Source organism: Cupriavidus sp. 10L45, from assembly GCF_056395225.1.
In genome coordinates, this window is record NZ_JBFTJC010000003.1 from 222251 (window position 1) to 451715 (window position 229465).

Annotated in this window: 201 protein-coding genes and 1 tRNA gene (2 of these 202 cut by a window edge); 77 read left to right on the forward strand and 125 right to left on the reverse strand. The window is 67.5% G+C overall.

Annotated features, from left to right (window positions below):
- From AC1DFU_RS06985 to AC1DFU_RS07015, 7 genes are all read right to left on the reverse strand, one after another.
- Positions 1 to 1098, reverse strand: partial view of an acyl-CoA dehydrogenase family protein gene (locus AC1DFU_RS06985; RefSeq protein ID WP_092291335.1) — the 5' portion only. It extends 33 nt beyond the left edge of the window; only the first 1098 of its 1131 coding nucleotides appear in the window; the start codon lies at positions 1096 to 1098; its stop codon lies off the left edge, out of view.
- Positions 1099 to 1127: 29 nt separating this feature from the next.
- Positions 1128 to 1808: an SDR family oxidoreductase gene (locus AC1DFU_RS06990; protein WP_092291333.1), complete on the reverse strand. Its 681-nt coding sequence runs from the start codon at positions 1806 to 1808 to the stop codon at positions 1128 to 1130.
- Positions 1809 to 1848: 40 nt separating this feature from the next.
- Positions 1849 to 3045 (reverse strand): acetyl-CoA C-acetyltransferase, encoded by a 1197-nt coding sequence (locus AC1DFU_RS06995; protein WP_441591449.1) that lies wholly within the window; start codon positions 3043 to 3045, stop codon positions 1849 to 1851.
- Between the two features lie 37 nt (positions 3046 to 3082).
- On the reverse strand, positions 3083 to 3754 hold the full coding sequence (can, locus tag AC1DFU_RS07000; RefSeq protein ID WP_092291329.1) for a carbonate dehydratase: 672 nt from the start codon (positions 3752 to 3754) through the stop codon (positions 3083 to 3085).
- A complete protein-coding gene (gene aceK, locus AC1DFU_RS07005; protein WP_092291327.1) occupies positions 3751 to 5574 on the reverse strand; it encodes a bifunctional isocitrate dehydrogenase kinase/phosphatase in 1824 nt (607 codons plus the stop codon). The genes can and aceK overlap by 4 nt, the downstream gene beginning before the upstream one ends.
- Before the next feature lie 86 nt (positions 5575 to 5660).
- Positions 5661 to 6854, reverse strand: coding sequence for an isovaleryl-CoA dehydrogenase (locus AC1DFU_RS07010; protein ID WP_441591451.1), 1194 nt, complete (start codon positions 6852 to 6854; stop codon positions 5661 to 5663).
- A gap of 101 nt (positions 6855 to 6955) precedes the next feature.
- The gene (locus tag AC1DFU_RS07015) at positions 6956 to 7381 is read right to left on the reverse strand and encodes a MerR family transcriptional regulator (RefSeq protein ID WP_092292091.1); all 426 of its coding nucleotides are present in this window, start codon (positions 7379 to 7381) and stop codon (positions 6956 to 6958) included.
- Positions 7382 to 7574: 193 nt separating this feature from the next.
- On the opposite strand from AC1DFU_RS07015, the gene AC1DFU_RS07020 reads away from it, so the two are divergent.
- Positions 7575 to 8651, forward strand: coding sequence for an MBL fold metallo-hydrolase (locus AC1DFU_RS07020; RefSeq protein ID WP_441591453.1), 1077 nt, complete (start codon positions 7575 to 7577; stop codon positions 8649 to 8651).
- A gap of 23 nt (positions 8652 to 8674) precedes the next feature.
- On the opposite strand, the gene AC1DFU_RS07025 is transcribed toward AC1DFU_RS07020, so the two are convergent.
- From AC1DFU_RS07025 to argS, 5 genes are all read right to left on the reverse strand, one after another.
- Complete coding sequence (locus AC1DFU_RS07025; RefSeq protein ID WP_441591454.1) at positions 8675 to 9508, reverse strand: helical backbone metal receptor; 834 nt, start codon at positions 9506 to 9508, stop codon at positions 8675 to 8677.
- Complete coding sequence (locus AC1DFU_RS07030) at positions 9508 to 10320, reverse strand: SDR family oxidoreductase (protein ID WP_092291319.1); 813 nt, start codon at positions 10318 to 10320, stop codon at positions 9508 to 9510. The genes AC1DFU_RS07025 and AC1DFU_RS07030 overlap by 1 nt, the downstream gene beginning before the upstream one ends.
- Positions 10321 to 10420: 100 nt before the next feature.
- Entirely contained in the window at positions 10421 to 11059 is a 639-nt protein-coding gene (locus AC1DFU_RS07035; protein WP_092291317.1) for a thiol:disulfide interchange protein DsbA/DsbL, read from the reverse strand.
- A 115-nt stretch (positions 11060 to 11174) separates the two neighbouring features.
- Positions 11175 to 11924 carry an SPOR domain-containing protein gene (locus AC1DFU_RS07040; protein ID WP_092291315.1) on the reverse strand — a complete coding sequence of 250 codons (750 nt, stop codon included), beginning with the start codon at positions 11922 to 11924 and terminating at the stop codon, positions 11175 to 11177.
- Positions 11925 to 12029: 105 nt separating this feature from the next.
- Complete coding sequence (gene argS / locus AC1DFU_RS07045; protein ID WP_441591456.1) at positions 12030 to 13838, reverse strand: arginine--tRNA ligase; 1809 nt, start codon at positions 13836 to 13838, stop codon at positions 12030 to 12032.
- A gap of 190 nt (positions 13839 to 14028) precedes the next feature.
- Here argS and AC1DFU_RS07050 point away from each other — a divergent pair, with 190 nt between their 5' ends.
- The gene (locus AC1DFU_RS07050) at positions 14029 to 14349 is read left to right on the forward strand and encodes a DUF1840 domain-containing protein (RefSeq protein WP_092291311.1); all 321 of its coding nucleotides are present in this window, start codon (positions 14029 to 14031) and stop codon (positions 14347 to 14349) included.
- A 165-nt stretch (positions 14350 to 14514) separates the two neighbouring features.
- Here the strand turns inward: AC1DFU_RS07050 and AC1DFU_RS07055 are convergent, their stop codons facing one another.
- Positions 14515 to 14946, reverse strand: coding sequence for an ElaB/YgaM/YqjD family protein (locus tag AC1DFU_RS07055; RefSeq protein ID WP_092291309.1), 432 nt, complete (start codon positions 14944 to 14946; stop codon positions 14515 to 14517).
- Between the two features lie 83 nt (positions 14947 to 15029).
- Complete coding sequence (locus AC1DFU_RS07060) at positions 15030 to 15194, reverse strand: DUF1328 domain-containing protein (RefSeq protein ID WP_092291307.1); 165 nt, start codon at positions 15192 to 15194, stop codon at positions 15030 to 15032.
- 282 nt (positions 15195 to 15476) lie between these two features.
- Between AC1DFU_RS07060 and AC1DFU_RS07065 the strand changes: the two genes are divergently transcribed.
- Positions 15477 to 16877, forward strand: a complete 1401-nt coding sequence (locus AC1DFU_RS07065) for a CHASE3 domain-containing protein (RefSeq protein WP_092292089.1) — start codon at positions 15477 to 15479, stop codon at positions 16875 to 16877.
- Positions 16878 to 16906: 29 nt separating this feature from the next.
- Here the strand turns inward: AC1DFU_RS07065 and AC1DFU_RS07070 are convergent, their stop codons facing one another.
- From AC1DFU_RS07070 to AC1DFU_RS07090, 5 genes are all read right to left on the reverse strand, one after another.
- Positions 16907 to 17311 carry a response regulator gene (locus AC1DFU_RS07070; protein WP_092291305.1) on the reverse strand — a complete coding sequence of 135 codons (405 nt, stop codon included), beginning with the start codon at positions 17309 to 17311 and terminating at the stop codon, positions 16907 to 16909.
- 55 nt (positions 17312 to 17366) lie between these two features.
- The gene (locus AC1DFU_RS07075) at positions 17367 to 17999 is read right to left on the reverse strand and encodes a response regulator (protein WP_061956399.1); all 633 of its coding nucleotides are present in this window, start codon (positions 17997 to 17999) and stop codon (positions 17367 to 17369) included.
- Between the two features lie 315 nt (positions 18000 to 18314).
- Positions 18315 to 18707 carry a hypothetical protein gene (locus tag AC1DFU_RS07080; protein ID WP_441591460.1) on the reverse strand — a complete coding sequence of 131 codons (393 nt, stop codon included), beginning with the start codon at positions 18705 to 18707 and terminating at the stop codon, positions 18315 to 18317.
- Positions 18708 to 18855: 148 nt separating this feature from the next.
- On the reverse strand, positions 18856 to 21603 hold the full coding sequence (gene metH / locus AC1DFU_RS07085; RefSeq protein ID WP_092291301.1) for a methionine synthase: 2748 nt from the start codon (positions 21601 to 21603) through the stop codon (positions 18856 to 18858).
- A gap of 37 nt (positions 21604 to 21640) precedes the next feature.
- Entirely contained in the window at positions 21641 to 22714 is a 1074-nt protein-coding gene (locus AC1DFU_RS07090) for a homocysteine S-methyltransferase family protein (protein ID WP_092291299.1), read from the reverse strand.
- Positions 22715 to 22919: 205 nt separating this feature from the next.
- Between AC1DFU_RS07090 and AC1DFU_RS07095 the strand changes: the two genes are divergently transcribed.
- Positions 22920 to 23312, forward strand: coding sequence for a rhodanese-like domain-containing protein (locus AC1DFU_RS07095; protein WP_092291297.1), 393 nt, complete (start codon positions 22920 to 22922; stop codon positions 23310 to 23312).
- An 84-nt stretch (positions 23313 to 23396) separates the two neighbouring features.
- On the opposite strand, the gene AC1DFU_RS07100 is transcribed toward AC1DFU_RS07095, so the two are convergent.
- From AC1DFU_RS07100 to AC1DFU_RS07115, 4 genes are all read right to left on the reverse strand, one after another.
- Positions 23397 to 23654: a BTH_I0359 family protein gene (locus AC1DFU_RS07100; RefSeq protein WP_092291295.1), complete on the reverse strand. Its 258-nt coding sequence runs from the start codon at positions 23652 to 23654 to the stop codon at positions 23397 to 23399.
- 240 nt (positions 23655 to 23894) lie between these two features.
- Positions 23895 to 24725 (reverse strand): 3-oxoadipate enol-lactonase, encoded by an 831-nt coding sequence (pcaD, locus tag AC1DFU_RS07105; RefSeq protein WP_092291293.1) that lies wholly within the window; start codon positions 24723 to 24725, stop codon positions 23895 to 23897.
- 36 nt (positions 24726 to 24761) lie between these two features.
- Positions 24762 to 25766, reverse strand: coding sequence for a DUF3108 domain-containing protein (locus tag AC1DFU_RS07110; RefSeq protein WP_441591464.1), 1005 nt, complete (start codon positions 25764 to 25766; stop codon positions 24762 to 24764).
- Between the two features lie 40 nt (positions 25767 to 25806).
- Positions 25807 to 26679: an IclR family transcriptional regulator gene (locus AC1DFU_RS07115; RefSeq protein ID WP_092291291.1), complete on the reverse strand. Its 873-nt coding sequence runs from the start codon at positions 26677 to 26679 to the stop codon at positions 25807 to 25809.
- 113 nt (positions 26680 to 26792) lie between these two features.
- Here AC1DFU_RS07115 and AC1DFU_RS07120 point away from each other — a divergent pair, with 113 nt between their 5' ends.
- The 6 genes from AC1DFU_RS07120 to rfaE2 all read left to right on the forward strand — a co-directional run bounded on the left by AC1DFU_RS07120 (position 26793) and on the right by rfaE2 (position 32516).
- Positions 26793 to 27773, forward strand: coding sequence for a fumarylacetoacetate hydrolase family protein (locus tag AC1DFU_RS07120; RefSeq protein ID WP_092291289.1), 981 nt, complete (start codon positions 26793 to 26795; stop codon positions 27771 to 27773).
- Positions 27774 to 27861: 88 nt separating this feature from the next.
- Positions 27862 to 28701 (forward strand): enoyl-CoA hydratase/isomerase family protein, encoded by an 840-nt coding sequence (locus tag AC1DFU_RS07125; RefSeq protein ID WP_092291287.1) that lies wholly within the window; start codon positions 27862 to 27864, stop codon positions 28699 to 28701.
- Between the two features lie 59 nt (positions 28702 to 28760).
- Positions 28761 to 29666, forward strand: coding sequence for a PhaM family polyhydroxyalkanoate granule multifunctional regulatory protein (locus tag AC1DFU_RS07130; protein ID WP_441591466.1), 906 nt, complete (start codon positions 28761 to 28763; stop codon positions 29664 to 29666).
- A 70-nt stretch (positions 29667 to 29736) separates the two neighbouring features.
- The gene (locus AC1DFU_RS07135) at positions 29737 to 30927 is read left to right on the forward strand and encodes a patatin-like phospholipase family protein (RefSeq protein ID WP_092292085.1); all 1191 of its coding nucleotides are present in this window, start codon (positions 29737 to 29739) and stop codon (positions 30925 to 30927) included.
- Positions 30928 to 31144: 217 nt separating this feature from the next.
- Entirely contained in the window at positions 31145 to 31999 is an 855-nt protein-coding gene (locus AC1DFU_RS07140; protein ID WP_092291283.1) for a ferritin family protein, read from the forward strand.
- Positions 32000 to 32021: 22 nt separating this feature from the next.
- Entirely contained in the window at positions 32022 to 32516 is a 495-nt protein-coding gene (gene rfaE2, locus AC1DFU_RS07145; RefSeq protein WP_092291281.1) for a D-glycero-beta-D-manno-heptose 1-phosphate adenylyltransferase, read from the forward strand.
- A gap of 13 nt (positions 32517 to 32529) precedes the next feature.
- Here the strand turns inward: rfaE2 and AC1DFU_RS07150 are convergent, their stop codons facing one another.
- Genes AC1DFU_RS07150 through AC1DFU_RS07160 form a run of 3 tightly spaced genes read right to left on the reverse strand, consistent with a single transcriptional unit; the run spans position 32530 to position 35135 of the window.
- Complete coding sequence (locus AC1DFU_RS07150; RefSeq protein WP_441591468.1) at positions 32530 to 33354, reverse strand: SPOR domain-containing protein; 825 nt, start codon at positions 33352 to 33354, stop codon at positions 32530 to 32532.
- A gap of 45 nt (positions 33355 to 33399) precedes the next feature.
- The gene (locus tag AC1DFU_RS07155) at positions 33400 to 34230 is read right to left on the reverse strand and encodes a type III pantothenate kinase (RefSeq protein ID WP_441591469.1); all 831 of its coding nucleotides are present in this window, start codon (positions 34228 to 34230) and stop codon (positions 33400 to 33402) included.
- Entirely contained in the window at positions 34227 to 35135 is a 909-nt protein-coding gene (locus AC1DFU_RS07160) for a biotin--[acetyl-CoA-carboxylase] ligase (RefSeq protein ID WP_441591471.1), read from the reverse strand. The genes AC1DFU_RS07155 and AC1DFU_RS07160 overlap by 4 nt, the downstream gene beginning before the upstream one ends.
- 198 nt (positions 35136 to 35333) lie before the next feature.
- Between AC1DFU_RS07160 and AC1DFU_RS07165 the strand changes: the two genes are divergently transcribed.
- Genes AC1DFU_RS07165 through AC1DFU_RS07185 form a run of 5 tightly spaced genes read left to right on the forward strand, consistent with a single transcriptional unit; the run spans position 35334 to position 40328 of the window.
- Positions 35334 to 36464, forward strand: a complete 1131-nt coding sequence (locus AC1DFU_RS07165) for an MlaE family ABC transporter permease (RefSeq protein ID WP_441591472.1) — start codon at positions 35334 to 35336, stop codon at positions 36462 to 36464.
- Positions 36461 to 37303, forward strand: coding sequence for an ABC transporter ATP-binding protein (locus AC1DFU_RS07170; protein ID WP_441591474.1), 843 nt, complete (start codon positions 36461 to 36463; stop codon positions 37301 to 37303). The genes AC1DFU_RS07165 and AC1DFU_RS07170 overlap by 4 nt, the downstream gene beginning before the upstream one ends.
- Positions 37303 to 38244 (forward strand): MlaD family protein, encoded by a 942-nt coding sequence (locus AC1DFU_RS07175; protein ID WP_177219855.1) that lies wholly within the window; start codon positions 37303 to 37305, stop codon positions 38242 to 38244. The genes AC1DFU_RS07170 and AC1DFU_RS07175 overlap by 1 nt, the downstream gene beginning before the upstream one ends.
- A 50-nt stretch (positions 38245 to 38294) precedes the next feature.
- Positions 38295 to 38996: an ABC-type transport auxiliary lipoprotein family protein gene (locus AC1DFU_RS07180; RefSeq protein ID WP_092292083.1), complete on the forward strand. Its 702-nt coding sequence runs from the start codon at positions 38295 to 38297 to the stop codon at positions 38994 to 38996.
- 21 nt (positions 38997 to 39017) lie between these two features.
- Positions 39018 to 40328 carry a VanZ family protein gene (locus tag AC1DFU_RS07185; RefSeq protein ID WP_092291267.1) on the forward strand — a complete coding sequence of 437 codons (1311 nt, stop codon included), beginning with the start codon at positions 39018 to 39020 and terminating at the stop codon, positions 40326 to 40328.
- Positions 40329 to 40344: 16 nt separating this feature from the next.
- Here AC1DFU_RS07185 and pcp read toward each other — a convergent pair whose 3' ends face one another.
- The 9 genes from pcp to AC1DFU_RS07230 all read right to left on the reverse strand — a co-directional run bounded on the left by pcp (position 40345) and on the right by AC1DFU_RS07230 (position 47886).
- A complete protein-coding gene (gene pcp, locus AC1DFU_RS07190) occupies positions 40345 to 41007 on the reverse strand; it encodes a pyroglutamyl-peptidase I (RefSeq protein ID WP_092291265.1) in 663 nt (220 codons plus the stop codon).
- Between the two features lie 18 nt (positions 41008 to 41025).
- Positions 41026 to 41976 (reverse strand): DUF979 domain-containing protein, encoded by a 951-nt coding sequence (locus tag AC1DFU_RS07195; protein WP_092291263.1) that lies wholly within the window; start codon positions 41974 to 41976, stop codon positions 41026 to 41028.
- A gap of 3 nt (positions 41977 to 41979) precedes the next feature.
- A complete protein-coding gene (locus AC1DFU_RS07200; RefSeq protein WP_092291261.1) occupies positions 41980 to 42720 on the reverse strand; it encodes a DUF969 domain-containing protein in 741 nt (246 codons plus the stop codon).
- A 66-nt stretch (positions 42721 to 42786) separates the two neighbouring features.
- On the reverse strand, positions 42787 to 43527 hold the full coding sequence (gene pxpA, locus AC1DFU_RS07205; protein WP_092291258.1) for a 5-oxoprolinase subunit PxpA: 741 nt from the start codon (positions 43525 to 43527) through the stop codon (positions 42787 to 42789).
- Between the two features lie 34 nt (positions 43528 to 43561).
- Positions 43562 to 44581, reverse strand: a complete 1020-nt coding sequence (locus tag AC1DFU_RS07210; protein WP_092291256.1) for a 5-oxoprolinase subunit C family protein — start codon at positions 44579 to 44581, stop codon at positions 43562 to 43564.
- A complete protein-coding gene (gene pxpB, locus AC1DFU_RS07215) occupies positions 44578 to 45228 on the reverse strand; it encodes a 5-oxoprolinase subunit PxpB (protein WP_092291254.1) in 651 nt (216 codons plus the stop codon). The genes AC1DFU_RS07210 and pxpB overlap by 4 nt, the downstream gene beginning before the upstream one ends.
- 337 nt (positions 45229 to 45565) lie before the next feature.
- Positions 45566 to 46558: a lipoyl synthase gene (gene lipA, locus AC1DFU_RS07220; RefSeq protein ID WP_092291252.1), complete on the reverse strand. Its 993-nt coding sequence runs from the start codon at positions 46556 to 46558 to the stop codon at positions 45566 to 45568.
- 82 nt (positions 46559 to 46640) lie between these two features.
- Positions 46641 to 47399: a lipoyl(octanoyl) transferase LipB gene (gene lipB, locus AC1DFU_RS07225; RefSeq protein WP_441591478.1), complete on the reverse strand. Its 759-nt coding sequence runs from the start codon at positions 47397 to 47399 to the stop codon at positions 46641 to 46643.
- A 118-nt stretch (positions 47400 to 47517) separates the two neighbouring features.
- Positions 47518 to 47886, reverse strand: coding sequence for a DUF2917 domain-containing protein (locus tag AC1DFU_RS07230; protein ID WP_092291248.1), 369 nt, complete (start codon positions 47884 to 47886; stop codon positions 47518 to 47520).
- Between the two features lie 195 nt (positions 47887 to 48081).
- On the opposite strand from AC1DFU_RS07230, the gene AC1DFU_RS07235 reads away from it, so the two are divergent.
- Entirely contained in the window at positions 48082 to 49041 is a 960-nt protein-coding gene (locus tag AC1DFU_RS07235; protein WP_092291246.1) for a transcriptional regulator GcvA, read from the forward strand.
- Between the two features lie 9 nt (positions 49042 to 49050).
- Here AC1DFU_RS07235 and xerC read toward each other — a convergent pair whose 3' ends face one another.
- The 7 genes from xerC to AC1DFU_RS07270 all read right to left on the reverse strand — a co-directional run bounded on the left by xerC (position 49051) and on the right by AC1DFU_RS07270 (position 57086).
- Entirely contained in the window at positions 49051 to 50094 is a 1044-nt protein-coding gene (gene xerC / locus AC1DFU_RS07240) for a tyrosine recombinase XerC (protein ID WP_441591480.1), read from the reverse strand.
- 1 nt (position 50095) lies between these two features.
- Positions 50096 to 50767 (reverse strand): DUF484 family protein, encoded by a 672-nt coding sequence (locus AC1DFU_RS07245; RefSeq protein ID WP_092291242.1) that lies wholly within the window; start codon positions 50765 to 50767, stop codon positions 50096 to 50098.
- A 49-nt stretch (positions 50768 to 50816) separates the two neighbouring features.
- On the reverse strand, positions 50817 to 51959 hold the full coding sequence (gene rodA, locus AC1DFU_RS07250; protein WP_092291240.1) for a rod shape-determining protein RodA: 1143 nt from the start codon (positions 51957 to 51959) through the stop codon (positions 50817 to 50819).
- Between the two features lie 14 nt (positions 51960 to 51973).
- Positions 51974 to 54349: a penicillin-binding protein 2 gene (gene mrdA / locus AC1DFU_RS07255; RefSeq protein WP_092291238.1), complete on the reverse strand. Its 2376-nt coding sequence runs from the start codon at positions 54347 to 54349 to the stop codon at positions 51974 to 51976.
- Between the two features lie 85 nt (positions 54350 to 54434).
- On the reverse strand, positions 54435 to 54947 hold the full coding sequence (gene mreD / locus AC1DFU_RS07260) for a rod shape-determining protein MreD (RefSeq protein ID WP_092291236.1): 513 nt from the start codon (positions 54945 to 54947) through the stop codon (positions 54435 to 54437).
- Positions 54944 to 55915, reverse strand: a complete 972-nt coding sequence (gene mreC, locus AC1DFU_RS07265) for a rod shape-determining protein MreC (RefSeq protein WP_092291234.1) — start codon at positions 55913 to 55915, stop codon at positions 54944 to 54946. Before mreC ends, mreD begins: the two co-directional genes overlap by 4 nt.
- 127 nt (positions 55916 to 56042) lie before the next feature.
- Positions 56043 to 57086, reverse strand: a complete 1044-nt coding sequence (locus AC1DFU_RS07270; RefSeq protein ID WP_011296266.1) for a rod shape-determining protein — start codon at positions 57084 to 57086, stop codon at positions 56043 to 56045.
- Between the two features lie 767 nt (positions 57087 to 57853).
- Here AC1DFU_RS07270 and gatC point away from each other — a divergent pair.
- The 5 genes from gatC to gatB all read left to right on the forward strand — a co-directional run bounded on the left by gatC (position 57854) and on the right by gatB (position 62791).
- Complete coding sequence (gene gatC, locus AC1DFU_RS07275) at positions 57854 to 58153, forward strand: Asp-tRNA(Asn)/Glu-tRNA(Gln) amidotransferase subunit GatC (RefSeq protein ID WP_092291232.1); 300 nt, start codon at positions 57854 to 57856, stop codon at positions 58151 to 58153.
- A gap of 66 nt (positions 58154 to 58219) precedes the next feature.
- On the forward strand, positions 58220 to 59719 hold the full coding sequence (gene gatA, locus AC1DFU_RS07280; RefSeq protein ID WP_441591484.1) for an Asp-tRNA(Asn)/Glu-tRNA(Gln) amidotransferase subunit GatA: 1500 nt from the start codon (positions 58220 to 58222) through the stop codon (positions 59717 to 59719).
- On the forward strand, positions 59719 to 60183 hold the full coding sequence (locus AC1DFU_RS07285) for a hypothetical protein (RefSeq protein WP_441591485.1): 465 nt from the start codon (positions 59719 to 59721) through the stop codon (positions 60181 to 60183). Before gatA ends, AC1DFU_RS07285 begins: the two co-directional genes overlap by 1 nt.
- Positions 60184 to 60247: 64 nt before the next feature.
- Entirely contained in the window at positions 60248 to 61276 is a 1029-nt protein-coding gene (locus AC1DFU_RS07290; protein WP_177219854.1) for a dienelactone hydrolase family protein, read from the forward strand.
- A 60-nt stretch (positions 61277 to 61336) separates the two neighbouring features.
- Positions 61337 to 62791 (forward strand): Asp-tRNA(Asn)/Glu-tRNA(Gln) amidotransferase subunit GatB, encoded by a 1455-nt coding sequence (gatB, locus tag AC1DFU_RS07295; protein WP_092291224.1) that lies wholly within the window; start codon positions 61337 to 61339, stop codon positions 62789 to 62791.
- Positions 62792 to 62909: 118 nt separating this feature from the next.
- Here the strand turns inward: gatB and AC1DFU_RS07300 are convergent, their stop codons facing one another.
- The 16 genes from AC1DFU_RS07300 to AC1DFU_RS07375 form a co-directional block, all read right to left on the reverse strand.
- Complete coding sequence (locus AC1DFU_RS07300; protein WP_441591487.1) at positions 62910 to 64037, reverse strand: hypothetical protein; 1128 nt, start codon at positions 64035 to 64037, stop codon at positions 62910 to 62912.
- Between the two features lie 123 nt (positions 64038 to 64160).
- Entirely contained in the window at positions 64161 to 65054 is an 894-nt protein-coding gene (locus AC1DFU_RS07305) for a hypothetical protein (RefSeq protein WP_092291220.1), read from the reverse strand.
- Positions 65055 to 65193: 139 nt separating this feature from the next.
- The gene (locus tag AC1DFU_RS07310; RefSeq protein ID WP_441591489.1) at positions 65194 to 66069 is read right to left on the reverse strand and encodes a hypothetical protein; all 876 of its coding nucleotides are present in this window, start codon (positions 66067 to 66069) and stop codon (positions 65194 to 65196) included.
- Between the two features lie 103 nt (positions 66070 to 66172).
- The gene (locus AC1DFU_RS07315; RefSeq protein ID WP_441591491.1) at positions 66173 to 67039 is read right to left on the reverse strand and encodes a hypothetical protein; all 867 of its coding nucleotides are present in this window, start codon (positions 67037 to 67039) and stop codon (positions 66173 to 66175) included.
- Between the two features lie 134 nt (positions 67040 to 67173).
- Positions 67174 to 68124, reverse strand: a complete 951-nt coding sequence (locus AC1DFU_RS07320; RefSeq protein ID WP_441591493.1) for a transglutaminase family protein — start codon at positions 68122 to 68124, stop codon at positions 67174 to 67176.
- Complete coding sequence (locus tag AC1DFU_RS07325; protein ID WP_441591494.1) at positions 68121 to 70757, reverse strand: circularly permuted type 2 ATP-grasp protein; 2637 nt, start codon at positions 70755 to 70757, stop codon at positions 68121 to 68123. The genes AC1DFU_RS07320 and AC1DFU_RS07325 overlap by 4 nt, the downstream gene beginning before the upstream one ends.
- 30 nt (positions 70758 to 70787) lie before the next feature.
- Positions 70788 to 74327, reverse strand: coding sequence for a transglutaminase family protein (locus AC1DFU_RS07330; protein WP_441591495.1), 3540 nt, complete (start codon positions 74325 to 74327; stop codon positions 70788 to 70790).
- A gap of 152 nt (positions 74328 to 74479) precedes the next feature.
- Positions 74480 to 75169, reverse strand: coding sequence for a tetratricopeptide repeat protein (locus AC1DFU_RS07335; protein WP_369823465.1), 690 nt, complete (start codon positions 75167 to 75169; stop codon positions 74480 to 74482).
- Positions 75170 to 75349: 180 nt separating this feature from the next.
- Complete coding sequence (gene kdpE, locus AC1DFU_RS07340) at positions 75350 to 76045, reverse strand: two-component system response regulator KdpE (RefSeq protein WP_092291206.1); 696 nt, start codon at positions 76043 to 76045, stop codon at positions 75350 to 75352.
- A 5-nt stretch (positions 76046 to 76050) separates the two neighbouring features.
- On the reverse strand, positions 76051 to 78936 hold the full coding sequence (locus AC1DFU_RS07345; RefSeq protein ID WP_441591497.1) for a DUF4118 domain-containing protein: 2886 nt from the start codon (positions 78934 to 78936) through the stop codon (positions 76051 to 76053).
- Positions 78937 to 79003: 67 nt separating this feature from the next.
- A complete protein-coding gene (gene kdpC / locus AC1DFU_RS07350; RefSeq protein WP_441591499.1) occupies positions 79004 to 79639 on the reverse strand; it encodes a potassium-transporting ATPase subunit KdpC in 636 nt (211 codons plus the stop codon).
- A 25-nt stretch (positions 79640 to 79664) separates the two neighbouring features.
- On the reverse strand, positions 79665 to 81845 hold the full coding sequence (kdpB, locus tag AC1DFU_RS07355) for a potassium-transporting ATPase subunit KdpB (RefSeq protein WP_441591501.1): 2181 nt from the start codon (positions 81843 to 81845) through the stop codon (positions 79665 to 79667).
- Positions 81846 to 81859: 14 nt separating this feature from the next.
- Positions 81860 to 83686 (reverse strand): potassium-transporting ATPase subunit KdpA, encoded by a 1827-nt coding sequence (gene kdpA, locus AC1DFU_RS07360; protein WP_441591623.1) that lies wholly within the window; start codon positions 83684 to 83686, stop codon positions 81860 to 81862.
- An 11-nt stretch (positions 83687 to 83697) separates the two neighbouring features.
- A complete protein-coding gene (kdpF, locus tag AC1DFU_RS07365) occupies positions 83698 to 83787 on the reverse strand; it encodes a K(+)-transporting ATPase subunit F (RefSeq protein WP_092291198.1) in 90 nt (29 codons plus the stop codon).
- Entirely contained in the window at positions 83787 to 83915 is a 129-nt protein-coding gene (locus AC1DFU_RS07370; RefSeq protein WP_255370702.1) for a hypothetical protein, read from the reverse strand. The genes kdpF and AC1DFU_RS07370 overlap by 1 nt, the downstream gene beginning before the upstream one ends.
- Before the next feature lie 178 nt (positions 83916 to 84093).
- Positions 84094 to 85065 (reverse strand): magnesium and cobalt transport protein CorA, encoded by a 972-nt coding sequence (locus tag AC1DFU_RS07375; RefSeq protein ID WP_441591503.1) that lies wholly within the window; start codon positions 85063 to 85065, stop codon positions 84094 to 84096.
- A 197-nt stretch (positions 85066 to 85262) separates the two neighbouring features.
- On the opposite strand from AC1DFU_RS07375, the gene minC reads away from it, so the two are divergent.
- The 4 genes from minC (at position 85263) to AC1DFU_RS07395 (ending at position 88792) form a co-directional block, all read left to right on the forward strand.
- Positions 85263 to 86081, forward strand: coding sequence for a septum site-determining protein MinC (gene minC / locus AC1DFU_RS07380; protein ID WP_441591505.1), 819 nt, complete (start codon positions 85263 to 85265; stop codon positions 86079 to 86081).
- A 72-nt stretch (positions 86082 to 86153) separates the two neighbouring features.
- A complete protein-coding gene (gene minD / locus AC1DFU_RS07385; RefSeq protein WP_092291192.1) occupies positions 86154 to 86969 on the forward strand; it encodes a septum site-determining protein MinD in 816 nt (271 codons plus the stop codon).
- Positions 86970 to 86984: 15 nt separating this feature from the next.
- Positions 86985 to 87239, forward strand: a complete 255-nt coding sequence (gene minE, locus AC1DFU_RS07390) for a cell division topological specificity factor MinE (RefSeq protein WP_011296252.1) — start codon at positions 86985 to 86987, stop codon at positions 87237 to 87239.
- A 449-nt stretch (positions 87240 to 87688) separates the two neighbouring features.
- On the forward strand, positions 87689 to 88792 hold the full coding sequence (locus AC1DFU_RS07395; protein WP_092291190.1) for a porin: 1104 nt from the start codon (positions 87689 to 87691) through the stop codon (positions 88790 to 88792).
- An 80-nt stretch (positions 88793 to 88872) separates the two neighbouring features.
- Here the strand turns inward: AC1DFU_RS07395 and AC1DFU_RS07400 are convergent, their stop codons facing one another.
- A complete protein-coding gene (locus tag AC1DFU_RS07400) occupies positions 88873 to 89676 on the reverse strand; it encodes a response regulator transcription factor (RefSeq protein WP_092291188.1) in 804 nt (267 codons plus the stop codon).
- A gap of 176 nt (positions 89677 to 89852) precedes the next feature.
- On the opposite strand from AC1DFU_RS07400, the gene AC1DFU_RS07405 reads away from it, so the two are divergent.
- Positions 89853 to 90584, forward strand: a complete 732-nt coding sequence (locus AC1DFU_RS07405) for a response regulator transcription factor (protein WP_092291186.1) — start codon at positions 89853 to 89855, stop codon at positions 90582 to 90584.
- 21 nt (positions 90585 to 90605) lie between these two features.
- On the opposite strand, the gene AC1DFU_RS07410 is transcribed toward AC1DFU_RS07405, so the two are convergent.
- On the reverse strand, positions 90606 to 91598 hold the full coding sequence (locus tag AC1DFU_RS07410) for a Bug family tripartite tricarboxylate transporter substrate binding protein (RefSeq protein ID WP_441591508.1): 993 nt from the start codon (positions 91596 to 91598) through the stop codon (positions 90606 to 90608).
- Between the two features lie 117 nt (positions 91599 to 91715).
- Positions 91716 to 91979 carry a hypothetical protein gene (locus tag AC1DFU_RS07415; RefSeq protein WP_177219853.1) on the reverse strand — a complete coding sequence of 88 codons (264 nt, stop codon included), beginning with the start codon at positions 91977 to 91979 and terminating at the stop codon, positions 91716 to 91718.
- 262 nt (positions 91980 to 92241) lie between these two features.
- Here AC1DFU_RS07415 and AC1DFU_RS07420 point away from each other — a divergent pair, with 262 nt between their 5' ends.
- Positions 92242 to 93549, forward strand: a complete 1308-nt coding sequence (locus AC1DFU_RS07420; protein ID WP_092291180.1) for a M20/M25/M40 family metallo-hydrolase — start codon at positions 92242 to 92244, stop codon at positions 93547 to 93549.
- 94 nt (positions 93550 to 93643) lie between these two features.
- Here AC1DFU_RS07420 and AC1DFU_RS07425 read toward each other — a convergent pair whose 3' ends face one another.
- Positions 93644 to 94873: an MFS transporter gene (locus AC1DFU_RS07425; RefSeq protein ID WP_092291178.1), complete on the reverse strand. Its 1230-nt coding sequence runs from the start codon at positions 94871 to 94873 to the stop codon at positions 93644 to 93646.
- A gap of 189 nt (positions 94874 to 95062) precedes the next feature.
- Between AC1DFU_RS07425 and AC1DFU_RS07430 the strand changes: the two genes are divergently transcribed.
- A complete protein-coding gene (locus tag AC1DFU_RS07430; RefSeq protein ID WP_092292079.1) occupies positions 95063 to 95881 on the forward strand; it encodes an AraC family transcriptional regulator in 819 nt (272 codons plus the stop codon).
- 46 nt (positions 95882 to 95927) lie between these two features.
- Here the strand turns inward: AC1DFU_RS07430 and AC1DFU_RS07435 are convergent, their stop codons facing one another.
- From AC1DFU_RS07435 to AC1DFU_RS07470, 8 genes are all read right to left on the reverse strand, one after another.
- On the reverse strand, positions 95928 to 97187 hold the full coding sequence (locus tag AC1DFU_RS07435) for a M20 aminoacylase family protein (RefSeq protein WP_441591511.1): 1260 nt from the start codon (positions 97185 to 97187) through the stop codon (positions 95928 to 95930).
- 227 nt (positions 97188 to 97414) lie between these two features.
- Positions 97415 to 98263 (reverse strand): fumarylacetoacetate hydrolase family protein, encoded by an 849-nt coding sequence (locus AC1DFU_RS07440; protein ID WP_092291174.1) that lies wholly within the window; start codon positions 98261 to 98263, stop codon positions 97415 to 97417.
- A gap of 147 nt (positions 98264 to 98410) precedes the next feature.
- Positions 98411 to 99190, reverse strand: a complete 780-nt coding sequence (locus AC1DFU_RS07445; RefSeq protein ID WP_441591513.1) for an oxygen-binding di-iron domain-containing protein — start codon at positions 99188 to 99190, stop codon at positions 98411 to 98413.
- Positions 99191 to 99287: 97 nt separating this feature from the next.
- Positions 99288 to 99953: a glutathione peroxidase gene (locus AC1DFU_RS07450; protein ID WP_369823464.1), complete on the reverse strand. Its 666-nt coding sequence runs from the start codon at positions 99951 to 99953 to the stop codon at positions 99288 to 99290.
- 131 nt (positions 99954 to 100084) lie between these two features.
- Complete coding sequence (locus AC1DFU_RS07455; protein WP_441591625.1) at positions 100085 to 101575, reverse strand: MDR family MFS transporter; 1491 nt, start codon at positions 101573 to 101575, stop codon at positions 100085 to 100087.
- 251 nt (positions 101576 to 101826) lie between these two features.
- Positions 101827 to 102267 (reverse strand): CBS domain-containing protein, encoded by a 441-nt coding sequence (locus tag AC1DFU_RS07460; protein ID WP_441591515.1) that lies wholly within the window; start codon positions 102265 to 102267, stop codon positions 101827 to 101829.
- A gap of 202 nt (positions 102268 to 102469) precedes the next feature.
- Positions 102470 to 103900, reverse strand: coding sequence for an ATP-dependent RNA helicase DbpA (gene dbpA / locus AC1DFU_RS07465; protein WP_092291166.1), 1431 nt, complete (start codon positions 103898 to 103900; stop codon positions 102470 to 102472).
- 42 nt (positions 103901 to 103942) lie between these two features.
- A complete protein-coding gene (locus AC1DFU_RS07470; protein WP_441591517.1) occupies positions 103943 to 104818 on the reverse strand; it encodes a DUF72 domain-containing protein in 876 nt (291 codons plus the stop codon).
- Between the two features lie 182 nt (positions 104819 to 105000).
- On the opposite strand from AC1DFU_RS07470, the gene AC1DFU_RS07475 reads away from it, so the two are divergent.
- From AC1DFU_RS07475 to AC1DFU_RS07485, 3 genes are read left to right on the forward strand one after another with little or no spacing between them, the layout of a single operon-like run.
- Positions 105001 to 105441, forward strand: coding sequence for a DUF3375 family protein (locus AC1DFU_RS07475; RefSeq protein ID WP_441591518.1), 441 nt, complete (start codon positions 105001 to 105003; stop codon positions 105439 to 105441).
- Positions 105438 to 106052 carry a DUF4194 domain-containing protein gene (locus AC1DFU_RS07480; protein ID WP_441591520.1) on the forward strand — a complete coding sequence of 205 codons (615 nt, stop codon included), beginning with the start codon at positions 105438 to 105440 and terminating at the stop codon, positions 106050 to 106052. The genes AC1DFU_RS07475 and AC1DFU_RS07480 overlap by 4 nt, the downstream gene beginning before the upstream one ends.
- A gap of 10 nt (positions 106053 to 106062) precedes the next feature.
- A complete protein-coding gene (locus tag AC1DFU_RS07485; protein WP_441591522.1) occupies positions 106063 to 107694 on the forward strand; it encodes an ATP-binding protein in 1632 nt (543 codons plus the stop codon).
- A gap of 120 nt (positions 107695 to 107814) precedes the next feature.
- Here the strand turns inward: AC1DFU_RS07485 and AC1DFU_RS07490 are convergent, their stop codons facing one another.
- The 5 genes from AC1DFU_RS07490 to dnaA all read right to left on the reverse strand — a co-directional run bounded on the left by AC1DFU_RS07490 (position 107815) and on the right by dnaA (position 115165).
- On the reverse strand, positions 107815 to 108678 hold the full coding sequence (locus AC1DFU_RS07490) for a restriction endonuclease (protein WP_441591524.1): 864 nt from the start codon (positions 108676 to 108678) through the stop codon (positions 107815 to 107817).
- Positions 108679 to 108751: 73 nt separating this feature from the next.
- A complete protein-coding gene (locus AC1DFU_RS07495; protein WP_441591525.1) occupies positions 108752 to 109084 on the reverse strand; it encodes a nucleotide pyrophosphohydrolase in 333 nt (110 codons plus the stop codon).
- A gap of 100 nt (positions 109085 to 109184) precedes the next feature.
- The gene (gene gyrB / locus AC1DFU_RS07500; RefSeq protein WP_092291126.1) at positions 109185 to 111710 is read right to left on the reverse strand and encodes a DNA topoisomerase (ATP-hydrolyzing) subunit B; all 2526 of its coding nucleotides are present in this window, start codon (positions 111708 to 111710) and stop codon (positions 109185 to 109187) included.
- 211 nt (positions 111711 to 111921) lie between these two features.
- Positions 111922 to 113037, reverse strand: a complete 1116-nt coding sequence (gene dnaN, locus AC1DFU_RS07505) for a DNA polymerase III subunit beta (protein ID WP_092291124.1) — start codon at positions 113035 to 113037, stop codon at positions 111922 to 111924.
- 367 nt (positions 113038 to 113404) lie between these two features.
- On the reverse strand, positions 113405 to 115165 hold the full coding sequence (dnaA, locus tag AC1DFU_RS07510) for a chromosomal replication initiator protein DnaA (protein ID WP_092291122.1): 1761 nt from the start codon (positions 115163 to 115165) through the stop codon (positions 113405 to 113407).
- A gap of 815 nt (positions 115166 to 115980) precedes the next feature.
- Here dnaA and rpmH point away from each other — a divergent pair.
- From rpmH to AC1DFU_RS07560, 10 genes are all read left to right on the forward strand, one after another.
- Positions 115981 to 116115 carry a 50S ribosomal protein L34 gene (rpmH, locus tag AC1DFU_RS07515; protein ID WP_008650850.1) on the forward strand — a complete coding sequence of 45 codons (135 nt, stop codon included), beginning with the start codon at positions 115981 to 115983 and terminating at the stop codon, positions 116113 to 116115.
- Positions 116116 to 116258: 143 nt separating this feature from the next.
- Entirely contained in the window at positions 116259 to 116696 is a 438-nt protein-coding gene (rnpA, locus tag AC1DFU_RS07520; RefSeq protein WP_092292073.1) for a ribonuclease P protein component, read from the forward strand.
- Between the two features lie 8 nt (positions 116697 to 116704).
- Entirely contained in the window at positions 116705 to 117004 is a 300-nt protein-coding gene (yidD, locus tag AC1DFU_RS07525) for a membrane protein insertion efficiency factor YidD (protein WP_092291108.1), read from the forward strand.
- Between the two features lie 22 nt (positions 117005 to 117026).
- Positions 117027 to 118709, forward strand: coding sequence for a membrane protein insertase YidC (gene yidC, locus AC1DFU_RS07530; protein ID WP_441645438.1), 1683 nt, complete (start codon positions 117027 to 117029; stop codon positions 118707 to 118709).
- Between the two features lie 122 nt (positions 118710 to 118831).
- Positions 118832 to 119602: a trans-aconitate 2-methyltransferase gene (gene tam / locus AC1DFU_RS07535; protein WP_441591533.1), complete on the forward strand. Its 771-nt coding sequence runs from the start codon at positions 118832 to 118834 to the stop codon at positions 119600 to 119602.
- 116 nt (positions 119603 to 119718) lie between these two features.
- Positions 119719 to 120516: a CHAD domain-containing protein gene (locus tag AC1DFU_RS07540; protein ID WP_092291102.1), complete on the forward strand. Its 798-nt coding sequence runs from the start codon at positions 119719 to 119721 to the stop codon at positions 120514 to 120516.
- Between the two features lie 46 nt (positions 120517 to 120562).
- Complete coding sequence (gene mnmE, locus AC1DFU_RS07545) at positions 120563 to 121990, forward strand: tRNA uridine-5-carboxymethylaminomethyl(34) synthesis GTPase MnmE (protein ID WP_441591535.1); 1428 nt, start codon at positions 120563 to 120565, stop codon at positions 121988 to 121990.
- A 39-nt stretch (positions 121991 to 122029) separates the two neighbouring features.
- Entirely contained in the window at positions 122030 to 122653 is a 624-nt protein-coding gene (locus AC1DFU_RS07550; protein WP_092291098.1) for a TetR/AcrR family transcriptional regulator, read from the forward strand.
- A gap of 33 nt (positions 122654 to 122686) precedes the next feature.
- Positions 122687 to 123253 carry an OB-fold putative lipoprotein gene (locus AC1DFU_RS07555; RefSeq protein WP_092291096.1) on the forward strand — a complete coding sequence of 189 codons (567 nt, stop codon included), beginning with the start codon at positions 122687 to 122689 and terminating at the stop codon, positions 123251 to 123253.
- Positions 123254 to 123451: 198 nt separating this feature from the next.
- Complete coding sequence (locus AC1DFU_RS07560; RefSeq protein ID WP_092291094.1) at positions 123452 to 124051, forward strand: Sbal_3080 family lipoprotein; 600 nt, start codon at positions 123452 to 123454, stop codon at positions 124049 to 124051.
- Positions 124052 to 124109: 58 nt separating this feature from the next.
- Here AC1DFU_RS07560 and AC1DFU_RS07565 read toward each other — a convergent pair whose 3' ends face one another.
- The 4 genes from AC1DFU_RS07565 to AC1DFU_RS07580 all read right to left on the reverse strand — a co-directional run bounded on the left by AC1DFU_RS07565 (position 124110) and on the right by AC1DFU_RS07580 (position 129419).
- Entirely contained in the window at positions 124110 to 126122 is a 2013-nt protein-coding gene (locus AC1DFU_RS07565; RefSeq protein WP_441591538.1) for a methyl-accepting chemotaxis protein, read from the reverse strand.
- A gap of 185 nt (positions 126123 to 126307) precedes the next feature.
- Positions 126308 to 127282 (reverse strand): M14 family metallopeptidase, encoded by a 975-nt coding sequence (locus AC1DFU_RS07570; protein WP_092291090.1) that lies wholly within the window; start codon positions 127280 to 127282, stop codon positions 126308 to 126310.
- Between the two features lie 14 nt (positions 127283 to 127296).
- Complete coding sequence (locus AC1DFU_RS07575; protein WP_441591540.1) at positions 127297 to 128277, reverse strand: Bug family tripartite tricarboxylate transporter substrate binding protein; 981 nt, start codon at positions 128275 to 128277, stop codon at positions 127297 to 127299.
- 197 nt (positions 128278 to 128474) lie between these two features.
- Positions 128475 to 129419 (reverse strand): LysR family transcriptional regulator, encoded by a 945-nt coding sequence (locus tag AC1DFU_RS07580; RefSeq protein WP_441591542.1) that lies wholly within the window; start codon positions 129417 to 129419, stop codon positions 128475 to 128477.
- 79 nt (positions 129420 to 129498) lie between these two features.
- On the opposite strand from AC1DFU_RS07580, the gene AC1DFU_RS07585 reads away from it, so the two are divergent.
- Positions 129499 to 130311, forward strand: a complete 813-nt coding sequence (locus AC1DFU_RS07585) for a MerR family transcriptional regulator (RefSeq protein WP_441591544.1) — start codon at positions 129499 to 129501, stop codon at positions 130309 to 130311.
- Here AC1DFU_RS07585 and AC1DFU_RS07590 read toward each other — a convergent pair.
- Genes AC1DFU_RS07590 through AC1DFU_RS07605 form a run of 4 tightly spaced genes read right to left on the reverse strand, consistent with a single transcriptional unit; the run spans position 130308 to position 134653 of the window.
- Positions 130308 to 131180, reverse strand: a complete 873-nt coding sequence (locus tag AC1DFU_RS07590; RefSeq protein WP_092291082.1) for a metal-dependent hydrolase — start codon at positions 131178 to 131180, stop codon at positions 130308 to 130310. The genes AC1DFU_RS07585 and AC1DFU_RS07590 overlap by 4 nt on opposite strands.
- The gene (locus AC1DFU_RS07595; protein WP_441591546.1) at positions 131177 to 132178 is read right to left on the reverse strand and encodes an alpha/beta fold hydrolase; all 1002 of its coding nucleotides are present in this window, start codon (positions 132176 to 132178) and stop codon (positions 131177 to 131179) included. The genes AC1DFU_RS07590 and AC1DFU_RS07595 overlap by 4 nt, the downstream gene beginning before the upstream one ends.
- A complete protein-coding gene (locus AC1DFU_RS07600; protein ID WP_441591548.1) occupies positions 132175 to 133068 on the reverse strand; it encodes an SDR family NAD(P)-dependent oxidoreductase in 894 nt (297 codons plus the stop codon). Before AC1DFU_RS07600 ends, AC1DFU_RS07595 begins: the two co-directional genes overlap by 4 nt.
- Positions 133069 to 133099: 31 nt before the next feature.
- On the reverse strand, positions 133100 to 134653 hold the full coding sequence (locus AC1DFU_RS07605; RefSeq protein WP_441591550.1) for a flavin-containing monooxygenase: 1554 nt from the start codon (positions 134651 to 134653) through the stop codon (positions 133100 to 133102).
- A gap of 318 nt (positions 134654 to 134971) precedes the next feature.
- Between AC1DFU_RS07605 and AC1DFU_RS07610 the strand changes: the two genes are divergently transcribed.
- The 7 genes from AC1DFU_RS07610 to AC1DFU_RS07640 all read left to right on the forward strand — a co-directional run bounded on the left by AC1DFU_RS07610 (position 134972) and on the right by AC1DFU_RS07640 (position 143385).
- Positions 134972 to 135553: a hypothetical protein gene (locus tag AC1DFU_RS07610; RefSeq protein ID WP_092291074.1), complete on the forward strand. Its 582-nt coding sequence runs from the start codon at positions 134972 to 134974 to the stop codon at positions 135551 to 135553.
- An 11-nt stretch (positions 135554 to 135564) separates the two neighbouring features.
- The gene (locus AC1DFU_RS07615; RefSeq protein WP_441591552.1) at positions 135565 to 137160 is read left to right on the forward strand and encodes a GMC family oxidoreductase; all 1596 of its coding nucleotides are present in this window, start codon (positions 135565 to 135567) and stop codon (positions 137158 to 137160) included.
- 331 nt (positions 137161 to 137491) lie between these two features.
- On the forward strand, positions 137492 to 138433 hold the full coding sequence (locus AC1DFU_RS07620) for a TetR/AcrR family transcriptional regulator (RefSeq protein WP_092291070.1): 942 nt from the start codon (positions 137492 to 137494) through the stop codon (positions 138431 to 138433).
- 200 nt (positions 138434 to 138633) lie between these two features.
- Positions 138634 to 139560 carry a DUF1571 domain-containing protein gene (locus AC1DFU_RS07625; protein ID WP_092291068.1) on the forward strand — a complete coding sequence of 309 codons (927 nt, stop codon included), beginning with the start codon at positions 138634 to 138636 and terminating at the stop codon, positions 139558 to 139560.
- A gap of 227 nt (positions 139561 to 139787) precedes the next feature.
- Positions 139788 to 141179 carry a DUF2957 domain-containing protein gene (locus AC1DFU_RS07630; RefSeq protein ID WP_441591555.1) on the forward strand — a complete coding sequence of 464 codons (1392 nt, stop codon included), beginning with the start codon at positions 139788 to 139790 and terminating at the stop codon, positions 141177 to 141179.
- Positions 141180 to 141220: 41 nt separating this feature from the next.
- The gene (locus tag AC1DFU_RS07635; protein ID WP_441591557.1) at positions 141221 to 142519 is read left to right on the forward strand and encodes a DUF2957 domain-containing protein; all 1299 of its coding nucleotides are present in this window, start codon (positions 141221 to 141223) and stop codon (positions 142517 to 142519) included.
- Between the two features lie 80 nt (positions 142520 to 142599).
- Positions 142600 to 143385, forward strand: coding sequence for an OmpW/AlkL family protein (locus AC1DFU_RS07640; RefSeq protein ID WP_441591627.1), 786 nt, complete (start codon positions 142600 to 142602; stop codon positions 143383 to 143385).
- A 69-nt stretch (positions 143386 to 143454) separates the two neighbouring features.
- On the opposite strand, the gene AC1DFU_RS07645 is transcribed toward AC1DFU_RS07640, so the two are convergent.
- Genes AC1DFU_RS07645 through AC1DFU_RS07655 form a run of 3 tightly spaced genes read right to left on the reverse strand, consistent with a single transcriptional unit; the run spans position 143455 to position 149300 of the window.
- On the reverse strand, positions 143455 to 144933 hold the full coding sequence (locus AC1DFU_RS07645; protein ID WP_441591559.1) for an efflux transporter outer membrane subunit: 1479 nt from the start codon (positions 144931 to 144933) through the stop codon (positions 143455 to 143457).
- A gap of 1 nt (position 144934) precedes the next feature.
- Entirely contained in the window at positions 144935 to 148090 is a 3156-nt protein-coding gene (locus AC1DFU_RS07650) for an efflux RND transporter permease subunit (protein WP_092291058.1), read from the reverse strand.
- A gap of 43 nt (positions 148091 to 148133) precedes the next feature.
- Positions 148134 to 149300 carry an efflux RND transporter periplasmic adaptor subunit gene (locus AC1DFU_RS07655; RefSeq protein WP_092291056.1) on the reverse strand — a complete coding sequence of 389 codons (1167 nt, stop codon included), beginning with the start codon at positions 149298 to 149300 and terminating at the stop codon, positions 148134 to 148136.
- Between the two features lie 499 nt (positions 149301 to 149799).
- On the opposite strand from AC1DFU_RS07655, the gene AC1DFU_RS07660 reads away from it, so the two are divergent.
- The gene (locus AC1DFU_RS07660) at positions 149800 to 150516 is read left to right on the forward strand and encodes a TetR family transcriptional regulator (protein WP_092291054.1); all 717 of its coding nucleotides are present in this window, start codon (positions 149800 to 149802) and stop codon (positions 150514 to 150516) included.
- Between the two features lie 12 nt (positions 150517 to 150528).
- Here the strand turns inward: AC1DFU_RS07660 and AC1DFU_RS07665 are convergent, their stop codons facing one another.
- Positions 150529 to 151617 (reverse strand): ABC transporter substrate-binding protein, encoded by a 1089-nt coding sequence (locus AC1DFU_RS07665; protein WP_092292071.1) that lies wholly within the window; start codon positions 151615 to 151617, stop codon positions 150529 to 150531.
- Positions 151618 to 151830: 213 nt separating this feature from the next.
- Between AC1DFU_RS07665 and AC1DFU_RS07670 the strand changes: the two genes are divergently transcribed.
- From AC1DFU_RS07670 to AC1DFU_RS07695, 6 genes are all read left to right on the forward strand, one after another.
- On the forward strand, positions 151831 to 152505 hold the full coding sequence (locus AC1DFU_RS07670; RefSeq protein WP_092291052.1) for a response regulator: 675 nt from the start codon (positions 151831 to 151833) through the stop codon (positions 152503 to 152505).
- A 1-nt stretch (position 152506) separates the two neighbouring features.
- Positions 152507 to 153982 (forward strand): sensor histidine kinase, encoded by a 1476-nt coding sequence (locus AC1DFU_RS07675; protein ID WP_441591561.1) that lies wholly within the window; start codon positions 152507 to 152509, stop codon positions 153980 to 153982.
- A gap of 108 nt (positions 153983 to 154090) precedes the next feature.
- Positions 154091 to 156385: a type VI secretion system Vgr family protein gene (locus AC1DFU_RS07680; RefSeq protein WP_441591563.1), complete on the forward strand. Its 2295-nt coding sequence runs from the start codon at positions 154091 to 154093 to the stop codon at positions 156383 to 156385.
- Positions 156386 to 156396: 11 nt separating this feature from the next.
- Positions 156397 to 157269, forward strand: a complete 873-nt coding sequence (locus tag AC1DFU_RS07685) for a DUF4123 domain-containing protein (protein WP_177219850.1) — start codon at positions 156397 to 156399, stop codon at positions 157267 to 157269.
- Positions 157259 to 157735 carry a DUF3304 domain-containing protein gene (locus tag AC1DFU_RS07690; protein WP_255370695.1) on the forward strand — a complete coding sequence of 159 codons (477 nt, stop codon included), beginning with the start codon at positions 157259 to 157261 and terminating at the stop codon, positions 157733 to 157735. Before AC1DFU_RS07685 ends, AC1DFU_RS07690 begins: the two co-directional genes overlap by 11 nt.
- A gap of 66 nt (positions 157736 to 157801) precedes the next feature.
- Positions 157802 to 159418, forward strand: a complete 1617-nt coding sequence (locus AC1DFU_RS07695) for a T6SS phospholipase effector Tle1-like catalytic domain-containing protein (protein WP_177219849.1) — start codon at positions 157802 to 157804, stop codon at positions 159416 to 159418.
- 133 nt (positions 159419 to 159551) lie between these two features.
- Here AC1DFU_RS07695 and AC1DFU_RS07700 read toward each other — a convergent pair whose 3' ends face one another.
- From AC1DFU_RS07700 to AC1DFU_RS07715, 4 genes are all read right to left on the reverse strand, one after another.
- On the reverse strand, positions 159552 to 160379 hold the full coding sequence (locus AC1DFU_RS07700) for a ChaN family lipoprotein (protein WP_441591565.1): 828 nt from the start codon (positions 160377 to 160379) through the stop codon (positions 159552 to 159554).
- Positions 160376 to 160723 (reverse strand): DUF2149 domain-containing protein, encoded by a 348-nt coding sequence (locus AC1DFU_RS07705; protein ID WP_092291040.1) that lies wholly within the window; start codon positions 160721 to 160723, stop codon positions 160376 to 160378. Before AC1DFU_RS07705 ends, AC1DFU_RS07700 begins: the two co-directional genes overlap by 4 nt.
- Positions 160720 to 161220 carry a MotA/TolQ/ExbB proton channel family protein gene (locus AC1DFU_RS07710; protein WP_255370693.1) on the reverse strand — a complete coding sequence of 167 codons (501 nt, stop codon included), beginning with the start codon at positions 161218 to 161220 and terminating at the stop codon, positions 160720 to 160722. The genes AC1DFU_RS07705 and AC1DFU_RS07710 overlap by 4 nt, the downstream gene beginning before the upstream one ends.
- 124 nt (positions 161221 to 161344) lie before the next feature.
- Entirely contained in the window at positions 161345 to 162121 is a 777-nt protein-coding gene (locus AC1DFU_RS07715; RefSeq protein WP_092291038.1) for an NAD(P)H-dependent oxidoreductase, read from the reverse strand.
- A 90-nt stretch (positions 162122 to 162211) separates the two neighbouring features.
- On the opposite strand from AC1DFU_RS07715, the gene AC1DFU_RS07720 reads away from it, so the two are divergent.
- Positions 162212 to 163111 (forward strand): LysR family transcriptional regulator, encoded by a 900-nt coding sequence (locus AC1DFU_RS07720; protein ID WP_441591568.1) that lies wholly within the window; start codon positions 162212 to 162214, stop codon positions 163109 to 163111.
- Positions 163112 to 163116: 5 nt separating this feature from the next.
- On the opposite strand, the gene AC1DFU_RS07725 is transcribed toward AC1DFU_RS07720, so the two are convergent.
- The 5 genes from AC1DFU_RS07725 to AC1DFU_RS07745 form a co-directional block, all read right to left on the reverse strand.
- A complete protein-coding gene (locus AC1DFU_RS07725) occupies positions 163117 to 166332 on the reverse strand; it encodes an efflux RND transporter permease subunit (protein WP_441591570.1) in 3216 nt (1071 codons plus the stop codon).
- A 3-nt stretch (positions 166333 to 166335) separates the two neighbouring features.
- Positions 166336 to 167571: an efflux RND transporter periplasmic adaptor subunit gene (locus AC1DFU_RS07730; RefSeq protein ID WP_092291032.1), complete on the reverse strand. Its 1236-nt coding sequence runs from the start codon at positions 167569 to 167571 to the stop codon at positions 166336 to 166338.
- 273 nt (positions 167572 to 167844) lie between these two features.
- Positions 167845 to 168489, reverse strand: a complete 645-nt coding sequence (locus AC1DFU_RS07735; RefSeq protein ID WP_092291030.1) for an MOSC domain-containing protein — start codon at positions 168487 to 168489, stop codon at positions 167845 to 167847.
- Between the two features lie 75 nt (positions 168490 to 168564).
- Positions 168565 to 169725, reverse strand: a complete 1161-nt coding sequence (locus AC1DFU_RS07740) for an MFS transporter (protein WP_441591573.1) — start codon at positions 169723 to 169725, stop codon at positions 168565 to 168567.
- A 140-nt stretch (positions 169726 to 169865) separates the two neighbouring features.
- On the reverse strand, positions 169866 to 170879 hold the full coding sequence (locus tag AC1DFU_RS07745; RefSeq protein ID WP_092291026.1) for a D-2-hydroxyacid dehydrogenase family protein: 1014 nt from the start codon (positions 170877 to 170879) through the stop codon (positions 169866 to 169868).
- Between the two features lie 569 nt (positions 170880 to 171448).
- Here AC1DFU_RS07745 and AC1DFU_RS07750 point away from each other — a divergent pair.
- Entirely contained in the window at positions 171449 to 173305 is a 1857-nt protein-coding gene (locus AC1DFU_RS07750; RefSeq protein WP_441591575.1) for a phosphoenolpyruvate carboxykinase (GTP), read from the forward strand.
- A 44-nt stretch (positions 173306 to 173349) separates the two neighbouring features.
- Here AC1DFU_RS07750 and AC1DFU_RS07755 read toward each other — a convergent pair whose 3' ends face one another.
- The 7 genes from AC1DFU_RS07755 to AC1DFU_RS07785 all read right to left on the reverse strand — a co-directional run bounded on the left by AC1DFU_RS07755 (position 173350) and on the right by AC1DFU_RS07785 (position 180564).
- Positions 173350 to 173637, reverse strand: a complete 288-nt coding sequence (locus tag AC1DFU_RS07755) for a contact-dependent growth inhibition system immunity protein (protein WP_177219848.1) — start codon at positions 173635 to 173637, stop codon at positions 173350 to 173352.
- Positions 173573 to 174085 carry an RNase A-like domain-containing protein gene (locus tag AC1DFU_RS07760; RefSeq protein WP_441591577.1) on the reverse strand — a complete coding sequence of 171 codons (513 nt, stop codon included), beginning with the start codon at positions 174083 to 174085 and terminating at the stop codon, positions 173573 to 173575. The genes AC1DFU_RS07755 and AC1DFU_RS07760 overlap by 65 nt, the downstream gene beginning before the upstream one ends.
- A 217-nt stretch (positions 174086 to 174302) precedes the next feature.
- Positions 174303 to 176264 carry a TRAP transporter large permease gene (locus tag AC1DFU_RS07765; RefSeq protein WP_092291020.1) on the reverse strand — a complete coding sequence of 654 codons (1962 nt, stop codon included), beginning with the start codon at positions 176262 to 176264 and terminating at the stop codon, positions 174303 to 174305.
- Positions 176261 to 176908, reverse strand: coding sequence for a TRAP transporter small permease subunit (locus tag AC1DFU_RS07770; RefSeq protein ID WP_092291018.1), 648 nt, complete (start codon positions 176906 to 176908; stop codon positions 176261 to 176263). Before AC1DFU_RS07770 ends, AC1DFU_RS07765 begins: the two co-directional genes overlap by 4 nt.
- A gap of 102 nt (positions 176909 to 177010) precedes the next feature.
- Positions 177011 to 178141 carry a TRAP transporter substrate-binding protein gene (locus tag AC1DFU_RS07775; RefSeq protein ID WP_092291016.1) on the reverse strand — a complete coding sequence of 377 codons (1131 nt, stop codon included), beginning with the start codon at positions 178139 to 178141 and terminating at the stop codon, positions 177011 to 177013.
- Between the two features lie 312 nt (positions 178142 to 178453).
- Positions 178454 to 179161: a response regulator gene (locus AC1DFU_RS07780; protein WP_255370692.1), complete on the reverse strand. Its 708-nt coding sequence runs from the start codon at positions 179159 to 179161 to the stop codon at positions 178454 to 178456.
- Positions 179158 to 180564, reverse strand: coding sequence for a cache domain-containing protein (locus tag AC1DFU_RS07785; protein ID WP_441591580.1), 1407 nt, complete (start codon positions 180562 to 180564; stop codon positions 179158 to 179160). The genes AC1DFU_RS07780 and AC1DFU_RS07785 overlap by 4 nt, the downstream gene beginning before the upstream one ends.
- A 367-nt stretch (positions 180565 to 180931) precedes the next feature.
- Between AC1DFU_RS07785 and AC1DFU_RS07790 the strand changes: the two genes are divergently transcribed.
- From AC1DFU_RS07790 to AC1DFU_RS07800, 3 genes are all read left to right on the forward strand, one after another.
- Positions 180932 to 183007 carry a carbon starvation CstA family protein gene (locus AC1DFU_RS07790; protein ID WP_092291012.1) on the forward strand — a complete coding sequence of 692 codons (2076 nt, stop codon included), beginning with the start codon at positions 180932 to 180934 and terminating at the stop codon, positions 183005 to 183007.
- Between the two features lie 35 nt (positions 183008 to 183042).
- Positions 183043 to 183237: a YbdD/YjiX family protein gene (locus tag AC1DFU_RS07795; protein WP_092291010.1), complete on the forward strand. Its 195-nt coding sequence runs from the start codon at positions 183043 to 183045 to the stop codon at positions 183235 to 183237.
- A gap of 206 nt (positions 183238 to 183443) precedes the next feature.
- Complete coding sequence (locus tag AC1DFU_RS07800) at positions 183444 to 183884, forward strand: hypothetical protein (RefSeq protein WP_092291008.1); 441 nt, start codon at positions 183444 to 183446, stop codon at positions 183882 to 183884.
- Between the two features lie 129 nt (positions 183885 to 184013).
- Here the strand turns inward: AC1DFU_RS07800 and AC1DFU_RS07805 are convergent, their stop codons facing one another.
- Entirely contained in the window at positions 184014 to 184265 is a 252-nt protein-coding gene (locus AC1DFU_RS07805; RefSeq protein WP_092291006.1) for a hypothetical protein, read from the reverse strand.
- A 190-nt stretch (positions 184266 to 184455) separates the two neighbouring features.
- Here AC1DFU_RS07805 and AC1DFU_RS07810 point away from each other — a divergent pair, with 190 nt between their 5' ends.
- The 3 genes from AC1DFU_RS07810 (at position 184456) to AC1DFU_RS07820 (ending at position 186109) form a co-directional block, all read left to right on the forward strand.
- The gene (locus AC1DFU_RS07810) at positions 184456 to 185373 is read left to right on the forward strand and encodes a LysR family transcriptional regulator (protein WP_441591584.1); all 918 of its coding nucleotides are present in this window, start codon (positions 184456 to 184458) and stop codon (positions 185371 to 185373) included.
- Positions 185374 to 185488: 115 nt separating this feature from the next.
- A complete protein-coding gene (locus tag AC1DFU_RS07815) occupies positions 185489 to 185674 on the forward strand; it encodes a type II toxin-antitoxin system HicA family toxin (RefSeq protein ID WP_441591585.1) in 186 nt (61 codons plus the stop codon).
- A gap of 15 nt (positions 185675 to 185689) precedes the next feature.
- Positions 185690 to 186109 (forward strand): type II toxin-antitoxin system HicB family antitoxin, encoded by a 420-nt coding sequence (locus AC1DFU_RS07820; RefSeq protein WP_441591586.1) that lies wholly within the window; start codon positions 185690 to 185692, stop codon positions 186107 to 186109.
- Positions 186110 to 186173: 64 nt separating this feature from the next.
- On the opposite strand, the gene AC1DFU_RS07825 is transcribed toward AC1DFU_RS07820, so the two are convergent.
- The 4 genes from AC1DFU_RS07825 to AC1DFU_RS07840 all read right to left on the reverse strand — a co-directional run bounded on the left by AC1DFU_RS07825 (position 186174) and on the right by AC1DFU_RS07840 (position 191860).
- Entirely contained in the window at positions 186174 to 188882 is a 2709-nt protein-coding gene (locus tag AC1DFU_RS07825; RefSeq protein ID WP_441591587.1) for a DNA topoisomerase III, read from the reverse strand.
- Between the two features lie 165 nt (positions 188883 to 189047).
- The gene (locus tag AC1DFU_RS07830; RefSeq protein WP_149137045.1) at positions 189048 to 189449 is read right to left on the reverse strand and encodes a thioredoxin family protein; all 402 of its coding nucleotides are present in this window, start codon (positions 189447 to 189449) and stop codon (positions 189048 to 189050) included.
- 75 nt (positions 189450 to 189524) lie between these two features.
- Positions 189525 to 190688 (reverse strand): DNA-processing protein DprA, encoded by a 1164-nt coding sequence (gene dprA / locus AC1DFU_RS07835; protein ID WP_441591588.1) that lies wholly within the window; start codon positions 190686 to 190688, stop codon positions 189525 to 189527.
- On the reverse strand, positions 190685 to 191860 hold the full coding sequence (locus AC1DFU_RS07840; RefSeq protein ID WP_092291000.1) for a LysM peptidoglycan-binding domain-containing protein: 1176 nt from the start codon (positions 191858 to 191860) through the stop codon (positions 190685 to 190687). Before AC1DFU_RS07840 ends, dprA begins: the two co-directional genes overlap by 4 nt.
- 161 nt (positions 191861 to 192021) lie before the next feature.
- Between AC1DFU_RS07840 and def the strand changes: the two genes are divergently transcribed.
- From def to AC1DFU_RS07880, 8 genes are all read left to right on the forward strand, one after another.
- On the forward strand, positions 192022 to 192528 hold the full coding sequence (gene def, locus AC1DFU_RS07845; protein ID WP_092290998.1) for a peptide deformylase: 507 nt from the start codon (positions 192022 to 192024) through the stop codon (positions 192526 to 192528).
- A gap of 110 nt (positions 192529 to 192638) precedes the next feature.
- Complete coding sequence (fmt, locus tag AC1DFU_RS07850) at positions 192639 to 193634, forward strand: methionyl-tRNA formyltransferase (RefSeq protein ID WP_092290996.1); 996 nt, start codon at positions 192639 to 192641, stop codon at positions 193632 to 193634.
- A gap of 140 nt (positions 193635 to 193774) precedes the next feature.
- Positions 193775 to 194635 carry a zinc metalloprotease HtpX gene (gene htpX / locus AC1DFU_RS07855; protein ID WP_092290994.1) on the forward strand — a complete coding sequence of 287 codons (861 nt, stop codon included), beginning with the start codon at positions 193775 to 193777 and terminating at the stop codon, positions 194633 to 194635.
- 128 nt (positions 194636 to 194763) lie between these two features.
- The gene (rsmB, locus tag AC1DFU_RS07860; RefSeq protein ID WP_441591590.1) at positions 194764 to 196137 is read left to right on the forward strand and encodes a 16S rRNA (cytosine(967)-C(5))-methyltransferase RsmB; all 1374 of its coding nucleotides are present in this window, start codon (positions 194764 to 194766) and stop codon (positions 196135 to 196137) included.
- Between the two features lie 8 nt (positions 196138 to 196145).
- Positions 196146 to 197036, forward strand: coding sequence for a DUF4390 domain-containing protein (locus AC1DFU_RS07865; protein ID WP_092290990.1), 891 nt, complete (start codon positions 196146 to 196148; stop codon positions 197034 to 197036).
- Complete coding sequence (locus AC1DFU_RS07870) at positions 197033 to 199513, forward strand: sensor histidine kinase (protein WP_092290988.1); 2481 nt, start codon at positions 197033 to 197035, stop codon at positions 199511 to 199513. Before AC1DFU_RS07865 ends, AC1DFU_RS07870 begins: the two co-directional genes overlap by 4 nt.
- 51 nt (positions 199514 to 199564) lie before the next feature.
- Entirely contained in the window at positions 199565 to 200284 is a 720-nt protein-coding gene (locus tag AC1DFU_RS07875) for a response regulator (protein WP_092290986.1), read from the forward strand.
- Positions 200285 to 200346: 62 nt separating this feature from the next.
- Positions 200347 to 200422: transfer RNA gene (locus AC1DFU_RS07880), tRNA-Phe, on the forward strand.
- Between the two features lie 60 nt (positions 200423 to 200482).
- On the opposite strand, the gene AC1DFU_RS07885 is transcribed toward AC1DFU_RS07880, so the two are convergent.
- The 6 genes from AC1DFU_RS07885 to AC1DFU_RS07910 all read right to left on the reverse strand — a co-directional run bounded on the left by AC1DFU_RS07885 (position 200483) and on the right by AC1DFU_RS07910 (position 206620).
- Entirely contained in the window at positions 200483 to 201964 is a 1482-nt protein-coding gene (locus AC1DFU_RS07885) for a dihydrolipoyl dehydrogenase family protein (RefSeq protein WP_441591592.1), read from the reverse strand.
- Positions 201965 to 202033: 69 nt separating this feature from the next.
- Positions 202034 to 202963: a patatin-like phospholipase family protein gene (locus AC1DFU_RS07890; RefSeq protein WP_255370691.1), complete on the reverse strand. Its 930-nt coding sequence runs from the start codon at positions 202961 to 202963 to the stop codon at positions 202034 to 202036.
- 19 nt (positions 202964 to 202982) lie between these two features.
- Positions 202983 to 203423, reverse strand: coding sequence for a PaaI family thioesterase (locus AC1DFU_RS07895; protein ID WP_092290980.1), 441 nt, complete (start codon positions 203421 to 203423; stop codon positions 202983 to 202985).
- 95 nt (positions 203424 to 203518) lie between these two features.
- The gene (locus tag AC1DFU_RS07900) at positions 203519 to 205033 is read right to left on the reverse strand and encodes a tripartite tricarboxylate transporter permease (protein ID WP_092290978.1); all 1515 of its coding nucleotides are present in this window, start codon (positions 205031 to 205033) and stop codon (positions 203519 to 203521) included.
- 19 nt (positions 205034 to 205052) lie between these two features.
- Positions 205053 to 205535, reverse strand: coding sequence for a tripartite tricarboxylate transporter TctB family protein (locus AC1DFU_RS07905; protein ID WP_092290976.1), 483 nt, complete (start codon positions 205533 to 205535; stop codon positions 205053 to 205055).
- Positions 205536 to 205663: 128 nt separating this feature from the next.
- Positions 205664 to 206620: a Bug family tripartite tricarboxylate transporter substrate binding protein gene (locus AC1DFU_RS07910; RefSeq protein ID WP_092290974.1), complete on the reverse strand. Its 957-nt coding sequence runs from the start codon at positions 206618 to 206620 to the stop codon at positions 205664 to 205666.
- 377 nt (positions 206621 to 206997) lie between these two features.
- Here AC1DFU_RS07910 and AC1DFU_RS07915 point away from each other — a divergent pair, with 377 nt between their 5' ends.
- Positions 206998 to 207498, forward strand: coding sequence for a hypothetical protein (locus tag AC1DFU_RS07915; protein WP_092290972.1), 501 nt, complete (start codon positions 206998 to 207000; stop codon positions 207496 to 207498).
- Between the two features lie 30 nt (positions 207499 to 207528).
- Here the strand turns inward: AC1DFU_RS07915 and AC1DFU_RS07920 are convergent, their stop codons facing one another.
- The 5 genes from AC1DFU_RS07920 to AC1DFU_RS07940 form a co-directional block, all read right to left on the reverse strand.
- Positions 207529 to 209298 (reverse strand): diguanylate cyclase, encoded by a 1770-nt coding sequence (locus AC1DFU_RS07920; protein ID WP_441591596.1) that lies wholly within the window; start codon positions 209296 to 209298, stop codon positions 207529 to 207531.
- 121 nt (positions 209299 to 209419) lie between these two features.
- Entirely contained in the window at positions 209420 to 210613 is a 1194-nt protein-coding gene (locus tag AC1DFU_RS07925; protein ID WP_441591598.1) for an MFS transporter, read from the reverse strand.
- Positions 210614 to 210693: 80 nt separating this feature from the next.
- A complete protein-coding gene (gene dinB, locus AC1DFU_RS07930; protein WP_092290966.1) occupies positions 210694 to 211866 on the reverse strand; it encodes a DNA polymerase IV in 1173 nt (390 codons plus the stop codon).
- A gap of 121 nt (positions 211867 to 211987) precedes the next feature.
- Positions 211988 to 212890 (reverse strand): EamA family transporter RarD, encoded by a 903-nt coding sequence (gene rarD / locus AC1DFU_RS07935; RefSeq protein ID WP_092290963.1) that lies wholly within the window; start codon positions 212888 to 212890, stop codon positions 211988 to 211990.
- A 111-nt stretch (positions 212891 to 213001) separates the two neighbouring features.
- Positions 213002 to 214141, reverse strand: a complete 1140-nt coding sequence (locus AC1DFU_RS07940) for a TRAP transporter substrate-binding protein (protein WP_092290961.1) — start codon at positions 214139 to 214141, stop codon at positions 213002 to 213004.
- 304 nt (positions 214142 to 214445) lie between these two features.
- Here AC1DFU_RS07940 and AC1DFU_RS07945 point away from each other — a divergent pair, with 304 nt between their 5' ends.
- Entirely contained in the window at positions 214446 to 216182 is a 1737-nt protein-coding gene (locus tag AC1DFU_RS07945) for a carbohydrate porin (protein WP_441591601.1), read from the forward strand.
- Positions 216183 to 216236: 54 nt separating this feature from the next.
- Here AC1DFU_RS07945 and AC1DFU_RS07950 read toward each other — a convergent pair whose 3' ends face one another.
- The gene (locus AC1DFU_RS07950) at positions 216237 to 217208 is read right to left on the reverse strand and encodes a DUF2272 domain-containing protein (protein WP_092290957.1); all 972 of its coding nucleotides are present in this window, start codon (positions 217206 to 217208) and stop codon (positions 216237 to 216239) included.
- A gap of 241 nt (positions 217209 to 217449) precedes the next feature.
- Positions 217450 to 217728, reverse strand: coding sequence for an HU family DNA-binding protein (locus AC1DFU_RS07955; protein WP_092290955.1), 279 nt, complete (start codon positions 217726 to 217728; stop codon positions 217450 to 217452).
- Between the two features lie 820 nt (positions 217729 to 218548).
- Here AC1DFU_RS07955 and AC1DFU_RS07960 point away from each other — a divergent pair.
- Positions 218549 to 219046 carry an SET domain-containing protein gene (locus AC1DFU_RS07960; protein WP_092290953.1) on the forward strand — a complete coding sequence of 166 codons (498 nt, stop codon included), beginning with the start codon at positions 218549 to 218551 and terminating at the stop codon, positions 219044 to 219046.
- Between the two features lie 14 nt (positions 219047 to 219060).
- On the opposite strand, the gene AC1DFU_RS07965 is transcribed toward AC1DFU_RS07960, so the two are convergent.
- From AC1DFU_RS07965 to phhA, 4 genes are all read right to left on the reverse strand, one after another.
- On the reverse strand, positions 219061 to 220761 hold the full coding sequence (locus AC1DFU_RS07965) for a sensor histidine kinase (RefSeq protein ID WP_092290950.1): 1701 nt from the start codon (positions 220759 to 220761) through the stop codon (positions 219061 to 219063).
- Positions 220700 to 221404, reverse strand: coding sequence for a response regulator transcription factor (locus AC1DFU_RS07970; RefSeq protein ID WP_092290948.1), 705 nt, complete (start codon positions 221402 to 221404; stop codon positions 220700 to 220702). The genes AC1DFU_RS07965 and AC1DFU_RS07970 overlap by 62 nt, the downstream gene beginning before the upstream one ends.
- 110 nt (positions 221405 to 221514) lie before the next feature.
- The gene (locus AC1DFU_RS07975; protein ID WP_255370721.1) at positions 221515 to 221838 is read right to left on the reverse strand and encodes a 4a-hydroxytetrahydrobiopterin dehydratase; all 324 of its coding nucleotides are present in this window, start codon (positions 221836 to 221838) and stop codon (positions 221515 to 221517) included.
- 23 nt (positions 221839 to 221861) lie between these two features.
- Positions 221862 to 222785, reverse strand: a complete 924-nt coding sequence (gene phhA / locus AC1DFU_RS07980) for a phenylalanine 4-monooxygenase (protein WP_441591604.1) — start codon at positions 222783 to 222785, stop codon at positions 221862 to 221864.
- Positions 222786 to 222926: 141 nt separating this feature from the next.
- Between phhA and AC1DFU_RS07985 the strand changes: the two genes are divergently transcribed.
- Complete coding sequence (locus AC1DFU_RS07985) at positions 222927 to 223406, forward strand: Lrp/AsnC family transcriptional regulator (protein WP_092292059.1); 480 nt, start codon at positions 222927 to 222929, stop codon at positions 223404 to 223406.
- A 93-nt stretch (positions 223407 to 223499) separates the two neighbouring features.
- Positions 223500 to 229465, forward strand: partial view of an alpha-2-macroglobulin family protein gene (locus AC1DFU_RS07990; protein ID WP_441591606.1) — the 5' portion only. It continues 31 nt past the right edge of the window; the window shows 5966 of its 5997 coding nt (coding positions 1–5966); the start codon lies at positions 223500 to 223502; its stop codon lies off the right edge, out of view.

The following is a 229465-nucleotide window of genomic DNA, read 5'->3' on the forward strand; positions in this document are numbered from 1 at the left end:
GATGTCGCTCGTGCCTTCGTAGATCTGGCACACGCGCACGTCCCGGTAGATGCGCTCGACCGGGAAATCGGTCACATAGCCGTAGCCGCCGAAGACCTGGATGGCGTCCGAGCAGACCGCCTCGGCCATCTCGCTGGCGAACAGCTTGGCCATGGCGGCTTCCTTCAGGCACGGGCGGCCGGCATCCTTGAGCGTCGCCGCGTGCCAGACCATCTGGCGCGCCACGTCGATGCGGGTGGCCATGTCGGCCAGCCGGAACTGCACGGCCTGATGCTGGAACAGCGGCTGGCCGAAGCTTTCCCGCTCCTTCGCGTAAGCCAGCGCGGCGTCGAACGCGGCGCGGGCCATGCCGATGCTCTGCGAGGCAATGCCGATGCGCCCGCCTTCGAGCCCGGACAGCGCCATCTTGTAGCCGGCGCCCTCCTCGCCCAGCAGGTTCTCAGCCGGGATGCGGCAGTCCTCGAACACGATCTGGGCGGTATCGGACGAATGCTGGCCGAGCTTGTCCTCGATGCGCGCCACCACGTAGCCGGGCGTGGACGTGGGCACCAGGAAGGCGCTGATGCCGCGCTTGCCAGCAGCCTTGTCGGTCACGGCCATGACGATGGCCACGTCGGCGTGCTTGCCGCTGGTGATGAACTGCTTCACGCCGTTGAGCACGTAGTGGTCGCCGTCACGCCGGGCGGTGGTGCGCAGCGCGGCGGCGTCCGAGCCGACGTGCGGCTCGGTCAGGCAGAAGGCGCCCAGCATCTCGCCGCGCGCCAGCGGGGCCAGCCATTGCTGCTTCTGCGCGTCGTTGGCGAAGGCCATCAGCATGCTGCACACCGGGCAGTTGTTCACGCTGATGACGGTGGAGGTGCCACCATCCCCGGCGGCAATCTCCTCGAGGATCAGCGCCAGCGACAGGTAGTCGAGCCCCGCCCCGCCGAGTTCTTCCGGCACGGCCACGCCGTAGCAGCCGAGCGCGGCCAGTTCCTTGTGCACCGCCTTCGGAAAGGTCTTGTCGCGGTCCCACTGCGCCGCCTGCGGGGCAATGACGTCCTGCGCGAACTGCCGCACGGCATCGCGGATCATTTCCTGTTCGGGAGTCAGCAGCATGGTGTCCGGTGTCCTTTGTCTCCCTCCCCTTACCAGGGGAGCGGGGTGCCGTCGTAGTTGTGGAAGCTGCCGTTGTCGCGCTGGGTCAGGCCGGCCAGCGTGCGGCGCAGGCCGGTCACGCTCTGCTGCGGCGTGAGGTCGGCCTTGGGGCCGCCCATGTCGGTCTGCACCCAGCCGGGATGCAGCGCCACGCAGATCGCATGGCGCGCGTCCAGCGAGACCGCCTTCAGGGCGGCGTTGGCGCCGGCCTTGCTGACGCGGTAGAGCCAGCTGCGGTTGCTGTCCATCGCGCCGATGCTGCCCATGCGCGACGACAGCACGGCCAGCACGCCGCCACGCCCGTGGTTGCCGGTCTCGACGAACGGCAGGATCAGCGGCAGGGCCATCATCGGACCGAGCACGTTGGTGTGCATCACGCCGTCGAAGTCCTCGCGCGTGACCGGTTGCGCGCCTTCGCTGCGCGGGCCGATCACGCCGGCGTTGTAGATCGCCACGTCAAACGACTCGCCATCCAGCTTCCAGCCCAGCCCGGCCAGCGCGCCGGCGTCGGTCAGGTCCAGCTGGTGGGCCTCGGCGCCGAGCGCCTTGAGCGCTGCCACGCCCTCGTCGCTGCGGGCGGCGGCGATGACGCGCCAGCCGTCGGCACGGTACTGGCGGACAAACTCGAGACCGAGACCGCGCGAGGCGCCAAGGACGAGGGCTGTGGGCATGGGAGGACTCCTGTCGTGTGGGTAGGCGAGGTTGGAAGGATCAGACGATTTCGATGCCGACCGCCGTGGCCTCGCCGCCGCCGATGCAGAGGCTGGCCACGCCGCGCTTGCCGCCGGTCTTGCGCAGCGCGCCGATCAGCGTGGTCATGATGCGCGCGCCCGAGGCGCCGATCGGATGGCCCAGCGCGCAGGCGCCGCCGTGGATGTTGACCTTGTCGCGCGGAATCTTGAGGTCGTGCATGGCCGCCATCGGCACCACGGCGAAGGCCTCGTTGATCTCGAACAGGTCCACGCTGTCGGTGGTCCAGTCCAGCTTGCGGTAGAGCTTGGCGATGGCTTCCACGGGCGCCGTGGTGAACCAGCCCGGCGCCTGCGCGTGCGAGGTATGGCCGAGCATGCGCGCCAGCGGCTGCAGGCCGAGCGACTTCGCGGTCGACTCGCGCATCATCACCAGCGCGGCGGCGCCGTCGTTGATCGACGATGACGAGGCCGCCGTGATCGTGCCGTCCTTGGCGAAGGCCGGCTTCAGCGACGGGATCTTGTCCACCTTGATGCGGCGCGGGCCTTCATCGGTGTCGATCACCGTGTCGCCGCCCTTGCCCGACACCGTGACCGGCGTGACTTCCCAGCGGAAGGCGCCGCTCTCGGTCGCCTGCTGGGCGCGGCGCACGGACTCCATCGCGAATTCGTCCTGCTGGGCGCGGGTGAACGCGTACTTGGCGGCGCAGTCCTCGCCGAAGGTGCCCATCGCGCGGCCCCCGCCTTTTTCGTCACGAGAGTAGGCGTCTTCCAGGCCATCGAGCATCATGTGGTCGTAGATCATGCCGTGACCGATGCGGTAGCCGCCGCGCCCCTTCGGAATCAGGTACGGCGCGTTGGTCATGCTTTCCATGCCGCCCGCGATGGCGATCTCGAACGAACCGGCCAGCAGGCCGTCGAAGACCGTCATCGCCGCGCGCATGCCCGATCCGCACATCTTGTTGACCGTGGTACAGGCCACGTCCAGCGGCAGCCCGGCGCCGAGCGCCGCCTGGCGCGCGGGCGCCTGCCCCTGCCCGGCCGGCAGCACGCAGCCGAACACCACTTCCTGCACCTGCTCCGGCTTCAGGCCGGCGCGCTCCACGGCGGCGCGGATGGCCGCGGCGCCGAGCTGCGGCGCCGTCAGGCTGCTCAACTCGCTCTGGAACGCGCCCATGGGCGTGCGGGCGGCGGATACGATGACGATCGGGTCTTGCATGGTTGTCTCCTGAATACCGGTTCGTACTGTCTTGAAATCAGCGGATCGAAGCCTGCGGGGGGTCGCCGTACTGGCGATAGGCCGCGGCCAGTTGTTCGTGCAATTCCTCATTGCTGCTGGCGGCCATGCCGAGGTCGCGCAGCAGGCCATCGGACACGCCGTAGACCCAGCCATGCACTGTCACGGCCTGGCCACGGTCCCAGGCGTCCTGGAGCACCGTGGTCTGGCAGACGTTGTTGACCTGTTCGATCACGTTCAGCTCGCACAGCCGCGTGTGGGCATCGTCCTCGCGCAGCACCGTGCCGAGGTAGGCGGCGTGCTTGTCGGCCACATCCTGCACGTGGCGCAGCCAGTTGTCGGCCAGGCCGACGCGCTCGCGCTTGAGCGCTACCTTGACGCCACCGCAGCCGTAGTGGCCCACCACGGTGATGTGACGCACCTTGAGCACCTCCACGGCGAACTGGAGCACGGACAGCGCGTTCAGGTCGCTGTGCGAGATCACATTGGCGATATTGCGATGGACGAACACCTCGCCCGGCGCCAGTCCGAGGATCTGGTTGGCCGGCACGCGCGAATCGGAACAGCCGATCCACAGGTACTCGGGGGCCTGCTGGTTGGCCAGTCGCGTGAAGAAGGTGGGGTCTTCCGCGTTGACGCGGTCCACCCAGTCGCGGTTGTTCTTGAACAGTTGCGCGATGGCATCAGTCATGCCGCCCTCCTTGGAAGATCTGTGGGGTGGTCGTCGGCGCCGGGGCCGTAGCGGTGGATAAAGCGGTCTTTACTCTGATAGGCAAAAAAGTCATGGACGTGTCCGGCCATCAGCCGGTCCTTATGGTGCTGCCACATGGCAGCATCGAAGAAATCCTCGTGGTGCCGCAGGAAGGCGGCGCGCACGCGTGGGTCGCCGAGCAGGAACGTGCGGAACGTTTCCGGAAAGATGTCGTGCGGACGTACGGTGTACCACACCTCGCCAGACATTTCCTCCTCCTCGTTGCGCGGCTCGGGCACGCGGCGGATGTTGCAATCGGTCAGGTATTCGATCTCGTCATAGTCGTAGAACACCACGCGCCCGTGGCGCGTGACGCCGAAGTTCTTGTAGAGCATGTCGCCCGGGAAGATATTGGCGGCGATCAGTTCCTTGACCGCGTTGCCGTACTCGACGATGCCGTGCTCGACCTGCTCGTCGGTGCCCTCCTGGAGCCACAGGTTGAGCGGCGTCATGCGGCGCTCGATATAGACGTGGCGCACCACGATCTCCTGCCCGCCGTCGCGGCCGCGCTGGTACTCGATCATCGACGGCGCGTGGGCTTCCAGCTCGCGCACCAGCGATTCGTCGAAGCGCGACAGCGGGAAGGCCACGTCGGAGTACTCGAGCGTATCGGCCATGCGCCCGACCCGGTCGTGCTGCTTCACGAGCTGGTACTTCGACTCCACCAGCGCGCGCGTGGTTTCCTTGGGCGGCGCGAAGGCATCGCGGATGACCTTGAACACGTACGGGAACGACGGCAGCGTGAACACCAGCATCACCAGGCCCCGGATGCCGGGCGCGACCACGAACTTGTCCGACGAATGCTGGAGATGGTGGAGGAAGTCGCGGTAGAACAGGTTCTTGCCCTGCTTCTGCAACCCCAGCGCGGTGTAGATCTCCCCGCGCGGCTTGCGCGGCAGGATGTCGCGCAGGAAGGTCACGTAGGCCGATGGAATCTCCATGTCGACCATGAAATAGGCGTGCGAGAACGAGAACAGGATCAGCAGCTGTTCCGGGCGCAGCAGCACGGTGTCCAGCACGAGCTGGCCGGTCGGGCCGTGGATGATCGGGATCGCCAGCGGGTAGGTCTGGTCGCCGTTCAGCACCCGGCCGACGATGACGGCGGCCTTGTTGCGGAAGAACAGCGACGATAGCGCATGAATCTGGAAGTTCGGCGCAATCCGCGCCTCGCCCAGGTGCTCGGCGAAGGCGCGCACCACGTAGCCGATGTCCCGCGCAAGATCCTCGAACGGCCGCTCCAGCTGGTAGTTGTGCACCATCCGCTCGAAACAGGCGGCCATGCCCTCGCGGCTGCCCGGGTAGTAGGCGCGATAGGTGGGCCGCATCGGCGATTCCTCGTTCTCGATGTACTCGGTCGAGATCGCTGGCCGCACGAAGATGAAATCGTTATTGAAGTACGAGCGGTGCAGGATGCGGGTGCAGACCGAGTTGAAGAAGGTCTCGGCCAGCTCGGGCTGGTGGTGCCTGGTCAGCAGGCCGATGTAGTGCAGCTTGATCTGCTGCCAGATGCCGTCCTCGATCCGCGCGGCGTCGTACTCGTCCTCGAGGATCACCGTGGTCTCGCGCACGCGCTCGTTATAGAACGCGATGCGATCGCGCTGGAGTTGCTGCAGCCCGTGCCAATCCCCTGCCTCGAAACGCAGCTTGGCCGCGTGGCTGACCTCGCGGAACAGCCGGTAGTGCTTGTCGAAGCCGTCCAGCATGGTCCGCGCCACATCGTAGGCAATCTGCGACGAGAGCAGCTTGGGGAAGTGCGACATGTTCGAGGCGGCGGCTGCGGTAAGGGGTCAGGGAATTGTAAAGGGGTTCGCTAGCGTCGGCTGGGTTGACGATAGATCACATTCGATCACATCGTCTCGGCAAACAGCTCCCGGCCGATCAGCATCCGGCGGATCTCCGACGTGCCCGCGCCAATCTCGTACAGCTTGGCATCGCGCCACAGCCGCCCGGTGGGGTAGTCGTTGATGTAGCCATTGCCGCCCAGGATCTGCACCGACTCGCCGGCCATCCACGTGGCCTTTTCCGCCGTGTACAGGATCACCGCCGCGCAGTCCTTGCGGACCTGGCGCACGTGGCCGCTGCCCAGCGAGTCCAGGTTCTTGCCCACGGTATACAAATAGCTGCGCGCGGCCTGGAGCGTGGTGTACATGTCCGCCACCTTGCCCTGGATCAGCTGGAACTCGCCGATGCTCTGGCCGAACTGCTTGCGGTCGTGGATGTACGGCGTCACCACGTCCATGCACGCCTGCATGATGCCGACCGGGCCGCCGGACAGCACCGCGCGCTCGTAGTCGAGCCCGCTCATCAGCACCTTGGCGCCGCCATTTTCGGCGCCGAGGATGTTCTCCACCGGCACTTCCACGTTCTCGAACACCAGTTCGCCCGTGTGGGAGCCGCGCATGCCCAGCTTGTCCAGCTTCTGCGCCACCGAGAAGCCCTTCATGCCTTTCTCGACGATGAAGGCCGTCATGCCGCGCGCGCCGAGGTCCGGCTCGGTCTTGGCGTAGACCACCAGCACGTCGCAGTCCGGCCCGTTGGTGATCCACATCTTGGTGCCGTTCAGCACGTAGCGGTCGCCCCCGGGTCCGCCAACCCTGTCGGCGCGCAACTTCATGCTGACCACGTCCGAGCCCGCGTTCGGCTCGCTCATCGCCAGCGCGCCGATCCAGTCCCCCGACACCAGCTTGGGCAGGTATTTCGCCTTCTGGGCGGCCGAGCCATTGCGGTGGATCTGGTTCACGCACAGATTCGAGTGCGCGCCGTAGGACAGCCCGACCGACGCCGACGCGCGGCTGATCTCCTCCATCGCGATCATATGGGCGAGGTAGCCCATGTTCGCGCCGCCGTACTCCTCGGCCACGGTGATGCCCAGCACGCCGAGGTCGCCCATCTTCTTCCAGGCATCCATCGGGAACTGGTCCGACCGGTCGATCTCGGCCGCGCGCGGCGCCAGTTCGGCCTGCGCCCAACTGCGCACGGAGGCGCGCAGCATCTCGATGTCCTCGCCCAGATCGAATCTCAGGCCTGGCAGTTCGGTCATGTCGGTCTCCTGTCTGTTCGTGTCGGTGTTGTGGGGCGTATTTTATTGACGTTTACGTAAACGTCAATTCCATCCGAAGGCGGATGGCTGAAAGTGCGGCATCAGGCGGTTCTGGTCTTGGGGGCTTCGCCATGTGCCGCTAGCAGCGCCCGGCAATGGCGCTCGTGCTGGTCGATCTCGGCAAGCTGGGCCTGGAGGTCTTCCATCTGGCGCTCCAGAACGTCCCGATGCTGCGACAGGGCGCCCAGGAAACGCTCCAACTGCGGCGCGGTATCGCGTGGCGACTCGTAGAGATCCAGAATTTCGCGAATCTCGTTGAGAGTGAGCCCTAACCTTTTGCCGCGCAGCGTGAGCTTGAGGCGGGTGCGCTCGCGTCCGTTATAGACGCGCTTGCGGCCGCCCGGGCCCTCGCGGTCAGGCGAGAGCAGGCCCTGATCCTCGTAGAACCGGATCGCGCGCGGGGTGACGTCGAACTCGCGCGCGAGGTCGGTAATGGTGTAGGTGGCGGAGGATGGCTGTGCCGGCATGGTGCGCCCAGGAAAGTGAACGGTCGTTCGTTGTACGGTCAAGTTTTGGTCTAAGATGACGAGCAGGCCGCGACGATTGACGTTAACGTTAGCGTCAAGTGCCGCCGCTGACAATGACTGGACAACATGACCCCACAGAGCGCCCGGTGCCCCGCTGCACCCGAAGGCGCCGGATTCGACCGAGACAAGCCCCATGAACGCACTCGAAAGCCAGCTCCACTACCCGTTTGACGAGACCATGCCGGCGCCCGGCACGCGCCAGGAAGTGGCGCCCGGCGTCTACTGGCTGCGCATGCCGCTGCCCTTCGCGCTCGACCACATCAACCTGTGGCTCCTGCGCGACCGCCTGGACGGGCAGGACGGCTGGACCATCATCGACTGCGGCATCACCAACGACATCATCAAGGGGCATTGGGAGACCATCTTCGCCAACGAGCTGGACGGCCTGCCCGTGCTGCGCGTGCTGGTGACCCATTGCCACCCGGACCACGTGGGCCTGGCGCACTGGCTCTGCAAGCACTGGGACGTGCGGCTGTGGATGAGCCTGGGCGACTACATGACCGCGCGCGTGATGTCCGGCGGCAGCGGCGTCGGCTCGAATGCCGGCGGTGACTTCGCGGCGAGCCACTTCGCCCGCCACGGCCTGACCGACCCGGACAACCTCGAAAAACTGCGCGGCCGCAAAGCCTACTATCCGTCGATGGTGCCCGAGGTGCCGACGCAATACCGCCGCCTGATGGACGAGGACACCGTGACCATCGGCGCCGATCCGGCCACGGCCGGCTGGCGCGTGATCACCGGCTTCGGCCATGCCCCGGAGCACGTGGCGCTCTACAACGCCGCCACCAATGTACTGATCTCGGGCGACATGGTGCTGCCGCGCATCTCGACCAATGTCAGCGTGTTCGACATGGAGCCGGAGGCCAATCCGCTCCAGCTCTACCTCGACTCATTGAACAAGTACGAAGACCTGCCGGCTGACGTACTGATCCTGCCGTCGCACGGCCGCCCGTTCCGCAACCTGCATACCCGCATCCGCCAGTTGCAGGAGCACCATGTGGACCGGCTGGCCGAGACGCTGGCCGCCTGCGCCGAGAAGCCGTGCCATGCGCACGACATCGTCGGCGTGATCTTCCGGCGCCAGTTCGACATCCACCAGCTGACCTTCGCGATGGGCGAGGCGCTGGCGCACCTGCACGCGCTCTGGCATCGCGGGCAACTTGTGCGCGAATGCGGCGATGACGGGATCATCCGCTTCCGGACGGTCTGAGGATCAGAACGGATTAGGACGAGTCAGAACGACTCGGCAAGCGTCCTGAGGTAGCGCACGCCGGCCACGGCGCGGCTGCCGTACCAGGACAGCATCTCGCCATCGACCAGCATCACCGGCCTGCCGATCTGGCGCTCGAGCGCATCGGCATGGTCCTCGGTGAAGCGGTATGGCTCGGTCGACAGCAGCACGGCGTCCAGCTCGCGCACCAGCGCGTCGCTCCAGCGGAAGGTGGGATAGCGCTCGCCGGGCGCATTCGGCCGGCTGCAATCCCCATCGACGCAGGCCGCGAGGTCCGCGCCGTCAGCGGGCCAGGTGGCCCAATTCACCAGCGCCAGCATCCTGCTGATATAGGTGGCGCGCGACACCGTCATCCACGGGTCCTGCCAGATCGCGTACAGCACGGTGCGCGCCGGCCAGCGACGGGCGCGGATCGCGTCGAGTTCGGCCTGGAGCGCCTGCGCCAGCCCCTCCGACTGTTGCACTTTGTTGAAAATGCCACCGAGCAGCCGGTACAGCGCGAAGTTGTCCTCGGGCGCGCACGGGTGGGTGACGATCACGTGCGGCACGAAGGTGCGGATCTCGTCCACGGTTTCGCGCCGGTTCTCGTCGATATTGACCACCACGTGGGTCGGCGCCAGCGCCCGCAGCTTGTCCAGCTTGACGTCCTTGGTCCCGCCGACCTTCTCCACCGCCCGCACCGCCGGTTCGGGATGGATGCAGAAGCCGGTGCGGGCCACCATCTGGTCGGCCAGGCCGAGATCGAACAGCAGCTCGGTCACGGACGGCACCAGCGAGGCGATGCGGACCTCGCCACTGGCCGGGTCGTGGGCCTGCCCGAGGGCGTCGGTCCGCATCAGGCGTCTCCCCCACCGGCGCGGTCTGCCTTGCGCGGCTTGCGCGGCGCGCGGGCGAACAGCTTGTCGTAGAGCCACAGCGGCATCACGTGCAGGATCGACGCCACCACCCCCATCTGCCACGGAATCACCTTGTAGCGCGTGCCGGCGGCAATCCGGCGGATGGCCTTGCGCGCGAAGACGTCGGCATCCATCAGGAACGGCATGCGGTACGGGTTGTGCGCCGTCATCGGCGTGCGGATATAGCCGGGCGCGATGGTCACCACGCGGATGCGGTGCCGCGCCTGCTCCAGCCGGAGGCTTTCCAGCAGCTTCACCACGGCGGACTTCGAGGCGCTGTAGGCCCCGCCGCCGGGCAGGCCGCGCACGCCGGCCACGCTGGCGATACCGACCAGCGTGCCGCGCCAGCCGCCGACGCCGGGCGCGCGCTCGCGCATCGGGTGCAGGAAAGGCTGGAAGGTGGTCAGGGTGCCGAACCAGTTGGTGTCCATGACCAGGCGGAAGTCGTCCAGGTCCTCGCGCTCGCTGGCCACGGTGCCCACGGAGATTCCCGCGTTGGCGATGACCACATCGGGGCAGCCGAAATGGTCGAGAAAATCGGTGGCGGCGGCGTGCATGGCGTCCGCATCGCGCACATCGGCCGCATAGATGCGCACGGCGTTGGGGTTGGGCAGGGAGGCGGCGAAGTCGCGCAGGGCCTCTTCGCGCCGGCCTACCAGCCCGAGTACGGCGCCCTGCGCCGCGTAGGCGCGCGCCAGCGCCTGGCCGATGCCGCTCGATGCGCCGGTAAGGAAGACTTTCAGGGGTCGCATCGGATCAATATAGTGAATTCGGAGGGAGAACGGCCCGGATCAAGCAAAACGGCCCGGCACGCTTCTCGCGCACCGGGCCGTCGGGGTCATGCCGCGCGGATCAGAGCTTCTTCGCGCGCACGCCCGTGACCAGGAAATCCATGGCCTGGATGGCAGCCGGCTTGGTGCCGGCAATGCTCGGGGAGGTCTCGTACTTGCCCTGCACCACCACGGTCGGCACACCCTCGATCTTGTACGAATCGGCGATCTTGTTGGCGCGCTGGGCGTTCGTGGTCACCGTGAACGAGTTGTAGGTATCGAGCCACTGCTTGCGGTCGATGCCGTTCTTGGCCATGAAATCGGCGATTTCGTCGGTGGTCAGCATGCGCTTGCGGTCCTTGTGGATCGCCTCGAACACCTTGCCGTGCAGGGCGTCCAGCTTGCCCAGCGACTCCAGCGCATAGAAGATCTTGGTGTGCGGCAGCAGGTCGTCGCGGAAGGCTACCGGCACGCGCTTGAACACCACGTCCTTGCCCTGCTTGCTGACCCAGGCTTCCAGTTCGGGCTCGAAGTCGTAGCAGTGCGGGCAGCCGTACCAGAAGAACTCGGTCACTTCGATCTTGCCCGCCGGTACCGGCTGGGGCGACTTCAGCACCGTGTAGTCCTTGCCCTCGGCCGGTGCGGCCATGGCTGCGGGCGCAGTCATCAGCAGACCGCCCACGGCGGCGACGGTGGCGAGGAAAGCGGCGATTTTCTTCATCTTCGAAGGGCCTTCTGATAGGTCAGAGAGATCAGGGGGATGGCCCGCACGCAGCGAGCCGACCGGTAAGACAAGTGCGGCGGCGCCCGGTTCCTCCGCGGCGCCGCCCGCCATGTTACTGCTTTGTAAAGCGGATCACCGAAGCTTCGAAACCGTTCGATTGCAGGCGGTCGCGCGCCCGGTTCATGTCCTCGATACGGTTGAACGGCCCCAGACGAACGCGGTACATCTTCACGCCGTTGACATCGCGCTCCGTGACCTTGGCTTCGAAGCCCTGCATGGCCAGATTGGCCTTCTGGCGGTCCGCGTCGTCCTGCGAGCGGAAGGCGCCCACCTGGAGCAGGTAACCCACCTTGTTGGCGTCAGCCTGGGCGATCTCGGCGATCGGGTCGGCTACCGGCTTCTCGGCGGGGCGCGTGGCGGGTTTTTCGGCCGGACGCGAGGCATCGGCCGGCTTGGCGGCGCTGGCCGCGCCGTTGGCGGGCTGGTCAGCCGGGCGGGTGGTCGCCACCGGCGGCTGCGCCGGGGTAGCCGGCTGCCCGTCGGGCTGGCCCACCGGCTTGGCCGGCGTCTTGCTCCACAGCGGCCGGTTCGGGTCGCTCGGGCCCTCGGCCTGCTGCTGCGGTTGCGTCGGCGCCGGCAGCGGCGTGGCCACGTTGCCGGGCTCGCTCGGGCGCTGCTGGGCATTGCCGTTGGCGCCCTTCTGCTGGAACGGCGCGGGCGACTTGGTGATATACAGGGCCACCACCACGGCGATGGCCAGGCCGACGATCAGCCCGAGCACCAGGCCCAGGAACGTACCACCGCGCTGCATCCGGACATGGGTACGGGTTGGGCGCGCGGCGCGCTTGCGTTGCTGTTGCATGAAGTCCTCTTCGGTGTTGCCGGGGATTATAGGGCCTGTCCCGGCAGGCACGATTGAGACCACTCTGAAAAGTGGCCCAAGAATCCGTCACAGGGGCGTTGCGGCTCAGTTGGCGGCGGGCTCGCGGTCCATCCGTTGCGGCGCCGAGACGCCAATCACGGCCAGGCCGTTCTTGAGCACCTGGCGCGTGGCCGCCAGCAGCGCCAGCCGGGCGCGCTTGACCGCCTCGTCGTCCACCAGTACGCGGTCGGCGTTGTAGAAGGCGTGGAAGTCGCCTGCCAGGTCGCGCAGGTAGAACGCCACCGCATGGGGCGCCAGCTCGCCGGCGGCTGCCGCCAGCATGTCCGGGAACTCGGCCAGACGGCGGCCCAGGGCGATGGCCTGGGCGCTCACGTCCGCGGCGGTCACGGCGGCCAGGTCCGCCCCGGCCAGTTCCGGCAGGCGGGCTTCCCAGCCGGCGCCGCCCCAGGCCTCGAAGATCGAGCAGATCCGGGCGTGGGCGTACTGCACGTAATACACCGGGTTTTCGTCGTTCTGCTTCAGGGCGAGGTCCACGTCGAACACGAATTCGGTGTCGGCCTTGCGGGACAGCAGGAAGAATCGCACGGCGTCGCGGCCGCGCGTGAAATGGGCGGGCCAATCCGCCACGCCGGCGTCCAGCAGGCTGCGGATGGTCTCGTCGCCGCCGTTGCTCCACTCGATCAGGTCGCGCACGGTCACGTACGAGCCGGCGCGCTTGGAGATCTTCACCTCCTCGCCGTTCTTCATCACCGTGACCATCTTGTGGAGCACGTAGTCGGGGTAGCCCTGGGGAATGCCCATGTCCAGCCCCTGCAGGCCGGCGCGCACGCGGGCGATGGTGCCGTGGTGGTCGCTGCCCTGCACGTTGATGACCTTGGCGAAGCCGCGCTCCCACTTGGTGGTGTGGTACGCCACATCCGGCACGAAGTACGTGTAGGTGCCGTCCGTCTTCTTCATGACGCGGTCCTTGTCATCGCCGTCGTCGGTGGTGCGCAGCCACAGCGCGCCTTCGCTCTCGTAGGTCTTGCCCTTGGCCACCAGCGACTGCACGGCGCCTTCCACGCGGCCATCGCTGTACAGCGACGACTCCAGGTAGTAGCGGTCGAACTTCACGCCGAAGGCCTGGAGGTCGATATCCTGCTCGTTACGCAGGTAGGTCACCGCGAATTTGCGGATCGAGTCGATATCGTCGATGTTGCCCGAGGCGGTCACCGGCTCGCCGTCGCTGGCAGCCACCGTCTTGCCGGCCAGGAAGTCGGCGGCGATATCGGCGATGTAGTCGCCGTTGTAGGCGGACTCGGGCCAGCCGGCCTCGCCCGGCTTCAGGCCGCGCGCGCGGGCCTGGACCGAGATGGCCAGCGTCTGGATCTGCACGCCGGCGTCGTTGTAATAGAACTCGCGGTGCACCGCCCAGCCGTTCCAGGCCAGCAGGTTGGCCAGCGCGTCGCCCAGGGCGGCCTGGCGGCCGTGGCCGACGTGGAGCGGCCCGGTCGGGTTGGCGGAGACGAACTCCACCAGCACCTGGCCATGCTCGCCGGCCGGCCGGGCGCCGAATCGATCACCTTCGGCCAGCACGGCGCGCAGCACGTCGGCGCGGGCGGCGGGGGTCAGGCGCAGGTTGATGAAGCCGGGGCCGGCAATCTCGGCCTGGGCGACGATCGCCGTGGCACGGGGGTCGGCCTGCACGGCGGCGACGATCTTCTGGGCCAGTTCGCGCGGATTGCTCTTGAGCGCCTTGGCCACCTGCATGGCGATATTGCACGCCAGGTCGCCGTGGGCGGCCACCTTGGGGCGCTCGAAGGTGACGGCGGGCAGGGCGGCGTCGGCCGGGGCGAGCGCGCGCACGGCGTCAGTGAACGCGGCGGCAAGATTGGAGGTCTGAACAGGCAGCATGGATGTCTTTGCCCTGAAGGCGCTAAAGAGAGCGATGAACGGTCCGGAGGCGTTGCGGCAAGTGCGCCGCGCGTCGCGTGACCGGCACCGGAAATCGGGAAACGCGGAATTTTATCAGGTGCTATGCTGACATCATGCGACCGTGCCGCGCGGCTTGTGCGGAACTTCGTCACTCGTGAAAGGAAACATCATGCTGATCACCTTCAAATCCCACGCGGCGCAGGACCTGATCATGATGAAGGATCTTGCCCTCACGCTGCTTGGCATCATCGGCAAGCACATGGGCGAGCGCGGGGTGATCACGTCCGAGGAACTCCCGCGCGCCATCAAGAAACTCGAGGCCGCCGTGCAGGATGCGAAGAAGGTGCACCCCGCCGATACCTCTGTCCACTCCGACGCCCGCGACGAGGACGAGGAAGAACCCCTCCACCTGGGCCAGCGCGCCTACCCGTTCCTGGACATGCTGCGCGCGTCCGAGCGGGAAGGCGCCAACGTGATGTGGGGCGTCTGACGGCCCGCGGGCCGTAGTCGACAAGAAACAGGCAAAAAACAGGCAAAAAAATGCCCGGCCACCATCGAGGTGCCGGGCGTCCCGGATCAGGGATATATCCGGAAAGGGGGTTTTGCTGCAGGGGTAAAACGGTACAGGCCCGGCGTGCCGGGCCAGGATATTCGGTTACTCGTCGCTGCGGCGTCCCGCCAGCAGCAACCCGATACAGGCGCCGATCAGTGCGGCAATCCCCACCGCCTTCAGCGGGCTTTCGGCCACGCGCGCACGGCCGTGATCCACGGCTTCATCCATGTGTTCCCGGGCCCAGTGCATGCCATCGGTCCCCCGGGCGCGAATCCGTTCCGCCATCTCGTTGGCCCGCATGCGCAGGCGGCGGCCGGCCGCCAGGCCCTCTTCCGACCCCTCGTGCGTGAGCACGTCGATGGTCTGCTGGAGCTGGGCGATCAGGGCCTTGACCTCGCCCGAAACCGGTACAGCGGCGTCACGCGCCGCGTCGCGGGTATCCCGGGCGGCATGTTTCAACTGGCGCACGGCAGCATCGGCGCTGTCATGCAAGTGATTGATTTCCTTCCGGACTTTGGGGTTCTGCGTGAGCATAGGGACTCCTCATTGCGGTTCGGGGTACTGAGCACCGCGCCCGCCGGCCGATCCGGCGTGGGCGCGTGCCGCGTGCGTGCCCCTTACCTTCTGCGGATCAGGCCCATCACGAAGGTGACAAGCGCCACGACCAGGAAGATGAAGAACAGGATCTTGGCAATTTCGACGGCACCGGCGGCAATGCCACCAAAGCCGAAGATCGCCGCGATCAGCGCGACAACGAAGAAAACGAGTGCGTAATGCAGCATGGCCAGTCTCCCGAGGTTAGCGGGCGCACCCCGGTTGCTGCGGTGCGCCCGGCTTGCGCCACGGTGCGCAAGCTCATAGCCTCATCGTAGGGTCATGCCCCGGCGCCAGACACCGACCCCCGACCGATTCCCGTGTCAGCCAAGTCCTACAATGCACACCGCGCCGCACCGGGTGCGCCACTCGGGGGCCGTCTGTACGATTGACCCTGCCATGTCGATGTGATTCCATGGCCGCACGTGCGCCCGCGCGTCCGCCCAAACCGGTATTTCCTGGTATTCGTGATGGCCAAGCACTCCCTACTTCTCAGAAATACCCTGCTGCTCGCCGGTGGCATCGTGCTGACTCTGGCCGTCCTGATTGCCTCGGAGACGGGCAACCTGCGCCTGCGCGAGGGCTATACCGAGGCCATCCGCTCCCAGCAGCTGCAAAGCGACCTGGGCGCGCTGATGGGCGAACTCGTCAATGCCGAGGCGGGCCAGCGCGGCTTCCTGCTGACCGGCCAGGACAGCTACCTGGAGCCGTACTACAAGGCGCTGCCGCAGATCAACGCCCTGATGGCGCGCATCCGCCAGCACTACGCCAACGACGCCGAGGGCCTGCGCCAGTTTGGCGAGGCGTCCCAGTTCGTCACGCGCAAGCTCAACGAGATGGCCCTGACGCTGGTCTACGGCAAGCGCGATGTGGACGTGGCGATGGACCTGATCCGCACCGATTTCGGCCGCCAGACCATGGAAGCCGCCCGGCGCGGGCTGGAGCAGCTGCAGGTGCGCGAGTCCGGCACCGTCACGCACAACCTGGAGGCCGCCGAGCATGACCTCCAGCTCTCGCGCTACGGCATCGGGCTGCTGACGGCGATCAACATCCTGCTGCTGGTGACGGTCGGGCTCGGCCATTCGCGCCGGATGTCGATGGCCGAGGCGGCCCGTATCCAGCTGGAAGAAGAAAGCGCCCGGCTCGACCGCAAGGTGCGCGCGCGCACGCGGCAGCTTTCCGCGCTGGCGGCCCACTTGCAGCGCGTGACCGAGGACGAGAAGACCCGGCTGGCGCGCGAACTCCACGACGAACTGGGCGCCATCCTGACGGCAATCAAGCTCGACCTGCACTGGGTGCGCATGCGCGTGCAGGAGACCCACCCCGAGGCCCGCGACAAGCTGACCCGCGTGATGCTGCACGTGGACCAGGGCATCCAGATCAAGCGCCAGCTGATCGAGGACCTGCGCCCCACCGTGCTGCTGAACCTGGGCCTGCGCGAGGCCATCATCCAGTCCGTGGAAGACGGCGGCGCGCGCAACCAGTGGGAAACCGACGTGGAGCTACCCGATTCCCTGCCGCCGCTGCGCGACAGCGCGGCCATCGCGCTATACCGGATCGTGCAGGAATCGCTGACCAACGCCAGCAAGTACGCCGAGGCGCGCCACGTGTCCGTGGCGCTGGCCTGCACCGACGACCATCTCACCATGACCATCCGCGACGATGGCAAGGGGCTGCCGCCAGACTTCGACGCCGGCAGCACGGCCGGCCACCATGGCCTGCTGGGGATGGAGCAGCGCGTGCTGGCGCTGGGCGGGACGATGCAGATCGATTCCGCGCCGGGCCAGGGCGTGAGCGTGCGCGTCGAGGTGCCGCTCACCACATCGGTGCTGGCGCCGCCGGAGGAAGCAGAGAAGGAAGCCGAGCTGTAGGCCGTCAGGCCGAAGTCGCGCCGCGGCCGTCAGGCCGAGGTGGCGTATTCCTCGATCACGCGGAACACCTGCTCCAGTTCCAGCGACTTGTCGAAGAAATAGTCGGCCCCGGCCTCCGTGCACTGGCGGCGGTACATCGAGACCTGCGCATGATTGGTGTAGACGATGCGGATGCCGGAGAGCCCGGCGCGCTGCATCTCGCGCAGCACGTTGATGCCGTTGCCCTGCTTGAGCTGCAGGTCGACGATCACCACGTCATAGTGCCCGCTCGCGGCCAGCCGGATGGCCATGGCCTCGGTATCGGCCCAGTCCACGGATTCGACGAACGGGAAAGCCGTCAGGTATTCCAGCAGCATGCCCCGCAGGACCGCGGAATCCTCGATCAGGAGGACACGCAGCGATCGGGTCGAGGAGGCCGTGGCTTGCTCCGGCATGGTGCGATAGGGGGCGGGGAAAAAGGTCTGTTTGCTGACTGGGGACGACGGGACGCTACTCCACCAGGCCATTCTTGATGGCGTAGTACGTCAGGTCGGCGTTGGTCTTCATGCCCATTTTTTCCAAAATGCGCGAGCGATAGGTACTCACGGTCTTCACGCTCAGGAACAGCTCGTCGGCGATGACCGAGACCGACTGCCCGCGCGACAGCTTGCAGAAGATCTGGAACTCTCGCTCGGAGAGGGTCTGGTGCACCGGTTGCTCGGTCGGCTTGTCCAACCCGCCGATCAGCAGGTCGGCCACGGTCGGGCTGACGTAGCGGCGGCCCTGGGCCACCGTGCGGATCGCCTTGACGAGGTCGTCCGGCGCCGATTCCTTGGTCAGGTAGCCCGACGCGCCGGCACGGATCAGATTGATCGCGTACTGGTCTTCCGGATAGGTCGACAGGATCAGCACCGGCAGGTTGGGCAGGCGCTGCCGGATCAATTTGAGTACGTCGATGCCGTTCCGGTCCGGCATGGAAATATCGAGTACGAGGACATCGAACTCGCTGTCGCGCAACTGCGCCATCACTTCGTCGCCGCTGGCGGCTTCGCCCGTCACCTTGATGTCGGGTTCCTCTGAAATGAACTGGCGCAGACCGGCGCGAACGATCTCATGATCGTCGGCGATCAAGACGCGGATCATCGGTGTCTCCCACGGTGAGGGGCCGGCCGGGCTGAAGAAACACGGCCCGCGCCGGTTTCTGCATTGTAGTGCCGGCGCCGCAGCAAATATGTCAGTGTCAGGCTGACATGATGCGCCACGGCACAAGCGTGCTGCACTGCGCCAAATCGGGCGCCCGGCACACAAGTACGTCAAGGCGCCAGAACGCCAGAACGGGCGCCGAAGCGCCCGTTCTGGTCATGCATCCCGCGTCCTGCGCCCCGGCCTGGGGGTGAGGCGGCCTGGAGGGTACCGCCCCGGCCCCGGCCGGACACCGAGCGCTGGGATAGCGATCGACTACTGGATCTTGGTACCGGCGTCCGCCCCCGCCCCGGCATTGGCGCCGAGCGGCGTCACGCCGTCCTTCGACTCGCCCTTCTTGCTCTTGGCCTTGGCGTGGCTGCCCTGCTTGCTCTTCGACTTCGTCTCGGCCTTGGTGCCAGCCTCGGCACCGGCATGGGCGCCGAGGTCCGCCTTGCTGTCGGCGGCCGTCGGCGCGGTCGTCGTGGCGGCGCCACCTTGCGTGCTCAGGCCGCCCGATGCGTTGGCGCCCGCGCTTACACCTGGCGCGTTCACCGAGGCGCCCAGTCCGTTTTGCGCACCGGCGGTGACGCCGGTACCTTGGGCCATCGCCACGGAGGAAGCGGCAGCAATCGACAGGGCGGACAGGGAGATCAGCAGCTTGTTCATGGAAGAGACTCCTATTCTGGAATGCTCCGCGACGAAACATTCGTCGCGGCATTCACGCGGTGTCACGTGAACTGAGGCTCAGTCTAAGGAGTCTTTCCGGCGCGGTCTGTGAGGACTTGTAATGCCCTGTAAGCAGTGGTGAGGCCCGTTACAGGTTCGGCGCGAGCGCGCGTGCCAGCGTGGCGCGGTCTTCGCCACGGCGCGCCACCATGTCGTCGAGCTGGTCCTGGCCGATCTTGCCCACACTGAAGTACGTGGCGTCCGGATGCGCGAGATAGAAGCCGCTCACCGAGGCCGCCGGCGTCATCGCCAGCGATTCGGTGATGCCCATGCCGATCTCGGCGGCATCGAGGAACTCGAACATCGCGCCCTTGACCGTGTGCTCCGGGCAGGCCGGATAGCCGGGCGCCGGGCGGACACCGGGATACGACTCGGCGATCAGCTCGTCGTTGCTCAGCGTCTCGCCGGCGTTGTAGCCCCACAGGTCCGTCCGCACGCGCGCGTGCAGGCATTCGGCGAAGGCTTCGGCCAACCGGTCGGCCAGCGACTTGAACATGATCGCGCTGTAGTCGTCGTGGTCGGCCTCGAACTGGGCCTCCTTCTTGTCCACGCCAATGCCGGCCGTGACCGCGAACAGGCCGATGTAGTCGGCCACGCCGCTGTCCTTCGGGGCGATGAAGTCCGCCAGGCAGCGGTTGGGGCGGCGCACGCCGTCCACCACCGGGCGCTCGCTCTGCTGGCGCAGGTTGTGCCAGGTCAGGGCGACCTTGGTGCGGGTCTCGTCGGTGTAGATCTCGATGTCGTCGTCGTTGACCGTGTTGGCCGGCAGCAGCGCCATCACGCCGTTGGCAGTCAGCCAGCGGCCCTGGATCAGGCGGGCCAGCATGCTCTTGCCGTCCGAGAACACGCGGCGGGCAGACTCGCCCACGATCTCGTCGTTGAGGATGTCCGGGAATTTGCCGGCGAGGTCCCAGGTCTGGAAGAACGGACCCCAGTCGATGTAGTTCGCCAGTTCGGCGAGGTCGTAGTTGCGGAACACGCGACGGCCGATGAACTTCGGCTTCGGCGCGACGTAGCCGCTCCAGTCCACCGGCGTCTTGTTGGCGCGTGCCTGGGCCAGCGTCACCATCGGCGTGGCCTTCTTGCCGGCGTGCTGGGTGCGGATGCGGTCGTAGTCGACGCGCAGGTCATCCAGGTATTTCTTGGCGCCTTCGTCCGACAGCAGGCTGGAGGCCACGCTGACCGAGCGCGAGGCATCGGGCACGTAGACCACCGGGCCTTCGTAGTGCGGGGCGATCTTGACCGCCGTGTGCACGCGCGAGGTGGTGGCGCCGCCAATCAGCAGCGGAATCTTCTTGATGCGGAAGTAGTCGTCACGCTGCATCTCGGACGCCACATAGGCCATTTCCTCGAGCGACGGGGTGATCAGGCCGGACAGCCCGACGATGTCGGCGCCCTCGACCTTGGCCCGCGCCAGGATCTCGTTGCAGGGCACCATCACGCCCATGTTCACGACTTCGAAGTTGTTGCACTGAAGCACCACCGACACGATGTTCTTGCCGATGTCATGCACATCGCCCTTCACCGTGGCGATGACGATCTTGCCGCGCGCGCGCACGTCGCCGCCGGCCTCGGCCACCAGGCGCTTCTCTTCCTCGATGAACGGCAGCAGGTGCGCCACGGCCTGTTTCATCACCCGCGCGCTCTTGACCACCTGCGGCAGGAACATCTTGCCGGCGCCGAACAGGTCGCCGACCACGTTCATGCCGTCCATCAGCGGCCCTTCGATCACCTCGATGGGGCGACCGCCGCGCGCGAAGATCTCCTGGCGCGCCTCCTCGGTGTCCTCGACGATGAAGTTGGTGATGCCGTGCACCAGCGCGTGCGCCAGCCGCGCGGCCACCGTCACCGGCTGCTCGGGCGTGCCGCGCCAGGCCAGGTTCTCTTCCCGCTTGGCGCCGCCGCCCTTGAAGCGGTCGGCGATTTCCAGCAGGCGGTCGGTGGCATCGTCGCGGCGGTTCAGCACCACGTCTTCCACGCGCTCGCGCAGTTCCGGGTCGAGCTGGTCGTACACGCCGAGCTGGCCGGCGTTGACGATGCCCATGTCCATGCCCGCCGCGATGGCGTGGTACAGGAACACGGTGTGGATGGCCTCGCGCACCAGGTCGTTGCCGCGGAACGAGAACGAGACGTTCGAGACGCCGCCGCTCACCTTCGCGTACGGCAGGTTCTGCTTGATCCAGCGCGTGGCCTCGATGAAGTCCACCGCGTAGTTGTTGTGCTCCTCGATGCCCGTGGCCACCGCGAAGATGTTCGGGTCGAAGATGATGTCCTCGGGCGGGAAGCCCAGCTCGTTCACCAGCAGGTCGTAGCTGCGCTTGCAGATCTCGGTCTTGCGCGCGAAGGTGTCGGCCTGGCCCTTCTCGTCGAACGCCATCACCACGCTGGCGGCGCCGTAGCGGCGGATCAGCCCGGCGTGGTGGCGGAACTGCTCCTCGCCTTCCTTGAGCGAGATCGAGTTCACCACCGCCTTGCCCTGCACGCATTGCAGGCCGGCCTCGATCACCTCCCACTTGGACGAGTCGATCATGATCGGCACCCGCGCGATGTCCGGCTCGGAGGCAATCAGGTTCATGAAGCGCACCATCGCCGCCTTCGAATCCAGCATGGCCTCGTCCATGTTGATGTCGATGATCTGCGCGCCGTTCTCCACCTGCTGGCGGGCCACGGCCAGCGCCTCGTCGAACTGGCCGTTCAGGATCATGCGCGCGAACGCCTTGGAGCCGGTGACGTTGGTACGCTCGCCCACGTTGACGAACAGCGTGTCGTCGTCGATGGTGAACGGCTCCAGGCCGGAGAGGCGCATCGGACGCGGGGGCAGGTTTTGCTGGCTCATGGGAAGGCTATGTGTCTTGTGTGGGGCGGGCGATGGATCAGGCTGCCGTGGTGGCAGTTGCGGTGTCGTCGCGGTACTGGCCGGGCCAGGCGCGCGGCGCCTTGTTGGCCACGCGCGCGGCGATGGCGGCGATGTGCTCGGGCGTGGTGCCGCAGCAGCCGCCCACCAGGTTCACCAGCCCGGACGCGGCGAATTCCTCCACCAGCGACGAGGTGACCTCGGGCGTTTCATCGAAGCCGGTGTCGCTCATCGGGTTGGGCAGGCCGGCGTTCGGGTAGCAGGACACCGCGGCATCGCACACCTTGGCCAGTTCGGCGATGTACGGGCGCATCAGCGTGGCGCCCAGCGCGCAGTTCAGGCCGAAGGTGATCGGCCGGGCGTGGCGCAGGCTGTTCCAGAACGCCTCGACGGTCTGGCCGGACAGGATGCGCCCCGAGGCGTCGGTCACGGTGCCGGAGATCATCACGGGCACGCGCTCGCCGGTGTCCTCGAACAACTGGTCGATGGCGAACAGCGCGGCCTTGGCGTTCAGCGTGTCGAAGATCGTCTCGACCAGGAACACGTCGGCGCCGCCCTCGAGCAGCGCCTTGCCCTGCTCGTAGTAGGAATGGCGCAGTTCCTCGAACGTGACGTTGCGCGCGCCGGGGTCGTTCACGTCCGGGCTGATGCTGGCGGTCTTCGGCGTGGGGCCGAAGGCGCCGGCCACGAAGCGCGGCTTCTCCGGCGTGCTGAACTTGTCGCAGGCGGCGCGCGCCAGGCGGGCGGCCTCGACGTTCATCTCGTAGGCCAGATCGGCCATCTTGTAGTCTTCCTGCGCCACGCGCGTGGCCCCGAACGTGTTGGTCTCGATCAGGTCCGCGCCGGCGGCGAGGTATTGCTCGTGGATCTCGCTGATGACGTCCGGGCGCGTCAGCAGCAGCAGCTCGTTGTTGCCCTTCACGTCGATGCGATGGTCCACGAAGCGCGCGCCGCGGTAGTCGGCCTCGCCAAGCTTGTAGCGCTGGATCATGGTGCCCATGGCGCCGTCCAGGATCAGGATGCGGTCGCGCAGCAACCGGGGCAGGTTGGCGGCCCGCGTGTACGGACGGACAGGTGTGGGAGTGGCGCTCATGACGGGGCTGGGGGCGGAAGACTGCCGAATTTTGGGTAAGAGCGGGATTTTATCAGGGTGATCAAGGCATTGCGGGCAGAAAGGACATCGGAAACCCCGCTAATCCGCGCCGCACCCGGGTTGTCAGTGCCGGGCGTGGCGGCCTACACTGGGAGACGTAATCGCCACCGCACATGTTCCCAACCCGCCCCAACCGGCCATCCGCATGCAACACCTGAGTCCCGCCGACGCCCGCGCCCTGCTCGACAACGCCCCCGATGCGCTGTTCATCGACTGCCGCAGCGAGATGGAATACCTGTTCGTCGGCCATCCGCAGGGCGCCCACAACGTGCCCTGGAACGACGGGCCGGACTGGGAGGTGAACCCGCATTTCGTCCAGGCGGTGAAGAAACTGGCCGGCCATGCCTCGGCCCGCCCGGTGCTGCTGATCTGCCGCAGCGGCAACCGCTCCACGGCGGCGGCGCGTGCGCTGGAAGGCGCCGGCTTCACCACGGTGTACAACGTCCTGCACGGCTTCGAGGGCGACCTGGACCCGCAGCGGCATCGCAATACCCTGAATGGCTGGCGCCACGACGGGCTGCCGTGGGAACAGTACTGACAACGCCGCTGACCCGCCCCCACCATGAAAAACGCCCGCTTGCGCGGGCGTCGTCGTATCGCGGTGTGGCAGACGGTGCCGGGATCAGTGCATGACCAGCGGGTTGTTCATCACCGTATCGAACTTGCCGAGGAATTCATCCACCTCTTCCACGGATGGCTCGCTCTCGATCAGACGCGTCACGTCGGCGCGGAAGGTCTCGGCCATATGGCCACCGAGGAAAATTTCGCGTTTCAGGTTCTTGTCGACGATTTCGTAGCCGCCCGAGGCAAGGGGCGCATGCTCGACATCTGCTCCAAACTCGACAATGCAGTAATTGTCGCTGTTGTAGATCATTTGCATTGCGCTACCTCCTGGCGTCATGGTTGGCGACAATCCCGCGGATTATTGCGGTTTCCGGCGTAAACCGGCGTGAATGCCGCGATTTCACCTCCAAGCTGAGGGTAGTCGTCCGTAATTCAAGTTCTGCTGCCGGACGAAACCTTGCGTGCAATTGCTGCCCTCCTAGGTTGGGCATCGGCGCCGCACGCAAGTTTCTTGAGCGCCGAGCAGTTCTGTATTCCAAAATCTTTCAGCTTCTTACTACGGCACGTCGCATTGACCGCCACATGCCGCATTGCCGAGGAACGCATCGAACACCGCGAAAAAGCGTTCCGGCTGTTCCAGGAACGGCAAGTGCGCGGCCTCGGGCAATACCTCGAGCTTCGCACCGTGGATCTTGCTGGCAATGGATTGCGCCATCGAAACGGGCGCACCCTCGTCGTTTTCGCCCACGATCACCAACGTGGGGCAATGAATCCGGCCGATGGCCTCCGAGAGGTCGAAGGCCACGATGGCTTGCGCCACCCCGACGTAGCCTTCCACCGGCGTCCCCAGGAGCATCCTGCGGATCCTCTCGACCGGCTCCGGATGCGCTTCCCGGAATCCGGCCGTCAACCACCGCGCCAGCGTGGCGTTGACCATGCCCGCCATGCCATGGGCCTCGGCCTGGCCGATGCGGTTGGCCCACATCGGGTGCGCCGTCATCGGCGTATGGTCGTGCGTGTCGACCAGCGTCAGCGACAGCAGCCGCTCCGCATGCCGCACGCCGAGCGTCTGCCCGATCATGCCGCCCACCGACACCCCGCAGAAATGCGCCTGCGGTATCTCGAGGGCGTCCATCAGCGCGGCCACGTCATCGGCCAACCGCGCCATCGTATAAGACCCGATCGGGGCATCGCTGCCGCCATGGCCGCGCAGGTCGTACCTCAGTATGCGATAACGGGGCGCCAGATGCTGCACCGTGTCGTCCCAGAGCGACAGATTCGCCCCCAACGCGTGCGCCAACACCACCCACGGGCCGTCCGAACCATCGATGCGGACTTGCAGGTCCACGTCGCCAGTGCGTATGCGTCGGGGGGTCGTGTCAGCCATATGTCGGTCTCCGGGGTGTCACAGCACGAATCATTCTCATCGTCCCTCAGTACTACGATAGACGAGATCAATCTGTGTGCCATCGGGTTCCGTCTGACGGAGGCGCGCCGGCAGCCATTTCAGCGCCGGCGCCAGCCACACTTCCACGCGCCGTTTATCGCCCGGATGCCGTGGCAGGCGCACGAAGTGCTTCGTCGTGACCATGCCGTGCACGCCGATCTCGATGGTCTCCTCGCCCACGTATTGCACCTGCATCGGCTCCACCTCGCGGGTATCGGCCACATTGAAGGTGTCCGTCACGCCCGGCGCGGCATAGCGCTGGGGGTCGGCGGCGACCCATCCGACCAGTTGCAGGAACACGCTGAAGCGGTCCTGGAAGTTCTGCGGCATCGGCACCTGGCCGCCACGCGTTTCAAACACGATTTGCCCGGCGGCCGGGTCGAAGCGCGCCACTTCCTTCTTGCTGCGGCGGGCTTCCTCGTAGCGCAGCGGGGTCAGCCCGCCCGGCCCCATCTGGCCGACGCTCTGGAACACGAAGCGGAACCACAGCACGCGCGTCTCCACCACCAGCCGGTAGTGGCCGCCGTCCTGCTCCCAACGGATCAGGCCGTCCGGGTTCTGCACGCCGTTGACGTAGCTCGAGTAATGCATGGTGGCCGAGGGCGGCGGGCTGTACTGGGGCGATGCCGGCGCGGGCGGGGCCGGGGGGGCCGGCGCGGCGGTGGCGGTGGCGCCGGCTGGCGCGGCACCCTCCCCGCCGGTGCCGGTCACGGCGCCGGTCTCGCCGGACGGCGTCGTGGCCAGGTCCGGCGCCGCCTGGGGCTCGGCCGGCGCGGGCTGGGGCTGCGGGGCAGGCTGGGTCTTGGGCACCGGGCGGGGCCGGGGGCGCGGGGCCGGGGCAGGCGGGGCGGGCGGCGGCAGCAGCATCGCCTCCATCGATGGCGGAATGCTGATCTCGGGCAAGCCCGGCAGCGGCATGCGCAGCAGCCCGAGCAGCACCAGCAGGTGCGCAATCACCACGCACACCACGACCGCGATCACCGCGACCCAGCGCCGCCTGAGTCGCCTGCGTGGCTTCGTGCTATCGCGAGGGGTGGCCGGCGGGTCCGGCCGAGTGGCTTGCGCCAAGGTATCCGAGTTCCGAAGAGATCTGTCGGGCGATGTCCCGCACGCGGCGGTCCACCGAACCGCCCCATTCTGCATCGAATACGCGCTGCGCGCCGAGCACAATCAGCGCCATCGACAAATGCCCGTTGGCGTCGAACACCGGCAGCGAGATCGCGTTGATGCCCGGCAGCACGCCGCCGCGCGTGCGCGCCGCGCCCTGGGCGCGCACTTCGGCGCAGATCGCGTCGTAGTCGGCCAGCGAGGCGGGCATGTCCGGCAGCGGCGTGGCGCCGCGCGTAGCGAATTCCCGTTCGATCAGCGGCAGCGTCTGGCGCCGCGACAGGTAGGCGCCATACAGCCGCCCCGTGGCCGAGTTCAGCATCGGCATGACATCGCCCAGCCGCAGGCTCACGCTGACCGGATGGCTCGATTCTTCCCAATGGACGATGGTCGGCCCGTGGTTGCCCCACACGGCGATGCCGACGGTCTGGTCGATCTCGTCGCGCAACTGGGACAGCACCGGCCGCGCCTTGCGCACCGGATCGAGCCGGTTCAGCCCCGCCAGACCCAGTTGCAGCGCGAACGGCCCGAGGTCGTAGCGCCCGCTCACGGCGTCCTGCGCCACCGCGCCAAGGCGCTGGAAGCTCACCAGGTACCGGTGGGCCTTGGCCGGCGGCATGTCGGCGGCGGCGGCCAGGTCGCGCAGCATCATCGCGCGCGGCGAGGCCGCCAGCGCCTGGAGCAGCCGGAAGCCGACCTCGATCGACTGGATGCCCGCGCGCTTGCCATCGTCCTCATTGGAAGGATCGGCGGCGTCATCGAGGCGGGAATCGTCGGGTGCGGTCATGCGGGGCGAAGGTGGAAGCGGCGTTGCCGGCCATTCTATACGGCAGCCGGCGGCCCGGCGCCCCGGGTCCGGTAGACTACCGGCCACGCACATCGACGATTGCCCGCACCCCCATGAAACTCGCAACCCTGAAGGACGGTTCGCGCGACGGCCAGCTCGTGGTCGTCTCCCGCGACCTCAAGACCGCGCACTTCGCCACCGACATCGCCGGCACGCTGCAGCGCGCGCTCGACGACTGGGCTTTCCACGCCCCCCAGCTCCAGGACCTCTACGACGCCCTGAACGCCGGCCGCGCCCGCCACCCGTTCCCGTTCCAGCCGAAGGACTGCATGGCGCCGCTGCCGCGCGCCTACCAGTGGGCCGACGGCTCGGCCTACGTCAACCATGTGGAACTGGTGCGCAAGGCCCGGGGCGCCGAGATGCCGCCCGAGTTCTGGACCGATCCGCTGATGTACCAGGGCGGCTCGGACGACTTCCTCGGCCCGCAGGACGACATCGTCTGCGCCAGCGAGGCGTTCGGCATCGACTTCGAAGCCGAGGTGGCCGTGATTACCGGCGACGTGCGCATGGGCGCCACGCCCGAGCAGGCCGGCGAAGGCATCCGCCTGGTGATGCTGGCCAACGATGTCTCGCTGCGCAACCTGATTCCGGCCGAACTGGGCAAGGGCTTCGGCTTCTTCCAGAGCAAGCCGGCCACGGCGTTCTCGCCGGTGGCCATCACGCCGGACGAACTGGGCGAAGCCTGGCACGACCGCAAGGTGCACCGGCCGCTGACCGTGCACTGGAACAGCAAGAAGGTGGGCGCGCCCGACTGCGGCACCGACATGGTGTTCGACTTCGGCCAGCTCATCGCGCACATCTGCAAGACGCGGAACGTGCGCGCGGGCAGCATCGTCGGCTCGGGCACCATCTCGAACGTGGACCGGAGCAAGGGCTACTGCTGCATCGCCGAGCAGCGCATGATCGAGACCATCGAGGGCGGCCAGCCGGTCACCGCGTTCATGAAATATGGCGATGCGGTGCGCATCGAGATGCTCGACGCCCAGGGCCAGTCGATCTTCGGCGCCATCGACCAGCTCGTGGCGCCGCGCTGACGCGCAATGTGCCTATAATTGTCCGACCGACCGGTCGGACAATTGATCCCATGCCGGCGGAACCCTCCCTTGCCACGGAAGCCGCCCCATGACCGCAGAGACCCCCGAGACCCCGGACACCACCCTCTCCCCGCGCCTGGCGCGCTACGCGTCGCTGACGCTGCGCCGCCACGGCCCCGTGCTCGAGGTCATCATGGGCGCGGCGCAGTCCGCCAACCAGAAGCTGGCCACCGCCGACGCCGGCATGCACCGCGAGCTGGCCGAGATCTGGCGCGACATTTCCGCCGATCCGGACATCCGCGTCGCCATCATCCGGGGCGAAGGGCGCGGCTTCTCGGCTGGCGGCGACCTGTCCCTGGTCGAGGAGATGGCCAACGACTTCGCCACCCGCACGCGGGTCTGGCATGAAGCGCGCGACCTGGTCTACAACGTCATCAATTGCGACAAACCCATCGTCTCGGCCATGCACGGCCCGGCCGTGGGCGCCGGGCTGGTGGCGGGGCTGCTGGCCGACATCTCGATTGCCGCCAAGACCGCGCGGATCGTCGACGGCCATACCCGGCTCGGGGTGGCGGCGGGCGATCACGCCGCCATCGTGTGGCCGTTGCTGTGCGGAATGGCCAAGGCCAAGTACTATCTGATGCTGTGCGAGTCGCTCAGCGGCGAGGAGGCCGAGCGCATTGGCCTGGTATCGCTGGCAGTGGACGAAGACCAGCTGGTGGCCAAGGCGTTCGAGGTGGCGAACCGGCTCGCGACGGGGTCCCAGACGGCCATCCGCTGGACCAAGTACGCGCTGAACAACTGGCTGCGCATGGCCGGCCCGGCGTTCGATACCTCGCTGGCACTCGAATTCATGGGCTTTGGCGGCCCCGACGTACATGAAGGCATGGCGAGCCTGCGCCAGAAGCGGCCGCCTGAATTCCAGTAACCGGCCAGCCAAGGTGGAATGATCGGCCCTGGCGGCCCCCCCACGGAGAGCGCGCGACCATGTTCGGACAGATCCCCGATTTCACCAATGGCTTCGAATTCCTGCGCCGCATCTGGAGCGCCGGCGGCAGCCTGCCGGGCGGCGGCATGATGCCCGGCCTGAGCGCGATGACCCCGCCGATGGACCTCGACGAGGTCGACAAGCGCATCCACGACCTGAAGGCTGTGGAAGGCTGGCTGCAACTGAACGCGAGCCTGCTGCGCACCACCATCCAGGGGCTGGAGGTACAGCGCGCCACGCTGGTGGCCTTGCAAACCTTCGGCAACGCGCTCTCCCCGGAAGCCATGCAGACCGCGATGGAGAACGTGGCGCGCGCGGCCAACGCGCCGAGCACCTCGCCGCCGCACCCGTTCCGTCCGTCCCCCGCCTCCGAGACCGCCTCCGAGACCGTCTCCGAAGCGGAAGCCGACGCGGCCAATGCCGAGGACGACGAGGACTTCGACGCGCCGCCTGAAGTGACCGCCGGAGCCGCCGAGGGCGAGGAACCCGAAGCCGCCCCATCGCCCGAATCCGCCGGTCCCGCCCCACTGCCGCCCAACGCGAGCCTGTGGTGGGACCTGCTCCAGCAACAGTTCAGCCAGATCGCAGGCAGCGCGACGGCGGCCACCGCAGCGCCGTTCGGCAACCTGGGCGGATTCGGCGCGATGGGTGGCATGGGTGGGACGGCCGCCCCGGGCGCGGAGGGCGTGGCGCCCGCCGCACGGGACAATCCTGCCCCGAACGGCAAGGCAAGCCCGAAGCCGGCGGCCAAGCGCGCGGCGGCGAAGAAGCCCGCCGCGAAGAAGGCTGCCACCAAGGCTGCGAAGCCCGCCACCAAGACGTCCGCCACGAAAAAGCCGTCGACCAAAAAGCCCGCCGCGAAGGCACCCGCCGCGCCGGGCACCCCCAAGGACAGCGTCGAGTGAGCCGCCTGTGAGCGTCACGCACGCCGACCCGGCCCTCCGCGCCAGCCAGCGCCAGCGCACGGCGCTGGTCATGATGGGCGGCGGCGCGCGGGCGGCCTACCAGGCCGGCGTACTGGCCGGCATCGCCCGCATCGCCACGCGGCATGGGCTCGGGCATTGCCCGTTGCCGTTCGGCATCGTCACCGGCACCTCGGCCGGGGCGATCAACGGCGCCGGCATGGCGGTGGGCGCCGCGGACTTCCAGGCCGCCACCGACCGCCTCGCCGCGCTCTGGCACGGCATTCATGCCGATGACGTCTATCGCACCGGCGTGCTGGGCGTGGGTGCCTCGGGCGCGCGCTGGCTCTCGTCGCTGGCGTTCGGCTGGATCACCCGCCAGGCCCCGCGCGCGCTGTTCGACAGCGCCCCGCTCGACAGCTTCCTGACCGAGCTGTTCGAACCCGGCCGCGTGCAGGCCAGCCTGGACGCCGGCGTGCTCCAGGCCTTCGCCGTGACCGCGCTGTCGTACAGCACCGGCCGCCATGTCACGTTCTACCAGTCGCACCGGCGCATCCACCCGTGGCAGCGCAACCAGCGGCTGGCCGTGGAAGCGCCGATTGGCGTGGACCACCTGCTCGCTTCCTCATCGATTCCGTTCCTGTTCCCGGCCGTGCCGCTCGAGATCGAAGGTCATCACGAGTGGTTCGGCGACGGCACGATGCGCCAGATGTCACCGCTTTCGCCGGCCATCCACCTCGGCGCGTCGCGCATCCTGGCCATCGGCGCGGCGTCGCGCCCGCGGCCGGGCTGGTTCGATACCGTGCCGTCCGGCGGCTATCCGTCGCTCGCGCAGGTGGGCGGGCAGGCGCTGGCCAGCATCTTCCTCGATGGCCTGCAGGCCGACATCGAGCGGCTGATGCACATCAACCGGCTGCTCGCGCGCATGCCCGAGGCTGCCGGCGAGACCGACGGCTGGCGCCCGGTGGAAGTCATGACGATTTCTCCGAGCGAACCGATCGAGTCCATCGCCGCCCAGCATGTGCACCGGCTGCCGCGCACGGTGCGCGCGATGCTCGCCCCGCTCGGCGGTACCGAGGCGCGCGGCGCCGCGTTCGCGAGCTACCTGCTGTTCGAGCCCGAATTCACCCAGGCCCTGCTGGCGCTGGGCGAGCGCGATGCCGCAGCGGAGGCGGACGGCATCGCGGCCTTCCTCTATGGCGTGGTGCCCGAAACCGGCCACGCCACCGCGCGCGCCACCGATCCCGCGCTGACGCCCTACTAGCCCCCTGAGCAGCCGTCCCGGCGTCGCTTTTCGGCCTCTCAGGTCGCAATTCGTCCACTTTCCTGGGGCCAGCCCCGCTGGTTCCTCAGCCGGCACAGCGCAAGAAAAGGGCAACGTCTGTTGCAATCCCTAGTAATCGCACTAAAAAGGAACTAGAGAAAAGATTCGAGAATAATTCCCATCTGGTAGAATCCGCCCGTAATTTCAAAGGCTTACCATGCTCTACCCCGAACTGTTCAAATCATTGGAATCGGTCCGCTGGCACATGGACAAGGACATCCCCTGGGATTCCTTCGACCCCAGCCTGCTGACGGACGACCAGGCGAAGACCATCCGCATGAATGCCATCACCGAATGGTCCGCCCTGCCGGCCACGGAGATGTTCCTGCGCGATAACCGCCACGATTCCGACTTTTCGGCGTTCATGAGCATCTGGTTCTTCGAGGAACAGAAGCACTCGCTGGTGCTGATGGAGTACCTGCGCCGCTTCCGCCCGGACCTCGTGCCGACGGAAGAAGAACTGCATGCCGTGCGCTTCGAGTTCGATCCGGCCCCGCCGCTGGAGACACTCATGCTGCACTTCTGCGGCGAGATTCGCCTGAACCACTGGTATCGCCGTGCTGCCGAATGGCACACCGAGCCGGTGATCAAGCACATCTACCGCACGCTGTCGCAGGACGAAGCCCGCCATGGCGGCGCCTACCTGCGCTATATGAAGAAGTACCTGGCGCAGTTCGGCGACTCCGCGCGCGCCGCCTTCGCCAAGATCGGCGTGCTGATGGCTTCGGCCCGCCGCACGGAAAAGCCGCTCCACCCGACCAACCTGCACGTGAACAAGGCGTTGTTCCCCAACGACACCGTGCAGTCCCGCCTGCCGGACCCGGACTGGCTCGAGCACTGGCTCGACGAGCAGATCCGCTTCGACGAAGTGTGGGAAAAGAAGGTGATCGAGCGCATCCTGCACAACATGTCGCTGCTGTTCGAACGCACGTTCGACACCGTGCAGGAACTGAACCGCTACCGCAAGGAACTGAACGCCAGCCTCGTGGCAGCAGGCCAGCAACCGGCCTGATCCCCGCGACCCACGCCGTTCAATGACCGCTCCCGCTTTCGAATCGAAGCTCGTTCCCGCTGACGACGCGGCCGCGCTGCGCGCCGCCGTGGCCGCCCTGCCGCGCCCGCTGGTCTTCACCAACGGCGTGTTCGACATCATGCACCGTGGCCACGCCACCTACCTCGCGCAGGCGCGCGAGCTGGGCGCGGCGCTGATCGTGGGCGTGAATAGCGACGGTTCGGTGAAGATGCTGGGCAAGGGCGATGACCGCCCGCTGAACCATGAGTCGGACCGCATGGCGCTGCTCGCAGCGCTGACCTCGGTCGATCTGGTGGCGATGTTCCGCGAAAAGACGCCAGTGGAGCTGATCCGCCTGGTGCGCCCCGACATCTATGTGAAGGGCGGCGACTACGACATCGACACCCTCGAGGAAACCCGCCTCGTCCGTAGCTGGGGCGGCCAGGCCTACGCCATCCCCTTCCTGCACGACCGCTCCACCACCAAGCTGCTGACCAAGGTGCGCCAGCAGGGCTGATCAGCCTCGCTGTTCAACCTTCGGCGCCCGATCCGGGCTGTTTCGCGCCGCGCGCCTGCGTGCCGGCGCGGCACGCCTGGAGCGACTCCGCGCCATACCGCAGGCGCACTTCATCCATCCTTGCCCGCACCGCATCGTCCGAGGACGTCACGCGCAGCCATTGGCGCGAGACCGGCCGCGGCGCGTCCGTAATCAGCGCCGTGCGCACGCCCTGGGCGCGCAGGGATTCGAGGAAGCGGTCGGCGCGCTCGCGCTCCCGGAACAGCCCCAGCGACACGGTATAAGACGCCGACGACGCCTCATCGTCCTCGTTGCTCACCACGGACACATCGGTCACCTTGCGGCGCTTCAGCTCCGCCAGCTTGCGGTCGGCGTTCTCGCGCGTGGGCTGGGCCGGCAGGTGGACCCACCAGCGCACCTGTTCGGTCCGTTCGAACTGCTGCACCGGCAGCGAAGCCCCGGCGGCGATGGCGGCGAGGTCTTCACGCGCCCGCGCCACGGTCTGGGCCGAGAAACCGCCGATCTCGAAGCAGGCATCGGCGCGCGGGGCCGGCTGGGCCACGGCCAGCGAGACCGTGCCGGCGGGGGTGGGCGTCAGCGCGCCGCGCGGGGAGCCTGCCGGAGCGCCCGGGGCCGGGCGTACGGTGGCGGTATCGGCAGGCGGCTCAAGCCGCATCCGCTCGCCGCGCACCTGCTGGGACACCCGCTGCGGCTCGCGCGGGCTTTCCATCCAGCCAGCCAGCGGGTCCGGGCCGAACCCGCCCAGCACGGCGGCCAGCAGCAGCGCGTTGACGAGCAGCAGGATCAGCAGCAGGGCGGTCGGGCCTTTCTGGGACATGGAAGACGGTTCGGTTGGGCGATGCAAGATCGCCTGGCGGCTGCCTCAGGCCCCGGTGGCCATCGCGTGCAGTCCAAGCAGCACGAGATTATCGTGCATCTCGAACGGCATCGCGAGTGCGCCGGAGAGCGCCTGTCGCGCCCCGCCCGAAAGCAGGCAGCGCACCGGCCCGCGTTCGGCCAGCGCCCGCCAGGAGCGCTCCACGGCGCCGGCCTGGGCGGCCAGACAGCCGGCGGCAATGGCGTCGTGAGTGTTGTCAGCGCCCAACGCTCGCACCGCCCGCGCGGCGCCCGCGCCGGTGTCGAGCACGTCGAGCGCCGGCAGTTGGGCCGTGTTGCGGGCCAGCGAGCCGAGCATCAGCGCCACCCCGGGCAGGATCAGCCCGCCCTCGAAGCGTGCCCCGCCATCGGCCTGCGTGGTGACGATGTCCAGCGTGGTGGCCGTGCCGGCCGTGACGATCAGCAGCGTCTCGCCGGGCAGCCAGCGATGCGCGCCGATGCTGCCGACCCAGCGGTCCACACCCAGTTGCGTGGGTTCGCGGTAGCCGTTGGCGAGGTCGCCGTGGGCGGCCGTGGTGCGTACCCATTGCAGCGTGGGGGCGGCCCCGAAGGCGTCGGCCAGCGTCGCCGCCACTGCCTTGCCAATCGCCGCCCCGGCCACATTGGCGATCCAGACCGACGGCACGCCGGCATCCGCCAGCCCCCGCCATGTGCCGACCAGCGCCGCCAGTTCCGCCGGCGCGGCGTGCGTGGCGGCGCCCGCGTGGCGCCACGGGGTGGGCAGGGTGCCGGCCGGCGCGGTCGCGTCGGTGTCGTCCGTGCTCCACGCCCACTTGAGCCGGGTATTGCCGATATCTATCAGCAGGCGCGCGCTCATGCCGCCGCTCCGCGCAAGGACACCTCGCCGCTGGCGATCCGTTGCAGCCCGTCCGCCGTCTCCAGCAGCAGGTGGCCGTCGCCGTCCACGCCCCGGGCGAGGCCCTCGGCCAGCAGCGTGCCGTCGTGCAGCAGGCGCACCGGCTCGTCGCGGAAGGCATCGCGCGCAGACCAGCGGGCCGCCAACGGCGCGAAGCCTTCGGCCAGGAACACGGCGCGCATCGCCGCCAGCCGGTTCAGCACCGCGCCGAGGATCTCGGTGGGATGGTGGGCGGGGTCGAAGCCCGGCAGCGCCTCGGCCACACCGGCCAGCGGGCGGCCCAGCGCGGCTTCCATACGGGCATCGCGCACCAGGTTCAGGCCGATGCCGATCACGGCCCAGAGCGCGCCGGGCCGCGCCGGCACCGATTCGATCAGGATGCCGGCCAGCTTGCGGCCGTCGATCTGAAGGTCATTGGGCCATTTCAGGCCCACGCGGGTGCCGAGCGCGGGGTTCACGTCCTCGAGCGCCTCAGCCAGCGCCAGTCCCACGGCCAGGCTCAGGCCACTCAGGCGGGCCGGCGGCAGCGCCAGCGGCATGGCCACCGAGAAGGTCAGCCCCGCCTGCCCCTGCCAGGGCCGGCCCTGACGGCCGCGCCCGGCGGTCTGGCGATAGGCCACGCGCACCTGCGCGCGCTCGTCCCCCTCCACCCAGCCCTCCACCCAGCCGGCGCTGCGGCAGGCCTGGGTCAGGTCGGCGTTGGTCGAGCCGGTTTCCTCCACCACCTCCACGGTCCAACCCCGTGCGGGGCCGGTGTCCAGCGCGGTGCGCAGCGCGCCGGCGTCGATGTGCCACGCGGGCAGCGCGGCGGCATCGTCTGCAAGGCTGGGAATGCTGGGGTGGAGGCGGTCGGGAGGCGCGGTCATGCGGGGCGGGTCAGGGTGGCTTGGGGCAGTTAGCCGCGATTGTAGCCGCGTCGCCCGATTTGGCCGGATTGGCCCGATCCCGTGGCTGTCGGACAGCCCCGTGTGGCCGTGTCAGAGGATGCCCGGTCGCCACGTCACGGCCGGTAGCATAGAATCGAGACTCCCCCATCACATCGCCGCCCCCCTTTGGATTCACCCTTGGATCGCCCATCGACGCCGGCCATCGAGATTTCGCGCCAGGACGGAGCCTGCAGCATCGCGCTGCAGGGGGACTGGACCGCACTCGCGCTCGCCGGCTGCCACGAAGCCCGTGGGCTGCGCGCGCAGTTGCACGAATTGACCGAGGCGCCCCAGCACGCCGCGTGGTCGCTGGCCGGGGTGAACCGGCTCGACCATATCGGCGCGCAACTGATCTGGCAGGCCTGGAACAGCAAGATGCCGGCGAACGTCGAACTCAACGACGGCCAGCGCCGCGTGTTCGACCGCATCGCCGCGCTGCGCCGCGACGGCTGGAAGAAGCGCATGGTGGATCGCTTCAACCCGATCACCATCCTCGGCGCGAGCCTGCTGTCGTTCTTCGCCCAGTTCGCCATCGGGGTGACCATGCTCGGCCAGCTCACCTTCGACCTGCTGCGCTTCGCCCGCGCGCCGCACCGGGGGCCATGGCGCGAGATTTCGGCCAACGTCTATAACGTGGGATACAAGGCGCTGGGCATCACGGCGCTGGTGGGCTTCCTGATCGGCATCGTGCTGTCCTACCTGTCGGCCAACCAGCTGCGCACCTTCGGCGCCAGCACGTTCATCGTCAACATTCTGGGCATGGCCGTGATCCGCGAACTGGGGCCGGTGCTGGCCGCCATCCTGATTGCCGGGCGCTCCGGGTCCGCCATCACCGCGCAGATCGGCGTGATGCGCGTGACCGAGGAACTCGATGCGATGCGGGTGATGGGCATCTCGCACGGCTTCCGGCTGATCATGCCGCGCGTGATCGCGCTGGCCGTGGCCATGCCGCTGCTGGTGGCCTGGACCGACCTGATGGCGCTGCTCGGCGGCATGACCGCCGCCCAGTTCCAGCTTGGCATCAGCTACGCCTTCTTCCTGCGCCAGCTGCCCGAGGCGGTGCCGGTGGCCAACCTCTGGCTCGGGCTGGGCAAGGGCGTGGTGTTCGGCATGCTGATTGCGCTGACGGCCTGCCACTTCGGCCTGCGCATCCGGCCGAACACGCAGAGCCTGGGCGAAGGCACGACAGCCTCGGTGGTCACGTCGATCACCGTGGTCATCATCGCCGACGCCATCTTCGCCATCCTGTTCAAGGACGTAGGCCTATGAACCATCCGGCCAATCCCTCCCCCGCCCGCCGCGAGGCGATCATCGAGGTGCGCGACCTGGTCAAGCGCTACGGCGACAACGTCGTGCATGACCATCTCAACCTTGATGTCTATCGCGGCGAGGTGCTGTCCATCGTGGGCGGCTCCGGCACGGGCAAGACCGTGCTGCTGCGCCAGATCGTCGGGCTGGAGCGGCCCACGTCGGGGACCATCAAGGTCTTCGGCGAAAGCCCCGCCAAGCTCAAGCCGGCGCAGCTGCAGGCGCTGCGCAACCGCTGGGGGCTCCAGTTCCAGCGCGGGGCGCTGTTCTCGGCGTTGTCGGTCATCGACAACATCGCGCTGCCCATGCGCGAGCTGCGCGCGCTGCCGGACAACCTGATCTGCCAGGCCTCGCTGCTCAAGCTGCAACTGGTAGGGCTGTCCGCCAAGGACGCCGACAAGATGCCGGCCGACCTCTCCGGCGGTATGGTCAAGCGCGTGGCGCTGGCCCGCGCGCTGGCGCTGGAGCCGGAACTGGTGTTCCTTGACGAGCCCACGGCCGGCCTGGACCCGATGGCGTCCGACGACTACGTGGACCTGATCCGCGAACTGCGGCGCGAGCTGGGCCTGACCGTGGTGATGATCACCCACGACCTCGACACCCTCGTGGCACTGTCCGACCGCGTGGCCGTGCTGGCCGACCGCAAGGTGCTGGCCGCCGCCCCGATCCCCGAACTGGTGAAGGTGGACCACCCCTTCATTCGCGAATACTTCCTGGGCGACCGCGCCCAGCGCGCGTTGCAGGCCCTGCCGGCCCCGACCCGGCCCGGCGCGCCGCGCCCCCCTTCCGGAGACACCTGATGGAAAACAAGTCAAACGCCTTCCTTGCCGGCGTTTTCACCATCGGACTGGCCGTGCTGGTGCTGTTCTCGCTGTTCTGGTTCAGTTCCGACCACGCGGTGCGCGTGCCGTACGACCTCATCACCCGCTCCACGGTGAACGGCCTCGGGCCGCAGGCCGATGTGAAGTATCGGGGGCTCGACGTGGGCAAGGTGGTGTCGATCAAGTTCGATCCGCAGGTGCCGGGGCAGATCATCGTGCGCATCAGCGTGAACCAGGACACGCCGATCACCCGCACGACGTACGCCACGCTGGGCTTCCAGGGCGTGACCGGGATCGCCTACGTGCAGCTCGATGACACCGCGCGCGAGGCCGGCAACGACAAGGCGTCGCCGCCGCTGCCCACCTCGGCGCGGGCGCCGGCGCGCATCGCCATGCGGCCGGGCTTCTTCGAGGAACTGGAGAAGCGTGGCGACTCGCTGCTGACGCAGACCGAGACGCTGATGTCCTCGCTCAACGAGATGTTCCAGACCACCAACCGCGACGAGCTGATGGCCGCCATCCGCTCCGTGCACAAGACGGCCGAGGATTACTCGAAGCTGTCCGCCTCGCTCCAGCCGGCCGCCGCCAAGCTGCCGCAGGCGGTGGATAACCTCAACGCCACGCTGGTCTCCACGCGGCGCCTGGCGGACGAGCTGGCCAGCCCCAACGGCACGGTCTTGCGCACGGTCAACGGCGTGGGCACCAACCTCCAGGGCGCGGCGGACTCGGTGCAGTCGGCCGCCGGCATCCTGAGCGAGGAAACCCTGCCGCAACTGAACGGCCTGGCGCGCGACGCCCGCCAGACCGCGCGCACCATCGACCGCGCCGCCGGCACCTTCAACGACCGGCCCAGCAGCGTGCTGTTCGGCGGCCCCTCGCCCACGCCGGGCCCGGGCGAAGCGGGGTTCAGCGCGCCATGATCATCGACCATCGCCCTGCCCTTCGCCCCAACTTCCACCGGGACTCCGCCATGACGCCTGTAGGACTCGTACGAATCGCCGCCCTTGCCGCACTGCTCGCACTGGGCGGATGCAGCGCGCTGTCGCCGGGGCCGTCCGCGCTGACCTATGACCTCGGGCCGATGGCCGGCACGCCGTCGCAGTCGCCCGCACCGCTGCCCAAGCTGCGCGTGGCCCAGACCGACGGCCCGGTATGGATGGACAACCAGTCGCTCTACTACCGCCTGCAATACTCGCAGGCGCAGCGGCTGCAGGCCTATGCCACGCAGCGCTGGGTCGATTCGCCACCCCGCCTGTTCGATGCGCGCCTGCGCGACGCGGTGTCCGGGCGCGGCGCGCTGACGTGGTTCGGCGATGGCTCGGTGCCGGCGCTCAAGGTGGACCTGCTCGCCTTCGAGCAGGTGTTCGACAGCGCCACCGCCAGCCGGGGCGTGGTGCGGGCGCGCGCCACCGTCTATCACAAGGGCCTGATCGGCCAGAAGACCTTCGTGGCCGAGCAGCCCGCCCCCAGCGCCGATGGCGCCGGCGGCGTCAAGGCGCTCTCCACCAGCAGCGACGCGGTGATCGCCGCCATCCTCGACTGGGCTGCCACGCTGCCGCTGGCCGCCGCCACGGCATCCGGCCCGGCCGCGCTGCCCGCCGCCAACCCGCCCGGCGCCAATGCGGTGCCGCTGCCGACGGCGCCGCCGTCACCGAATCCGCCCCGGCCGTAACGGCGGCCTGTATTCGCACGCATGACTCTGGTCGCGCCCCCGACATCTCCCCCGCCCCCGCCGCCGCAGCCACCGCAGCAGCCGCGCCAGCCGGAGCTGGACGGCTGGCTGCCGCGCCACTCGCCGCTGGCGCGCGTCGGCCTGATCTGCTTCACGCTGCTGGTGGCCTACGCCAGCCTCTATCCGTTCACGGGATGGGTCAATAACGGCATCTCGCCGCTGGCCTTCCTGACCGCGCCCAAGCCGCGCTACATCACCGAGTTCGACCTGATTACCAACGTGCTCGGCTATTGCCCGTTCGGGGCGCTGGTCGTGCTGGCGCTGCACCCGCGCATCTCGGGCGCGCGCGCCACGCTGATCGCGCTGGTGGCCGGCGCGCTGCTGTCGGCGGTCATGGAGGCGTTGCAGACCTGGCTGCCGAGCCGGATCTCGTCGAATATCGACCTGATCACCAACGCGCTCGGCGCGCTGCTGGGCGCGGCCATGGTGGCGCCGTTCACCAGCGCGCTGGTGGATCGCGGCACGCTTACGCGGCTGCGCATGGCGTGGTTCGAGCCCCATGCGAGCTTTGCGATCCTGCTGGTGCTGCTGTGGCCGTTCGCGCAGATCTTTCCGCAGGAGCACCTGTTCGGCATGGGCGGCATCGTGCGGGAATGGCTGACCGACCCCGATTCCTGGCCGATGGAGATCCTGCAGGGCTACTTCCCCGCCCTGCTCGATTGGCAGAACAACGTGGGACTGCGGCCCGACGACATGCAGGCCCAGCTGATGCTGGAAACCATGGTGACCGCGTGCAGCTGGATCGGCACGGGGCTGTTCGCCTCGCTGGCGATGCGGCGCACCGCGCCGATGCTGCGCATCCTGGCCGGGCTGCTCGCCTTCGCGTTGCTGCTCAAGGCCACCGTGGCCGAGTTGCAGTTCGCGGACGACAACACCTTCAACTGGCTGTCCGAGGGGGGCCGCTTCGCGCTGACCACGAGTTCGCTGGTGCTGGTGCTGCTGCTGCGCCTGCCACGCTGGCTGCGCGCGCTGCTGGCCATCGTGGCGCTGGCGGGGCTGGTAGTGCTGACCAACGTGCTGCCGGCGAATCCCTATGCGTGGATTTCGGAGCAAGGCTGGCGCATGGGACGTTTCGTGCACTTCAACAGCCTGGCCCAGTGGCTGGGCTGGCTGTGGCCGTTCGCGGCGTTCTTCTATGTGCTGTGGCGCGTGGAGCAGATGAGCATGCGCCGGCGGCTGCAGCGGCTGGCCCGGCGCCGTGCCACGGCGCGCGCCGTGGCGGCGGCGACGGACCGGCAGGTGGATGCCGGCCCGGGTCCGGGCCAGCCCTGATCCCAATCGAATCGATTTAGTGGAGCTGGCCGCCCTGCTCGCGGATATCCGCGTCGGTGGTCAGCGTGGTCTGCACCGCCACCCGCAGGCCGGCGATCAGCGTGTCCAGCGCCAGGCTCGGCGCGCCGGGATGCCGCGCCGCCTGTTCCGGCAGATAGGGAATGTGGATGAAGCCGCCGCGCGTGCCGGTCAGGCCGTGCCGCGCGATGCCATCCATCAGCCCGTAGAACACGTGGTTGCAGACAAAGGTGCCGGCAGTCTGCGACACCATCGCCGGCACGCCCGCCGCGCGCAGGTCGCGCACGATGGCCTTGATCGGCAGCGTGGCGAAGTAGGCGGCCGGGCCATCGGCGGCAATGGTCAGGTCGATCGGCTGCGCGCCGGCGTTGTCGGCGATGCGCGCATCGTCGACATTGATCGCCACGCGTTCGATCGACAATTCCGTGCGGCCACCAGCCTGGCCGACCGCAATCGCCACATCCGGCTTCACCGACGCCAGCAGCGCCGACATCGCCTCGATGGCCGCGCCGAACACGCACGGCAGCTGGCGGGCGACGATGATCGCATCGCCCACCTGCTGGCCGTCCAGCGCCCGCACCGCCTCCCATGACGGGTTGACCGGTTCCTTGTCGAACGGCTCGAAGCCGGTAAGTAATACGGTTCGCTGGGCGGTACGCATAGTGCGTGTCTCCATCAGTTACATCAGGAAGTACAGCAGGACGATATTGGCCGCCAGGATGGCCAGCGCCGACGGCACCTGCGCGCGGATGACCGCGTTCTTGTCGTCCAGCTCCAGCAGCGCCGCCGGGACGATGTTGAAGTTGGCCGCCATCGGCGTCATCAGCGTCCCGCAGTAGCCCGAGAACATGCCGATGGCCGCCATCACAGCCGGGTTGGCGCCGAACATACCCACCAGGATGGGCACGCCCACGCCGCCGGTCATCACCGGGAACGCGGCAAACCCGTTGCCCATGATCACCGTGAACAGCGCCATGCCCACGCAGTACACCGCCACGGCCACCAGCTTGTAGTCCATGTTGATGTAGGCGGTGGCCAGGTGCGCCACGGCCTTGCCCACGCCGGCGTCCGCGAAGACCAGGCCCAGCATCGCCAGCATCTGCGGCAGCACCAGCGCCCAGCCCAGCGACTCGATCAGCCGGCGCGACTCGCGCATGCCTTGCGTCACGGTGTCACGCGTCAGCCAGCACACCACGGCCAGCGAAACCAGGCAGCCAATGCCGAGCGACACGAACGTCACGTTCTTCGGATCGAGCAGCGGCACGCCGGCCAGCTTCACGTCCTTGAACAGCACCGTGCCGATCACGGTCACCAGCGGAATCAGCAGCGCCGGGATGAACAGCTTGTTGCCCAGCCGCTTGGCGCTGGCGCGGCGCTCCGACTCGGGCAGCGTGCCGTGCTTGCCGTGGCCCACGCCGCCGAAGCCGGCGATCAGTGCCATCAGCACGGCGGCGATGCCGACGATGGCCGGCGGGATCTTGTCGCCAATCAGGAAGATGGCCGCGTACAGCGCCCAGAACAGGCCGGTGGACAGGCGACGCGGGTGCGTCTTGTCCGTGAACGTCATCAGGGCGGTAATCGCCAGCACGAAGCCGGCCAGCCAGTAGAGATAGTCGATGGATACGATCATGGCTTACTCCCCAACCTTGCCGGATGCGGCGGACGTGGCCGGCGTCCCCGCCGGCGTCTTGCCCAGTTCGCGCTCGAGCCAGCCGTCCAGCCGCTTCAGGCGCACCGCGTGGATCAGGAACGCGCAGATCGCGGTGGGAATGCCCCAGACGGCGATGTGCAGCGGCTCCACGTCGATGTTCGACGACAGCAGGAAGGTGTGCATCAGCGCGATGGCACCGAAGGCCACGAAGATGTCCTCGCCGAAGAACAGGCCCACGTTGTCGGTGGCGGCGCAGAAGGCCAGCACGCGCTGGCGCACCGGCTCGGGCAGGTGCCCGAAGCGGTTCTCGGCCGCACCTTCGGCCATCGGGGCCAGCAGCGGACGCACCATCTGCGGATGTCCGCCCAGGCTGGTCAGCCCCACGGCGGCGGTCAGCTCGCGCACGGCGAGGTAGACGATCAGCAGGCGGCCCACCGTGGCCGAGGCGATGCGCGAGATCCACGCCTGCGCGTGCTCCCGCAGGCCGTGGCGCTCGAGCAGGCCGATCACGGCCAGCGGCAGCAGGATGATCAGCGGCAGGTTGCGCGCCTTGACGAAGGCCGTGCCGATCGCGGTGAAGATCTGCATCAGCGGCATGGAAGCGGTCAGCCCCGTGACGATGGCGGCAAGCGCCACCACCAGCATGGGATTGAACCGCAGGACAAAGCCGATGACGATGACGCCGACCCCGAGCAGGGGCCAAAGATTGACAGCCGATTCCATGGGTAACACCAGATAGAAGGTGAAGCTAACGGTGGAGCAAAGCCAGCGCCGGCGGGCGGGCGCCCGTCAGGCACCAGCCCGGATGGCGATGCCTTCCGCGCCGAGCCGTTCCCGGATGCGGCGCGCGAAGGCAAGCGCGTGGGCGCCGTCGCCGTGCAGACACACGGTTTCGGCGCGGATCGGTACCCAGGTGCCGTCGATGGCGCGCACGCGTTGGTCGCGCACCATCGACAGGGTCTGGTCCAGGGCAACTTCCTCGTCGTCGTGCAGCGCGCCCGGCGTGCCGCGCTTGACCAGCGTGCCGTCGGGGTTGTAGCCACGGTCGGCGAACACTTCTTCCTTCACCTGCAGCCCGGCGTCGCGCGCCATGGTGATCATGCGGCTGTTGGCCAGGCCGAAGAAGACGAGGTCGGGGTTGTAGTCGCGCACGGCCCGTACGATGGCGGCGCAGAGTTTTTCATCGCGCACGGCCATGTTGTAGAGCGCGCCATGCGGCTTCACGTGGGCGAGCTGGCCGCCCTGGGCGCGCACGATGGCGTCGAGCGCGCCGATCTGGTACAGGACGTCGGCGTAGACGGCTTCCGGGTCGCGCTGCATCTCGGTGCGGCCGAAGTTCTCGCGGTCCGGGAAGCTCGGGTGCGCGCCAATCGCCACGTTGTTGGCGATGGCCCACTTCACGGTCTGGAGCATGGTGGCGGCATCGCCGGCGTGCCAGCCGCAGGCCACGTTGGCGGAGCTGATCAGTGCCAGCAGAGCTTCGTCGTTGCCGCAGCCTTCGCCCAGGTCGGCGTTCAGGTCGATTTGCATGGGGGTTCTCCTTGTACGGTGGGGTCCAGCCCGGTTACGCCACGAAGCGCGTGGTGGTGCGGCGGCGCGCGGCGATCTTCATGCCATCGCCCTGCCATTGCAGCGCCTGGTCGATCTGCCGCAGGTAGCGGTCCAGCTCCGCCTGCGCGGCGGCGGCCTCGTCCAGCGTGGCCTGCACGAAGCGCACGGACGCGCCGAGCGGCACCTGCGCCAGCCGCCAGAGGTCGGCGCCGATCACGACGCCAATCTTCGGATAGCCGCCCGTGGTCTGCGCATCGCTCATCAGGGCGATGGGCTGGCCGGCCGGCGGCACCTGCATCACGCCCGGCACCACGCCGTGCGAGAGCAGGTCGCCGCTGCGCTCGGCGCGACGCGCCAGCGCGGGGCCCTGCAGGCGCAGGCCCATGCGGTTGCTCTGCGGCGTGATGGTCCAGTCGGACTGCCACAGCGCGGCCTGCGCGGCGGGTTCGAAATCGGGATATTCGGGGCCGGGCAGCATGCGGATGGCCCAGGCGTCGTCGATGCGGTTCACGGGCAGCGCCCAACCGGGTGCGGCCACGCCGAGCCAGTCGCGTTCCTCGTCCAGGCCCGGACGGCCGGCGGGCAGCTTGTCGCCTTCGCGCAGCACGCGGCCCTCGAAGCCGCCATAGCCGGACTTCAGGTCCGTGCTACGGGAGTTCATGACCAGCGGCACATCGATGCCGCCCGCCACGCAGAGGTAGGTGCGGGTGCCACCGCGCGGGGACGGCAGCGTCAGGGTCTCGCCGCGATGCACATCGAAGGCATGCCAGCACCAGACCGGCACGCCGTCCAGGTTGGCGCCGCACTCGGCCCCGACCAGCGCCACGCGCATATCGACATGGAAGCGCATGGCCGCGCGGCCCAGCGTGAATTCGATGCCGGCGGCGCCGGCCGCGTTGCCGAGCAGCCGGTTGCCCACCTGGAGCGCCAGACTGTCCGCCGCGCCCGAGCGGCCCACCCCGAAGCGTCGGAAGCCCACCCGGCCGAGATCCTGCACGGACGCCTGCGCGCCGGGACGAATGATTTCGATCACGCCAGATACTCCTCGACGATGAAGCGCACGGTGTCACCCGGCGCGAACAGGGACGGCGGATCGCGGTCCGCCACGAAGAGCTGGGCGTCGGTATGGCCGATCAACTGCCAGCCGCCGGGCAGCACGGCCGGATAGATGCCGGTCTGCTCGCCGCCGATGCCCACGGCACCGGCCGGCACGGCCAGGCGCGGCTCGCGGCGGCGCGGCGTGGCCAGTTCGGGGACCATCCCGCCCATATAGGCGAAGCCGGGCTGGAAGCCAAGGAAATACACCACGTACTCGCCGGCCGCATGCCGGCGCACCACTTCCTGCGGCGTCATGCCCGTGTGCGCGGCCACATCGGCCAGATCGGGGCCGAACTCGCCGCCGTAGCGCACGGGAATCTCCACCAGCTTGCCGGTGGCGTTGCGCGTCTCGCCGGAGGCCCACGCCACCTTCAGATTGCGCTCCAGCGCGGCCACGTCGGCGGTGTCGTCGAACACCAGGGTGAGATTGTTCATGCCCGGCACCACGTCCACTACGCCGCGCCAGTCGGCGGCGCGCTCGGCCATGGCCCAGATGCGGCGCTGGACATCGAGCGAAGCGGGCGGCGCCACGCTATAGAGCAGCGCCTGCTCGGCCAGGCGATGGACGGTGCAATCGGGCATGTGGGGGCAACCTGTGAGGAAGAGGTCGGATGGCGTCGGACCGAATGTGACTCAGCCGTATTTCATCGACGATTTATCGATAAATTCATCATAACGAAACATGCCAACGCCCAGCACTCGGGGTTGTCCCTAGGATGTTATGCACCGTTAGCGACAAGATGTCGCCAAGACGGGGAATAAGTGATTTTTGCTGCGCTTATTGTGAAAGGTGGTTGAAAGGCGGTGCGCAGACATTCAAGGCGCCGCTTGCCTGCCTGTCGGAACAATAGGCAATAAAAAAGGCCGGGAGCGTGTCCCGGCCTTCTTTGATCCTGCTACCTGCGTGCTTTGTTTTGCTTCAGGCAAACCCGGCCTGATGCGCCTGCTGGTCGGCGTGGTACGAGCTGCGCACCATGGCGCCCACGGCGGCGTGGGTGAAGCCCATCTTGTAGGCCTCTTCCTCGAACATCTTGAAGGTGTCCGGATGCACGTAGCGCATCACCGGCAGGTGATGGTTCGACGGCGCCAGATACTGGCCGATGGTCAGCATGTCGATATCGTGGGCGCGCATGTCGCGCATGACTTCGAGGATTTCCTCGTCAGTCTCGCCCAGGCCCACCATCAGGCCCGACTTGGTCGGCAGGTGCGGATTGCGGCGCTTGAACTCCTGCAGCAGCTTGAGCGAGTGCGCGTAGTCGGCGCCCGGACGCGCCTGCTTGTACAGGCGCGGCACGGTTTCCATGTTGTGGTTCATCACGTCGGGCGGGGCGGCCTGAAGCACGTCCAGCGCCTTGTCCAGACGGCCGCGGAAGTCAGGCACCAGCACCTCGATGCGGGTGGCCGGCGACAGCGCGCGGGTCTGCGAGATGCAATCCACGTAATGCTGGGCGCCGCCGTCACGCAGGTCGTCGCGGTCCACGCTGGTGATCACCACGTAGTTCAGCTTCAACTGGGCGATGGTGCGCGCCAGGTTGCCCGGCTCGTTCACGTCGAGCGGATCGGGGCGGCCATGGCCCACGTCGCAGAACGGGCAGCGGCGCGTGCACTTGTCGCCCATGATCATGAACGTCGCCGTGCCCTTGCCGAAGCACTCGCCGATGTTCGGGCAGCTCGCTTCCTCGCACACCGTGACGAGGTTGTTCGCGCGCAGGATGTCCTTGATCTCGTAGAAACGCGAGTTGCCGGTTGCCGCCTTCACGCGGATCCACTCCGGCTTCTTCAGCTTCTCGGCCGGCACGATCTTGATGGGGATGCGCGCGGTCTTGTCGGCCGACTTCTGCTTGCGGGTCGGATCGTACTCGGCAGGGGATTGCGGGGCTTCGCTGGACGTGGCGATCAGGGCGTCGCTCATACTGTTCTCCGCACGCTTGGCCGCGTGCATGTTTGGCTGTGGACTTGGCTGTGAATCGGGGCCGGGTACGCCATCGCTGTGCTCAGGCGGCCTCGGCGGCGGCATTCCCGCGCACCGGGGCACGCGCTTCGCGCGCCGCCAGCACCTCGCACAGGGCCGCCGCCAGGCGTCGCGCGATTTCGGGGTAGTGGGCCGCAGTGACGGCGCCGTTCGTGGCATTCGTCGTGGCACCCAGCGTCGATGGCGTTCCTCCGGCTTCGCCTGCCCCCGGCACGGTGGCGCCCGCGCTGGCCATGTCGACTGTTTCCAGTCCGGCATAGCCGCAGGGGTTGATGCGAAGGAACGGTGAGAGGTCCATCTGCACGTTGAGGCTGACGCCGTGATAGCTGCAGCCGTTGCGGATCTTGAGGCCGAGCGCGGCAATCTTGGCGCCCTGGTGCGGTCCGTCCGACAGGTAGATGCCGGGGGCGCCGGGCTTGCGTTCGGCTGCGAGATTATACGCCGCGAGCGTGTCCAGCACCGCCTGCTCGATATCGGTCACCAGCTCGCGCACCATCAGGTGGCGACGACGCAGGTCGAGCAGCAGGTAGGCCACGACCTGGCCCGGGCCGTGATAAGTGATCTGTCCGCCACGATCGATCTTGACGACGGGGATGGCGGCGTCGGGCAAGAGCAGGTGCGCGGGGTCCCCGGCCTGGCCGAGCGTGTAGACCGGCGGGTGCTCGACCAGCCAGATCTGGTCCGGCGTGTCGGGCGTGCGGGCCTCGGTATAGGCGCGCATGGCGTCGAAACAGGGCGCGTACGGCTCCAGACCCCGTTCGATGACTTGAATGGCATGCATGCCCGAGAGTGTAACGAAAAGGGCCGGCATCCGCCGGCCCCTGGTGGGCGACCCCGGTCATGGCGGGGTCTCGCATTCGGCCTCCCGGTCCGGCCTGGGCGGCCAGACCAGCCTCAGTTCAGGAGGCCGTGACCTGATCCTGGCCCGGTGTCCATTCGGTCCCTCGAACCAAACGCCTCACGGCGCGATACACGAGGTGTGGCAGGTCCGCCACGGTCGCCGCCGGGCGGCGTGCTTCCGCAATCAGCGCCAGCCTGACCGGGCGGGTCGCGCGCGAGTCCACGCTGATCACGATCTCGTCGCCGCGCCGGAGCAACAGGCTGCCGCCACAACGGAGCCAGTAATCCTCCGAGTCGTTCTCGCGGGTCACCCACACGTCCGTGGCTTTGGCGTCTTCCACAAAAAGACGCTGGGCAGCATGGAGCGAGAGGCTGGTGACTTCGCCAGGGACGAGGGTGAACACTGTCGTTGTGAGCAATGCTTTCATGATGGCTTTCTCCGTGTGCCGGGTGCCCGCTGACTGGTCAGATGCGCCGGAACTGGCCTGGATATTGGACCGGGCCAGTTAGGGGGCGCTGACAAGCGGTTCCGGTGCATTGCATTCTAGTGATTGCCCTAGCACTATCAAAACGATATATATTCTTGTGTCTTGTTAGCCAAACTCACATAGAGAACTCGCATCATGGTCTGGAGCGGCAGCTGGAATCCCGACAATGGACAGCGCTGGAAGCGCGATTTCCCGCGCCTGCCGGCGCTCTCCGCGCTGCGCGCCTTCGAGGCCGCCGCCCGCCACGAGAGCTTTTCCCGCGCGGCGGCGGAGTTGTTCGTCACCCATGGCGCCGTCAGCCACCAGGTCCGCGCGCTGGAGGAGGAACTGGGCCAGTTGCTGTTCGAGCGGCGCGGCAAGCGGGTGATGCTGACCGCCAACGGCCGGGTCTACGCCGAGCGCGTGCGCGACGCGCTGTTGCAGATCGCCGATGCCACGCGCGTGCTCCAGGCCGGCAACCGCGACAAGCGGCTGACCATCAGCACCATGCCGTCCTTCGCCGCGCGCTGGCTCACGCCGCGCATTGGCAGCTTTATCGAGCAGCATCCGGAGCTGGACGTGGAGCTGCTGTCCTCGAACTCGCTGGTCGACTTCGCCAATGAGGAAGTGGACATCGCGCTGCGCATGGGCAACGGCGACTACCCCGGCCTGTACGTGGAACGGCTGCTCGACGATGTGTTCTTTCCCGTGTGCAGCCCCGATTTCAACGGTGGCCGCCTGCCCGAACAGCCGGCGCACATGGCCGGCATGCCGCTGCTGCGCGGCGAGGGCGATCCGTGGCAACCGTGGTTCGAAGCCGCCGGGCTGGACTGGCCGGAGCCGCGCAAGGGCCTGCTGCTGCAGGATTCCTCGCTGCTGCTGCAGGCCGCCGCCGAGGGCCAGGGCATCGCGCTGATCCGCTCCTCGCTGGCCTACAACGACCTGCTCTCCGGCCGCGTGGTGCGGCTGTTCGACGTGAGCATCGTCTGCCCGTGGCTGCTGTACTTCGTCAGCACACAGGCCAGCCTGGAATTGCCTAAGGTGCAGGCGTTCCGCCAGTGGCTGCTGCCCGAGATGGAGCGCTTTCGCAACATTTTGTCGCAGTGGTCTGACTAGGCCAGCGCCCTACTTCTCGTTTTTGTCCGAAGGTTTCGCAGGTGCCGGCGTGGCAGTCTTTGCACGCCCCGCGCGCGGGTGGGCCTGGTCGTAGACCTTGGCCAGATGCTGGAAGTCGAGTGAGGTGTAGACCTGCGTCGTGGCGATGCTGGCGTGGCCGAGCATCTCCTGCACCGCGCGCAGGTCGCCTGACGATTGGAGCATATGCGTGGCGAATGAGTGGCGCAGCATGTGCGGATGCACGTGGGTCGGCACGCCGGCCGACATCGCCTGCTTGCGGATGCGCGACTGCACGGTGGCCCCGGACAGCCGCTTGCCGCGCGTGCCGAGGAACAGCGCGTGGGCGTCCTCGGGCGCTGCGCCGGGGCGCAGCAGCGTGTCGCGCACGGCCAGCCACGCCCGCAGCGCCTCCATCGCCTTGCTGCCGACCGGCACCGAGCGCCGGCGCGAGCCCTTGCCGATCACGGTGACCTCGGCGCCCGCCAGGTCGATCCAGCCGATCGAGCGGTACGCGCCATCCTCGGTGTAGCGCAGGTCGAGCTGCACCAGCTCCGACAGCCGCAGCCCGCTCGAATAGAACAGTTCGAAGACCGCCTGGTCGCGCCGCGCCTCGGCCGAGTCGCCGGGGCGATGGGCGACCAGCGCCACCGCGTGCTCCACCGACAGCGCCTTGGGCAGCGGCTGGCCGCGCTTGGGCGCGCGCACCCCATCGACAGGATTCACCGCCACGCCATGGCCATGGCGCGCCGCCCACAGGTAGAAGCCGCGCCAGGCGGAAAGCGTGCGGGCGATGGTCCGCGCGGACAGGCCGCCGCCGTGCATGCGCGCGGCGAAGGACCGGATGTGATGGGTTTCGAGCGCCAGCAGCGCCACGCCCGGCGCGTGGCGCGCGGCGTGGTTCTGGAGCACGGAGAGGTCGTGGCCGTAGCTGGCCAGCGTGTGTTCGGCCAGCTTGCGGCCGGTGGCCAGCCAGTCGAGGTAGCGCACCACCAGCGGATCGGGCACCGGCTTGGGGTCCGGTGCCTCGCTATCCGATGGCGGGCGGCGGGACATGTCAGTCGCGCAGGCGGTTCAGCGCGGCGCCGGCGACTTCGCCGATCTGGCCCAGGTAGGCCGTGCCCATGCCTTCGTGGAAGCGGCGCGCATCGGGCGAGCCCAGCACCAGCAGGCCGAAGGTGGCGCCCAGCGCGTCTTCGTCCGGGCGGGTCGGCACGCGCAGCGCCACCATCGCCAGCGAGGCGATGTCGTCACGCTCGAGCAGCGCGGCGGCCTCGAAGCCGCTGTTCGGGCCGCAGTACGGCGCGCGCAGCCCTTCGGCGAACAGGCGCAGGTCGTCGCTGGCGCCCTGCGCCACTTCGATGTGCGTAAAGGCTTCGCCGACGTTCCACACGCGCAGCGCCACGGCCGGCACGTCGAACACCTGCTGCAGGCCGTCCTGCACCGTGTACGGCAGCGCGTGCGAGTCGGCCTCGGCCAGCAGGCGGAGCTGCCAGGCGTGCATGCGCTGCTGGGTGCGGTCGTTGTCGTGCCCGTGGCGGACCAGGTCGGCCAGCTTCAGCTCCAGCCCCTTGTTCTTCTCGCGCAGGATTTCCATCTGGCGCTCCTGCAGCGACACGGCGCGATGGCTATGCGGGCTGGTCAGCTGCACCGCGGCCAGCAGTTCGGCGTGTTCCTCGAAGAACTGCGGATTGCTCTGCAGCCAGGCGGCGACATCTTGGGCGTTCATAAGCTTCTACCGGAGTATTTTTCGGATGGCAGTGTAGCAAACGGCACTGCTAGGTCTGGATCAGCCGCTTCTGGCGCGAAATGCTCATCAGGATGCCGATCCCCATGCCCAGCGTCACCAGCGCCGTCCCGCCGTAACTGAGCAGCGGCAGCGGCACGCCCACCACGGGCAGGATCCCGCTCACCATGCCCATGTTCACGAAAGCGTAGGTGAAGAAGATCAGCGTGATGGAACCCGCCAGCAGCCGCGAGAACAGCGTCGGCGCATTGGCGGCAATATACAGCCCGCGGAAGATCAGCATCAGGTACAGCACCAGCAGCACCGCGTTGCCGATCAGGCCGAATTCCTCCGAGAACACCGCGAAGATGAAGTCGGTGTGCTTCTCGGGGATGAATTCCAGGTGGGTCTGGGTCCCCTTGAGCCAGCCCTTGCCGGTCACGCCGCCCGAACCGATGGCGATAATCGACTGGATGGTGTGGAAGCCCTTGCCGAGCGGGTCGGTGGTGGGGTCCAGCAGCGTGCAGACGCGGTGCTGCTGGTAGTCGTGCAGGACCGGCCAGTTCACGCCCGGGGCGCAGATCTGGCTTTCATAGGAGATCAGCAGCGTGACCGCCACCACGCCGATGGCCAGCAGCGGCAGGATGATCTTCCAGGTCAGCCCGGCGAAATAGATCACATAGAGGCCGGCGGCCAGCACCAGCAGCGCCGTGCCAAGGTCAGGCTGCTTGGCGATCAGCCCCACCGGAATGCCGAGCATGACCAGCGCCACGACAAAGTCGAACCACTTGACCACGCCCTCGCGCTTCTGGAAGTACCACGCCAGCATCAGCGGCATCGAGATCTTCATGATCTCGGACGGCTGGATCACCATGCCCACGTTGAGCCAGCGCCGCGCGCCCTTGCGGATCAGGCCGAACATCGCCACGGCAATCAGCAGCGCCACGCCCACTGTATATAGGGGGACGGCGACCCGCATCAGCAGCTGGGTCGGCATGTAGGCAATCACCATCATCACTGCGTACGAGAGCAGGATGTTGCGCAGCTGGTCTTCCACGCGGCCCGGCATGTCGATGGCGGCCGAGTACAGCGCCACGATACCGGTGGCGAACAGCAGGAAGACGATCAGGGCCAGCGGCTTGTCGAAGCCCGTGAGGGCCGTCCGGATCACGGACACGACGCGGCGTTTATCCATGGTGCCCGTCTCCTTTACTCTGAAGCATTGTTACGGGGGGCGGGTGCCGTCGTGCTGACCGGCCGGACGCGTGGCTTGGCCGGCGCAGGCGCCGAGGCGGGTGCGGGGCGCGCGGCGGGTGCCGGGACCGGCACCGGAGCCGGCGCGGCCGGCTTGCTGTGGCCAAGCGCCTGGAGCATCCGTTCGTCGAGCGTGGCCACGGCCGAGGCCGGCGCGATGGCGGCCGGGTCAAGCTGGGCGGCGATCGATTCCGACGCGCCGCGCGCGCCGGCGCCCGATGCCACGGTGGCGCCGGAAGCCCCCGCCAGGGCTGCACTCGCCCCCGCAGCACTGGCGTCCGCGCCCGAGGCCGCGCTCACCGGCGCATTGGCCATCACCGTGGCCGTCGCCACGTTCGCCGTCAGGCCGGTGGTGAACACGCTCGGCGTGTCCACCGGCGGCTTGCCGCCCGCGCGCTCGCGCTCGGCCGGCGGCGGCGCGTTGGCCTGCAACTCCTCGGGCCACTTGCCGAGCAGGTAGTAATCCATCACCTTCCGCGCGATCGGCGCCGCCACGGCCGCGCCGAAGCCGGCGTTCTCGACGATCAGCGCCAGCGCGATCTTCGGGTTGTCCGCCGGCGCGAACGCGGTATAGAGCGAGTGGTCGCGCTTTCGCTCGTCGATGGCATGGTGGTTGTACTTCTCGCCCTTGGCCAGCGTGTAGGTCTGCGCCGTGCCGGTCTTGCCGGCCGATTCGTAGGCCGCGCCCGCGAACACGCGCGCGGCAGTGCCCGAGTGCGTCACGGCCACCATGGCCTTCTTGATCACGTCGATATCGGCCTGCTTGAGCGGAATCCGATAGCTTTCCTTGGGCACGGTCAGCGTCCGCTGGCGCGAGACCGAATCCTCCACCGCCTTCACCAGGTGGGGCTTCATCGCCGCGCCATTGTTGACGATGATCGACACCGCATTGGCCAGTTGCAGGATCGTGAAGCTGTTGTAGCCCTGCCCGATGCCCAGCGAGATGGTCTCGCCGTCATACCACTTCTGCTGCTCGGGCTTGCGGTACGCCTTGCGCTTCCACTCGGTGGACGGCAGGATGCCGCGGCTTTCGCCCTCGATGTCGATACCCGTGATCTGGCCGAACCCGAGCGGCTTCATGAAGTCGTGGATGCCGTTGACGCCCATGTCGCGCGCCAGCGCGTAGTAATAGGTGTCGCAGGACTGCACGATGGACGCCTGCATGTCCACCCAGCCGTGGCCGCCCGGCTTGTCGTCGCGGAAGGTGTGGTTGCCCAGCGTGAAGAAGCCCGGATCGTGCATGCCCCAGGCGGCCGTGCGCTTGCCGATGGTCAGCGCCGCCAGCGCCATGAACGGCTTGTAGGTGGAGCCGGGCGGATAGGTGCCGCGCAGCGGGCGGTTCAGCAGCGGCTTGTCCGGCGAGCTGTTGAGTTCGTCCCAGGTCTTCGAGTCGATGCCTTCCACGAACAGGTTCGGGTCGTAGGTCGGCTTGGAGACGAAGGCCAGGATGTCGCCCGTGGCCGGCTCGATCGCCACCAGCGCACCGCGCCGGTCGCCAAACAGCTGCTCGGCCAGTTGCTGGAGGCGGATGTCCAGCGACAGGATCAGGTTGTTGCCCGGCGTGGCCGGCGAGGTGGACAGCGTGCGGATCGGCCGCCCGCCCGCGCTCACTTCCACTTCCTCGAAGCCGGTCAGCCCGTGCAGTTCGGCCTCGTAGCTCTGCTCCAGGCCGATCTTGCCGATGTAGTTGGTGCCCTTGTAGTTGTCGGCGTCCTTGCGCGGATCGTACTTGGCGCCCTCGGCGTCGTTGGCCTCGTCCATCGCATCGATCCGCTCCTGGTCGCGCTGCGAGATGCGCCCCAGGTAGCCGATCACGTGGCTGGCCGATTCGCCGAGCGGGTACTGGCGGAACAGCCGCGCGCGCACATCCACGCCGGGAAAACGGAAGCGCTGGGCGGAGAACTTGGCCACTTCCTCGTCGGAAAGCTGGCTGCGGATCGGCAGGCTTTCGAAGCTGCGCGACTCCTCCAGCAGCCGCTTGAAGCGGCGACGGTCACGCGGCTGGATATCGACAAGTGACGAAAGCGACTCAATCGTGTTGTCGAGGGTATCGGTCAGCTTCGACGGCGTGATTTCCAGCGTGTAGGCCGAATAGTTGCGCGCCAGGATCACGCCGTTGCGGTCCATGATGATGCCGCGATTGGGCTCGATCGGCGCCACCGAGATCCGGTTGTCCTCGGCCTTGGCCGAGTACTGGTCGTGCTTGTACCACTGCAGCCACAGGAAGCGGGTGAACAGCAGCCCGAAGCAGATCACCGTAAACAGGGCGGCAGCCGCCACGCGGATGCGGAAGCGGCCGATTTCCAGTTCGACGTTGCGGATTTCGGTCATGGCGGTACTGCGGCGGCGGGTTCGGCGTGGGCGGTGGCCCGGGTGGCTCTATATAGATAGATCCGACCCGGGAAGGCTGGATCGGCTAAATCGGTCGGGTTTCGTCGACGTCGTGCGAACGCCGCTGTGGCGCCAACAGCACACTGGTGGCCAGCGGCCACAGCAGCGCCTCGATGCAGGGCGCCAGCAGCAGTTGCCAGCCCGGCAGGGGCGCGCCCATGGCCAGGCGGATCACCACCGGCACGGCGTGGACGATAAACAGCAGCGGCAGCACGTGCAGCGCCTGGGTATAAACCGAGAACCACAGCACGCGGCGATGGATCGTGATGGCGAAGTAGGCCAGCAGCGTGTAGGCCATGGCGTGCTCGCCCAGCAGGCGGGCATCGTGCACATCCATCAGCAGGCCGAGCAGGAAGGCCACGCCCATGCCGACCTTGCGCGGCTGGTGGATGTTCCAGAACACCAGCACCAGCGCCACCATGTCCGGAATCCAGAGCGTGGTGCCCCACGGCATCAGGTTGAACAGGAAGGCGACGATGAACGTCACCGCGATGAACGCGGGGTTGACCGGGCGCAGCAGATACTGGGGATTGGTCACCGTGCGGGCTCCGTGGCAGCGGGTTTATCGCCGTTTTTCTCTGCCGATTTCTCGGCACCGGCGCGGGCCGCCGCCGAACGCGCACCGCGCTCGGCCTTCTGCGGCTTGTCCTCGTCCTGCGGACGCGGTCCCAGCCCGGACTCGTAACGCACCACCAGCAACTGTCGGTGCGAGCGCACGCCAGCCACCGGCTCGCAGTACACGCGCGAGAAGGCGGTATCGGCCTTGCGTTCGATATGGGAGATCTTCGCCACCGGCAGGCCGGGCGGATAGGTCCCGTCCAGGCCGGATGTGACGAGAAGGTCTCCTTGCTGGAGATCGGCCGAGGCCGCCATGAAGCGCAGGTCGAGCTGCCCGGCACGCGAGCCGCCAAAGGCCACGCTGCGCAGCCCGTTACGCACCACCTGGACCGGAATCGCCTGATCCTTGTCGGTCAGCAGCGTCACTTCGGACTGGAGCGGCGAGACCCGCGTGATCTGGCCGATCACGCCGCGTTCGTCGATCACCGGATAGCCGGCGCGCAGGCCCTGCACGCTGCCCCGGTCGATCACGATGCGCTGGCTGTACGGGTCGCGGGCGTCATAGAGGATCTCCGCCGCCACCACCGGCGTGGCCGATTGCTGGGTCAGATTCAGCAGCTTGCGCAGCTGGTTGTTCTCGGCCTCGAGCTGGGCCTGGCGCACGGCGGCGCTGGCCTGCTCCACGGCGCTGCGGCGCAGCTCGCGGTTCTCGTTGGCCAGCGTGACGGACGACTGGGCATAGTCAAAGACGCCGCGCAGCGCATCGCGCGGCACCAGGACCGCGCGTTCCACCGGCATCAGCACGGTGGCGGCAACCTGGCGCGCGACGCGCATGGCGTCGAAGCGGGCATCGACCACGAGCAGCGTCAGCGCGATGGTCACGAAAATGACCAGCCGCGCCACGGCGGACGTGCCTTGCTTGAAGAGCGGCGGTGGGGAGTAATCCATTTACCCGTGCGCAGGCGAAGTCATCCCGCCGGGGGCGGCGGGAAGGGGCGGAAATCTCGTGGCGCACGCGCCGGCGCAGCCTGCTGGGGCCGGCATGCCGCGTGTCGCCACGTTGCGGTTCCTGTTCTTACTCGTACGAGAAGATGCTGCCGAGCTTGTCCATGCGCTCGAGCGCCATGCCGGAGCCGCGCACCACGCAGGTCAGCGGGTCTTCGGCCACCAGCACCGGCAGGCCGGTTTCCTCGGCCAGCAGGCGGTCCAGGTCGCGCAGCAGCGCGCCGCCACCGGTCAGCATCATGCCGCGCTCGGCGATGTCGGCACCCAGTTCCGGGGGCGTCTGCTCGAGGGCGATCTTCACGGCGGACACGATCTGGTTCAGCGGATCGGTCAGGGCTTCGAGGATTTCGTTCGACGAGACCGTGAATGCACGCGGAATGCCTTCGGACAGGTTGCGGCCCTTGACTTCCATCTCGCGCACTTCGGACCCCGGGAATGCCGAGCCGATTTCCTTCTTGATGGCTTCGGCGGTCTGTTCGCCGATCAGCATGCCGTAGTTGCGGCGGATGTAGTTGACGATGGCTTCGTCGAACTTGTCACCGCCCACGCGCACCGAACCCTTGTAGACCATGCCGCCCAGCGAGATGATGCCCACCTCGGTGGTACCGCCGCCGATGTCCACCACCATCGAGCCCGACGGCTCCGACACCGGCAGCCCGGCGCCGATCGCGGCCGACATCGGCTCCTCGATCAGGTACACCTGACTGGCGCCGGCGCCCAGCGCCGATTCGCGGATGGCACGGCGTTCCACCTGGGTGGAGCCGCACGGCACGCAGATGATGATCCGGGGGCTCGGGCGCAGCAGCTTAGAGTCATGGACCATCTTGATGAACTGCTTGAGCATCTGTTCGGTCACGGTGAAGTCGGCGATCACGCCGTCCTTCATCGGGCGGATGGCCTCGATATTGCCCGGCACCTTGCCCAGCATCTGCTTGGCTTCCTTGCCGACCGCCTGGATCGTCTTCTTGGCGTTGGGGCCGCCTTCCTGACGGATGGCCACGACCGACGGCTCGTCCAGGACGATGCCCTTGTCGCGCATATAGATCAGGGTGTTGGCGGTGCCCAGGTCGATGGCCAGGTCGTTGGAGAAATAGCTGCGGAGAAATCCGAACATCAGGAATCCTGTCTTTTGTTGGTTCGCGAGTATGCGAAACGGCCGGCGCCGTCTTCGGCCCGGCCAGGTATACGTTTGCAAGGGTGATGGTTCACGGTTCCCCCGGTGCGCTGCGGCCCGTACCGGCAAGCCGGTACGCCCCGGTGCCGACGGCGAGGGGCGCATGCCCGCCCGGTCATCGGCGATCCGCAACCGGCGCAACCTGCACGCCGGACCTACGGGAACCTTTGATTAGACTCTGCGCGAAAGTTCGCCGCCAGATGCGCCGGACAGGTCGGAAAATCGCCTGACGATGGCAGAAGCCTAATCGGAGGAACCTGATTGTGAAGTGTGAAACTGCGATGAAAACCAGCCGTTAATCGCGGACTCGCCGCCGGGCCGTGCCTTTATCGTTCGCCAATCGTTTCCTGCTCTGTTGCAGTCCTGCGACGCTCGCGCGCCGCATGCCCCGGGCGGCTGCCCTGCCCGGCACTCATGGTACGTGCCAGCAGTGGCGACGGCATCACCGGCGCAGCCGCCGGCGTGACCCGTGACCTGCCTGGAACCCGCCATTTGGCGCGCCATGTGAAGTCCGCGTTGCGGGAGGCCTGCAGCGCGTAATGATACCTTATAATCCACGCTGTTTCGGGGCGTCAGCGCCCGGAAAAACTTGTAACGAAACGATCCCGGGGGCGCCCCCGGACCCCGCTCCGGGCGTCCTGCCCGCCACCCGACCGCAACATCCCCAGTCCGATGGACTGAACCCGGCGCCCGCGCCGCATCACGCCATGGCTCTCGCACTCTCCGACGTCAAGCGCATCGCGCACCTGGCCCGCATCGAAACCAGCGATGCCGAGGCCGCGCAGACGCTCGCCCAACTGAACAACTTCTTCTCGCTGGTGGAGCAGATGCAGGCGGTGGACACCACCGGCATCGAGCCGCTGGCGCACCCGCTCTCCGCCGTGCGCGACATCGCCCAGCGCCTGCGCGAGGATGCCGTGACCGAGACCGACCGCCGCGAAGACTACCAGCGCCCGGCCCCGGCCACCGAACGCGGCCTCTACCTGGTGCCGAAGGTCATCGAGTGACGCCCGGGCCCACCCGCCCGGCCCGCCGCCGCCGCCCCTGACCGCCACCGCAGACACCAGACCGACATGTCCTTTTCCGCTGATTCCGTGACTTCCCTGCGCCAGATCGCCGATGCCCTGGCGGCGCGCACCGTTTCCGCCGAGGAACTCGCGCGCGACTACCTCGCCCGCATCGAGGCCGCGCGCGACCTGAACGCCTTCGTCGACATCAACGCCGACCTCACCCTGGAGCAGGCCCGTGCCGCCGATGCGCGCCGCGCCCAGGGCCAGGCCACGCCGCTGACCGGCGTGCCCATCGCCCACAAGGACGTCTTCGTGACGCGCGGCTGGGCCTCCACGGCCGGCTCGAAGATGCTGGCCGGCTACCAGAGCCCGTTCGACGCCACCGTGGTGGAGCGCCTCGCCGCCGCCGGCATGGTCACGCTGGGCAAGACCAACATGGACGAATTCGCGATGGGTTCGTCGAACGAGAACTCGTATTTCGGCATCGTGCGCAACCCGTGGGACAAGCAGCGCGTGCCGGGCGGCTCCTCGGGCGGTTCCGCCGCCGCGGTGGCCGCAGGGCTGGCCCCGGCCGCCACCGGCACCGACACCGGCGGCTCGATCCGCCAGCCGGCGTCGTTCTCGGGCATCACTGGCATCAAGCCGACCTACGGCCGCGTCTCGCGCTACGGCATGATCGCGTTCGCTTCGTCGCTCGACCAGGGCGGCCCGATGGCGCGCTCGGCCGAGGACTGCGCGCTGCTGCTCAACGCCATGGCCGGTTTCGATCCGAAGGATTCCACCAGCCTCACGCCCGCCCAGGGCGGCGTGGACGAGGACTTCACGCGCCATCTGGGCCAGCCGCGCGCCGGCGCCAGCGCCGACCAACCGCTGGCCGGCCTGCGCATCGGCCTGCCGCGCGAGTACTTTGGCGCGGGCCTGTCCGCCGACGTGGAAGCCGCCGTGCGCGGCGCGCTGGCCGAGTACGAGAAGCTCGGCGCGACGCTGGTCGACGTGACCCTGCCCAAGACCGAGCTGTCGATCCCGGTGTACTACGTGATTGCACCGGCCGAGGCGTCGAGCAACCTGTCGCGCTTCGACGGCGTGCGCTACGGCCACCGCGCGGCCGAGTACAGCGACCTGCTCGACATGTACAAGAAGTCCCGCGCCGAAGGCTTCGGCGCCGAGGTCAAGCGCCGCATCATGGTGGGCACCTACGTGCTGTCGCACGGTTATTACGACGCCTATTACCTGCAGGCGCAGAAGATCCGCCGCATCATCGCCGACGATTTCCAGCGCGCCTTCAGCCAGTGCGACGTGATCATGGGCCCGGTGGCGCCCACGGTGGCCTGGAAGCTCGGCGAGAAGACCGCCGACCCGGTGCAGATGTACCTGGCCGACATCTTCACGCTCTCCACCAGCCTCGCCGGCCTGCCCGGCATGAGCGTGCCGTGCGGCACCGGTCAGGACAATATGCCCGTCGGCCTGCAGCTCATCGGCAACTATTTCGACGAAGCGCGCCTGCTGCAGGTGGCCCATGCGTTCCAGCAGGCCACCGACTGGCACCTGCGCCGCCCGGCCTGATGACGATGCACGACAAGCGCCTGCTACGCCTCTTTGTCGCGATGGCCCTCGCCGTGGTGCTGGCCGGCTGCTCGCTGCCCTTCGGCGGGCGCTCCACGCCCATCGCCGCGCGGGACATCGACCTGAACGGCGACTGCCGCCGCACCGAGGAAGACGGTTTCCGCGAGGACGCCCAGCTACGCGTGGTGGACAACGCCGTGCAGCAGTTGCAGTGGAAGCTGTGGGTCGGCAAGCGCGGCTCGTGCAGCTTCAATCTGGCCGACTTCCGACAGGTGCGCAAAACGCCACATATCGAGCTGCGCGCCAACGATGGCAGCGCCTGCAAGCTGATGGTCTGGCAGGACCCGCGCCGCGTGACGCTGGCGCACGCAAGCTGCCAGTCGCACTGCACGCCCGGCATCTATGAAGAAGCGTGGCCGGTGATGTTCGAGCCGGACTCGGGCGCCTGCGCCCGCACGCGATAACGTAACTATCATGCCGCCACGCCGCCCACTCTCATCCTTCGCCGCCGGGGTTCTGCCCGGCGTTATGCCTCGGGCGCGGCGCTGGCTGCGCGCGGGTTTTGCGATGATGACGGTGGCGGCGGTGCCGGCCTGGAGCACGGTCTCGGCGCCGCAAGCGCCGATTTCGGCCTCCAGTGCGCCTGCTGTGGCGGCTTCTGTGGCGGCCTCGGCAGCCACCTCCACGTCGGCCGCCCCGGCGCCCATCGTCCAGCGCGTACGGCTGGCGGGCGATGCCGGCATGCCGACGCTCCCCGCCTACTGGTTCCTGCCCCGCGACAGCGGCCAGCCAAGGTCGCAGCCGCTGCCGGTGGTCGTGGCGCTGCACGGCTGCGGTGGGCTTGAAGACACGCATCGCGTGGCACGGCGCACCGGCTCCATCGACGAAATCCTCGACCCGGCCGGCGCCCTGCAGGCCCGCTACCGCGAGTACGCCCACTGGCTGACCGAGCGCGGCTACGCCGTGCTGATGCCGGACAGCTTCGGCCCGCGCGGCCGCATCACCAGCGGCTGCGGCGACACGCCGGACGCGCGCGGCATCGACGACAAGACGCGCCGCGCCGACGCCCTGGCCGCGCTGCGCTGGGTGGCCCGCCAGCCCGGCGTCGACCCGCGCCGCATCGTGCTGCTGGGCTGGTCGAACGGCGCGCAGGCGGTGCTGGCCGCCATCGACGCCAGCCGCCCGTGGCCGGCCGGCACGCCTGCCGTGGAGCGCGCCGTGGCCTTCTACCCGGCCTGCAAGCGCGTGGTGCGGCAGCACAATTTCAAGCTGCGCGCGCCGGTGCTGATGATGATTGGCGGCGCGGACGACTGGACCCCGGCCACGCGCTGCGCGATGCTCCAGAACGCGGTGCTGGCCCGCCAGCCCGATGCGCGCTTCCGGCTGGAGATCTACCCGGGCGCCTATCATGGCTTCGACGGCACCAGCGAGCTGCACGGCCGGCGCGACGCCTCCCGGCGCACCCCGGGCGGCGATACCGCCAGCGGCGGCGACGCCCTGGCGCGTGTGGCCGCGCTCGCCCAACTCGATTCGTGGCTGTTGAACCCCGCGCCCTGAAAAACGCCGGGTCCGGCCTGATATAGAACAGAACAGAAGACTTAAACCAGGAATACCGCCATGCAATGGGAAGTGGTGATCGGCCTGGAGACGCATACGCAGCTCTCCACCGCCTCGAAGATTTTTTCCGGCACCTCCACCGCGTTCGGGGCCGAACCCAACACGCAGGCCTCGCCCGTGGATCTGGCGCTGCCGGGCGTGCTGCCCGTGCTGAACAAGGGCGCCGTCGAGCGCGCCATCGAGTTCGGGCTGTCCATCGGCGCCCATATCGCGCCGCGCAGCATCTTCGCGCGCAAGAACTACTTCTACCCTGACCTGCCGAAGGGTTACCAGATCAGCCAGTACGAGATCCCGGTCGTGCAGGGCGGCACCATCACGATCCAGGTGGAAGGACGGCAGGGCGTCTACGAGAAGACCGTGAACCTGACCCGCGCCCACCTTGAGGAGGATGCGGGCAAGTCGCTGCACGAGGACTTCGCCAACATGACCGGCATCGACCTGAACCGCGCCGGCACGCCGCTGCTGGAGATCGTGACGGAGCCAGACATGCGCAGCTCGGCCGAGGCCGTGGCCTATGCCAAGGCATTGCACTCGCTCGTGGTGTGGCTCGGCATCTGCGACGGCAACATGCAGGAAGGCAGCTTCCGGTGCGACGCCAACGTCTCGGTGCGCCCAGTCGGCCAGAAGGAATTCGGCACCCGCCGCGAAATCAAGAACCTGAACTCGTTCCGCTTCCTGCAGCAGGCGATCGACTACGAAGTGCAGTGGCAGATCAACGAGATCGAGGACGGCCGCAAGATCGTCCAGGCCACCGTGCTGTTCGACCCGGACACCGGCGAGACGCGCGCGATGCGCACCAAGGAAGACGCGCACGACTACCGCTACTTCCCCGATCCGGACCTGATGCCGCTCGAGATCGACAGCGAGTGGGTCGAGCGCGTGCGCGCCGGCCTGCCCGAGCTGCCGGCGGCGATGCAGGCGCGCTTCGTCTCGCAATACGGCCTCTCGGCCTACGATGCGAGCACGCTCACGGCCACCAAGTCCCTCGCCGCGTACTTCGAGGCTGTGGTGACCGAAGCCGGCGTGGCCAGCGCCAAGCCGGCGGCCAACTGGCTGATGGGCGACGTGGCGTCGCAACTGAACCGCGAAGGCATGGCCATCGACGACGCCCCGGTGCGCCCGGCGCAACTGGCCAGGCTGCTGGCGCGCATCGCCGACGGCACGGTGTCCAACAACACAGCCAAGAAGGACGTCTTCCCGGCGATGTGGGCCGGCGAGTCCGGCGGCGACGCCGACGCGATCATCGCCGCCAAGGGTCTCAAGCAGATGTCCGATACCGGCGAACTCGAGAAGATCATCGACGACGTGCTGGCCGCCAACGCCAAGTCGGTCGAAGAGTTCCGCGCCGGCAAGGAAAAGGCGTTCAACGCACTGGTTGGCCAGGCCATGAAGGCCACCAAGGGCAAGGCCAACCCGGCCCAGGTCAACGAACTGCTCAAGAAAAAGCTCGGCTGACCCGCCCTCGGCGTCATCCGAGCCATCTGGCGAAAGAAGCCGGTCCGCGCAAGCGGCCGGCTTTTTTGTTGGGCGCCCCTGAGCACCCCTAAGCACCCCTAAGCACCCCTAAGCACCCCTAAGCGCCCCGCAGCGCCCGCTCCAGCGCCACGATGCGCGCCTCGAGGTCGTGCAGGCGGCGCTCGCGCGAGGCGAGGGCTTCCCGCATCTGGGCGATGGGCGCGCTCAGTTGCCCCACGGTGGCCGCGTCGGTCGGCGCGGTGCCCGGCGCGACGTTGATGATCTGGCGCTGCAGGGTGTCGGTGCCGACCGAGACCGTCAGGTCGCGGTCGCAGTACGAGGCCGTGCCGAGCGCCACGCCGTGCGCTGCCGCCGCGCGGCTGCCGTGCCCGAGCGCCACCGCGAACTCGGTGCTGGCGACGGCGTCGGTGCCCACGGCGACCGCGCCGGTATTGGTGGCCTGCGCCATCGGCCCCACGGCGATCGCCGTCGCGCCGGAGGCTTCCGATCGCTGGCCCAGCGCCACGCTTTTGTGACCGGATGCCACCGCGGCCATCCCCACCGCCGTGGTGCCGCCCACCTGGAAGCTGTCCGCGCCGGACGCCACGGCATTGCCGCCGATGGCGACGCTCCACGCGTAGGCGGCCTGCGCTTTTTCGCCGATCGCGACCGAGCGGCTGCCATAGGCATAGGTATCGCAGCCCAGTGCGACCGAGCCGGCGTCCACGGGGTCCCGCGCGGCGACATCGGCACGGGCATTCAGGCCAATGGCCACGCCGGGCCCCGACTCGCTGACCGTCGCCCCTTGGCCCAGCACGACACTGCCGACCCCGGTGGCGACGGTATCCGCGCCGATGGCGATGGCGTTGCTGCCGGGTGCCGAGGCGGCCGTCCCGCTGGCGTTCACCTGCACATACTTGAGGCCGGTCTTGCCCGAGGCGAGGTCATCCACCGTCTGCGACAGCGCGGCGATGTCCTGCGCATTGCCAGCGACGTCGGCCTCCGTGTCGGCCAGCTGGCTGCCCGTGATGGCGTCGCTGCTGCCCTGGCTCACCTCGCCGGGCCGGAGTCCTGTGACCAATGTCGATGGCAGCGTAGCGCGGCTCTTGCTCTTGTCGTCATAGGCCAGGTAGGGCGCACCGCCGCCGCCGCCACCGCCACCGCCACCGCCACCGCCACCGCCACGATTGCCGTTGGCGGACGATGGATGGTTCCCTGCTTCGGGCTCAGTCTGAGGAATTGCCATGAAGGGCTCCTGGAATCGGGTTGATCAGAACCACGGCAAGGGCGCATACACGGCCCGTGCCGTCGCCATGGTCGCTACCCGATCTCCAGAAGTACATGGATCCAAAGGCCGCCCGCCCCCCGACTACGAACGCCCCGCCGCCCGCTCCAGCGCCGCGATGCGCGCTTCGAGCTGGCGCAGCGTTGCGATGCGGGCCTCGAGGTTGCCCAGGCGCCGGGCCACTTTCGGGTTGACCTGCAGGGCCGCGTCCTTGAGTTGCGCGACGGTCACGGCGTCGTCGTCCTGCTCGCCCGGTAACACATGGGTGATGTAGCGGCCATTGTCCGCCGTGCCGACGGACACCGCGTATTCGCGGTCGCAGACGGAAGACGCGCCGAGCGCCACGCTGCCGTAGGCGCTCACCTCCGCATACTCGCCGATGGCGGTGGCGTGGTGGTTGTTGGCGATGGCGCCGCGCCCGATGCCGATGGTGCCGTAGCCGTACACGTTCGCGCTGGCTCCGATCGCCACGGCCGCCTGGCTTTGGGCGCTGGCGGCGGAGCCGACGGACACGCTCTGGTCGCCCCCCGCGAAGGCATCGGCGCCCACCGCCACGGCGGCGGAGGCGGCGGTGGCCTGGGCATCGCCGCCGATGGCGATGTTGTCCGTGTAGCCCGCATTGGCGTTGCCGCCGATCGCCACGGCCTTGTCGCCCCATGCCGTGGCGTCGCTGCCCAGTACCACCACGCCGTCGCCGGGCGAGTCCGCCCCGACCTGCGCCTGGGAGCCGATGACCACGCCCCGGCCCGCGGCGCCGAACACGGCGCCCTCGCCCACCACAACGCTCCCCGAGCCCGCCGCCACGGCGGAGGGTCCGATGGCCACGGCTTCCTGGCCACTGGCCTCGCTATCGGGACCCTTGCTGTTGGCGTGGAAGTACTTGGCGTTCTTGTCGTTCTTTCCGACTGCGCTCAGTGCCTGGAACTGTTCCCGGGTCAGGTACTGATTGCTTGCGATATCCGTCTGGGCGTTGCTCATCGAAGGTCTCCTGAAGTTGACGTTGGCCAGCGAGGCCATGTTTTCACGCCGTACTTCGGAAAACCATGGATCGGACAAACCCAGCCTAATCCATCGGCACCACGCTCACCTCCACCTCCACCGTGTGCTCGCCCCCGTACTACCTGTGGCGCACCGCACGCTCCAGCACCGCGAGGCGCGCCTCGAGTTCAACCAGCTGCTGGTTTGCCTTGAAGAGCTGGCTGCCTGCCACCGCATCCGTGCTCTGCAGGCTCTGCACAGCGGGTCGCAACCCCGCAACTTTTACCGATTGCAGCGTAAGCCGGGTCTTGCTCCTGTCGTCGTAGAGCACCAGCGCGCTCTCCACTTCCCCGCGCGCATTCACGGACAGGCCCGCCTCCTTTAACTGGCCGACCGTGGCGGCATCATCATCCTCCTGCCCCGCCGCAACACGTGCGATGAAGCGACGGGTGCTGTCATTGCCGACAGATACTGTCTGCGCGCGATCGGTCGTGGAAGCGCAACCCAGCACCACACTCTGGGCGCCATTCACGGTCGCCTTCGCGCCGATGGCCACTGCTGAATCACTGTCAACGAGGGCCAGATCGCCGATAGCAATCCCCTTGTTACCACTGGCGCTCACCGTCGCCAGACACCCGGCCGCAACCGCTCCATAAGCGTTGGTATAGGCGTAATAGCCGATGGCAGTGGTGCATATGGCATATCCCTGGGCATACGCACCCACATACACCGAGCCCGGATAGTCCGCGCCGATTGTTCCCGCCGCGTGGCCGACAGCGACGCATTCCTCGGAATCCACCTCGGCGTGACTGGCAATCGCCACCGACTCTATGCCATTGGCCTGACTGTCCGGACCGGTGCTGTTGACTGCAAAATACGTAATACCGTCGTCTTGCAGCGCAATGGCGTCAACCCGTTCCCGTAGCGCATGGAACTGCTGCAGGGTGACATACTGGCCCGGGCGGTCCCTGTCCGAGGCGTTGGCCCTAGCCTGGACATCAGTCTGATTGCTCATTGCGTTCTCCATCAGCTGCCGCGACGGACAGCGCCCCATCCTGAGTAAGAATGCCGTGTGACCGCACCATGTGCTCAAGCCACCCGGGGCCATTCCTGCACGACTACCTGTCGCGCACCGCACGCTCCAGCGCCGCGAGGCGCGCCTCGAGTTCGACCAGCCGCTGATTTGCCTTGAAGAGCTGGCTGCCCGTTACCGCTTCTGTGCTCTGCGCGCTCAGTTCAGCGGGACGCAATCCCGACACTCTTACCAACGGCAGCGTCAGCCTCGTCTTGTTCCTGTCGTCGTACAGCACCAGCGCACGCTCCACTTCGCCGCGCGCATTCACGGGCAGGCCAGCCTCCTTCAACTGGCCGATTGTGGCGACATCATCATCCTCCTGCCCCGCCGCAACACGGGCGATGAAGCGGAGCGCGCTGTCATTGCCTACGGACACCGTCTGCGCGCGATCGGTCGTGGAACCAGCGCCTATCGCCACACTCTGCTCGCCGCTCGCCGTGGCACTCGCGCCGATGGCCAATGCTGAATCACCGGCAACGATGGCTGTGTTGCCGATACTGATCCCCTTGTTAGCAACGGGGTCCACTATCGCGGCAGACCCGATCGCAACCGCTCCATAAGCCTGAGCGAGCGTGTCAAAGCCTATGGAGGTGCTGCACGTTTCGCTGGCTGAGGAATACGCCCCCACACACACCGAGCCCTGGCCAGATCCGGTAGCCAGGTAGCCGACTGCAACAGATTCTTCGGAATTTGCGGAGGCACCGCTGGCAATCGCCACCGACTCGCTGCCATTGGCCTGACTATCCGCGCCGGTGCTGTTGACTGTGAAATACATAATGCCGTCGTCTGTCAGCGCAATGGCGTCAACCCGTTTCCGTAGCGCATTGAATTGTTGCTGGGTGACATACTCACCCTGCAAGGCCCTCCCCGGAAGATTTCGCCTTGCTTCGATCGCGGTGCGATGGGTCATTGCAGTTCTCCGAAAGGTGCCGTTGGTGGACGGCGCGCATCATGGCGCCACAACGTCCAGGACGCCACCATGTTCCGCGGTCCCTCTCCTGAAGTACATGGATCCCCGGATAGATGATGCGCGGGCGCCGCCGATCACTCCACCGGCACCACGCTCACCTCCACCTCCACCGTGTGCTCGCCCCCGCCCACGATGACGCCGTGCAGCAGGGGCACGTCGCTGTAGTCGCGCGCGATGGCCAGGGTGACGTGGCGGGTGTCGGCCAGCATGGCGTTGGTCGGGTCGAGATCGACCCAGCCGTTCCCGGGGCACCAGACGCCGGCCCAGGCGTGCGAGGCATCGGCGCCCAGCAGGCGCGGCTCGCCCGGCGGCGGGTCGGTGCGGAGATAGCCGCTGACATAGCGCCCGGGCAGCCCGAGCGAGCGCAGGCAGCCGATCATCACCTGGGCGAAGTCCTGGCACACGCCGCTGCGCAGCGCGAAGGCCTCCAGCGCGGGCGTGTGGACCTCGGTGATCTCGGCGTGATACTCGAAATCGGCGTGGATGCGGTGCATCAGGTCGATGGCGCCAGCCACCACGCTCACCCCGGGCGTAAAGCTGCGCCGGGCGTAGTCGCGCAGGTCCGCGTGCAGCGCCACATTGGGCGAGGCGAAGACGAACTCGGCCTCGGGATCGAACGGCTGGCCGGCGCGGTAGCGCAGCCGTTGCGCGGCCTTCTCCCACGGCGGGCTGCGGGCCGGGTCGAGCGTGGCCCAGCGCGGCGTCAGCGTGACCGTGCTGGCCGTGGTCAGCCGCATGGTCTCGTGCGGCACGTCGAGCATGAAATGAAGCACGTTGTTGCCGAAGGCATCGGTGCGCACGTGATGGTGCGAGGGCTGCGGATCGATGTCGGTGCAGTGCGCGCTCACGGCCTGCCACGGGTAGGACGGCGGCGTGACCACGGCGCGCTGCTGCGCGTGCTCCACGGGCCAGGCGTATTGGTAGGTGGTGACGTGGTGCACGCTCAGGGTGGACGGGGCGTCGGCCTCCGGCGTCGGCGCCGGGGTGGCCGGCGGCTTGGCGGCGGGCACGGGATGCACGCTCATGGCAGGTCCGTTTCCGGCGCCACGCCGGCATGGCTGAAGTACCGGCCGCCGATTTCATCGGACAGCTTGGCCATGCGCGCGCCGAGCTGGTCGCACAGCGCGGCCAGCGTGGCATGGCGGCCCTCGTCATCGGTGGCGCACAGCACCGTGCGCGACGGCAGCGCGCTGGCCGGCGGCAGCAGTTCCGCCAGCGGTACGCGGGCCTGGCCCGTGGCGCCGGTCGGCAACTGCACCAGCTTCTCGCGCAGGCGGTCCAGCACGCCGTAGAGGCCGCGCGGGTTGGTGGCGTCCAGCACGAGCAGGTCCACCAGCGCCGGCACGTCGGTCCGGCCCGGGAACAGCGAGCGGTAGGTCAGCGTGCTGTCGAACAGGTGCAGCAGCAGGTCGAAGCCACTGCGCGAGCGCAGCGCGCCACTGCGCTCGGCCACCTCCAGGAACAGCGCCAGCGTGGACACGCGCTCGATATGACGGCCGATGAACACCAGCCGCCACGCTTCGTCGCGCGACATGCGGTCGCCCTGCGCGCCGCTGATCGCCCCGAGCTGCATCGACAGTTGCTCCAGCGCGACCAGCACCCGGGAGCGGTCGTACGAGCCCTCGCCGCTGGCCGAGCCGGCCGGGCACGCGGCGGCGGCCATCGCGTCATGGAAGTCGTTGCGGGCGGCCAGGATGGTGCGCCAGTGGTCGTTCGAGAGCCGGTTGCGGATCTCGTTGGCGGCGCGGGCGTGACTGGCCAGCGTCTGCACCACGCCGGCGCTCCCGCTGGCATCGGCCAGCGCGGACACCAGGCTGCGCTCGAACACCCGCAGCGACGCCTGCGGCGACGGCGTCTGGGCCGGCACCAGGCCGAACCACTGCGCCAATTGGCTGATCATGTTCAGCGTGCCGTCGTCGGTTTCATCGTTCGATTCGATCGATCCGAGGATCTGCCGGCACAGGCGCACGGTGTTCTCGGCGCGCTCCGCGTAGCGGCCGGCCCAGTACAGGTTCTCGGCGGCGCGGCTGGAGACGGCCAGCGGGCGCGAGGCGGGCGCCCCCGCCAGCCCGCTGCGCGCGGCCAGTGGCACGGCGCCCGAGGTCTGGCTGGAGAGCACCCAGGTGTCGGCGCTGGTGCCGCCCAGCTGCATCGACACCGCCTCCAGCCGGGGCGGCGCCAGTCGCATGAATCCGCCCGGCATGACCTGCCAGCCGCCGTTGCCATCGGCGATGGCGAACACGCGCAGCATGGACGCCCGCGAGCCAATCCGCCCGCCACCGCGCCCGTCCGGCTCCCAGCACGGCGTGTGCGAAAGCGGCAGCGGCGCCTGCAGCGTGTAGCGGTCCGGCGTCTCGGCGATGCGCGCGCGCCAGTCTTCCAGCGGCTGCAGCCCGCGCTCCATGCCCAGGCGCGGCTCGCCCGGCACGCGCGGATAGGTCGGCATGACGAAGGCCTCGGTCAGCGTCGACATGGCCTCGTCCTGCGCGGCGGCCTCGCCGCACCACCAGCTCGACACCGCAGGCAGGATCAGCGTCTCCCCGAGCAACGCGCGGGCGATGCCCGGCAGGAAGCCGTGGATCGCCGGCGACTCCAGGAAACCCGCGCCCGGCACGTTCGACACCATCACGTTGCCCGCCCGCATCGCCTCCAGCAGCCCCGGCACGCCGATGGTGGAGTCGCTGCGCAGCTCCAGCGGGTCGCAGAACACGTCGTCCAGCCGGCGCAGGATCACGTCCACGCGCTCCAGCCCGCCGAACGTCTTCAGGTAGACCATGTCGTTGCGCACGGTCAGGTCCTTGCCTTCCACCAGCGTGATGCCGAGGTAGCGCGCCAGGAAGGTGTGCTCGAAGTAGGTCTCGTTGAACGGCCCCGGCGACAGCAGCACGATGTGCAGCCCGCCGCTCGACGGCAGCGACGTGCCTTCATCCGCCCCCGCCACCAGCGGCGCGTGGGCCAGCGTGGAGATCAGCTGGGCGAAGGCCGGCGGCAGGCGCCGCACGCGCATCTCGCGGAAGGCATCGGCGAACTGGCCCGAGATGATCAGCCGGTTCTCCAGCGCGTAGCCCATGCCCGACGGGGTTTCCGTGCGATGGGCGATGACGGTCCAGCCATCGTCGGTATGGACGAGGTCGATCGCCATGGTCTGGAGGAAGCTGCCGCCGGGCGGCTGGTAGCCCTTGAGGGGCCGCATGTAGCCGGGATGGCCGTAGACCAGCCCCGGCGGCAGCAGGCCGCGCGTGAGCAGTGTCTGGGGGCCGTAGATGTCGGCCATGATGGCGTTGGCGAGCGTGGCGCGCTGGGCTGCGCCGGCCTCGATCACGGCCCAGTCCTCCTCGGCGATCAGGAACGGCAGCAATTCGAGTTGCCACGCCCGCGCGCCGCCGCCCTGGTCGGCATAGACGTTATAGGTCACGCCGTTGTCGCGGATCTGGCGCGCCACTGCCGCCGCGCGCGCCGCCAGCGCGTCCGGGCTCAGGTTGCCCAGGTCGCCCTGCTCGCCCAGTTCCGAGAAGAAGCGCGCCCAGGGCGCGCGCAGCGTGCCGTCCGGCAGGCGCAGCTCGTCCAGATGGCCGGACGGCACGGGCAGGGCCAGCCGGCTCGCCATGGCAGCCGGGCTGTCCGATCCGTCGAGGGGAAGCGACGACTGCAAGGGCACGGGGAGGGGTCTCCGGGGGAGGGTGTCGGGCTAGATCTGCCGCAAATCGAGCGTAAAGGGAAATTCGAGGCTGCGTTCCACCGGCGGCGCCACGGACCGCCCCGGCGTATGGCCGATGGTGAAGAAACGGGCCAGCCGCCGGCTTTCGGCCTCGTAGGCGTTCACCGGGAATGTCTGGTAATTACGGCCGCCGGGGTGGGAAACATGATACTGACATCCCCCTACGCTGCGATCCATCCACGTATCCACCACGTCGAAGGTCAGCGGGGCATGGGAGCCGATGGTCGGATGCAGCGACGACGGCGGCGCCCAGGCGCGGTAGCGCACGCCTGCCACGTACTCGCCGGCGCGCCCGGTGGGCTGGAGCGGGATGGTCCGGCCGTTCACCGTCACCACATGGCGGGTCTCGTTCATGCCGAGCACGCGCACCTCCAGCCGCTCCACCGACGAATCGACATAGCGCACCGTGCCGCCCGCCGCGCCCTCCTCGCCCATCACGTGCCACGGCTCCAGCGCCGCGCGCAGTTGCAGCGAGAGCCCGGCCGCCTCGGCCTCCACCTCGCCCACGCGCGGGAAGCGGAACTCGAAGTGCGGCGCAAACCACGCGGACTCGAACACGAAGCCGGCGCTGCGCATCTCCGCCAGCACGTCCTCCAGATCCATCTGCACGAAGGTGCCGAGCATGAAGCGGTCGTGCAGCGCCGTGCCCCAGCGCGTGAGCCGCGCGGTATAGGGCGTGCGCCAGAAACGGGCGACCATCGCCCGCAGCAGCAGTTGCTGCACCAGGCTCATGCGTGCGTGCGGCGGCATTTCGAAGGCGCGCAGCTCCAGCAGGCCGAGCCGGCCCGTGGCGCCATCGGGGGAATAGAGCTTGTCGATGCAGAACTCGGATCGATGCGTATTACCCGTCACATCAGCAAGCAGGTTGCGCAGTGCCCGGTCGATCAGCCATGGCGGGGTGTGGCCATCGCCGGCGCCTTCGTGCAGCGCCACCTGCCGACGCAGTTCCGCGAAGGCGATCTCCAGTTCGTAGAGCTGGTCGTTACGGGCCTCGTCCACGCGCGGCGCCTGGCTGGTCGGGCCGATGAACAGGCCCGAGAACAGGTAGGACAGCGCGGGATGGTTGTGCCAGTAGGCGATCAGGCTGGCCAGCACGTCAGGCCGGCGCAGGAAGGGGCTGTCCGCCGGCGTGGCACCGCCGAGCACGAAGTGGTTGCCGCCGCCCGTGCCGGTGTGGCGCCCATCGAGCATGAACTTGTCGGTGGAAAGGTGCGTCTCGTGCGCGGCCTGGTAGAGGAACTCGGTGTGATCCACCAGTTCCGCCCAGTTGCTGGCCGGATGGATGTTGACCTCGATCACGCCCGGGTCCGGGGTGACCTGGAGCAGCTTCAGGCGCGGATCGCGCGGCGGCGGGTAGCCTTCCATCACGATCTTCATGCCGAGTTCGGCCGCCGTGGCTTCCACCTCGGCCACCAGCGCGAGGTAGTCCTCGAGCACGGTCAGCGGCGGCATGAAGACATAGAGGATGCCGCGCTTGTCGCCCATCGCCTTCAACTCGACGGCCGGGCCGGCCGCGCGGCTGGGATGGCGCACTTCCACGCAGAGCGCGGTACGGATGATGTCCGCCGCCGACTCGCCAAGCGCGGGCGGGCGGGTGAAGGCCGGGGCCAGGCCCGCTGCGTCGGCCGTGGCGACCGGTGCGGGTGCTGGCTCCGCTGGTGTTGCGGGCCCGGACGGTGCCGGGGCGACGGCCTCGCCGCGCGCCTGGGCGGGCCGAACCGCCATGGCGGCCGGACCCAGCCCGGTCGGTTCGAGCGACAGCCCGCCGGCCGGCGCCGGCAACTGGCTGCGCAGCGGTGTAGTGGCCGGCAGCGGGGCGCGCGGGGCGAAGGGGTCCTGATCGAACTGCCACGGGTAGTCGGCCTCGGACACCCACGGCAGGGCGTCGAGCGGCAGCCGGTAACCCATCGGCGAATCGCCGGGCAGCAGATACATGCGGTCATCGCGCAGGAACCACGGGCCGGTAATCCATGCGGCGTCATTGCGCGACGGCGGCTCCTGCGTGGCGCGGGCCAGCGGCAGCACGTAGCCGGTGACGCGCGACAGGCCGCCTTCGAACACCCGGCGCAGGCGGGCGCGCTCCATGGCGTCTTCCAGCCGCGCCTCGTGCGGATCGACGTTGACCGGCAGGCTGCGCTCGCGCCACAGGTAGTACCAGACGTCCTCGTAGCCGGGCAGGATGAAATGCGACGCCAGGCCGAGCCGGGCGGTCAGGGTTTCCATGAAGCGCCGGGCGTCGGCGTCAGTGTAGGCGTCCGGCTCGCGCTCATCGGCGAACAGCGCCGGGTTCTCCCAGCACGGCACGCCATCGGCACGCCAGCAAATCGACAGCGCCCAGCGCGGCAACTGCTCGCCCGGATACCACTTGCCTTGGCCGAAGTGCAGGAAGCCACCCTCGCCATATTGCGCGCGCAGCTTCTGCACCAGTTCGGTGGCCAGCCCGCGCTTGGTGGGGCCGAGCGCGTCGGTGTTCCATTCGGCGCCCTCGCGGTCGCGCGCAGCGACGAAGGTGGGCTCCCCGCCCATCGTCAGGCGCACGTCCATCTGCTCCAGCGTCCGGTCGACGGCTGCGCCGGCCGCATCGACGGCCATCCATTGCGCCTCGGTATAGGGCTTGGTCACGCGCGGGGACTCATAGATGCGCGTGATCGACATATGGTGTTCGAAGGAGACCTCGCACTCGTCCACCGCCCCGCTCACCGGCGAGGCGCCGCTGGGCTCCGGCGTGCAGGCTAGCGGGATGTGGCCCTCCCCGGCCAGCAGCCCGGAGGTGGGGTCCAGCCCGATCCAGCCGGCGCCGGGCAGGTAGACCTCGCACCAGGCATGGAGGTCGGTGAAATCGGTCTCGGCGCCTACCGGGCCATCGACGGCCTTCACGTCGGGCGTCAGCTGCAGCAGGTAACCCGATACGAAACGCGCCGCCAGCCCAAGATGGCGCAGCGTCTGCACCAATAGCCAGCCGGTGTCCCGGCACGAGCCGGAGGCGTTCTCCAGCGTGGTCTCAGGCGTCTGCACGCCCGGCTCCATGCGGATCAGGTAGCGGATGTCGTGCTGGAGGCGCTGGTTCAGGGCCACCAGGAAGTCCAGCGTGGCGGTGGGCGTCCGGTCGATGCTGGCCACGAAGGCCGCCAGGCGGGGGGTCAGCTCGCCGCGCACCAGATAGGGGGCGAGGTCGTGCCCGAGGCTGGCGTCGTAGTCGAACGGGAATGTCTCGGCCGATGGCTCCAGGAAGAAATCGAACGGGTTGTAGACGGCCATTTCCGCCACAAGGTCCACCGTGACCTTGAAGCTGGTGGTCTTCTCGGGGATGACCAGGCGGGCGAGGTAGTTGGAGAACGGGTCCTGCTGCCAGTTCACGAAGTGCTGCGCGGGCTCGATGCGCAGGGAATAGGACAGGATCGGGGTCCGGCAATGCGGCGCGGGGCGCAGCCGCACGACTTGCGGTGACAGATTCACCGGGCGGTCGTAGCGGTAATGCGTGACATGGTTCAGCGCAACGTGCGTAGCCACTACAACCTCCCAGGGGTGCGGTGAATCGTCAGTAATGCGTCAGTGAATCGTCCAGATGGGCATCGGCCGGATGGAATGCAGCAAGCAAGACTTGTACCGAGCCCTATCGGCAGACCGCGCCGTGGCCCCGACGAAGTGGCGCGCGCGGCGCTTCACATCGACCCGCCACTCTTGGCGCGCAGGCCTTCCTCCAGCAGCGACCGCAGCTTGGCCAGCGCGCCGGGGTCCCCGCCTGCCGCCGCGCGGGCGTACCAGATCTTGGCCTGCTCGATGTCCTTGTCCACCACGCCGGGCTCGCCCCGCTCGTAATAGCTGCCGACGATGTACTGCGCGCCACCGTCGCCGGCTGTGGCCGCCCGGCTGTACCAGGTGAACGCCTTGCCGTAGTCGCGCGCCACGCCCCGCCCGGTGAAGTAGTTGGTGGCCAGCGCCATCTGCGCCTGCACATGCCCGCCCTGCGCCGCGCGCTCATACCAGCGATTGGCCTCCACGAGCGACTTCGGCACCAACTCGCCGCGCTCGTTCAGATCGCCCAATGTGAACTGCGCATGTGTCATCTGGTTGTCAGCCGCCTTGCGCAGCCAGACCAGCGCCTCCTGCGGCTTGGGCGACGTGCCCTCGCCACGCAACAGCATCATCGCGTAGTTGAACTGCGCCAGCCGGTTGCCCTTCTGCGCCGCCGCGGCAAACCCCTGCAGCGCGGCATCGAACTGCCCAGCCTCGTAAGCGGTCACCGCATCGCGCGTCTGCGCCTGCGCGGGCGCCGGCGGCTCGGTGGCGGCCCGCATCGGTGCGGCATGGGCCACGGACAGCACGCAGGCCAGAAATGCCATGCACGCCATGACAGCGGCTGCGGCCTGGCGAATCGGGACAAGGGAGGCAGACATGACGTGACTCCGGCGAGCAGGGGTCGGACGGAACGGGGCGCTACCAATTCAGTGTAGCGGACGACGCTTCGACCGGCTCGCCAGAATGCGAGTCGTCTTATGTACGTGGATTGGACGGCACAGAAGACTGGGGGATCACGCCGCGAAGCGGTAGCCGACGCCGACCTCGGTCAGCAGGTGGGCCGGCTGGGCGGGGTCGGATTCAAGTTTGTGGCGCAGGTGGCCCATGTACACGCGCAGGTAGTGGCTGCTCTCGGCGTGCGACGGGCCCCAGACCTCGCGCAGCAGTTCGCGGTGGGTCATCACCTTGCCGCGGTGGGCAATCAGCACCGCCAGCAGCCGGTATTCGATGGGGGTCAGGTGCACGGGCGCCTCGGCGCGCGTGACGAGGCGGTTGGCCAGGTCCACCTGCACGTCGCCGAAGGCGATGGTCGGCGTGCCCTGCGGATTGGCGCGCGCGTGGCGGCGCAGCAGCACGCGCACGCGCGCCACCAGTTCGCCCACGCCGAAGGGCTTGGTCAGGTAGTCGTCCGCCCCGGCGTCGAGCGCGGCGATCTTGTCGGCCTCCTCGGTGCGCGCGGATAGCACCAGCACCGGCACCTGCGTCCATGTACGCATCTCGCGGATCAGCGTCATGCCGTCGCCGTCGGGCAGGCCGAGATCGAGGATCACCACGTCTGGCTGGCGCGTGCCGGCATCGATCAGCCCACGCTTGAGCGTCTCCGCCTCGTGCACGGTGCAGCCCTCGGCCTGCAGCGATTCCCGCACGAAGCGCCGGATATGGGGCTCGTCCTCCACCAGCAGGACGGTCGGCGAATAGTCGAATGGCATCTCGTTCAGGGTTCCGTCCTGGCGACCTGGTTCAGGTCGCTCAGATCATTGAGGTCGTTGAGGTCATGCAGGGTTTCCGGCTCGATGTCCGGCGGATTGCCGCGCGGCAGCGCGAGCGTGAAGCGCGCGCCATGCGGCGCCGCGCCGTGCACCGGCTCCACCCAGATGCGGCCGTCGTGCGCCTGCAGGATGGCGTCGCACACCGCCAGGCCCAGCCCCACGCCTGCCGTGGCGGACTCGTGCGCGCCGCGCGTGAATTTCTCGAAGATGCGGCGCTCCTGCCCAACCGGCACGCCGGGGCCGTCGTCCTCGACGAACACCTGCACCATCTCGCCGGCCACGGCGCCGCCGATGCGCACCGTCGTGCCCGGCGGCGTGTACTTGGCAGCGTTCTCCAGCAAGTTGCAGAGCACGCGCTCCACCAGCACGGCGTCGCACTCGACCAGCGGCAGCGCCGCCAGCCCCGACACCTGCACCGGGTGCCCCGCCAGCGCCTCGCGCATCGCCGCCAGCGCCGCGCCCACCAGTTCTTCCATCGACTGCCAGCCGCGCGTAAGCGACACGTCGTGCCGCTGCAGCCGCGCCATGTCGAGCAGATTCACCACCATCGTCCGCATGCGGTGGGCCTGGACGCGCATGGCGTCCACGGTGGCCGCCACATCGGCCGGCAGCGGCGCCCGCGCGAGCGACTCGGCCATGCCGATCAGCCCGGTCAGCGGCGTGCGCAGGTCGTGCGACACCGCTGCCAGCAGCGAACTGCGCAGCTGCTCGGATTCGATCGACACCAGCGCCTGCTGCGCCACCTCCACATAGTGCAGCCGCTCGATGGCGATGGCGATCAGCGTGGCGAACACATCGGCCTGGCGGCGCAGCGCGGGGTCGGCCAGCGCGCCCCAATCGTGCGGCTCCACGGCCAGCACGCCGCGCGTCTGCATCGGCGCCTTCAGCGGCAGGTACAGCACGGTGCTGCCCGGCAGCGTGTGGGTGCCGGTGCCGGCCGCTTCGCCATGGTCGAACACCCACTGGGCCAGCACGGTGTCGATGGCTTCGCCCTTGGTGGTCCGACCTTCTTTCGGACTTGTCTCATTTGGATCCGCCACCGGAAGCAGCCGGCCCGATGCGGAGACGAGGAAGAACGACGCGTGGGCGTCGAACGCGGCACGCAGGAAGCGTCCGCCAATCTCGACGATCTGCTGCGTGGTCAGCGCCGCCGACAGCTCGCGCGCCAGTTCGTAGAGCGTGCGCGCGTCGGTCTCGCGCCGCACCGCCACGCTCGCCTGCTCGCGCAGGCCGGCAGTGAGCTGGCCGATGACCAATCCCACCGTCAGCAGCACGACGAAGGTCAGCAAATACTGCACGTCGCTGACGGCGAACGAGAGCCGGGGCGGCACGAAGAAGAAATCGAACGCCCCTACCGACAGCACCGACGCCAGCGCCGCCGGCCCCCGCCCATGGCGCAGCGCCACGCCCACCACGGCGGCCAGGAACAGCATGGCGATGTTGACGATGTCGAACCAGGGCCGGGCGAATGTGGACAACAGCGTAGCCCCGGCGCACCAGGCCACCGACCAGACATAGTCGAGGCGGCGCGTACCCGATTCGGCGACGTTTTCCTCGGACATCGCCCCTGCCGGCAGGCCCTGCGTGGCCGGCAGCGGCGCCGCGCGTGTGGTGTCGGCCGCCACGCGGATCACGTCGATTTCAGGGCAGCCGGCCGCCAGCGCATCGGCGAAGGTCTGGCGGCCGATCAACCGGTTGCCGGCGCCCAGCACCGGCGACAACGCGCGCCCCAGCAGCATGCGGCCCTGTTCGAGCCATCCGCCTTCATGCTGCCAGTCGGTGCGCGCGCGGCCCACCAGCACCTTGGTGAGATTGTGGCGGCGCACGTAGCCGGTGACCGCGCGCACCATATCGTGTCCGGCCAGCGTCTCGGTGCGGGCGCCCAGTTCCTCGGCCAGCCGCATTGCCGCGCGCACGCGGGTGCGCACCTCGGTGGACAGCGGCACCAGCCGGGGCGTGGCAATCGTCACCACGTGCCAGTCGCAGTCGAGCTGGCTGGCCAGCCGGCGCGCGCTGCGCACCACCTGCTCGGCGTCGTCGCCGGTGCCGATACAGGCCACCAGCGCCTCGCGCGTGCGCCAGACCGGTTCGATCGACTGGGCGTCGCGATAGGCGCGCACGTCGTCATCGACACGATCCGCCGTGCGCCGCAGCGCCAGCTCGCGTAGCGCGATCAGGTTGCCCTTGCGGAAGAAATTGCGCGCGGCGTGGCGGGCCTGCTCGGGCAGGTAGACCTTGCCCTCGCGCAGCCGGCGCAGCAGTTCGTCGGCGGGCAAGTCCACCAGCACGACGTCATCGGCGTCATCGAACACGGCATCGGGCACGGTCTCCCAGACCCGCACGCCCGTGATGCCGCCCACGGCCTGGTTCAGGCTCTCCAGATGCTGCACGTTGACCGTGGTCCAGACGTCGATGCCGGCGGCCAGCAGTTCGGCGATGTCCTGCCAGCGCTTGGGATGCCGGCTGCCGGCGGCGTTGGTGTGGGCCAGTTCGTCCACCAGCACCAGCGCGGGATGGCGCGCGAGCACGCCATCGAGATCGAATTCCTTGAGGATGCGGTCGCGGTAGGGCATCTCGCGCAGCGGCACGCTGTCCAGCCCGGCGACCAGCGCCTCGGTTTCGGCGCGGCCGTGGGTCTCCACGACGCCCACCACCACATCCACCCCCTGCGTGCGCAGCGCGCGGGCGGCGGTGAGCATCGCAAATGTCTTGCCCACGCCGGCCGAGGCGCCGAAGTAGACCCGCAGCTTGCCGCGCCCGGCGCGCGCGCCCTCCTCCTGCATGCGTTGCAGCAGGGCGTCGGGGTCCGGGCGGTTGTCGGCGAGGGTCATGGTAGAGGGGGCGGTGGGACGGATTCTGCCACGGGGCCGGCGGCCGTGGGCTGGCGCATCCATTCCATCAGGCGCCCCGCTTCACCCCATCCAGCGCAAGGTTCAGCTTCAGCACATTCACCCCGGGCTCGCCGAACACGGCCAGCCCCGGGCCTTCCGTGTTCGCCGAGATCAGGGCCTCCACCTGCGCCACCGACAGCCCGCGCAGACGCGCCACGCGCGCCGCCTGGTAGCGGGCCGCCGCCGGGCTGATGTGCGGATCGAGGCCGCTGCCCGAGGCCGTCACCAGATCCACCGGCACCGGCGCCTTGTTGTCGGGGTCGGCGGCCTGCAGCGCCTCGATGCGCGCCCGCGCCGCGTCCGTCAGCGCCGGGTTGCTCGGCCCGAGGTTCGAGCCCACCGACGCCGCCGCGTTGTACGGCATCGGCGCCGTGGCCGACAGGCGGCCCCAGAAGTACTTCGGCTCGGAGAACGGCTGGCCGATCAGCGCCGAGCCGACCACCTTCCCATCCTTCTCGATCAGCGAGCCGGCGGCCTCGTGCGGGAACACCGCGCGGGCGATGCCGGTCACCGCGCCGGGGTACAGCAGCCCGGTCACCACCGCCAGCCCGACGAAGATCGTCAGCGCCGGCCGAAGCAGCCCCGGCTGGCGCGGTACGTTGTTTGCGGCGGCGCCCATGGCGGCCTTGGTTTGCGTAGTCATGCGTATTTCTCCTAGACGACTCGGCTCAGACCCAGCCGAACATCGTCAGCAACAGATCGATCAGCTTGATCCCCGCGAACGGCACGATGATGCCGCCCAGCCCGTAGATCAGCAGGTTCCGGCGCAGCAGCACGGCCGCCCCGAGCGGGCGGTAGACCACGCCGCGCAGTGCCAGCGGAATCAGGGCGACAATGATCAGCGCGTTGAAGATCACCGCCGACAGGATCGCGGACGCCGGCGTGGCCAGCCCCATCACGTTCAGCAGGTTGAGCTGCGGATAGGTGGTGGCGAAGGCGGCCGGAATGATCGCGAAGTACTTGGCCACGTCGTTGGCCACGCTGAACGTGGTCAGCGAGCCGCGCGTCATCAGCATCTGCTTGCCGATCTCGACGATCTCGATCAGCTTGGTCGGATTGCTGTCCAGGTCGACCATGTTGCCGGCCTCGCGCGCTGCCTGCGTGCCGCTGTTCATGGCCACGGCCACGTCGGCCTGGGCCAGCGCCGGGGCGTCGTTGGTGCCGTCGCCGGTCATGGCGACGAGGCGGCCCTCGCGCTGGTACTCGCGGATCAGCGCCAGCTTGGCTTCGGGGGTGGCTTCGGCCAGGAAGTCGTCCACGCCGGCTTCCGCCGCGATCGACGCCGCCGTGAGGCGGTTATCGCCGGTGATCATCACCGTGCGGATGCCCATCCGGCGCAGTTCGCCAAAGCGCTCGCGGATACCGGTCTTGACGATGTCCTTGAGTTCGACCACGCCGAGCACGCGCACGCTGTCCTCGGTGCCTTCGGAGATCGCCTCCGCCACCACCAGCGGCGTGCTGCCGGCGCGCGCCACATCGTCCACGGCCTGCATCACGGCATCGGGGAACTTGCCGGCGCGGTCGGCCACGTAGCGGCGTACCGCATCGGCGGCGCCCTTGCGCACGCTGCGCACCCGCGCGCCGTGGGTGACGTCCACACCACTCATGCGGGTCTGGGCGGTGAAGGGAACGAACACGGGGGCGTCCAGGCCCTTGCCGCCCATTTCGGGGACGGTGGCGTCGGGCTGCTGGCGGGCCAGCGCCACGATGCTGCGGCCTTCCGGCGTCTCATCAGCCAGCGACGACAGCCAGGCGGCTTCGGCCAACTGGCGCGGGGTCACGCCCGGTGCGCAGATAAAGCGCGCGGCCTGGCGGTTGCCGTGCGTGATCGTGCCGGTCTTGTCGAGCAGCAGCACGTCCACATCGCCAGCAGCTTCCACGGCCCGGCCGGACGTGGCGATCACATTCGCCTCCATCATCCGGCTCATGCCGGCCACGCCGATGGCGGACAGCAGGCCGCCAATGGTGGTCGGGATCAGGCACACCAGCAGGGCCACCAGCACCGTCACCGAGACCGGCACGCCGGCCTTGGCCACCATCACGCTATATAGAGAGAACGGTTGCAGCGTGGCCGTGGCCAGCAGCAGGACCAGCGTCAGGCCCACTAGCAGGATGGTCAGCGCCAGCTCGTTGGGGGTCTTCTGGCGCTTGGCGCCTTCGACCATGCCGATCATGCGATCGATAAAGCTCTCGCCGGGGTTGGCGGTGATGCGCACCACGATCCAGTCGGACAGCACGCGCGTGCCGCCCGTGACCGACGAGAAATCGCCGCCGGACTCGCGGATCACCGGTGCGGACTCGCCCGTGATGGCGGACTCGTCGACCGAGGCCACGCCTTCGATCACGTCGCCGTCGCCGGGGATCATGTCGCCGGCCTGGACCAGCACCACGTCACCGCGACGCAGGTCCGTGGCGATGCGCGCCTCGGTGGCGCCATCGGCCCGGATGTTGGTCCGGCCCGGGCGCAGCACGCGTGCCGTCACCGTGGTCTTCAGCCCCCGCAGCGCGGCAGCCTGCTGCTTGCTGCGGCCTTCGGCCATGGCTTCGGCGAAGTTGGCGAACAGCACCGTGAACCACAGCCAGATGGAGATGGCCAGGATGAAGCCGGCCGATTCCCCACCCTGCACGGGGCTGAACAGGGCGCGCAGGAACAGTATCGACGTGAGCACGCTGCCCGCGTAGACCACGAACATCACCGGATTGCGCAACTGGGCGCGCGGCGACAGTTTCCTGAAGGCGTCGACGATGGCCGGCTTGACCAGCTCGGGCGCGAACATGCCGCCCCGGGCCGGAACCTGACGCGGGGTACGCGCCACCGAAGTGCGCGTCACCGTAGTGTCTTGCTGCATACGATTCTCCACGATTACCGGGCCACCGCCTGAGTGGCGGCCGGGATGTGCTGCAACTGCTCGGCCACCGGGCCCAGCGCCAGCGCCGGCACATAGGTCAGCGCGCCTACCAGCAGGACCGAGCCCACCAGCAGCACCACGAACAGCGGGCCGTGCGTCGGCATGGTGCCGGCGGTAGGCGGGGTGCGGCGCTTGGCGGCCAGCGAGCCGGCCATCGCCAGTACCGGCACGATGATCCAGAAGCGGCCGAACCACATTGCCGCGGCGAGCAGCCCGTTATAGAACGGCGTGTTGGCGGAGAGGCCCGCGAACGCGCTGCCGTTGTTGTTCGCCGCCGACGAGAGGGCATAGAGGATTTCCGAGAAACCGTGCGTGCCGGGGTTGAACACCCCCGCGCGGCCGGCCTCGGTCATGACCGCGATGCCCGTACCCACGAGCACCAGCAGTGGCGTGACGAGGATCGCCACGGCGGTCATCTTCATCTCGTAGGCTTCGATCTTCTTGCCGAGGTATTCCGGCGTGCGGCCAATCATCAGCCCGGCGATGAACACCGCCAGCACCGCGTAGACCAGCATGCCGTACAGGCCCGAACCCACGCCGCCGAACACCACTTCACCCAGCTGCATCAGCAGCATCGGCACCAGCCCGCCGATGGCCGTGAACGAGTCGTGCATGCCGTTCACCGCGCCGCACGACGCCGCCGTGGTGATCGTCGCGAACAGGGAGGTCGCCGAGATGCCGAATCGCACTTCCTTGCCTTCCATGTTGCCGCCGGCCTGGAGCGCAGAGGCCACGTGGTCGATACCCAGCGATGTCAGCGCCGCGTTGACCTGCTGCTCGGACACCACGGCGGCAATCGCCATGACCACGAAGATCACGGTCATCGACGCCAGCACCGCCACGCCCTGCCGGCGGTCACGCACCATCTCGCCGAAGGCGAAGCACAGCGCCGCCGGGATCAGGAAGATGGCTAGCATTTCCACGAAATTCGTGAACGGCGTGGGGTTCTCGTAGGGGTGCGCCGAGTTGGCATTGAAGAAGCCGCCACCGTTGGTGCCGAGCATCTTGATGGCTTCCTGCGAGGCCACCGGACCCATCGCCAAGGACTGCGTGCGGGTCTTGACGGTCTCCGTCACGGGCTGGCCGGCGGTGTCGAGCACGGGCTGGCCGGCCGCATCCACCTTGGGCTGGGTGTAGGTGAGTTCCGAGACCAGCGCTGCATCCTGGTAGCGGTCGAAGTTCTGGATCACGCCCTGGCTGACCAGCAGCAGCGCGGTAATCAAGGACAGCGGCAGCAGCACATAGAGCGTGGTGCGCACCAGATCGACCCAGAAATTGCCGAGCGTGGCGGCGCCGTGGCGCGCGAAGCCGCGGATCAGCGCAAACACCACCGCAATGCCAGTGGCCGCCGAGACGAAGTTCTGCATCGTCAGCGCCAGCATCTGCGTGAGGTAGCTCATCGTCGATTCACCGGCGTAGCCCTGCCAGTTGGTATTGCTGACGAAGCTGATGGCGGTGTTGAACGAGGAGTCGGGCGAGATCGCGCCGAACGCCTGCGGGTTCAGCGGCAGCATGCCCTGCAGGCGCTGGATCGCATAGACGAAGACCACGCCGAGCACGTTGAAGACGAGGACGGCGATGGCGTACTGCTTCCAGCCCATCTCCGCGTCCGCGCGCACGCCGGCCAGACGGTAGAGCGCGCGCTCAAGAGGGCGGCCCCAGGCGGTCAGGCGATAGTCGCCCTCCTCCAGCGCGCGGCGCATGTAGCGGCCGAGGAACGGCGCCATCGCGAACAGGATCGCGAGGTACAGGACCAGCAGCCCGATGAATTGTGAGGACAACGGCGTGGACATCAGAATTTCTCCGGCCGGAACAGGGCAAAAAGCAGGTAGAGGAAGATCGCGGCGGCCAGGGCCCCGCTCAGGATGTCGGTCCAGTCCATCAACGCCCCCGCTCGTCGTCCGTCTGCCGCGCAGACGGCGGGTTGGCGCCCAGCGCGGCGCACAGTGCCAGCAGCGCGCCGGTCAGCGCGCCGAAGGCCAGCAACACGAGGAAATAGATCCCGTCCATACAAACCCCAAATAGGAAAAACGTGAAGGATTCACGTTGACTTCACGTTCTGGAGATTAGGGACGGCGGGGTAAAAACGGGGTAGAGAGGGGGAGGGGTGGTGTAAAGAAGATATAAAAACGGCGCCAACGCCAGGCGTGGCGCCGTTTTCCAGCCATGGCGGCTGAGCCGGACTGGGCTAGATCCAGCCCGCCCGGTGCAACTTGCGCCAGAGCCAGGTGCAGGCCGTGGCGGTCACGCCGATGACCACCGGATAGGCGTAATGGAGCTTCAGCTCTGGCATAAAGCTGAAATTCATGCCGTAGAGGCTGAAGATCACGGTCGGCACGGCGAGGATGGCGCCCCAGCCGGCCAGCCGCTTGACCACCTCGTTCTGGCCCACCGTGACCAGCGCCAGGTTGACCTGGACCGCCGTGGTCAGCATCTCGCGCACCACGTCCAGCGTGCGGACGATGCGGCTGGCGTGGTCCTCGATGTCGCGGAAATAGGCGCGCAGCTCCTTCGGCACCAGTTCCTCGTGCAGCCGGATCAGCTGGCTGCAGATGTCCTCCACCGGATAGACCGCGTTGCGCAGCCGCAGCACCTGGTGCTTGACCTGGTACAGCCGTTCGATGGCGGCACGATCGAATTCATCGCGGAAAATGTCCTGCTCTAGCGTTTCGAAGCTGTCCTCGAGCCGGTTGACGATGGGCAGGTAGTGGTCCACCACGAAGTCCATCAGCGCATAGAGCACATAGCCGGGGCCGTTGGCCAGCCCCTGCGGGTCGCTCTCGCAGCGCTCGCGCACCGGGGCGTAGGTGGAACTGGCGCCGTGCCGTACCGAAACCACGTAGTTCGGGCCGACGAACAGGTGCGTCTCTCCCACCACCACCTCCTCCCCGACCAGTTGCGCGGTATTGAGCACCACGAAGACCGAATCGCCGTAGGTTTCCAGCTTGGGCCGCTGGTGGGCGTCCAGGGCGTCCTCCACGGCGAGGTCGTGCAGCCCGAACGCCTGCTGGACCTTGCGCAGCAACGCCAGGTCCGGTTCGTGCAGGCCCAGCCAGACAAAGGTGCCGGGCTCGGACAGTACGCCGGCGAGGGCGTCGAATTCGACCGGACCCAGCTTCTTGCCTTGACGATAGGCCGCGCAATTGACGATGGCGCCCATGGGAACTCCGTTGTCGAGATGCGCAATCGTAACAAGAGCGTCACCCTTCTGCGAGCGTAAGCGGCATCGCCCGGCACTTTAGGCGCGCGATCCGGCCGGGAAGCCCCGCATCGGGCACGTTCGGCGCCGGGTTCGAGAATTGTTACAGTTCGCCGGAGAACCGACGTTAGAATGTGGCATTTCCACGGTCACCGACTATGTCTCAGAAGAAATCGCCACGCTTCGAGCTGCGCAGTGGCAACGTCGACGCCCTCCTTCTCGCCCTCAAGACCGCCGACATCGAGGCGCTGCGGGATGATCTCCTCTCCCGCTTCGAATCGACCCCCGATTTCTTCTCCAATGACGTGGTGGCGCTGGACCTGCGCCGCCTGGAAGGCGACGACCGCCTGGCGCTGGACCGCGTGATCGACACGCTGGCCACCCTGCGGGCCCGGGCCATCGGCGTGGTGGCGCGCGACGACCAGCGCGCCTGGGCCGAAGCCTTCGGCCTGCCGCTGCTGGAGAGCCAGAGCCGCCGTGGCGGCCGGGACGAAGCGGCGACGGCTGCCTCGCCCGCCGGCGCCAAGGACGCCACCACGGCCGCCGAAACCCCTGAATCCCCCGCCGCCGAAGCCGCGCCAGTCAACAACACGGCCTCGGATATCGCCGAGATCATGGCCGCTGCCGCCGCCCCGCGCGCGGTGCCGACCCTGCTGATCGACAAGCCGTTGCGCTCCGGCCAGCAGATCTACGCGCAGGGCGACGTGGTGATCCTGGACCTGGTCAGCTACGGCGCCGAGGTCATCGCCGAAGGCAACATCCATATCTATGCCCCGCTGCGCGGACGCGCGCTGGCGGGTGTCAAGGGCAACCCGGACGCGCGCATCTTCTGCACGTGCCTGGAGCCCGAGCTGATTTCCATCGCCGGCATCTATCGGACCGCCGAGCAGACGCTCCCGGCCGATGTGCTCGGCAAGTCGGCCCAGGTGCGCCTGGCTGACGAAAAGTTGATTCTCGAACCGCTGCGGATGAAATAACCGCGCTAACCCATCGGTACGGCCGGCCCGCCCGGTACGAAATACCCTGCACCCATACTGGACCATAGAGCCATGGCAAAAATCATCGTTGTGACCTCCGGCAAGGGAGGCGTTGGCAAGACCACCACCAGCGCGAGCTTCGCCGCCGGCCTGGCCCTGCGGGGCCACAAGACGGCCGTGATCGACTTCGACGTCGGCCTGCGCAACCTCGACCTGATCATGGGTTGCGAGCGCCGCGTGGTGTATGACCTGATCAACGTGGTCCAGGGCGAAGCCAACCTGAACCAGGCGCTGATCAAGGACAAGAAGTGCGAGAACCTGTTCATCCTGCCGGCGTCGCAGACGCGGGACAAGGACGCGCTGACCCGCGACGGCGTGGAAAAGGTCATCAACGGCCTGGTGGGCATGGGCTTCGAGTTCATCGTCTGCGACTCCCCGGCGGGCATCGAGTCCGGTGCGCTGATGGCGATGTACTTCGCCGACGAGGCGCTCGTCGTGACCAACCCGGAAGTCTCGTCCGTGCGCGACTCGGACCGCATCCTCGGCATCCTGGCCTCGAAGACCAAGCGTGCCAGCGAGGGCGGCGAGCCGATCAAGGAGCACCTGCTGATCACGCGCTACAACCCGAAGCGCGTGCATGGCGGCGAAATGCTGTCGCTGACCGACATCCAGGAAATCCTGCGCATCAAGCTGATTGGCGTGGTACCGGAATCGGAAGCCGTGCTGCACGCGTCCAACCAGGGCACGCCCGCCATCCACCTGGAAGGCAGCGATGTGGCCGACGCCTATGGCGACGTGGTGGACCGCTTCCTGGGCAAGGACAAGCCGATGCGTTTCACCGACTACCAGAAGCCGGGCCTGCTCTCGCGCATCTTCGGTAACAAGTAAGGAGGACTCATCCCTATGTCGATCCTGTCCTTCCTGCTGGGGGAGAAGAAGAAGTCAGCGTCGGTCGCCAAAGAGCGGCTGCAGATCATCCTCGCCCATGAGCGCACCGGCCATTCCGCGCCGGCCGATTACCTGCCGGCCCTCCAGCGCGAGCTGGTGGCCGTGATTTCCAAGTACGTGAAGATCAGCGACCAGGACCTGCGCGTCAGCCTGGAGCGCCAGGACAACCTCGAAGTGCTCGAGGTGAAAATCGAAATCCCGCAAAACTGATTGCCCTTCGGCATTTTCGGTATTCGTTTTTCGGTTTTCGAATTAATTCGAGTTTCCCGGTCCTGAACGGCGCGCGGATACCTTCCGTGCGCCGTTATCCCATTAACTAAGGGATAACCCGCCCCTCGCAAGGAGGGGTTTTTGCATTGCAGCAACCATCCACGTGGTGGCTGCAATCGCGCCTGCACAGCCGCCCCACCGCTCGCCTCCCACGTCCATGCACTGCCATGGCGCACGCTGCAATGCACCATTATCACGAGGGTGTGACATTGTGTAGCGACAAACCAACGGAATTGCACCAAATGTCTCTCTAGAGTGCCGGTTCACGCTGCTTTTATGTCCGAAAGTTCCGTGTTTTGTTAAATTTTCGCGGCGTTTACTGCAAACGTAAACCTTTGTGCCGGCCGTGATCCGGTTACGGCACAACCACAAGACAGAAAAGGAGCACCATGAAGAAATCGCTACTCACCCTCGCCATTGGCAGCCTGCTGGCCGGCAGCGCCTACGCACAGACGTCGGTGACGCTGTACGGTATCGTTGACCAGAGCATTCGCTTCCAGACCAACGCCGACGCCGGCAACCACAGCCAGACGCAGCTGACCAACGGCGCGATCACCAACAGCCGTTGGGGCATCAAGGGCAGCGAAGCACTGGGCAACAACCTGAAGGCCATCTTCCAGCTGGAAAACGGCTTCGATCCGGATACGGGTCGTTCCAACCAGGTCAGCACCGCCAACCCGAGTGGCCGTATGTTCGGTCGTCAGGCCTACGTGGGCCTGGCCGGTGACTTCGGCGCAGTCAAGCTGGGCCGCCAGTACACCGAAGGGTTTAATTTGTTCGGCGACTTCGACCCGCTGACCATCGGTAACTACGACAACAACGCCTGGCCGTTCTTCCTGACCCAGATCCGTACCGACAACGTGGTGAGCTACTCGGGCGCGTTCGCGGGCCTGAACGTGGGCGCCAGCTACGGCTTCGGTGAGACCGCCGGCAGCATGACGCGCAACCAGTACTGGGGCACCCGTGCCTCGTACGACATCGGGCCGTTCGGCATCGGCGCCGTGTACCAGGAATTCCGCAACGCCAGCAGCGAGCGCCAGCAGATGTGGGGCCTGGCTGGTAAGTACACCATCGGCGCAGCCAAGCTGTTCCTCGGTTACGTCGGTGGCCGTGACGCCACCGGTACGATCGACAATGGCTTCCTGAACCGCTCGGCCGCCACGACCACGGTTGCCGCCCAGAACGCCATCGCCGCCGGCGCCGCCAACACGCCGCGCAAGGACATGATCGGCTACGTCGGCATGACCTACCAGGTCAGCCCGGCCCTGGCCGTGACCGGCGTGTTCTACGGCGACCACGTGAAGGACAAGAACGGCGTGGAAAGCAGCGGCAACCGCTACACCGGCGTGCTGCTGGCCGAGTACTCGCTGTCCAAGCGTACCCAGGTGTACGGCACCGTCGACTACAACAAGGTCACGGGCGCTGTGCAGGCCGAAATGCCTGGCAAGAACAACCAGACGGGCGTGGCCGCAGGTATCCGCCACATCTTCTGATTGTTGGTCTGACCGCATCGCAGAAAGGCACCTTCGGGTGCCTTTTTGTTTTTCAGGGCGGCGGGTCGTTCCTGCCGTCATCAGCGATTGGGGCCCAGCACCGGCTGGCGGCCCGTTCCACGGCGCCTGCGGGAGCCGCCGGCCGGCGCGGCGTCGGGCTTGGGTGCAGGCCCCGCCGACCCCTCGTCGCCGAGCAACTCCAGCCGATAGCCATGCGTGTACAGCGGGACGATGCGCACGCCGTTGTCGGGCCAGAGGCCCAGCTTGTTGCGCACGCGGGAGATGTGGGTGTCGATGGTGCGGGACATCGGCGGGATGTCGCGCCCCCAGACCGCCACCACCATGTGTTCGCGCGGCACCACCCGGCCGGCGTTGCGGAACAGCAGTAGCGCGAGGTCGAATTCCTTGGGCGTCAGCGCCACCTTCTGGCCGTGGCATGTCGAGGCCCGGGTGGCCAGGTGGAAGGCGAAGCAGCCCCAGGCCATGCTGCCGTCGCGCGACTGCCGCAGGTCCGGGTACGCGCGGCGCAGCAGCGCCTCGATCCGCGCGGCCAGTTCCTGCGGGCGGATCGGCTTGACCATGTAGTCGTCCGCTCCCGCTGCCAGCGTCGCCACGATGTCCCGCTCGTTGTCCAGCCCGGTCAGGAACATCACCGGCACGCGGGCGTCCAGATGGGCGCGCACCCACGCCAGCACCTCGCGGCCGCTGACCTGCGGCGCGTGCCAGTCCAGCAGCAGCAGGTCGAACGTGACCTTGCGCAGCGTCAGCAGCATGCGCCGGCCGTCGTCGAACGTCACGCACTCGTGCCCGGCGGCGGTCACGATCTCCCGAATCCGCGCGGCGTGGCCGGCGTCTGGCTCCAGCGAAGCTATCCTCAATCCCATCGTCGTTGCGCGCCCCCGAGGCGCATCCGTTGTCTGCCATCCGAGCATTAGAGGCCGGGACGCGTCGCAACCCTATAAGACGATGCTCATTTTTAGTCGGCAACAAATGTTTACTTCGTGCCGGCCGGCGCGCGGCCTACCATGGCCGCATTGAAACAAGCCGAGGGAGGCCCATCGTGAAGATCGCCGCGCTGGCGGACAACCCGTCCCGCGCCGGAATGCTCAGGCACGCGCTGCATCGGGGCGGGCATGTCGTGCGCTGCTTCGGGTGTGGAAAGTCGATGACGGACGCGGTGCGGGATGCCCGCTACGACGTGCTGCTGCTGGACCGCGCCAGTTCCATCGCCGCCGCGACGGCCGCGTGCGACGTGCTGAAATGGGTGCGCGACACGCTCGGACAAGGCGTGCCGGTGATGATGCTGGGCAGGGGCGACGACGACGCACAGGTGGCGGCCTGCCTGGCGGCGGGCGCCGATGCCTACGTGGGCGAGGCGGGGCGCGGGGCCGAGTTGCTGGCGCGCGTGGAGGCGCTGGCGCGGCGCGCGGCAGTACCGGGAATGCTGGCCGGCACCGTGGCGCCGGCGGGCTTCGGCGACATGCCCGAGCAACTCGTGAGCGGCGTCTATCGCTTCGTCACGGCCGAGCGGCAGGCCTGGGTGGCCGGTGTGCCCGTGGCGCTGGCGCCAAAGGAGTTTGCGCTGGCCCTGCTGCTGTTCCGCAACCTGGGCACGCTGGTGCTGCGCGAGGCGATGATCCGGCACGTCTGGCCGGACGGCGGGGTGCACACACACGCGCGCACCGTGGACAGCCACCTCTCGCGCGTGCGGACCAAGCTGGCGCTATGGCCCCGCAACGGCGTGATGCTGCGGGCGATCCACCGGCTGGGCAGCCGGCTGGATCTGGTCTAGCCGATGGTGGACGACGGGGGCTCAGTCGGCCTTGATGCCGGCTTCCTTGACGATGCGCGCGTTGTCTTCCGATTCCGCGCGAATAGCGGCGGCGAACTGCGCGGCGGTGCCGCCGGTGGGCACCTCGCCGCCCTTGAGCAGGCGCTCGCGCACTTCCGGCTCGCCCAGCGCCTTGTTCAGTTCGGCGTTGAGGCGGTTGATGATGGCCGGCGAGGTCTTGCCCGGAGCGAAGATGCCGAACGTCGACGTCAGGTTGGCCTTGGGATAGCCGAGTTCGGCGAAGGTCGGCACGCCGGGCAGGCTCTCCAGGCGCTTGGGCGCGCCCACGGCCAGCGCGCGCAGGCGGCCCGCCTGCATATGCTGGCTCAGCATGGGGCTGGCGTTGGTGCTCATCACCTCGAACTGCGCGCCCAGCGCGTCGTTCATCTGCTGGCCCGCGCCCTTGTAGGGGATCAGCGTGATGTCGGCCTTGGACTTCGCCTTGACCTGCTCGAGCATCACGTGCCCGACTGTGCCCAGGCCCGAAGTGGCCCAGCGGACCGAACCCGGCTTGGCCTTGGCCTGCGCGACGAGGTCCGCGAAGGCCTTGCCGGCGAAGCCCGAGGTGGCCACCACGAGCACCGGCGAGTACATGACGCTCATGACCGGCGCCACGTCGTGCTCGGGGTCGTAGTTGACGCGGCCCACGTGCGGGTTCAGCGTCAGCGGGCTGGTGGAGGCGAAGCCGATGGTGTAGCCGTCCGGCGCGGCCTTGGCCACGGCGTCGATGCCGATGCTGCCGCCAGCGCCGGCCTTGTTCTCCACCACCACGGAGGTGCCCATCTGTACGGACAGCTTCTCGCCCAGCGCGCGGGCCACGGCGTCGCTGATGCCCCCGGTCGGGTAGGCCACGATCACGCGGATCGGGCGGCTCGGGTAGGCGTCGGCCGCGTGGGCGGAGGAAACGAAGGACGGGGCCGCAAGCGTGGCGACAGACAAGGCCGCCAGCAGCGGCTTGGAAATGGCAGGAAACATGGCGGAAACGGGGCGGGAGGGTTGCTGATGGATAGGCGCTATCTTAGCCGAAGGGCCCCGGCGGCCGAACCGCCCGCTTGCCGTTCCGGCCTTGCCAGCCCTCCCGGCGAAGCCGTTTTAGCGCACGAGCGGGTGTTCCGGCACCCACGAGACGAAGAGTTCGTTGGCGCGGTCGTACAGCCGCCACGCCGTGCCGCACTCGCGGCAGGTGAAGGACAGCATGCTGAACGGCACCCCGGCCGCGCTGGCACTGACATGGGGCGCCGTGTTGCGCAGAGCCAGGCAGGCGTGCGGCTCGCGCCGGCGCGGGTCCTCGGCCAAGGCCAGGCAGTGGGCGCAGGCGGGGCGGGTGGGTACCGGCAGGGGCGGGGCGGCTGGCATGGCGGGATGACCGGAATGACCGGGGAGCGGGGGCACGGCGGACTTCATGCCCGCCATGATGCCGCAAAACGCTGGCGTTGGCCCCATCTGGCGGTGATTGGTCCGTGGCCGGGCCATGGGCAGGCCATGTCGCGCCATGTCTGCTGCGTGCGCGCGACAGGCTGGCGTTTTCACGCGGCATCGCGTCTGGCGCACTTTACGTGGCGGCGCCATGCGCTCAAGATTTCCGATCCCACATCCCCATAACAAGGAGCCTGACCGCATGCCATCCGTTCGTCGCCCCCGCTTCCCTGCCCTGCGCGCCCTGCCGTTCGCGCTGGCACTGGCCTCCGCCTGCGCCGCCACGGCCCACGCCGCCCCGGTGGAGCCGGCCTACCAGCTCGCCCAGCAGGAGAAGCCCGCGCTGATCGCCACGCTCAAGGATCTGGTGTCGATCGAGTCCGGCAGCAAGGATATCGAGGGTCTGGACCGCATCGCCGCGCTGATCCGGGACCGGCTGGCCGCGCTCGGCGGCGACGCCAAGCTGGTCGAGCCCACCGAGGTCTACCGGATGGAAGACACGCCGGAGAAGGTCGGCAAGATGGTCGTGGCCCAGTTCAAGGGCACCGGGCGCCGCAACATCATGCTGATCGCCCACATGGACACCGTGTACCTGCGCGGCATGCTCGCGCAGCAGCCGTTCCGCGTGGACGGCGACCGCGCCTACGGGCTGGGCATTGCCGACGACAAGAATGGCGTGGCCGTGATCCTCCACACGGTGGCCATCCTGCAAAAGATGAAGTTCAAGGACTACGGCACGCTGACGGTGCTGATCAACGGCGACGAGGAAATCAGCTCGCCGGGCGCCCGCGCCATGATGACCAAGCTCGGGGCGCAGCAGGACGCCGTGTTCTCGTGCGAGGCCACGCGCGTCACGGGCGACCGCCTGTCGCTGGCGACGAGCGGCATCGGTGCGATTTCGCTGAAAGTCGAGGGCAAGGCGTCGCACGCGGGCAGCGCGCCGGAGCTGGGCCGCAACGCGCTGTACGAGCTGTCGCACCAGATCCTGCAAATGCGCGACCTGTCCAACCCGGACACCGGGCTCAAGGTCAACTGGACGATCTCGAACGCGGGCACCAACCGCAACGTGGTTCCGGCCGTCGCCACGGCGCAGGCCGATGTGCGCGTGCTGCGCACCGCCGACTACGATGGCCTGGAGCGCACGCTGCAGGAGCGCGTGAAGCAGAAGCTGATTCCGGACACCAAGGTCGAGGTCAAGTTCGAGCGTCGTCGCCCGCCGCTCGAGGTCACCCAGGCGGCGCGCACGCTGGCAGCCCATGCGCAGGGCATTTATTCGGAAATCGGCGAGAAGCTGATGGTCTATGACACTGCCGAAGGCGGCGGCACCGACGCGGCGTTCGCGGCGGCGGGCACCAAGGCACCGGTGATCGAGCGCTTCGGGCTGCGCGGCTTTGGCGCGCATTCGAACGATGCCGAGTACGTGGACCTGAACTCGGTCACGCCGCGCCTGTACCTGCTGACGCGGATGATCATGGATGTGTCCCAGGATAAGGCTGGGGCCGCGAAGTAGGCGTTCTACGAGGGGTGGCGGGCAGGTTCATGCGCCGGCCCTCTCCCCCGGCCCCTCTCCCGCAAGCGGGCGAGGGGAGCAATCCAACGGCGGGCTAGGCCGCCGCGGTCTTCTTCCGTCCGCCAAGGTCCGGCAGGAACACCGCCAGCAGGCCGAGCAGCGGCAAATAGGCGCAGACGTCGTACACGGTCTTGATGCCGTGCGTGTCGGCCAGGGTGCCGAGCACGGCGGCGCCGATGCCGCCCATGCCGAACGCGAAGCCGAAGAACAGGCCGGACACCATGCCGACCTTGCCCGGAATCAGCTCCTGGGCGAACACGAGGATGGCCGAGAACGCCGAGGCCAGGATGAAGCCGATCACGAACGACAGCACGCCGGTCCAGAACAGGTTGGCGTGCGGCAGCATCAGCGTGAACGGCGCCACGCCGAGGATCGACGCCCAGATCACGCGCTTGCGGCCGATGCGGTCGCCAATCGGGCCGCCGAGGATGGTGCCGGCCGCCACCGCGAACAGGAACAGGAACAGGTAGATCTGCGAAGACTGGCGGGTCAGCCCGAACTTCTCCATGAGATAGAACGTGTAATACGTGTTCAGGCTCGCCATGTAGAAGTACTTCGAGAAGATCAGCAGCAGCAGCACCGCGATGGCGCGGACCACGGTGCGGGTCGGCAGCGGCTTGGCCGCCGTGCCGGCGCCCTTCTTCTTGGCTGCGCGCTCGGCCAGGTGGCGGCCGTACCAGCCGCCGATCTGCCACAGCACGGCAATCGCCAGCAGCGCGGCCAGCGAGAACCACGCCACGCTGCCTTGCTGGTGCACGATCCACGCCGCCAGCAGCGGCCCCATGGCGCTACCGCCGTTGCCGCCCACCTGGAAGATCGACTGGGCCAGCCCGTGCTGGCCGCCCGAGGCCATGCGCGCCACGCGCGACGACTCCGGATGGAAGATCGACGAGCCGGTACCCACCAGCGCCGCCGCCACCAGCAGCACGCCATAGGTCGGCGCCACGGACAGCAGCAGCAGCCCGCACAGCGTAAAGCCCATGCCGATGGCCAGCGAATGTGGCTTCGGATGCTTATCTGTGTACAGGCCAACGATCGGCTGCAGCAGCGACGCGGTGATCTGATAGGTCAGCGTCAGCAGGCCGATCTGGGTGAAGCTCAGGTTGAAGCCGCCCTTGAGCATCGGATAGATGGCCAGGATCAGCGACTGAATCATGTCGTTGAGGAAGTGCGCGAAGCTGATCGCGTACAACACGCGGAAGCGCGTGCCTTCCTCGCGGTGCGCGGCCTCGGCGGCGGGGGCGGGATTGACGGTTGTGCTCATGGGGCGGGGCGCATTGGCCGATCTGGTTAAAAGTGTGACGATCGCATCCTAAATGGCAAATTTCCGCCTGTCCTGCGAGAATGGGGCCGGAACTTTGGAGAAAAGGACATGCCGCCCACCCCCCGTCCTCGGAAAGCGACGCCGCCGCCAGTCGAGTGGATCGACCGCACCACGCCGGGCGCCCGGCGCCTGCCGCCCGATGCCCCGCACGACCCCGATGCCGACGCCCGGGCCGACACCTACGCGGCCTCGCCAGCCTACATCCGCTACGACCGCAGCCCGATGCCGGTAACGGCCATGGCCGCCGACTACGCCCCGGGCCACGTCACCAAGCCGCACCAGCATCCCCACGCGCAGTTGATCCACGCGATGCACGGCGTGATGGTGGTCTCCACGGCGGACGGGCAGTGGATCGTGCCGCCCACGCGCGGCATGTGGATGCCCGGCGGCACGGTGCACTGGATTCGCATGGTCGGCCGCGTGCAGATGCGCACCGCCTATATCCGCCCGGACGCCGCGCCGGACCTCCCCACCCGCTGCACCGTGCTCGGCGTCACCGCGCTGCTGCGCGAGCTGATCCTGGCCGCCATCGACATCCCCCTGCCCTATGCACCGGACTCGCGCGACGGTCGGCTGATGCGGCTGCTGCTCGATGAGGTGCTGCTGGTGCCGACCCTGCCGCTGCACCTGCCGCGCCCGAGCGATGTCGGCCTGCGGCAGATCTGCGACGCCATCGTCGAAAGCCCGGACACCGACCTGACCCTGGCCGACTGGGGAAACTCGCTGGGGGTGGATCCGAAGACGATCCAGCGACGGTTCGCGCGCGAGACCGGCATGACCTTCGGCCAGTGGCGCCAGCAGGCGCGGCTGCTGGCCGCGCTGGAGCGCCTGGCGGCGGGGGCGAAGGTGGTGGATGTGGCGCTCGACATGGGCTATGGCAGCCCGAGCGCCTTTGCGACGATGTTCCGGCGGCAGTTCGGCGTGCCGCCCAGCGCCTTCTTCCGATAACTGCCCGATGAGCCCGGTCGGGGCTCAGGCCCCGATCGGGTCCCGCTCAGGCCCCATCCAGGTAACGCTCGGCCAGCCGGGTCCAGTACGCCGCGCCCACGGTCAGATTCTGGTCATTGAAGTCGTAGCCGGCGTTGTGCAGCAGCGGCTGGTTGGCGCCGTTGCCCATCCGCACGAAGCAGCCCGGGCGCTGTTGCAGGAAGTACGCGAAGTCCTCGCTGCCGGCGATCCGGTGGAAATTCGGCACGGCACGCTCCGGCCCCACCAGTTCCTCGGCCACCTGGCGCGCGAACTCGGTTTCGGCCTCGCTGTTCACCAGCACCGGGTAGCCGCGCACGTAGTCGATATCGACCGTAGCGCCGTAACCCTCGGCGTGCGATGTAGCCAGCTGGCGGATGCGCGCCTCCATCGACGCCCGCACCTCGGGGTTGAACGACCGCACGCTGATTTCCATGCGTGCGCTGTCCGGAATCACGTTCGGGGCGTGGCCGGCGTGCAGCGTGCCGATGGTCACCACGGCGGTCTCGTTCGGATCCACATTGCGCGATACCACCGATTGCAGCGCCATCACCAGGCTGCCGGCCACCAGGATCGGGTCGATCGACTGGTGCGGGCGCGCCGCGTGGCCACCCTTGCCGCGGATCGTGATCGCTACCGTGTCGCAGGCCGCCATGAACGGGCCGGATCGGAACATGAAGGTGCCCGCTTCCACGCCCGGATGGTTGTGCAGGCCGAAGATCGCATCGCAGGGAAACCGCTCGAACAGGCCATCGGCCAGCATCCGCTCCGCCCCGCCGCCCGCGCCGATTTCCTCGGCCGGCTGGAAGATCAGGTGGATGGTGCCGTTGAAGCGGCGGGTCCGCGCAAGCTGGCGGGCGGCGCCCAGCAGCATGGTGGTGTGGCCGTCGTGGCCGCACGCGTGCATCTTGCCCTCATGCACGCTGGCATAGGGCAAACCCGAGCGCTCGTGAATCGGCAGCGCGTCCATATCGGCGCGAATGCCGACACTCCGCTTGCCCGTGCCGGCGCGCAGCGTGCCGACCACCCCGGTGCCGCCCACGCCGCGCGTGACCTGATAGCCCCACCCCTCCAGGCGGGACGCCACCAGTTCGGCAGTGCGGATCTCGTTGAAGGCCAGTTCGGGATGCTGGTGGATGCTGCGCCGGATGTCCTGCAGTTCGTCGTGGCAATCGAGCGTGTCGTGCAGCGTGCAGTAGGAGCGCTTGGGGGATTCGGTGGAGCCGTTCGCGAGCTTGACCGCGACGGTCTTCAATATCGATTCTATTTCGGGGGCATGTTCAGACATGGCATTGCTCTTGTGGCTTGCATGTATGAACAGTATTTCACGCAGGGTCGAAGGGTAAAACCCAGAATGCGGATTTCGTGCGTATGCGCCCTAAACCGTGCCAAAACTGTTGCCCTTAGGGGACGCTTTGTGTGGAACTGCGACCCTTTGTATGAAGACGTTTCAGCGGGGAACCCGAAAGTCCCCCTTTTTCTGGCAACGATGTCGGACATGGGCCGACGCCCGACTCAGCGCTCGCCGTATGGCACGACCTGCTGGGTCTGCTCGCCGAGGCCGGCGATACCGAGGCGCATGGTGTCGCCCGCGCGCAGGTAGCGCGGCGGCTTGAACCCCATGCCCACACCCGGCGGCGTGCCCGTGGCGATCAGGTCGCCGGGCAGCAGGGTCATGAAGCGGCTGACATAGCTGACCACGGTGGCGACGTCGAAAACCATGGTCGCGGTGCTGCCTTTCTGCATGCGCTGGCCGTTCACGTCCAACCACATCGCCAGGTTCTGGGGTTCGGGCACCTCGTCGCGCGTGACCAGCCAGGGGCCGACCGGGCAGAAGGTGTCGCAGCCCTTGCCCTTGTCCCAGGTGCCGCCGCGCTCGATCTGGAACTCGCGCTCGGACACATCGTTGACCACGCAGTAGCCCGCCACGTGCTCAAGCGCCTGGGCCTTCGAGACATTGCGCGCGGTGGTGCCGATGACCACGCCCAGCTCCACCTCCCAGTCGGACTTCTCCGAACCGAACGGCAGCATCACGGCATCGTTGGGGCCGTTCAGCGAGGAATTGGCCTTCAGGAAGACGATCGGCTCGGCCGGCAGCGGCATGCCGGCTTCGGCGGCATGGTCAGCGTAGTTCAGGCCGATGGCGATGATCTTGCCGATGCCGGTCCAGGGCACGCCGTGGCGGGCGCCCTCCACCAGCGGCAGCGTGGCGGGGTCGATCGCGGCCAGCCGGGCCAGCGCGGCCGGCGCCAGTTCGTCCGGGCCGATGTTGCCGATCACGGCAGACAGGTCGCGCACGCGGCCATCACGATCCACGACGCCCGGGCGCTCTGCACCGGGCTGTCCTACGCGTACTAGTTTCATGGTGATTTCCTTGGTTTCTGGGCTGGCCGTGGGAAGCGAGACGGCAAGGAAACCGAGGATAGCCGGAATCTGGCCGGCTTGTCCTGTGCAGCAGCGGAGACATCCCCGGTGGAGAAGTACCGCCAGGGTCACCACCACGCGCTACGTTTACGCCCCGGCCGGCACGCGATAGTGGGAGCTGTCGAGCAGGTCGAGCCCGCATTCGAGCTGCCCCACCCAGTCGATAAAGCGCTTCACCATCGCCCGGCCCCGGAACGACGGCCCGTGCTGCGGCACGATCCATTCGATATCCATGGTCCGCGCCATCTCGGCCCAGAGCCGGCACGCCCGGTTGCCGCTCATATAGCGGCGATGGAACGGCAGCATGCGCGGGAGATGGGCGTCGAAGTCCTCGACCACCGCGCCGGCCTCGGCGGCCGTGGTCATGGCCGCGCCCAGATCGCCCGAGAACAGGATCTTGCTGATGGGATCGTAGAAGTGGAAATTGCCCTCCGAATGGAGGAAGTGGGCGGGGACGGCGATCAGGTTGCTCGCGCCGAGCGGCACGACCATGCCGGCATCCGGAATGCCGATCACGCGGCCGGCCATCTTCCCGGCCTGGCAGATATGGGGCAGGAAGCGCGCCCATACCTGCGAGATCAACACCTTGCTGTCCGATGCCGTCAGCCAGCGGCCCACCGACGCCACGATGTCCGGATCGGCATGGGAGGCCAGCACGTAGTCGAGCCGCTTGGGCGGAAAGTGGCGGCTGATCGCCATATACAGCTCGCCGTAGGTCAGCGCACCGCCGGGATCGATCAACGCCCCGTGACCGTGGTTGACCACCAGGAACTGGTTCGACTGCACGACGTCCCCGTCGCCATCGTCCACCAGGTCGGTGAACACCATGCAGACATGCTCGCTCGATTCATATAGCGCGATAGCCATCGCGGCCCCCCTTTCGCTCGTTTTTGTTTTGAATCGGCGAAAGTACCAGCGGGGGCGGTTCGACCTTTGACGGGGATCAAAGGTCGGTCATGCGGTCTTAGCGCGTGCTGAGCAGCTTCTCGATATTGGCCACGAGTTGCTTGTCGTCCGGCTTGACCATGCTGTTGTAGCTGCCGACGACCTGCCCCTTGCGGTCGATCAGGTATTTATAGAAGTTCCACTTCGGCGCGGTGCCGGTTTCCTTGGCCAGCAGCTCGTACATCGGGTTGACATCGCTGCCGCGCACGTGGGACTTGCCCAGCATCGGGAACTTGACGCCGTAGGTGTTGTAGCAGAAGTCGGAAATTTCCTTCGAGGAGCCGGGCTCCTGCGAGAAATCGTTCGACGGGAAGCCGAGCACGACCAGGCCGCGCTCCCGGTACTTGGCGTAGAGCGCCTCGAGGCCCTCGTACTGCGGCGTGAACCCGCAGTAGCTGGCCGTGTTGACCACCAGCACGACCTTGCCGGCGTACTGGCACAGGTTCTGGGGCGACTCGTCCTGCAGGCGCGGGAACTTGAAGTTGAGCGTCGCCGGGCAACTGCCGGCCTGACCGGCTGAAGCGGCGGCTGTGGGGGTCGACTTCTCGGCGGCGTGGGCTGCGCGCGGCAGCAGGCTGGCCGTGGCGGCGGCCATCGCGGACACCGCCAGGGCGGCGAGCAGCGCGCGGCGCTGGAGCGTCAGGGTGGCCGTGCGCGGGTGGCGCATCCGGGTCGGGGGGACCATGCGGGTCATGACGGGCGACTCCATATTGGGGCGTGAAAGGTAGCCTCCGCAGTCTACGCCTTCGTCGGGTTCACTGCACTCCGTGCTGCAGGATCGATGATGGAAGATGGCGGCCGCCATCCGTCCGGGGGTCAGTCCATCACCGCCGTCGCGGCGTGCTCGGTCACGCTGGTACGCAGTTCCAGGTCCGGCATGCGCCGCACGATCAGTAACGCCACCACCGCCGCCACCGCGCCCGCCGCGAAAATCAGCTGGAAGCCCGACTCCACGCCGGCGGACAGCACCTGCCGCACGGCCGGCGACAGATGCGCCATCGCCTCGCTACCGTGGCGCAGCGCGCCAAGGTCCAGCGCCTGGGTCACGCCGGCGCGGCCCATCGCCTCGCGGAACTCCAGCGCCAGCAGCGTGCCGGCCAGTGCGCCGCCAATCGCGCTGCCGAGCGAGCGCACCACCAGCAGCGCGCCGGTGCCGGCGCCCATGTCGCGGCGCTCGAGCGCGTTCTGTACCGAAATCAGCGTGCCGACCATCGCCATGCCCAGCCCCACGCCGCCCACCGTCATGGCGAGCAGGACGGCAGCCGTGGGCACGTCCGGGGTAGCGCCAGCCAGCGCGCTCAGGCCGATGGCGGCCAACACGAAGCCGGCGCTGAGAATGCCCCGCATGCGTCCCATGCGCGGCGCCAGCCAGGCCACCACGAGGTTGCCGGCCACGGTGGACAGCAGGAACGGCACCACGAGCAGGCCGGACATCGCGGCATCGGCATTGCGCGCCAGCTGGAAATGCAGCGGCAGCGCGAAGATGCACAGGAAGATATTGAGCGCGGCCAGCGCCGAGGCGCCCACGCCCATCACATAGGCGCGGTTGCGGAACAGACGCGGCGGCAGCATCGGGTCCGCCGCGCGGCGTTCCTGCCAGGTCAGCAGCGCCAGCGCCCCGGCCGTGATGGCCAGCAGCGCGCCGGTTTCCGGGGAGATCCAGTCGAAGGCATCGCCGGCCCAGCTCATGGCGAGCAGGAAGGCGACGATGGCCACCGCGAGCAGCAGCGCGCCCAGCCAGTCCACGCGCGGCCGGCCGCCGCGCGGGCGCAGGTTGGCCAGGCCCCGGTAGCACATCGCCATGGCCAGCGCGCCGAGCGGCACGTTGATCCAGAACAGCCAGCGCCAGGACAGATGATCGGACACCCAGCCGCCCACCAGCGGCCCGGCGATGGAGGCCATCGCCCAGACCATCGCCAGATAGCCCTGGTAGCGCCCGCGCTGGCGCGGCGCCACTACGTCCGCAATGGCCGCCTGCGCCAGCGACATCAGCCCGCCGCCGCCCACGCCCTGCAGCGCCCGGAACAGGATCAGCTGCGTCAGCGACTGCGCCAGCGCGCACGCCACGGAGGCGAGGATGAACAGCGTGATGGCCACCATCAGCAGGCGCCGCCGCCCGAAGCTATCGGACAGCTTGCCGTACAGCGGCGTGGTGACGGTGGAGACGATCAGGTAGGCAGTGACGATCCACGACAGATGCCCAAATCCGTTGAGATCATTCGCAATGGCGGGCACGGCGGGGATGACCACGGTCTGGTCCAGCGCCGCGAGCAGGATACATAACACGATGCCGCCGATCACCCGCATGATGGCGCGGTGATCGTGGACGATGGGCGGATGTTCGGGAACGGAGGCGGTAGCCTCCACGGCGGATTGCGGCGAGGTGGGCGACGACATGTGGCTACGGCGGGATGGAGGCTGCGGGCACCATCCCTTGCGTGGGGACGGCCTAATTCAGTATCCGCATAATTATATGCGGAAGCCATCGTTGACGTAGCAATGAATTTTGGCGAGAAGTGGCCACGGCGCCACATGGCGCGTCCGTGGCCTGATGGCCGCTAGCGCGAGCCGCCGGTGATGTAGTGTTCGAGTTGCTCGATCACGAAACGCTGTTCGCTGATGATGTTGTTCACGAGGTCGCCGATCGACAGCATGCCGAGCAGTTCGTCCCCTTCCATCACGGGCAGGTGGCGCAGGCGGTGCCGCGTCATCAGGCTCATGCAATCGTCCGTGGTCTGGTCCGCCCGCACATAGATCACCGCTGAGGTCATGATCTCCCGCACTAGCGTTTCGCGCGACGTACGTTGCATCAGAATCACTTTTCGGGCGTAATCGCGTTCGCTGAGGATGCCCTGGATCTTGCCGTGCTCCATCACCAGCAACGCGCCGATGCCTTTCTCCGCCATCAGTTGCAGCGCGGCGTAGACCGTCGCTGAAGGAGGAATGCTGAAGATCGCCTGATTTGGCTTCGCTTCCAGAACCTGCCGTGCGGTTTTCATAGACCGACTCCTTATTGCTGTCTGGGGAAATCGCTGCACCGGCCCGCCGCGCTGTCTTGCCCCCGCATACGCCGCCGGCCGCTCATTCAGATTAGCAAAGGATAGTCGGCGCTTACAGGGTGACTTTCACGAATCTTTGTAAGCAAGCCGACGTGCCCTATTGTTTCTTCTTGCGCACAATTCCCAGCAGCGAAGTCGCGCGTTACTCGGTCAGCATCCGCACCCGCACCTTGCGGCCCTTGACCTTGCCATCGTTGAGCCGTTTGACCGCTTCCTTGCCGATGGCACGATCCACGGCGATGTACGTGGACATCTCCATCACGTTGATCTTCCCGATCTGTTCCTTGGTGAAGCCGGCCTCGCCGGTCAGCGCGCCGAGGATGTCGCCCGCGCGGATCTTTTCCTTGCGGCCGCCGAGCATTTGCAGCGTGACCATCGGCGGCAGCAGGCGCTCCTTGCTCTTCGGCACCAGCTCGGTCAGCGCGTGCCATTCGAATTCGCCGCCCTGATGCTGTTCCAGGTTCCCCACGCGCCCCATTTCATCCATGCTGACCAGGCTGAACGCCCAGCCTTCGGCATCCGCGCGGCCCGTGCGGCCGATGCGGTGCACATGCACCTCGGGGTCGGGCGTGACATCGACGTTGATCACGGCTTCCAACTGGGCGATGTCGAGACCGCGGGCTGCCACGTCCGTGGCCACCAGGACCGAGCAGCTCCGGTTCGCAAACTGCACCAGCACCTGATCGCGGTCACGCTGTTCCAGGTCGCCATGCAGCGCCAGGGCCTCGAAGCCCTGCGCGCGCAGCAATTCGACGAGATCGCGGCAACGCGCCTTGGTATTGCAGAAGGCAAGCGTGCTGGCAGGCCGGAAGTGATCGAGCAGGCGGCCCACAGCTTGCAGGCGGTCGCCATCCTCCACCTCGTAAAAACGTTGACGAATCTTGCTGGCGCCGTGCGTCTCGGCCAGCTTGATCTCGCGCGGCTTGTTCAGGAACTGCTGGCTCAGCTTGACGATGCCGGGCGGGTAGGTGGCCGAGAACAGCAGTGTCTGGCGGTCCTTCGGGCAATGGTTGGCGACGAACGCGATGTCATCGAAGAAGCCCATGTCGAGCATGCGGTCCGCTTCGTCCAGCACCAGCGTATTGATACCGCGCAGGTCCAGGCTGCCGCGCTCGATGTGATCGAGAATGCGCCCCGGGGTGCCCACAACGATATGCGCGCCATGGATAAGGCTGTCGACCTGTGGCCGCATAGGCGACCCGCCGCACAGCGTCAGCACCTTGATGTTCTCTTCCGCACGCGCCAGGCGGCGGATTTCCTGCGTGACCTGATCGGCCAGCTCGCGCGTGGGACAGAGCACGAGCGCCTGCACGTCGAAGCGGCGTGCGTCGAGCCGATGCAGCACCGCAAGCCCGAAGGCGGCGGTCTTGCCGCTACCAGTCTTGGCCTGCGCGATCAGATCCTGCCCGGCCAGCGCCAGCGGCAGGCTGGCGGCCTGGATCGGCGTCATGGTGTCGTAGCCGAGCTGCGCCAGCGTGGCGAGCATAGCGGGCGACAGCGCCAGATCAGAGAACGGCGCGCCTGCCGAAGTCGTGGCGGGGGCGGTGGAGTTGGGGGTTGGGCTCGAAGTCATGCCGGATTATAGCGGCGGGGGTGGCTCGGAAACCGGCTTCAGTCACGCAGCCTTGCGCGCGGCGGGCTTCTTCACCGGCACGTCCTCGGTCGGCGCCCATCCCAGCCGCTCGAGCAGGGCCTGCGCCGCCGCCGGCGCGTGCTCCTTCGCCCCGTTGATGAAGAACAGGAACAACCCCTTGGGCTTCTGACGGGCGCCGGCCTGCTCATCCACGCGCGGCAGGTCGTCCGGCACGCTACCGCCGGCCCACGCGGTGGCGCGCGCGGCCCAGGCGTCGAGATCTTTCGGCGCATAGCCGGTCTTGAGCTTGGCCTGCGCGTTCATCAGCCGCGCATAGGCAAAGTCCGCGGTCGGGTCCGCGAACGACGGAAACTTTGGCGAATCTGTGTACACCGTGGCCGCCTTGAACTTGCGCGCGAGTTTCAGGTAGTCGTCGCACATAAAGCTCTCGTGCCGCACCTCAAGCACGTGCCGCAGCTTCACGCCTTCGACAGCATCCGGGAGCAAGGTCAGGAATGCCTCGAAGTCATCGGCCACGAACTGCTTGGTTGGCGCGAATTGCCAGACGATGGGACCGAGTTTCTTGCCCAGCTCGGCAATGCCGCTGTCGATGAAGCGGGCGATGGAGTCGCCCGACTCGGCCAGGATGCGCCGGTTGGTGGCGAAGCGCGACGCCTTCACCGAGAACACGAAGCCATCCGGGGTCGCATCGCGCCAATTGGCGAATGACGTTCGCTTTTGTGTCCCGTGATAGGTGCTGTTGATCTCGATGGCGGTCAGGTGACGGCTTGCGTACTCGAGTTCGCGCGCCTGCGCGAGCCCGGACGGGTAGAAGTTGTCGCGCCATGGCGCAAAACTCCATCCGCCGATGCCGATGTGGATGTTACCTACCGTCTTGCCTTGCTTGCGCACTGCCATGACCACCTCCGCCAATCACGCAAAATGCGATGCATACCAGTCTAGCGCGCAGCGGCGTGTCCGGCCAACGCCACGTTTTCGTCGCATGACGATTCATGGCGGGAATGTTGCTTCCTGAATGTGGCGACCGAAGGCACACTACAACCGATTCCAGCCGCCTCACCTAACCCGGAGGGCCCGCCTTGCGCATCGACCCCGACACGCTCCCGGCCATTCTGCAAAGCATCGAGGCACGGGCCCTGGCACTGCGCGACACCCCGCCAGCCGGCTTGTTTTCGTCGATCGACGAGACGGCGGCTCACATCGACCTGCCCATGGAGCGGGTGCTGTATCAGCCGCCGCCGGCTGCGGCCCTGAGTCAGAGCCTTCTCAAACGACGGGTCGAAGCTGCGCTACGCAGCCAGCCGCAAGTCTCGCTGCAATCCCTCTGCGGGGACCACCCACTCGAACACGGCCTCGCGGAGTTGCTGACTTATCTGCAACTGACTGGCGATACCTTCCATTGCGTCGTCGATGAGGCGGCGACCGAGACCGTCACCTGGCACGCGCGCGGCATGGGCGGCGAGCCGCTGACACGCGGCGCACAAATGCCACGCGTCGTCTTTGTGAGACATGGATCATGAGCGCGCACGGTCCCCACGCCCTGTCGCCCCTTGTGGTCCCGCTGCTCAAAGGGGTGCTGTGCCGCGAAGACTCACCCAGCGCTTGGCAGGCACTCGTGTCACAGCAGGCAGCCGTGCGCGACTATGTGGCCGTGCTGGGCCTCGCCCTGGTCGTCGACGAGGACGATGGATTCGCATTTCTACGAGTGCTATCAGCGCCAGCGGCAGATGCCACGGCGCCCTCTTTGATCGCCAGACGCCCCCTGTCCTACGCGGTCAGCCTCACGCTGGCGTTGCTGCGCAAGGCGCTCGCCGAATTCGACGCTGCCGGTCTCGATGGCCCACTGATCCTGACGCGCGAAGACATCGCTGAATTGCTACGCACGTTCCTGCCTTCGGGCAGCAATGAAGCCAAACTTATCGACATGGTCGACTCGCATGTGGGCAAGATCGTCGAACTCGGCTTCCTGCGGCGCGCGGGCCAAACGGAAACACCTTCGTACGAAGTCCGCCGGGTGTTGAAAGCATTTATCGACACCCAATGGCTGGCCGATTTCGACGCGCGGCTGGCCGCCTATCAGACACAACTGCGCGGCACCTCCACCGAGCGCACGCGAGGCGTCGATGGATAGGCCACCCACCATGGCACCGGAGACGGTGGCCCCGGATATCGAGGCCACCACACTGGATGCAGGATTCCGCCTGATGCGGCTCGAGGTCTCGAACTGGGGGCCGTTCCGGCAAGGTGTGACATCGATGTGTCCCGACGGCCGCCATGCCGTGCTGACTGGCAACCTCGGGCCAGGCACGAGCGCCCTGGTCGAGGCCTTGAGAATGCTCCTACTCCCGGCCCCGAACCCCGCTATCACGCCGCATGCGACGGATCGGCCCGCCATGCTGCTTGGCGTCTTCCACAATGCCGCGTTCGACAGAACGGTCACCCTTGCCCAGATATTCCCTAGCGCGGCGGATCAGCCCCTGCCCGCGCGGCTGTTCGTCGCCGCGCCGCATGAATTGAGCATCGGCGGGGATCTTTCTCACTTCGACGGCGACCTCGTCGCCCTCCGCAAATCGCTGCGCACGGTCGGCGCCGAATCCTTCGACACCTTCGCGCGGTATCACGCATGGTTCCGTCGCTGTTTCACCATCGGCGATCCGCTACCCGTCGAGGCTCTGCGCGCCTGCCGCGACGCGCTGGACGGCTACTTTGCCAGCCTCAAGCTCGCGCTGCTGGAGGTGCGGCTCGGACAACTGGCCGACGACTGGGCGCGGCACGACCGCCGCGTGCTGGATGAAGTGGAGCGCCACGCCGCGCTGCGTGCCCAGGCGCTGCACCTGCGGCATAGCATTTCCGCGAGTGGCGGCGAGCGGATCGCGCAGCTCGACATCGATATCGAGCAACTCGAACGGGTACGCGACATCCGCCGGCAACGCGCAACGCTGTACGCCACGCTGATTGCCTCCGTCAACGAAGCGCCTGCCGCCACCGAGGCGGACTTCCTCGCCCAACGCGAGCGGCTGGCGGCGCGCCGGGCCCATGCGCCGTCCGCAGCGCTCTCGCAACTCTCCGCTTTTTCAGACTTCCACGAAATCGACTGGCACATGCCGGCGCGGGACGCCGCGCGGCTCGGCGAGGAAAAGCAACGACTCCAGAATGCCTCGGACATCCTCCAGCAACTGGCCGATGGATTGGAGGAATTACGAGGGACGATCCGGTCATGCGAGCAATCGCTCGATGCCTGCCGCGACGCCCGCACGGCGGCGCAGACGGCGATGGCCATCGCAGAAACGGAGCGCCAGCAGGCGGAAGACCTACTGGCCGCGTCCGAACCCGCCATGCAGTCGGCCAGCCTCGACATGCTCGACGCGCTGCGCGCCGAGGCGTTCGGGCAACACGCGCCCACCGTGGAATCATGCGACCCCTGCCGCGAGAGCATGCGCCGCTGGCTCCAGGCCCGCATCGACGCCGACGCACGCGACTGGGCACTTCTGGACGAACAACTACGCGACGCGCCATCCGCGCTGGCCACCGCAGAGGCGGCTCGGCCCTACCGCTTCCACCTCGCCGTGCTGGATGAATCATTCTGGCGGGGCGACGACGACACCACGCGCAACTGGCTACAACGGCTAGGCGCCGCCAACGTGCAATGCCTGATCGTCACCCCGATGGAGAAGATTCCTATTGTTGAGCCGATGGTGTCCAGCGTGGCGTTTGTGCGGTATGAGGGAGACGCTGCAGCGCGGGTCTGGCGCGTGGCAATCGGGAATGTGTAGGAAGAAAATTACCGATCGATAACGCGAAAGCGTCTATCGAGCGATTTAGGAAGGAAATCTTCCCGATCGGTAAGTCGGCAGATCCGAGACAGCCCGCTCTATCCGCGAAAACCGTATCCCTCACAGTCCCCGAACACCACGGCACTTTGGAAACGCCTCACATCCCCAAAATGCCTTACCCACGTTAGCGCCTTGCTTTGCGATCCGCTGGAGCATCTGTGCACCGCACTTCGGGCAAGCTGGCGTCGGGCCGGCACTTGAGGCCATCGGTTCGACGGAGGTATATTGTGCCGACAGTGCAGGAGATGGCGCGATCGCTTCGTTTTTTCGAATCCGAGCCAATAGCGACGCGCCATCCACGAGTTCGATATTCTTGCCCCTGGCAAATGCCGCCGCATCCGACGTGAAAACGCCTGACGTCACGACAAAACCGCCAGCCGCGCCTCTATCCGTCATGACGCCGTAGAGTTCCCGAACCACTTTCACGGAGACCTTGTACGCCTTCCACTGTTTGCATTGAACCAGGAATATCTCGCCGGACTTTCGCAATTGTAGGTCCACGCCGCCGTCAGCTCCACCGCCACCGACTTCTGTCACGGTATAGCCATCTGCGCGAAACGCCTGTCCCACAAGCATTTCGAACTCGCGCCACGACATTTGATTCAGGGCTTTACCTGACGCATCAGCGGCTACCGCGCCAATAAGCCTCTCTCGCTTTTTCTTTTCAAAATACGACGCCAACGCGCCTGCGAGAACGATGGTAGGGACGATGTACTGGCCATATGTGGCGAACGCCTTGACCATCTGTGCAACAACCATACTGCCGATCTGACCAGGCGGCACATTGGTGGGAACGTCGGCGATGGCATAACGATGCAATATGCCGTAGGCGACCACAGCAAGGACTACGCTGGCCCACCATGGCAACATCCGGGCAATACCGAAAAGATCCTCGAAGACACCGTTATTATTTCTTCTTGCCATCGCGATGCTCGCTTACGCCCGTAGGGTTTTTGAATTCGTCCTTATGCCGCGAGTGTGCCTGAATTCGATTCCGCTACGCTTCCCCCGCAGGTGGGGGATATTTCACCGCATTCATTTCCATTTTCGCCCTCACCGCGGCATCCAGATCCACCCCCAACGCCGTCACAAGCTGCGTGAGGTAAATCGTAATATCCGCCAGTTCCTGCTCCACATGCGCCCGCTCCGCGGTCGCCATGACGTTGCGGGATTCCTCTTCCGTCTGCCACTGGAAGATTTCCACGAGTTCGGACACCTCGACGCTCAGCGCCATGGCGAGATTCTTGGGGCTGTGATACTTGCCCCAGCCGCGCCGCTCGCCAAAGGCGGCGGCGGCGAGTTGGAGATTCTTGATATCGATGAGAGGCATGGACAGTCTCACTTCAATGAAAAAGGGTTACGGCCTGGCAAGCCGTAACCCCATTTGATGACTAGCGTTTTTATGATCTCGCTAGGATCGGCGCACCACCTCAAACATCAATATTCCGCGCCACCAGCGCATTCGACTCAATGAAATGACGACGCGGTTCCACTTCGTCGCCCATCAGTGTGGTGAAGATCTGGTCGGCCGCGATGGCGTCTTCGATCTGCACGCGCAGGAGGCGGCGCTGGGTCACGTCCAGCGTGGTTTCGAACAGCTGCTCGGGGTTCATCTCGCCCAGGCCCTTGTAGCGCTGGCGGGACACGCCGCGCTCTGCTTCGGAGAGCAGCCATTGCATGGCCTGGTGGAAGTCGGACACCGTCTGATCGCGCAGGCGTTCGCCTTCGCCGCGCTTGACCTTGGTGCCTTCCGGGATCAGGCCCTGGAAGGTCGTGGCGGCGCGGGCGAGTGCGGCGTAGTCGGCGCCATGGACGAAGTCCGCGTCCAGGTGCGACAGGCGCACGTTGCCGTGGTGCCGGCGCGCGATCATCAGGCGGTGCTTGTCGGTTTTCTCGTCGAATTGCGCATACACGTCAGCGGTGCCGTCGTCGTTCACGGCGGCGCCCAGCAGCGTCTTGGCGTGCATCTCGGCCAGCTTGGCCTTCAGCGCCACGGCCGAGGCTTCCGCCGCTGCCGCGTTGTCGAGATCCAGCACCACGCCGTCGGCGATGGCGCGCAGCGCGTCCGGGTCGACGATGCGGGACAGGCGGCCGATGACGCCTTCGGCCAGCTGGTACTGGCGCGCCAGCTCGGTCAGGGCGTCGCCCATGATCTCGCTGCCGTCCGGGCGCGTCAGGGACGCCTTCTCCATCGCCAGCTTCAGCAGGTAGGCGTTGAGTTCGTTGTCGTCCTTGATGTACCGCTCTTCCTTGCCGTGCTTGATCTTGTACAGCGGCGGCTGGGCGATGTACACATAGCCGCGCTCGATGATGTCCGGCATCTGGCGATAGAAGAACGTCAACAGCAGCGTGCGGATGTGCGAGCCGTCCACGTCCGCATCGGTCATGATGATGATGCGGTGGTAGCGCAGCTTCTCGAGGTTGTAGTCGTCCTTGCCGATGCCGGTGCCCAGCGCCGTGATCAGCGTCAGCACTTCCTGGCTGGACAGCATCTTGTCGAAGCGCGCGCGTTCCACGTTCAGGATCTTGCCCTTCAGCGGCAGGATTGCCTGGAACTTGCGGTCGCGGCCCTGCTTGGCCGAGCCGCCTGCGGAGTCGCCCTCCACCAGGAACAGTTCGGACAGCGCCGGGTCGCGCTCCTGGCAGTCGGCCAGCTTGCCCGGCAGGCCCATGCCGTCGAAAGCGCCCTTGCGGCGCGTCATTTCGCGGGCCTTGCGGGCCGCCTCGCGCGCACGAGCGGCATCCACGATCTTGCCGCAGATGATCTTGGCGTCGTTCGGCGTTTCCAGCAGGAAGTCGGTCAGCGCCTTGCTTACCAGTTCCTCCACCGGCAGACGCACTTCGGACGACACCAGCTTGTCCTTGGTCTGCGAGCTGAACTTCGGCTCGGGCACCTTCACGGACAGCACGCAGGACAGGCCCTCGCGCATGTCGTCGCCGGACGTCTCGATCTTGGCCTTCTTGGCGATCTCGTTTTCTTCGATGTACTTGTTGATGACCCGCGTCATTGCCGCGCGCAGGCCGGTCAGGTGGGTCCCCCCGTCGCGCTGCGGAATATTATTCGTGAAGCACAAAACCTGCTCGTTGTAGCCATCGTTCCATTGCATGGCCACTTCCACCGTGATGCCTTCCTTCTCGACATTCGCGTAGAAAATGGTCGGATGCAGCACGGTCTTGGCGCGATTGATGTACTCGACGAAGCCCTTCACGCCGCCCGAGTAGGCAAAATCCTCTTCCTTGCCCGTGCGCTGGTCGGTCAGGCGGATGTGCACGCCGTTGTTCAGGAACGAGAGTTCGCGGATGCGCTTGGACAGCACCTCGTAGTGGAACTCCACGTTGGTGAAGATTTCCTCGTCGGCCAGGAAGTGCACTTCGGTGCCGCGCTTGTCGGTCGCACCGATGACCTTCATCGGCGAGACTTCCACGGGGTTGCCATCCGGACCGTTCACGGTCTCGATCACGCGGTTCTGCACCTCGCCCTTGGCGAACTCGATCAGGTTGACCTGGCCGTCGCGGCGCACGGTCAAACGCAGCCACTTGGACAGCGCGTTCACGCAGGACACGCCCACGCCGTGCAGGCCGCCAGACACCTTGTAGCTGTTCTGGTTGAACTTGCCGCCCGCGTGCAACTCGGTCATGGCGATTTCCGCCGCGCTGCGCTTCGGCTCGTGCTTGTCGTCGAACTTCACCGCCGGCGGAATGCCGCGGCCGTTGTCGACGATGGAGATCGAGTTGTCGCTGTGGATCGTGACCTGGATCTCGGTGCAATAACCAGCCAGCGCCTCATCGATGGAGTTATCCAGGACCTCGAACACGAGGTGGTGCAGGCCAGTACCGTCGGAGGTGTCGCCGATATACATGCCCGGGCGCTTGCGTACCGCCTCCAGGCCTTCCAGGATCTGGATCGAAGAGGCTCCGTAAGAGTTTTCCTGCTGCGGATTTTGCTGGTCGGTCATGTTTTCCTACTCACGATACTCACGGCAAATGCGGAATCCGGTCCCGACGCCGGGCTGGCGCGGGGTCTGGGGTCCGCAATGGCGGGTTACTTAAAAACGGCAAAAGGGGCGGATCGTTGGGATCCTGCCCCTGCTGCGGTGTGTGCCCGGTTGTCTACTGGACAGTCCACGGCCATCCCCGCGTGGGCGGGCATGGCCGGAGTCCCGGTCATCAGATCCGCATCGGCATGACGACGTACTTGAAGTTGTCGTCTTCCGGTACGGTAATCAGGGCGCTCGAATTGGAGTCGCCCAGGCTGACCTGCACCTGTTCGCTCTTCAGGTTGGCCAGCACGTCGAGCAGGTAGGTCACGTTGAAGCCGATATCGAGCGCGTCGCCCGAGTAATCGAGTTCGAGTTCTTCCTGCGCCTCTTCCTGATCGGCGTTGGTCGAGCTGATCTTCAGCATGTGCGTATCGAGGATACAGCGCACGCCCTTGAACTTGTCCGTGGTCAGGATGGCGGTACGTTGCAGCGCCTGCTGCAGCTTCACGCGGTCGATCGCGAACGCATTCTTGTAGCCCTTGGGGATCACGCGCTGGAAGTCCGGGAACTTGCCTTCCACCAGCTTGCTGATCAGTTCGATGTTGGCGAACGTGAACTTGACCTGGTTGGCCGCCAGCTGCACCTGCACGGGATCGTCGTTATCTTCGAGCAGCCGCTGCAGTTCCAGGATGGTCTTGCGCGGGATGATCACTTCCTGGCGCGCGCCGCCGCCGGTGGCCTCGGTCTCGAGTTCCACGCCGCAGTACGCCAGGCGGTGCCCGTCGGTGGCCACGGCCATCACCTTCTTGCCGTCCACGACGAGCAGCATGCCATTCAGGTAATAGCGGATGTCCTGCTGCGCCATGGCGAAGTGGACCATCGCCAGCAGATGCTTGAACGTCTTCTGCGGCAGGCTCACGCTCGCGTTGAACTCCGCAGCCTCGGCCACAGTCGGGAATTCCTCGGCGGCCAGCGTCTGGAGCGCGAAGCGGCTCTTGCCCGATTGCACCGTCATCCGCTTGTCGTTCAGCGACAGCGCCACGTCACCGTCAGGCATCGCGCGCAGGATGTCCAGCAGCTTGCGCGCCGCCACGGTGGTGGCCACGCTGTCGCTGCCAACGCCGCATTCGGCGTGGGTGGTGATCTGGATCTCGATGTCCGTCGAGAGGAAGGAAACATTCGAGCCGGACTTGCGAATCAGCAGGTTGGCCAGGATCGGGAGGGTGTGGCGGCGCTCCACGATGCCGCTCACGATTTGCAGCGGACGCAGCAGATTGTCTCGCGAGGTTTTGACCAATTGCATTGAATTTATCCTTCGTCGTTTGTCGTCAGCGACCGCAGGTTGCGCGCAACCCCAAATTCACTTAGGAATCAAGGAGTTAATTGTGCATTGTACCAAGGATAAGCCGCTGCGGTGAAGCGGGCCGGCTCCGGCGCGGAGGACGGCTGTGCCTAAAAAGCCACGATCCGTCATTTCTTCCCGCCAAGCCGCCCCGACTCACCGCAAAGCCTTATCTGAGGCCGATTTCCCGCGATCCAAGCGTTTCGTTCAGTCGCCCGTTTGCCGCCGGGCGCGCACCCTGTAGTATGCCAGCCCGGCAAGGCCAACCTTTAAAATCATAAAACGGTGCCAGGCGGCGCAGGATTCACCTGCGTCACCGGCTCAGGCATCACCCCTTGAGCGTCTGTTCCAGCACGTGCAGCTCGTGGTTCAGCTGCGCGTCCTTGCTCCGCTCGTCGGCGATCTTGCGCACGGCGTGCAGCACCGTGGTGTGGTCGCGTCCGCCGAACAGCTCGCCGATCTCCGGCAGGCTCTTCTGCGTCAGCTCCTTGGCCAGGTACATGGCGATCTGGCGCGGCCGGGCGATATTGGCGGGCCGCTTCTTCGAATACATGTCCGCGACCTTGATGTTGTAGAAGTCGGCACAGGTCTTCTGGATGTTCTCCACCGAGATCTGGCGGTTCTGCACGGTTAGCAGGTCCTTCAGCGCCTCACGCGTGACATCGATCGTGATGTCCTTGCCGTGGAAGTTGCTGAACGCCAGGATCTTGCGCAGCGCGCCTTCCAGCTCGCGCACGTTGGAACGCAGGTGCTTGGCGACGAAGAACGCCACCTCTTCGGGCACGCTCACGTTCTCGGCGGCGGCCTTCTTCATCAGGATGGCCACGCGCATCTCGAGCTCGGGCGGCTCGATGGCCACGGTCAGCCCCGAGTCGAAGCGCGAGATCAGCCGGTCGTCGATGCCGGTGATTTCCTTCGGATACGTGTCGCTGGTGATAATCACCTGTGCGCGATTCGCGATCAGCGCCTCGAACGCGTAGAAGAATTCTTCCTGCGTACGGTTCTTGCCGGAGAAGAACTGGATATCGTCGATCAGCAGCAGGTCCAGCGAGTGGTAGTACCGCTTGAACTCGTCGAACGCCTTGCGCTGGTACGCCTTCACCACATCGGACACATACTGCTCCGCGTGGATGTAGCGGATCCGCGCGCGCGGGTTCTCCATCAGCATGAAATTGCCGATGGCATGGATCAAGTGGGTCTTGCCCAGGCCCACGCCGCCATAGAGATAGAGCGGGTTGTACGACTTGCCCGGGTTGTTGGCCACCTGGATCGCGGCGGCGCGCGCCAGCTGGTTGGCCTTGCCGGTGACGAAGTTGTCGAACGTCAGGATCGGGTTCAGGCGCGAGCGCTCATGCACCGTGTCGCTAGGCTGGGCGCCGCCCATCGGCTGCGGCTGGCCCGGGTGGGACTGGTGCTGCGGGTGTTGTTGGTGCTGCGGGTGCTGCTGCACATGCTGCGGATGCTGGGGCTGCACGCGGTACGAACGCGCGCTGGCCTCCGACGGGTCCATCTGGGCCACGTCGATATCACCGATATCCGCGCCATGGCCGCCGGCATTGCCTTGCAGCGGATGACCGGTGTGCGGCGCCTGCGGCATCTGCGGCCGCGCCGGGTAGTTGCCCTGGGGATTCAGGGCAGCCATGCCGGGATAGCCGCTCGGCGCGCCCGGGTTCGGATAGTCGGGATAACCGGTTCCCTGCGGCGCATGAGAAGCGCCGTGTTGTCCACTCGGATAGCCGTTGCCGGGTGCGCCCATCGGCGTACCCATTGCAGCGTGCGCGCCGGCGTTGTCACCCATCTGTGCCGTGGCCTGCTGGGTATAGGCGGCCGCGCGCCCCGAGGCGGCAGGGTCAAGGACAAAGTGAACGCTAACCTGCGCTTCCCAATATTCGCAGGCGAGGGCCGTGATGCGGCCCGAGAATTGGCTCTTGACCCAGTCGAGCTTGAAGCGGTTAGGCGCGGCAATCCGCAGCGCATGCGCCTCCTCGTCGAAGGCGACGGGCGCCAACGGCTTGATCCAGGTCTTGAACTGTTGCGGCGTCAGTTCGCGCTCGAGTTGCGCGGCTGCCGCCTGCCAGAAATCTTGCATGTGTTCTTGTTTGGTGATCGCGCCAGGCCGCAGCGCGTCACGAGTATCGGGGTGCCCGCCAATCATCCGGCTTCCCGCCACGCGGCCCCTCGGGGGCCAGCGCGACGCGGCAATGCCACCCCATCGGCGTGCGGCAAGCATCGCCCGATCAAGCGGTATACCAAGGCAGGAAGTCCGGGTTGTGCGTGCGCCACGCGGCCCGTGTAGTGTTTGGACCGGGATTGTACCCCCCGCCTCAAGTTATCCACAAAGGATAACCCTGTGGACAAGTTGTGAAAATTCAGTGGATTGCTGTGCACAACCTATAAGGAAGAACGGCCCGGAGAGGGGCCTGGGCAGCTGATAATCCATCGGAAACAACGAGTTGGACATCTTGGCTACCGCATATAGGTGACCCCGGATACCCACAAGGTTACCCACCGGCCATTGTGGACAATGGCGCACCGACGCATGCGCCTGCCATTGTGGCGGCGTCGGCGGCACTGGCCATCGGTTGCCTTGACAGTTCGCGCGAATATCGGTTAAATGGCGGGTTCTGCGATGCGGCAGGGGATCACGTATGCGCATCGCCGGGTCTGGCCCGTACCGCCACGTGTAAACATGTGCGGCATCAGGCAAGCGGCCTGATCCCCCGTCAGCGCCTCGGCCTTCAGCCAGGCCAGCGGCGGCCGGCAGCAAGACAGAACCAGAATCGTCGGCAGACCGCAGCAAACCCGATCGGAATTGCGGCGGCCCCATGCGAACCATACGCGGCGGCCAAGGCGCCCCGGCATTGGCCGGCGCCCGGAAAGCCCGGATCAACCAGAGAGTGCAACATGAAACGTACCTACCAACCTTCCGTTACCCGCCGCAAGCGTACCCATGGTTTCCGCGTGCGCATGAAGACCCGCGGCGGCCGTGCCGTCATCAACGCTCGTCGCGCCAAGGGCCGCAAGCGCCTGGCCATCTGAGCGCCGGGCGACCGGCCCGGACGGTCGAGCGCCGCGATGGCCTGCCATCGCACCGCGCACTGACCGTCCCCGCCACCGCCTCGCACTCAGGTCAGCCAGGGGCAGCCGCCGCAAGCCCAGCGATCCCGCTAGCTTTGCACAGCGTGTCTACCCATGCCTTTCCCAAAGCCGCGAGGCTCACAAAGACGGATGAATTTTCATCCGTTTTTGCTTTGCGGCCACGGCGTCGCAGCGCACACTTCGTGCTGTACGTGCGAGCCAACGGCCAGGCGCAGGCCCGGCTGGGCATCGTCGTCGGCAAGAAGTTCGCGCCGCGCGCCGCCGAGCGCAACCTCGTGAAGCGCATGGCGCGGGAACTGTTCCGGGGCCAGCAAGCCAAACTCGCGGGCCGCGACATCCTGTTGCGGCTGCAGGCCAAGTTTCCGCGCGCGGACTTCGCCAGCCGGACGGCCGTCCGGCGGGCGTGCCTTGCGGAAATCGCCGGCCTGCTCGAGGTGGCGGCCAGACCCTTGCCCACCGCCCCGCCCGCCGTCGATGCGGCCGGCCCGGCGGCGCCTGCCACGCCCAACGCGCCTGCCTGATATCCACCATGAAGCGAATCCTGCTTGCCCTGCTGCGCATCTACAAGATCGCATTGAGTCCGTACCTGGGCTCGCGGTGCCGCTTCCTGCCTACCTGCTCCGAGTACGCCCGTGACGCCATCGTGCTGCACGGACCGGCCCGGGGCAGCTGGATGGCCGCGTGCAGGCTCTGCCGCTGCCATCCTTTCACGCAGGGCGGGTATGATCCCGTGCCCGACCCCACGAAACACGGGAATGCCGCCGCGGCGACTCCTGCCTCCGCCGCGCCAGGCCGCCCGCCTGTCACGGTCCGGCTCCCGAGACCCTGATTTCCTCCGACCATAGCGAGACATGGATATCAAACGCACCATCCTGTGGGTCATCTTCTCGATGGCCCTCGTGCTGCTCTACGACAACTGGCAGCGCGCCAACGGCCACGCGTCGATGTTCTTCCCGAGCGCCAACACGCAGCAGCAGGCCGCCCCGGCCGGCGGCGCGAGCGGCGCTGCGGCGCAGGGCGACGTGCCCAAGGCGAACGCATCGGCCACCGCGGGTGCTTCGGCGCCGGGCGCAGTGCCTGGCGCCCCGCAGGCCGCTGCCCAGCCCACGGGCGAGAAGGTGGTGGTCACCACCGACGACCTGCGTGCCGAGATCGACACGGCCGGCGGCATCCTGTCCCGCCTAGAGATGCTCAAGCACCACGAGAAGGACGGCAAGCCGGTCGTGCTGTTCGAACGTGACGCCAACCGCACCTACATGGCGCGCTCCGGCCTGATCGGCGGCGACCTGCCCAACCACACCACGGTGTTCTCGGTTGCGCCGGGTCCGCGTACGCTGGATGGCAAGGACAAGCTCGAAGTGGTGCTGACCGCCGAGAAGAGCGGCGTGAAGTTCGTGAAGACTTACATCTTCCACAAGGGCAGCTACGTGGTGGATGCGCGCTTCGACGTGACCAACGCCGGCACGGCGCCGATCTCGCCGACGCTGTACCTGGAACTGGCGCGCGACGGCAGCAAGGTCGAGCAGTCGCAGTTCTACAGCACCTTCACCGGCCCGGCCATCTACACCGATGCCGACAAGTATCACAAGCTGAGCTTCGAAGACATCGCCAAGGGCAAGGCCACCGTGCCGGCTGCCACCACCAGCGGCTGGGTGGCGATGGTGCAGCATTACTTCGCCTCCGCCTGGATTCCGCAGGCTGGCAAGCAGCACAGCTTCTACGCCGAGCAGATCGATCCGAACCTGTACCGCGTGGGCATCCAACAGCCGCTGGGCCAGATCGCGCCGGGCGCCTCGGTGACCACCGATGCCCGCCTGTTCGCCGGTCCGCAGGAAGAGCGCATGCTCGAGCAGATCACGCCGGGCCTGGAGCTGGTGAAGGACTACGGCTGGCTGACCATCCTCGCCAAGCCGCTGTTCTGGCTGCTCGAGAAGCTGCATGGCGTGCTGGCCAACTGGGGCTGGTCGATCATCGCGCTGACGGTGCTGATCAAGCTGGTGTTCTTCCCGCTGTCCGCAGCGAGCTACAAGTCCATGGGCAAGATGAAGGACCTGCAGCCGCGCATGACCGCCATCCGCGAACGCCACAAGGGCGATCCGCAGAAGATGAACCAGGAGATGATGGGGCTGTACAAGACCGAGAAGGTCAATCCGCTGGGCGGCTGCCTGCCCATCGTGATCCAGATCCCGGTGTTCATCGCGCTGTACTGGGTGCTGCTCTCGTCCGTGGAAATGCGCGGCGCGCCGTGGCTGGGCTGGATCCACGACCTGTCGGTGCCGGATCCGTTCTACATCCTGCCGGTGGTGATGGCCGTGTCGATGTTCGTGCAGACCAAGCTGAACCCGACCCCGCCGGACCCCGTGCAGGCGAAGGTCATGATGATCATGCCGCTGGTGTTCTCGTTCATGTTCTTCTTCTTCCCGGCCGGCCTGGTGCTGTACTGGGTCGTGAACAACATCCTGTCGATCGCCCAGCAATGGCAGATCAACCGGATGCTCGGCAAGGGCAAGGCGGCGGCGGTGGCCAAGGGCTGATCGCGCTGACATTCGCCTGAGACGAATCTGAAAGTAAGCCCGGCCTCGCGCCGGGCTTCTTTTTTGGTGCGCCGGCGGCGTATGCTTGTGCCCTGATCCAGCCACGATGAAGAGGACGCGAGATGACATGGTCGGCCAGCCAGTACGTACAGTTCGAGGATGAGCGCACGCGCCCGGTGCGCGACCTCGTGCAGGCGATTCCCACCCGCGAGGCGCGGCGCGTGGTCGACATCGGCTGCGGGCCCGGCAACTCGACCGAGGTGCTCGCGGCGCGCTATGCCGACGCCCAGGTCACCGGCCTGGACAGCGATGCCGACATGGTGACGGCCGCCCGCAAGCGCCTGCCGAATATCGACTTCGCCCTCGCCGACGCCACCACGTGGACCGACGCCGGCCCCTATGACGTGATCCTGGCCAACGCGGTGTTCCAGTGGGTGCCCGATCACGCCACGCTGTTCCCGTCGCTGGTGAGCAAGCTCGCGCCGGGCGGCAGCCTGGCCGTGCAGATGCCGGACAACCTCGACGAACCGCCGCACCTGCTGATGCGCGAGACGGCCATGAACGGGCCGTGGTCGCCCAAACTCACGGCGGCGGCGCAGGCGCGCACGCCGCTGGCGTCCGAGCGCTGGTACTACGAACTGCTCAAGCCGCATTGCTCGCGCGTGGATGTCTGGCGCACCATCTACCAGCATCCCCTCAAGGGCGGCCCCGCCGCCGTGGTGGAGTGGTTCAAGGGCAGCGGCCTGCGGCCATTCCTGGCGCCGCTGGACGCCGCCGAGCAGGCCGACTACCTGCGCCAGTACGAAGCCGCGCTGGCCAAGGTCTTCCCGGCGATGGCCGACGGCACGGTGCTGCTGCCGTTCCCGCGCGTGTTCATCGTCGCCACGCGCTAGCGGCAACTCCTTGGGCGCCCTTGTGCGGCGCAGCGGTCACAGCATCTCCGGCGACGCGTGCGCTATCGCCTACACTGCAGTGACACAGTCATTGTCGTGGAGGTCAGAGGTTGCCGATGCCTACCGCCCCCGCCCTGCACCGGAACATGCGGCCGGCCCAAGCCTTCGTGGACCTGGCCACGCAGGGCCTCAGCGCCGTGGAGGACGGGCTGGAACTGGTCTTGCACCGCGATCAGGCAGAGGACGTCCACGCGCTGCGCGTGGCCTTGCGACACCTGCGCGCCGTGGCCTGGGCCTTCGGCCCGGTACAGCCCGCGCGCGTCAAGGCCCGCTGGAAGCGGGCGCTGCGCGACGTGGCGAACGCCGCCAGCGACGTGCGCGACTGGGACGTGTTCGTCATCGAGACGCTGTCCCCGGCGCTGGCCGACCATCCCGGCGATGCCGTGCTGGTGGCGCTGATCGAGACCGCGCAGGCACGCCGGTCGGCCGCGCGGGAAGGCATGGTTACACGATTGTCACGATATCGGCAGGCGCCTTTGCCTACACTGCACCGAGACCTGCTGCACCTTGCCGGGCGCAAATCGCGCGGCAAGCTGGGCGCGTTCGCCCGCAAGCGCATCCGCAAGGCACGCGATCGGGTACGTGACCTCACCCGCACCGCGCGCGACGGCCGGACCGAGCACGTGCACAAGCTCCGCATCGGCAACAAGCGGCTGCGCTATGCGATCGAAGCGCTGTCCGATGTCCTGCCGAAGCGCTATCGCAAAGGACTGCGCAAGCAACTCGTGGCAAGGCAGGGGGAGCTCGGCGCCGTGATCGACGCCTCGGTGGCACGTCGGTTGATGGCGGAATGCCTCGGTGTATCGACGACCGAATCCATGGCCGAATCGACAGCCAAACCCACCCCGCCCTAACCGCCGGCATGCGCCGCACCCATCCCGTTCTGCGACAATAGTGCCCATGACTGCTCCCCAGCTTCCTATCGCCGCCATCGCTACCGCACCAGGTCGTGGCGGCATCGGCGTCGTGCGCGTCTCCGGCCCCGATGTGGGCACCGTGATGCGCGCGGTCTGCGGCCAGACGCTCAAGCCGCGCCATGCCACTTACCTGCCCTTCCTCGATGCGCGCGGCTGCGTGATCGACCACGGCCTCGCGCTGTACTTCCCCGCCCCCAACTCGTACACCGGCGAAGAGGTGCTCGAACTGCAGGGCCACGGCGGACCGATGGTCATGCAGATGCTGCTGTCGCGCTGCCTGGAGTCCGGGCGCGAGATTGGCCTGCGCGTGGCCGAGCCCGGCGAGTTCACGCGGCGCGCCTTCCTGAACGACAAGCTCGACCTCGCCCAGGCCGAAGCGGTGGCCGACCTCATCGAAGCCAGCACCGAGGCCGCGGCGCGTTCCGCCGCGCGCTCGATGGAAGGCGAATTCTCGAAGGCCATCCACGCGCTGGTCGAGAAGGTCATCCATCTGCGCATGCTGGTGGAGGCCACGCTGGACTTCCCCGAGGAAGAGATCGATTTCCTCGAAGCCTCCGACGCGCGCGGCCAGCTGGCCCGCATCCGCAGCGACCTCGCCGGCGTGCTGAAGCAGGCGCGCCAGGGCGCGCTGCTGCGCGAGGGGCTGTCGGTGGTGCTCGCCGGGCAGCCGAACGTGGGCAAGTCGTCGCTGCTTAACGCCCTGGCGGGCGCCGAACTGGCCATCGTCACGCCGATTGCCGGCACCACGCGCGACCGCGTGCGCGAGACGATCCAGATCGACGGCATTCCGCTCCACATCATCGACACCGCCGGGCTGCGCGAGGACGCCGCCGACGAGGTCGAGCGCATCGGCATCGAGCGCACCTGGGAGGCCATCGGCCGCGCCGACATCGTGCTGCATCTGGTGGATGCCCCCGACTACATCGAGCATGGCCTGTCCGAGATCGACGACCACATCGACGACCAGCTCAGCGGCCGCCTGCCGCCGGGCGCGCCGATCGTGCGCGTGGTGAACAAGATCGACATGGCGCCCGCCGCCGGCGAGATGATGTTCGGCGGCAACCGCCCGCACGTGGTGGCGGCCAACGGGCCGAACCCGACCGAGATCTGGATCTCGGCGCGCACCGGCGCGGGCATCGACCTCATGCGCCGCGAACTGCTGCGTCTGATCGGCTGGCAGTCCGGCAACGAGGGCACGTTCCTCGCGCGCGAGCGCCATCTCACCGCGCTGCGCAACGCCCAGTCCCACCTCGACGTGGCCACCGAACGCGCGCAGCAACAGGCCCAGGCGCTCGACCTGTTCGCCGAGGAACTGCGGCTGGCGCAGGACCACCTCAACAGCATCACCGGCGAGTTCACGAGCGACGACCTGCTGGGAACCATCTTCACGCGGTTTTGTATTGGGAAGTAGGGCCTGCCCGGGCCGCACATCCCTGAACCGGAGTTACACATGCCCCGCGTCTCCAAGGCGGAAGCCGAACGGCACCGCGTCACTATCGAACAGGTCTCCTCGCGGCTGTTTCGCGAGCAGGGGTTTCATGGCATCAGCGTGGCGGACCTCATGGGGGCGGCTGGGCTGACGCATGGCGGGTTCTATGGCCATTTTGCGTCGAAGGATGCGCTGGCGGCCATCGCCTGCACGCGGGCGTTCGAGGAATCGGGCGCGCGCTGGCGCAAGCGGGTGGAGGAATCTCCGGACAAGGCCACCGCCCTCGCCGGGCTGATCGAGAACTACCTGTCCGTGCGCAACCGCAACGCCGCCGGCACCGGCTGCGCAGCGGCGGCGCTGGCCAATGACGTCGCCCGCGAGGGCGAGGAGAAGCCGGTGCGTGCGGCCTTTGTCGACGGTATCCGCGATCTGCTCGAGATCCTCGAGGGCGTGCAGCCGGGCGACGACCCGGCGGCACGGCGCGCGGCGGCCATCGCGCAGATGTCCACGATGGTCGGCGCGCTCGTGCTGTCGCGCGCCACGCTGGGCACCGGGTTGTCCAACGAGGTGCTGGCGGCGGCCAAGGCGCAGTTGCTGGCGCAGGTTGGCGACGCCGATGGGGTCTCGGGCGGCCCAACCGGGTAAACTGCCGCTTTTCCTCCTCAGCCCCCCTCCAAGATGTCCCGTCTCCGGCAAACCCTTCTCATCATCGTCTTCGTGGCGATCATCGGCATCCTGTGGTTTGTCGGCAATGACACTGGCGAGATCGTGCCGACCGGGCCCGCTCCCGCCGAGACGGCCGAGGTGGTGCCGGCCAGCGTGCCGCGCGGCATTCCGCACGACGGCACGCTCGATCCGATCAGCATCGACGAGAACCGTCCCGCCGACCGGCTGCCCGAGTACGCGGCGGCGGCCCTGCTCAACGACTATCGCGACAACACCGGGGCGGCCGACGACCGCTATCGGGGCAAATACTTCATCGTGGAAGGCGTGGCCAGCGGCATTCGCCGTGAAGGGACGGAGGTGTTTCTGGAGATCCGCACCGATGCGCCGGGCCAGGTGGTCCGCGCCGTGCTGCTGCCGGAACAGATCTGCGGACCGGCCGGTCGCCGATGCGAGGTGGAGGCACGCGCCACGATGGTCCGGCGCGGCCAGAAGGTGGCCGTGGAGTGCACCGGCGCCGGGCTGGCCGAGGGTGGCACGCCGCTGCTGAACGAGTGCCTGGTACGTGGCGGCGCCAACTAAGTCCCCAACGAAGAAGCGCCTCCCGGGCCGCCTGGCCGCCTGACAGCACGGATGGGCCGATTTTCCCCCTCTGTTCCCCGCATTGACCGCCGCGCCGCACGCCTACAGTACGCAGGCATGCTGCCGGCACTGCGCCCCTCGCTTGTTGTTGTGAGCCCGGGCGGCCGGCACCCTCGCCGACGCGATCCAGGACACACCATGAAGAGAGCAACCCTTGCCGCTGCGCTGGCCCTGCTGGCCACCGGCTGTTCCACCTACCAGGCGGTCACCCCGGTCGACCGGCCGGTCACGTACGACCCCATCGCCGGCTACCAGTCCGGTGCCTATGGCGGCCCGGCCGAATTCCGTGTCGATGGCAACCAGGTGATTGGCGCCGATGGCGCGCTGTTCTGCGTGGTCACCAACCAGGTGAACGGCAATGCCTATGTGGAAGACTTCGCGGCCTCGCTGCGCGCGCGCAACTTCGAGGTGAAGATGCTGCCGCCGTATTCGTCGATCGCCTCGTGCCCGATGACGGCCACCTACACGGCCCAGCGCCAGACCTACGTGACGCCATTCCTGACCTCGGCGGACATCACCATCTACCGCAACGGCGAGCGCGTGGGCAAGGCCCTGTTCAACGCCAACCGCAGCGCGGGCGGCGTGAACCTGAGCCACCTGATCCCGCCGGCGTCCAAGATCGAGGAACTGGTCGACCAGCTCTTCCCGGGCCTGAAGCCCAAGCCGCAGCCGGCCCAGGCAGCGCCCGCCCCGGCACCGGCGCCCGAGGCAGCCCCGGCGCCGGCACCCGCCGCCTGACCGTCCCCGGTCAGGCCTGCAGTCAGGCCAGCAGTCAGGCCAACCAGCAGCCCAGCCATCAGGCCAGCCGGAACACCTCCACCGCCTGGCGCAGCTCCTGCGCCTGGTGATGCAGGCTCTCGGCGGCCGCGGCGGCCTCTTCCACCAACGCGGCGTTCTGCTGCGTGGTGGTATCCATCTCCGCCACCGCGCCGCTGACCTGCGCCAGCCCCTGCGCCTGCTCGCGGGAGGCCACGCTGATGTCGCTCATCAGCGCCGCCATGCCTTCCACGCGCCGCACCATGTCGTCGATGGCGGAACCGGCCTGCTGCACGGCCTCGTTGCCAGACTTCAGGTCCGTCACGGTCCGCTCGATCAGCCCCTTGATTTCGCCCGCCGCGTTGGCGCTGCGCTGTGCCAGGCTGCGCACCTCGCCGGCCACGACCGCAAAGCCGCGCCCGTGCTCGCCCGCCCGGGCCGCTTCCACGGCGGCGTTCAGCGCCAGGATGTTGGTCTGGAAGGCAATGCCGTCGATCATGCCGATGATGTCCACCACCTGCTGCGCGTTGCGATGGATCTCGGCCATCGTATCCACCACCTTGCCCACCGTCATTCCGCCCGCGCGGGCGGCCTCGGCGGCGCTGGCCACAGCGGCGTTGGCGTCGTGGGCGTTGTCGGCGTTCTGCTTCACGGTGGCGGAAAGCTGTTCGATGCTGGCCACGGTGCGCTCCAGGCTGCCCGCCTGCGAGGCCGTGCGCGACGACAGGTCCGCGTTGCCGCTGGCGATCTGGCTCGTGCTGCCGGCGATGGCCGCCACGCTGCCGCGCACCTTGTCCACGATGCCGGTCAGCCCCTGCCCCACGCCGTCGATGGCGCGCATCAGCTCGCCGATCTCGTCATTGCGCGGGCTGTCCAGCCGGGCAGTCAGGTCGCCCTCGGCCAGCCGGGAGGCCGCGCCGGCCGCGTGCGTCAGCGGCTGACTGACCATGCGACGCAGCAGCCACCAGAACGCGGCGGACACCGCCAGCGCCACCAGCAGGCCGGCGGCCAGGAAGCGGTTGCGGCTCGCCACCAGTTCGCCGCGCAGCGAATCCATCGGCACCGTGCCGGCGATCACCCACTGCCACTCGGGGTAGGTGGCGAACGCGGTCAGGCGCTCGGCGGTGGCGCCATTGCCGTCATTGCCCATGGCCACCGTGTGCACCATCGAGCCCTCCTTGGCGGCGATCATGTCGCGCACCCAGGTCTTGCCATCGGCGTCCTTGGCGTCGATGCGCACCGAGCCCTCGCCGCCGGCCCGGTCGACCAGCACCTTGCCCTGGTCCGCGCCCGGCCGGGCGTCGATCACCATGAAGTGGCCATCGCTGCCGATGGCTTTGCGGCGGATGCGGTTCTTCAGCATCGCCAGCTCGGCCTCGACGTTCACGCCCACGTACAGCGCGCCGACGATTTTGCCGCCGGCGTCGCGCACCGGTTCGTACTTGCTCATATAGGGCTTGCCGAACAGCCAGGTCAGCGCGCGGTAGGACTTGCCCGCCGCCACGGCCGTGTAGGCGGCGCCGGCGCGGTCCAGCAGCGTGCCGATGGCGCGCTGGCCGTCCTGCTTCTTGAGCGAGGTGGTCACGCGGATGTAGTCGTCGCCGGTGCGCGCGAACACCGTCGCCACCACGCCACCGGTGGTGGCGAGGAAGCGGTCGGGCACGTCGAAGCTGTTATTGAGCACGAGGTCGCCGCTGCGGAACGTCGGTGTGGCCTTGCCGGCCATTTCCACGGTCTGCGCCGGGTCCACGCTGTACGGGCCGGGCAATACGGCCGCGAAGCTCAGCATGAAGCGATCGGCTTCCTGGAGGATGGTGTCGTCGAGCTGGCCGACCAGTTCGCTGAGGGTCTGGCTTTCGGCGTAGATGGCCTCGCGGGCCTGGTCCTCGAGCTGATGCATGCTGCTCAGGGACAGCGCCAGCGCGTAGGCGCCGAATGCGATGATCTGGACGACCAGCACCACCAGCGCGATGCGGGTGCCGATGCTCCAGCTACCGGCGAGCGCGCGCGCGCGGCCGGCCGACGCGGGTCGGGAGAGTGAGAGAGAAGTCAAAAGGGGCGCTCCGTGGCAATTCCACGCACCTTAATGGCGCGCGGGCAACGCCCGCTCTGACGGCAGGTCGTCACAGCGTCAATAACGGATGGCGCGCCCCCCGGCTTGAATGGATCGAACGCTTACTCTAATAGGTCACATCAGGATGCAATGTCGATTGCAACCGGTTGCATGGATGTGTTCGATCAAACGTCCAGCCGACCAAGTCGTACAACCGTCACACCCGGCCGAAGCTGGCGCAGCGACGGCATCACCAGCACGCAGTGGTCGTACGGCGTGGTCACCGGCTCGCCATCGCGCCAGCCGATCACGGTGCCCGCCTGGTCGAAGGTTTCCAGCCCCGTGTACGGGCCGGCGAAGCGGAAGTCCATGCTCGCCGCCACCACGGGCTCGGTCACGCGTACCACGCGCTGCGCCGCCGGGAGCGGGCGCAGCCAGCCGGCCGGCAAATCCGCTTCTTCGACGATGCCCGCCTGCAGCAGGAAGCGCGCCGTGCAGTCGCGCGCCACGTCCACGGCGGCGGTCTCCCAGTGCTGGCCGCACTCCACCAGCAGCGCGTTGCGCGCGCTGGCCGGGTCGCCGAAGCCGGCGTAGTCGCGCATGCGGCGGCCCTCGGGGTGGCCTTCGTCGACGATGATGTCCGCCGGGGCGCCGAGCGCCTTCGACAGCGCGATGCCCTTGTCGAGCGGCCCGGAGACGATCAGCGGCCGGCTTTTCTCGTGCATCGAGTGCAGGTCGAGCAGCAGGTCCACGGTATCGATCACGGGGCGCATGGCGCGGGCGCGTCGCAGTTCGCTGGAATCGCGCGTGGTGTCGTCGAGCACGGCGGCGGTCCAGACGCGGTTGAAGTCCTGGTCGACGAAGCGCGAGGCATCGGGCCGGGCGGCGTCGAAGGTGGCGTAGGCGTCCACATTGGCGAACGCCAGCGTCAGGCGCCCCCGGCGCGGACGCAGGCCGTGGTCGAGCAGGCCGGCCACGGCGATGGCGCCGCAGACCTCGTTGCCGTGTGTCAGCGCGTTGACCATCACATGCGGGCCCGGCAGGCCGGAATCGAACGTGTGGACGTAGGCGATGCCGGTGTTGCCGGCGGCGTAGGGGCGGATATCGGGAAAGCTGACCTCCACCGGATAGGCGGCGAAGGCGGGAGGCGTCTGCGTCATGGAAAGAATCCTATTTACTCGCGGATATCGGCGGTCTGCACGATGGTCCGATAGCGGGCCGTCTCGCGCTTGATAAAGGTGCCGAACTGGGCCGGATTGGCCGGCGCCACCTCTACGCCAGCTTCGGCCAGCTTCTTGCGGACGTCCGGCAGGGCCAGCACGGCCTGCATCTCGGTGTTCAGGCGGTCGATCACCGGGCGCGGCGTGGCGGCAGGCGCCATCAGGCCGAACCAGACGCCCATGTCCACGCCCTTGAGCGACGGCGTCTCGGCCAGCGCCGGCACGTTCGGCGCCACGCTGGCGCGCTTGCCCTCGGTCACGCCATAGGCGCGTACACGGCCCGCCTGGATATGCGGCAGCGCCGACGACAGCACCATCACGGCGAGGTCGATCTGGCCGCCCAGCAGGTCCGTGGCCATCGCGGAGGCGCCCTTGTACGGCACGTGCGTGATGTTGACCTTGCCCTGCTGCTTGATCAGCTCGCCCGCCAGGTTCAGCGGCGTGCCCACGCCCGACGAGGCGTAAGACAGCTTGCCCGGCTGCGACTTGGCCAGCGCCATCAGCTCGCCCGCGTCCTTGGCCGGCAGTTGCAGCTTGCCGACCAGCACCATCGGCTGCGTGCCGACGAAGGTGATCGGCGCCAGATCCTTCTCGCCGTCATAGCGCACGGCCTGGTTGGTCAGGCGGGCGATGGAGACCTCGCTGCCCGAGCCCAGCAGCAGCGTGTAGCCATCCGCCTCCGCCTTGACCACCTTCGACGCGCCGATCGTGCCACCGGCGCCGCCGAGGTTCTCGATCACCACGCTCTGGCCGAGCCGCTTGCCCAGCTCCGGCGCCACGGTGCGGGCGACCAGATCGACGCTGCCCCCGGCGGTGTAGCCCACCACCAGCGTGATGGGCTTGGTGGGATAGCCACCCGCCGCCTGGGCGACGGTGGCGGCGAGGGCACAACAGCTCAGGGAGGCGGCAGCGGCCGCGCGCAGCAGGGTTTTCATGGTGATTTCTCTTCCGGCAGGTGTGGTGTTGTCCGGCGATGGTAGTGAGCGCCGGGCGCGCCGGCATGCGGCTTTGGCAATGCGGGTTGCCATTTCGGCAATGGGCCGGAATGGTGCAGTTGGACGCACAAATGTGGGTCGAAAATCGACGGAGTTCGCTCCCGATTCTGCGCGCGAATCGACAGCTAAGACTCGTCCTAATCCGCCCGCTGCGCCGCCGCCCGCCAGAACGCCTCCGCCAGCGCGCGCATCGACGCCCGGGGCCGGTAGAGGCGGATGTCGAGGGCGAGGTCAGAGGCGTCGCCGCCGTCCAGATCGGCCCGCACCAGACGGCCCGTGTGGAGGTCGTCGGCAATCAGCCGGGCGGGCAGCCAGGCCAATCCCATCGACTGGCGCACCATCTCATGCACCGATTCGGCGAAATCGCTCACGGCGATCACATCGAGCCGCGCAGCCAGCTTCCGGCGTGCGATTTCCTGATTGACCATGCGGCCCATGGTCAGCGTCTCGGCGTAGGCGATCATCGGCACGGGCGCGGTACGCGTGGCGGTCTTGGCCCGGTGCAGCCGATAGGCCGGGCCGCCGCGCGCGTCGGCGGCGGCCACGCAGACCAGCCGCTCCACGCCCACCGGGTGGAAGGTGTAGCGCGCGTCGTCCAGCATCACGGGCAGGTCGTGCGGGCTGTAGCAGAGCAGGAAATCGACGTCACCTTCGGTGAACAGCGCGAGGGCGTCGTGCGTGGCATGGGTGGAGATGCGCGTGCGGAAGCCGGCGCCGGCCGGGTCGTCGCGCAGCGCGTGGCGCAGGCCGGCCAGCCACGCCGGCACCATCGAGCGGGCCAGCGTCTTGCCGGTGGCGATGGTCAGCGTTTTGGCATCGGCGCGATGCGCGGCCCGCAGCGACAGGCGCGCTTCGTCGAGCGTGCGCAGCGCGGCTTCGGCGGCTTCAAGGAACTGGCGGCCCTCGGCGGTCAGCCGCACGGGAAACGCGCTGCGGTCGATCAGCGGCGCGCCGGCCCAGACCTCCAGCGCCTGCATGCGCCGGCCAAACGCCGGCGGCGTGACATTGCGCAACTCGGCCGCGCGCGCCAGGCTGCCGGCCTGCGCCAGGCAGACGAAGTCTTCGAGCCAACGGATGTGCATGGGGGGCGGCGGGCGGGGCAGGCGGGAGATCGGGCATTGTAGCGCCGGCCCCTGCGCGACTCGGTTAGAATTTTCCCCCATGGCCACCGAACCGCGCGGCGCCAAGCCGCCGCATCCCGAATACACGATCGACGAACTGGCGCGCGCGGCCGGCACCACGGTGCGCAATATCCGCTCGTACCAGGATCGCGGCCTGATCGATCCGCCCGAGCGGCGTGGCCGGGTCGGCATCTACACGCCAACCCATCTCGGGCGCCTTCGCCTGATCCATCACCTGCTGGCGCGCGGCTACACGCTCGCCAACATCATGGAGCTGCTCAAGGCCATCGTCGAAGGCCACGACCTGCGCTCCATCCTCGGGCTGGAGACGGCCATCAGCAGCCCGTGGAACAGCGAGGCGCCGCGCCATTATTCCTACCTCGCACTGGCCCGGCTGTTCGGCCGTGCGGTGTCGCGCCCGGCGCTGGCCAAGGCCATCGCGCTGGGGCTGCTGGAGCCGGACGGCTTCGGCTACCTCGCGCGCAGCCCGCGCGCGCTGATGGCCGGCGCGGAGATCGCCCGGGCCGGCTTCGGGCTGGAAGACGTGCTGGACATCATCGAGCATTCCCGCAGCCACTTCCAGGCCGTGTCCGACCGCATCGTCGGCATGGTCGTGCGCGAGCTGGACCGCTTTGGCGAAGGCCAGCTGCCGCCGCCGGCCGAGGTGCCCCGGCTGGTGGACATCCTCTGGCGCATCCGCCCGCTGGCGATGGTGGCCGTGGAGACCGAGATGATGCGTGCGCTGGAAATCTCGGCCAACAAGTACCTCGGGGACCGCGTCGCCGCGATCCTTGAACACCTGCACGATCCCGCCGCGCCTCCCTCGGAACCTCCTACCGAACCGCGCAGCTAGGCCGCGCTGCGGATCGACGGCGCGCGCGTGCTGGCCCCGGCCTGCAGCGCGGTCTGCTCGATCTCCTCGATCAGCGGCCCGATCCGGTTCAGTTCGGCCCGGTTGTCCTCGTCCCACGGATGGAAACCCGGCCGGAAGTAGTCGAACCATTCCGGGATCATCTTGCGCAGCACACCCGGCGCGCCCCAGAGGAAGTTGACGACCTTGCCGAAGCCGGGCAGCTTGTGGCGGCAGGTCTTGTCCGCCATCACCAGCCGCACGTGGAAGACGAAGACCAGCGCCCAGAACGTGACCGTGGTGGTCAGCATGGTGAACGCGCGCAGCAGGTAGCGGTACGGGCCGGGCTTCATCACGGCGTTCCAGACGTCATAGGCCACGGCCTTGTGCTCGGTTTCCTCGAGCGCGTGCCAGGTCCACACCTGCCGGTAGCCCGGCTCCGAACGGCCCATGTGGCGCGGGTCGGACAGCATGCCGCCGGCCAGCATCGCCGTGTAGTGCTCCAGCGCGATGGTGTGCGCGAGCTGCCACGAGTGCGGCAGGATCTTGCGCAGCAAATTCAACAGTTTTGATACAAAGTTGTCGAGCTGGCTCGCCGGCAGGCCCGCGTCGTCGAGCAGCCGGTTGTAGAGGATGTGCTCGCGCGTGTGCATCGCCTCCTGGCCGATGAAACCGGCCACGGCGCGCTTCAGCTCCGGGTCGGTGAGCTGGTCGCGGTAGTGGCGCACGCTGTCCATGAAGAAGCGCTCGCCGGCCGGGAAGAAGATCGACAGCGCGTTGATGAAGTGGGTGACGTGGGGGCCGCGCTCGTGCCAGTCGCTGATGCGGGCTGGCGGGAGGTGCGGATGCACGTCGCGACGGACTGGCATCATGATGTGAGCTCCTTGATCGAAAGCGGACGGCCTGCGCCGGCGGCGTCCAGGAACGGCAGGAGGTCGGACGCCACGCGGTGCGGGTCTTCCTCCATCGGGATATGGCCCAGGCCGGCGTAGCGGCGCAGGGTGGCGTTGGGCAGCCGCGCCAGGAAGGCGTCGGCGTGCGCGGGCGGAATCCAGCGGTCGCGGTCGCCCCACAGCACCAGCGTCGGCGCGCGCACGCCGGCCAGCAGGTCGGTGGCGAGGTCGGCGAAATCGAGCTTCGGCACCATCCGGCCGATGGCCTCGCGGCTGCCCTCGGCGTAGAAGAAATCGACATAGCGCCGGAAGGTGGCCTCGGGCACGCGCGAGGCATCGCCGTACACATCGCGCGTGGCCGCCCGGATGATCCACTCGGGCAGCAGGCGCGGCGCCGACCAGCGCACCAGCGCGTGGCGGAACAGATCTATATAGATAGGGAGTTGCATCGGGAAACCGGCCGCATCGATCAGCACCAGCCGGTTGACCAGCGAGGGGCGGCGCACGGCCAGGTCCCAGGCGATCAGCCCGCCCAGCGAGTTGCCGATCAGCGTGGCGCGCGAGACCTGCACGGCGGCCAGGAAGGCGTCGATGAAGTCGCGGTAGACGTGGATGTCCATCGTCACCACGCGGCCGCGTGCGTCGCGCAGCGGTCCGGTCAGGCCGAACGGGGCGATGTCGAGCCGCAGCACGCGGTAGCGCTGGCGCAGCGCGGGCATCAGCCCTTCCCAGGTGTGCAGGGACGCGCCGAAACCATGGATCAGCACCAGCGGCTCGCCCTCGGGCACGCCCTCCTCGGTGTAGTGGACCAGCGCGCCCATCACCTGCACCCAGCGCGAGGCCGGCAGCGCGTAGCGGCGCGCCAGCGTAGCGCGGGACAGGCTGAAGAAGCCCACCCGCCCCTGCCCGAACCAGCGCGTGAACGCGCCCGGCGGCGCCTGCAGCGCGGCTTCCCGCGGCAACGCGGCGCGGGTCATGCGCGCTCTCCTTCGCTGGCCGCCGCCGGCGTGCCGTCCGGCATCAGCGTCTTGCGCTTGCGGCGCGTCTCGCGCACCAACAGCGACTGGTACGCCGCCGGCAGCAGGCGCGCCATGGCGTCTGCCGCGTACGCATCGGGCCCCACCAGCACGCGCCGCTTGTTGGCGCGCACGCCGTCCAGGATGATGCCGGCGGCCTTCTCGGGCGTGGTGATGAAGAACTTCTCGAACGCCTCACGGCCCTGCTGGGCATCGCGCACAAGCAGGCCGTTCACGCTCGGCGAGACGCGGCTGTCGCGCGCGATATTGGTCTTGATGCCGCCCGGGTGCACCGTGGTGGCCGAGACGCCGCAGTCCATCAGGTCGAGTTCCTGCCGCAGCGACTCCGTGAAGCCGCGCACCGCGTACTTGCTGGCGTTGTACGCGCCCATGCCGGGCTGCGCGAAGAGGCCGAACACGCTCGAGGTGTTGACGATGTGGCCCTCGCCGCTGGCCTTGAGATGCGGCAGGAAGGCCTTCGTGCCATGGACCACGCCCCAGAAGTTGATGCCGATGATCCAGTCGAGATCGTCGTACTGCATGCCGTCCACGGTGCTGGACAGCGCCACGCCGGCGTTGTTGAAGATCAGGTTGACGCGGCCATGCGCGGCGGCCACGTCGTCTGCCCAGGCGTGGACGGCGGCGCGGTCCGCCACATCGACGAGGTGCGCCGTTATCGTCACACCCGGCGCATGGCGCGCGACCTGCGCAGCGGTTTCCGCCAGCCCCGCCTCGTTGCAATCGGAAATCGCCACGTGGCAGCCCTCCTGCGCGAGCTGGATCGCCAGGCATCGGCCCATGCCCGAACCGGCGCCGGTGATGGCGGCCACCTTGTTTCGAAACACCTTCATGCGGGTCTCCTCTTTTATTTGGCGTGTGGGGCTAGACGCGGATCGCGTCGGCGTCCTCGGGCTGCGGCATGCCGGTCGGCTGCCGTGCCGGCCATCGCTCGTAATCGGCCGGTTGGAAAGCCTGCGTGGCGCGGCGGAACTGCCAGGTGAAGCCCGGCCACAGCGTGGTGTTCTTGCCGTTGCGTGGGTCGATGTACCAGCTGGCGCAGCCGCCGGCGCTCCAGATGGCGTGGCCGAGCTTCTGCTGGATGTTGCGATTGAAGGCGGCCTGCACGGGCGGGCGCACGTCCACGGCCTGGAGGCGGGCCTGGCGCATGTGGCGCAGCGCGTCCAGCACATAGTTCACCTGCGACTCGATCATGAACACCATCGAGCTGTGGCCCAGGCCGGTGTTTGGGCCGACGATCAGGAACAGGTTCGGGAAGCCGGCCACGGTGGTGCCGAGGTAGGCCTGCGCGCCATCGCGCCAGGCATCGAGCAGGTCTTCGCCGTCGCGGCCGACGATCACGCCGCGCGGCAGCGGGTCCGTGGCGTGGAAGCCGGTGCCGAGGATGATGCAGTCCGCCGGGCGGCGCGTGCCGTCGCGCATGACGATGGCGTCCGCCTCGACGTGGTCGATGCCGGTGGTCACCACGTCCACGTTGGGCCGCATCAGCGCCGGGTAGTAATCGTTCGAAATCAGCACGCGCTTGCAGCCGATGGTGTAGTCCGGCGTCAGCGTGGCGCGCAGGGTCGGGTCCGGCACCTGCCGCCGGAGATGGCGGCGCGCGATGCGCTCCACCGCCTTCATCAGCTTCGGATGGAGCACGAAGCCGAGCACGCGCGATTCGAGCATCCAGTAGATCCCCGTGCGCGCCAGCGCCTGCGTGAACGGCAGGTGACGGAACAGCCAGCGCTCGGTGGCGGAGACCGGCCGGTCCGGCTTCGGCATGATCCACGGCGGGGTGCGCTGGTAGAGGTCGAGCTGATCGACGAGCGGCGCGATCTGCGGCACGAACTGGATCGCGCTGGCACCGGTGCCGATCACGGCAACGCGCTTGCCGGCCAGCGGCGTGTCATGGCGCCACTGCTGCGAGTGGAACATCGCGCCCGCAAAGGTATCGAGGCCGGGAATATTGGGGATCGATGGCCGGCTCAGGCCGCCCATCCCCGACACCAGCACCCGCGCCCGCACGCGCCGGCCATCGGCCATGCGCAGGCGCCAGCAGCCTGCCGGGGCGTCCCAGGTGGCCTGCTGGAGCGAATGCCCAAGGCGCAGGTGAGGGCGCAGGCCGAAGCGGTCCGTGCAGTGTTCCAGGTAGGCGCGGATTTCCGGCTGGGTCGAGAACATGCGCGACCAGTCCGGGTTCGGCGCGAACGAGAACGAATAGAGGTGCGATTGCACATCGCAGGCACAGCCGGGGTAGTGGTTGTCGCGCCAGGTGCCGCCCACCGCCTCGGCCTGCTCGAAGATCAGGAAATCGTCTTCGCCAGACTGCTTGAGGCGGATGGCCATGCCCAGCCCGGCAAAGCCGCTGCCGATGATGGCGATGTCGCAGGTGACTTCGGTGCCAAGACCGGCCGGCAGGTCCACGGGTGCGTTCATAGAGGGCGTTCCGGTGGGTGCGCTGGCGGCGCCGGCTGGCGGCGGTTCGTTAGCGACACCGTTTATTGTGACATTGGTCGATGTCATCATAGGTAGCGCTTCCGGGGCCGGTCAATCCGATGGCTTGAAGGATTGCTCTATTTTTGGGGGATTTCCAGTGTCGTAGCCGTCACATAAAACGACGGCACGGCGATGGGCGCAGCAGTGGGTACGGTTGTCAGCCGCGCGTTTGAAACCGAAGTGGAAGTCGAAATTATTCTCGGGCGCTTAGGCAGAATCGCAACGCCGTCATCCCAAGAACAAAAACGGAGACACCGCATGCCCCGACCAGCTTCCCTCGCCCCACCCCAACGACCCGCGCGTCGCGCATTCCTGAAGGTTGGCGCCGGCTTCTCGGCGGCCATCGCCTGCTCGGCGCTGTTCCCGGGGCTGACCGGCTGCACGCCCGCCGATGCGCCGGAGGCCGGCATGGCGTTCCTGCGCCCGGCCGATGTGACCCTGTTTCGCGCCCTGCTGCCCGCCATCGCCAGCGATCTGGCCACGGTGGACGCCGCCACGCACGAGACGCGGCTGGCCGCCGCCGTAAGGAACATCGACGGAACCATCGCCGCGATGGATCAGAACGGGCGCGGGGAACTACGCAAGCTGCTTGACCTGCTGGCCAGCACGCCGCTGCGCTGGGCCGTGGCGGGCGTTCGGTCGCCGTGGGAGCAGGCCACGCCCGATGCGGTGCGCGCCTTCCTCGCGCGTTGGCGCGCCAGCCGTTTCGAGACGCTCAACGCGGGCGGCGTGGTGCTGGTCAAGCTGGCCAGCGTCGCCTACTTCGTGCTGCCGGGCACCTGGGCTGCGAGCGGCTATCCCGGCCCGAATCCCGCGGTCTATCGCGCCCTCCACAGCTAAGGCTCCCGCTCATGGCCATCGACGATATTTACAGCGCCGGCATCGCGTCCGGCTGGAAGGTGCTGGACGCCGCCACATTCACCGCGCCGCGCACGCTCGACACTGACGTGGCCATCATCGGCACCGGTGCGGGCGGCGGCATGGCCGCCGAAATCCTCAGCGAAGCGGGCCTGCGGGTGCTGCTGCTCGAGGAAGGCGGGCTGCATACCTCGAACAGCTTCCGGGACATGGACGAGGCGCGCGCCTATCGCGATCTCTACCAGGAGGCGGCCGCCCGGGCGACGTCGGACGGTGCGATCGCCGTGCTGCAGGGGCGCTCGGTGGGCGGCAGCACCACGGTCAACTGGTCGTCCAGCTTCCGCACGCCGTCCCGGACGCTGGCGCACTGGGCCAGCGAACACGCGGTGACGGGCCACAGCGAGGCCGAGATGGCGCCGTGGTTCGCGCGCATCGAGGCCCGGCTCGGCATGGCGCCGTGGGCGATGGCACCGAATCCGAACAACGCGGTGCTCAAGCGGGGCTGCGACCAGCTCGGCTGGGAATCGCACGTGATTCCGCGCAATGTGAAGGGGTGCTGGAACTCCGGCTATTGCGGCTTCGGCTGCCCGGTCAACGCCAAGCAGTCGATGCTGGTGTCGACGATTCCCAACGCGCTCGCCCACGGCGCCACGCTGATCCACCGCGTGCGGGTACGCAAGCTCGACCATGACGGCAAGGCCGTGCACGGGCTGACGGGCGAGGCCCTCGGCTTCGACGGCTATACGCCGACCGGCGTCACGCTGACCGTGCGGGCACGCCATGTGGTGGTGGCGGGCGGGGCCATCAACTCGCCGGCGCTACTGCTGCGTTCGGGGGTGCCGGATCCGCACGATCTTGTCGGTCGTCGCACGTTTATTCATCCGGTGAATTTGAGTATTGCGAAAATGCCGGAGCTTATCGAACCGTACTATGGCGCGCCCCAATCCATCGCCTCGGACGAATTTCAGTGGCGCAATGGCGCCACCGGCCCGATGGGCTACAAGCTGGAGGTCCCGCCGATGTTCCCCGGCATCAGCGCTGGCGTGCTCAATAACTTTGGCGATGCGCTGCGCCGCGAGATGGCCGCGTTGCCGCACACCAACGCCATGCTGGCGCTGTTGCGCGACGGCTTCGTGCCGGATAGCCCCGGCGGCCGGGTGCGCGTGGCCGACGACGGCAGCCCGGTGCTGGACTACGCGCTGAGCGACTACGTCTGGGACGGCGTGCGCCGCGCCTGGCTGAGCATGGCCGAGGCCCAGTTCGCCGCTGGCGCCAAAAAGGTGCGTCCCGCCCATCTGGACGCCGCCTGGTACACCAGCTGGCCGCAGGCGCGCGACGCCATCCAGACCCTGCCCCTGAAGCCGTTCCGTGCCCTGCTGTTCACCGCCCACCTGATGGGCGGCTGCGCGATGAGCGACGACCCGGCGCGCGGCGTGGTCGATAGCCAGGGCCGGCATCACCATTTGTCCAATTTGTCTGTGTGCGACGGGTCAGTGTTTCCTACGAGCATCGGGGCGAATCCCCAGTTGTCAGTTTTCGCATTGACGGCGCAAAATGGTATGTCGCTAGCAGCTCGCATCACGGCGTGATGGGATCGGCGGCGGCCCGCTCGGGGGGGCGGTAGCGTTGGGTTGGGGATCGCGCAGCGGAGGCAAACCGCCGCCAGGCTTGGCATCACAAGGCATGGCGGAGGCCCGGCGACTGTGGCGACCCTACGGATTCGCGTAGGTTTTCTGCCTGGCGGATCGGTACTCGCGGTCTAGAGGAACTCTTCGAAAATTGCACTTGTGAAACAGTCGAGGCGGTGAAGTAGGCTTCGTACAACCGTTTCAAGCATCCGTACGCCGACAGAGCAACGGAGCCACAGTGGTAGTGGATATTTGCAGGGGTCCACAGCAGTAATTTTGCGAGAGACACCCCATGAAGACCGGCAAAAGCACGGCAGGCGATACCAAGGCGCGGATCCTGGATGCGACCGAGAAGCTGTTCATCGAAGTGGGCTACGAAGCGACCTCCCTGCGGCAAGTCACGTCGCGGGCGATCGTCAATCTCGCAGCCGTCAACTACCACTTCCGCAGCAAGGAAATGATGATGCAGGCGGTGCTCGGCCGCCGGCTGGATCCACTCAACACGCGGCGACTGGCGCTCCTCGATGCCTGCGAGGCCCGCTGGCCCGGCCACGCCATCCGCTGCGAACACGTGATGGGCGCGCTGTTCGTGCCCGCGCTGCAGATGGCACGCCAGCCCGAGATCGGCGGTCCGTCCTTCCTGCGCCTGCTCGGGCGGGTGTACTCGGACACCTCGCCATTCATCCAGTCCTACCTGATGGGGCACTACGCTCCGGTCTTCGGGCGCTTCTTCGAAGCCTTCGCCCGGGCGCTGCCGGACGTGCCACGCCAGGAACTCGGCTGGCGCCTGCATTTCGCGCTCAAGGCGCTGGCCGGCGTGCTGGCCGGCGACGAACTCGGCAACCTGATGCCGGCGTTCACGCAGGGCAAGAGCATGAGCGATGCGCACGTGCTGGCCCAGCTGACGTCGATGGTGGTGGCAGCCCTCAAGGCGCCCTCGCCCGAGACGCAGGAGCTGGGCGCGCTGCAGGACGTGTTCGACATCGGCGATGCTCAGCAGGCCGATGAGCAGGCACATATGGCGGCCCTGGCCGCCACCGTGGAGGACGAGGCCCACCAGGCCGCCGTTGCCACGGCCGCCGCCGTGAACCGTGCCCGACGCGGCACGCGCACGGTACGCAACGAAGGGGCCACGCGCGCGGCCACCGCCAGCCTGGCGGTACGCCGCGAGATGTGTCCCGCGTTCCCCAGCAATCCGCTCGACGACTGGATGCGCACCCGCTCCAGAAACTAGCCGTGCGCGGCGGTCTCCATCGGGACCGCCGCCCTGGCACCGAGCGCGCGACGACCCGCGTCGCGCCGGGATTGCCCTGATTCGAGATCGATTCTTTTCGCCACGCCACCGCGAGGCGTGACGCCCTGCGCGCCACGCACGGGCGCCCTGCTGCCCGCCATTTGCCCACGCCTTGCACAACAACAGACAAGAGACACGCGATGAAGCCATTACATCTGGTCGCCGCCATCGGCGCCGTCATCGGCCTGCTGGCCACGCAACACGTTGGCCTGCCGCTGGCCCGCGCCCAGACCGCGCCGCCGGCCGCCCCAACCATGAGCGCCCCCGCCGCAGCACCGGGTACGCGCGCCGCCACGCCCTATGACGGCATCCCGGCCGCCCAGCAGTCGGCGCTGTTCTCGAAGCAGGTTGCCAGCGGCGAGCTGGCCGCGCTGCCCGATGCGCAGCTACTGGCCACCTTCGACGCCCTGCAGCCCGAGACCCTGCTGATGTGGGCGCGCGCCGAGATGAGCCGCTATCCCGAATACGAATACTGGATGACCCGCCAGGAGCGCCTCAATGGCCAGTGGCAGGACACCCCGGCGCGGATGATGATCCGCTACCGCCACCAGCCGCGCCAGCTCTACGCCAAGTGGCTGCCCAACGGCGTGCAGTCCGGGCAGGAAATTCTCTATGACGAGACCCGCCGCAAGGACGAGATGTACGGCCACCTGGGCGGCATCATGGGCTTCACGTCGATGTGGATCTCGCTCGATGGCACGCTCGCCAAGTCTCAGTCGAACCATACGGTCCGCGACTTGGGCTTCCAGTTCGTGCTGTCGATGCTCGAACGCGACGCGCGCTCGCTGCGCGCCGCCGGCCTCTCCGAAAAGTACAACCGGGCCGAGATCGTGCGCGAACAGGGCGTGCGCATGGTGGCGCTGACCTGGGACCTCCCCGAGGGCGCGCCCAAGTACTACGCCAAGAAGGTGCAGCTGATGCTGGATCTCAAGCACCCGTGGCCGCGCGTGGAAACCGCGTGGGACGCGGACGGCAACATGGTCGAGAAGATCGTGTTCGAGCGCGCGGTGAAGAAGACCTTCGACGCCGCCACGTTCGACCCCGCCAACAGCGAATACAAGTTCTGACCGCCGCGCGAGTGCGTACGCCGGGCGTTTGAATGTGGACGCAGGGGCCTCCGCACACGGTTTGAACGCTGGGCCCCCGCGCTTGCACGGCAACGCTGACAGACCGGCCACCGGTGTTTGGAACGAGCGCTCTATTGACGCTCAAACGCGCCAGACGCGAGAGTCCGACCCACCGCGAGAGATCCGCAACAAGCGGACCGCCGGTCATAACAACATGGAGACAAGTCATGTCCGAGCTGCACCTTCGGCCCGCGCCACATCGCGCCCCTAACAGCGCCCTTTGCTTCGCCGCCACCCTGGCTGGGGTAAGCCTGACGCTCACGCTGGCCGCTTGCGGCGGCGGGGGCGATGACCCGGGCACCGCGGCGCCCGCCGCCGCCCAGCAGTGCGGCGCCACCAACAGCTGCCCCGCCACCGGCCCCACGCAGAACCAGCCCGTGGCCGCGCTGTGCCCGGACACGCTCGACTACAACACCACCTACACGGGCGGCTCCGGCGCTGGCGAACTCGTGAAGATGCAGTTCGACTCCACGCAGGGCACCTACCGCATCCAGATCCTCGAATCGGCCGTGCCGAAGGCCACCAACGACATCTACCCGACGCGCGGCGGCGTGACGCTGACCGGCACGATGGCGCATCCCACGCGCCCGCTGCCCACCCCGGCGCAGAACCAGTGCGCCTACGAGCTGAAGACGGCCACGGCCTCCGACGGCGTCTCGCAGGCGCTGATCGACCCGGCCAACCCGCCGATCATCTTCGTCGGCAACGGCGTGGCGGGCGGCGGCATTCCGGGGGCGACGATCGAGTACGCCGGCATCTTCGGCATCGGCGCGATCCCGAAGACCACCTTTCCGATGTACCCGGTGCTGGCCTTCGCCCAGACCGAGACCGACTTCGCCAAGGTGGCCGGCACCTACAACGTGCTCGGCTACCACCTCGTGCCGTCCGGTGGCGAGCTGTTCCCGGCCGGCTACTTCCTGCCTGCCACGGCGCAGACCGTGGAGACACTCAATGCCGATGGCACCTGTCACGCATCGAGCGGCAACTGCGTGACCACGGGCCAGCCGTGGAAGCTGCGCGGGGGCACCGACGGCGCGTTCGACAGCGACAACGCCAATAGCACCCAGCCCTACCCGCATTTCTTCGACAAGGCCTTCCTGCAGGACCCCAACAGTCTCGCCAAGGGCGTGCTGGTGGTCGGCAAGCTCGACGGCGCGCAGGTGCCGCTGCTGATCCGCGTCGGCTATGCCCGCATCGACCTGGCGGCGAACATCCTCAGCGTGGATGACGAATCGGGCCTGGCGCTGCTCTCGCCCACCACCGCCACCACGCAGGCGGCGATGCAGGGCAGCTACATCGGCTCGGGCAGCGACTTCAAGTACCTGTCGTCGATCGTCCACGACAACCTCGTCGCGCTGATCGATCCGCAGGATTCGTCGCTCAAGCCGGTGGGCGGCTTCCAGATGGACTTCACGCAGGCCACCCAGCCCGGCGTAGTGGCCACCACCGACAACAGCGGCGTCACCGGCAAGCTGATCACCACCGGCCCGGTCTACGCGCACCTGTTCGGCCCCGCCGCGAGCCCCACGTTCCGCGTGAGCGCGCTGGCCAGCCGCTGATTCCGCACCCCACACCATAAGAAAGACCAAGGAGACGCCTCATGCCCCAACTGCCCTCCCCGCTTCCTGACTCGCTCCCCGTCCCCCGTCGCCAACCGTGGCTGGGCCGGCTCGCGCTGGTACTCGGCGCCACCGCCCTGCTCGCCGCCTGCGGTGGCGGCGGGGACAGCGGCGGTGGCACCGCCACGCCGGCCGCCGCGCCGGTGCGGCTGTGCCCGAGCGCCATCGACTATTCCACGCCTTACATCGGCGGCACGGGTTCGGGCGAACTGGTCAAGGTGCAGATCGATACCACCCAGCGCACCTGGGCTGTCACCTTCCTCGATTCATCGGTGCCGCGCACCACGGGCACCATCAAGCCGACCCGCTCCGACCCCACCGGCGGCAAGAACGTGATGACCGGCACGCTGGCCAAAGAGACCGGCCTGCCGACCGAGAAGCTCAACCAGTGCGCGTTCCAGCTGCTCGGCGCCAGCCTCGACCCGGCCCGGCCGGCGCGGCTGTTCATCGGGCAGGGCGTGATGGGCGGCACCATCCCGGGCGCGCGCATCCAGTTCAACGGCATCGCCGGCGCGGGCTCGGTGCCGGATACCACCTTCCCGTTCTTCCAGTTCATCGGCTTCGCGCAGACCGAGACCGACCTGACCAAGATTGCCGGAAGCTACAACGGCTCGGGCTTCCATGAGGTGCCATCGAAGAAGTTCCAGATGGTGGCGCAGGACTACCGCATGGCGCTGGCGGCCGATGGCTCGTTCACGGTGTGCGACAACAAGGCCGGTGGCACCTGCAAGCAGCGCGGCGACAAGTTCGTGCCGCAGGACAACGGCACGCTGCTCTCCACGCACTACGAGGGCGAGTTGCCGCCGACGCTGGGCGCCGTGCTGGGCCGCGCCTACCTGATCGTCGGCAAGCTGGCCGGGCACCTCGTGCCGATCATGATCCGGGTGGGCTTTGCCAACGACGACTTCACCCAGTTGCCGGTGGGCGCCGACGACGAGATTGGCATCGGCATGATGGCGCAGGCGGTCTCCGCGCCGCAGGGCACCTACAACGCCGAGTACGTGGGGGTGGACAGCAACTTCGAGTACCGCGTGACGGCACTGGTCGATGGCGACGCGGCCATGCTCGACCCGTTCCGCGCCTCGGACGCCACGCTGGCCACGGCGATGAAGCTCGACTTCTCGCAGACGGTGCCGGGCGTGGTCACCACCACCCGCAAGGACGTCGGCGCCAGCGGCCCCAAGGGCAAGTTCATGTTCACCGGCCCACGCGGCGTGTTCGGCTTCGTCGAGGACCGCAACGGCTCGCCCTACTTCACCGTCGGCGCGTTTGTCGAATAACGGACAGGAGACACAACATGACCCTGCACCGCCTGTTCGCCCGCCTCGCCACCATCGCCACGCTGGCCGCGTGCGCCGGCATGCCGACCGCCCACGCCCAGAAAGCCGGGGACAACGTCGTCTCGGCGGGCTGGTTCCATATCCAGACCCACGGCACGAGCCCGCCGCTGACCACCAGCGTGGTGGACGTGCCGATCAACTACCCGCTCGGCCTGCCCTCCACGTTCACGGCGCCGGGCAGCGGCCTGTCGACGTCGAATGCCGATACGCTGGGGCTGACCTTCAGCCACTTCGTCACGGACCATATCGCCGTGACGGCCGTGGGTGGCATTCCGCCCGAGTTCAAGCTGTACGGCCACGGCGAGCTGATCCCGCCGGGGCCCGCCGGCGCACTGGGGCGGCAGAGCCTGGGCGATCCATCGCTGAACCCGATCATCACGCGCGCCCGCCAGTGGAGCCCTGCCGCGATGGTCCAGTATCACTTCCTGGAGCCGGGCACGCGCTTCCGGCCGTTCCTGGGGGTGGGCGTGTCGTACAACTTCTTCACCGATATCCGCGTGAATCCGGCCTTCGCGGAGTCGGTCAACAACAACCTTGGCGCGGTGCTGGCGGCCGGCGCCGGTATCCCGGGGCCGACTTCGGTCCATGCCGATGCCTCGTCGTCGTGGGCGCCGGTGTTCAACGTCGGCGGCACCTACAACTTCAACGAGCACTGGGGCGTGACGGCGGCGGTGACCTACATCCCGCTGAAGAGCACCTCGACGATGACCATCAAGGCGTCTGACGGCACCACGCTGTCCACCTCGAAGACGAAGCTCGAACCGAATCCGATCATCTTCTTCCTGGCGGCGACGTACAAGTTCTGATCCGGCGCTCCCAAGCAAAAAGGGCGAAGCTCGCGCTTCGCCCTTTTTGCATCTGCGTTGCCGCAGTCCTTACTGTGCCGAGGTGCCCGTCGGCGGCGTGGTGGCCTGCGCCACTGCACCCGTCTCGGTCAGCCCGCCGCCCAGCGCGCGGTACAGGTCGATCGAGTTGACCAGACGCAACTGCCGCGCCTGGATCAGCGCCTGCTCGGCGGAGAACAGCTGGCGCTGCGCGTCGAGTTCGTCCAGATAGCTCGCCACGCCGCTGCGGAAGCGCAGCCGGGACAGCTCGTAGCGCGCCGATTCCGCGTCGCGCTGCTGCTGCTGGCCGGCCACCTGCTCTTCGAGCGTGCCGCGCGCCACGAGGGCGTCGGCCACTTCGCTGAAGGCCACCTGGATGGTCTTCTCGTAGTTGGCCACCTGGATGTTCTTGCGCACGTTCGCCAGGTCGAGGTTCGACAGATTGCGGCCGTAGTCGAAGATCGGCAGCACCAGCTGCGGCGAGAACGACCAGATGTTGGCGCCGGAGTCGAACAGGTTGGTGAACGAGGTGCTGATGTTGCCGGCGCTCGCGGTCATCGTGATGCGCGGGAAGAACGCCGCCCGCGCCGCGCCGATGTTGGCGTTAGCCGACAGCAGGGCCTGCTCGGCCTGGCGGATGTCCGGACGCTGCGTCAGCAGATCGGACGGCAAGCCTTCCGGGATGTCGCTGATGATGTGCTCGTCGGACAGCTGCATCGGTGCCGGCAGGTTGGCAATCTCGCCGATCGGCTTGCCCACCAGCACTTCCAGCGCGTTCTGCGCCTGCGCACGCTGGCGCGCCAGCTGCGCGGCGGCCACGCGGGCCTGCGCCACGAGCGACTCGTTGTCGCGCAGATCCAGGGCCGAGGTGGCCCCCGCATCGAAACGCCGCTTCGCCAGCTCGAACGTGCTCTGGCGCGCTTCCAGCGTGTTGCGGGCCAGGTCGTACTGCTCGGCCGCCGCGCGCTCGGCGAGATAGGCCTTGGCGACTTCGGACACCAGCGAGATGTAGCCGGCGCGATGGGCCTCCTCGGTGCTCAGGTACTGGGCCAGCGCGGCGTTCGACAGGCTGCGGACGCGCCCGAAGAAGTCCAGCTCCCACTGGGTCACCGACAGGCCCACCTGGTAGATGTTGCCCGTGAACGATTGATCGACGCCCGAGGTTGCCCCGGAGAACCGGCCGCGCTGGAAGCTCGCGTTGCCGTTCAGGGTCGGCAGCAGGTCCGCGCGCTGGATCCGATACTGCGCGCGCGCTTCCTCGATACGCAAGGCCGCCGTGCGCAGGTCGCGGTTGTTCTCCAGCGCCGTGGCGATCAGCCCCTGCAGGCGCGGATCGGTGAAGAAGTCGCGCCAGCCGATGTCCGTGGCGCGGCGGGTCTCGCCGCTCTTCACCTCGGCCGATGCGTAGCCCTCCGGCGCCGCCGGAAAGCCAGCCGCCACCGGCGCGGCCGGACGGTCATAGTGCGGCGCCAGCGTGCAGCCCGTCAGCACGCCGGCCACCAGCAGCAGTGTGGTCAGTGTCTTGGTCATGTCAGTTTTTCTCCTGGGCTTCTTCCAGGCGCGCGCGTTCCCGCTCGTGCTGGCTCGCGCTGCCCTTGAAGCGGCCGCGCACCACCACGAAGAATACCGGCACCAGGAAAATCGCCAGCACCGTGGCCGTGATCATCCCGCCCATCACGCCCGTCCCGATGGCGCGCTGGCTGCCCGAGCCTGCGCCGGTGGCAATCGCCAGCGGCAGCACGCCCAGGATAAATGCGAACGACGTCATCAGGATCGGCCGGAAGCGCAGGTGCACCGCCTCGAGCGTCGCCTCGACCAGCCCCTTGCCCTGGGCCTGCAGGTCCTTGGCGAACTCCACGATCAGAATGGCGTTCTTCGCCGAGAGGCCGATCGTCGCGATCAGGCCCACCTTGAAGTACACGTCGTTGGGCATGCCGCGCAGCGTCACGCCGAGCAGCGCGCCGAGCACGCCCAGCGGCACCACCAGCAGCACCGCCACCGGGATCGACCAGCTCTCATACAGCGCGGCCAGGCACAGGAACACGATCACCAGCGACAGCGTGTAGAGAATCGGCTCCTGCGAACCGGCCAGGCGCTCTTCATACGACTGGCCCGACCACTCGAAGCCGAAGCCCGGCGGCAGCTTGGCGAAGTTTTCCTCCATCACGCGCATGGCCTCGCCCGTGGACTTGCCCGGCGCAGCCTGGCCAGCCAGCTTCACGGCCGGCATGCCGTTGTAGCGCTCCAGGCGCGGCGAGCCCATGATCCACTGCGACGTGGCGAACGCGGCAAACGCCACCATGTCGCCATTGGCATTGCGCACGCGCAGCTTGGTCAGGTCGTCCGGCAGTTGCCGGTCCGCGCCCTCAGCCTGCACGATCACGCGGCGCACGCGGCCTTCATAGATGAAGTCATTCACGTACGAGGAACCGAAGGCGATGGTCAGCGTGGCGTTGATATCCGCCACCGTCACGCCCAGCGCCCGCGCCTTTTCGCGGTCGATGTCGATGCGCAGCTGCGGCGCGTCTTCCTGGCCCTCCGGGCGCACGCCCTGGAGCACCGGATTCTGCGCCGCCATGCCGAGCATCTGGTTACGCGCTTCCATCAGCTTGGCGTGGCCCTGCCCCGTGCGGTCCTGCAGGCGGAAGTCGAAGCCCGACGAATTGCCGAGTTCCGAGATCGCAGGCGGGTTCAGCGGGAAGATGATCGCATCCTTGATGAACGACAGCGCGCCGAATGCCCGGCCCACCAGCGCCTGGGCGGTCTGGTCCGCGCCGGGGCGCTCCTTCCAGTCCTTGAGCCGCACGAAGGCGATACCGCCGTTCTGGCCACGGCCGAAGAACGAGAAGCCCGCCACCGTGATCATCTGGTCGACGACCTTCGACTCCTTCTGGAGGTAGTAGTCCTCGATCTGCTTGAGCACGCCGATGGTGCGCTCCTGCGTGGCGCCCTGCGGGAGCTGCACGACCGTGATCATGTAGCCCTGGTCCTCATCGGGCAGGAACGACGACGGCAGGCGCTGGAACAGCAGCACCACGCCGGCGATGATCAGCGCGTAGATGATCAGGTAGCGGCCCGAGCGCTTCAGGATGCGCGCGACCATGCCCTGGTAGCCGGTGGACGCCGTGGCGAACGTGCGGTTGAACCAGCCGAAGAAGCCCTTCTTCTCTTCGTGATGGCCGGCCTCGACCGGCTTGAGCAGCGTGGCGCACAGCGCCGGGGTCAGCGTCAGCGCCAGCACGGCCGAGAACGCCATCGAGGCGATCAGCGACAGCGAGAACTGGCGGTAGATGTTGCCGACCGAGCCCGAGAAGAAGGCCATCGGGATGAACACGGCGGTCAGCACCAGCGTGATGCCGACGATGGCGCCCGTGATCTGGCCCATGGCCTTGCGGGTGGCCTGGCGGGGCGAGAGCCCCTCCTCGCTCATGATCCGCTCGACGTTCTCGACGACCACGATGGCATCGTCCACCAGGATACCGATGGCCAGCACCATGCCGAACATCGTCAGCACGTTGATGGAGAAGCCGAAGGCCAGCATCGCCCCGAACGTGCCGAGCAGCGCCACCGGCACCACCAGCGTCGGGATCAGCGTGGCGCGGAAGTTCTGGAGGAACAGGTACATCACCAGAAACACCAGCACCACGGCTTCGAGCAGCGTCTTGACCACTTCCTCGATCGAGATCTTCACGAAGGCGGAGGTGTCGTACGGCACGCTGAACTCGTAGTCCGGCGGGAAGTAGCGTTGCAGCTCTTCCATCTTCGCGCGCACGGCGGTGGCCGTGGCCAGCGCGTTACCCGTGGGCGCGAGCTTGATGGCGATGGCCGACGCCGGCTTGCCGTTGATGCGGGCCAGCGTGGAGTAGTCCGCGCCGCCCAGTTCCACACGGCCTACGTCCTTGATGCGCACCGACGACCCATCCGGGTTCGTGCGCAGCAGGATGTTGGCGAACTGCTCGGGCGTGGTCAGCCGGCTTTCCGTGCTCACCGTGGCGTTCAGCTCCGTGCCCCGGGGCGACGGCGTGCCGCCCAGTTCGCCCACGGCGACCTGGATGTTCTGCTCGGAAACCGCCGCGGTCACGTCCAGCGGCGTCAGGTTGTAGCCGGTCAGCTTGGCCGGATCCAGCCAGACGCGCATGGCGTACTCGGTACCGAACAGGTCGGCCGAGCCCACGCCGGGCACGCGGCGGATGGAGTCCACCACCTGCGCGGAGACGAAGTTACCGAGTGCGATCGCATCCGTATTGCCGGACTTGGACGAGACCGTGATGAACATCATGTAGTTGTTGCCGGCCTTGTCCACCTTCACGCCCTGCTGGCGCACCTCCGCCGGCAAGCGCGCTTCCACGCGCTTGAGGCGGTTCTGCACCTCCACGGAGTTCAGGTCGACGTTCGAGCCCGGCGCGAACGCGATGTTGATCGACGCCAGCCCGGACGCCTCGCTTTGCGACTCGTAGTACAGCAGGTTCGGCGCGCCGTTGAGTTCCTGCTCGATCACGGACACCACCGAGTCCTCGATGGTCTTGGCGGACGCACCGGGATAAGTCGTGGTCACCGAAATGATCGGGGGGGCGATGTTGGGGTACTGGGCGATCGGTAGCTGCAGGATCGCCAGCACCCCGCCGAGCGCGATGATCAGCGCGAGCACCCACGCGAACACCGGCCGGTCGATAAAAAACTTGGCCATGAATCTGGCTCCCTATCTATTACTTATGGTGCGATGGCGCGGGTCAGCCTTGGGTGGCCGGGGTCGACGCGGTCTTCGGCGCCTGGAACGGCACGGCCTTGGCGGGCGCGCCCGGCTGCACCTTCTGCAGCCCTTCCACGATCACCTTCTCGCCGCCCTTCAGGCCTTCGGTGATGATCCAGCGGTCGTCGATCGCCTGCGGTGCCTTGACCGGCACCACGGCCACCTTGCCGTCGGCGCCCACCACCATCACGCTGGCGCCCTGCGCCGTGCGGATCAGCGCGCGCTGCGGCACGGTCAGGGCGTTCTCGTCCACGCCCTGCTCGATCTTCACGCGCACGAAGGTGCCCGAGAGCAGTTCGCGCTTGGCGTTCGGGAACTCCGCGCGCAGCGTGATCGAGCCGGTGGTCGGGTCCACGGTCATGTCCGTGAACAGCAGCTTCCCGGTCTGGCTGTACTCGCGGTCGCCCGCCTCGGGGAACAGGTGCACACGGGCACCGCCATTCACACCCTTGACCTGACCATTCTCGATGGCCCGGCGCAGGCGTGCCACTTCGGCGGCAGGTTGCGTGAACGTCACCCAGATCGGATCGACCTGCTCGACCACCGTCAGCTTGGTGGCTTCGCCCTTGCCGACCAGCGCGCCTTCGGTAACCAGCGCGCGGCCCACGCGACCGGAGATCGGCGCGGTGACCGTGGTGTAACCCAGGTTGATCTGGGCCGTGGTCACGGCAGCCTTGGCGGCGGCGATGTCGGCATTGGCCTGGCCGGCAGCGGCCACGGCGTCATCGAACTCCTGCTTGCTGACCGCGTTGGCGGCCACCAGCGGCTTGTAGCGCTCGGCCTTCTGACGCGCGGAGACGGCGTTGGCCTCGGCCCGCTCCAGCTGCGCCCTGGCGGACGCCAGCTGGGCCTGGTACGGGGCCGGATCGATGCGGAACAGCACCTGGCCAGCCTTCACTTCGCCGCCTTCGGTGTAGTTGCGGGACAGCACGATGCCTTCCACGCGGGCGCGCACTTCGGCGGTCCGCACGCCTTCCAGGCGGCCCGGCAATTCATTGATGACGGCAACAGCGGACGGTGTGACGGTAACCACACCCACTTCGGCCGGCGGCATGGCGCCGCCCTGCGGGGCCTTCTGGCCGCAGGCGGACAACGCCAGGACCGCCACGGCGGCGGCAACGCAATGGATACGTTGGGACTTCCTCATCGATAACCCCATGATGATGTTTGAGATCTGCCGCACTGGCCGCATGTGACGGCCGGACGGGCGCGCCACTGCGTGGCGAGTGCGGAAAAGCGTAATGCGCACCGCAAGCCGGCCCCCTTGAGCGGGCGCATGGCTAGCGGCGTTGGTGCGTTAAAACTGGCAGGTTGGTGCCCGGCGCGTCGGCCGTGACGTCACTTTGCGTGCAGGGCGTCACTGGATCTTGGGCTGGCCGACGATCGAGCAAGCGCGTAGTATATATACATTCAAGCATGTATGTTAAGTCCGGCACGCAAACAGCGCCTTTTACAACACTTTGAAGCGCAGCCTTTTTGACGCAATCTTGACGATTTGCGTCAACAGTGAGCACGAATATTGCGGGCAGGTTAGGATGCGCCCCGCCGATGGCGGTGTCGCCATGAACAAATGAGAGGTTGTCGTCACAATCGTGTGGCACAACGGAGACCTGGGCGGATAAGCGTCCGCTGGCAGGAAAGAGGAAATGGTCAGACGTACCAAGGAAGAAGCGCAGGAAACCCGCAACCGGATCCTGGATGCCGCCGAGGCGGTGTTCCACGCCCGTGGCGTGGCGCGCCCGTCACTTGCAGATATTGCCGAAGCGGCCGGCGTCACGCGCGGCGCCATCTACTGGCACTTCAAGAACAAGAGCGATGTCTTCGCGGCCATGTGCGACCGCGTGAACCTGCCGGTGGAGGCGCTGATCGCCCCCGAGCGGCGTGCGCTGCGCGAGGATCCGCTGAACAGCATCCGCGACATCTGCGCCTTCGTATTCAAGCAGACCGTGGTGAACCCGCAGTGGCGCCGCGTCTTCGAGATCATCTTCCACAAGTGCGAGATGGTGCAGGACAACGGCGCGATCTTCGAACGCCAGCGCCAGTCGCACAAGGAAGGGCTGGTCAAGATGCACGAGCACCTGCGCATGGCCGTGGAATGCGGCCAGCTACCGGAGGATCTCGACATCCCGCTGGCCGTCAACGCCTTCCACGCGGCCATTGGTGGCGTGCTGGCGCACTGGCTGTTCTCGCCCGAGGATTTCGAACTCAATCACGAAGCCGAGCGGCTGGCCGACGCCATGATCGACATGCTGCGTTTCTCCACCGCCCTCCGGAAAGGCTACGTGCCGCGCCCGATGGGGCCGATCGACGCCGAAATGGCCACGTTCTGCGGGTCGTCCACGCCACAGGCCCTGGCCGAATGAGCCTCCCCAGCCCTATCCCCGCAGCGCCTCGCGCCAGCGCGCCAGGAACGCCCGCTTGCGCAGGGCGTCCTGCGCGGCCAGCAGGCCGGGGCCCACGCTGATCGGCTTGAGCGCATAGCCGAGCCGCTCCGCCAGCGTCTGGGCCGTGTAGGCGCTGTCAGTATCGGTGCGAATCGTATAGAGCTGGGAAGTCGACTTGCCGAGCTGCGCCTGCCCCTCGCGCGAGAGCACGAAGTCCAGCCACAGCCGCGCCGCATTGGGCCGGGGCGCCTGCCGGGCGATAAACGCCACGCGCGACATCACCAGCGTGTAGTCGCGCGGCGCGATCACGCCGATGCTGGCGCCGCGCTCCATCAGCGACAGCGCGTACGACCCCAGCAGGTTGTAGCCGAGCACCAGCTCGCCGCTGGCGATGCCTTCGATCATGTCCGCCGTCGAGGCCGACAGCTTCACGCCCGCGCGACCCAGCGCCTGCGCCAGATACCAGAACTCGCTGCCCATGCGCGCGTCCTGCTGCGCAAGCAGGTAGCCCACCCCCGAACGCTCCACGTCATAGGTCACGATGCGCCCGCGCCACTGCGGCCCGCGCTCCTGCAGCAGCCGCGCCAGCCCGCTGCGGCTCCCGGGCACATGCGCGCCATCGAAATACTTGCGGTTGTAGACGATCACGGCCGGCTCGAAGGTCGTGCCCCAGGCCTCGTCACGCCACACCGCCCAGCTCGGCAGGCCGGCGCGCTCGGGCGAGTTGTAGCGCTGGGCATAGCCGTCGTTGACAAGCTTGATCTGGAGGTCCATCGCCGTGCTCCACAGCACATCGGCGAACGCCGCGTCGCGCGGCGCGCGCGTGGCGCCCAGCGCGGCGCTCTCGGCCAGGAATCGATCGTTCAGCTCCACCGTGTTCAGGTCCGCGTAGCGCACGCGCACGCCGGGGTAGCGCGCTTCGAAGGCGGCGATCAGCGGCTGGACCACCGCGAGATCCGTCGACGCGTAGACCGCCACGGCGCCCTCACGCTGGGCCCGTTCGATGATGCCGGCGTACTCGGGCGGATAGCCGTCCGGCACGCGCGGCGCGGCCTGGGCCAGTGCGGGCAGGGCGGCCATCGCGGCACCCGCGCGCAGCAGGTGCCGGCGCACCGGCGATGCGGGCGCGGAGGACGGCGTCGGCAGGGGCGATGTCAGGACGCGATTCGGCAAGGCGGAACGGAGGGCGATGAGGGACAGGCCGCCGACACCGGCGGGCAGGGCGGAGGTATTATAGGCGCCCTCGGGACGCGCCCGCGCCCTCGATTCCCGATCCGGCAGAGGAGGTCCGGCATGCGTATCCTGCTGGTAGAAGATGAGGTGGAACTGGCCCGCTGGGTGGCCCGCGCGCTGGAGCAGGGCGGCTTCGTCATCGAGCACGTGGCGGACGGCCTGCAGGCCGAAGCCCGGCTGATGGCCGAGGAATACGACGCCGTGGTGCTCGACCTGCGCCTGCCCGGCAAGGACGGCCTGGCCGTGCTCAAGGCCATGCGTGGCCGCGACGACCGCACGCCGGTGCTGATCCTGACCGCCCAGGACACCCTCGACGAACGTGTGCGCGGCCTGAACCTCGGCGCCGACGACTACCTGCCCAAGCCCTTCGCCATCGCCGAACTCGAGGCGCGCATCCTCGCCCTGATCCGCCGCAGCCGTGGCCGCGCTCATCCCCGCCTGCAATGCGGCACGCTGGTATTCGATGGCGAGACGCGCAGCTTCACCCTCGGCGGCGCCCCGCTGGCGCTCACGCCACGCGAATCCACGCTGCTCGGCGCGCTGCTGGCCCGCAGCGGCCAGCCGCTGACCAAGGCGCAACTGCTCGACAAAGTCTTCTCGCTCGATGCCGACGTGAGTCCGGACGCCATCGAGGTGCTGGTCTACCGCCTGCGCAAGAAGCTGACCGGCCATGGCGTGACCATCGTCACGCTGCGCGGCTTCGGCTACCTGCTGGAACCCGAGGCCGAGGCCTGACATGAGGCGCCGCCGCCCGCGCACGCCAACGCCGGCGCGGCCCTGGCTGCGCGGCAGCCTGCGCCGCCAGCTACTGATCCTGCTCGTGCCGGCGCTGGCGCTGATGATGGCGGTGGACAGCTGGTTCACCTACGGCACGCTGCGCCACGCCGCCAACACCGCCTACGACCGCTCGCTCTACGGCTCCGTGCGCACCATCGACAACGCCATCGGCATGGCCGGCGAGAGCGTGCAGCTGACGCTGCCGGATGCCGCGATGGAGATGTTCGAGACCGCCGCGCAGACCCACGTGTTCTACCGGGTGTCGATGGAGCGGGCAGGGCGCGTGGAGACGGTGACCGGCTATGACGACCTGCCGCTGCCGGCGGGCACCCTCGTCAACAATCAGACCCGCTTCTACGACGCCACCTATCGCGGCGAGCCGGTGCGCATTGCGGCGATGGCCCGGCCGGTCTACCGGCCCGACGCGCGCATCCGCGTGATCATCCAGGTGGCCGAGACCGCCGAACCCCGCTCGGCGCTGATCGCCAATGTCTGGCGCAGCGCGCTGCTGCGCGACCTGGCGCTGATCGTGCTGTCGGCCCTGATCCTGGTGGGCGGCGTGACCTATGTGCTGCGTCCGCTGCAGCGCGTGCGCGACGATGTGCGCGCGCGCTCGCCCGAGGACCTGACGCCGCTCGAATTCGACCGCGTGCCGGTGGAAGTGCGTCCGCTGGTGGACGCGGTGAACCTGCACGTCTCGCGCTCCGAGACCATGGCGCAGTCGCAGGCCCAGTTCATCGCCGATGCCGCGCACCAGCTGCGCACGCCGCTGGCCATCCTCAAGACGCAGGCCGAGTTCGCCCAGCGGCAGCTGGCGGCCCGCCACAGCGAGGCCGGGCGCGAGGCGGCTGGCGAAGCGGTGGGCGGCATCGTCACGCAACTGGAGCAAGCCGCGCGGCTGACGAACCAGCTACTGGCGCTGGCGCGTGCTCGGCAGCCAGTGCGCGAGGGCGGCGGGCCGGCCGAATTCGTGGCCGAGATCGACGCGGTGACCGTGGCAGAACAGGTGGCACTCGACTACCTGCCGCTGGCGCGCGGCAAGCAGCAGGACTTCGGCTGGGAACGGCCGACGGACCTGACGCTGCCGGTGCGCGCCGACGCCGCGCTGCTGCGCGAGGCACTGGCCAACCTGGTGCACAACGCGATCCAATACTCGGGGCGCGGCAGCCGCATCACGCTCTCCGCCGCGCGCGTGGGCGGCGATGCACTGCTGGTGGTGGAAGACGACGGCCCCGGCATCCCCGAAGCTGAGCGCGAGAAGGTGTTCGCGCGCTTCTATCGACGGGTGGAAAACACCGAACCGGGATCCGGCCTGGGCCTCGCCATCTCGCGGGAAATGGCCGCACGCTTCGGCGGCACAGTGGTGCTGCGCGAAGGCGTACAGGGCAGGGGGGTGCGAGCGGAGTTGAGATTGCCGATGGCTGGCGACGCGTAGACGCGACAGCGATTTTTCGAACTAGTACGATTGTAGTGCCCACTTCGACGCTTCTAGCATGGCCCCTACGCAGCTTTTCCGGGCTGCGCGGGCAACGGAGCGAGAATCATGGCGCGGCAGTCGTATTTCCTGAAAGTCCCCGGTGCGACAAGCGCCGCAGGGTTGTCGGTGGTGTCATTCGAGGCGGTGGAGCGGCTGGGCGAGCCCTACGAGGCCATCGTCCAACTGACACACCCTCTTGAACTGGACCGCGCCGATTATCTCGGCAAGCCGGCCACATTCCTGATCGACCCCGGCGATGAATCCGAGCCGCGCACCTTTGCCGGCTGCATCACCCGCTTCTCCAAGACGGCGCAAACACCGGACTTCCATGCGTATGAGATGGTCGTGGAACCGCTGGTCGCCCGCCTGAGGCTGACTCGCTCCACCCGCATCTACCAGCACCAGACCGCGCCGAAGATTATCGAGGCAATTCTGCGGCGGCATGAACTGGTCGGGCATCAGTTTTCCTTCAGGCTTCGACGCCAATATCCCCAGCACGCGTTCCGCTTCCAGTATCAGATGTCCGATTGGGAAACCATCCGTCTGCTGATGGAGCAGGAGGGGCTGTATTCCTATTTCCTTCCCGGCAAGTTCGGCGAGATGGTGGTGTTTGGCGATGACATCGACCATTACCTCTACCAGCCTGAACTGCGGGTGCCGTACCGGGAGACGGCGGGGCTGGAAGCGGGCATCGAAGCGGTCTTCGCCCTTCGTACTATTGCGAAAACCGTTCCAGCATCGTTCCTGGTGGCGGACTACAACCCCGATCTGGCATGGGAGCCGCTGAAGGGCGAAGCCAATGTCGCGAGGAAGGACAAGACCACCTACGGCCAGCCTTATGTCTTCGGCACTCATCATCTGGATTTCGAAGGCGCCAAGTGGGAGGCGCAGCTTCGGCATGAGGCGGCGGTGGCTTCGCAGGTGGTGTATGAGGGCGAAAGCAACGTGCTGGAACTGCGTCCGGCGCGGATTCTGCGGATGGATCTTGCGCTGGCGGACGCGCCGCATGGGCAGGTCATCACCGAGGTCATCCACACCGGCGCACGCGACGCCGCGTATCGCAATACCTTCAAATCGATCCCTTCGGATCGGCGCTTCCGGCTACCGCTGGACGAGGCCAACTGGCCGAAGATTCAGGGCACGCTGAGTGCGCGCATTACCTCCCCGAGCCAATATCCATATGCCTACCTGACCCAGCAGGGTTATTACACCGTCCGCTTTGACTTCGATTTCGAGGACTGGCCGGGCGGTGGGGAATGCGTGCCGCTGCGGCTGGCCAAGCCATTCGCCGGGGCACTGCAAACGGGATTCCACTTCCCGCTGATCGACGGCACCGAGGCGGCGATCGCATTTCGGGACGGTAATCCCAATAAGCCGTATATCGCCCACGTTCACCATAACAGTCGTCAGACGGATCTGATTACTAATCAGGATCGCTGGCTGTCCCGCAACGTCATCCGTACGCAGAGCGATAACAAGCTCGAATTCGAGGATTGGGAGGGGCAGGAGCACATCAAGCTGTCCACCGAGCATTCGGGGAAGAGTCAGCTGACGCTTGGCCACATGGTGGATGGGAAGTGGAAGCGACGGGGTGAGGGCTTCGAACTCAGGACTTCCGGCTGGGGGGCGATCCGGGGCGGCAAGGGGCTGTTCATCACCGCCGACGATCAGCCAAAGGCCACAGGACAGCAACTCGACATGGCCCCAGCCCAGCGCCTGCTCGAACAAGCGCTCCAGCAAAGCCAGGCACTGGCCGAGACCGCCAAGACCGCCCAGGCCCTCGCCGCCGACTGCGAGCGCCAGCAGGCCTTGCTCAATGACAGCCTCAAGCAACTGCGCGCCGCCGGCCTGCTCGCCAGCGCCCCCGCCGGTATCGCCCTGGTGTCTGGCGCGGACCTGCAAACCAGCGCGGCGAACCATCTCATCGCCACCGCCGGGGGCAGCGCGGACATCGGCGTGATGAAGCGCTTCACCGTCGCCGCCGGCGACGCCGTGTTGCTGTTCGCGCAGAAGCTCGGCATGAAACTGTTCGCGGCGCGCGGCAAGGTCGAGATCCAGGCGCAGGGCGATGAATTGCAGTTGGCGGCACTTAAGGACGTCACCATCAGCAGTACCGACGGGAAGCTTGTTCTTACCGCAGACAAAGAGGTCTGGATCGGTGCCGGAGGATCCTACATCCGCATCACCGGGGAGCGCATCGAGAACGTCACGCTGGGCGACATCTACGAAAAGTCGGCGTACTGGAGCACCCAGGAACGCGCGTCGATGACCGTTCCGCTGCCTCAATTCCCCCGTACCACATGCAGAAGCTGCCTGCTCGACGCCATGCGCCGGGGTACGCCTGGCGTCATTCTCAAATAGGGAATTCCGATATGGACTATCGATTTGCACTGATCGACTCGAGCCAACAGATGCGATTTCACCGAAGACTGGACCGCTCGGGCGCCACGTACCAGTCCCTCTTTGCCGGCTATCCGGAAGAATCGTTGCTAGACATGGCGCCGCTCCTGATCGATTTGAACCGAGATGACGAACTCCGCAAAAACCTACTCGCGGCAGCCGAGCACCTGGGCAAACTGAAGCCCTGCGTCAGCCTCCTCATCGCCTCGGTGCCATTTGACGAGCTTGCCGAGCATCTTCGCCAGTTCCATCTGACCGAGATACCCAACGGCCGGGAAATGATCGTGCGCTGGTACGACGGCCGCATCCTTCCAGCCTGGCTGGAGATTCTGGGGGCTGACCAGCGCGCCCTTTTCACGCGGCACGTCTCGGCATGGACCTACTTCGACCGTTTCGGCGAGCCACAACAACTACCCTTGCCTGCAGCGGGCGCGACGGAACCGCCGCCAGCCCCTATCCGCCTCGATGACAACCAGCTTTCAGCGCTAATGAGCGCATGCGAGGCCGACATGATGATCGTGGATCTACGCGAGGTAAATCGGGACGAACTCCGGTCCGTACCGTATCGCACGCTCTATCCGTTCGTCCAGGAGCACCTGCTTGTCGCGCGGCAGCACGGACTAACCGCGAGGCCAGACCGTCTGCAACTCCTGACCCTGGCGCTCCATACGTCCGGACGTTATGTCGACCATCCTCGGGTTGCGCAGCGCCTGTCGATGCCTGCGCCCGCCCACGAGGAAGCCTTCAAGGACTGGCTGGCTGGCCTTGGGGACGACATCTTGGATATTGCAAGACCGCTGTGGGACACGATCGATGACAACCGAGGAGCAAGCCATGAACCATAACGCCATCTCAATGACAAGCACTGCCACTGCCGGTTGGCGCCCGAGGTTTCGAACATTTCTGGTGGTAATGCTGGCAGCAGGGTCTGTCGCACTGTCCGGCTGTGGCGAAGACCCTATGACACTGGAAGTGGTTGGCTACAACCATACCGACGAAGGCATCTACAGCTTCTCGGTGAACGGCTATGGCGGTGCGTACCTAGGTCCGCACTCGGGGGGCGGGAAGTTCACGTGTTGCGCCAGCATTTCGCGAATTTATCGGCCCGGCATGACACTGAACGTCGAATGGGTCAACAACGTTAAGGACACTCCGAAGCAACGTAAGGTGATGGTGCCGTCCTATCGGCCCGAAGACGGAGGAATGCTGTCCGTACATTTTCTGCGCGACGGGAACGTCAAGGTCTTTGTGACGATGGTCGGACCCCGCCACCCTGCCTATCCCCTACGAGGGGACGAAACCCGCCTGTAACACGCTGGATGGAGAAAAAACTTGCCTTACAGCATCTCGCCACCCTCACCAATGCCTAATAGCGGCATGCGCAAGCTCACCGTACGTGAATCGCTGCAGCGCTGCCGAGCAATCACGTGCCCAGAAGAATGCCGCCCTGTTCAATGCAACGGGCAGGTGTATGTCAATCTATTCTTCGATGGTACCGGCAACAACAAGGACTGGAAGGAGCCCGGCCTCAACGGCACTCAGACATCCGTCGGTAAGCATAGCAATGTTGCCCGCCTGTATAACGCGAGCATTGATAGGTTCGAAGATGGATTCTTCTCCCACTACGTACCGGGACTCGGCACTCCGTTCGAGAAAATCGGCGATCCCGGCGGACACAAGGGCATGGCGGGGGGCTACATGGGTGCGGACCGCATTAACTGGGCGATCACGCGCATTCTGAATTCGGTGCACTACTACCTGACCGAGGCGCTCCTTCTCGATGACGAAACGGCAAGAACCGTCGTCAACAACGCAAGTTCCCTCTTCGCGAATATGGGCCTCGAGGGACCATACCGCCGCATGGTGCTAACCGCCTGGGAGCAAAAACTCGAAGCCATCATAAGAAGCAGCCAGCGTCAGGTCACCCGGATCAACGTTGCAGTGTTCGGCTTCTCACGTGGCGCGGCCATAGCGCGGGTATTCGCCAACTGGCTGCTCCAGTTGATGGAGCAGAAGGATGGCGCCTATCGGCTGGCCAGCGTCCCGATCCGGATCTACTTCATGGGCCTGTTCGACACCGTAGCGTCGGTCGGCGTGCCAGACATCGTGCCGGGATTCAATGGCCATCTGGACTGGGCCGAGGGCTACATGGATATCAGCCCTGCGGTAGATCAGTGCGTGCACTTCGTTGCGCTGCACGAGCAGCGTGCAAGTTTCCCTCTCGAACTCGCCGCGCGTGCGCGGCAGGTCGGCTATCCCGGCATGCATTCCGACGTCGGTGGCGGCTATCGCCCCGGGGAGCAAGGCAAGGCAATGCCCGAATGGGGCGCATCGCCACATCTGTCCCAGATTCCATTGATCGACATGCATCACGCCGCCTTCAGCGCCGGGGTGCCGTTGATGACCATGGCGGAAATCAGGCAAGCGCCCAACCTCGCCGTCGACTACCACTGCTCACCGCGGCTCGTCAGCGCGGCGAACGACTTCTTCAAGACCTGCGGCATCGACACCACGGCAACAGGCAAGGCTGGAGTCACCGGGGTGCTCAAGTCTCACACGCTGCAATACCTGCAGTGGCGCGGGGAACTGATGGCGTACAAGGATCCGCTGAAGACGCGGCGCTTCTACCTGGACGCGAAGCTGGGCGCGGACCGGGCCAGACTACAGGAGGGCGTCGATGATTTCGCCGAGCACATTACGGCCCTGCGCCGCCGCTTGCAGCATGCCGGGTCGTCGCAGACTGACCTCGTCGGCACCCTTAACCCCATCGGCGCTGCCGTCCTGCGCGTGTTGCAGGATGACGTAACCGAGCCCGTGGACGCCGAGACTCGCCACATGCTCGAGCATGCCACCCATTCGCTCGCCGTGCCCCCGGCGGTTCGCACCTTGATGGACGACTACGTCCACGACTCCCGATGCGGATTCCGGATGGGTGGGCTCATGGAGCCCCGGCGCGTAACCAACGGCTACTTCCGCTACCGACAAGTGTATTGAGCCCCAAGTTAACCCAAAGTTGTCCGATTCCTACACCGATATCAGCCTTAGCTCGCCTTGGTTGTGCCGCCTGCGGTGCCAGCCCTCATCGACGGCGGACCGTGGCCGATGAGATCAGCCACGAATCAAACGCCTACCGCGGCTTCGCCACAGCCTCCTTGCACGGATCCTTCCGCTCGACGGGGGCCACGCGCACCACCTCGTCGAAGCCTTCGGCGCGGCTGCCGTCCTCCAGATAGCCCACGCTGAGCACCTTTGCGGCGTCGCCGTGGAGCCAGCGGGGCACGCCGAGGTCGCGCCGTACGTGGCCGTTGCCGGCGATCAGTACCGCGCCGCGGCTGGCGTAGGGGGCGAGCGTGCGGGCCATTACGGCGTCGCGGGCGGCCTGGGCGTTGAGCATGCCGGGCAGCATCGCCTTGGGGAAGTTGCCGCAATGGCCGGCATCGAGCGTCGCGGTCTGCGCGGCCACGACTTCCATCGGCAGCGGCTTGTCCAGCCCCAGCGCGGCCTGCTGGTCCGGCGGGAAGACCGCGCCGAGCCCGCCGCGGACGATCTTCGCGGCATCGGCGCGCGAGAGGTTCGCGGCCAGCAGCGGCAGGTCATATTGGAGCGCCAGCGCCACCACGGGCCGGTACAGCGGCCACTGCCAGCCGGCCGCGCTGCCGGCCTGGGCGATCAGGTAGTCGGCATCGCCCGGCCGTTCCTTGCGGGCGCGGTCGATGTCGGCCTGCCGCTCGCGGTCGAACTGCTCCATCGCCACCGCCGGCCGCCAGCCGGCTTCCACGGCGCGGGTCAGCGCCTGGAGGCGCGCCGCCTGCGCCGCGCCGTTGTCGTGGACCTCGCCCAGCAACACGTACTGGCGGCTGAGGAAGGTGGCGCCGATGGCCGCCGGCGACGGCGGCTGCGTCGCGCAGCCGGCCAGCATCGCGAGCGCCATGCCAAGGATCGTCGCGCGCATCATGGCTTCGCTCCGGACGTGGCTTGTTGGGACGCCTGTTGTGACTCCGGCACGTACACCATCGACCCATCCTTCAGCCGGTAGGCCACGCCGGCCTTGATGCCGTCGCCGCTGCCCACCTGCCCGCTGGCCTGATAGCGCACGATCTTCTCCCCCTGCCGCGACACGATTTCCATATTGGGCTTGCCCGGGTTGGTGATGACCGTCACGTCGTCGTGCGTGAACGGGTTCATCGGGTTCTGGGCGATGGCCACCAGCAGGGCGGCAATCACCACCAGGAATACGTCGATCAGGTTGACGACCGACAGGATCGGGTCGTCGGCCTCGCTTTCGTCCAGGAATCTCATCGGGCCGCCTCGCGCGCCTGGCCGAGCCAGACCAGTTCCTCGGCCAGCCAGCGGCGGCGCACATTGACCACCCAGAAGGTGATGCTCGCCGCGATCAGCGCCAGGATCACCGCCGAGAACGCGATGGTCAGGTTCTCGCCCACATTGGCGAGGTTGCCGCCGGACAGGCTTTTCAACGCCGGCCCCATCGGGATCATGGTGGCCACCAGCCCGAGCATCGGCGCCACGCGGGTGGCAATGCGCAGGCGCTCCAGTAGCCGGTGCGCGGCCACGTCCAGCGCGTCCGGGTGGCTGACCCCGTTGGCGTGCGCCCAGGCCACCAGCAGATAGCCGCGCCCCGATTCGATCCCATGCCGCCGGCGCAGCCACGCCTGCATGGCGAACTGGCCCAGCGCCCAGAACGCGTAGAGAAACAGCAGGCCGATCATGGCCAGCGTGGGGTACAGGAACAACTGGCCGATGTCATACATCAGCGTTTCGAGGACGGTGGGCGTCATAAATATCGTCGCGATGAATAATGAAGCGATAAATCTAACTACGTTGATTCTTCATGGCGATGACTATCCAATGATCGCCGGTGCCAAGCCACGCATAGTACCGGCACCGGTCCCAAGCGCCCTCCTATTCCATATGCGCGGCGAAGCCTTTGCGGTCAGGCGCGATGTCGTCGCGCAGCGTCAGGGCCGGAATCTCGTATTGCCCCGAGTTCTGCGGGCGATAGGGGATCGGCGCCGTCTCGAACAGCGTATCGAGCCGTGCGCCCAGCGCCTCGCGGATCGACGCGAAGCGCGCGTCATCCATCTTCCCGCTGCGATAGGAGACGAAGGGCGGCAGCACGTCGAAGCCGGGGTAGTACAGCACGCCGTGCTGGATCGGGAACAGCAGATCGTCGATGGGGCCGTTGATACCGCGCGCGCTGTAGTGCGAGTCCCAGCCGCCCGTGGTCACCACCAGCATCGCCCGCTTGCCCTTGAGCGAGCCTTCGCCGTAGCGGTCGCCCCAGCGCGCGTCCGAGTGCTCGCCCACGCCGTAGGCGAAGCCATAGGCGTACACGCGCTCGACCCAGCCTTTCATGATGGCCGGCATGGAGAACCACCAGAGCGGGAACTGGAAGATCACGGCGTCGGCCCAGCGCAGCTTGTCCTGCTCGGCGGCGATGTCGGGGCTTTGCCAGCCGCCTTCGAACGCGCGCTTCGAGTCGAGCGAAGGATGGAACGGCGTACCGGCCTGGCGCTCGAGCGTGTCGCCGGCGTCGAGCTGCGGCTTCCAGCCCATCGCATAGAGGTCCGAGACCTGCACCGCGTGGCCGTTGGCCGCGAGCCGCTGCATCGCAAAATCCTTGAGCGAACCGTTCAGCGAGGTCGGTTCGGGGTGGGCGTAGACAATCAGCACGTTCATGGCGGGTCTCTGTCGATGGGAAGGGATGCCCCAAGGATGGACGGCCGTCCGGTATATTGGAAATGAATTTCCAATATCCTAGGTATTGCGATGACTAATCTCAGGCGTCTGGACCTGAATCTGCTGCTGACGCTCGATGTGCTGCTGGCCGAGCACAACGTCACGCGTGCGGCAGAGCGGCTGCATTACTCGCAGCCCTCGGTGAGCGTGCATCTGGCCAAGCTGCGCGAGATCTTCGGCGATCCGCTGTTGCTGCCCGGGCCGCGCGGCATGCGGCCCACGGCCCGCGCCGAGTCCTTGCGCGAGCCGCTGCGGCAGGCGCTGGCGGCGCTGGAAGCCGCCGTGGCGCCGTCCAGCCCGTTCGACCCCGCGCAGGCGGACCACACCTGGCGCGTGGCCGCCACCGACTATGGCGAATCGACCATCGTGCTGCCGGCGCTGAGCACCATCCGCGCGGCGGCGCCGGGCACGCGGCTGGCGGTGCTCGACATGGTGCCGGCCAGCATCGCCCGGCAGGCGGAGCAGGGCGAGATCGACCTCGCCTTCCACACCTCCGATGGCGCGCCGCCCGGCCTGCGCCGCCGCGCGCTGTTCACCGAGCGCTACGTGCTGGTGGGCCGCGCCGGCCATCCGCGCCTGAAGCGGCGGCCCACGCTGGCGCAGTTTGCCGAACTGGAGCATGTGATGGTGTCGCCCGATGGCGGCGGCTTCTTCGGCGTGACCGACACCGCGCTGGCGGCGGCCGGCGCCACGCGCCGCGTGGTGTTATCGGTGCCGCACTTCCTGTTCGTGCGCGCGGTGCTGGAGCGCACGGACCTCGTGGCGATGCTGCCGGAGCGGCTGGTACGCGATACGGTAACGCTGGAGGTGGTAGAGGCGCCGGTGGAGGTGCCCGGCTATGAGATGTCGATGTTGTGGCACGAGCGCGCCCATCGCGACCCCGCGCACCAGTGGCTGCGCGAATGCATCGCGCAGGCCACCAGTGTCTAGCAGGATCAGTGCGTGACCGCCGCCGGCTCGCGTTCCGCGAGCGGGTTGCCTTCCGAATCGATCTGCAGCGGACCCGTGCCGGAGAACCGGTCGAGCGCGAGGTAGATCACCGGCGTGATGAACAGCGTGATGACCTGCGAGAACAGCAGGCCGCCCACCACGGCCAGACCCAGCGGCTGGCGCAGCTCGGCACCGGCGCCCAGGCCCAGCGCCAGCGGCAGCGCGCCCATCACGGCCGCGAAGGTCGTCATCATGATCGGCCGGAAGCGCAGCAAGCAGGCCTGCCGGATCGCCTTGGCCGGCGCCATGCCGTGGTCGCGCTGCGCCGCGAGCGCGAAGTCGATCATCATGATCGCGTTCTTCTTGACGATGCCAATCAGCATCAGCACGCCAATCGTCGCGATCAGCGACAACTCCACGTTGAACAGGAACAGCGTCAGCAAGGCGCCGATGGCCGCCGACGGCAGCCCGGCCAGGATGGTCAGCGGGTGGATGTAGCTCTCGTACAGCACGCCCAGCAGCGTATAGATCACCGCAATAGCCGCCACCAGCAGCACCACCTGCGTGGCCTGCGACGACTGGAACACCGCTGCATCACCGCCCCAGCTGGTGAAGATGGCTGGCGGCATGTCGATCTCCTGCTTGTAGCGGTCGATCTTGGCCGAAGCGTCGCCCAGCGCCGCGCCCGGCGCGAGGTTGAACGACACCGTCACCGACGGCAGTTGCCCCTGGTGGTTCACCGCAATCGGCCCCACCCGGCGCTCGGTCGTGGCAAACGCCGACACCGGCACCATCTGCCCGGTCTTGCTGCGCACGTAGAGCTTGGAGAACGCCGTCTCGTCCACGCGATCCACATCGGCGGCGGTCAGGATCACGTAGTAATTGTCGATCGGCGTGTAGATGGTCGACACCTGCCGCTCGCCAAACGCCGTGTACAGCGCCGTGCGCACGTCCTGCATCTGCACGCCCAGCGCGTTGGCCTTGTCCCGGTCGATGGTCAGCTGCGCTTCCAGGCCCGATTGCTGGGAATCGCTCGTCACATCGCGGAAGATCGGCTCGGCGCGCATCTTGGCCATGATCTTGTCGCTGTACTCCTGGAGCTGGCCCGCCTTCACGCTCTGCAGCGTGTACTGGTAGCGGCTCTTGCTCTGGCGCCCGCCCAGCCGCAGGTTCTGCACCGGCGAGAAGTACACCGCCAGCCCCGGCACGCTGGACACGTCCTTGCGCAGCGACTCCACCACCTGCGGCATCTTCGGCCGCTCGTCCAGCGGCTTCAGTTCCACGAACATCCGGCCCGTGTTGATGGCCGGCGAATTGCCGCCGCCAATCGACGCCACCACGCTCTTCACCGCCGGATTGGCGCGGATCCGCTCGGCGGCATCGCGCAGGCGGTCGGACATGGCATCGAACGAGATGTCCTGCGGCCCTTCGGCGTTGACCTGGATCTGGCCGATGTCTTCCTCGGGGAAGAAGCCCTTCGGAATCTTGACGAACAGCACGGCGGTCAGCACGAAGGTCAGCCCCGCCACGCCGAGCACGAAACGCCGGTGCGCCAGGCACCAGTCCAGGCCGGTAGCGTACTTATGGAGCGTCCACTCGAAGAGGTCCTCGAACCACTGCGTGCTGCGCATGCCAATGGTCTGCTTCTGCTGCACGCGCGGCGCGGCGGCGCTGGCCGCACCGGAGGCGTGGTCGCCATGGTCGCCATAGGCGTGCTGCGACTCGTCCACCGGCACATTCTCGGCCGAGAGAAAGCGCGCGCAGAGCATCGGGATCAGCGTCAGCGAGACCACCGCCGAGACCAGAATCGACAGCGACACCACTGCGGCGAACTCGTGGAACAGCAGCCCGATCACGCCCGGCATGAAGAAGATCGGGATGAACACGGCCACCAGCGAGATCGAGATCGACAGGATCGTGAAGCCCATCTCGCGCGAGCCCACCAGCGCGGCCTTGAGCGGCGGCACGCCTTCCTCGATGTGCCGCACGATGTTCTCAAGCATCACGATGGCGTCGTCCACCACCAAGCCCACCGCCAGCGTGATGGCCAGCAGGGAGACGTTGTCCAGGCTGTAGCCGAACGCCTTCATCAGCGCCACCGTGCCGATCAGCGAGATCGGCAGGGACACCGTCGGTATCAGCGTGGCGGCGGCGCGGCGCAGGAACAGGAAGATCACCATCACCACCAGCCCCACGGTCAGCGCCAGCGTGAACTGCACGTCATGGATCGACTCGCGGATGGAGCGCGAGCGGTCGTTCACCACGTTCACGCTGACCGAACCGGGCATCTGCTGGATCAGGCGGGGCAGGGCGGCCTTGATGGCATCCACCACGGCCACGGTGTTGGCGTCCGGCTGGCGCTGCACGGCCAGCACGATGGAGCGCTCGTTGTTGAGCCAGCTACCGGTCTTGATGGTCTCGACGCCGTCTTCCACATCGGCCACGTCCGAGAGCCGCACCACGGCGCCGCTCGGCTGGCTGGCCACGATGATGTTGCGGAACGCCTCGGCGCTGGTCATCTGCCGATTGGCCTGGATGGTCAGGGTCTGGCGTGCGCCGTCCAGCGTGCCGACCGGCGTATTGGCGTTGGCGCGGTTCAGCGCGGTGGCCAGCTCGTCGAGCGTGAGCCCGCGCGCCGCCAGCGCGTCCGGGTGGGCGCGCACGCGCACCGAAAAGCGCTTCTGGCCGAAGATCTGCACCTGCGCCACGCCGGGCAGCGTGGCCAGCGTCGGGGAAATCAGGTTGTCGCCGAACGCGTTCAGCTCCGCCAGGCTCATCGCGGGCGAGTTGATCGCCAGCAGCAGCACCGGCGCATCGGCCGGGTTCACCTTGCGGTAGGACGGCGGCACGGTCATCTCGATCGGCAGCGAACGCTGGGCGCGGAACAGCGCCGCCTGCACGTCCACGGCCGCATCGTCGATGTTGCGGTCGCTGTTGAACTCGATCGTGATGCTGGAGTTGCCCAGCGTGTTGGACGAACTGATGACGGTGACGCCCGGAATCGTGGCGAACTGCTTCTCCAGCTGCGTGGCCACCGAGGCGGCCATGGTCTCGGGGCTCGCCCCGGGCAGCGTCGCCGTGACCTGGATCACCGGCGAGTTGAAGCTGGGCAGCGCCGCGATGGGAATCGTCGGATACAGCACGATGCCCGTCACGATGACGGCCAGGCACAGCAGCACCGTCATGACGGGCCGGCGGATACAGAGTTCGGACAGCGTCATGGTCTAGTGCTTGTCTGCCACGGCCGCCGGGGCAGCCGGGGATGAGGCGTCGCGCGGGCGGGCCTCGCGCACCAGCGCGCCGGGGCGCAGGTTCTGCGCGCCCTCGGTCACCACGCGGGCGCCGGGCTGCACGCCCTCGACCACGGCGGCGGCGGCGGTGGTGGCCACCACGGTCACCGGCACGCGCGTCACGGTGTGGTCCGCGCCCACGGTGTAGACGAAGCGGCCTTCCGGGCCGGTGATGACGGCCTGCGGCGGCACGCTGAGGGCGCCCCGAAGCACCTGCACCGTGGCGCTGACGTTGGCGTAGGTGCCCGGCCAGAGCCGCTGCGCCTGATTGTCGAACATCGCCTTCACGCGGATGCTGCCGTACTGCGGGTCCACGGTGTTGTCGACGAAGGTGATCTTGCCGGTCACGGGGGCCTTGTTGCCGTCGTTGGGCACGGCGGTCACCTCGACCGGGCCGGCGTGCAGCGCCTCGCGCAGCGCGGCGAGCTGGCGCTCGGGCAGCGTGAAGCTGACGGTAACCGGCGAGATCTGCGCCACGGTCACCATCGGCGTCACCGTGGCGGGGGTGACGAGCGAGCCCGGGAAGACGTTGATCACGCCGGTGCGGCCGCCAATCGTCGCGCGGATGGCGCCGTAGCTGATGGCCACGCGGCTGGCCTCGATCGCGGCCTGGTCGGCGCGGATGGTGGCCTCGAAGCCGTCCAGCTTGGCCTGGGCCGTATCCACGGCGCTCTTGGAGACGAAATTGCGCTCCAGCAGCTCCTGGCTGCGCGAGAGCGTGCGGCGGGCATCGGACAGGTCGGCCTGGTCGCGCATCAACTGGGCGCGGGCCTTGGCCAGGTTTGCCTCGTCCATGCGGGTGTCGAGCGAGAACAGCAAATCGCCCGGCTTCACAGTCTGGCCTTCCTTGATATGCACGGTCTGGACGGTGCTGGACACCTGCGGCCGCACCTCCACGGTCTGCATGGCCGTGACGGTGCCGTTGGCGGTGACTTCCAGCGGTACATCGCCCTGCTGGACGATGGCCGTGGCCACCGCCGTGACGGTCGGGCCCTTGGCCGCCGGCTTGGGCGCGAACCACGTCTTGTAGCCAAACCAGCCCGCCCCGGCAATGACGATCACCGCCACGATGGCGATCCAGGGCGAAGTGCGGCCGCGCCCCGTGCTGGTGGACGCGCTCCAGTTGCCATCGACGAAGCCCTTGGGCCGGTCGATCCCGTCTGTTTTCATGTGAGGACCCTCAAACACCGCATGGCGCGCGCCCGCTCCCCGGCACCGGCTTCTTGGAACCGGTTTGCCCGCGCAAACCACTACTAGTACCGCGCCTTGGCTTTTCAGGCCAGCGCGTCGTATTACAACCTGTTACAGCGCCAATAGGGGATAGGCGGGCCGGGGGAGGGAGATCTGGCCCGAAGACGCTTGTATCTGACTTAAAACATTAGCAGAAAAGCACGGTCGGGCCACTCCGGACTAACGCTGGAAGGGGGTGGAACGTCGATTTCGTTACGGATTGGTGCGCCGATTGATGTTTTCCACCGACACTTCACGCGGCCCCGGGATCACCACGGCGGCATCGCCGGCCCGGATCACCCCCGGCGTGGCCACGCTCAGGTACACGCCCGAATAGCCGCTGCGCACCATGTCGCGCACCGCCTGGGCATAGCCGAGGATGGCGTTGAGCTTGTAGCAGGGCTGGCGCGGTGCGCGCACCACCAGTTCCACCTCGCCCACGCGCAGCTGGTCACCTATCCACAGGGCGGATTCGAGCAGCCCCTGCAGGGTCAGGTTCTCGCCCATGGCGCCGAAGGCCAGCGGGCGCTCGGCCTCTTCGACACCGGCCTCGCGGCGGCGCGCGTTCCACCAGGTGTAATGCTCGATCGGGTACGCATAGACCGCCCGGTCCCGCCCGCCGTGAACGGTCAGGTCGGCCTGCTCGTCGCCGGCCAGCCCGCGCAGGTGCACGCCGACGGCAATCGGATGATGCAGCGTACTGAGCGGATGCTTGCGGATGGCGGAGAGCACTACGGCTTCGGTGCCGGCCCCGGCCACCACCAGCGGCAGGCGGATGCCGACATTGACGGCCAGCACGCGGCCGGTGGCGCCACCGCCCGAGGCGGCTGGGTTGGGACGGGGATCGGTCTCGGCCACGGTACGCCCTCCTTGCGTGTGCGGGGCCGCGCGGGCTCGTGGTCCCGCGCTGCTTTGGGACTGCTACGACATCTGCTACGCGCTGCGCGGTGTCCAGTGGCAGCCGAGCGCCCGCGCCCGCTGCGAAATCGCCAGTCCGAGCGCGATCAGCACCGCCGCACCCCAGTGCAGCGCATCGGGCCCGGCCAAGGTATAGATGGCCGCCCCGGCCATGGCGCCCAGCGCCTGGCCCAGGTAAATCGAAGAGGAATTGAGCGAGATGGACGCCGCGGCCTGGTCCGGCCCCAGCAGCACCAGCCGGGCCTGCTGGACGCTGTTGGTGGCGAATCCGCCCACGCCCCAGAGCATGAACAGCGCCACCAGCGCGCCAACATGCCAGCCGGCCAGCGGCCACAGCAGCATGGCGGCCAGCGAGGTGGTCAGCGCCACCTGCACGATGCGGCTCGGCGTCACGCGGTCCATGCGCGAGGCGGCCACCACGTTGCCGGTCACGCCGCAGATCCCGTAGGCCAGGAACATCAGGCTCAGCGCGCCGCCGCTGATACCGAAGCGGTCCCGCATCAGCGGGGCGATGTAGGTAAACATCGTGAACATGCCGGCCGACTGGATCATCGTGGTGGTCACCACCAGCATGATCGGCTTGTGGCGCAGCACGGCCGCCCACGCCTTGCGGCCCACCGGCGCCACCTGGAGCCCGGCCGGCAACGCGCGCCAGACCGCCATCGACACGATCAGCGACAGCCCGCCCACCAGCCCCATGCTGACGCGCCAGCCCAGCGTGCTGGAGATGAAGGTGCCCAGCGGCACGCCCACCACGCTGGCCACGCTCCAGCCCAGAAAGACAAAGCTGATGGCCCGCCCGCGCGTGCGGGCATCCACCAGCAGCGGCAGCGTGGCGGCGGCCTGCGGGGTGTAGATGGCGGCGCCGATGGCCGTGACGAAGCGGATCGCCATCAGCATGGCGAAGCTGGGCGCCAGCGCGGCGGCGAGGTGCATCGCCCCGTAGACCAGCAGCGCCCCGGCCAGCAGCAGGCGGCGGTCGATGCGGGAGCCGATCGTGGCGAACAGCGGCGCGCCCACGCAGGTGGCGATGGCGAACACCGAGATCAGCTGACCGGCCGTGGCGGCGCTGAGCGCGAAATCGGCGGCAATGTCGTTGAGCATGCCGGTGACGATCATCGCGCCGGTGCCGATGACGAAGTTGCCGACGCACAGCGCCAGGAGCCTGGGATCCATGAAATGTGAGGGGATGGGGCGACAGATTGCCCCGAGTGTAGCGGCTTTGGCGCAATCCGGACCGGCGCCAATGTGGGGAAGGAGACGCTCGCCGAGCGTCTCCTTGGGGGCTGCGGCCCCCGGCCGCACCGTCTAATAACTTAGCGCGACAGGGTGGGCGTCAGCGCCTTGGGATTGGCCACGCTTTCGTGATTGCCGTCCAGCACGTCGAGGATGTTCTGGAACGCGGTGCGGAAGTACAGCTCGTAGCTGTCGCGCTCCACATAGCCCAGGTGCGGCGTGCAGATGCAGTTCTCCATGCGCAGCAGCGCGTGGCCCTGCAGGATCGGCTCGGACTCGAATACGTCCACGGCCGCCATGCCGGGGCGGCCGCGGTTCAGCGCGGCGACCAGCGCGCCATCCTCGATCAGCTCGGCCCGGCTGGTGTTGACGAACAGCGCCGTGGGCTTCATGCGCTGCAGGTCGGCCAGCTTGACGATGCCGCGCGTCTCGTCGTTCAGGCGCAGATGGAGCGACAGCACGTCGCTCTCGGCAAACAACTGCTCGGCGGACGCGGCCACGTTCAGCCCGTCCTCACGCGCAGCCTGCTGGGAGGCCTCGCGGCCCCAGACCAGCACGTTCATGCCGAACGCCCGCCCATAGCCGGCCAGGAGCCGGCCGATCTTGCCGTAGCCCCAGACACCCAGCGTCTGGCCGCGCAGCACCTGGCCCAGGCCGAAGTTGGGCGGCATCGTCGTCGATTTCAGCCCCGACTGCTGCCAGGCGCCGTGCTTCAGGCTGGCCACGTACTGGGGAATGCGGCGCTGGGCCGCCATGATCAGCGCCCAGGTCAGTTCGGCCGGGGCCACTGGCGAGCCCACGCCCTGGAGCACGGCCACGCCGCGGTCGGTGCAGGCGTCGATATCCACATGGCCGCCGGCGCGGCCGGTCTGGCTGATGATCTTCAGGCGCGGCAGCTTTTCAAGTAACTGACGCGTCACACGGGTGCGCTCGCGGATCAGGACCACGGCTTCCACATCGGAGAGGCGCGCGGCCAGCTGGCCCACGCCCTTGACGGTGTTGTTGAACACCTTGACGTCGTGGCCTTCCAGCAGGGCGAAGCACGGCAGCTTGCGCACCGCGTCCTGGTAATCGTCGAGAACGGCAATCTTCATCGGTGACTCTTTGGCTTGAGGAGCGACATCGGGGCGGCGGCTTGGTGCGCACGGCAACAGAATCAGCGCGCGCCCGACAGTATTGTGGGCCGACCTGACGCAACATTGAACCCAGACATGGCTCGTTCCGCATCCGCGTGCGCCCTTGCCGACCCGCCAAAACGGGGCGCCGGATGCCTCGGCACAATGTTGCGCAGCAAAAAACAGGCGGAGTTTGCGGTGGTATCCTTGCCCGCTTCTGCGACGCGGCAGGCCGGATGCGACGGTAGAGCCACGCTCCCGCCCATCGCCCCGCGCCGCCGGACAAAGCCTGACCGGCCCCTGCCGCCCGCCATATGCGGGCGAAGCGCAACTGTAGCGCAGCCGCAGGGACCGCTGCGACCCTTGGGCGGATTTGCTTGTTGCGTAGTTGTAACGGGATGTGACGATTGCGTGCCCGAGTGCCCCATGTCGAACATGGCGCACCGGGCCTCTCATTCCCTCACGCTATGGACGGCGCCGCCCCGGGAGCCTGACACGGTACCCGGCAGGGCTTTGCCAAGGTTTCTTTCTCGCTTTGGAGTAGCTGTATGAACCACCCCACAATGCAAGGCACCCCGGCACTGAACGTGCCGTCCTGGGTCAAGAACCAGAAACTGGTCGCATGGGTTACCGACATCGCCACACTGACCAAACCGGACAGCATCTACTGGTGCGACGGTTCCCAGGAGGAGTACGACCGCCTGTGCGAACAGATGGTCGCTGCCGGTACCATGCGCCGCCTGAACCCCGCCAAGCGCAAGAACTCCTTCCTGGCACTGTCCGATCCGTCCGATGTGGCGCGCGTGGAGGATCGCACCTTCATCTGCTCCGAGAAGAAAGAGGACGCCGGCCCGACCAACAACTGGACTGCCCCGCGTGAGATGCGCCAGACGCTGTCCGGCCTGTTCGACGGCTGCATGCGCGGCCGCACGCTGTATGTGGTGCCGTTCTCGATGGGCCCGCTGGGCTCGCCGATCGCCCATATCGGCGTGGAACTGTCCGATTCCCCGTACGTGGCCGTCAACATGCGCATCATGACCCGCATGGGCCGCGCCGTGTATGACGTGCTGGGCGCCGACGGCGAGTTCGTGCCGTGCGTGCACACGGTCGGCAAGCCGCTCGCCGCTGGCGAGAAGGACGTGCCGTGGCCGTGCAACCCGACCAAGTACATCGTCCACTTCCCCGAAACCCGCGAGATCTGGTCGTTCGGCTCCGGCTACGGCGGCAACGCGCTGCTGGGCAAGAAGTGCTTCGCGCTGCGCATCGCCTCGACCATGGGCCGCGACGAAGGCTGGCTGGCCGAGCACATGCTGATCCTCGGCGTGACCTCGCCCGAGGGCAAGAAGTACCACGTGGCCGCCGCGTTCCCGTCGGCCTGCGGCAAGACCAACTTCGCCATGCTGATCCCGCCCAAGGGCTTCGAGGGCTGGAAGGTCACCACCATCGGCGACGACATCGCCTGGATCAAGCCGGGCCAGGACGGCCGTCTCTACGCCATCAACCCGGAAGCCGGCTACTTCGGCGTGGCCCCGGGCACGAGCGAGAAGACCAACTTCAACGCCATGGCCACGCTCAAGGAGAACGTGATCTTCACCAACGTGGCGCTGACCGATGACGGCGACGTGTGGTGGGAAGGCATGACCAAGGAAGCCCCGGCGCACCTGGTCGACTGGCAGGGCAAGGACTGGACGCCGGCCATCGCCCGCGAAACCGGCGCCAAGGCGGCCCACCCGAACGCGCGCTTCACGGCGCCGGCCTCGCAGTGCCCGTCGATCGACGAGAACTGGGACAACCCGGCCGGCGTGGCCATCGATGCCTTCATCTTCGGCGGCCGCCGCAGCACCACGGTGCCGCTGGTGACCGAGGCCCGCAACTGGACCGAAGGCGTCTACATGGCCGCCACGATGGGCTCCGAAACCACCGCCGCGGCCGCTGGCCAGCAAGGCGTGGTGCGCCGCGACCCGTTCGCCATGCTGCCGTTCTGCGGCTACAACATGAGCGACTACTTCGGCCACTGGCTGGCACTCGGCAAGAAGCTCGAAGCCGCCGGCGCCAAGCTGCCGAAGTTCTACTGCGTGAACTGGTTCCGCAAGGACGCCGACGGCAACTTCGTCTGGCCGGGCTTCGGCGAGAACATGCGCGTCCTGTCGTGGATGATCGACCGCGTGGAAGGCCGCGGCCAGGGCGCCGAGCACGTCTTCGGCACCTCGCCCCGCTACGCGGACCTGAACTGGAGCGGCGTGGACTTCTCGGAAGCGCAATTCCAGCAAGTCACCTCGATCGACCACGCCGCCTGGCAGCAGGAACTGGCGCTGCACGACGAACTGTTCACCCAGCTGCAGCACAACCTGCCGCAGGATTTGGTGGAAACGAAGGACAAGCTGGCCAAGCGGCTGGCAGCCTGAGGGTTCGGGTTGGAATGAAGAAGGGCGCCGCAAGGCGCCCTTTTTTATAGGCTATCGTGAATGAGACGCTCGACTTTGCCGAGGAACGCCTCGTGGCTGATTCCCCAGTCGATTTCTTCACGAAACTCCCTGCGATAGGCTTCCTCGAAGTCTCCCGCGTGCTTCGACCTGAATGTCTCGATGTCGCGGAGCACCCGCCTTCGTGTCGCCCCGTCCGACTCGAAAATGTACAGATCCGTCAGGTCTTCGATGCTGTTTCCGAACAGATCAAAATCCTGGTTGAAGTAAGCGCCTAGCAACTGCCATAAATCGGGATACCGGGTTTTGCTCATGGTCGACAATCGGATATGCGGTCAGGATGAAATACGGCATGCCGTTATAGGGCTCGCGGCACAGCACGACAGCGAGTTTGTTCCCATCGTGCGTTGTCCCGGTTTTCCGGGAGGCGACCTTGCCAGTGGATCTGGCCGTGGTTTGCTCTAGTGCGAATCGCGTCGCGCCATAGCCTTCTGCCCATTTCGCTATCCGGCGCCTGTTCGCATGCACGGCCGCGGTGATGGCCAACTCCGCCGTGTCGCAATCCAAAAATGACGATGCCGCTCGCAACCTGGGTTCTTGCGAAAGCCTTTCCCACAATTGCGCTTCCGTGTGGCCGACATGTTCGCGCAACGTATGGCCACCTTGCTGGCCCATGCGGAGCGGCTCTCCCGCCAGCAGCGCCTCTAGTTGCTCCGCGCTCATGACAATGCGTAGGCCATCTATCTCGTCTTCTTGCGTCATCGGCGAATCTCGATAAAGGAGAGGCCAGACCCTACCGTTCTACCGTATGTGGGGGATTGAGATGACGCAACGTCAGGCGGGAACAAGGAAATTGCGAGATGGCCACCCACGATGGAGCGGGCGCCGGTTGTCTCCCCTCTCCCACTGGGGGGAGAGGGAGCAAACCTCGTGGCAGGGAACTGCCACTTGGGCGCCGTTTGCGGCGTCGCCGCCGTACCTACCGATACAACACCTGCGGCAGCCACAGACCAATCCCCGGGAAGATATAGAGCAGCGCCAACGCCAGGATCTGGATCGCCATGAACGGCAGCATGCCGGCGAAGATCTGGTTCAGGGTGACGTGGGGTGGGGCCACGCCCTTGAGGTAGAACGCCGCCATCGCCACTGGCGGGGAGAGGAAGGCCGTCTGGAGGTTCAGCGCCACCAGCAGGCCGAAGAACAGCGGGTCGATGCCGAAGTTGTCGAGCAGCGGGATGAAGATCGGCATGAAGATGATGATGATCTCAGTCCATTCCAGCGGCCAGCCGAGCAGGAAGATGATGACCTGCGCCAGGATCATGAACTGCACCGGGGTCAGGTTCAGGGACAGTACCCACTCCTCGACCAGCGCCTGGCCGCCCAGCAGGGCGAAGGCGGCGGAGAAGATGGACGAGCCGACGAACAGCCAGCACACCATCGCGCTGGTCTTGGCCGTCAGGAACACCGAGTCGCGCACCACGCCGTAGTTGAGCTGGCCGTACGCCAGGGCCAGCAGGGCGCCGCCGAGCGAGCCGACCGCCGCCGCCTCGGTGGGCGTGGCCAGGCCGAAGACGATGGAACCCAGCACCGCCAGGATCATCACGGCCAGCGGGAAGAACGACGACAGCAGCATCTTGAAGATCTCGAGCCGCGCGAAGTCGAACCGCCAGTAGAAATACACCAGCAGCAACGCCACCACGGCCAGCGTCACCCAGAACCACGTGGGGGCGGGTCGGGATTCGGCGGTGGCATCGGCTGCCCCATCGGCGGCGGGCTTCGCCAGCGTCGGCTTGGCCTCGGCGGGTGCCGGGGCCGGCATCTGGGCGATGGGCGGCGCGGCGGGCGTGGCCGGCGTCAGCGCATCGGCCGCCGGGCTGGCTTCTTCGGGAGGGGCCTGGAGACTGTCGAACGATGCCTCCCCCTCGGAAGATGACGATGACGACGACACCGCACCCATCTCCTCGAGCCCGCCCGCGCCGGCGGCCACCAGCGGCGAGGTCACGGCCGCGTACATCAGGCTCATCGACACCGCCACGAAGACCGCCGGCATCAGCGTCACGCCGAGCTGGCGCGCCACGTCGCGCATCGGCACATCGACATTGCGCCGGCCCTTGAGCCCCACCATCAGCGCCGGCAGGGCGCGCCGGCTCACGGTGTCGCGCAGCGTGGTGGCCATCGGCGAGAGGCGCACCACGCGCTCCTCGGCCGACAGCGGCGGCGCCAGCGCCGGCCGCAGCTTCGCCAGCACAATCACATAAACGATATAGAGCCCCGCCAGCAGCAGCCCGGGGAAGAATGCGCCCGCGTAGAGCTGCACCACCGACACCCCGGCCGTGGCGCCATAGACAATCAGCAGCACCGATGGCGGAATCAGGATGCCCAGGCACCCGCCCGCCGTGACCGCGCCGGCCGAGACCGACGTGCTGTACCCGGCCCGCAGCATGGCCGGGAACGCCAGCAGCCCCATCAGCGTGACCACCGCCCCGACGATGCCCGTGGCCGTGGCAAACACCGCGCAGGTGATCAGCGTGGCCACCGCGAGCGAGCCCGGGATCCACGCCAGCGCCAGGTGCAGGCTGCGGAACAGCTTCTCGATCAGGTTCGCGCGCTCCACCAGGTAGCCCATGAACACGAACAGCGGGATCGAGATCAGCACGTCATTGGTCATCACCGCGTAGGCCCGCTGCACCATCAGGTCCAGCGTCTGCTCCACGGCGATCTCGGGATTGGCGTGCCGGTACGCGAGCCAGGCGAACAGCACCCCCATGCCCATCAGCGTAAAGGCGGTCGGGAAGCCGAGCATGATCGCCACCACGATCAGCGCCAGCATCAGCAGCCCGAGATGGCCGTTCGTCCAGTCCGCGGGCGATGGCATGAACACGAACACGGCGCCGACAATCAATATCATCAGCGACAGGCCGAACCACAGTTCCTTTCTCATCGCGCGATGCCCTCGTATTTTTCCGAAGTCTTGGCCGGTGCGGGCTCGACTGGCGACGCGGGTGTCGCCAGCACGTCCTCGCTGCTCACCATCTGGCGCAGCTTGTCCACATCCACTTCCTCCACGTCATCCTCGCGCGCCGGCCAGCGGCCCTGCTTCAGGCAGACCACGCAGCGGATCACCTCGGCCACGCCCTGCAGCAGCAGGAAGGCGCCCGCCACGGGAATCATGGCCTTGAACGGGTAGATGGGCGGCCCGTCTGCCGCGATCGACGAATGCTCGTTCTGCGCCAACGAGACCTCGAAGAAGTCGATACCGGCCCAGGCCAGTGCGATCACGCCGGGGAAGAAGAAAAGACAATAAAGTACGAGGTCGATGCCTGCCTGCGCGCGTGGCGAGAGAAAGCCGTAGAGGATGTCGCCGCGCACATGACCGCGCTTGGCCAGCGTGTAGGCGCCGGCCAGCATGAACAGCGCGCCGTAGAGCATGTTGCTCACGTCGAACACCCACGCATGGGGCGTGCCCAAGGCGTAGCGGGAGAAAACCTCGTAGCTGATGATCAGTGTCAGCGCGACGATCAGCCACGACGCGGTCTGGCCGACGAAGGTGCTGATCCTGTCGATCCCGAACAGGAGCTTTTGCACGGAGATGCCTTTTCAGGGAACGGTGAGGAAGACGGCCGCCGGCGGGCCCGCGCCATCATGCGCGCCCGCCGCCTGCCTTGTAGCGTGGACCCAGCCTCGAACTCAGCCTTTCTTCGGCGCGAAGTAGTAGGAAGACGCCATCCGATAGTCGACGTTGGTGTCGTTCTGCCAGCGCGTGCTGCGCTGCGCGAACGCCTTCATCGAATCGTTCACCTTCTTGAACATCGGATTCTCCTTCTCCTTCCGCGCCACGATGTCGTCCCAGACCTTGAGCTGCGCCTGCAGCACCGAGTTGGGCGTGGCGTAGAACTTCACGCCCTGTTGCTGCAGCGCCAGGTAGTCCTTCGAGTAACGGTCGATGGCCTTCATCGACATATCGGCGGAACTCGCGTCCACGGCGTTGGCGATCAGCGCGCGCAGCTTCGGGTTCAGGGCGTCGTAGCGCTTCTTGTTGAAGATGATCTCGAACTGCTCCGAGCACTGGTGGAAGCTGCGCAGCATGCAGACCTTCGACACATCCTGGAAGCCCAGCGCGCGGTCCGAACTCGCGTTGTTGAACTCGGCCGCGTCCAGCAGGCCACGGTCCAGTGCCGGCACGATCTCGGCGCCGGGCAGCGCGTTCACGGCCGCGCCCAGCCCGGTGAAGATGTCGATCGACAGCCCCACGGTGCGGAACTTGAGCCCCTTGAAGTCTTCTGGCTTGGTGATCGGCTTCTTGAACCAGCCCAGCGGCTGCGTGGGCATGGGACCGTAGAGGAAGGACACCACGTCGAGGTTCAGGCTGCGGTAGATCTCCTCCTGCAGCTCCTTGCCGCCACCGAACTTGTGCCAGGCCAGCAGCATGTTCGGGTCCATGCCCCAGGCCGGCCCCGAGCCCCACAGCGCGAGCGCCGAGTTCTTGCCGTACCAGTAGGCAATCACGCCGTGGCCGCCGTCGAGGGTGCCCTTGCTGACGGCGTCGATCAGGTCGAACGCCTTGACCACGGCGCCCGCCGGTAGCAGCTCGATCTTGAGTTCGCCGCCGGACATGTCGTTGACCTTCTTGACGAAGTCACCCGCGAACTCGTGAAAAATATCCTTGGTGGGCCAGGTGCTCTGCCAACGCATCGTCACGGGGCCTTGCGCCTTGACGATGGCAGGGAAGCCCATCGTCGCGGTGCCCACGGCGGCGGCGCCGGCACCACCCATGAACTTGCGTCGCGATACCGCGCTGCCTTTCTGCCTTGCTGCCATGACTGTCTCCCCATTATCTGTATTGGATGAACCAATCGACGAACCGCACGGACACCCGCGCGCGCAGGCAAGGCGCCTGCACGCACGGTTGAGAACAGTGGAAGGAAAGAGGTAGCGCGAGGCAGTGGGAAGGGTCCGCAGCATGCACGTGCGGACAATATGAGACATTTCCCCCGACCTTCAGTTGTCTGAATGTTAGGCAACAGGCATCGCGCCAACAATGTAGGGGATACCCGATTCCGCGTGCGGCAGGCCGCAGTCGGATGGCAGGAAAGAAGCTGGGAAGGCGGAGGAAAAGCCGGGGGAGAAGGGCTAGTTGCCGTCCTGCTCGCCGGCGAGCGATTGCACGGCGTACTTCACCAGCCCGGCGCGGCCCTCGATGCCGAGCTTGCGCTTGAGGTTGAGGCGGTGGGTCTCCACCGTCCGCACCGACACGCCGAGTTGCGCGGCAATTTCCTTGTTGGCCAGCCCCCGGCCGATGCCGGCCAGGATGTCTCGCTCGCGTGGCGTGAGCGCGTCCACCGGTCCCACGGTCTGCTCGGCCATGCCGCGCGCGATCCGGGCGCTGTAGAACACGCGCCCGGCCAGCACGGCCTGGATGGCGGCCAGCAATTCGTCGGCCGGGGCGTCCTTGAGCACGTAGCCGCGCGCGCCGGCACGCATCGCCTGACGCACGTATTCGAGGTTGTCGTGCATCGACACGATCAGCACGGCGAGTTCCGGATAGCGGTCGTGCAGCGCGCCAGCCAGCGCGATGCCGCCCATGCCGCGCATGCCGATGTCGGTGATCACGAGGTCCGGGCGCCGCCCGGGGCCGGCGGCGGCCAGCCAGCCGAGCGCCGCCTCGCCGTCATCGGCCTCGCCCACCACTTCGAGCCCCGGCTGGAGCGTCAGGTGCATGCGCATGCCGTCGCGCACCAGCGCGTGGTCGTCGATCAACAGCACGCGGGCCGGCGTGGCGAGTGCGGGGGCGGAGGGAGACGCCGGGGAGGTCGTGGCGTCGTCGTGCGAAGCGGTCATGACTGCGAAATTTCCGATACGGGGGCTGGGGCGGGCGGTTGGGCTGGAAGACGCGTGGGCAGCGTGGCCACCAGCCGGGTGCCGGCCGGCGAGGAACTCAGCACAAACTGCCCGTCGAGCGCAGCCATGCGCTCGCGCAGGTTGCGCAGCCCGATGCCGCGCTGCGGGTCTGACTGCATGCGGGCGACGTCGAAGCCCGTGCCGTCGTCACGCACCGTCAGCCGCGTGAGCTTGTCTTCAAAGGTGAGCGCCACCTCCACACGCCGCGCATGCGCGTGGCGCTCCACGTTGGTCAGCGCCTCCTGGGCGATGCGGAACAGCGCGGTGGCCTGCTCGTCGGCCAGTTCACAAGGCTGGCCGGTCTGGGTGACGTGGATCTCCAGCGTGCTGCCGGCCTGCATCTCGCGCGCCAGGTGCTGCAGTGCGGCGAACAAACCCAGGTCGTCGAGCAGGGCGGGGCGCAGGTTGCGCGCCACCCGTCGCACCTCGTTGAACACCGAGTCGAGCCGGTTCAGCGCCATGCCCAGCACGGGCGCCACCGAGGCGCCCTCGGTCGGCGCCAGCTTCAGGCGGTTCGTGGCGGCCTCGAGCACCAGCTTCACCGACACCAGCAACTGGCTGATGCCATCGTGCAGCTCGCGCGAAAGTCGCGCGCGCTCCTCCTCCTGCGACTGCACCACGCGCCGGGCCAGCTGATGGAGCTTGGCGTCCGCCTCGCGGTGGTCGCTCACATTGAGGGCGAGGCCGCTCGCCGCCACCAGCAGGATGCTGATGCCGGCAATCACGCCGATCCACGCCATGGTCTCACGGATGTCGGTCTCGGCCCGGGCATCGAGCTGACGTAGCGTACGCTCCACATCGTCGAGATAAATGCCGGTGCCGAGCATCCAGTTCCACGCCGGCACGGCCACGACGTAGCCGAGCTTCGGGGCGAGTTGCTGCGAGGACGGTTTCTTCCACTGGTAGCGCACGGCGCCGCCGCCGGCCTTGGCCGCCATGATCAACTGCTGGATGGTCAGCGCGCCCTGCGGGTCACGCATCAGCCACAAATCCTGGCCGACCAGTTCGGGCTGGCGCGGGTGCATCAGGTTGCGGCCCTGGAGGTCATAGAGGAAGAAGTAGCCGTCCGGGCCGTAGTCGAGCCGCGCCAGGGCTTCCATGGCGGCGCGGCGGGTCTCGGCATCGTTGCGGCCGGAATCGACCATCGGCGCAATGGCGCTCTGCGCCAGTTCCACGTAGTGGCGCAGCTCCACTTCCTTGCTCTGGAGGTAGGCCGCCTCCACCAGCGCGCGCTCGTGGCGGGCCAGCGCGGTGGCCTGATAGCGCACGGCCAAGGCGATGCCGAACATGGCCACCGCAAGCGGCGCCACGGCGAGCAACAGGATCTTCTGGCGGAGTTTCATCTGGATCGGGGGTAAACACCGAGGCCGGCGAGGCCGCATGGCAGCGTGGCCTTACGTAGTACTACGCAAGCCCGTTGCGTAGTTACGCGCTTGTGCCGGCTGGAGCGGGTGTCAATACTACACGCCGGATTGGCGGTGCGCCCCTGCGCTGCACAATCCGTTGCAGTCAGCGCGCCGCGCCCACGGTTCGGTGCGCTCCTGCCTGCCGACCAGATCCGGAACAGACGAGAACAGACCGGGCACGCCGCAGACATCCAGGAGACCCCCCTTCCTCGCAGGATCGTCCGCCGCCGCCCCGGCACCACCCACTCTGCCCGCCATCCGCGTCGCCAGGTTTTTCATATCCGGTCTGAGGAGACCCTTCAACATGAATCGCATCGGACAACACCTGTTGTGGCTGGCCGTCGCCGTGCTCGGCGCGTTTGCCTTCGCCACCGTCGCGCTGTCGCGCGGGGAAGCCGTCAGTGCACTGTGGATCGTGGTTGCCGCGCTCTGCATCTACCTGATCGCGTACCGCTACTACAGCCGCTTCATCGCCGACAAGGTGATGCAGCTCGACCCCAAACGCATGACGCCCGCGTGGCGCCACAACGACGGCCTGGACTACGTGCCGACCAACAAGGCGGTGCTGTTCGGCCACCACTTCGCCGCGATTGCCGGCGCCGGCCCGCTGGTCGGCCCGGTGCTGGCCGCGCAGATGGGCTACATGCCCGGCATGCTGTGGATCCTGGCCGGCGTGGTGTTCGCCGGGGCGGTGCAGGACTTCATGATCCTGTTCATCTCCACGCGCCGCGACGGCCGCTCGCTGGGCGACCTGGTCAAGTCCGAGATGGGCACGGTGCCCGGCATGATCGCGCTGTTCGGCTGCTTCATGATCATGATCATCATCCTGGCGGTGCTGGCGCTGATCGTGGTGAAGGCGCTGGCCGGCTCGCCGTGGGGCACGTTCACCGTGGCGGTGACCATCCCCATCGCGCTGTTCATGGGCATCTACACCCGCTACATCCGCCCGGGCCGTATCGGCGAGGTCTCCGTCATCGGCTTCGTGCTGCTGATGCTGGCCATCATCGGCGGCCAGTACGTGCACGAGAGCGCCACGCTGGCGCCGCTGTTCACCTACGACGGCAAGGCCCTGACGTGGATGCTGATCATCTACGGCTTCATCGCCGCCGTGCTGCCGGTGTGGCTGCTGCTGGCGCCGCGTGACTATCTGTCCACGTTCCTGAAGATCGGCACGATCATCGCGCTGGCCATCGGCATCGTGATCGTCGCGCCGGAACTCAAGATGCCGGCGTTCACGCAGTTCGCCCAGGGTGGCGGGCCGGTGTGGTCGGGCAACCTGTTCCCGTTCCTCTTCATCACCATCGCCTGCGGCGCGGTGTCGGGCTTCCACGCGCTGATCTCGTCGGGCACCACGCCCAAGCTGCTGGAGAACGAGTCGCACGCGCGCTTCATCGGCTACGGTGCGATGCTGGCCGAGTCCTTCGTCGCCATCATGGCGCTGGTGGCCGCCTCGGTGATCGAGCCGGGCGTGTACTTCGCGATGAACAGCCCGGCGGCCGTGATCGGCACGACGCCGGAAGCCGTGGCCCAGGTCGTGTCGACGTGGGGCTTTGTCATCACCCCTGACGTGCTGATCGAGACCGCCAGGAATGTCGGCGAGAACACGATCATCTCGCGCGCCGGCGGTGCGCCGACGCTGGCCGTGGGTATCGCCCACATCCTGCATCAGGTGGTGGGCGGCCAGGCCATGATGGCGTTCTGGTACCACTTCGCCATCCTGTTCGAAGCCCTGTTCATCCTGACCGCCGTGGACGCGGGCACCCGCGCCGGCCGCTTCATGCTGCAGGATCTGCTGGGCAGCTTCGTGCCGTCCATGCGCCGCACGGACTCGCTGCCGGCCAACCTGATCGCCACCGCGCTGACCGTGGCGGCCTGGGGCTACTTCCTGTACCAGGGCGTGGTCGATCCGCTGGGCGGCATCAACACGCTGTGGCCGCTGTTCGGCATCTCCAACCAGATGCTGGCTGCCGTGGCACTGGTGCTGGGCACCTGCGTGCTGGTGAAGATGAAGCGCGGCCAGTACGCGTGGGTGACCGCGCTGCCGACCGTGTGGCTGCTGATCTGCACGCTGACCGCCGGCTGGCAGAAGCTGTTCGATGCCGATCCGAAGGTCGGCTTCCTGACCCACGCGGCCAAGTTCAGCGACGCCATCGCCCAGGGCAAGGTCCTGGCGCCGGCCAAGACGATGGAGCAGATGCACCGCATCGTCTTCAACGACTACCTGGACGCCGGCCTGTGCGCGTTGTTCATGTTCGTGGTGCTGTCGATTGTCTTCTATGGCTTCAAGACGGCCATGGCGGCACGCGGCATCACCAAGCGCACGGACAGCGAGACGCCGTTCGAGCCGCTGCCGGCCGGCACCTCGGCCGCGCAGCACTGAGTACGCAACCCAATCGCCATCCACAGGAGGCCACCATGCTGGACCAAATCGGGACCATGGGCCGCTACCTCGGCCAGTCGCTGCGGCTGATGGTCGGGCTGCCTGACTACCAGACCTACGTGGCCCATATGGAGTCCACCCACCCGGACCGCGCGCCGATGACGTACGAGGAATTCTTCCGCGAACGCCAGGAAGCGCGGTACGGCGGCGGGCAGGGCAAGTGCTGCTGACGTCATCCATCATGACGTGACGAAAGCGACCCTACGGGGTCGCTTTTTTCATCCCCGGTAATCGGGTGTTGTGTTTACACCGCGATTTTTAACCAATAGATACCGTTTCTGGAGCGGGTTACAGGGCCTCACAACTGGTTACAGCAACGGCACGGCTCGTTCTCTACACTCCGGTTCCAGATGCACGACTGATAAAGGAAAACACGATGTCTCGCCATCTTCGCACCCTCACTCTGGCCCTTGCCCTCTCCGCGGCTGCGCTGCCGGCGTTTGCAGGGGGTGACCTGAACAATGCACTCGGCGGTGGTCTGGGCGGCGTGGCTGGCGCTGCCGTGGGCGGCGCGCTGGGCGGCAGCACCGGCTCCGTGATCGGCGGCGCGGTGGGCGGCGGCGCCGGCGGCGCGCTGACCTCCAGCAAGCGCGAACGCACCGGTGCCATCATCGGCGGCGCCCTGGGCGGCGGCGCCGGCACGGCGGCCGGCAACGCCATGGGCGGCCGTACGGGCGGCCTGGTGGGTGCGGGCCTGGGCGGCGCGGCCGGTGCGGCGCTGGGCGGCAACGTCTCGCGCAGCAACTCCTACGACGACGATCGCCGCTACTACAAGAAGAGCAAGCATCGCCGCCATGGCCATCGCCACGACGACTAAGTCATTGGCGGGTAACGAAAAAACGGGCCTTCGGGCCCGTTTTTCCATGGCGCGCAGCGAACATCGCGCGCATAAACAAAAAGCCCGTACCGGTCAGGTACGGGCTTTTTGGCGACTGGCGGGCTCAGATCAGAGCGCGGCGCCGTCGGTGTAGACGTCGAAGTTGCCAGCACGGGCGCCTTCGCCGAAGGAGTCGAACTTGCCAGTGCGGGCGCCTTCACCGAACGAATCGAACTTGCCGGTGCGGGCACCGTCGGTGAACGAGTCGAACCTGGTGGACTTGGCGCCGTCGGTGTACGGGTCGAACGAGGTCTTGGCGAACGCCGGGGCGGCGGAGAGGGCGGCAACCAGGGCAACGGTCAGGGCAAATTGGCGCTTCATGGCAAATCCTTTCGTTTTTCGTGGATGCCGGCGCTCGGAATGTGGATGTTGCGATGCGGCATCAGGTGATGCGATATTAGGCATTCCCCTGATATGAATAAATATTGCCATCCACAATGATTGATTGTGCTTTTCACAATAAATCCCCCGGATCGTGTAAAAGTTCACGGGTGAATCGGGAGACTATGTCATGGATCGGCTTCAATCGATGCGCGTCTTCGCCAAGGTGGTGGAACTTGGCAGTTTTGCACGTGCGGCGCAGCAATTGGAAATGTCCAATGCCGTGGTCACGCGCTATGTGGCGGACCTGGAAAGCCACCTGGGCACCCGGCTGCTGAACCGCACCACCCGCAGCCTCTCGCTGACGGACGCCGGCGAAACCTACCTCCAGCGCTGCGGCCAGATCCTCGAGGATGTGGAAGAAGCCGAATCGGTGGTCACGGCGCGCAGCCAGTCGCTCTCGGGCACGCTGCGGCTGGTGGCGCCGGTCATGTTCGGCCTCCACCTGCTGCCGCAGACCCTGGAACGCTTCCAGCAGCTCTACCCGGACGTGGTGTTCGACGTGCTGCTCTCGGACCGTATCGTCGATATCGTGGAAGAAGGCCGGGATGTTGGTGTGATGCTGTCCGACCTGGGTCTCGGCTCGCACCTCGTGGCACGGCCGCTGATTTCGGCCGAAGTCATCCTGTGTGCCTCGCCCGGCTACCTGCGCGCGCACCCACCGCTGCGTAATGCCCAGGACCTCGCCAACCACCGCTGCATCGCCATGCGGCTGCCGACGGCCGAGCACGAATGGACGCTCTCCGGCCCCGAAGGCGACGTCACGGTCGCGATCCGGCCGGGCCTGCTGTGCAGCAACGCCGAACTGGCCCACCAGGCCGCGCTGGCCAATATGGGCATCGCCATGCTGTCCTCCTACCTCGCCCGGCCCAACATCGAAGCCGGCCGCCTCACGCACATCCTGCCCCAATACCAACTGCCGCGCCGCGACGTGAGCGTGGTCTACCCCAGCCGGAAGTTCCTGCCGACCAAGGTGCGCGCCTTCATCGACTTCCTGCTCGAGGAAGGCACGAAGCGGGCCGGCGAAGCCAGCGGACAGAAGCCGTAGTCAAACGCGACTCGAAACACGCCACCCAAAACGCAACAAAAATGTTGTAGAATTTCACAACAAAACACAACATTTGTGTTGTACCATGCACACCTCCCGACGCATCTGGAGGCGCATGAAATACAGCGAGTTTCGGAAATGGCTGCGCCAGCAAGGTGCCACGTTTGAGCGGCACCGAAGCGGCTCGAGCCACTACCGGGTGACGCTCCGTGGCAGGACCACCATCTTTCCGGACCATGGTTCCAAGGAAATGGGCACGGGACTGGTCGAAGCCATCAAGAAGCAGCTCGGTATCAAGTAAGCGGGGAGGCCCCAAATGTACGCGTACCCAGTCAACCTCACGCCGGATGACAACGGCACATTGCTTGTCACTTTCCCCGACGTTCCCGAAGCGACCTCGGTTGGCGAGGATGAAGCGGACGCGCTCGTGGAGGGCCTCGACGCCCTCGAGGCGGCTTTCGAGATCTATTTCCAGGAGAAGCGCATTATTCCGCGAGGCTCGAAGCCAAAGCGAGGCCAACGCACCGTGGTGCTGCCCGCGCTTGTCGCGGCCAAGGTCCAACTGGCAAACGAGTTGCTGACCCAAGGGGTGCGCAAGGCGGAACTGGCGCGGCGGCTGGCGCTGCATATGCCGCAAGTCGACCGACTGCTGGATCTGCGCCACTCGTCCAAGATCGAACAGATCGAAGCGGCGTTCCACCAGTTGGGCAAGCGCCTGGAGGTGCTGGCGGTCTGATTCCGCCGCGTTGCCTGCCTTCGTCGCTCGAAGAAAGCCCGCCCGGCTCGCGCCGCGCGGGCTTTTACTCTTCGGCGTCGGCCGTCGCCTTGGTGGCGGCGCGGGTCTTCTTGGCGGCCGGGGTCTTGGCGGTGGCGGTCTTGGTCGCGGTCTTCGTTGCAGCCTTCTTGGCGGGCGCCTTCTTCGCGGCTACCTTCTTCGCCGCCGGCTTGGCCGTGGCGGCTTCGGTCTCGGCACCTTCGGCCGCTTCAGTGGCCTTGGCCCCCTTGGCGGTCTTGGCTGCGGCGCCCTTGGCGCCAGCCTTCGGCTCACGTACCTCGAACTCGAAGCCGATCTTGCCGTCCGGCTGCTTCACCAGGAACGCCTTGAAGTTGCGGCCCGTGCGGGACGACTTGAAGCCGGTTAGCAGGTCTGTCTTGCCGGCCGTCAGCAGCTTGCCGATCTGCTCGCGCGAGATTTCCTGCTGCAGGATGATCTTGCCGGTGGTGAAATCGCAGGTCTTCTCGCTGCCTACGGCATTCTCGCAGACGTACTTCATGCCGTGCTCGTAGACCGCGCCGCTGCACTTCGGGCACGACCCCACCGGGGTCTGGGCGCTGAAGTCGATCGGCTCGCCATCGGCGTCATCGTCGTTCTGGCCGAAGTCGAACTCCATCTTCCAGTTGCCGTCGTCGCCCTTGGCCAGCTTCAGGATGGCCGCGAACGGCCGGCCCATCTTGCTGCGGAAGCCCTGCAGCGGACCAATTTCCTTCTTCAGCAGCAGTTCCTCGACTTCCTCGATCTCGAACTGGCGGCCGCCCGGGATCTTGCTGATCGAGAACTCGCACGCGGTGCAGGCAAAGCGGCGGTAGTTTTCCTTGACCTGGCCGCCGCACTGCGGGCACGGGGTGTCCAGCGTGGCGTAGTCGCCCGGAATGGTGTCGCTGTCGTATTCCTTGGCGCGCTTGACGATCTGCTGCGTCATCTGCGCGATCTCACGCATGAATTCGTCGCGCTTGAGCCGGCCGCGCTCGATCTGCGACAGCTTGTGCTCCCACTCGCCGGTCAGCTCGGCCTGCGTCAGTTCGAGCACGCCCAGGCCGCGCAGCAGCGTCATGAGCTGGAACGCCTTGGCGGTCGGGATCAGTTCGCGGCCCTCGCGCACGAGGTACTTCTCGGTCAGCAGCCCTTCGATGATGGCTGCGCGCGTGGCCGGCGTGCCGAGGCCCTTGCCTGCCATGGCCTCGCGCAGCGCGTCGTCGTCGACGAGCTTGCCCGCGCCTTCCATCGCCGAGAGCAGCGTGGCTTCGTTGTAGCGCGCCGGCGGGCGCGTGGTCAGGCCGACGGACTCGACCTTGTCGGTCTTGACGCGCTCGCCCTTGTCCACCGGCACCAGGTTGGCGTCCTTGTCGTCCTTGCCCTGCGCCTCGCGGCCATAGATCACCAGCCAGCCCGGATTGACCAGGACCTTGCCCTCGGTCTTGAAGTGGTGGCCGGCCACTTCGGTGATACGGGTGGTCACCTGGAACTCGGCAGCCGGGAAGAACACCGCCAGGAAGCGGCGCACCACCAGGTCATACAGCTTCTGCTCGGGCTCGGACAGGTTCTTGGGCGCCTGCAGCGTCGGGATGATGGCGAAGTGATCGCTGATCTTGCTGTTGTCGAAGATCTTCTTGTTCGGCTTCACCCAGCCGCTGGCCAGGATCTTCTTGGCGTGGGTCAGGTAGTTGGGCGAGCTGTCGGCCAGCATGCCCATGGTCTCCTTGACCGTCTCCAGGTAGTCCTCGGGCAGCGCGCGGGCGTCGGTACGCGGGTACGTCAGCACCTTGTGCTTCTCGTACAGCGCCTGGGCCAGACCCAGCGTGTTCTTGGCGGAGAAGCCGAAACGCGAGTTGGCCTCGCGCTGGAGCGTGGTCAGGTCGAACAGTGCCGGCGACTGCTGCGTCGACGGCTTCGATTCCTCGGTGACGGTGCCCGGCTTGTCGCGGCAGGCGGCTACGATGCTCTTGGCCTCGGCCTCGCTCCACAGGCGCGCCTCGCGCGCCTCGGGGTCGAACTCGTTCTTCTTGAACTTCGGGTCGAACCAGCGGCCCTCGTACAGGCCCTTGGCGGCGATGAACTCGGCGTGCACTTCCCAGTAGTCGCGCGCCACGAAGTGCTTGATCTTCTCCTCGCGCTCCACGACGATCGACAGCGTCGGGGTCTGCACCCGGCCCACCGTGGTCAGGAAGAAACCGCCGCCCTTGCTGTTGAACGCGGTCATCGCCCGCGTGCCGTTGATGCCGACCAGCCAGTCGGCCTCCGACCGGCAGCGCGCGGCATCAGCCAGCGGCATCATTTCCAGGTCGTCGCGCAACTGCGCAAACCCGTCGCGGATGGCCTGCGGCGTCATCGACTGCAGCCACAGCCGGCGCACCGGCTGCTTGGCCTTGGCCTGTTGCGCGATCAGGCGGAAGATCAGTTCCCCCTCGCGCCCCGCATCGCAGGCGTTGATCAGGCCGGTCACGTCCTTGCGCTTGATCAGCCGGTTCAGCACCTTCAGCCGCGATTCGGTCTTCTGGATCGGGCGCAGGTCGAAGTGCGGCGGAATCACCGGCAGATTGGCGAAGCTCCACTTGCCGCGCTTGACCTCGTAGTCGTCCGGCGCGGCAATCTCCACGAGGTGGCCCACGGCCGAAGACAGCACGTAGTCGTCGCTCTCGAAGTACTCGTCGTGCTTGGTAAAGCCCCCGAGGGCGCGCGCGATATCGGCGGCGACCGATGGCTTTTCCGCGATGATGAGGGCTTTAGACATTGAACGGGTCCTTGCGGCGCGGCCCCCTCCAGGGGAAGCCAGCGCCTCTTGATTGGCACTGCTAATTATGTAAACAGCACGCCTGGGCTTTGAGGCGCCAATAATAAGCGCGCATCCGTCGGCGGTGCAAGCAAACGCCGCCTGAGGCTCAGGCAGCACATGGCATCAGCCGGGGTGGCTCTCGAGTAACCAGTCGAGCACTTCGGGAATTTCCGATGCGGCCGCGGGCATCGACGCCCCACGGTCCAGCATTCGCTCCAACACTTCCAGATGAGGTAGCACCGTGCCGTAAAAATGCGGATCGCCGCCGGCCACGGGCTGGATCAGCACCGTCGGAAAATTCTCAATGTCGATGTCCTCGCCGAGCCGGTCGGCGTGGGTCTCGATATCGATCCAGACAAAGCAGTCGCCGGGATAGCGCGCTGCCAGCGCCGCAAAGCCACTCATATAGTCCTTGCACGTCCCGCACCAGTCCGCGCACAGGCAGGCCACCAGCCGGCCCGCTGGCCGCGCGGCCAACGCCTGGCGCAGCGCCGCGGCGTCTTGTTCGGGAAAGTAAACGGTCATGGCAGTCGAAAACATGAGCAGCCTACGGCACCAGCCGCGGCAATTGCCGGCAGATTGTATAGAGTTTGGCGCCCCTTACCCGAGCCGCCGGTAGCGGTTGCCCGGTAATCGCTCCACCGCGCCGGCCAGTTCCAGCTGTAAAAGCGCTGCCGACGCCGCATCCGCCGACATTCCGCTGCAGGCGCACAAGGCGTCGAGTGTCACAGGATCATAGGCGAGGGCGGCGCCGAATGCGTCGGCGGGGGTCGGGCGGGGGTCGGCAACCTCCGCCCCGGCGGGTCTGGCCGATGACGGGGCGAGGTCGGGAAACTCCTCCACGATGTCCTCGAGGCTTTCCACCAGCTTGGCGCCCTGCCGGATCAACCGGTGACAGCCTTTCGAGAGCGGTGCGTGGATCGACCCGGGTATCGCGAACACCTCGCGCCCCAACTCCGACGCCAGCCGCGCCGTGATCAGCGACCCCGACCGCTCGGCCGCCTCGACCACCAGCACGCCCTGGCCCAGTGCCGCGATCAGCCGGTTCCGCTTGGGGAAGTGGTGGCTCACCGGCGGCGTTCCAAGGGGAAATTCGCTGAGGATGGCGCCGCCTCGGTCGACGATCTCATGCGCCAGCGCGTGATGGCGTGCCGGATACACCACATCGATACCCGTGCCGATGACGGCAATCGTGCCGCCGGCGCCGGACATCGCCCCCGCATGGGCCGCTGCATCGATACCGAGCGCGAGGCCGGACACCACCGTGAATCCCGCCCCGGACAGGGCAGCGGCAAACGCGTGGGCGTCCTTCGCCCCCTGCACGGTGGCCTTGCGCGCGCCGACGATGCCGATGGACGGCGCTGCCAGCGCATCGCGCCGGCCATTGACGTGGAGGAGGAGCGGGGGATCGGCGAGGTCGAGCAGCCGCGCCGGGTAATCGCTATCGGCGAGCGTGACGAGGTGATGGTTGGGTACGGCAAGCCATGCCTCGGTACGCGCGATCAGCGCGGCCAGCGTGGCATCGGGCGGGGCGGTCAGGATTTGGGCGATGGCGGGCGGCACCAGCCCATGCAGTCGGGCAACGGGCTGCGCCAGCACCGCCGACGGCAGGCCGAACGCGCCCAGCAGCCGGCGCGCGGCCGCTGCGCTCAGTCCTGGCGTGGCGATCAGCCGCAGCCACGCCGCAACGTCGGCCAGCCCCGCATCCTTGCCCAGGGCCGGCCCGGAGACTTGCGCGCCCTCCGACGCGCGCCAACCGGTCAACGTGGCGTCGTGGCGATGTCGCCAACCTTCATCAGGTTCGTGGCATCGGTGACCAGCGCGTACGAGATACCCGGGAACACGCGATACACATAGGCCAGCCCGTACCGGTCGTCGGGCAGCCGGATGGTGCGATTGCTGTCCGTCGGATCCTTGACCAGACCGCCGTCACGCGAGAGCGCCAGCACATGGCCCGGCTCGAGCCCGGCATCGGTGCCCACGTTCAGCACCACCACCTGCTTGGCGCCGCCGTACTGCACGCCGCCATATACGGCTGCGATGCGGGCATTCACGTCGGTCTCGGGCGCGTGCGGCACATAGCGCACCAGCTCGCGCGGGGGCTGGGGCAGCAGCAGTGTGCCGGGGCCCATTTCCTGCAGCGACTGAGTGGCCTGCACCGTGGTCACGGCGTCCGGGCCCTCGGGCGGACGCGAGACGCGCACGCTGCCCTGGTATTCGGCCTCGAAGCCAATCACCTTGTTGGTGATCGGATCACGCACCGGCAAGGCCGGCTTGAAGGCCTGCCAGTCGCTGCCGATGGAGGCATCGCCGGGGCCAATGCCGCGCGCGTAGCCGGTATCGCCACGGCCCATGTAGACACGGGCATCGGGCAGGGCCACGAGGCGCGCCGAGGTATCGACGGTGTCCTTGTCCACCACCAGCGGGCGGATCAGGAACGGCTCGATGTCGGCCGCCGGAATGCTCAGGATCGCGTCGCCATCGGCGCCTTCGCCCCGCATGCGCGGCGAGAGGCGGCCATCGCCACTCGCGCCGCCCGGTGCGGTCGTGCTCAGGTAGGCGCGGCCATCGCGGGTGACCAGATACAGGGTCTGGCCCGGATAGATCAGGTGGGGATTGCGGATCTGCTGCTTGTTCATGCCCCACAGCTCGGGCCAGCGCCAGGGCTGGCGCAGGAAGCGGCCCGAGATGCCCCACAGGGTGTCGCCGGAGCGCACCGTGTACTGGCCCGGCGCGCTGGGCGCCAGATCGGCAACTGGAATGCCTTGCTGTGCCGTCCGGTCGGCTTGCGCCTGCTGCGCCGGCGAGACACTGAGGTCTGCGGCCTGGACGGTCATGCCCGCCCCGGCAGTGATGCCGGCGACACTTAGCATGAGAAGGGTGAACGCGTGCAGCCTGCGGCCCGACGCCGCTTGTTCTTTGGTAAGATCGCGCATTTTCGTGAACCGGTCGGTGTAGCGACCGGATTGACCCTAGAGAGCGTGCCTGCTGCGGCCCGCCTTGATTTTTTGTACTTGCGCCCCGATTCTGCATGTAAACACCCGTCGCCGCAACGCGGCCGGGCAGTAGACAGCACCTGGCGTTGCGCCCGAGCATCATGGCAAAACTCGACATCCTCACCTACCCCGATCCCCGCCTGCACAAAGTGGCCAAGCCCGTGGAGGTGGTGGATGACCGCATCCGCACGCTGGTGCGCGACATGGCCGAAACCATGTACGAAGCGCCGGGCATCGGCCTGGCCGCCACGCAGGTGGATGTGCACGAGCGCGTGATCGTGATCGACCTCTCCGAGACGCGCGACGCCCTCCAGGTCTTCATCAACCCGGAAATCGTCTGGGCCAGCGACAACCGCAAGGTCTGGGAAGAGGGCTGCCTGTCCGTGCCCGAGGTCTATGACCGCGTGGAGCGCCCGGACCGCGTGCGCGTACGCGCGCTGAACGAAAAGGGCGAAGCCTTCGAACTCGATGCCGACGATCTGCTCGCTGTATGTATACAGCACGAGATGGATCACCTGATGGGCAAGGTGTTCGTCGAGTACCTGTCGCCGCTCAAGGTCACCCGCATCAAGCAGAAGCTCCAGAAGCGCGTCCGTTCGCGGATGTAACAGCGGTGCCGCCGCGCCGGCGCCGTCTGCTATCGTTAACCCCTCCGAAGCACCCAATGCACCCGGCCGCCACCATGCGGCCGGTGGCGTTTTTATCGCAGAACCCTGCCATGACCCAAGCCCAGCCACTGCGCGTTGCCTTTGCCGGCACCCCGGAATTCGCGCGCGTCGCCCTGGAGGCCATCCACGCCGCAGGCTTCCCGGTGGTGGCCGTGCTGACCCAGCCGGACCGCCCGGCGGGCCGCGGCATGCAGCTGCAGGCCAGCCCAGTCAAACAGTTTGCGCTCGATGCCGGCCTCGGGCCGGTGCTCCAGCCGCGCTCGCTGCGCCGCCAGGGCAAATATCCCGAGGAAGCCGGCGCGGCCGTCGATGCGCTGGCGGCCACGGCGCCCGATGTCATGGTGGTGGCCGCCTACGGCCTGATCCTGCCGGCCGAGGTGCTGACGCTGCCGCGCCATGGGTGCCTGAACATCCACGCCTCGCTGCTGCCGCGCTGGCGCGGCGCGGCGCCGATCCACCGTGCCATCGAGGCCGGCGATGCCGAGACCGGCATCACGCTGATGCAGATGGACGAAGGGCTCGACACGGGCGGCATGCTTTCCCGCGAGGCCGTGCCGATCGGCCCGCTGGACACCACCGGCACGCTCCATGACACGCTGGCGGCGCTGGGCGGGCGGATGATCGTCGCGGCGCTGCAGCAACTGGCGGCCGGCCAGCCGCTGGCCGCCACGCCCCAGCCCGAGGCCGGCGTGACCTATGCCGAGAAGATCGCCAAGGACGAAGCTCCGCTCGACCTGCGCCGCCCGGCCACGGCGCTGGCTGGCCAGGTGCGCGCCTTCAACCCCTTCCCCGGGGCCACGGTGCAGGTGGGCGACACCGTCATCAAGTGCTGGCAGGCGCTGCCGCTGGCCAGCTCGACGCCGCTGCCGCACCCGCCCGGCACTGTGCTGGCGGCCGACGCCAGCGGCGTGATCATCGCCTGCGGCGAGGGCAGCGCGCTCCAGGTCACCGAACTCCAGAAGCCGGGCGGCCGCCGCCAGCCGGCGCAACAGTTCCTGCAGGGCCAGCCGCTGCCGCCGGGCACGCGCTGCCTCGTGCCGGCGTGACGCAATCTTCACATCCGTCTGCAAAAACCCTGCTACGGACATTGAATTTCCGGCAATCAGTCCCGATCTAACCGTCAACGCGTCCCGCAGGGGCGGGTACGCGGGGATGTACGTCGATTGTCGATTTGGGAGACTTTTCCATGTTCAACTGGGTCAAGACCTTCATGCTGATGGCCGCCATCACGGCGCTGTTCATCGTCATCGGGGGCATGATCGGGGGCCGCAGCGGGATGATGTTCGCGCTGTTGATCGCGCTGGGCATGAATTTCTTTTCCTACTGGTTCTCGGACAAAATGGTCCTGCGCATGTACAACGCGCAGGAAGTGGACGCCGGCACGGCGCCGCAGTTCTACAACATGGTGCAGGAGCTGTCCCAGCGCGCCGGGCTGCCGATGCCGCGTGTGTACCTGATCAACGAGGACGCGCCGAACGCGTTTGCCACGGGGCGTAACCCCGAGCACGCGGCGGTGGCGGCCACCACGGGCATCCTGCGCGTGCTGTCTGACCGCGAGCTGCGCGGCGTGATGGCGCACGAACTGGCGCACGTGAAGCACCGCGATATCCTGACCTCGACCATCGCGGCCACGATGGCCGGTGCGATCTCGGCGTTGGCCAACATGGCGATGTTCTTCGGCGGGCGCGACGAGAACGGCAATCGGTCCAATCCGATCGCCAGCATCGCCGTGGCGATCCTGGCCCCGCTGGCGGCCTCGCTGATCCAGATGGCGATTTCCCGGGCGCGTGAATTCGAGGCCGACCGGGGCGGCGCCGAGATCAGCGGCGACCCGCAGGCGCTGGCCAGCGCGCTGGACAAGATCCACCGCTACGCGCAGGGTATCCCGTTCCAGGCCGCCGAGGCGCACCCGGCCACGGCGCAGATGATGATCATGAACCCGCTCTCGGGCGGCGGCATCGCCAACCTGTTCTCGACCCACCCGGCCACCGAGGAGCGCGTTGCGCGGCTGATGCACATGGCGCAGACGGGCACCTATCCCGCCTGAGGCCGGCCGCGCGCCCCGAGTCCGGGTAAACTGCCCGCTGTGTTCCCCGGAACCGGCGGGCTTTTTTTGTGATCGGCACGCCGTGCCGGTCACTGTCATTCATAGCATTTTCAGAATTCTCGTATTCCATGCGCCTGCAACACGATTCACTTGCCTTCCAGATGCTCGGCGCCGCCGCGGCGGTACGCGGCGTCAATGAAGGCACGGCCCTGCCGCAGGCCATCGAAGACGTCGCCACGCACCTGCGGCTCGACCGCGTGCGCGACGCCGCCACGCGCGGCGCCGTGCAGGACCTGGCCTATCGCACCGTGCGCCAGTTCGGCACCACGCGCGCGCTGGTCACCGAACTGGTCACGCGCCCGCCCGGCGCGCTCGTCGATTCCCTGCTGGCCGTGGCCCTGGCGCTGCTGCTGGAAGGCGAGGAGGGCGATGCCAGCAAGGTCGGGCGCGGTGGCTACAGCGATTTCACTGTGGTAGACCAGGCCGTCAGCGCGGCCGCATCCGAGCCGAAGACCGCCCACGCGCGCGGCCTGGTGAACGCGGTGCTGCGCCGCTTTTTGCGTGAACGTCAGCAACTGATGCAGACCGTCAACCAGGACGAGGAAGCGCGCTACAACCTGCCGTCCTGGTGGCTGGCGCAGCTGCGCAAGGCGTACCCGGACCAGTGGACTACGTTGGCGGAGAGCGTCAACGCCCGGCCGCCGATGACGCTGCGCGTGAACACGCAGCGCATGTCGGTGCCGGAGTATCTGACTGGCTTGGCCAACGCCGGCATGGCCGGCACGGTCGTGGGCGAGCAGGCGGTGCGGCTGGTCCGCGCGTTCCCGGTCTCGCAGGTGCCCGGCTTTGCCGAAGGCGATGTGTCGGTGCAGGACGCCGGCGCGCAACTGGCCGCGCCCCTTTGCGAATTGTCTGATGGCATGCGCGTGCTCGATGCCTGCGCGGCCCCCGGCGGCAAGACCGGCCACCTGCTGGAGCTGGCCGACATCGACGTCACCGCCGTGGAGAGCGACGCGCAACGCGCCGCCCGCATCCACGAAAACCTTGCCCGCCTGGGCCAGCGCGCCAACGTGATCGTCGGCGACGCGAGCCGGCCCCAGGACTGGTGGGACGGCCAGCCGTTCGATCGCATCCTGGCGGACGTGCCGTGCTCGGCGTCGGGCATCGTACGGCGCCATCCCGATATCCGCTGGCTGCGCCGCGAGACAGATATCGCGCGCCTCGTCAATGAGCAGCGTCGCATCGTGTCTCAACTTTGGCCGCTGCTGAAGCCGGGCGGCATCCTGGTGTACGTGACCTGTTCTATTTTCCCAACGGAAGGCGAGGAGCAGGCGCTCTGGTTTGGTGCGCAGCTACCAGATGCGATACGATTGCAAGCGCCGGGACAACTGCTGCCCGGTACGAAGGCGCCTGAAACGGCCAGCCTGCCAACCGGTTCGCCATCGGGTCTGCCTACCGATCACGATGGCTTCTACTACGCCCGCTTCCAGAAACGCGCCTGATCCCACCGATGCCGAGCCCGCTGCGCTTGTTCGTCCACCGAGTCCCGGGCCGCGCAACGCGCGAGGCGCCGGCGCTCGCGCTGGCCAATAGCGGCCGGCGTGCGCTGGGCACCCTTGGCACACTCAGCATTTGGGCCGTCACCGCATGGCTGCTGCTGAGCCTGCTGCTAGCGCTGACGCCCCGCGCCGAGGCGCAGCTCATCGAGAATTCCGAAGCGAAGATCGAATACCAGGACGGCGGCTTCGAGCTGGCCACCTCGTTCGATTTCGACCTGCCGCCGGCGCTGGAAGACGCGCTGCACAAGGGCATTCCGCTCTATTTCGTGGTCGAATTCCAGCTCTCGCGCCCGCGCTGGTACTGGTTCGACGAGAAGCCGGTGAACACCAACCGCAGCGTGCGCCTGTCGTATCAGCCGCTGACGCGTCAGTACCGCGTTTCCACGGGCGGGCTGCAACTGCCGTTCAACCGCCTCAAGGGCGCGCTGCAGTTCATCCAGCAGGTGCGTGGCTGGCGCGTGTTCGAGCGCGGCGACGTGCGGCGCGGCGAAACCTATCACGCCGAGCTGCGCATGCGGCTCGACCTCTCGCAGCTGCCGAAGCCGTTCCAGATCAATGCGGTGAACACGCGCGAGTGGAACCTGTCGTCCGAGTGGAAGCGCTTCAACTACACCGTGCCGACCAACCTCGACGCGCCGCAGCCGCTGCCCCCACCGCCGGCCCCGATGCCCGCCTCACCGCCTGCGGCACCCCCGGCACCGCCCGCTGCGCCGGCCATCCCCGGCTCCGCGCCCGCCGCGGCCTCCGCGCCATCAGCCGATGCCCGCACGCCGTTCTCGCAGACCGTCTCCACGGTCCTGTCTCCGAGCCAATTGGTACAGCCCGCATCGAGCCCGCCATGAACGGAGCGATCTGGGACAGCCGATTCCGCCGCGTGCTCTATCGCGTCGTGGTGGGGATCATCGTCTTCCTGGCGCTGGTCCTGGTGGGCCTGCTGGCCGGGGCCTCGGCCAACACCGAATTCTTCGATCGCTATTTCACGTTGCTGTTCAAGGTCAACCTCGTCGTCGGCGCGCTACTGGTGCTGACCGTGGGCGCACTGGCCATGACGCTGTGGGTGCGCTACCGGCGCGGCAAGTTCGGCACGCGGCTGATGACCAAGCTGGCCGTGTTCTTCGGCGTGGTGGGCGTGCTGCCGGGCGTGCTGATCTACCTGGTCTCGCTGCAGTTCGTCTCGCGCAGCATCGAATCCTGGTTCGATGTACGCGTGGAAACGGCGCTCGAGGCCGGGCTGAACCTGGGCCGGTCCACCATCGACAGCCAACTGGCCGATCTGCAGGGCAAGGCCCGGCTGATGGCGGACCAGCTCACGGGGTCGTCGGGCATGGCCACGTCGCTGCAACTGAACCGGCTGCGCGAGCAGTACGGCGTGCAGGAGGCCGCGATCTTCACCGGCAGCGGCCGGGTGATGGCCACGGCGTCGAGCAGCTACGCCTCGCTGGTGCCGGACCTGCCGTCGGGCATGCTCGCCGAGCAGGCGCGGCTGGCCGGCGGCTATGCGGCCGTGGAGGGCGGCACCGAGCCCTCGGTAGACGGCAAGCGCACGGGCCCCATCGACAGTACCCACCTGTACCGCATCCGCGTGATCATTCCGCTCGGGCCGGCGCCGTCGCAGAACTCGACCGACGCGGAGGCGCAGGCCGCCGCCGTGGCTGCAGCCGCCGCGGTCCAGCGCGCGCAGCGCCCGCCGCGTGCCGGCATGTCCGCGCCCGGTGCCCGCTGGGCCGGGTCGGGGCTGTCCGTGGAGCGCCGCCCCGAGGACGCACCGGCTACCGGCTTCGGCCTGATGGGCGATACGGTGCGCGAGGAGCGCTACCTCCAGGTGCTGCACCCAGTGCCGGCCGTGCTCGCACGCAATGCCGACGAGGTCCAGCGCGCCTATCAGGAGTACCAGGAAAAGGCGCTGGGGCGCACCGGCCTGCGCAAGATGTACATCGGCACGCTGACCCTGACGCTGTTCCTGGCCGTGTTCATCGCCGTGATGCTGGCCCTGCTGCTGGGCGGCCAGCTCGCCCGGCCGCTGCTGATGCTGCTGCAGGGGACCAAGGAGGTGGCCGAGGGCGATCTCTCACCCAAGCGTGAACTTAAAAGCCGCGACGAACTGGGCATGCTGACGCAGCAGTTCAACGCGATGACGCGCCAGTTGTCCGAGGCCCGCATCGCCGTGGAGGAAAACCGCACCGCGCTGGAGCAGTCGAAGGCCTACCTGGAAAGCGTGCTGCAGAACCTGACCGCCGGCGTGCTGGTGTTCGACCGGCGCTTTGCGCTGCTGACCGCCAACCCCGGCGCCGAGCGCATCTTCCGCCAGCCCTTCGCCGGTGTGCTGGGCCAGCCGGCCGAGCAGATTCCAGGGCTGGGCGAGTTCACCGAGATCGTGCGCCAGGCGTTTTCCGAGCAGAACACCAGCGAGGTGCTGGGCGGCGCGCGGCACTGGCAGAAGCAGATCGAACTGCCGCAGGGCGACGAGGAACAGCCGCTGACGCTGCTGGTGCGCGGCGCCCACCTGCCGGGCGGCAGCCGCGACGAGCCCGGCTACGTGGTGGTTTTCGACGATATTTCCGATGTGATCTCGGCCCAGCGCTCGGTCGCCTGGGGCGAGGTGGCGCGCCGGCTGGCCCACGAAATCAAGAATCCGCTCACCCCGATCCAACTCTCGGCGGAGCGCCTGCAGATGAAACTTTCGCCGAAATTGGAGACAACCGATGCGGAAGTGCTAAAGCGCGGGGCCGCAACGATCGTTAACCAAGTGGCGGCAATGAAACGCATGGTTGACGACTTCCGCGATTACGCGCGTACGCCGCCCGCCGTAGTGCAGACGCTGGCGCTGAATCACCTGGTGGCAGAAGTCTTGCATCTGTATGGGATCGACGAGCCCGGGGTGCACGAGCATCCCGTGATCCATTCGGCGCTGGGGCCCGATTTGCCTGAAATAAAGGGAGATCCGACCCAGTTGCGGCAGGTGATCCACAACTTGCTGCAGAATGCGCAGGATGCGGTGGCGGACAACGTGGCGGCCGGTAGGGCGGCGCCCCATATCACTCTGCACACCGAGACTGTAGAATACAAAGATTCTGCTGGCGAAGACCGGCAGGCCGTCAAGCTGTCCATCGCGGACAATGGTCCAGGATTCGCACCCCGTATTCTCAGTCGGGCGTTCGAACCGTATGTGACCACGAAAGCCAAGGGTACGGGTCTCGGGCTGGCGATGGTAAAGAAGATCATTGACGAACACGGCGCGCGCATCGAGTTACGCAATCGCATGGACGGCGCCGAGATCATCGGGGCACAGATCTCGATCCTGTTCGTTAAACTGGCATAGTCAAACTGCGTCACCGTCCGGTGGCGCTGCGGTGGGGTTAAGAGGGGAAGTATGGCAACCATCCTCGTAGTCGACGACGAAATGGGCATCCGGGAATTACTCTCGGAGATCCTGAGTGACGAAGGCCATGTGGTCGAAGTGGCGGAGAACGCCCAGCAGGCACGCGAGTACCGTGCGGCCGGGACGCCCGATCTGGTATTGCTCGATATCTGGATGCCAGATACCGATGGCGTCAGCTTGCTCAAGGAATGGTCGGCACAGGGTTACCTGACGATGCCGGTCATCATGATGTCTGGCCACGCCACGATTGACACCGCTGTGGAGGCGACCAAGATTGGCGCGCTGAACTTCCTCGAGAAGCCCATCGCGCTGCAGAAGTTGCTGTCCGCCGTGGAGCAAGGCTTGGCGCGCGGCATCGAACGCCCGCGTACGGCGCCGACGGCGGCCAGCGCGGCGCCTGCCGCCACCTCTGCCACGGGCGAAGCCGCCGCGGCCGCGCTGGCGCCCGCCGAGATGCCCGCGGAGATCGCCGCGAACGGCAATCCGGCACGCCTGCCCGAGGCCGAGATGCACTTCTCCTTCGACATGCCATTGCGTGAGGCACGCGATCTGTTCGAGCGTGCCTATTTCGAATACCACCTGGTGCGCGAACACGGCAGCATGACACGCGTGGCCGAGAAGACCGGCCTCGAACGGACCCACCTGTACCGCAAGCTCAAGCAGCTCGGCGTGGAGCTGGGTCGCAACAAGCCCGAGCCCACCGAACAATGACCGACAGTGATGCACGGGGCGCTTGACTGGCCGGTTTCGCGCTGATATAGTTTCGCTTCTTTGGCCCGGTAGCTCAGTCGGTAGAGCAGAGGATTGAAAATCCTTGTGTCGGCGGTTCGATTCCGTCCCAGGCCACCAGATACAAGAAAACGGACGCTTCGGCGTCCGTTTTTGCGTTTGGGGTCAATGGTTTAGCGCCTACCCGAACATCTCCTCCGCCACCGTCGGATGCAGGGGCAGGGTCGTCTTCAGGTGCGAGGCCTTGAGCCCCAGCCGCAGCGACACCGCCAGCGCCTGGATGATCTCGGGCGCGGCGTTGTCCATCAAATGCACGCCGAGCACCCGGCCGCTGCGCGCGTTCAGCACCAGCTTGATCATCGACTGTTGCGAACTGCCGCCGAAGCGGTTTTCCAATGAGACGAATCGCTTGATTTCGGTGCGGATGCGCTCCGGCTTCCCCGCGTCCTCGATGGCCTGCGCCTCCGTCATGCCCACCACGCCGATGGCCGGCTCGCAGAACACGGCCGTGGGCACGATGTCGAAATCGGCCAGGTCGCCGCGCTTGCCGAACAGGCGGTCCGCGACCCAGCGGCCCTGTGCGATGGCCACCGGCGTCAGGTGCAGGTTCTCGGCCATGCAGTCGCCCACCGCGTACAGCGCGCGCTCCGCGCTGCGGAACTGGCGGTCCACAACGATGCCGCCCTTTTCGCCCAGTTCGATGCCGATGTCCTCGAGCCCCAGCCCCTCCACATTGGCCTGCCGACCGATGGCCGACAGCACCGCCTGGGCGCGCACGGTCTGGGTACGGCCCGGGTTGCCGTCCTGCGTATAGCAGACCTCGGTCGCGCCATTGGCCTGCGAGAGCAGCGTCACCTCGGTATTGAAATGCAGGCGGATGCCCTTGGCGGCCAGCGCCCCGGCCAGCGAGGCGGAGACGTCGTGGTCGAAGCGCGGCAGCAGTCGGTCCTCGCGCACGAGCAGGTCGACCTTGACCCCGTAGCGCGACAGGATCGACGCCAGTTCCACGGCGATATACCCCCCGCCGATCACCACCATCGACGCCGGCACGGTCTGCCACGTGAACACATCGTCGGACGTGCTCGCCAGCTCGCCGCCGGGCACCGAAAGTACGCGCGGCCGCGCGCCCGTGGCGATCAGCGTCTTGCGGGTGCGCAGGGTTTCGTTGCCGACGACGATCTCGGTCGGGCTCGTCAGCCGGGCCTCGCCGTGCAGGATCTCCACGCCGGCCTCGGTCAGCCGCTGGGCATAAGACGCGTTGAGACGCGCGACCTCGGCATTGACCCGCACGATGGCATCGCGCCAGTCCTCCTTGCCGCCAGTGTGAGACAGGCAATCGGACAAAATGGCCGCCCAGGTGGCACCGTAGGACAGCATCTTCTTGGGCACGCAGCCGCGATTGACGCAGGTGCCGCCGATGGCGCCACGTTCGACCAGGATCACGCGCGCGCCCAGCGACGCCGCGCGCCGGGCCGCCGCTACGCCGCCGGAACCCGCGCCGATGACGACGAGGTCCGCCTCGCGCGCCTTGCCCGGCCGGCCATTGCGCTTGCGGCGCGGCACGTTCTCCACCACGGGCGCCGCGCTGATCTCGCGCGCGCGGCGGCGCTCCTTGGCCGGTGCCGGGGTGGCGGTCTCGGGTGTTGCCTGGCGCTTAGTCATCCATGTCTCCTTGTACGCGGCGCATCGCCGCATTCAACACGACCGACCGGCGCCCGTGGGCGCAACCACTCAGGGCGCCGGCAACAATTCCTCGTCCCGGATCGTGGGCCAGTCGCGCAGAAACGCTTCCGCGTCGCGCCGGCCCAGATCGTAGGCATGTGTCATGGCCTCGGGCCGGGTGTAGTCCCAGCTCGAGATGGGTACGCGCTGCGACGGCTGCAGGTACAGCCGGCGCTGGCCGCCCTCCGCCAGCACGAAGCGGGGCGGGCGCGGGTACAGCCGCGTCACCAGCACCAGCACGTTGCCGGGGGCCGGGTCGAGCGCATCGACGGGCACGTTGTCCACCAGCCCGCCATCGAGCACCGCGCGCCCCTGGCGCTTCAGTACCGGTGTGAACGGCGGCGTGGAGGCCGACTGCAAGAGCAGATCGGCCAGATCCTCGGGCGAAGCACAATCCTGCGCGCGCACGAACTCGGGCCGGAAGCCCAGCTTGCGGCCCAGCCGCGGGTGCAGCGTCTTGAGGAGGTGCTTGTCGATGTTGTACGCGAGCAGCCCGGCGGCCACGGCCAGGCGCGGGCCGCTCCACGGCGGGATATGCGCCACGCCGATGCGGATCTCGGGCGCGGCCTGGAGCCGCGCGAGCCGGTTATCGCCGAATAGCGACAGCAGCGCGTTGCGATAGATGCCGTAATGTGGAAACACGCGCTCGCGCCGCAGCAGGTTGCCCCAGTAGGCGTTGCGCGTGTTGTTGGCCAGGATGTCGCGGTAATAGGCCATGGTCTGGTGCGAATCATGCGCATGGACCATGCACGCCGTAGCCGCCCCGGCCGAGATGCCCGCAATCACGCGCGGCCGCAGCGCCAGCTCGGGCGCCACGGTGTCCCACCAGCCGGCCTGCCACCAGCATCGGTTGCCGCCGCCGGCGAACACGATCTGGTCGAACGGCTGGGAAAGCGGCTGGGGAGGGGCGGAGGAGATTGGCGCGGCGCCAGTCATCATCGTCGGATGGTCCTGGATGTCAGAGCAGCGCGTAGGTGGTGGTGGCCTGCACCGCCAGCTTGCCGTCGGTGCCGGTCAGCTCGATCTCGCCGAACACCACGGTCTTGCCGAGCCGCAGCACGTTGGCGCGCACGCGCACGTCGCCGTCGATCACAGGCCGCATGAAGTTGGTGGTCAGGCTGACCGTGGTCATCGGGCGGAACTCCCCGAGCACCCGGGAGATGGCGACGATCATCGCCGTATCGGCTGCCGACATCAGTACCTGCCCGCACACCACGCCGCCGGCATGGCGAAAAGTCTCACTGAACGGCAGGCGCAGCGTCACGCCCTGGTCGTCCACCGCCTCGGCTCGCAGGCCAAGCTGGCGCACCCACGGGGCGAGCACGCGTTCCAGCGTGGCATCGACATCAGCCAGGGTGAAGGCGGGCGCTGCGGTCGGTGCGGAGGTCGGTTCCGGCATGGCGATCCTGTCGAGCGGGTTTCGCCAATGATACAGGGGGCCGCAGCCCCCCGTGTGATGCACTGCAAGACCCCGCCGGCCGGGGCGGGCGACGGCTACGCCGCGTTGTCGGCAGCAGCGCGGGCACTGCTGCGGCTGGCGTGCCAGCGCAGCACGCGCGGCACCACCACCACGGCCACCGTCATCGCCAGAATCGTGGCGGAGATCGGCTGCTTGACGAACAGGCTCCAGTCGCCCTGGCCAATCGACAGCGCATTGCGCAGCTGCTTCTCGGCCATCGGCCCCAGGATCAGGCCGACGATGACCGGCGCCGTGGGGAAGTCGAAGCGGCGCATGGCCATGCCCAGCAGGCCGATCACGAACAGCAGCAGCAGGTCGAACCACGACTGGCGGATACCGTACGCACCGAGCCCCGCGAAGATCAGGATGCCGCCGTACAGCAGCGGCGTGGGCACGCGCAGCATGCGCACCCAGAGGCCGATCGCCGGCAGGTTCAGCACCAGCAGCATCACGTTGCCGATGTACAGCGACGCCAGCAGGCCCCAGACCAGATCGCCCGAGGTCTGGAACAGCATCGGACCGGGCTGGAGGTTGTAGTTCTGGAACGCCGCCAGCAGGATGGCGGTGGTGTTCGAGGTCGGAATGCCCAGCGTCAGCAGCGGCGCCAGCGTGGCCGTCACGGCGGCGTTGTTGGCGGCCTCGGGGCCGGCCACGCCCTCGATGGCGCCCACCTTGCCGAACTCGTCCTGGTGTTTGGAGAGCTTCTTTTCGGTCGCGTACGACAGGAAGGTCGGGATCTCCGCGCCGCCGGCCGGAATCAGCCCGAACGGGAAGCCGATCAGCGTGCCGCGCAGCCAGGCCGGCACCGAGCGCTTCCAGTCCGACTTGTTCATGTGGACGGAACTGAGCTTGTTGAACGAGCCGGCCGGCTGCGGGAAGAACGCGTTGAACAGCGCCTCGCCCACGGCGAACAGGCCCACGGCCACCACGACGATATCCACGCCGTCGTAAAGCTCCTGGATGTTCATCGAGTAACGGGTCTGGCCGGACAGCGAATCGATGCCGATCAGGCCGATGCCGAGCCCCAGGAACAGGCTGGTCATGCCGCGCAGCAGCGACGAGCCGAGCACGGCCGACACGGTCGTGAAGGCCAGCAGCATGATCATGAAGTACTCGCCCGGGCCGAACTGCAGCGCCACGTCCGCCGCCACCGGCGCGAACATCGACAGCAGCACGGTGGCGATGGTGCCCGCCACGAAGGAGCCGATCGCCGCCGTGGCCAGCGCCGGCCCGGCGCGGCCGTTCTTGGCCATCAGGTTGCCTTCCATGGCGGTGACCATGGTGGACGACTCGCCCGGTGTGTTCATCAGGATGGAGGTGGTCGAGCCGCCGTACATCGCGCCGTAGTAGATGCCGGCGAACATGATCAGCGCGGCGGTGGGTTCCACCTTGGCCGTCAGCGGCAGCAGCATCGCCACGGTCAGGGCCGGGCCAATGCCCGGCAGCACGCCGATGGCGGTGCCGAGGAAGCAGCCCACGAGGGCCCACATCAGGTTGATCGGTGTGATGGCGACGGCGAAGCCGTGCATCAACTGGTTCAGGGTATCCATGGCAATTCCTCCCGCCGGTTCAGAAGCCGGAGATCGACAAAAGGGGCAGCAGCGGCAGGTTGATGCCGAGCAAGAATTCAAACAACGCCCACATCGGCAGCGTCAGGCCCAGGCCGATCAGCGCATCGCGCACCAGCCGGCGGCTGCCGTAGCCGCGCGCCACGCAGACCATCATCAGCGTGGAGGACAGCACGAAGCCGAGCGTGCCGATCAGCGCCATGTTCAGCACCAGGCCCGCCGCTACCCACAGGAAGCCCTTGAAGTTGTGTGGCGCCTCGGGCAACTCGGCATCTTCCTCCGGCATATTGCGGAAGCCGCCGCGCACGCCCTGCCAGGTCAGCAGCGCGCCGCACACGGCCAGGCCGATGGCGACCAGGGTGGGCGCGAAGCGCGGCGACAGGCCGGCGTAGCCTTCCTCGCCCGAGATGCCGGACAGGCCGGCCAGGAAGAAGGCGGACAACGCCAGGACGGCGATGCCGATGGAGACATGCGATGGTTTCATGGTGGGCTCCCGGAGGGATGGCCACCACCCGCGCGGTCACGACGAGCGTGACAGGATTGTGATTATTGTTGGGGCGCGCGGGTGGGGCGGTGAGGCGAGTCGTGCAGTTGGCGATGAATCCGCCGGACTTACTTGGCAACGCCCAGTTCGCGCAGCGTGCCACCCAGGCGGGTCGACTCGGCATCCACGAACTTGCCGAACTCGTCGCCGGTCAGCAGGAAGGGCGTCCAGTCATTCTTCGTCAGGGCTTCCTTCCAGACCTTGTTCTCGGTGCCCTTGACCACGGCGTCGATCATCGCCTTGCGCTGCTCGGGCGTGATGCCCGGCGCGCCGTAGACGCCGCGCCAGTTATAGATCTCCACGTTCACGCCCTGCTCCTTGAGCGTGGGGATGTCGGCGGTGCGGTCCTTCGAGGTCACCGCCAGCGCGCGCATCTTGCCGCTCTTGATGAAGGGCAGGAACTCGGACACGCCGGCAATGCCCACGGTCACGTGGCCGCCCATGATCGACGCGGAGGCTTCGCCGCCGCCCGCGAACGGCACGTAGTTGATCTTCTTCGGATCCACGCCGATGTCCTTGGCGATCAGGCCGGCCAGGATGTGGTCGATCGAACCCTTCGAGCCACCACCCCAGCTCACGCTGCCCGGGTTGGCCTTGAGCTGCGCGGTCAGGTCCTTGATGGACTTCAGCGGCGAGCTGGCCGGCACGGTCAGGACCATGGTGTCGGCATACAGGCGGGCGATCGGCGTGGCGTTCTTCAGCGTCACGGGCGGATGGTTGGTCTCGATGGCACCGACCATCACCGCGCCGGTCACGATCAGCGCGTTGGGGTTGCCCTTGTCGGTGTTGACGAACTGGGTCAGGCCGATGGTGCCGCCGGCGCCGCCCTTGTTGTCATAGGACGCGGTCTTGGCGGTGCCTGCCGCGATCATCGCCGCGCCGATCGTGCGGCCGGTCTGGTCGTAGCCGCCGCCGGGGTTGGCGCCGATCATGACCTTCAGGCTGTCCACGGCGTAGGCCGGGGCCGCGGCCAGCGTGGCGGCGGCGAGGACGACATGGGCAAAGCGGGCAAGCGTGCGAGGCATCGCGGTCTCCTGTCTTTTTTTGGAATGGATAGCTAGTGATAGCTGTGGGCTGGATTCTAGAGGTCGGTAACTGTCAAAAGCCTGTCAAACCGACAGGAATTCGCATGGGGTTTACGTGGGGGTTGTCTGCTTTGTCTGGCCCCGCCGACACGCGCCGGACGGCACACGCACTACCCACTGCATGGTTTTCGCCACAGACAAGTGCGAGGAAGTCTGATCTAAACATCTTTGACTTGGCTGACGTCAGACATATCACTACGATTGACCACAGTTGCCTGCCGCACGTTGCAGTGCGGAACAGGCGACGGACAAACGATGAAAAAGGGACCCGCGCACAACGAGGCGACGGGCCTGATGGGTGTCAACTGGGGTCAACAATGGATACGACGATCAAGGCTGCCGACGTGTGGCCGCCGGAGCTGGATACGGCCGCGGGTACCGACCGTGGACTGTGGAAGAGCACCATGGCGGCGGCAAGCCAGGCGCTCGAGGCCGCCAAGGGCATGCAGGCGGCGGTGGGGCAGACACTGAAGCTCCAGCACAAGATCATGGCGCTGCGCGACGAGCTGCATCGCGCCGAAGCCGAGCGCGATCTCTACCGCGACCTTCACGCGCGTACGCTCGACGAACTCAACCACACGCTCGACCTCAGCCCCACCGAATGGCAGCGGCTGCGCGCCGAGAACGAGACGCTCCAGATCCGCCATCGCGCCTACAAGCTGCTGGTGCAGCACTACGCGCGCAGCGGCACGCCGGTGGACCCGGCCGTGTTCGCGGAGCAGCGCAGCCGCGTGCAGCAACACATCCTGTTCCAGCGCCGCAAGGGCATCCCGGTTTCGGTGATTGCCGTCGAGGACATCGCCTTCCTGCTGCGCTGACCGGGGACGCCGTCATGACCTGCCTGCACCTCACCCCGCAACCGGCGGTGCCTCTGCATTGCCGGCCCGCGCATCCTCCGCGCAAACCCGGTTTCGCCCCATTGCCTTGGCGGCATAAAGACGGCGGTCGGCCGTCGCCAACATGGCATCGAGTGTCTGGCCCCCGTCGCTCCCGGCTTCGGCCACGCCTATCGACACCGTGAAGCGGATGCGCGCCCCGGGGTCGCCCTGCGTCGCTGACGTGGGCGCGTCCGGGGCGGGCTCCACCGGCATCGCGGCCAGCGCCACGCGCAGCCGTTCGGCACTGACCGTGGCCTCGGCCAGCGTGGCGCCGGGCATCAACACGGCGAATTCCTCACCGCCCAGGCGGGCCGGCGTATCCACCGCACGCATATTTTCCCGCAACGCCGTGGCCAGCCGCTGGAGCACGTGGTCGCCGCTGGCATGGCCCCATCGATCATTCACCTTCTTGAAATAGTCGATGTCGAGCATCAGCATCGACAGCGCGCTGCCGTCGCGCGCGCGCCGCGCCGCCGCCTGCGCGAACTGGTCGCCGAAATGACGCCGGTTGGCGAGGTCCGTCAGCGGATCGCGCTCGGCCAGTTTCTGGAGCTTGTCGCCCAGCGCGAGGTAGTAGCTGAACAGCAGCGATACCAGCCGCACCGAGATCCACATCAGCAGCGGCAGCGCGATCCAGACCGGCAGCAGCGGCTTGCTGATGCGCGAGAAAACCTCGCCGTAGAGTTGGGCGGTCGAGACCGCCTCCAGCAGCATCCACTGCCCGGTGCCCAGCCGCTGGTAGAACAGGTAGCCGCCATCGCCCTTGCGCATGCCGGGGCCGTCGGTGGCGAACAGCGTCTGCGGTCCCACGTCGCGCCAGGTGTCGCCCAGCACGTCGGGCCAGCGCAGGTCCGTGCTCAGATGGTCATGGTAGGCCGCGATCAGTCGGCCGGCGCTGTCCATCAGGTAGCGGTTCAGGGCCGGGGAGTCGTCGCTCGGTGCGCCGAGCAGCGCCTGGATATGCTTCAGCGAGACATCCACCGCCACCACGCCGCGAAAGCGCGACTCCACATAGATCGGCACGCTCAGCGTGGTGCGCAGCTCGGTGCTTTCGAACTGGCGATAGGGCGGCGCCCAGCGCAGGTCCTGGCCCGGATTGCGGTCGGGCAGGAGATCGCGGTAGTAGGGCATGCTCGCAAAGCGCTGCAGCAACGCGGGTGCCTTGTCGGCCGGCACCGGGGGATAGGTCACGAAGAAGCCGTTACTCGAGATGAACGTGACCGAATTGCGGATCTCGTCCACGCCCATGGTCAGCCCCAGCACATGGCTGAGCTGGCGCGCGGCGAAGAGGTCGGCGCGCAGGTCGCCCACGTGGCGCTCGAAGCCGGGCAGGCCGGCCAGGGCCTGCGGTGACACGCCGATCACGGGCGCATCGCCGAGCGGGACTTCCATCTGCCAGATCGGCTCGTCGCGCGCGGCGAAGGCCCGATCGAGGACGGGGTCCGAGACGCCACGGGCTTGCACGGCCTCCATCCGCATCAGCTGCCGCGCGTAGTCGCGCACGAACGACAGCCGGAAGCGCTCCGACGACACGGCGGCCTCCAGCCCCATCGCGCGCAGCGCGAGATTGTGCTGATGGCTGGCAATCACGCGCTCGCGCAGCGTGTAGAGGTCTCGCAGGCCAACGGCGAGCGTCAGCGCCAGCACGAGGCTGAAACACCAGATCACGACTCGCTGCGGGCGCATGACCGCCGCGCGCGGTAACCATCGCGGTTGCGGCACCAGTTTGCGCCATGGCATCGGGGGCCTCCGGGCAAGTCCCGCCTGAGCGGGCACTGCAACGAAACTGTGACGATGAAGGACAACGCTCGGCCAGTGTAGTGCAGCAAACGGGACTTCGGGAGGGGGTGGCGCCCCGCGCTTAGTGCCGGTCGGTCCGGAAGTAGAGCAGGGCGAGCGCCGGCAGCGCGAAGCCGATCCAGCTCGCCAGCGGCCAGCCGCCGCGCGCGAAGGCCCAGGCGCCCAGCCACGAGCCGGTGGCGCCGCCGACGAAGAAGATCGCCATGTACAGGCCGTTCAGCCGGCTGCGGTGCTCGGCCGAGAGCGTGAAAATGGCGCGCTGGCCGACCACAAGGTTCGCCGATACGCCGAAGTCGAGCAGGATGGCCGCCACGGTCAGCGCCAGGAGCGAGGTCATCGACCCCTCCACGCCCACCCGGCTCAACAGGAACGACCCGGCGCCGATGGCCAGCGCGATGGCGGTCATCTGGCGGCTGTGGCCCCGGTCCGCGTAGCGGCCGGCCATCGGCGCGGCGATGGCGCCGGCCACGCCGACCAGCGCGAACACGGCGATGCCGGTCTGCGACATGTGGAACGCAGGCCCGGCCAGATAGAGCGGGATGGTGGTCCAGAACAGGCTGAACACGCCGAACATGCTGGCCTGGTACAGCGCGCGCCGGCGCAGCACGGGCTGGGTACGGAGCAGGTGCGCCATCGACGCCAGCATCTGGCCGTAGGTCACGCCCCGCGCGGGCTGGCGGCGCGGCAGCTTGCGCGCCAGCACCAGCGCCAGCAGCACCATGGCTACGGCCGAGACCGCGAAGATGGTGTGCCAGCCGCCCGTCAGGCCGGCCATCAGGCTCGACACCGGCCGCGCCAGCATGATCCCCATCAGTAGCCCGCTGGTGACGTTGCCGACCACGCGGCCCCGGATATGGTCCGGGGCGAGGTGCGCCGCGAACGGCACCAGCACCTGCACCGCCACCGAGCATAGGCCGATGGCGCAGCCCGCGATCAGGAACACGCTGGCGTGAGTGGCCAGGGCCGCCGCCATGAGCGCCACGGCACAGCCGCCAATCAGCGTCAGGACCAGCTTGCGGTTCTCGACCAGATCCCCGAGCGGCACCAGCAGCACCAGCCCCGCGCAGTAGCCCATCTGGATCAGCGTGACGATCAGCCCGGCAATCTCGGGCGAGAGTTGCAGCGACCGGGCGATCGGGCCGACCAGTGGCTGGGCGTAATAGAGATTGGCGACGATCATGCCGCAGGCCGTGGCCAGCAGCGGCGTGATCCAGGTGGCGGGCTCAGCGGCGCGCTCTGTGGCGGTGGTGGTCATGGGGACGGCCTTGGTGCTCGAAGCCGCCGATTCTAGCGGGAGATAGATAGATGCGTCGGAGGGGTCATTCCGGTGCCGCGTCAGGCATCCGGCCGCTCATCCTCGAAGCGGAACTCCTCCTGCACGGGCGCCGGGTCGTCGCCCTGTTCGTCCGCCGGGATCAGGGCGCTCACGCGCACGCCGAGCAGCCGGATGCGCCGCTCGAGCGGTATCCGCTTCAGGCATTCCGTGGCGCTGCGCCGGATCGCCGCGCCATCGGCGGTATGGGCCGGCATGGTCAGGTCGCGCGTGACCGTGCGGAAATCGTCAAAGCGCAGCTTGATGCCCACCGTGCGGCCCACGTAGCCCTTGCGGCGCAGGTCCTCGCCCACGCGCATGCAGAGCTTGGTGAACGATTCCGATAGGAGCGGGCGGTCCACGCGCGGGTGCAGGTCGCGCTCGAAGGTGGTTTCGCGGCTCATCGACTTGGGCTCGGAACTGACCACCACCGGGCGGTCATCACGCCCATGCGCCACCTCGATCAGCCAGCTCGCGTAGTTGCGGCCGAAATGGGTCTGGAGCACGCCCTGGTCGGCCTCGGCCAGGTCGCCCACGGTGTCGATGCCGATGCCGGCCAGCTTCTCGGCCGCCTTCGGCCCGATGCCGTTGACCTTGCGCGCCGCGAGCGGCCAGATACGGCGGGGGATGTCGGCGGGGGTGAGCAGGGTCAGGCCATCCGGCTTGTCGAGTTCGGACCCGATCTTCGCCAGCAGCTTGTTGGGCGCCACGCAGATCGAGCAGGTCAGGCCAGTGGCCTCGCTCACGGCCGCCTTGATGCGCGCGGCTACCTCGGCCGGCTCGCCGGGCACCTCGGTCAGATCGATATAGATCTCGTCGATGCCCCGGTCTTCCACCTGCTCGGTGAAGGTGCGCACGGCGGCCTTGAACAGGCCCGAGTAGCGGCGATAGGCGTCGAAATCGGTCGGCAGCAGGATGGCGTCCGGCGCCAGCTTGGCCGCCTTCATCATGCCCATCGCCGAGAACACGCCCAGCGCGCGGGCTTCGTAAGTGGAAGTGGTGACGACGCCACGTCCGACGTAGTCGCGCAGGCGGGCATAGCGGCGCGAGCCATCGGGCAGCGTCTCCGGGATGGCATTGCGGCCGCCGCCGATGACAACGGCCTGGCCGCGCAGGTCGGGATAACGGAGCAGTTCGACGGACGCATAGAAGGCGTCCATGTCGAGGTGGGCGATGCGCCGGACGGGGGTGGACATGGCGAAGGGGGCGTGCGCGTCGTCGGTACTGTATAAACGTACAGTATAGTGCGTCGGCCCTCGCGTGCCGAGCCGGTGTTAATCCATCATTCCCGGGATGAATCGATTAATCGATCCAAACCTATGCTTCATTTGTCGCGCTGATAGACTTAACGGAATTGCGGCGGGAAACCCACACCCCTTCCATCGCGTAGATCAGCAGCGACACCCAGATCAGTGCATAGCCGAGTTGCTTCTGGGCCGGGAACGGCTCGTGCCACAGCCAGATGCCGAGCAGCAGCTGGAGCGTCGGGCCGGTGTACTGGAGCAGGCCGAGCAGCGAAAGCGGAATCCGGCGCGCGCCGGCGGCGAAGAACAGCAGCGGCACCGCCGTGACCGGGCCGGCCAGCAGCAGCAAGATCTGCGTACCCGGTGCTGCGCTCCGGAAGGTGTCCTGGCCGGTGAAGACGAGCACGCCCAGCGCGGTGGCCGCAATCGGAAACAGCAGCAGCGTCTCCAGCGACAGCCCCTCCAGCGCGCCCAGCGCCCCGGTCTTGCGCAGCAGCCCGTAGCCGCCGAACGACGCCGCCAGCGCGAGCGCGATCCACGGCAGTTGCCCGGCGCTGATGGTCAGCCAGAGCACGCCCCCCGCCGCGACGGCGATGGACAGCCACTGCCCCGGCCGCAGCCGCTCGTGCAGGAACAGCACACCCAGCAGCACGCTGAACAGCGGATTGATGAAGTAGCCCAGGCTCGCATCGACCACCCGGTCGGCCGACACCGCCCAGATATAGAGGAACCAGTTGGCGCAGAGCAGGGCGGCGCTCGCCGCGAAGCCGAGGATCAGGCGCGGATTTCCCGCCACCTCGCGCAGCCAGCCGAAATGCCGCCGCCAGAGCAGGATCGCGCCCAAAAAGACCAGCGACCACACCATCCGGTGCAGCAGGATCTCGAGCGGCGCCACGCCGTGGAGGGATTTGATATAGAGGGGCAGCAGGCCCCAGATGACGTACGCGAGCAGCGCGTAGAAGATGCCGAGTTGCATGGGAGTGTCCGGTAGGTGCGCGGATTCTACCGGTACGCCGTCATCGGCGTTGGAACTCGCCTCCCCCTGGCGGGAGAGGCGACAACATCACATCCAAATCACATCGATGTCTTACAGCTTGCGCGCGAAGCTGAACTGCGCGAAGCCCTGCTCGGCCACGTTGAACCAGGCGGCCTCGTTGTTGCGGAACACGCGCCAGTCGTCATAGATCTTCTTGAACGACGGGTTCTTGGCGGTTTCCTCGGCGTACGCGTCCTGCGTGGCCTTGAAGCATGCCTCCATGATCTCCTTCGAGAACGGGCGCAGCTTCACGCCATTCTCCAGCAGACGGGCCAGCGCCTGCGGGTTCACGGCGTCGTACTTGGCCATCATGTTGGTGTGGGCCTCGATGGTGGCCGTTTCCAGCGCGCGCTTGTACTGCGCCGGCAGCTTCTCGAACTCCGGTGCGGAGGCGTAGAACGACAGCTGGGCGCTCCCTTCCCACCAGCCCGGGTAGTAGTAGTACGGCGCCACCTTGTAGAAGCCGAGCTTCTCGTCGTCATACGGGCCGACCCACTCGGCTGCATCGATGGTGCCCTTTTCCAGCGCCGGGTAGATATCGCCACCGGCAATCTGCTGCGGCACCACGCCCAGGCGCTGCAGCACCACGCCGGCAAACCCGGCGATGCGGTACTTCAGGCCCTGCAGGTCCGCCACGGTCTTGATTTCCTTGCGGAACCAGCCGCCCATCTGGGCATTGGTGTTGCCGCCCATGAAGTTGACGACGTTATATTCCTTGAAGAACTCGCGCATCAGCTTCATGCCGTTGCCCTGCATCATCCACGCGGTCTGCTGGCGCGCGGTCAGGCCGAACGGGACGGTGGTGTCGAAGCACAGCGTCGGATTCTTGCCGAAGTAGTAGTAGCCGGCCGTGTGGCCGATCTGCACGGTCTGGTTCTGCACGGCGTCCAGCACCTGCAGGCCCGGCACCACTTCACCGGCGGCGAACACCTTGATGTTGAACTTGCCGTCGGTCAGCTCCTTCACGCGCTGGGACAGTAGCTCGGCGGCGCCGTAGATGGTGTCCAGCGACTTCGGGAAGCTCGATGCCAGGCGCCATTCCACCGCCGGGTTGCTGCCGATCACGGCCGGCGCGCCCGGTGCGCTCGCCGACGCCGCGGGCGCGGCGGGTTTGTCTTCCTTGCCGCACGCGGCCAGGGCCCCGGTAGCGGCCACAGCCGATGCTTTCAACAGGAAGGAACGACGTTCCATGACATCTCCTCTTATAGATATATGTGCGCTGGCTGCCCCACCCATAGGACAAGTCCAAAACAGCCGGTCGATTATAGCGGTGGCGTTTTGCGCACGACCACACTCCCGACTGCGGGTTTTCGCTAGGGATTCGCACTTCTGCAACGGTTTACGGGGAGACTGGCAAGGTGGCGCGAGGTGATCTTTTCGCAATGTGAGATGCTGCACGGTTTGATGGATTTTGTAACCCGTCTTGCGGTCAAAAAGTTCGCCTGTTAAAAAACGGAGCCCCCATCCGGCGCGCCGCGCGCCGTCACTGTTTCCCATGCTGCTGCCAGTACCCCGATTCGCTCGCCTGCGTTCCCGCCGTCTCACGTTTGCCGTCATGGCTGCTTGGGGCATGGTCGCCTGCGCGCAAACGGGCAGTCAGGTGGCGACACCGCCACAAATTTCGGCCAGCACTGTGCCGCCGACGGCCATGGCGTCGACTTCGGCCCCAGCGAGCGTACCTACCGCTGCGCCCGTGGCGGCTGCCGCGCCGGCGACGGACCCGCTGTACGACCTGATCCAGCCGACCGTCGTCCCGGGTACGAGCAAGTCTGCCGATGCGGCTGTGGCGAATACGGCGAATACGGCGAATGCGGCACCATCCGAAACCATGGCAACCGTCGCGGCGGAGAACCCCGTGGACCCCGACTTCGTCGGTCCGCCCGAGTCGGCCGCAGCCCCGCCGCCTCCGCCACCGCCATTGGTCCTCTTCCCGCAGCGGCTGGGTGAATTCCCCGCGCAGCCGGCTCAGCCCGTCCAGCCGGCACGCGCCAGTGCCGCTGATGGCACAAACGGCGGTGATCAAGTCGACAGCGCTGAAGCGGATACGGTCTCGGATGCACCTCCGGTGCTCCGCTCGCAGTTGCCGGCCGAGGATCTCGCCGGCGATACGGTATGGCGCATGGGTTACAGCGGCCGTGCAGCGGTCGAGGACCGCGCCAGCACGCAGCGCGCCTGCCCGGGCGGTGGTACGCCGTCGGTCGGGCTCGGTGGCGGGCTGGCCTGCACCAGCACTGGCGAGGTCAAGATCCGCGAATCGCTGGCCGACATCGGCGGCGGCACCCAGGTCCAGCTCGTGGCCCAGGCCCGGGGTACCAACGCCACCTCGGTCAACGGCAACGCCGCCGCCGTGGACCCCTACGCACTGGTGCCGCAGTTCTATACCTCTGTCACCGGGCTCTCGGGTGTATCCGTGCTCGATGGCGCCAGCGTCTGGGCCGGCCGCCGCGAGAGCAATCCGTTCCTGATGTCGTCCGGCCTGCTGCCGCCCAACTCGCCCTCGATGCGATTCGGGGTGGATAACGCCAAACTGGGCGATTTCGGACTCAGTTATCAATACACCGCACGTAACGATCTGAACGGCGCCCATCTGCCCAGCTATCACAGCCTGCGCAGCGCCCCGATCGACACCAATGACAAGGGCAACGTCCAGTTGGGTTTCACGCGCGTGGAGCCGCTCTCGGCCATGGAAGACACCGGCAGCGCCTGGTGGGCCTCCGCCATGCACGAGCAGAAGAACGTGCTGATGGGCACCAACCGGCTGGGCGTGCAGTACGGGCAGGGGTCGCGCGCGGCCATGACCGGCTACACGGGCATGGGCGCTTCGCTGTCACGCGTGCGCGTGGCGGAATCGATGGAGTGGAAGGGCCGCTCGGGCATCGGCGGCTCGGTGGAATCGAGCCTGCAGCTGGACCGCTCGCCGGTCGGCACGCTGCAATGGGCGGCCACGCGCTTCCGTCCGGCCTATGTGGCCAACGACCAGTTCCGGCTCAACTTCGAAGTCGCGCACGACCAGATCTCGTCCGGGTTTGGCGTGGGTGGCCAGCGCACCGCGCTGACCGTGGCGCCGACCTTCACGCTCGGCAAGTCCACCGGCAACGCCAACCTACGCGCGTTCTACACCTACAGCCGCGCCAGCGACGTCGACGGCATCACCTTCGCCACGCCCGCCGAAGCCTGGGCGACCCAGACCAGCGGCTCGATCTTCGGCGTGCAGCTCAACCGCCGCTGGTAATCATTCTTCGGATAGATGATCGAGCGGAAATTTCAGCCCACTCGATTCGTCCCGTCACTGCAAATCGTTCCGCATCACCAGTAGCCACGGCATGTGCGAGTTGGTGAAGGCGTCGAGCTGGCCGGCATCGTTGAGGTCGATCTCGCTCATGGTCACCGACTGCTGCACATTGCCGCCGATGGCCCGCACCACGCGCGCAGCGGGGTCCACGGCCACGACGATGTCGCAGTGCATCGGCGTGGTGCCGAAGCCGATCTCCGACAGGTTCTCGAGGTACTTGTCACGTCCGCGCGGCGCGCAGATGACATCGCCAGGGCGCGGCAGCGCCGGCATCGGCTCGATATGGAAGGCGGGACGCGGCAGCTTGCCATCCCGGGCATCGACCACATACATCGCATGGGACTGACCGGTCAGGAACTGGTCGTTGTTGAGCCCAGCCTTGCGCATCACCCACGAAATGAACACGGCCGACCACGCCCACGCGCCTTGCGTCACCTGGCGGCAATCCGGCGCCTCGCCCACGATGCCCCAGTAGCGCTGGGCCATCCGGCAGCCTTGCGCGGTGGCTTCCATGCCCGTGCCATCGGGAAAACGTATGCAATCCGTTGCATTCCCGTTCTCGTCCGATTCATCGTCCGCCGACTGGGCGCCTTGCGGGGCGAGGGGGGCGAACGATTCGACTGCCACCGGGGCGGGCAGGGGACTGTGCGTCACACAGGCGCCATCGTCGCGGCCGATGCGCATGGTCTGGCTGCCCCACTTGCGCCACTCCTGCATGGCGATCTCGACAATGCGCTCACGCGGCGTGGCGCCGGGCGTGGTGGCCACGCGCTCCAGGTCGGGCAAGGGCACGGCCTGCGGACGTGCCGTGCGCGGCGGCGCGGCGGTGCAACCACATAGCACGGCGAGTGCTACCAGACTCAGAAAACGCCGAGTCAGTGCCTGTGGAGAAAGCTGTGGAGCCTTGTGTGGAAAGCGCTGTGTATAACGCTGTGGAAATCTGGGTGCGAGCGGGCTGGACGGCATGGCGAGGCCACGGATGGCGACGCCCGAGAATCCTAGTGCTGGCCACGTCCGGACGCCATTTTGAAGAGGATTGCGGCCGCCGTCTGACGGCACGGTGCAGCTGTGCGGTTTGCCGCGCACGGCGGCGGGAAACCTGTTGTGGATAACGTCCCCCGCCTGGCGCGCACCTGCGCCGGAGACGGCATCCGGTGGCGGCACGGCGGGGTCTTGCAAACCGGGCTGATTCATCGGCCCGCAAGCATCACTGGTTGACGGCGTCCTTGAACTTCTGGCCCGCCTTGAACTTCACGGTCTTGGCGGCTTCCACCTTGATTTCCTCGCCGGTACGCGGGTTGCGCGCCATGCGCTCGCCACGCTCGCCCTGGCTGAAGGTGCCAAAGCCGATCAGGCTCAGGGTATCGCCCTTGGCCACGGCGTCCATGATCGCGGTGAGCGTCACGTTGAGTGCCTGTTCCGCCTTGGCCTTGGTCAGACCGTCCACGCCAGCTGCAATCGCGTCGATCAGTTCGGTTTTCGTCATGCTTCACTCCGTCTCGAGTTGAAAAAACACTGACGTCCTGGCCGCGCCGGCTCCGCTGGAACCCGCACCGGCAAAGACGCCGCGGGCCACATCATACCGTGTCGGGGAAGGCGCACCGGGAACAGATTGTTACGCCAGCCATTGCCAGGCCTTGGCAGCAGGGGGGCTGAGGGCGATTGGGAAGCGGTATACGCGTCACGCGGAAGGGGCCTGGAAGCGCTGAGAGCCCTTCAGAGGCGTATACGCGGCTGACAGAGGGTTGGGGACGTATACGCGGCCAAAAGCGCCTGAGGGGCTTCTGGCGTGCCCGCGTGCCGGTATACGCGAAAAACGGGACCTGCTCAATTTTTCATCGACGTCCAAAACGGCCTTCCTCCCAAAGTCGGAGGGGTTCGGACGTATACCTCGCTGCGCTGCCGGCTCTCGTGCTTTCGGTTTACATCTTTCTTTTATGTATACGAATAGTAGTAGTCAATAGAGGGCGACCGTTTCTGTGGATAACCACGTATACGTCAATCGGATCAGATGTTTACGTATACCGAAAGCACAGGGAGCGGTTGTTGGCCGGCGTGGATGACTCAGCCGTCTGGAGGAGGATGGGAGGTATACCTCGTCGACTTGTTCCTGCGCCATCCCCATGTCACCCCCTTGCCGCCCACACCAAACCCGCGCGCTTATCCACAGATTTTGGCCGGTTTATCCACATGCATGACGGTATACAGGAGGCGAAAAGGGGTGTCGCGCCGACATGGTTGGCAGGTATCATCCGGGGCGCGCCGGAGTGGACCGGCAGTCATCGGTTTGACGGGGAAACAGCGACATGTCGGAACAAGGCAAGGCAAAGAAGGCGGGCAAGAAGAAGAGCGCCAGCGACCGCATCGAGGTGCGCCAGTCAGGCGTGCACGGCAAGGGCGTATACGCGATCGGCAATATCGCCGAGGGCGAGCGCGTGATCGAATACAAGGGCGAGCACATCTCGTGGAAAGAAGCGCTCAAGCGCCATCCGCATGATCCGGCCGACCCGAACCACACCTTCTACTTCAGCCTGGACGACGGCGACGTGATCGACGCCAAGTTCGGCGGCAACCGCGCGCGCTGGATCAACCATGCCTGCGAGCCGAACTGCGAGGCACGTGAGAAGAAGGGGCGCGTGTTCATCCACGCGCTGCGCGACATCGCCCAGGGCGAAGAGCTGTTCTATGACTATGGTTTGGTAATAGACGCGCGCTATACCAAGAAGCTGAAGAAGGAATACGAGTGCCGCTGCGGCAGCCCGAACTGCCGGGGCACGATGCTGGCCCCGAAGGAACGGAAGTAAGCAGTCGGAAGAAGTCAGCCGGCAGCCGTGCCGGGCGCCTCGCAGGGGATGCGGATCACGAACCGCATCGACGCGCGCCGGGGTGCCGGGTCGCGCTGCTCCCCATGGTCGCCGTGATCCCCGTGGCCAGCCACCACGGCTGACAGCGCGGACGGCGCCGGCACAGGCGCCGGGGAGGGCGCGGGCACGTCCTCGATACGGATGGTGCCCTGGTGCAGCGAGACGATTTCATGCACGATGGCCAGCCCCAGGCCGGCGCCGCTCGGCGCGGCCTGCTGCACCGCCTGGGCGCCGGGTGTGTGATCGCCCCGGAAGAAGCGCTTGAAGACTTCCTCGCGCCGCGCTGGCGCAATGCCCGGGCCGTTGTCTTCCACCATCACCACGGCCATGCCGCGATGGCCCATGGTCTCGCCACCCGCGCGCACCGTGATGCGCCCGCCGGCCGGCACGTATTTCACGGCATTGTCGATCAGGTTCGAGAGCGCCTCGCGCATCAGCAGCCGGTTGCCGCGCACCGTGGCCGGCGCGCTGCCGGTGAAGGTGGGGCCAGGCAGGATCTCGAAACCCAGGTCCACGCGGCGGGCCAGCGCCTGCGGCACCCATTCCGCGCCAATCTCGAAAGCCAGTTCGGCCAGGTCGAAATGTTCCACCGGCCCCAGCCGCTCCAGCGACAGCCCCGGCTCGGCCCGCGCCAGCGACAGCAGCTGGTTCGACAGCCGCACCGCGCGGTCGGCAGCGGTCTGCACCTCGCGCAGCGCGTGGCGGGCCACATCGGGGGAATCGGCATCGAGCGCGCGGTCCGCATGGAGCTTCACGGCGGTCAGCGGCGTGCGTAGCTGGTGCGCGGCATCGGCGATGAACTTGCGCTGGGCGTCCAGCGCATCGCGCAGGCGCGCCAGCAGCGCGTTCAGGCCGCGGATCAACGGTTCGACTTCGGCCGGCACCTGGGTTTCGTCCAGCGCGGCCAGCGAGCGGGCGGTCTGGCGGTTCAGCTTGTCGGTCAGGATCTGGAGCGGCACCAGTTCCTCCTTGAGCACGTGCGACAGGATCAGGCTGCCCACCAGCAGCAGCAGGATCAGCGGCACCGACACCGACAGCAGGATCTCGTTCGCCGCCGTCTCGCGGCGGTCTAGCAGTTCAGCGACTTCCACGACGATCGGCCCGCGCGACAGCGTGCCCTCGCCACTCGTGCCGAATTCGTCCGAGGCGGGGCTCGGCAGCGTCACCGGCAGCCGCACGGCGCGTACCTGGCGACCGCTGAACCACGCGTAGAACAGCCGTGCGTCGTGGAGCGTGGTCTGGCCCGTGCCGTAGCCGAGCCAGGTGTCCATGCCGCCGATCAGCCCGTCCGGGCCGTGGATACGCCAGTAGATGCGGTCGGAGCCTTCGGCCTCGACCAGCGTCTGGGCAATCATCGGAATATCTTGATCGAGGCGCGGCCCGGCGATGCGGATCTGCTGGGCGATGTTGTTCGCCACGCCATACAGCGCGCGGTCGAAGACCTGGGTGGTGTAGTGCGCCGCGAGCCAGTAGGAGAGCGAGCCGCTGACCAGCACCAGCGCGAACAGCGGCGTGGCCAGCGCGCGCAGCAGGTGGACACGCAGGCTCGGGTTCGAAGCGCGGACCAGCCGCGAACGCGAGGGGGAGGGAGAGTCAGTGTCCGCCACGAATCTGGAGCAGGTAGCCGAAGCCCCGCACGGTGACGATCTCGACATCCGCTTCCTCGAGCTTCTTGCGCACGCGGTGCACGTAGACCTCGATGGCGGTGTCGCCGACGGTATCGCCGCCCTCGCCAGCCGGATGGGCGAAGGTGGCCAGGTGGTCCTGCATCTGCGCCTTGCTCACCACGCGGCCCTGGCGCTGGAGCAGCAGTTCCAGCACGGCGAACTCGCGCGGCGACAGCTCCAGCGGCTTGCCGTCGACGAACATGCGGCGGTCGTTGCCGGACAGGCGCAGGCGGCCCAGGCGCACGTCGCGCTCGGGCGCGGCCTCGCCATGCTGGCTGCGGCGCAGCAGCACGCGCACGCGCGCTTCCAGCTCGGGCAGCGCGAAGGGCTTGACGAGGTAGTCGTCGGCGCCGGCGTTGAGGCCGGAGAGCTTGTCTTCGAGTTCGTCGCGGGCGGTCAGGATGATGACCGGCGTGGTGCGGTTGCGGGCGCGGTAGCGGGCCAGCAGCGTCATGCCGTCGATGCCGGGCAGGCCCAGGTCGAGGATGACGAGGTCGTGCTGCTCGCGCAGCAGGTGATCCGTGGCATACACGCCGTCATGGACCACGCGTACCTGATGGCCGGCACGGGTCAGGCCCGCCTCCACGCCACTGGCGATTTGACGGTCGTCCTCGATCAGCAGGATACGCATGGCAGGGGGCTCGGCGGCGTTGTGGGGCAATGCCGCCGATTGTACAGGGCAGCCTTGCGCGCTGCCTTTCAGTTGCCCTTCAGCTGGCGACAGTTATCTATAGCGCGACTTCAACGCGCCGGCGGGCCGCTGAAAGCCTGCTCGATGAAACGCGCCAGGTCGATATCGCGCTGGGTCAGGCCGTTGGCGTCGTGGGTGGACAGGGTGATGTCCACGCGGTTGTAGACGTTGAACCATTCGGGATGGTGATCGACCTTGTCGGCATGCAGCGCCACGCGCGTCATGAAGCCGAACGCCGCGTTGAAATCGGCGAACTTGAAGGATTTGTGAATGGCGTCGCGGTCCTGGACCGGGGTCCAGCCGGGTAGCCCGGCCAGCAGGCTGGCGCGGGCGTCTTGCGAAAGAGGGGTCATGATGGCCTCGGTGTTATGAATGTTCTGCGGCTCGGCTGTCGTCGTCAGATGTCGTTGCTGTCGGCCCAGCCCTCGCGGGTGCCGATGTTCAGCACACGGTCGCCCTCGGCGACATCGCCGGCGCCCAGCGTCGGCAGCGCGCGCAGTTGCCGGTACAGGTCCGAGAAGTCCGGCCGCGTGGCGTCGAACAGCTGTTCGAAGCTGTCGATCACGAAGTAGGTCTTCTGGAAGGTGTCGATCCGGTACCGCGTGCGCATGATGCGGTGCAGGTCGAAGCCGATCCGGTTCGGGCTGTCCGAATCCAGACTGTAGATCGATTCGCCCTGGCTGGACAGGATGCCCGCGCCAAAGATGCGCAGCCCGGCCGGGGTCTGGATCAGGCCGAATTCCACGGTGTACCAGTACAGGCGCGCGAGCATGTCCAGCGCGCCGAGCTTGGCCGCCTTCAAGCCACCCTTGCCGTACGCCTCCATGTAGTCGGCGAAGATCGGGTTGATCAGCAGCGGCACATGGCCGAACACGTCGTGGAAGCAGTCCGGCTCCTGGAGGTAGTCCAGCTGCTCGGGCTTGCGCATCCACCAGCTCGCCGGGAAGCGGCGGTTGGCCAGGTGCTCGAAGAACACCTCGTCCGGCACCAGGCCCGGCACGGCCACCACCTGCCAGCCCGTGGCGCGCATCAGCGTCTCGTTGAGCTGGTCGAACTCGGGCACGCGGTCGCGCTCCATGCCCAGCGTGCCCAGCCCTTGCAGGAACTCGTCGCAGACCCGGCCTTGCAGCATCGAGGCCTGGCGGTCGTAGAGCTTGCGCCAGATGGCGTGGTCGGTGCTGGTGTAGCGGTGCACCGGCTGGGCGATGGTGAAGTCGGGACGCAGTTCCTCGCCGGACAGCAGGCCGGCTTCGAATTGTTCCCTGAGCTTGGCGGTCATCGTGCCGGCAAAGTCGGCCGTGGTGTCCGGGGTGGCGTTCATCTGTGTGTCTCCAGCGATGCGGAATTTATGCACAGTGTAGGCGTGTGGACGTGCATTCAGGCCGCATAAACGGCTTGGTTTCGTCGGCGCATGCAGGTAACCTGCATCTTTCAGATCCTGGATGCGGATTTTCTGCGTGCCATGAACACTGCCAGCCTCGACCCCTACGACCTCGCCCTGCTGACCGCCCTGCAGGCCGACGGCCGCTCTACCCACCAGCAACTGGCCGAACGGGTGCACCTCTCGCCCAGCCAGGTCGGCCGCCGGCTGGCCAAGCTCGAGGCCGATGGCGTGATTACCGGCTACCGTGTGAATCTTTCGCCACAAGCGCTGGGTCTGGGCGTGCTGGTATTTATTAGTGTGAAACTGGCCCACCACGGCGACACCATCATCGAACGCTTCCGCGAGGAAATCCTGCTGCTGGAAGAGGTGCAGGAGTGCTACTCGGTCGCCGGCGAGGCCGATTACCTTGTCCGCGTGGTGGTGCCGGACCTGCCAACGCTGGCCGAATTCACCATGAAGCGCCTGATGCGCGTGCCCGGCGTGGAGAGCGTGCGGTCCAACATCGTGCTGACCGCCCTGAAGCGCGAAGGACCGCTGCCGCTGTCACATTTGCGCTGAATCAGCCATACACAAAATCCAAAATGTGCAGAGGCTTGCGCTTGCCATCCGCGCATGTCACCCTCGCCCCGAGCCAAATCCAACAAGGAAAGGATGATGGGGACGATTGTCACCTCGGGTCGCAGCGGCGGGTACGCCACCACGTTTGGGAGGCTGGCCGTGCTGGGCGCGGGACTGGCGCTGTGGGCCGGCGCCGGCGATGCGCACGCGGCGCAGATCGCGCGTTTCTCGCCCGAAGGGGTGGTGCCCCAGGTGCGCCAGGTGGCCATCCGGTTCGACGAGCCGATGGTGCCGATGGGCGACCTCAACGCCGCGCCACCCGCGGCGGTGTCCTGCACCGGCGGTGCGGCGGCCGGTAGCGGGCGCTGGGTCAACGCCACCAACTGGGTATTCGACTTCGAGCGTGACCTGCCGCCCGGCATGCGCTGCACGGTGCGCATTGCCGGCGGGCTCAAGAGCGTGGCTGGCAAGGCCTACGCGGGCAAGCCGGAATACCGGTTCGAGACCGGTGGGCCCACGGTGGTATCGGCCCGGCCTTCCGGCGGAGAGGTGGAGGAAGACCAGGTCTTCGTGCTGCGCTTTAACGGCGCGGCCACGGCCGGGTCGATCCGCGAACACGCGTGGTGCCAGGCCGAGGGCCTGGGCGAGCGCATTCCGGTACGGCTGCTGGCCGGCAAGGAACGCACGGACGTGATTGCGGCGGTCGGCTGGAACGAGATCGTCAAGCGGGAAGGGGAGGCGGTGCACCTGCTGGCCTGCCAGCAGAAGCTGCCCGCCGGCGCGCGCATGCAGCTCGTGCTCGATGCGGGCATCGCCACACCCTCCGGCATTGCCACCACGGCGCCGCGCCGCTTCGACTACACGGTGCGCGAAGCCTTCGCCGCCGGCTTCACCTGTGAGCGCGAACGGGCCGAGGCGCCCTGCACCCCGCTGCGGCCGATGACGGTGACCTTCACCGCCCCGATTCCGCGCAAGGTGGCCGAGCACATCGTCCTGAAAACCCCGTCCGGCCCGCGCGCGCCGGCCTTCGACCCGGACACGCCGCCGGACGCCCCGGTGGAGTCGGTCCGCTTCACCGCGCCGTTCCCGGAGCGCGCCAGCCTGACCATCGAGGCCCCGCGCGACATCAAGGACGACAGCGGCCGCCCGCTGACCAATGCGGACCTGTTCCCGATCAAGCTGACCACCGGCGCGCTGCCGCCGCTGGCCAAGTTCGCCGCCGCGCCGTTCGGCGTGGTGGAACGTTTCGCCGATGTGCCGCGCGGCAAGTCCCCGGCCGACTATCCGCCGCTGCTGCCCGTGACGCTGCGCAACGTGGAGGCCGACCTGCCCGCCACGTCCGTGCGCGCCCAGGCGGGCACTGTGGCGCGGCTCAAGGTCGATGACGACACGGCCATCCTGCGTTGGTTCGGCATGGTCAAGCGCATGCACGAGAACACGTGGACCAAGGAACAGATCGACGCGATCCGTGCCGGCCAGCCGCCGTACCGGGCCAAGAGCCCGCGCAACGCCCCGGCCATCGAGACGCGCGCGGTGCCATTGCTGCGCGGCGTGGCGGGCGCGCAGACGTTGGCGATTCCGAAATCGTCGGACACCTCGCCCCGACCCTTCGAGGTCGTCGGCATTCCGCTGCCCGAGCCGGGCTTCCACGTGGTGGAGATTGCCTCGCCGATGCTGGGTGCCGCGCTGCTCGGCAAGTCCGAGCCGATGTACGTGCGCACGGCGGCGCTGGTGACCAACCTCGGCGTCCATTTCAAGCTCGCGCGCGGCACTGCCGAGGGCGAGATGAGCGGACTGGCCTGGGTGACCGGCCTCGACGACGGCAAGCCCGTCGCCAACGCCCGCATCGCGGTGCGTAGCTGCGAGGGCGCCCTGCTGGGCGAAGGGACCACCGACGCCACCGGCGTCGCCCGCTTCGCCAAGCTGCCGGACCAGCGCTACCAGGACTGCGGCAACGGCATGGAGGGTTACTTCGTCTCCGCACGGATCGCCGCCGACCACCCGAAGGCGCGCGGCAAGGCCGACATGGCCTTCGTGATGTCGAACTGGAACCGTGGCATCGAGACGTGGCGCTTCAACGTGCCCACCGACATGAGCCCGAAGCAGACCGTGCGCGCGCACACCATCTTCGACCGCACGCTGCTGCGGCTGGGCGAGACGGTGTCGATGAAGCACCTGCTGCGCAGCGAGACGGCGCAGGGCTTTGCGCTGCCGGTATCGATGCCGGAGAAGGCCGTCGTCACGCATGACGGCAGCGGCCAGACCTATGAACTGCCGCTGGCCTGGCGTACCACGGCCACGGGCGGGCGCAGCGCCGAGAGCACCTTCCAGATCCCGCAGGCAGCCAAGCTGGGCGTCTACACCGTGGGGCTGGTCTATGTCGATGGCCGCACGCTCGACGGCGGCAGCTTCCGCGTCGAAGCATTCCGCCTGCCGGTACTGTCCGGTACGCTGAGCACGGCCAAGGACCCGAAAGCCAAGGGCAACGCGCTGGTCGCGCCGGGCGAGGTGCCGGTCGGCGTGGAAATCCACTATCTGAACGGCGGCGGCGCGGCCGGCCTGCCGGTGCGCCTGTCGGCGCTGCTGCGCGAGAAGCCGGTCAACTTCGCCGATTTCGACGAATTCTCGTTCCAGCCGCCGCGCGCGCAGGACGAGAAGGCCACCGTCGATGACGAAGACAGCGAGGACACATCCGGCGAAAGCCGCGAGAAGCTCGTCGCCGACAAGCTGCCCGTCACGCTGGACAAGGACGGCAACGGCAAGGTCACGGTCAAGGACATGCCGAAGATCACCACGCCGGGCGACCTCGTGCTGGAGGCCGGCTTTGCCGACCCGAATGGCGAGATCCAGACGCTGCGCCAGACCGTGCCGGTGTGGCCGGCCGCCGTGGTGGCGGGCATCCGCGCGGCCAACTGGGTATCGGTGAGCCAGAAGCTGTCGGTACAGGGCGTGGTGCTCGACACCCAGGGCAAGCCGGTGGCTGATACGCCGGTGCAGGTGAAGGCGCGCGCGCGCATCACCACGTCTGCCCGCCAGCGCGTGGTTGGCGGCTTCTATCGCTATGACAACCGTACCGAGAGCAAGGACCTGGGCGTGGTGTGCGAGTCGCGCACCGATGCGCAGGGCCGCATGCGCTGCGACGTGTCGCTGGCGCAGGCGGGGCAGGTGGAGCTGATCGCCAGTGCGCGCGATACGGACGGGCGTGTCTCGCAGGCTTCCACCACGGTCTGGGTCACACGCCAGGGCGAACTCTGGTTCGGCGGCGAGAACCACGACCGCATGGACGTGCTGCCGGAGAAGCGCGCCTACGCGCCCGGCGATACCGCCGTGTTTCAGGTGCGCATGCCGTTCCGCCATGCCACGGCGCTGGTCGCCATCGAACGGGAAGGCATTCTCGAAACGCAGGTGGTGGAGCTGAACGGCACCGATCCCACGGTGCGGCTCAAGGTGAAGCCGGAATGGGGGCCGAACGTCTATGTGTCTGTGTTGAGCGTGCGCGGGCGCCTCCGCGACGTGCCGTGGTACTCGTTCTTCACCTGGGGCTGGCGCCAGCCGGTGGACTGGTGGCGCGCGTTCCGCAGCGAGGGGCGCGACTACGTGGCGCCATCGCCGCTGGTGGACCTGTCCAAGCCGGCGTTCCGGCTCGGGCTGGCCGAGATCCGCGTCGGCAATGAAGCCCATCGGCTCGACGTGACCGTGACGCCGGACAAGGCCACCTACCCGGTGCGCGGCAAGGCGCGCGTGGTGGTGCAGGTGAAGCTGCCCGACGGCAAGCCCGCCGCCAACGGCGAGGTGGCGCTGGCCGCCGTGGACCAGGCGCTGCTCGAACTGATGCCGAACACGAGCTGGAACCTGCTCGACGCGATGCTGCAACGGCGCAGCTATGGCGTGGAGACCTCGACCGCGCAGATGGAGATCATCGGCAGGCGCCATTACGGCCGCAAGGCCGTGCCGGCCGGCGGCGGCGGGGGCAAGAGTCCGACGCGCGAACTGTTCGACACGCTGCTGCTGTGGAACCCGCGCGTGCAGCTCGACGCCGAAGGGCGTGCCACGCTCGACGTGCCGCTCAACGACTCGCTGACGAGCTTCCGCATCGTCGCCGTGGCCGACCTCGGCGTGGGCCGTTTCGGGTCCGGCAGCGCCACCGTCGCCGCCACGCAGGATCTGCAGATGATTTCGGGCCTGCCGCTGCTGGTGCGCGAGGACGACAAGTATCGCGCCATGTTCACGCTGCGCAACACCACGCAACGGGCGATGACTGTGGAGGCCACCGCGCGCGCCACGCTCGTCGATGCCCAGACGCTGCCGGCGCAGACCGTGGAGTTGGCGGCCGGCGCCTCGCGCGAGATTGGCTGGGACGTGACCGCGCCGGCGCTGCTGGCCTACAGCCGCAGCGGCACGGTAATGTGGGAGGTGGCGGCGACCGAGAAGGGTGGTAGCAATGCGGCCGACCGGCTCAAGCTCTCGCAGCAGATCGTCCCGGCGGTGCCCGTCACCGCGCAGCAGGCGATGCTGGCGCAAATGACGCCGACGGTCTCGGTGCCGGTGCAGGCCCCGGCCGGCGCGCTGACCGATCCGTCCGGCAAGCTGCGCGGCGGCATGCAGGTGACGATGCAGTCGTCGCTGGCGGGCGGGATGCCTGGCGTACGCGAGTGGTTCCGCCACTATCCCTATAGCTGCCTCGAACAGCGCACGTCGAAGTCGCTCGGCCTGGGCGACACGGCGGCGTGGGATGCACTGATGGCGCAACTGCCGTCCTACCTCGACAGCAACGGCCTGGCCGCCTACTTCCCGCTGCAGAGCGATGCGAGCGCGGGCAGCGAGGTGCTGACGGCCTACCTGCTGTCCGTGGCCGATGAGGCCGCACGGGCCGGTCTGCCGATGCGCCTCCCCGAGGCGCAGCGCGCGCAGATGGAGCGTGGGCTGACGTCGTTCGTCGAAGGGCGCATCACGCCGCCGCGCTGGGCGCCGGCATCCGCGTCGATGGACCTCGACGTACGCAAGCTGGCCGCGCTCGAGGCACTCTCGCGCACCGGCCACGCCCAGGCGCGCATGCTCGGCAGCGTCCAGATCCTGCCCGCGCAGTGGCCCACCTCGGCGCTGATCGACTGGCTGGCGCTGCTCTCGCGCGTGACGGACATCCCCGAGCATGAAAAACGCCTCGCCGAAGCCCAGCAACTGCTGCGCAGCCGGCTCACGGTGCAGGGCACGCGGCTGGTGTTCTCGACCGAGCGCAGTGACGACTGGTGGTGGCTGATGGCCAACGGCGACGTCAACGCCGCCAAGCTGCTGGCGCTGGCCACGCAACTGCCGGGCTGGAAAGATGATGTGCCGCAACTGGTGACCGGCCTGCTGGGCCGCCAGACGCGCGGCGCGTGGGGCACCACCACGGCCAACGCCTGGGGCGTGCTGGCCGTGCAGCGCTACGCGCAGGCGTTTGAGAAGACACCGGTGGCCGGCGGCGCGCGCGTGACGCTGGGCGATGCCTCGCGCACGTTCGACTGGTCGGGCGCGACCAAGAAGGATGGCGTGGCGAGCGGCGCGGTGGAACTGCCGTGGCCCGCTGCCGGCACGACTGGCACCTTGCAGGTCGAGCAGCAGGGCTCGGGCCGTCCCTGGGCCACGGTGCGGGCGATGGCCGCCGTGCCGCTGCGCGATCCGGTGGCGGCGGGGTATCGCATCAAGCGCACCGTGACGCCGGTGGAGCAGGCCGTGGCGGGCAAGTGGTCGCGCGGCGACTCCTATCGCGTGCGGCTCGAAGTGGACGCGCAGGCGGACATGACCTGGGTCGTGGTGAATGATCCGGTGCCGACCGGCGCCACCATCCTCGGCAGCGGGCTGGGCCGCGATTCGCAGATCGCCACGAGCGGTGAGAAGAAGTCGTCGGCGACCTTCACCGAACGCACGCCCGAGTCGTACCGCGAGTACTTCGGCTACTTGCCCAAGGGCAACGTGGCGGTGGAGTACACGGTGCGGCTCAACAACGCCGGCGAGTTCGCGCTGCCGCCCACGCGCGTGGAGGCGCTCTACGCACCCGACGTGTTCGGCGCCGCCCCCAA

Coding starts and splice junctions, on each gene's coding strand:
- AC1DFU_RS07245 (WP_092291242.1), bottom strand. CDS start 50,767: ATGAACGCCCAAGATGTCGCCGCCTGGCTGCAGAGCAATCCGCAGTTC.
- AC1DFU_RS07150 (WP_441591468.1), bottom strand. CDS start 33,354: ATGTCCCAGAAAGGCCCGACCGCCCTGCTGCTGATCCTGCTGCTCGTC.
- dinB (WP_092290966.1), bottom strand. CDS start 211,866: ATGTCCACCCCCGTCCGGCGCATCGCCCACCTCGACATGGACGCCTTC.
- mrdA (WP_092291238.1), bottom strand. CDS start 54,349: ATGACCGAAATCCGCAACGTCGAACTGGAAATCGGCCGCTTCCGCATC.
- AC1DFU_RS07605 (WP_441591550.1), bottom strand. CDS start 134,653: ATGAACGCACCCGTGGACCTGCCGGCCGGTCTTGGCACCGAAGTCACC.
- AC1DFU_RS07185 (WP_092291267.1), top strand. CDS start 39,018: ATGACTCTGGTCGCGCCCCCGACATCTCCCCCGCCCCCGCCGCCGCAG.
- AC1DFU_RS07680 (WP_441591563.1), top strand. CDS start 154,091: ATGGCGCGGCAGTCGTATTTCCTGAAAGTCCCCGGTGCGACAAGCGCC.
- lipA (WP_092291252.1), bottom strand. CDS start 46,558: ATGAGCGACGCCCTGATCGCCACGTCCAGCGAAGCCCCGCAATCCCCT.
- AC1DFU_RS07065 (WP_092292089.1), top strand. CDS start 15,477: ATGGCCAAGCACTCCCTACTTCTCAGAAATACCCTGCTGCTCGCCGGT.
- AC1DFU_RS07870 (WP_092290988.1), top strand. CDS start 197,033: ATGAACGGAGCGATCTGGGACAGCCGATTCCGCCGCGTGCTCTATCGC.
- AC1DFU_RS07020 (WP_441591453.1), top strand. CDS start 7,575: ATGAACGCACTCGAAAGCCAGCTCCACTACCCGTTTGACGAGACCATG.
- AC1DFU_RS07100 (WP_092291295.1), bottom strand. CDS start 23,654: ATGCAAATGATCTACAACAGCGACAATTACTGCATTGTCGAGTTTGGA.
- tam (WP_441591533.1), top strand. CDS start 118,832: ATGACATGGTCGGCCAGCCAGTACGTACAGTTCGAGGATGAGCGCACG.
- gatB (WP_092291224.1), top strand. CDS start 61,337: ATGCAATGGGAAGTGGTGATCGGCCTGGAGACGCATACGCAGCTCTCC.
- AC1DFU_RS07690 (WP_255370695.1), top strand. CDS start 157,259: ATGAACCATAACGCCATCTCAATGACAAGCACTGCCACTGCCGGTTGG.
- AC1DFU_RS07425 (WP_092291178.1), bottom strand. CDS start 94,873: ATGAGCACAACCGTCAATCCCGCCCCCGCCGCCGAGGCCGCGCACCGC.
- AC1DFU_RS07755 (WP_177219848.1), bottom strand. CDS start 173,637: ATGAGCAAAACCCGGTATCCCGATTTATGGCAGTTGCTAGGCGCTTAC.
- AC1DFU_RS07920 (WP_441591596.1), bottom strand. CDS start 209,298: ATGCCATGGCGCAAACTGGTGCCGCAACCGCGATGGTTACCGCGCGCG.
- AC1DFU_RS07700 (WP_441591565.1), bottom strand. CDS start 160,379: ATGATGCGCGCGACGATCCTTGGCATGGCGCTCGCGATGCTGGCCGGC.
- AC1DFU_RS07155 (WP_441591469.1), bottom strand. CDS start 34,230: ATGAGCGCGCGCCTGCTGATAGATATCGGCAATACCCGGCTCAAGTGG.
- mnmE (WP_441591535.1), top strand. CDS start 120,563: ATGACTGCTCCCCAGCTTCCTATCGCCGCCATCGCTACCGCACCAGGT.
- pxpB (WP_092291254.1), bottom strand. CDS start 45,228: ATGCCCGATTGCACCGTCCATCGCCTGGCCGAGCAGGCGCTGCTCTAT.
- AC1DFU_RS07600 (WP_441591548.1), bottom strand. CDS start 133,068: ATGAAGGTGTTTCGAAACAAGGTGGCCGCCATCACCGGCGCCGGTTCG.
- AC1DFU_RS07580 (WP_441591542.1), bottom strand. CDS start 129,419: ATGCACATCCGTTGGCTCGAAGACTTCGTCTGCCTGGCGCAGGCCGGC.
- AC1DFU_RS07915 (WP_092290972.1), top strand. CDS start 206,998: ATGGATACGACGATCAAGGCTGCCGACGTGTGGCCGCCGGAGCTGGAT.
- rodA (WP_092291240.1), bottom strand. CDS start 51,959: ATGGATAAACGCCGCGTCGTGTCCGTGATCCGGACGGCCCTCACGGGC.
- AC1DFU_RS07115 (WP_092291291.1), bottom strand. CDS start 26,679: ATGACCGCACCCGACGATTCCCGCCTCGATGACGCCGCCGATCCTTCC.
- AC1DFU_RS07090 (WP_092291299.1), bottom strand. CDS start 22,714: ATGAGCGCCACTCCCACACCTGTCCGTCCGTACACGCGGGCCGCCAAC.
- AC1DFU_RS07825 (WP_441591587.1), bottom strand. CDS start 188,882: ATGTCTAAAGCCCTCATCATCGCGGAAAAGCCATCGGTCGCCGCCGAT.
- AC1DFU_RS07120 (WP_092291289.1), top strand. CDS start 26,793: ATGAAACTCGCAACCCTGAAGGACGGTTCGCGCGACGGCCAGCTCGTG.
- AC1DFU_RS07180 (WP_092292083.1), top strand. CDS start 38,295: ATGACGCCTGTAGGACTCGTACGAATCGCCGCCCTTGCCGCACTGCTC.
- AC1DFU_RS07450 (WP_369823464.1), bottom strand. CDS start 99,953: ATGGTCCCCCCGACCCGGATGCGCCACCCGCGCACGGCCACCCTGACG.
- AC1DFU_RS07985 (WP_092292059.1), top strand. CDS start 222,927: ATGAACACTGCCAGCCTCGACCCCTACGACCTCGCCCTGCTGACCGCC.
- AC1DFU_RS07035 (WP_092291317.1), bottom strand. CDS start 11,059: ATGAAGAAAATCGCCGCTTTCCTCGCCACCGTCGCCGCCGTGGGCGGT.
- AC1DFU_RS07320 (WP_441591493.1), bottom strand. CDS start 68,124: ATGAGCGTGCATCCCGTGCCCGCCGCCAAGCCGCCGGCCACCCCGGCG.
- AC1DFU_RS07345 (WP_441591497.1), bottom strand. CDS start 78,936: ATGACCCTCGCCGACAACCGCCCGGACCCCGACGCCCTGCTGCAACGC.
- AC1DFU_RS07135 (WP_092292085.1), top strand. CDS start 29,737: ATGATGGGCGGCGGCGCGCGGGCGGCCTACCAGGCCGGCGTACTGGCC.
- AC1DFU_RS07840 (WP_092291000.1), bottom strand. CDS start 191,860: ATGCGCGATCTTACCAAAGAACAAGCGGCGTCGGGCCGCAGGCTGCAC.
- aceK (WP_092291327.1), bottom strand. CDS start 5,574: ATGTCGCACTTCCCCAAGCTGCTCTCGTCGCAGATTGCCTACGATGTG.
- AC1DFU_RS07160 (WP_441591471.1), bottom strand. CDS start 35,135: ATGACCGCGCCTCCCGACCGCCTCCACCCCAGCATTCCCAGCCTTGCA.
- AC1DFU_RS07285 (WP_441591485.1), top strand. CDS start 59,719: ATGACGATGCACGACAAGCGCCTGCTACGCCTCTTTGTCGCGATGGCC.
- minD (WP_092291192.1), top strand. CDS start 86,154: ATGGCAAAAATCATCGTTGTGACCTCCGGCAAGGGAGGCGTTGGCAAG.
- AC1DFU_RS07575 (WP_441591540.1), bottom strand. CDS start 128,277: ATGAAAACCCTGCTGCGCGCGGCCGCTGCCGCCTCCCTGAGCTGTTGT.
- AC1DFU_RS07555 (WP_092291096.1), top strand. CDS start 122,687: ATGTCCCGTCTCCGGCAAACCCTTCTCATCATCGTCTTCGTGGCGATC.
- AC1DFU_RS07750 (WP_441591575.1), top strand. CDS start 171,449: ATGAACCACCCCACAATGCAAGGCACCCCGGCACTGAACGTGCCGTCC.
- AC1DFU_RS07315 (WP_441591491.1), bottom strand. CDS start 67,039: ATGACCCATCGCACCGCGATCGAAGCAAGGCGAAATCTTCCGGGGAGG.
- AC1DFU_RS07480 (WP_441591520.1), top strand. CDS start 105,438: ATGAGCGCGCACGGTCCCCACGCCCTGTCGCCCCTTGTGGTCCCGCTG.
- AC1DFU_RS07140 (WP_092291283.1), top strand. CDS start 31,145: ATGCTCTACCCCGAACTGTTCAAATCATTGGAATCGGTCCGCTGGCAC.
- AC1DFU_RS07710 (WP_255370693.1), bottom strand. CDS start 161,220: ATGACGCCCACCGTCCTCGAAACGCTGATGTATGACATCGGCCAGTTG.
- AC1DFU_RS07780 (WP_255370692.1), bottom strand. CDS start 179,161: ATGACCGCTTCGCACGACGACGCCACGACCTCCCCGGCGTCTCCCTCC.
- AC1DFU_RS07810 (WP_441591584.1), top strand. CDS start 184,456: ATGGATCGGCTTCAATCGATGCGCGTCTTCGCCAAGGTGGTGGAACTT.
- kdpE (WP_092291206.1), bottom strand. CDS start 76,045: ATGCCATTCGACTATTCGCCGACCGTCCTGCTGGTGGAGGACGAGCCC.
- dbpA (WP_092291166.1), bottom strand. CDS start 103,900: ATGACTTCGAGCCCAACCCCCAACTCCACCGCCCCCGCCACGACTTCG.
- AC1DFU_RS07660 (WP_092291054.1), top strand. CDS start 149,800: ATGGTCAGACGTACCAAGGAAGAAGCGCAGGAAACCCGCAACCGGATC.
- AC1DFU_RS07400 (WP_092291188.1), bottom strand. CDS start 89,676: ATGGGATTGAGGATAGCTTCGCTGGAGCCAGACGCCGGCCACGCCGCG.
- AC1DFU_RS07410 (WP_441591508.1), bottom strand. CDS start 91,598: ATGTTTCCTGCCATTTCCAAGCCGCTGCTGGCGGCCTTGTCTGTCGCC.
- phhA (WP_441591604.1), bottom strand. CDS start 222,785: ATGAACGCCACCCCGGACACCACGGCCGACTTTGCCGGCACGATGACC.
- AC1DFU_RS07335 (WP_369823465.1), bottom strand. CDS start 75,169: ATGGCGTGCATGGCATTTCTGGCCTGCGTGCTGTCCGTGGCCCATGCC.
- AC1DFU_RS07790 (WP_092291012.1), top strand. CDS start 180,932: ATGAATCGCATCGGACAACACCTGTTGTGGCTGGCCGTCGCCGTGCTC.
- AC1DFU_RS07800 (WP_092291008.1), top strand. CDS start 183,444: ATGTCTCGCCATCTTCGCACCCTCACTCTGGCCCTTGCCCTCTCCGCG.
- AC1DFU_RS07010 (WP_441591451.1), bottom strand. CDS start 6,854: ATGACCGAACTGCCAGGCCTGAGATTCGATCTGGGCGAGGACATCGAG.
- AC1DFU_RS07695 (WP_177219849.1), top strand. CDS start 157,802: ATGCGCAAGCTCACCGTACGTGAATCGCTGCAGCGCTGCCGAGCAATC.
- AC1DFU_RS07015 (WP_092292091.1), bottom strand. CDS start 7,381: ATGCCGGCACAGCCATCCTCCGCCACCTACACCATTACCGACCTCGCG.
- AC1DFU_RS07130 (WP_441591466.1), top strand. CDS start 28,761: ATGTTCGGACAGATCCCCGATTTCACCAATGGCTTCGAATTCCTGCGC.
- AC1DFU_RS07705 (WP_092291040.1), bottom strand. CDS start 160,723: ATGAGATTCCTGGACGAAAGCGAGGCCGACGACCCGATCCTGTCGGTC.
- AC1DFU_RS07965 (WP_092290950.1), bottom strand. CDS start 220,761: ATGTCGAGATCGTCACCGTGCGGGGCTTCGGCTACCTGCTCCAGATTC.
- AC1DFU_RS07620 (WP_092291070.1), top strand. CDS start 137,492: ATGAAGACCGGCAAAAGCACGGCAGGCGATACCAAGGCGCGGATCCTG.
- AC1DFU_RS07570 (WP_092291090.1), bottom strand. CDS start 127,282: ATGACGCAGACGCCTCCCGCCTTCGCCGCCTATCCGGTGGAGGTCAGC.
- gatA (WP_441591484.1), top strand. CDS start 58,220: ATGTCCTTTTCCGCTGATTCCGTGACTTCCCTGCGCCAGATCGCCGAT.
- AC1DFU_RS06995 (WP_441591449.1), bottom strand. CDS start 3,045: ATGCAAGACCCGATCGTCATCGTATCCGCCGCCCGCACGCCCATGGGC.
- AC1DFU_RS07895 (WP_092290980.1), bottom strand. CDS start 203,423: ATGCCGGAACCGACCTCCGCACCGACCGCAGCGCCCGCCTTCACCCTG.
- AC1DFU_RS07670 (WP_092291052.1), top strand. CDS start 151,831: ATGCGTATCCTGCTGGTAGAAGATGAGGTGGAACTGGCCCGCTGGGTG.
- AC1DFU_RS07630 (WP_441591555.1), top strand. CDS start 139,788: ATGTCCGAGCTGCACCTTCGGCCCGCGCCACATCGCGCCCCTAACAGC.
- AC1DFU_RS07775 (WP_092291016.1), bottom strand. CDS start 178,141: ATGGCAGCAAGGCAGAAAGGCAGCGCGGTATCGCGACGCAAGTTCATG.
- AC1DFU_RS07905 (WP_092290976.1), bottom strand. CDS start 205,535: ATGAAACCATCGCATGTCTCCATCGGCATCGCCGTCCTGGCGTTGTCC.
- AC1DFU_RS07050 (WP_092291311.1), top strand. CDS start 14,029: ATGCTGATCACCTTCAAATCCCACGCGGCGCAGGACCTGATCATGATG.
- yidD (WP_092291108.1), top strand. CDS start 116,705: ATGAAGCGAATCCTGCTTGCCCTGCTGCGCATCTACAAGATCGCATTG.
- yidC (WP_441645438.1), top strand. CDS start 117,027: ATGGATATCAAACGCACCATCCTGTGGGTCATCTTCTCGATGGCCCTC.
- AC1DFU_RS07420 (WP_092291180.1), top strand. CDS start 92,242: ATGCCATCCGTTCGTCGCCCCCGCTTCCCTGCCCTGCGCGCCCTGCCG.
- AC1DFU_RS07910 (WP_092290974.1), bottom strand. CDS start 206,620: ATGCCTCGCACGCTTGCCCGCTTTGCCCATGTCGTCCTCGCCGCCGCC.
- AC1DFU_RS07875 (WP_092290986.1), top strand. CDS start 199,565: ATGGCAACCATCCTCGTAGTCGACGACGAAATGGGCATCCGGGAATTA.
- AC1DFU_RS07270 (WP_011296266.1), bottom strand. CDS start 57,086: ATGTTCGGATTTCTCCGCAGCTATTTCTCCAACGACCTGGCCATCGAC.
- AC1DFU_RS06990 (WP_092291333.1), bottom strand. CDS start 1,808: ATGCCCACAGCCCTCGTCCTTGGCGCCTCGCGCGGTCTCGGTCTCGAG.
- AC1DFU_RS07435 (WP_441591511.1), bottom strand. CDS start 97,187: ATGTCTGAACATGCCCCCGAAATAGAATCGATATTGAAGACCGTCGCG.
- fmt (WP_092290996.1), top strand. CDS start 192,639: ATGACCCAAGCCCAGCCACTGCGCGTTGCCTTTGCCGGCACCCCGGAA.
- AC1DFU_RS07685 (WP_177219850.1), top strand. CDS start 156,397: ATGGACTATCGATTTGCACTGATCGACTCGAGCCAACAGATGCGATTT.
- AC1DFU_RS07955 (WP_092290955.1), bottom strand. CDS start 217,728: ATGACGAAAACCGAACTGATCGACGCGATTGCAGCTGGCGTGGACGGT.
- AC1DFU_RS07055 (WP_092291309.1), bottom strand. CDS start 14,946: ATGCTCACGCAGAACCCCAAAGTCCGGAAGGAAATCAATCACTTGCAT.
- AC1DFU_RS07495 (WP_441591525.1), bottom strand. CDS start 109,084: ATGCCTCTCATCGATATCAAGAATCTCCAACTCGCCGCCGCCGCCTTT.
- AC1DFU_RS07645 (WP_441591559.1), bottom strand. CDS start 144,933: ATGACCAAGACACTGACCACACTGCTGCTGGTGGCCGGCGTGCTGACG.
- pxpA (WP_092291258.1), bottom strand. CDS start 43,527: ATGCAAATCGACCTGAACGCCGACCTGGGCGAAGGCTGCGGCAACGAC.
- AC1DFU_RS07730 (WP_092291032.1), bottom strand. CDS start 167,571: ATGAAAACAGACGGGATCGACCGGCCCAAGGGCTTCGTCGATGGCAAC.
- AC1DFU_RS07175 (WP_177219855.1), top strand. CDS start 37,303: ATGGAAAACAAGTCAAACGCCTTCCTTGCCGGCGTTTTCACCATCGGA.
- AC1DFU_RS07885 (WP_441591592.1), bottom strand. CDS start 201,964: ATGACTAAGCGCCAGGCAACACCCGAGACCGCCACCCCGGCACCGGCC.
- AC1DFU_RS07615 (WP_441591552.1), top strand. CDS start 135,565: ATGGCCATCGACGATATTTACAGCGCCGGCATCGCGTCCGGCTGGAAG.
- AC1DFU_RS07665 (WP_092292071.1), bottom strand. CDS start 151,617: ATGGCCGCCCTGCCCGCACTGGCCCAGGCCGCGCCGCGCGTGCCGGAC.
- AC1DFU_RS07300 (WP_441591487.1), bottom strand. CDS start 64,037: ATGGCAATTCCTCAGACTGAGCCCGAAGCAGGGAACCATCCATCGTCC.
- AC1DFU_RS07765 (WP_092291020.1), bottom strand. CDS start 176,264: ATGAGAAAGGAACTGTGGTTCGGCCTGTCGCTGATGATATTGATTGTC.
- AC1DFU_RS07040 (WP_092291315.1), bottom strand. CDS start 11,924: ATGCAACAGCAACGCAAGCGCGCCGCGCGCCCAACCCGTACCCATGTC.
- AC1DFU_RS07125 (WP_092291287.1), top strand. CDS start 27,862: ATGACCGCAGAGACCCCCGAGACCCCGGACACCACCCTCTCCCCGCGC.
- kdpC (WP_441591499.1), bottom strand. CDS start 79,639: ATGACTACGCAAACCAAGGCCGCCATGGGCGCCGCCGCAAACAACGTA.
- AC1DFU_RS07455 (WP_441591625.1), bottom strand. CDS start 101,575: ATGCGGGTGATCGGCGGCATCGTGTTATGTATCCTGCTCGCGGCGCTG.
- AC1DFU_RS07025 (WP_441591454.1), bottom strand. CDS start 9,508: ATGCGGACCGACGCCCTCGGGCAGGCCCACGACCCGGCCAGTGGCGAG.
- AC1DFU_RS07785 (WP_441591580.1), bottom strand. CDS start 180,564: ATGAAACTCCGCCAGAAGATCCTGTTGCTCGCCGTGGCGCCGCTTGCG.
- rfaE2 (WP_092291281.1), top strand. CDS start 32,022: ATGACCGCTCCCGCTTTCGAATCGAAGCTCGTTCCCGCTGACGACGCG.
- pcaD (WP_092291293.1), bottom strand. CDS start 24,725: ATGGCTGACACGACCCCCCGACGCATACGCACTGGCGACGTGGACCTG.
- AC1DFU_RS07370 (WP_255370702.1), bottom strand. CDS start 83,915: ATGGACGGGATCTATTTCCTCGTGTTGCTGGCCTTCGGCGCGCTGACC.
- AC1DFU_RS07865 (WP_092290990.1), top strand. CDS start 196,146: ATGCCGAGCCCGCTGCGCTTGTTCGTCCACCGAGTCCCGGGCCGCGCA.
- AC1DFU_RS07415 (WP_177219853.1), bottom strand. CDS start 91,979: ATGCCAGCCGCCCCGCCCCTGCCGGTACCCACCCGCCCCGCCTGCGCC.
- gyrB (WP_092291126.1), bottom strand. CDS start 111,710: ATGACCGACCAGCAAAATCCGCAGCAGGAAAACTCTTACGGAGCCTCT.
- AC1DFU_RS07945 (WP_441591601.1), top strand. CDS start 214,446: ATGCTGCTGCCAGTACCCCGATTCGCTCGCCTGCGTTCCCGCCGTCTC.
- AC1DFU_RS07890 (WP_255370691.1), bottom strand. CDS start 202,963: ATGATGACTGGCGCCGCGCCAATCTCCTCCGCCCCTCCCCAGCCGCTT.
- AC1DFU_RS07745 (WP_092291026.1), bottom strand. CDS start 170,879: ATGAAGATTGCCGTTCTCGACGATTACCAGGACGCGGTGCGCAAGCTG.
- AC1DFU_RS07760 (WP_441591577.1), bottom strand. CDS start 174,085: ATGACGCAAGAAGACGAGATAGATGGCCTACGCATTGTCATGAGCGCG.
- can (WP_092291329.1), bottom strand. CDS start 3,754: ATGACTGATGCCATCGCGCAACTGTTCAAGAACAACCGCGACTGGGTG.
- AC1DFU_RS07445 (WP_441591513.1), bottom strand. CDS start 99,190: ATGGCTATCGCGCTATATGAATCGAGCGAGCATGTCTGCATGGTGTTC.
- AC1DFU_RS07485 (WP_441591522.1), top strand. CDS start 106,063: ATGGCACCGGAGACGGTGGCCCCGGATATCGAGGCCACCACACTGGAT.
- AC1DFU_RS07070 (WP_092291305.1), bottom strand. CDS start 17,311: ATGCCGGAGCAAGCCACGGCCTCCTCGACCCGATCGCTGCGTGTCCTC.
- AC1DFU_RS07195 (WP_092291263.1), bottom strand. CDS start 41,976: ATGATCGTATCCATCGACTATCTCTACTGGCTGGCCGGCTTCGTGCTG.
- AC1DFU_RS07655 (WP_092291056.1), bottom strand. CDS start 149,300: ATGAGGAAGTCCCAACGTATCCATTGCGTTGCCGCCGCCGTGGCGGTC.
- argS (WP_441591456.1), bottom strand. CDS start 13,838: ATGCTGCCTGTTCAGACCTCCAATCTTGCCGCCGCGTTCACTGACGCC.
- rarD (WP_092290963.1), bottom strand. CDS start 212,890: ATGCAACTCGGCATCTTCTACGCGCTGCTCGCGTACGTCATCTGGGGC.
- xerC (WP_441591480.1), bottom strand. CDS start 50,094: ATGTCCCGCCGCCCGCCATCGGATAGCGAGGCACCGGACCCCAAGCCG.
- AC1DFU_RS07815 (WP_441591585.1), top strand. CDS start 185,489: ATGAAATACAGCGAGTTTCGGAAATGGCTGCGCCAGCAAGGTGCCACG.
- AC1DFU_RS07170 (WP_441591474.1), top strand. CDS start 36,461: ATGAACCATCCGGCCAATCCCTCCCCCGCCCGCCGCGAGGCGATCATC.
- AC1DFU_RS07470 (WP_441591517.1), bottom strand. CDS start 104,818: ATGGCAGTGCGCAAGCAAGGCAAGACGGTAGGTAACATCCACATCGGC.
- dnaN (WP_092291124.1), bottom strand. CDS start 113,037: ATGCAATTGGTCAAAACCTCGCGAGACAATCTGCTGCGTCCGCTGCAA.
- kdpB (WP_441591501.1), bottom strand. CDS start 81,845: ATGCAGCAAGACACTACGGTGACGCGCACTTCGGTGGCGCGTACCCCG.
- AC1DFU_RS07610 (WP_092291074.1), top strand. CDS start 134,972: ATGCCCCGACCAGCTTCCCTCGCCCCACCCCAACGACCCGCGCGTCGC.
- kdpF (WP_092291198.1), bottom strand. CDS start 83,787: ATGGACTGGACCGACATCCTGAGCGGGGCCCTGGCCGCCGCGATCTTC.
- AC1DFU_RS07795 (WP_092291010.1), top strand. CDS start 183,043: ATGCTGGACCAAATCGGGACCATGGGCCGCTACCTCGGCCAGTCGCTG.
- AC1DFU_RS07030 (WP_092291319.1), bottom strand. CDS start 10,320: ATGCGACCCCTGAAAGTCTTCCTTACCGGCGCATCGAGCGGCATCGGC.
- AC1DFU_RS07970 (WP_092290948.1), bottom strand. CDS start 221,404: ATGCGTATCCTGCTGATCGAGGACGACCGTCAAATCGCCAGTGGCGTG.
- AC1DFU_RS07305 (WP_092291220.1), bottom strand. CDS start 65,054: ATGAGCAACGCCCAGACGGATATCGCAAGCAATCAGTACCTGACCCGG.
- mreC (WP_092291234.1), bottom strand. CDS start 55,915: ATGGATTACTCCCCACCGCCGCTCTTCAAGCAAGGCACGTCCGCCGTG.
- AC1DFU_RS07490 (WP_441591524.1), bottom strand. CDS start 108,678: ATGGCAAGAAGAAATAATAACGGTGTCTTCGAGGATCTTTTCGGTATT.
- lipB (WP_441591478.1), bottom strand. CDS start 47,399: ATGCATGCCATTCAAGTCATCGAACGGGGTCTGGAGCCGTACGCGCCC.
- AC1DFU_RS07375 (WP_441591503.1), bottom strand. CDS start 85,065: ATGGGCGCCATCGTCAATTGCGCGGCCTATCGTCAAGGCAAGAAGCTG.
- minE (WP_011296252.1), top strand. CDS start 86,985: ATGTCGATCCTGTCCTTCCTGCTGGGGGAGAAGAAGAAGTCAGCGTCG.
- AC1DFU_RS07715 (WP_092291038.1), bottom strand. CDS start 162,121: ATGAACGTGCTGATTGTCTACGCCCACCCCGAACCGACCTCGCTGAAC.
- AC1DFU_RS07235 (WP_092291246.1), top strand. CDS start 48,082: ATGGTCTGGAGCGGCAGCTGGAATCCCGACAATGGACAGCGCTGGAAG.
- metH (WP_092291301.1), bottom strand. CDS start 21,603: ATGAGCCAGCAAAACCTGCCCCCGCGTCCGATGCGCCTCTCCGGCCTG.
- AC1DFU_RS07820 (WP_441591586.1), top strand. CDS start 185,690: ATGTACGCGTACCCAGTCAACCTCACGCCGGATGACAACGGCACATTG.
- AC1DFU_RS07595 (WP_441591546.1), bottom strand. CDS start 132,178: ATGACCCGCGCCGCGTTGCCGCGGGAAGCCGCGCTGCAGGCGCCGCCG.
- AC1DFU_RS07650 (WP_092291058.1), bottom strand. CDS start 148,090: ATGGCCAAGTTTTTTATCGACCGGCCGGTGTTCGCGTGGGTGCTCGCG.
- AC1DFU_RS07550 (WP_092291098.1), top strand. CDS start 122,030: ATGCCCCGCGTCTCCAAGGCGGAAGCCGAACGGCACCGCGTCACTATC.
- minC (WP_441591505.1), top strand. CDS start 85,263: ATGTCTCAGAAGAAATCGCCACGCTTCGAGCTGCGCAGTGGCAACGTC.
- AC1DFU_RS07095 (WP_092291297.1), top strand. CDS start 22,920: ATGCAACACCTGAGTCCCGCCGACGCCCGCGCCCTGCTCGACAACGCC.
- gatC (WP_092291232.1), top strand. CDS start 57,854: ATGGCTCTCGCACTCTCCGACGTCAAGCGCATCGCGCACCTGGCCCGC.
- AC1DFU_RS07395 (WP_092291190.1), top strand. CDS start 87,689: ATGAAGAAATCGCTACTCACCCTCGCCATTGGCAGCCTGCTGGCCGGC.
- AC1DFU_RS07960 (WP_092290953.1), top strand. CDS start 218,549: ATGTCGGAACAAGGCAAGGCAAAGAAGGCGGGCAAGAAGAAGAGCGCC.
- AC1DFU_RS07080 (WP_441591460.1), bottom strand. CDS start 18,707: ATGAACAAGCTGCTGATCTCCCTGTCCGCCCTGTCGATTGCTGCCGCT.
- AC1DFU_RS07230 (WP_092291248.1), bottom strand. CDS start 47,886: ATGAAAGCATTGCTCACAACGACAGTGTTCACCCTCGTCCCTGGCGAA.
- AC1DFU_RS07060 (WP_092291307.1), bottom strand. CDS start 15,194: ATGCTGCATTACGCACTCGTTTTCTTCGTTGTCGCGCTGATCGCGGCG.
- AC1DFU_RS07440 (WP_092291174.1), bottom strand. CDS start 98,263: ATGAAACTAGTACGCGTAGGACAGCCCGGTGCAGAGCGCCCGGGCGTC.
- AC1DFU_RS07725 (WP_441591570.1), bottom strand. CDS start 166,332: ATGACGCTGTCCGAACTCTGTATCCGCCGGCCCGTCATGACGGTGCTG.
- AC1DFU_RS07590 (WP_092291082.1), bottom strand. CDS start 131,180: ATGATGCCAGTCCGTCGCGACGTGCATCCGCACCTCCCGCCAGCCCGC.
- def (WP_092290998.1), top strand. CDS start 192,022: ATGGCAAAACTCGACATCCTCACCTACCCCGATCCCCGCCTGCACAAA.
- AC1DFU_RS07290 (WP_177219854.1), top strand. CDS start 60,248: ATGCCTCGGGCGCGGCGCTGGCTGCGCGCGGGTTTTGCGATGATGACG.
- AC1DFU_RS07925 (WP_441591598.1), bottom strand. CDS start 210,613: ATGACCACCACCGCCACAGAGCGCGCCGCTGAGCCCGCCACCTGGATC.
- dnaA (WP_092291122.1), bottom strand. CDS start 115,165: ATGCAAGATTTCTGGCAGGCGGCAGCCGCGCAACTCGAGCGCGAACTG.
- AC1DFU_RS07940 (WP_092290961.1), bottom strand. CDS start 214,141: ATGGAACGTCGTTCCTTCCTGTTGAAAGCATCGGCTGTGGCCGCTACC.
- AC1DFU_RS07200 (WP_092291261.1), bottom strand. CDS start 42,720: ATGGAATCGGCTGTCAATCTTTGGCCCCTGCTCGGGGTCGGCGTCATC.
- AC1DFU_RS07540 (WP_092291102.1), top strand. CDS start 119,719: ATGCCTACCGCCCCCGCCCTGCACCGGAACATGCGGCCGGCCCAAGCC.
- pcp (WP_092291265.1), bottom strand. CDS start 41,007: ATGCGTACCGCCCAGCGAACCGTATTACTTACCGGCTTCGAGCCGTTC.
- AC1DFU_RS07640 (WP_441591627.1), top strand. CDS start 142,600: ATGCCGACCGCCCACGCCCAGAAAGCCGGGGACAACGTCGTCTCGGCG.
- AC1DFU_RS07585 (WP_441591544.1), top strand. CDS start 129,499: ATGGCCACCGAACCGCGCGGCGCCAAGCCGCCGCATCCCGAATACACG.
- AC1DFU_RS07675 (WP_441591561.1), top strand. CDS start 152,507: ATGAGGCGCCGCCGCCCGCGCACGCCAACGCCGGCGCGGCCCTGGCTG.
- AC1DFU_RS07635 (WP_441591557.1), top strand. CDS start 141,221: ATGCCCCAACTGCCCTCCCCGCTTCCTGACTCGCTCCCCGTCCCCCGT.
- AC1DFU_RS07720 (WP_441591568.1), top strand. CDS start 162,212: ATGACTAATCTCAGGCGTCTGGACCTGAATCTGCTGCTGACGCTCGAT.
- AC1DFU_RS07900 (WP_092290978.1), bottom strand. CDS start 205,033: ATGGATACCCTGAACCAGTTGATGCACGGCTTCGCCGTCGCCATCACA.
- rpmH (WP_008650850.1), top strand. CDS start 115,981: ATGAAACGTACCTACCAACCTTCCGTTACCCGCCGCAAGCGTACCCAT.
- AC1DFU_RS07805 (WP_092291006.1), bottom strand. CDS start 184,265: ATGAAGCGCCAATTTGCCCTGACCGTTGCCCTGGTTGCCGCCCTCTCC.
- AC1DFU_RS07625 (WP_092291068.1), top strand. CDS start 138,634: ATGAAGCCATTACATCTGGTCGCCGCCATCGGCGCCGTCATCGGCCTG.
- rsmB (WP_441591590.1), top strand. CDS start 194,764: ATGCGCCTGCAACACGATTCACTTGCCTTCCAGATGCTCGGCGCCGCC.
- AC1DFU_RS07460 (WP_441591515.1), bottom strand. CDS start 102,267: ATGAAAACCGCACGGCAGGTTCTGGAAGCGAAGCCAAATCAGGCGATC.
- AC1DFU_RS07830 (WP_149137045.1), bottom strand. CDS start 189,449: ATGACCGTTTACTTTCCCGAACAAGACGCCGCGGCGCTGCGCCAGGCG.
- AC1DFU_RS07950 (WP_092290957.1), bottom strand. CDS start 217,208: ATGCCGTCCAGCCCGCTCGCACCCAGATTTCCACAGCGTTATACACAG.
- AC1DFU_RS07310 (WP_441591489.1), bottom strand. CDS start 66,069: ATGAGCAATCAGACTGATGTCCAGGCTAGGGCCAACGCCTCGGACAGG.
- AC1DFU_RS07740 (WP_441591573.1), bottom strand. CDS start 169,725: ATGGATCCCAGGCTCCTGGCGCTGTGCGTCGGCAACTTCGTCATCGGC.
- AC1DFU_RS07560 (WP_092291094.1), top strand. CDS start 123,452: ATGAAGAGAGCAACCCTTGCCGCTGCGCTGGCCCTGCTGGCCACCGGC.
- htpX (WP_092290994.1), top strand. CDS start 193,775: ATGTTCAACTGGGTCAAGACCTTCATGCTGATGGCCGCCATCACGGCG.
- AC1DFU_RS07075 (WP_061956399.1), bottom strand. CDS start 17,999: ATGATCCGCGTCTTGATCGCCGACGATCATGAGATCGTTCGCGCCGGT.